The organism is Lawsonibacter sp. OA9 (assembly GCF_022440585.1).
Map to the genome: position 1 here is coordinate 2,168,864 of NZ_JAKNTI010000022.1, position 228,493 is coordinate 2,397,356.

Below are 228,493 nucleotides of genomic sequence, written 5' to 3' on the forward strand. Positions count from 1 at the left end.
CATAAGATGCACTGTTCCGTCCTTGCAGAAGAAGCAGTAAAAGCGGCTTTAGCTGACTACTATACAAAGCGGGGCGAGCCCGTACCACCAGAGTGTTCAGTAGAAGCCGATGGGCGCTGAATCCCTTTGTCGGTCTCCTTTAGAGCCTTTTAGTCTGATAAGGACCTAGGCTGGAAAACCGCACAGCCGATAACACGCAGATCTCATTGCGGTTATCGGCTCTTTTTATCGAAATCTTTTCAACGGCCTAATCGCTTGCGGCCGCATACAAATTTTTCTCTCTTGAAACGTCTGTTTTCTGTCATATACCCCTGGGAAGGCTGGACCTATCTGGCTCTGGATTGCGCCCGTTGGAGCCCCAGCTGCTCCACACAGTCCGCCACCTCCGGCCAGGCGGCCAGGAAGGTGTGTATCCCCGCTCTGCGGGCTACCTCCATTTTTCGACGCAGGGTGTCGCCATCATCAAAGAGGACAAAGTGGGCTCCACCCTCCCGGTTCATATAGGTAAAATACCGAGCGCAAAGCTCTCCGGAAAAGAACACCGAGGGGTTCATCTGCCGCCTTTTCTGGGCCAGTTCTTCCCTGGTCAGGGGCTGCCCGTTGCCTGTGGATGAAGGCAGGGTAAAGTCCTCCGCCACCCTCTGGAGCGCCAGAGCCACCCGGTCCGCCCCAAAGCAGCCGGACGCCTCCTCCAGCCGAAGGGCCAGAGAGCCTCCAGATAGGGCGGAGGATATCATGACTCTGGCCCGTTGAAGCCTGGCTCCGTAACTTTCCGGCACATAGAGGGTCCAGCCCCGGCGGGCAAATCCCTCCTCCAGTGTGGCGGCCATCCGCTCCAGCGGGGGCAGCTTGGCATCAAAGTCCAGTACCGCCCCCGTGAAGCCACGGGCGGAACACTCCCGGACCACCTCCTGGCACAGCGGGCCGGGGTCGCCCAGACCGTCGAAGCCCTGATCGTCCACCACCATGATCCCGCCCCTGGGCTGGACTGTGCCGCCGCCCGCCCGGAACAAATGCGGCCCCCTCCCCACCCGATAGGCCAGGTGACCTGGGGTCACATCCCACCCCTGTACTGACCGCAGAGTCTGAGGCGGCGTGGTAATGATAATGGTGTCCCTCGTCATGACGGCTCCCCCTTGCCCAGAATATTGTATCGTGATATACTTAACCGATGATTGTGGTCAGACCAAATGGAGGCCCGCTCCCTCCACTCTATGCCAGCGGGCCAAAGCATAGAACGAGACATAAAGGAGGACCTGCCCGTGCCCTTTTCACCCATTCCCCGGGGGGTATATCCCTCGGTCACCCACATCAGCCCCAGCGAGCTGGCCGCCAAAGGGGTCCGGCTGGTACTGGCAGACCTGGACAACACCCTTGTCCCCTACCATGTGACAGAGCCTTCCCCCGAGGTGGCCGCCTGGGCCGCAGAGCTGGCGGAGCAGGGGATCCAACTGTTCCTGCTGTCCAACAGCCGAAAGCCCGGCCGGGCGCAGAAGTTTGCCGAACAGCTGGGCATCCCCTATCAGGGGCACTCAGGCAAACCGAAAAAAGGGGGCTATCTCCGGGCTATGGAGCGGATGGGCTGCCGGCCGGAGGAAACGGTGATGGTGGGGGACCAGATCTTTACCGATACCCTTGGGGCCAACAACGCCGGGGTCATCCCCCTGCTGGTGGAGCCTATTCGGCTGGCGGGCAATCCGGGCCGATACCTCCGCTACGCCGCTGAAACCCCTTTCCGGATGCTGGGCAGAAGGAGGCCCTTCCTATGAGCGCCAAATTTGGCCCGGCGGGCAATTCCGACAGCTTTTCCAAGGCACACCGCTCCTCGGTGGAGGCCCCGGAATGGATCGCCGGCCTGGGGCTGGACTGCTATGAATACCAGTGCGGCAAAGGGGTCCATGTGGGAGAGGAAACTGCCCGCAGGGTGGGGGAGCGGGCCCGCCAGGCTGGCATCTCCCTGTCCCTCCATGCCCCCTACTTCATCAACCTGGCCAATCCCGACCGGTCGGCCCTAGAAAAGACCATCGGCTATATCTCTGCCGCCTGTCTGGTGGCCAGCCAAATGGGGGCCGGCCGGGTGGTCATCCACTCCGGGGCGCTGATGAAGCGCAGCCGGAGGGAAGCCCTGGACATCGCGCGCCGCTCCCTGCGGGATGTCATCGCCGCCTGTGATGACCGGGGTTTTGGCCACATCGCCCTATGCCCAGAAACAATGGGTAAGATCAACCAGTTGGGGGATCTGGACGAGGTGCTGGAGCTGTGTACCCTGGATGAGCGGCTGATCCCCTGCATCGACTGGGGGCATCTGTACGCCCGCTCCCTGGGGGCAGACGACGGGCAGGAGGCATTTTCCCGGATGCTGGACCGGGTAGAGGAGGTACTGGGGACAGAACGGGCTGCCCGGTTCCACAGCCACTTCTCCCACATCCAGTTCACTCCCGGCGGGGGCGAGAAGTGCCACCGTACCTTTTCCGACAATGACGGCTACGGCCCCGACTGGGCGCCCCTGGCCGCTCAGGTGGCCCGACGGGGCTGGAGCCCCACTTTTATCTGCGAGAGCGCGGGGACTCAGGCGGAGGATGCTCTGACTATGAAACGAATCTACGAGCAGTATGCCGCAAACCCATGAGAGGCTCTCATGGAGCTGCGCCGAAAGGAGAAACGGTATGGATATGGCAGGACGGGAGCAGGCTGTCCGCCGCTGGTTTTCTATGTGGCTGGAGGGCCGGGACACCGGTATTCTGCAGATTTTTGCTCCAGATACCCTGTATATCGAGAGCTGGGGGCCGGAATATCGCGGCGCCCAGCAGATCAAGCACTGGTTTGAGGAGTGGAATACCCGCGGAAAGGTACTGGCCTGGGACATCCGGGGCTTTTTTCACAGAGAGGACCGGACGGTGGTAGAGTGGTACTTCGAAAATAAAATGCACGACGGAACGGCAGAAATATTTGATGGCCTCTCTCTGATAGACTGGGATGGGGACGATAGAATCTGCCGCCTTCAGGAGTTTGGATGCAATCTTCACCGGTATGACCCCTATGCCGATGGCCCAGCTCCAAAATTCCGGGAAGCGCCCAACATCTGGTTTTGAGGAGAAACTATATGAACCATATTGCTAATATCGCAAAAAAACTCCCTGAATACGGCCTGGACGCCATGCTGATCACCAGCCCCTCCGGGGAGCGGTACGCTCTGGGCTTCCATGGTGAGGGTCTGCTCCTGGTCACCCGGGACGGGGCCCGCTACACCACCGACGGTCGGTATATCGAGGCCGCTCGGGAGCAGATCGTGGGAGCGGAGGTATCTCTAGTCACCGCCGGCAGCGGCCACCTGTCTCAGGCCAAGGAATTTATCCAGGTCCATGGGCTGCGCAACGTAGGCTTTGAGAGCGGTGAAATGACCGTAGACGCCCACCGCCGATACAGCCAGGAGCTGCCCTGCATCCTCACCCCCGCCCAGGGACTCCTGGATGATCTGCGAGCCAGCAAGGACGAGGGGGAGCTGGCCCATATGCGCCGGGCCCAGGAAATCACCGACGAGGCGTTCAAGGCCATTCTGAATTTTATCCGGCCCGGACTGACCGAGCGAGAGATCGCCGCCCGACTGGTATACGAACTGCTGCGTCGGGGCGGGGAGCAGGTGTCCTTTGACCCCATCGTGGCCGCCGGGCCCAACGGCTCCCGCCCCCACGCCGTGCCCGGAGATCAGGTGGTGGATGTGGGGATGTTCATTACCATGGACTTCGGCTGCAAGGTGGAGGGCTACTGCTCTGACATGACCCGCACGGTGGCCCTGGGACAGCCCAGCCCGGAGATGGAGAAGGTATATGCCGCCGTTTTGGCCGCCCAGCGGGCGGGCATCCAGGCCGCCCGGGCTGGGGTATCTGGTCGGGAGGTGGACGGCGCGGCCCGGCGGGTACTGAGGGAGGCGGGCTATGGGGATTATTTTACCCACAGCTTCGGCCACTCCCTTGGAGTGGATATCCATGAGTCCCCTAATGCCAGCCCCAGTGAGGACCGCGTTCTCCCAGCGGGGGCGGTCATCTCTGCCGAGCCCGGCGTGTACATTCCCGGTAGATTCGGCGTCCGCATTGAGGACGTGCTGGTCCTGAAGGACGGCGGATGTGAGGACATCACTCGCTCCCCCAAGGACCTGATCGTATTGTAAATGGGACAAGATGCATACCACCCGATATGCCAGGCCCCATACAGAGAGGAGGCCCCCGGCCCATGTCCATTGAATTGAAGCAGCTAGATACAGACGAGATCTTACGTTACATGGGCTGTCCCCCGGACCAGGCAGGAGCGGACCTGCGAAACCAGGCCCAGCTCTGTGGCCGGCACATATGCCAGACGGCCCGGCTCCGCTGGGCCTGGCGCTGTTACGATATACTTCAGGAGGAGAACGGCGTGCGTCTGTCCTGCGGCCTGCTCCTCCCCGGCCGGGACCTGAAGGCCCATCTGGAGGGCTGTGTAAGGGCGGTAGTGTTCTGTATGACTCTGGGGGCAGCGGTGGACGTGCTTATCCGGAAGACCCAGAGCGGAGATATGCTCCAGGGGCTGGCCCTGGACTGCGCCGCGGACACGGCGGTGGAACAGGGGTGCGACCAGATTGAGTTGGAGCTCCAAGCCATGTTTCCCGGCTGCTCCTTCCCCTTCCGGTACAGCCCTGGCTATGGGGATCTGCCCCTGACCGTCCAAGGGGAGCTTCTCTCCCTGCTGGACGCTCCCCGCAGGGTGGGGCTGACGGCCAGCGCCAGCCACATCCTCATCCCCCGGAAATCGGTGACTGCCATCCTGGGGGTATCCGACCGAGAGATTGCTAGAAACAAACGAAGCTGCCTGGGCTGTCCCGCCCAGGGCGGCTGCCAATACCGAAAGGCAGGTGGACACTGTGGACTTTTATGAGCTGTTGAAGGGCCCCGGCCCTGTAATCCTGGATGGCGGCATGGGCACCATGCTCCAGGCCAGGGGGCTGGGCCTTGGGGAGCATCCGGAGCTGGCCGCTCTTGAGCATCGGGACTGGGTGGTGGATATTCACCGCCAGTACGCCCAGGCCGGCAGTCAGATCCTGTGCGCCAATACCTTTGGCGCTAACCGGGAAAAGCTGCGGCGCACCGGAAAAACTGTGACCGAGGTGGTCCCCCCCTCCATTGACGCCGCCCGGGAGGGCGCCGCGGGGAATGCCCTGGTGGCCCTAGATATCGGCCCCATCGGCCAGCTTCTGGAGCCCACGGGCTCCCTGCGGTTTGAGGAGGCGGTAAACATCTTCAAGGAGGTGGTCCTCGCCGGGGTTCAGGCCGGGGCGGACCTGGTCCTGATTGAAACCATGACCGACCTCCAGGAGTGCCGGGCCGCCCTGCTGGCTGTCAAGGAGTGCTGCTCCCTGCCGGTGATGGTCACCATGACCTACGAGGACCGGGGCAGAACCTTTTTGGGCCACTCCCCCGCCTGCGCCGCTCTGGTACTGGAGGGGATGGGGGCAGACGCTATCGGAGTCAACTGCTCTCTCGGTCCTCGCGAGATGCCCCCTCTGGTGGAGGAGCTGACCCGGTGGTCCACTCTGCCCATCGCCATCAAACCCAACGCCGGCCTCCCCGACCCTGGCGGAGCCGGCTATGATATCACCGCGGAGGAGTTCGCCGCCGCTATGGCCGACCTGGCCCCCATGGGGGTCAAGCTGTTCGGGGGCTGCTGCGGTACCACCCCGGAGTACATCGCCCTGCTGAAGCGGGCCCTGATGGGGCAGGCCATCCGGGAGCCCTCCCGCCAGGTGCCCGCCGCCGTGTGCGGCCCCACCCTGGCCGTACCCATCGACCGGGTCCGTGTCATCGGCGAGCGTATCAACCCCACGGGAAAGAAGCTGATGAAGGAAGCCCTGCGCCGGGGGGATGTGGACTATATCCTGAACCAGGCTCTGACCCAGGTGGAGGCGGGGGCTGATATTTTAGATGTAAACGTAGGTCTGCCTGAGGTGGACGAGGAGGAGATGATGGTCCGGGCGGTGAAGGCCATCCAGGGGGTATGCGACGCCCCCCTTCAACTGGACTCCACTGACCCCAAGGTGCTGGAGCGGGCCCTCCGGGTCTACTGCGGCAAGGCCATCGTTAATTCGGTGAATGGGGACCGGGAAACCATGGAGGCCATTCTCCCCCTGGTCAAGAAGTACGGGGCCGCCGTGGTGGGACTGACGCTTGACAAGGACGGCATCCCCAAGACCGCCCAGCAGCGGGTGGACATCGCCCGCCGCATCCTGGAGGCGGCCCTGTCCTACGGCATCCGCCGGGAGGACGTATATATCGACTGCCTGACCCTCACCGCCTCGGCGGAACAGGAGGGTGCCTCCCAGACGCTGGACGCCCTCCGCCGTGTCAAGGACGAGCTTGGGCTGAAGACGGTGCTGGGCGTATCCAACATCTCCTTCGGTCTGCCCGCCCGACCCCTGGTCAACCAGACGTTTCTCACCATGGCCATGACCTGCGGCCTGGACCTGCCCATCCTCAACCCCAACACGGATGCTATGATGGCCGCTGTCCGGGGCTACCACCTGCTGATGAATGTGGATCGGGAGGCCCGTGCGTTTATTGCCGCCTACGGAAACGCCGAAATCAAGACCTCCATTACCTCCGGCGGGGCTGGAGGCCAGACTCCTGTACCGACGGAGGGCCGTTCTCTGGCCCAGATCGTGGAGGCCGGACTAAAGGGTGAGGCTGGTGAGGCCACCCGCCGCCTGTTGGAGACCACCTCCTCCATGGATATCGTGGACCACATCCTCATCCCCGCTCTGGACCGGGTGGGAGCTAATTTTGAGGCGGGCAAGGTCTTCCTGCCCCAGCTCATCCAGTCCGCCGGGGCTGCCCAGGCCGCTTTTGAGGTCATCCGGCAGGAGATGTCCGGCCCATCTGACCAGACGTCAGGCAAAGGCCCCATCGTGCTGGCCACCGTCAAGGGAGACATCCATGATATCGGGAAAAACATCGTCAAGGTCCTATTGGAAAATTACGGCTACACGGTCATCGATCTGGGCAAGGATGTAGACCCCGGCGACGTGGCGCAGGCGGTACGAAAGCATCAGGCCCCTCTGGTGGGGCTCTCGGCCCTGATGACCACCACGCTGAAAAGCATGGAGGACACCATTGCCCTTCTCCATAGCCAGGAATTGTCCTGTAAGATCGTGGTCGGCGGTGCCGTCCTGACCCCGGAGTATGCCGTGCAGATCGGCGCCGACTTCTACGCCAGGGACGCCAAAGAAAGCGTGGACGTGGCCAAGCGGGTAATCGGCTGACCCCTTCTCTTTCTCATTGTGCTTTGGTCCGTGGTCTGCTATAATAGTGCAAAATGCGACCTGCTTCCCCACACAGGGCCAGACAATGAGGTGAGATCATGGACCAGAACAAAATACCAGAGGCGCCTCGTCCCCCAGGACGGAGGGCGGCGCCCCGCTCCTCCGGATGGGGAAAACGCCTGGCACTGGTCTGCGGCCTGACCGCCCTTGCTCTGGGAGGCGGTGCCATGCTGCTCACCCTGTTCCTGGGCGGCAAGCAGCCCCCGCCTCCTGTCACCTTTTCCTACCGGGACCAGATATTGACCGCGATAGATGGTCTGGCTGTGAACCGCTACGGGACCAAAGGCTTCTCCACCGATCCACTGGGCCGGGTGTCCTATGAGCGGGATGGCCTTTTGGCCAAGGCGGGTATTGATGTGTCCTTTTACCAGGGGGAGATCGATTGGCAGGCCGTGGCGGCGGACGGCGTGGACTTCGCCCTCATTCGCCTAGGTTACCGCGGCTACACCGAGGGAGGGCTCTTCCTGGATTCCTTCTACAAGGCCAACATTCAGGGGGCCCTGGAGGCTGGACTGGAGGTGGGCGTCTACTTCTTCTCCCAGGCCATCACCCCCCAGGAGGGGATGGAGGAGGCCCAGTTCGTGCTGGACGCCCTGGCTGACTGCGACATCACCTACCCCGTGGTCTTTGACTGGGAGCCCATCACTCCCGGCAATGGTGCCCGCACCGACGGGCTGGACGGTCAGACTCTGACCCAGTGCGCCGTCTCCTTCTGCCGGACCATCCAGGAGGGTGGGTATCAGCCCATGGTCTACTTCAACCAGGACCAGGGCTATCTCACCTACGACCTGACCCAGTTGGACCAGTGGCCCTTCTGGCTGGCGGAATACGACCAGATCCCAGGCTTTTATTATCACTTTGATTTTTGGCAGTACACCCACACCGGCACGGTAGCTGGCATCCAGGGAGAGGTGGACTGGAACCTGGACCTGCGCCCGACTGCCCTGCCGGAGGAACCGGAAGAATAAATTTATTTTGGGAGGCGGCGACAATGCGGCTGAGAAATGACTGTAACACCATTGTCCGGGAGGCCATCGCCCAGGTCCGGCCGGATGCGGCAGTGGCTCGGGCTCTGGCCGGAAAAGAGTTCGGAGCGGGAAAGCTGATCCTTGTAGCGGTAGGTAAGGCGGCCTGGTCCATGGCCCACGCGGCCTGGGAAAGTCTGGACCGCAAACCGGATGGGGGCATCGTCATCACCAAGCACGGCCACAGCGAGGGTCCCATCGGAAACCTGGAGGTCTGGGAAGCGGGCCATCCGGTCCCTGACGACGACACCTTTGCCGCCACCAGCCGGGCCCTGGAGCTGACCCAGGATCTCAAGCCGGAGGACCGTGTTCTGTTCCTGCTGTCCGGCGGCGGCTCTGCCCTGTTTGAAAAACCCATCATCTCCACGGAGGAGCTGCAGGACATCACCAGGCAGCTCCTGGCCTGTGGAGCGGATATCACCGAAATGAATACCATCCGCAAGCATCTCTCCACTGTCAAGGGGGGCCGTTTTGCCCTCCACTGTGCCCCGGCCCAGGTCTTCGCGGTGGTGCTGTCCGACATCATCGGCGACCCGCTGGACATGATCGCATCTGGTCCCGCCTACCCCGACAGCTCCACCAGCGCCCAGGCGGAGGCCATTGTGTCCCAATACGGCATCAGGCTCTCCGCGCAGGCCGCCGCCGTCCTGGCTCAGGAGACGCCCAAGGCCCTGGACAACGTGGAGACTCAGATTACCGGCAGTGTCCGGGAGCTGTGCCGGGCCGCTGCCGACGTGTGTCGCCAGCTGGGATATGAGCCCGTAGTCCTTACCGACAGCCTGACCTGCCAAGCCAGGGAGGCGGGCTCCTTCCTGGCCTCTATCGCCCGGTATCACCAGGACAGCGGGCGGTCTCTGGCCTTCCTGGCCGGTGGGGAAACGGTAGTGAAGCTCACTGGGGCCGGCAAGGGCGGCCGGAACCAGGAGATTGCCCTTGCCGCGGCCGAGGGGATCGCCGGCCTGAGGGACACCGCTGTCTTCTCCGTGGGCTCTGACGGGACGGACGGCCCCACGGACGCCGCCGGCGGCTTTGTCACTGGGGAGACCCGTGGCCAGTTGGAGGAGAAGGGTGTGTCCATCTTCCAGGTCCTCCAGGACAACGACGCTTACAACGCCCTGGCCGCCTGTGACGGGCTGATCGTCACCGGGGCTACGGGCACTAATGTCAACGACGTGGCCATAGCCCTGATCCGCCGGTAATGGCACAAATACCTTGATATACAGAAGTCCCCGGTGTCCAGACAGGATACCGGGGACTCTCTTTATATTTTCAGGATCTCGTCCCCTACAGACTGTGCCATCTGGTCTACCAGTTGGAAATCCACAAAGGGGTTGTAGAGGGCCTCCAGGTCGTCGTGCATGGCCTTGGCCTGGGCCAGAGACTCCACCGCCTCCTCCGCCAGAGCGGCGGACACCTTTTTGGCGAAGCGAAGTCTGGGCCGGCTGTGCCGGAGGATCTCCCGATCCGCGGCCGCGTCCAGCCGGATCCGGCGGTATGGGCTCCCTGGGAAGGGCAGGACGGAGGTAGAGGTCAGGAAGGCAAGCCCCAGCTCCGGCACCAGCAGGTGGGCCAGCCGGTCAGGGGCCATGGGATCGGGGCAGGCCACTATGTCATAGCCCCCGGCGGCCCCTCCGGCCAGGATATGGACCAGCAGCTCATGGGCCAAGCCGTAGCTGTCCACCAGCTCATAGATCCGGTCACACTGGGCGGTCGCTGTATCAAACAGCGTCATCGCTCCCTTGTGTGTCACCGCGCCCAGGAATCTCTGCTTTACCTGTCCGCTCTGGACGCCTTTACGCTTTTTGAACTCCCGGGACAGGATACCATGGGCTCGTTTGGCCAGCTTCTCCCCCAGAACGTCAGTAAGTAGAGTGGACCGCACATCCTCGAAGATCTCCGCCGACGCCCCCAGGCATCGATAGGCCCGCTGGTAGCAGCCCTTATAGCCCGTCATACAGGACATGATCTCCTGGCGTCGGACCGCCAACCCCTCCTTGTCATAGCAGTCCCCCATGTTTACATACCGGTCCACTACGCCGGGATACTTGGGCTCCACCACATGGGGAGCGGTCCCGTCCACCAGGGCTACCCCTAGCTGGGGGAGCAGCAGCGCGTCCAGCGAATCCGGATCTCCGGAGCATAGGATGTACTCGGTATCCAGACCTTCCTCCTCCATCCGGGCCCCTACCCGGCGCATCAGGGTGGATTTTCCACAGCCCGGACCGCCCTTTAGGATATAGATAGTCCGGGCCCGTTCAGGCTGGATGAGTTCAGGGTAAAGAGAGTAAAAACCAGTGGGGGAATTGGCCCCCAAAAAATATTGGATTTTAGGCAAAGAAGTCATGACCGACCCTCCGTATCAACGAATCTGTACCCCAGACTATGCCGCGGCGGCCCAAAGGGTGAGGAAGCCGCCCCCCTCCCCTGTCTCTTTTTTATGTACAAAAAGGTCTTGACTTTTCTCCTCATCGGTGATATGGTTAATTACACAAGTAATTAACCAACGAACAGAAAGCGTATGGGAGCCTAAGGTCCAGAAGAGGGGCACTATCTCATGGAAAAATCAACGTCTGGATAAAAGAGCACAAAAAGTAGAGGGGCGGTATCGCCTGTTGCGCTATTTCATCGTTGCGGTCTATAGCATTTTGCTGTAACGGCTCCTGGATGCTCTCCGCCGCGCGGAGGAAACAATTATGGAGGTGATCATGTGCATGGAATCCTGAACGATCAGTCCCTGATCTATCTACAGATCGCCCGGATGCTGGAGGACGACATCTTACGGGGGATCTACCAGGAGGAGGAGCAGGTGCCCTCCACCAATGAGCTGGCACGGGGCTATAACATCAACCCAGCCACGGCGGCCAAGGGTATCAATATGCTGGTGGCCGATGGGATCTTATACAAAAAAAGAGGGATCGGTATGTTCGTATCCCCAGGAGCAGGTGATACTGTGAAACAAAAAAGGAAGGCCGCCTTTTACGACGGATTTGTGAAACCGCTGGTCAAAGAGGGAACCGCTATCTCTCTGACCGGAGAGGAACTGCTGTCTATGGTGGACCGTGCAATCAAGGAGGGAGAGCAATCATGCTGACCGGAATTTTAAAGGCTCAGGGTCTGTATAAATCCTATAAGGACAAAGAGGTACTCCATAATCTGGACCTGACAATAGAACCAGGCAAGATCTATGGCCTGATCGGCCGGAACGGGGCGGGCAAGACCACTCTGCTGGGCATCCTCACCGCCCAGAACACCAAGGACCGGGGCGAGGTGACCTACGACGGACAGCCCGTCTGGGAAAACCAGGCGGCACTGGACAACATCTGCTTCTCCCGTGAGCTGCAGCCCACCCTGTTCTCCGGGCAGAACAATCTGAAAATCCGCCACTATCTCCGCTCTGCGGCCATCTATTACCCCGGTTGGGATAGGGAATACGCCCAGCGGCTATTAGAGGAATTTAAGCTGGACGAGAAAAAGAAGATCTGTCAGCTCTCCAAGGGACAGATGTCCATGGTGACCATCCTCATCGCCCTGGCCAGCCGGTCTCCCATCACCATCCTGGATGAGCCGGCGGCGGGACTGGATGTGGTGATGCGGGAGCGGTTTTACCAGCTTCTGCTGGACGATTTCGCCCAGACCGGACGGACCTTCCTGGTGTCCACTCACATCATCGAGGAGGCCGCCTCCGTCTTTGAGCGGGTCATCATCCTGGATGAGGGCCGTATCCTGGAAAACTGCCCCACCGAGGAGCTGGTGGGCCAGTTCCGCTACATCTCCGGCCATGAGGATGTGGTAGATCAGGTATGCGCCGGGTTGGAGGTGCTGTCCACCCATCAGATGGGCCGGCACAAGACCGCAGCCGTCCGGGGGAGCGGAGTTAAGCTCCAGGACGCCCTCAAGGCCGATGTGGATGTGTCCCCCATGAACCTTCAGAACGTGTTTGTGGCCCTGTGCGGACATGGGGACACCCAGTGAGGAGGGACACCAATGTTGAAATCCTTTCGCTTTCTCTTCCAGTTCGCCTGGATCAATCTGGCCTGCCTGCTGGGCTTCGCCGTCCTTGTAGTAGTGGGCTGCTACGCCACCGGGGTGCCCGGTGGGGCGAGCAATCTGTTCGCTACCTACTATGGCGCCTTTCCCCTGGTCACCCTGTTCGTCCTATTCATTTTCGCCTTTTCCCTGTGCACCAGCAACCTGAATCTGGGGCTGTCCTTTGGGGCCCGGCGGCGGGACTTCTTCTGGGCCGTGCAGGGAGTGCTGGTCGTGTACACTGGGTTCTGCTGGGCCGCGCAAGTCCTGCTGGCTGCTCTGCCCCAGTTGGGCGGCTGGATTGAGGAGGGCCGTTGGACTTTGATTCGGGCCTTTTACGGAGGGACGCTGTGGGTGTTCCCTCTAGTATGTTTGACCATATTGGTGCTGGGCTGTCTGGGCGGGCTGGTGTCCGCCAAGTCCAAGGTCTGGGGCGCCGTCATCCTCTCCGTGTCCGTCATCGCCCTGCTCATAGGCTCCCTCCTCCTGGCCCTCATGGCCGATCTGGACGCCTGGTCCTTTCTGATGGGCAACGCCTGGAGTGGTATGTGGGGCAGCCTGCCCGCCATTCTGACCATCGGAATGTTAGCGACGCTGGCCATTGGTGAAGTCGTTATATGGCGGCAGATTTTCCGTTTTGCAGTGAGGTGATCGGGATGCTGAAAAAAGTGATACGGCTCAACCTGGACGACCTGTTTCTGTGTCTGGGCGTGGTAACCGGACTATTTGTGTTGATCCAGGGCGTGATAGCCGCGGTCCTGCTCCTCTCCGCTGAGAACAGCGGCATCATGATCTCCGGGACCGTACTTCCCATCGTGGCGGGTATTATGGCTCTGGTTGTAACGGTAGCGGCTATGGGGGTGAGCTTTGAACAGGCCATCCGCTTTGGCCAGACCCGCCGCCGAGCCCTGGGGATGGAGCTGGGGAGGAGCCTATTCATGGGTGTCTGCTCCATGGGCATGGCCGCTCTGCTCACCGCACTGGAGCATATGGTGTCCCCGGTACTGTGGCTGAAACTGACCGGCCTGCCGGGGCTGTCCCTGGAGGGCATCCCCCCTATGCCCGAGCCCAGTCTAGGCGCTCCCGTGGACCCCGCCTGGGAGAGCACTCTATTTATCGAGGACTTCACCCTGAACTGGTGGTGGTGGCCCGCCATTCTGGTCTTTGCTCTATCCTGCGGCCTCATTATCGGCGCAATCATGCAGCGCTACGGCGCCAAGGGTGGCTGGATCATCTGGGGTATCTGGATGGCGGCCTGTTTTGGCCCCCAGCTGGTGGGTAGAAACGCCTATTTCATCGGCGATATGAGCCAGATCATGGTAGTTTTCTGGGTGGCGCTGACTGTAGTAGGTGTAATCTGGTCCTTCTGGTCCCTGCTTCACGCGGCAGTCCGGTCATGACGCCACTTTTCCCTTGCTGTTCTGTTCAGGATAGGCTATAATACAAGAAAACAGGCAAAATGATCCTTAACACGGAACAAAAACAAGGAGGAAACAAGCTATGTCTTTTGTCACCCTTGAGCAGAAGGGCCCCGTGGGCATCATCACCATGAACCGGCCCGATGCCCTCAATGCGCTGAATGAGCAGGTACTTCGGGATCTGGACGCCGTCCTGGACCAGGTAGAGGAGCGTGAGGATATTCTGGTGGCCATCGTCACCGGAGCCGGCCGCTCCTTCGTAGCCGGCGCGGACATCGGCCAGATGTCCACCCTCACTTCCGTGGAGGCCAAGAAATTCGGCGCTTACGGCAATGGGGTCTTTCTAAAGCTGGAAACTCTGACCAAGCCCACCATTGCGGCCGTCAACGGCTTTGCTCTTGGAGGCGGGTGTGAGCTGTCCATGGCCTGCGACATCCGCCTCGCCAGTGAAAAGGCCAAGTTTGGCCAGCCGGAGGTAGGTCTTGGGATCACCCCTGGCTTTGGGGGAACCCAGCGTCTGGCCCGGATCGTGGGCATCTCCAACGCTATGGAGCTGATCCTCACCGCCAGGACCATCGGCGCCGCCGAGGCCAAGGAGTTGGGCCTGGTGAGCCATGTCTATCCCCCCGATGAGCTGATGGACAAGGCTCTGGAGCTGGCCAACGCCATTGCATCCAACGCCCAGGTAGCCGTCCGCCAGTCCAAGGCCGCCATCCGCCGGGGGCTCCAGACCGATATTTACACCGGCGCCGCCTATGAGAGCGAGGCTTTCGGCCTCTGCTTTGCCACCGAGGACCAGAAGGACGCCATGCGCGCCTTCGTCAATAAGGAGAAGCTCACCTCCTTCAAAAACCGCTGATCTCTCCAGAAAGAAAGCCCGCCTGAAAACGGCGGGCTTTCTCTTTTTCAAAATGGGCATAAAAAAAGAGCCCTTTGGCTCCACACCTCCAGCTCCCCGCCTGTCCACGGTGCTCTTTGAAAAAGAAATGACCCTTGACTGCCCGTTTCGTAATCCGTTGCAGCCAAGGGTCATTTCTGGTGGTTCTTGTTATCTAACATCAATTGTTTACCTCTCTTTCTACAGAATCGCCATACCACATCTCGCCGGTCCCGGTCCTTGTATCTCTCCCAAATCATTGTGGCCGCTTCTGCGGCTCTTCCTCATATGTGAGGCATCTTGCGGCGGAACATATACCTGACCTTGCTCTGTGGTATGTCCCTGTGCTGGTGTTTCCGCTCCGAGAAGATTCTTTCTGTCCGATGTCATTGGCATATGGGACTTTCCTCAAATGTTCTTCTGGTTCTCCTCTTTCTGATTTTTATGCTTCTCGGCCTTGCATCACAGCATCAGGTGCGGGGACTTTCTTAATACATTGGACTCATCCTTTCTGGCTATAATGTACCACATCTCCACTCTATTGTCAATAGTATTTGTGAGAAATTTTCAAAATTTTCTGTGCCGTCAGCTCTACAGCACAAGTCTTAAACCCCCATCCTGCAAAAAGCGCCCCAAGCCGAGGCCGGAGCGCTTTTTCTCTGTATTCAGATCTCAGGCGGAGGCGCGTCCCCGGCCAATGTCTGGAGATACTGGTAATAGGGCACCAGAAATCGAAACCCCTCCAGCACCTGGTCCGCCAGTTCAGGGCCGAACAGGGGGCCCTCACAGTTGTGGTCGCTGGAGATGACCAGCTGACGACTGTTATACCAAGGAAACAGAAGCTTTCCCGGGTCCCCCTTGGGCCGCTTATACTGCCGGCCCTCCAGCGCAAATTCCCCCTGCCTCTCCAGCCTTCGGGCCAGCTTCTCCAGAGGTTTTGGGTCCCGGTCGATGCGGGCCCGGAGCTTGGCCATGGTTACCGGAGGCAAATCCCAGGCTCCCATGCCATAGCTGTAATACTCCGGGGCGATCTCAAAGTAGAAGCTGGGCTCCGCCCCCTCGTTCTCGTTCCGGCGGCGGAGGGAAAACCAAAGGTGGTCCTTATAGGGCCCGCGGCCAAAGAGCCGCCGGGCATCCCGGTAGATACGGCTCACCTTCAGCTCCAGTCCAAGCTTGGGGAATTCTTCCGTCATGGCCTGACTCACCTGAGCGGCCAGCTCCCGCATGGGGGCGTCCACCAGAGTCAGGAATTCCTCCTTGTGGGCTAAAAACCAACCTCGCTCGTTGTTGAAACGGATGCCCCACAGAAAATCGATGGCACCCTGGGAAAATCCTTGGAACATCGTCCTCTTCCTCTCTGTCTGTCAGGTCGCCGCCTCCGTATTCTGGCCAGAGGATGCCTCCTCACCCTGGCTGGAGGGCCGCTCTCCACCACTCACTCCCTCCGTCTGGGTTTGGTCGCTCTCGCCGGCGTCCGTCTGCTCAGATGCCGGCTGGTCCTGTGCGGGCTGGTCCGTCCCAGCCTCCCCTTCTCCGGTACCGGGGACGGCTCCGCCCTCTGTGCCGGGGCCTGCTGTCCCTCCGGTCTCCGTACTGGGATCCACAGGAACCTCTGTCCCAGGGTCAGTGCCGGGCTGCGGCGGCTTGCCGTCTGGCCAGGTGCTGGGGTCGCCGTCGGCCGGGTTATAGTGATACAGGTTGGGGCGCATACTGTATTTGCTGCTCCCCATATCCTGCTTCTCCAACACATTGCCGTCCTTGTCGTAAATATACCGATAAGTGTGGGCGCTCCAGCCGGTGTAAGCGTACTGCTCCTTATCCAGCACCAGGGTACCCTGGGGAACACTGGGGTCTGGCTCATACTTGGTGGTGGGCGCCACTTTGTCAAAGACGCTGCTCTTGGGGATGGCGTAGATGCCATCGGGGTTGGTACCATAGATCTTCACATTCAAATACCGGCTCCCGTTGGAGTCATAGCTGCTGGTCACGATCTTGACGGGGTACTCGGTATTGTTTTTGAACCGGAAGTCCAGAGAACCAAAATATACCGTGGCGTCCATGCCCAGATCCACATAACCAGTATTGAACTGATGGTCGTGCCGCTCCACGATCTCTAGCGGGGTATGAAGGACGGCATAGTAAATGGTGGAGGAGGTCTGGCAGATGCCTCCGCCGATGTCGTCCACCGACTTTCCGGCCTGGTAGGTGGGGGCGTTTTTATAGCCCTTTTCCGGCGTGCGGCTGCCGGTGGTATTGTTGTAGGAGAACTCCTGTCCAGGTAGGAGGATCACGTTATTGCAGGCTTCGGCGGACAGCTTGACGTTGAACTTGCGGTTGGCCGAGCCAGTCACCCTGGTGGTTCCCTCCCCCAGCAGGTCCTGAAACAGCTTTTCTTCCAGGCTCGCCTTAGTCTCCTTGGGTTGGGTCAAGGTAACGGGGATAGAGAAGGTCTCCCCCTCCGCGGCCCCCTCATAGGCGGCCTTCAGGGCATCCACGTCAAAGTCCACCCCCACCACATGGTCGGTGATCTGAAAGGTATCCGGGTCCATCTGGGCACTGACCGGCTCGGTATGGAACTGAGTATAAATCTCATCAAAGTCGGGTTCCTGGGGAGGTATCTCCTCGGGGTAAAGCTGCCGCTCCACCTCCGCGTTCCCCTCTTGGCCGCCACCCAGCTTCTGCTCCATCGCCTCCTCCAGCGCGGAAAAAGCTCCCTCCCGGGCAGACTCCCGGTCCAAGCTCACCCCGGTGCGGCCCTTGGTCATCACCAAACGGTCCCCCTCCAGACGCCAGGCGGCTCTGGTCACATCACCGTCCAGATCCTGTTCCATCTGGTCCAGCAGGCGCTCCAGTTCTGTTGTTTCCATACTTCTGGTTTCCACCGACCACTGTTTGCCCAAAAGTCTGGCGGCGTACTGCCCTCCCTGGGTCAGAAAGTGATCTCTGCCGTCTGTATAGGCCGCCTGCGCCGAGGCGGACCAGTCATAGTTCATCTGGGAGGCGGTGATGGTGCCCCGCCACTCCCCGTAGGTGATAGTCCCGGCAATCTCATCTCCATGCTCCGCCATGGCCTGATCCAGCGCCTTCCGAGCCTGCTCCACGGTCATGCCGGACACATCCAGACCGGCGATGGTCGTGTTGGGAAAGATCCGGTCCATCGTTCCCACCCAGGCGCACAGCCCCAGATATGCCATCAGCAACGCACCCAGAACTACGCCTGTCACGATAAGCCACGTTTTCTTTTTTCCATTCTCCGGCGCCTTCATCACGCGCTCGCCTTCCATGCTATCCCTCCAAGGAAGCCCTTATTGTGACAGAGCCTCCCTCTATTTTCTATCTGGGCAAAAAGCCGACTGCGCTTATTATATCACCCAAACTTCCCTGATACAATTACAGAACAGTTACAACCTGATGCCTTTTTCTGCACCTTTTTCCCTTGTTAGGAAAAAAAGCGTCTGCCATTTACTTTTATGCGCCGCTGCTGTATGATAGTAGCGCTGGACCCATTCATTGATTTTTAAGAAAATTTAAATTCCATTTTGGGAAAGACCTGCTATGATAAAGATATAAGCATCCGCTGGGGGGACTGACTGTGGCAAACACCAACAAGGGAAATGAGAGATCGGGGGATATGGCCTATTGGGCGATTGCCGCCGTACTGCTGTTCACTGGAGTCGCCGCTCCCGTGGCAATTCTGATGATCGTACTCAAGCTGATGGGCAGGGGAAAGCGCGGCCGGCACCCCTATTACACCCAGCGAGACCAGGCCGCCCCTGTGGGGGCTAGAACGACCACGTTCCAAGAGGAGCCGTCCACATCCAAGGGAAAGGGAAGAAAAAAAGCCAAGGCCCAGCAGGACCTGCTGTCTAAACTGGCTAAGGACGGCAAACGGCTGACTCAGGTAGGCGGCGCTCTGGCCATCTGCTTTGGAATGATCACTCTAATCAACGGGGTAGAAAATCTGTGGATGCTTCCTGATATTAGCTGGTATCTGTCAGGCATCCTCGTTCCCCTGTGTTTCGCCTGCGGCGGCCTCGGCTGCCTATGGGCCGGCGTACGAAAAAACAAGGAGGTTCGGCGCTACCGCAATTACTTGGCTGTCATTGGGACCCGGCAGTCCATCGCCATATCCACCCTGGCTTCCGCTTCCGGGCTGCCTCCCCGCCGGGTCCGGGACGATCTGGCCGATATGCTGGGGGAGGGTATCCTGCCCCAAGGCTTTTTGGATTATGGTGGGGACCGGCTGGTCCTCAGTGCTGATGGGCTGTCCGATTCCCAGCCCAAGGAGGAGGCTCCCTCCCAGCCTCTCCACCAGGAGGAGAACGCCATTCTGACAGAGATACGGGCAGTCAACGAGGCCGTGGACAACGAGAAGCTGTCTGCCCAGATCGACCGGATCGGGGTCATCACCGCCAAAATCCTGGACTATCAGAAATCCCATCCGGAGAGTTCTCCCCAACTCCATAGCTTTTTGAGCTATTACCTGCCCACCACCCTGAAGATCCTCCGGGCCTATGGACAGCTGGAGGACCAGGAGGTATCCGGAGAGAACATCGCTGCCGCCATGGAACGCATAGAGGGTATGATGGATAAGGTGGTGGATGGCTTTGAAAAGCAGCTGGATCTCCTCTTCCAGGGGGACGCCATGGATATCACCGCCGATGTAGAGGTGCTGGAGCGGATGCTGGCCAAAGACGGACTGTCCGGCCAGGAGGGTATGACACTAGGACTGTAAAAAGATTCCGGTACCGCTGGTACCGGAATCTTTTTACTTACCCATGGTGATGACGGCCGCTGACGTGGTGTTCGCCCCGGCCGGGCGTCTGACAGCCTATCCAGTTGTCACAGACACCATCCCCATCCTCATCTGTGAAGTTCATATTCCGCCGGCCAGCACAGCGACCGTATAGGCCGTCGCCGTCCCCATCACAGTGGATCCAGGGGGCGGATATTTCCGTCCGGCCTTGATGGTGCGCAAACACAGTGCCCCCCACAGTCAGTGTCAGAGCACAGGCCAGCCCGGCCGCAATCAGTTTTTTCATGGTCGTCATTCCTCCTTTCGATAAGTCACATACCGGAACTTGACTCCATCTTCCTCCTGGGATTCGCTCTCCTCTGATATCCTCCACTCCGGACGGCTATCCAGGTCGGGGAACCAGCAGTCAGCCGCCGGGAAGGCAGCTTCTATTTTCGTCACATAGGCGGTGGAACATTGGTCCAGGAGGGCCCGGTACACCGAGGCGCCGCCGATTACAAAGCTATCCTCCGGCGCCGCGGCCAGCAGGGCGTCCATGTCGGGATACACCTCCGCCCCCTCCGGGGCGAAGCCGGGGCTGCGGGACAGAATCAGGTTCCTGCGTCCCTTTAGGGGGCGGCCGCCGGGAAAGGTGTCCAGGGTCTTTCGGCCCAAGATTACCGGGTGCCCAGTGGTCAACGCTTTGAATCGCTTGAGGTCCTGGGAGATGTAGATCAGCTGATCCCCTCCCCGCCCAATGGCCCAGTTCTGGTCCACCGCCACAATCAGTTCCATAGCAGATCCCCCTCTATACGGCTACCGGGATCTTTTGATCCAGGGCATGGGCCTGATAACCCTCCAGCCTCACACTGGAGGGGGTAAAGCTGTAAAAGTCTGTGACGGAGGGCTCCAGGATAAACCGGGGGGCCTCATAGGGCTCCCGCTCCAGCAGCTCCTCCACTACGGACACATGACGGTCATAGATGTGGGCGTCCGCGATGACGTGGATCAGTTCCCCCGCCTCCAGTCCGGATACCTGGGCCAGCATGTGCAGGAGAACGGCATACTGCATCACGTTCCAGCCGTTGGCGGTGAGCATATCCTGGCTGCGCTGATTCAAGATCCCATTGAGGGTGCGGCCCGACACATTGAAGGTCATAGAGTAAGCGCAGGGGTAGAGGGCCATCTCGGAAAGGTCGTGGTGGTTATACAGGTTGGTCATGATGCGGCGGGAGGCGGGATCGTGCTTTAGGTCCCACAGCACCTTGTCCACCTGGTCCATATCCCCCTGGGGGTAGTGGTGCTTCACCCCCAGCTGATAGCCGTATGCCTTGCCGATTGAGCCATTTTCGTCTGCCCATGCGTCCCACACATGGCTGTTCAGCTCATGGATGTTGTTGGATTTCTTCTGCCAGATCCACAGCAGCTCATCCACCGCTGACTTCAGGAACTGCTTCCGGACCGTCAGAATGGGAAATTCCTTCCGTAAGTCGTAACGGTTGACCACGCCGAACAGCTTGACGGTGTGGGCGGGCGTGCCGTCCTGCCATCGGGGGCGCACCTCCCGGTCCGTATCCCACACCCCATGGGATAGGATCTCCCTGCAATTCTGGATGAATATCTGGTCTGCGTAGCTCATGGGCCTTGTCCCCCTTCAAGATTCACATTCAGGCATATGATATCATAGGAGGAAGCAAAAAGCAATCGGGGCCGCCCGGTGGCGTCCCCGATCCACTGTCCGTTCTCAGGCCCCTTTGTATTTCTTCCGGGTGGCGATCCCTCCCCGAATGTGCCGCTCGGCCTTGTTCTCCTCCAGGACTCCCTTGACCTGGAGGTAGAGTGTCCTGTTGAATACAGGCAGCCGCTCGGCCAGGTCCTTATGTACGGTGCTCTTGCTGATTCCAAACTTCTGTGCGGCGGTACGGACCGTGGCCCGGTTCTCTATGATGTAAAGAGCTAGGCGCTGGGCCCGCTCCTCCATGTTTCCTTTCAAAAACAACACTCCCCGCCTCTTGTTGGTCCATCCTATGCGGTGGTGGGCGGGGATATGCGGGAAAGGGGGCTGGAGGACGCCGTTTTCCCCGGAAAGGAGCCTGAAACCTTTGTCCGATCTGTTCGACTACCTGGCCTGGCGGGGAGATATCCCCATGAGCCAGGCCCCCTTCAACCCGGTGGACGGCCTGATCCTGTCCATCCTGTCCTATGTCCACTTCGAAAACCTGGTCCCTCCAGACCTGCGCGGTCCTATCTCTCTTGGAAAGGCGGCGGAAACCTATCTGGCCCTGCCAGAGGGGCGGCGAGGCCGTGTCCGATGCCCTTCGGACCGAAAGCTACTGGCCGCTCTGGCCCGATGCCGCCGCTTTTCTCCCCTGGGATTGGCCTTCGCTCAGGACCGCTTTGTTCCGGAGGAGGAGATGCAGTTCGCCGCCATCGCCGTTCTGTTGGAGGATGGCTCCGCCTTTCTTTCCTTCCGGGGCACCGACGCCACCCTAGTGGGCTGGAAGGAGGACTTCAGCATGAGCTTCCTGGACGCTGTCCCCGCCCAACAGGCGGCCCTGGACTATGTGGAGCGGTTTGCCTCTCTCTTTCCTGGCTCCCTCCGGCTGGGCGGCCACTCCAAGGGAGGCAATCTGGCTGTCTTTGCCGGCGCCCTGGCCCGGATCAAAGTACGGGACCGGATCCTGGCCATCTACAACAACGACGGCCCCGGCTTCACCCGGTTGGTGCTGGACAGTCCGGGCTACCAGGAGCTGCTGACCCGGCTGCACACCTTCATTCCCCAGTCCTCAGTGGTGGGACTGCTGTTGGAACACGACGAGCCCCATACCGTGGTGCGGAGCCGCCAAATCGGCCTGCTTCAGCACGACCCTTACTCCTGGGAGGTGGAGGGGGGATCCTTCCTCCAGGCGGAAGAGATCACTCCCGGCAGCCGGATGGCCGACCAGGCTATTAAGGGCTGGCTGGCCGGTCTGTCTCCCCAGGAGCGGAGTCAGTTCGTGGACTCCCTCTTTCAGCTGCTGTCCGCCGGAGAGGCCAGCACCACCGCCGACCTGCTTCAGCCCAGGAGCCTCCAGGCCGCCCTGCGCTCTCTGGCGGACGACCGGGACGGGACCCGCCGGACGCTGGTCGAGGGGTTGATTCAGCTGGCCCGGTCGGCCGCTTCGGTATGGAGGGAAAACGTGCCCTGAACGCAAAAGAGCCGCCCATGTTTCCATGGGCGGCTCTGCTGCTGTTTTCCAGTTTTTCAGCGGTTGACCACGTTGATGGGGGCGCCGGCCAGATAGGCCTTGACGTTCTCCACCGCGGTATCCATGATGCGCTGGCGGCTCTCCTTGGGGGCCCAGGAGATGTGGGGGGTGATGATGCAGTTCTTGGCCTTCAGGAGAGGGTTGTCGGCACGGATGGGCTCGGTGTACACCACGTCCAGGCCGGCGGCTCCCATCTTGCCGGAGTTCAGGGCGTCGGCCACATCCTGCTCGTGGATGAGCTGGCCACGGGCATTGTTGATCAGAATGACGCCGTCCTTCATCTTGGCGATGGAGTCCTTGTTGATCATGCCGGTGTTCTCGGGCGTCAGGTTGCAGTGCAGGGAAATGACATCGGCCCTGGCATACAGGGTATCCAGGTCCACATACTCGGCGATGGCCCGGCCGGAGTCGTTGGGATACAGGTCATAAGCCACCACGTTCATACCAAGGGCCTTGGCAATCCGGCCCTCAGCCTGACCGATGCGGCCAAAGCCGATGATACCGATGGTCTTGCCCTCCAGTTCGATCAGGGGATAGTCCCAGTAGCACCAGTCTACACAGTTGGCCCAGTTGCCGGCATGGACGGAGGCGTCATGGTGGCCGATGTGGTGGCAGATCTCCAGCAGCAGGGCGATGGAGAACTGGCTGACGGAGGCGGTACCGTAGGTGGGCACGTTAGTGACGGGAATGCCCTTTTCCTTGGCATAAACATAGTCCACCACATTGTAGCCGGTGGCCAGCATACTGATCATCTTCATGTTGGGGCAGGCGTCGATAACCTTTTTGGTAATGGGAGTCTTATTGGTAAAGACCACCTCGGCGTCGCCGATGCGGGCGATAGCCTCGTCCTCGTCGGTGAGGCTGGTACGGTCATAAACAGTGAGCTCGCCCAGCTTTCCCAGCTCGTCCCAGCTCAGGTCACCGGGGTTTTCCGTATAGCCGTCCAATACTACGATTTTCATAAAATATTCCTCCTCTTGGCCCTGGGCCAAATTTTTGTTAATTGTATCATATCATCCTACCTAATGCAAATTCTTTTCCTTTGACATTTTCCGTCGAAGCACTATAATAAATCCAGTCGTGCGGGGCCACATCGGCCCCGGCTGGGAGGGATCGTCTTTGGCGGGGATTGGTACTGTGGTCAATGTTCTGGCCATTCTGGCGGGAGGGTGTGCCGGCCTGGTCCTGAAGGGAGGACTCAAGGCCCGCTATCAGCAGGCTGTGATCCAGGCCATGGGCCTGTGCATCATTTTCATCGGTGGAGCTGGCACCCTGAACGGGATGCTGTCGGTCCGGGACGGGGTACTCACTGGGCTGGACACCAGGGGCACTCTGGGCATGATACTGGCCCTCGCCGCCGGCTCTCTGCTGGGTGAGTGGCTGGATCTGGATGGCCGGATGGAGCGGCTGGGGGGCTGGCTGAAGGAGAAGGCCTCCCGTGGGGAGGATAGCCAGTTCATCCAGGGCTTCGTCACCGCTTCTCTCACGGTCTGTGTCGGGGCTATGGCCATCGTAGGCTCCATCCAGGACGGCATGACCGGAGACCCCTCCACCCTGTTCACCAAATCCGTCCTCGACCTGATCATCGTCATGATCTTCTCCTCCACCTACGGCAAGGGGGCTGTCTTTTCAGCTTTGCCCGTAGGTGTGCTCCAGGGCACAGTCACTCTGTGCGCCGGACTTCTGGCTCCGGTGTTCAGCCCCGCTGTGGTGAACAATCTGTCCTTTCTGGGCTCTATCCTCATCTTCTGTGTAGGCGTCAATCTTGCCTTCGGCAACAAGTTTAAGGTCGCCAATCTGCTCCCCGCGCTGGTGGTGGGGGCGCTATACACCGCCCTGGTATGAACAGCCGGACCGGCTTTTGCCCGGTCCGGCTGTTTTCCTGGAACTAACAGCAGAAAATTGAATTTCACACTGGGCTATGTTACAATCATCCCAATCAAACGATTATCCATTCCGGGAGGTAACCAATATGAGGACCATTTCTTCCGCCGCCGTCACCGACGCAGTGGCCCGGTTGTGTGTCCGGGCCAACACCCAGCTCCCCCCCGACATCGTGGCCGCCTTGGCCCGGAGCCGCCGTGAGGAACCTTGGCCCCTGGCTCAGGAGACATTGGGCCTGCTGTGGGACAATCTGGAGCTGGCCGGGGAGAAGGAGCTCCCCATCTGTCAGGACACAGGAATGGCCTGTGTGTTTGTGGAGCTGGGCCAAGAGGTCCATATTCAGGGGGACTTTGAGCAGGCCATCCACACAGGAGTCCAGCGGGGCTACGGGGAGGGCTATCTCCGCAAATCCATTGTGGCCGACCCCCTGCGGCGGGTAAACACCGGGGACAACACCCCCGCCGCCATCACCCTGCGGCTGGTGCCGGGGAACAGATGCACCATCACCGTGGCTCCCAAGGGCTTCGGCTCGGAGAACATGAGCCGGCTAGCCATGCTCAAGCCCGCCGACGGGGTGGAGGGCGTCCGGCGCTTTGTGGTGGACACCGTAAAGCAGGCCGGCTCCAACCCCTGTCCCCCTGTGGTGTTGGGTGTGGGCATCGGCGGCTCCTTTGACAAAGTGGCCGCCATGGCCAAGCACGCTCTCCTCCGTCCCATTGACCAGCCCAATCCGGACCCCTTCTACGCCGCCCTGGAGGCGGAGCTGCTGGAAGAAATCAACGGCCTGGGCATTGGGCCCCAGGGCTTCGGCGGCCAGACCACCTGCCTGGGGCTGGCCGTAGAGACCGCCCCCACCCATGTGGCGGGGCTGCCCGTGGCGGTGAATGTCAGCTGTCACGTCACCCGCCGGGCCTCGACTGAACTGTGAGCGCTCATCGGGAGGTGCCCGCCATGGAGGAAAAAATGATTGCCATAGACGGCCGGAGCCTCCAGGTATCCTGCACGGGCGTCCGGCCGGTCACCCTTCTCATTCTGTCCGGTTCCAACATTCTGTTCCCCGGACTGGAGTATGCCCCTCTGGCGGACGCTCTGAGCCCATGGTACTCGGTCCTCATCCCCTCCAAATTCGGCTATGGACACAGCGGCCTGACAGATGCCCCCAGAGATGTAGACACTGTGGTAGAGGAATACCGCGGCGTGCTGGCCGCCCTGGAGCGCCCTCTTCCAGTGGTGCTGGCCGCCCACAGCATGGGCTTTCTGGAGGCCCTTCACTGGGCCCGCAAATATCCGGAGGAGGTCTCCGCTCTGGTTGGGCTGGACCCCGCTGTACCGCAGGTCTATCAGCACATGGAGCTGGATGCTGTCCATCGCCGGCTGGAGGACCTCCATCGCTCCAGCTGGAAGCGCAGGCTGCTCTTCCGCCTTACCTCCCGCGCCCTGCTGAAGCGCTTCCCCGCCTCGGAACGGAGGGAACTGGCCCCTGCCGCCCGCCGGAACTTCGTCAGTGTCGTATGGGTCAATGAGGCAAGGGACCTGCCCCGCTCCATCCGGCAGGTACAGCAGGAGGGGCCGCCCGCCTCTGTCCCCGCGCTGTTCCTGGTTTCCAACGGCAAGGGCACCCCTCTTCCCCAGGAGGAATGGCGGATGTGCGCAAGAACGTATCTCTCCGCTTTTTCCGTCTCCTCTCTCCATCTGTTAGACCTTCCCCACGATCTGTACCGCTTCCGCCCACAAGAGCTCGCGGATACGATCCACCGCTTTCTGTCGGACCACCTGTAACCCTGTATACCCATCCAATCAGTTAAGGAGGCTGTTTTCATGCAGTATCGTCTGACCACCCCGGTGTCAAAGGATGACTTAGCCCCCCTCCGGGCGGGAGACACCGTTCTGCTGTCCGGGCCGGTCTACACCGCCCGGGACGCCGCCCATCAGCGCATGATGGAGCTGCTTGACCGGGGGGAGCCCCTGCCCTTCCCTGTGGAGGGCTCCGCCCTGTACTATGTGGGCCCCACCCCAGAGCGCCCCGGACAGGTCATCGGCTCCGCCGGCCCTACCACCAGCGGCCGGATGGACGCCTACTCCCCCCGCCTGCTGGACCTGGGCCAAGCCGTCATGATCGGCAAGGGCAAACGCAGCCAAACAGTCAAGGACGCCGTGGTCCGGAATGGGGCCGTCTACCTGGCCGCCCTGGGGGGCGCGGGGGCCTTGATGGCGTCCAGCGTGAAGGCGCTGGAGGTCCTCTGCTGGGAGGATCTGGGCTGTGAGGCCGTGCGCCGCCTGGAGGTGGAGGACTTCCCCCTTACCGTTATTCTGGACACCCACGGCGGGGATCTGTATGAGAGCGGCCCGGCGGCCTATCTGGCCAGCCGATAAAGGTTGACAGCGCAGCGGAAGGCGGCCCTGCCGCTATCACAGAGCAGCCTGCCCACCTCCAGAAGCTGAGTCGGAGGGTGGATGGGATCTTCCGTCCGGAAAGGATCGACTCCCTGGCCCCGGTTCTGGAACCCAGAGCCGGGGTTGACTTTTCCTCTCCCCTGTCATACAATCATTCTGTATCAAATAAGACAGTTTGGAGGTGCCTGTTCTGCCGCTGAACCAAGAAGATTGGGAGATTCTGGAGGGCTGCCCGCTCCTTCGGCACTGCTCCCCCGCCCTGTTGGACCAAATCACACAGGAGGGCCGGCTGGAGTTCTTTCCCACCGGGGCCACGGTGTATAGTCCAAGCCATTTTTGCCGCTGCCTGGGCATTCTGCTAGCCGGCAGGCTTCAGGTCACCAAGGGGACTTTGACCGTCAGCTATCTGGAGCCTGGGGATCTGTTTGGAGCCGCCGCCCTGTACACCGAGGCTCCGGAATTTGTTACCACCATTACCGCTCGGCAGAGCAGCCGCTGCCTGATGCTGCCTCAGAACAGCATGGACCGCTTACTGGCTCAGGACGGGCCGCTCCGGGAAAACTACCTGCGCTACCTCACCGGCCGAATCCGCTTTCTGTCCGGCAGGCTGCAATCCCTGGTCCAGTCCGGAGCCGAGGGAAAACTGGCTCGGTACCTGCTGGCCAATGTCCGGGAGGGGCAGCTCACCTGTGCCGCCACCGACCTGGCCCGGCGGCTGGGCTTGAGCCGTGCCTCCCTCTATCGGGCTTTCCAGTCCCTGGAGGAGAGCGGCCTCATCTCCCGCCACGGAAAGACCATCTCCATCTCCGACCCAGCCGGTCTGGAAGGGTTCCTGTGAGCTTCTGTCCCCACCGCTCTATCAGAAAGGATGATCCACATGAAACGAAAACTCTCTCTCTTGCTGTGCGCCGCCCTGGTGCTGGCCAGCCTAGCCGGCTGTAAACCAAGCGCCAGTGAGAACGACTCCTCCAGCTCTGCCTCCGGGGACATCTCCTCCGGCGGTTCCTCGTCAGGCGACTCGTCCCAGGAGATTCCCGGCCCGTCTGATATTCCGGAGATCAACTTTATGGTCCTCAGCGGTCCTACCGGCGTCGGGGCCGCTTATTTGGTGGACAGCTACGCTACCGGCAGCGCCCCCACAGACGCCCCATTTACTTTGAACACTACTGTTGTGGCGGACAACAATCAGGTCACCGATGCCCTGGTCAATGGCTCCGCCGATGTGGCCGCCATCGCTACCAACGTGGCTGCCAATCTGTACACCAAAAGCGATGGGGCCATTCAGGTGTTGGCGGTCAACACTCTGGGGGTGCTCTATATTCTGGAGAAAGGGGACAGCGTCCACTCTATGGCTGACCTGCGGGGCAAGACAATTTACGCCACTGGCCAGGGAGCAAACCCGGAGTATGTATTGGACCATCTCCTCACGGCAAACGGGGTGGACCCCTCTACCTTAGACATCCAGTGGATGACCGCCCAGGAGGTTTCGGCTAAAATGGTTTCCTCGGAACAGGCCATCTGTATGCTCCCTGTCCCCGCCGCCACCGCCCTGATGGTACAGGACACCGGCGTTCGTCAGGCCCTGTCCCTGTCTGACGAGTGGGAGAAACTGGATCAAGGGGTCCTGCCCATGGGCTGCGTGGTAGCCCGGACCGAATTCATCCAGGAAAATCCCATGCTGATCGACGCTCTGCTAGACCTGTACGGCGACTCCATCACCTTCATGACGGAGGAGGGCAACGCTGCTGACGGAGCCGCCCTGGTGGCGAAATACGGCATCGCTCCCAATGAGCAGGTGGCCCAGGCGGCCATTCCCCAGTGCAATCTGACCTTCTTAACGGGCCAGGAGATGCGCGCCGCTCTGGAGGGCTACTACGCCGTCCTATTCCGTACCGACCCCGCTTCCATCGGCGGCGGGATGCCCTACGACGCCTTCTACTATGGCGGGGAGTAAAGGGCGGCCCAATTTCATCCGCGCCTTGCTGCCCCCGGCCTTCTGGCTGGGGGCTTGGCAGCTTGCCGCCTGGTTGGTGGAGCTTCATGTGGAGGGCCGGGGGAACGAGCTGCTCCTTCCCTACCCCCTCACCGTGTTGGCCGCCCTGGCCGCTCTGGTAGGACAGGTTTCCTTCTGGGCCTCCGTGGGAGCCACCTTTCTCCGGGTGGCAGCGGGCCTGTTCGCCGGAGTGGTGCTGGGCGGACTGCTGGCCGGTCTTACCTGCGCCAGCTCCTGGTCTGCCCGGCTCCTGTCCCCGCCCATCCGAATCATCCGGGCTACCCCAGTGGTCTCCTTTATCCTGCTGGTCCTGCTATGGACGCAGCGGGACCAGGTACCTGCCATCATCTCCGCCCTTATGGTTCTGCCGGTTACATGGGAGAACCTGGTCCACGGCATCGAGGCCACTGACGCCCAGCTTCTGGAGCTGGCCCGCGCCTACCGCTTCTCGCGGAGCAAGGCCATACGGCTGATCTATCTCCCCTCTCTCCGGCCATACTTTCTCTCCGCCCTCATCACCTCTGTGGGTCTGGCCTGGAAATCCGGTGTGGCCGCCGAGGTGCTATGTACCCCCTCTTTGGCCATGGGCACTCAGATTTACAGTTCTAAGCTCTCTCTAGAAATCCCGGATCTCTTTGCCTGGACCGCTGTGGTGGTGGCCCTCAGCCTGGCGCTGGAGCGTGGACTCCGGCTGATGCTGGAGCAGAAGGGGGGGACTCAGTTGTGATCTCCTGTCGATCACTCAGCGTCTCCTTTGGAGAGAAAAAGGTGCTGGACCGCTTTTCCCTCTCCCTCCCCGACGCCGGCATCACCGCCCTGCGGGGTCCCTCCGGCTGCGGCAAGACCACCCTGCTGCGGGTGTTGGCCGGTCTGGAGCGGCCCCAGAGCGGCACGGTCTCCGGCATCAGTCCCAGGGAGATCGCTATCCTGTTTCAAGAAAACCGCCTTCTCCCCTGGCGGTCGGTGGGACAGCACCTCACTGACGTACTGCCCAAGGATCGCTGGAAGGACGTGTCCCAACTGCTGGAGTTGGTGGAGCTGGGCGGCGAAGCATCCGTCTATCCCCCCGCCCTGTCCGGCGGCATGGGCAGACGGCTGGCTCTGGCCCGGTGCCTGTCCCTCCCCGCCCGGCTCTATCTGCTGGATGAGCCCTTTGCCGGGGTGGACCGGGAGCGGGCCGGGCGTATCATGGACAGGATGAGGGCACTGGGCCTGCCTATCCTGCTGTCCAGTCACGAGGAGGATATCCTGTCCATGGCGGACCGGGTTATCCCTCTGGATGGCCCTCCCCTGCGCCTCCTCTAATAAAACGGGAGCCCCGGCTGTACCGCCGGGGCTCCCGTTCTCTATTTTATTCCGCGCCGTCCCACAGCACTGCCGCCCCCGCTCTCAGTGAAGCGGGCACGTCAATCAACCGCTGGTTGGACGATCCCCGGAACCGGAGGGACAAATCCTTCTTTTCCAGGACAAAGGGCCCGTCCACCAGTACATCCAGTTCCTTTAACAGCTCCTGGCTGTATTCTCCCACCTGGCTGTCCCGAAGGCTTTCAAACAGATAGCCGGAGTAGCACCAGATGTCCTTTTCTGGAAACCGGGCTCGGACCGCCCGGACCAGTTCCAGCACCGCCCGCTGGTTCTGAGGCTCGAAGGGCTCGCCCCCCAGCAGGGACAAACCACGAATGTAGGGTTTGGACAGGCAATCCAGTATCTCCTGTTTCTGCTCCCCGCCAAAGGGCTGACCGTATGCGAAGTCCCAAGTCTCCGGGTTAAAGCACTCTTTGCAGTGGTGGGTACAGCCAGACACAAAGATGGAAGTCCGTACCCCCGGCCCATTGGCCACGTCGATGGGGCGAATGTCGGCATAGTTCATGGCAAAACCTCCAAACTTTCCGGAATGAGGAATAAGGAGTTAGAAATGGGAACACGGGGGGGCAACGGACCCATCACAGCCGACCTCCTCAATTTCTAATTCACTTAAAGGTGCAACACTCTGGACTTGATCTCCTTGGTTTTGCCCACGTTCCAGTAGTTCTCTCCCAGATAGCCGCAGGTACGGCGGGTGACGTTCATCTTGGACCGATCCTTGTTGTGGCAGCAGGGGCACTCCCACTGGTTGTCGTCGTTGATGACGATCTCCCCGTCGAAGCCGCACACCTGGCAGTAGTCGCTCTTGGTATTGAACTCGGCGTATTGGATATTGTCATAGATGAAGCGGACAACCTCCTTCATGGCCTCCAGATTGTGGCGCATATTGGGGATCTCCACATAGGAGATGCACCCGCCGGTGGAGATCTTCTGGAACTGGCTCTCAAAGGTGAACTTTTCAAAGGCGTCGATGTGTTCCCGCACGTCCACATGATAACTATTTGTATAATACCCCTTGTCAGTTACGTCAGGTATCGTGCCAAACCGCTCCTTATCAATGCGTGCGAAGCGGTAGCACAGAGATTCGGCGGGTGTGCCATAGAGGGCAAAGCCGATATTCGTCTCCTTCTTCCAGTCGTCACAGGCCCGGCGCAGCCGGTTCATCAGCCTGAGGGCGAACTCTGTGCCGCCCGGCTGGGTGTGGGAGCAGCCCTTCATCAGCTTGGTCACCTCGTACAGCCCGATATAACCCAGAGATATGGAGGAGTACCCGCCGTACAGCAGTGGCTCAATGGGAGCCCCCTTGGGCAGGCGGGCGATTGCCCCGTACTGCCAATGGATGGGTGAGGAGTCGGACTTCACGTTTTTCAGCGCGTTGTGCCGGCACATAATGGCCTCGAAGCACAGGTCCAGCCGCTCCTCCAGCAGCGTCCAGAACTTCTCCTCATCCCCCCTGGCCAGAATGCCGATCTGGGGCAGGTTGAGGGAGACCACTCCCTGGTTGAAGCGGCCCTCGAACTTATAATTCCCATTCTCATCCTTCCAGGGGGCCAGGAAGGAGCGGCAGCCCATGGGCGAGAACACGTTGCCCTCATAGTTCTCCCGCATCTTCTTGGCGGAGATATAGTCGGGGTACATCCGCTTGGCGGAGCACTTGACGGCCAGTTCCGTGATGTAGTCATATTTGCCCCCTTTGAGGCAGTTGTGCTCGTCCAGCACATACACCAGCTTGGGGAAGGCGGGGGTGATATAGACTCCCTTTTCGTTCTTGATGCCCTCCAGCCGCTGGCGCAGCACCTCCTCCACGATCATAGCGTTCTCTTCCAGATAGGGGTCATCTTCCTGGAGGTTGAGGAACAGAGTGACAAAGGGAGACTGTCCGTTGGTCGTCATCAGGGTATTGATTTGATACTGGATAGTCTGGACACCGGATTTCAGCTCATCCCGCAGACGGTCGGCCACCAGCCGCTCCAGGGTAGCCTCGTCCACCTGTCCGGCACATTCATAGGCGATGTGCTTTTTGAATTTCTCCCGGCTGCGGCGGAGATACTTGCCCAGATGGCTCATATCCACGCTCTGCCCTCCGTACTGGTTGGAGGCCACGCAGGCGATGATCTGGGTGGTGACGGTACAGGCCACCTGGAAGCTCTTGGGGCTCTCGATGAGCTTGCCGTTCATCACAGTGCCGTTGTCCAGCATATCCCCAATGTTGATGAGGCAGCAGTTAAAAATGGGCTGGACAAAGTAGTCTGCATCGTGGAAGTGGATGGTCCCCTCGTCGTGGGCCTTGGAGATATGCTCGGGCAGCAGGATGCGCCGGGTCAGATCCCGGCTCACCTCCCCGGCGATATAGTCCCGCTGGGTGGCTGCGATCATGGTGTTCTTGTTGGAGTTCTCCTCTGCCAGCTCCTGGTTCTCGTTGCGCAGCAGAGAGAGGATAGACTCGTCGGTGGTGTTAGCCTTGCGTACCAGGGCCCGGTTATAGCGGTAAATGATGTAGGTCTTGGCCAGGTGGAACTTGTTTTCCTCCACCAGCCCCTGCTCCACCAGGTCCTGGATGTCCTCCACCAGCATCCGCTGGCGCTTGAGTCCCTCGATGTGGTCGATGATGGCGTCGATGCGCGCCCGGTCAAGCTGTTCCTCCGGCGGCACCTCGGCGTTGGCCTTTTCGATGGCGGTAACGATCTTGCTTCGGTCATAATCCACGATGGTCCCATCGCGCTTGATCACTTTCATAGCTGGTCTCCCTCTCCCGTATCTTTATGGTATACTATCTAACCGGCGGCATGGCCGCCAGACACTGTCAGGGGAGAAGTATACCATGTCCTTTTTGTTTTGTCCACTACATCTTGTATGTCGCCTCTTATTTTTTACCAACGGATACAACATATATTTTTTGAAGAAACGAGAGAAAACGGGAACTTTCTTTCCTCTTTCTGGCCTTTTTGGTTGATACAAGGGCCAAAGTGTGATATACTTTGTAACGAATTTCGGCAAATCGCCGGATTGACCCTTATTTGTCCCGGCAGGAGGTGTCCCCATATGCAAAATCGAATCGCTGTGGCCATGAGCGGTGGTGTGGACAGCTCCACCGCTGCCTGGCTGCTTCAGCAGGAGGGACACGACCTAGTGGGCGTTATGCTGAAGATGTTTGATGGCGCGCTGGTCAACGGGAGCCGGGAGGATGGCAGACCTCCAGATGGCGTGGAGGACGCCCGGTCCGTGGCTGGGAAGCTGGGTATTCCCTTCTATGTGCTTGATGCCCGCGCCCCTTTCCGCTCCCATGTTCTGGACACCTTTACCTCCGCCTATGAGCGGGGGCTTACCCCTAATCCCTGCGTGGTCTGCAACCGGTATGTCAAATTCGGCTTTTTACTCCAGCAGGCCTTGGAGTCAGGCCGGGATAAGGTGGCCACCGGCCATTACGCCCGGCTGGAGCTGGACCGGGGGAGCGGCCGCTGGCTGCTGAAGAAGGCGGCCCATCCGGAGAAGGACCAGAGCTATGTACTGGCTGGTCTAAACCAGGAGCAGCTCTCCCGCTCCCTGTTTCCCCTGGGCGCTCTGTCCAAGGAGGAGGTCCGCTCCATTGCCGCCCAAGCTGACCTCATCAACGCCAAGAAGGGGGACAGCCAAGACATCTGCTTCATCCCCGACGGGGACTACGGCTCCTTTATCCGCCAGTATACTGGAAAGAGCTATCCCTCCGGCCCCTTTTTAGATGAGGGCGGAGCGGTCCTGGGGGCCCACACCGGCATCATCGACTACACCCTGGGCCAGCGGCGGGGGCTGGGGGTATCCTCCACCCGTGGGCGCCTCTATGTCAAGGAGGTCCGGCCCCAGGATAACTCCGTGGTACTCTCCTGCAATGACAGCCTGTATGGCTCCACCCTCACGGCGGCGGATCTGAACCTCATCGCCTGTGACCACCTTTCTGCTCCTGTCCGCCTGCGGGCCAAGGTCCGCTACCGCATGGCGGAGCAGCCCTGCACTGTGGAGCAGACCGGGCCGGACACCATCCACCTCGCTTTTGACCAGCCTCAACGGGCCATCACTCCCGGCCAAGCCGTGGTCCTGTATGACGGTGACACGGTGGTAGGTGGGGCCACCATTACCCCCTGATTCCTCACAGATACGAAAGGAGCTCCCTGACCCATGAGCCACAAGAAGTATAAAAAGCGCCACTCCCAGTCCACCATCAATGCCAAACGTCAGGCCAATCAGGCCAAGCTGGCCGACGAGAAGGACCGCGCCAGGAAGCGGATGGACCCCACTGCCCGCACCCTGCTCTTTGGCAACCTGGTTTTTCTGTCCATTACCGTGCTGCTCGAGCGGAACGGGCTCATCTCCCCCCTGTTCAGCGGCGCCTGCACAATCATCGGTGTCATCTTGCTGATTCTGGCCCTGTGGTTCCAGTTCGGCGGGAAAGGCCAGGACCGCTGGAATGGCGGCAAATAGGCCCTCTTTTTCCAGGCCCGCAGCCCTCTGGTATATCTGTTGCTTTTTGGAGGAAACTGGTATATGATAGTGGGCACGACTTCTTTCTCCGTTTAAGGAGGCACACAATACAATGCGAAAAGAAATCATCCTGCCGGGTCTGGCCCTGGGGGGCGGCCTGGCGGGCTTTGGACTGCGCCGCTGGCAGTGGCTGTCCGCCTATGACGCCCAGACTCAACTCTATCTCCACGGGGCGCCGGCCACCTTTGCCCTGCTCGCCCTGACGGCTCTCCTGGTCCTGGCCTTTCTTGCCCTCTGCCATGGAAAAAGGAGGCCGGAGGGATTCCTGGACGCCTTTTTCTGTCCCTCTCCCGGTTTTATGGGACTGATGGCCGCCTCCGGCTTCTGTTTTTTAGGGGCCGGCCTGCTGGGCCTGCTGGAGTGGATGGACCAGTTCCAACTCTTCCGCATCAGCCGGGACGCCTACCTGTCCGCCTATCCCGCCGCCCTGCTGCCCGTCCTGCTGTTGACGGTCCTGCTCACCTTTGGCTCCGGAGCCGCCCTGCTGCTGGTCGGACGGGCCGCCTATCGGGGCCAGCTGGACCGGCTGACCTCCCTGCTCTCTGTCCTTCCAGGCTATACCGGGCTGTGCTGGCTGTTTGCCACCCACCTGCTCCACGGCACTGACCCCGTCGCCATGCGGTACGGCTTCTCCCTGGCAGCTACCATTCTGATGATGCTGTGCCACTACTTCGCCGCTGGTTTCTTCTTTGGCCGCTCCCACCCTCAGCTGCTTACCTTCTGCGCTTCGCTGGGCATCTCATTGGGGATAATCTCTCTGGCTGACGGCCCCAGTTGGTTCCAGCTAGCTCTAACCGCTGCCTTTCTCCTCTCTCTGCTGGGCTATGGATATGCGCTACTGTCCAACAATTCCTTCCCCGCCGGAGAGCGAATGCCCTCTGGGGCTGAACGCGAGGAGAGCTCCATTCCGGACGAGGAATAACATGATAAATTGGAGGCTGCTTTACTATGGATAAAAAGCGTTTTTATATCACCACACCCATCTACTATCCCAGCGATAAGCTGCACATCGGCCACACCTACTGCACCGTAGCCACCGACGCCATGGCCCGCTATAAGCGGCTGACCGGCTATGAGGTCCTGTTCCTCACAGGTACAGATGAACACGGCCAGAAAATCGAGGACAAGGCCAAGGAGGCCGGCGTTACTCCCAAGGAGTTCGTAGACGGCATCGTGGAGGGTCCCAAGGGAGTCAAGGATCTGTGGAAGCTGATGAACATCAGCAACGACCGTTTCATCCGCACCACCGACGATTATCACGTATCCGCCATTCAAAAGATCTTTAAAAAGATGTATGAAAAGGGTGACATCTACAAGGGTAAGTATATAGGCAAGTACTGTAAGCCTTGCGAGTCCTTCTGGACCGAATCCCAACTGGTAGATGGCAAGTGCCCCGACTGCGGGCGAGACGTCCAGGACGCGGAGGAGGAAGCCTACTTTTTCAAACTCTCCAAGTACGCCGACCGCATCCAGCATCTGCTGGAGGACACCGATTTTCTGGAGCCCCGCAGCCGGGTCAACGAGATGGTGAACAACTTTATAAAGCCCGGTCTGGAGGACCTGTGCGTATCCCGGACCTCCTTTACCTGGGGCGTGCCCGTGGACTTCGACCCCGGTCACGTGGTCTATGTGTGGGTGGACGCCCTGTTCAACTACACCACCGCTCTGGGTCTGTTCAACGACAAGTACCACGACTATGAAAAGTTCTGGCCCGCCGACGTTCACTTTGTCGGTAAGGAGATCGTCCGCTTCCACTCCATCATTTGGCCTGCCATGCTCATGAGTATGGAGATGCCTCTGCCCAAGAAAGTCTTTGGCCACGGCTGGCTGCTGCTGGACGGCGGCAAGATGTCCAAGAGCAAGGGTAACGTGGTGGACCCCTATATCCTGGCTGAGATGTTCGGGGTGGACGCCCTGCGGTTCTTCCTGCTGCGCACCTTCCCCTTCGGCTCTGACGGCAACTTCTCCAACGAAGCGCTGATTCAGACTATCAATGTGGACCTGGCCAACGACCTGGGCAACCTCCTCTCCCGAACCGTGTCCATGGTAGGCAAGTATTTCGGTGGCACCCTGCCCGAAGATCAGTCGGAAAACGGCGAGATGGACAGGGAGATGGTGGAGCTCATCTCCTCCCTGCGCGCCAGGTATGAGGAGCAGATGGAGCACTACGCCTTCCAGAACGCCCTGACGGAAATCTTTAAGGTCATCGGCCGGGCCAACAAGTATATCGACGAGAACGCCCCCTGGGTGCTGGCCAAGGACATGGAGGCCAACGGTCCCCGTCTGGCACGGGTCATGTATAACCTGCTGGAGGTACTGCGGGTATCCGGTATCCTGCTGACCCCCTTTATCCCCGGCTCCGCCGGAAAGGTACTGGACCAAATCGGCGCCTGCCAGGAGTGCCGCACCTGGGACAGCGCCGCCGTCTACGGCTCCCTGCGGAGGGATGTCACCGTCCAGCGGGGGGAAAACCTGTTCCCCCGTGTAGACACAGAGAAGGCCCTGGCCCAGTTGGAGGCGGCGGCTGAAGCCGCCCGGAAGTCCGCCCTCCCGGACCTGGAAATAGAGCCCCAGCTGGAGGCCAAGGTGGACTTTGACACCTTCTGTAAGTCTGACTTCCGAGCAGTCAAGGTCAAGGCCTGTGAGAATGTGAAGAAGAGCGAGAAGCTGCTGAAATTCACCCTGGACGACGGCACCGGTACCGACCGTCAGATCCTGTCCGGCATCGCCAAATGGTACAAGCCGGAGGACCTGGTAGGCAAGACCCTCATGGCTATCGTCAACCTGCCGCCCCGGAAAATGATGGGCCTGGAGTCCAACGGTATGCTCATCTCCGCCGTCCACACTGAGAAGGGCGCTGAGGTCCTGAATCTGCTTATGCTGGACGACAAGATCCCCGCTGGCGCCAAGATGTGCTGAGTGCATGGGCTGATGATCGAAAACTTCCTATTTTTTCAGAAAGGCACGACGTAAGTCGTGCCTTTCTTTACAATGAAAAAGCTCGTCGCAAGCGACATATCGCTTGCGACGAGCTGGCAGGGACGGTCAAAATCGATATTTCTTCATGGCGAAAAATGCCGCCCACAGTGCGGCCCACCAACTGTGTGCCCAGCGGAGCGGGCCGCAGTTGAAAAGGAGGAGCAGGGAAGCGGGCGGATGACGTCTTTTTTGCCCCAGGCATAAAAAGACGTCGGAGCAAAGCGGACTTTGCTCCGACGTGGAGCTAGTGGTGGGAATCGAACCCACGGCCTGCTCATTACGAGTGAGCTGCTCTACCCCTGAGCCACACTAGCGGATAACAAATGATATTATACCGATTCCGGTCCCATCCGTCAAGGGGAAGGACAGCAAATTTGCCCTATACTTTTTTTCTCTGGAATGTTAGAATAGGTGCGACAAACTGACAGAAAAGAGGACGCCCATGGTCATCTCGAGTTTTTCAGCTCTGAAGAGCCGGCTGCAACATCTCTCCCCCAGGGAGGCGGTGGTAGCCGCGGCCCATGACGAACACACCTTACAGGCAGTCTTTGCCGCCCGCCGAGACGGGCTGATCCGCCCCATCTTGGTGGGCCGACGGAACGAGATCCGATCCATTGCCCGCAGTCTGGGGGAGGAGCTCTCTCCAGAACAGATCGTAGACGCCCAGGATGATCTGGAGTGCGCTGCCCGCTCTGTCGCTCTTATCCGGGAGGGAAAGGGGGATATCCTCATCAAGGGGATGCTTCAGACCGGCACTCTGCTCAAGGCGGTGGTCCACCGGGAAACAGGCATTCGGGCCAGCCAGGTCATGTCCCATGTGGCTATTTTGGATGTGCCCCGCTACCACAAGCTGCTATTCATCACCGACGGCGGTATGGTAGTAGCCCCCAATCTGGAGCAGAAAGGCCATATCCTGAAAAACGCGGTGGACTTCTGCCGCTTCCTGGGCTATGAACGGCCCAAGGCCGCCGCCTTGTGCGCTGTGGAAACGGTGAATCCCGCTATGCCTGAAACCGGGGACGCCCTGTCACTAAAAGAAGCGGGAGAGCGGGGGGAATTCGGTCCCTGTATCGTGGAAGGGCCCATCTCTCTGGACCTGGCCACTGACCGCGAGGCGGCTCTGGTGAAGGGCTACCACAGCCCGGTGGCCGGGGACGCGGACATTCTGCTGGTCCCCGCTATCGCCGTGGGCAACGTACTGGGCAAAGCCCTATATGGCTTGGCCGGCGGCCAGATGGCCGGAGTCGTGCTGGGAGCGGCGGTCCCTATCACCATCAATTCCCGTGGGGCCACGCCGGAGGAGAAATATTACTCTATCCTGCTCTGCGCCGCCATGGATTAGGAGGAAGCTGACATGTCCCACAAGATCTTAGTCCTCAACCCAGGCTCCACCAGCACCAAGGCCGCTGTCTACGAGGATGAGCACCCGTTGATGCTCAAAAGCATCGGGCACACCAACCAGGACCTGTCCCCCTATCCTGCCCTCAACGACCAGTTAGACTACCGGGTGGCCCTGGTCCGAAGCTGGCTGGCCCAGGAGGGCTTTGACCTGACGCAGCTTTCCGCTGTGGTAGGGCGGGGCGGCATCATTCCTAATATCGTGGCCGGCGGCTATGTGGTGGATGACAACTTGACCGACTGCCTGCTCCACCACACAGTGTTTGACCACGCCTCCAACCTGGGTGGATTGATGGCCCGGGAATTTGCTGAACCGCTGCGCATCCCCGCCTATATCTACGACGCGGTCACCAGTGATGAGCTGCCCCCGGAGGCCCGTGTCACTGGCTTTAAGGAGGTCACCCGCACCAGCTTCTGCCACGTCCTCAACGCCAGAGCCACCAGCCACAAATACGCCCAGGCCATGGGCCGGAAATACGAGGATATGAATTTGGTCGTGGCCCATTTGGGGGGTGGAATTTCCATTTCCGCACACAGCCACGGGCGCATCATCGACTCTGTGTCCGACGACGCCGGCCCCTTTTCCCCGGACCGGGCGGGCAGTTTGAATATGCTGTATGTGGTGGATCTGTGCTACTCGGGCAAGTACACCAAGGCCCAGATGCTGAAAAAGCTTCGGGGGGAGGGTGGGATGTCCGCCCTGCTGGGCACCCATGACTGCCGGGAGGTGGAGCGCCGTATCGAGGATGGGGATGAGTGGGCGGCCCTGGTCTACCAGGCCCAAGCCCTCCAGATCGCCAAGGGCGTTGGAATCATGCTGGGCTGCTTCCATGAGCTGATCGACGCGGTCATCCTCACCGGGGGGCTGGCCAACTCCAAAAAGCTCACCAGCATGGTCATCGATTATCTCCACAACCTGTGTCGGGTGGTGGTCATCCCCGGAGAAAACGAGATGGAGGCCCTGGCCCTGGGCGCTCTGCGTATCCTCAACGGCCAGGAACAGGTGCATACTTTCTGCCCCGTCTGCCCTATGCCGATTCGATAACAATAGTCTGCGCTCTTACAGAATTATCGCTTAACAAACTGAGTCCCCCGCATGATCGAATTCATACGGAGGACTTTGTTATGCGCAGCACAGGTTTTTTCAGGGGGCCAGTGCCCCGGCAAATCAAAATCGCGCGATCAGGTTATCATCGACTTTTCCAAGAGCAATCGGAATAGGTACAAAATCGTAATGTGCAGCGGATAGAATACGTAAAAAAAGCGCTTCAATTTCAGTTTCCCCCGCCTGCCGTTATAGAGTAAAATGAGCAGACAGGCAAAAAGGATGCACATAGTCGGCTGATTTCCAGTCGCCCCCATATATGCCAGAAGGAACAGCAGCACTTGATAGACCCGATGGCTGCGGCAGACGTAGAACGCGGATATGAACAGGATCCCCTGTATCCCGTAATCACAGCGTATCAGTTCAGCAATTACAGAAAAAAGCGCCACACTGACAACTTGCAAAACCACTGACTTAATTTTATCAGTGCGCACCTGTGATTTGCACGAGCATCTTTCGAGACACGCTAATGTCAATAAGCCTAAAAACAAAGTGAAAAATACATTTTGATATTTTAAATAAAACGGAAATGTACCCTCCATAAGCGAATATCTGCTAAAAAATCCTATATCAAAAGGTATTTCGGAGATTAGCGCAAATACAAGCATTAACCCGATATATCGCTTCTTGTTTCTAGTATGTTGGAAACCCTCTGCCAGCAAAAAGCAAAACAGCGGAAACGCGATTGTACCTATGCTCTGCAGATCAAATCGAATGAAATAATCAATTTTCTCAAACTGCTCCCAGGATAGTTTCCCGGTATCCACCATTACGCCCCAGTAATTTGATAAGAGCCACTGAAGGACGATTTTGCAGGTGTGGTCAATAACCATCGCCATAACAGCGATCATTTTCAAGGAATTTCCTGTCAGGAACTGTACTTGCTCCAAACGTCTATCCAGGCAGTCCGCGCCACCGTTTATTCTTTCAAATAGCACCTTCAAGTCTGGTTCCTCAAATCATCCCACGGCATCCCTGGATCGATTCACTCATAAAGTTTTTTATAGTACCCGCTGTACAGAGCGGCCACCGGGTTATGGCCCAGCACCCTGTCCTTAGCGATGAGGGTAGTCACCGGCGCGTCAGAATACTTGCTGAACAGGGCGTCATGGCCTACACACAAGCCGATAGCGATATTCAGATCCGTTTTTTCCCGGTTGAGCACCCGTGCCTGGAGGATGGGGTTGCACATGGTCTCCGGATGGGCCCCCTTGCAGATAGTGTCCTCAGGGGCTAGCCCCATATTCGCCTTGTCCTCTCCCCCTACCTTACACACCACACTGACATACTTAATTCCGTTTTTCTGCAAGATTTTGGCAAAGATCTTAGCTTCGTTAATCAGTCCAAAACAAGTGGCGATTCCTACCTTTTTGGCCCCGATCTCCTTGATAAACAGGACGGTTTCTTCTACACGGGTCTTGGTACAGTAATACCGCCCCTCGATTTGGGCGGCGGCCCGAGCCATTTTCCCGTCTATGGTGTCGCCGCCATAAATCTGGTCCAACTCAGCGGTTTCCCCCGCCTCCACACATCCGGTGGTCAAACAGAATTCCGGGTACTGTTCCCCCCGGTTTCGACAGTTGTACAGGCCGCAGTCCGTACAGCTCAACCTCCGCTTCCTCTCCCGCTCCATGTGTACGCTCCCCTTTCTTTTCTTTCTATGTCCCGCAACCCACGGGGCAACCCCGCTCCTGATACCTCAGGCGGAGTTTCTCCATCAATTCCCGGTCCGGGTCCAAATACAGCTTGTTGTCAAATCCGTCCATCAGGCCGATCTGTCCCTCCCACTCCAGGTCCGGGGACAGGTCCAGCTCAATCATGCCTGGGATGTGATAGGCCCGCAGCAGGTGGGCGGTATGGCTGTCCTCATTTCCCCGCATAGCCGCCAGTCCCACCAGCCAGCGGCGGTCCAACTCCATCACCTCGCTGGGGAAAAACTCCTCACAGACCAGGATGGTCCCCGGCCGGGTCAAGGGTGCCTTTGGCCGGCGACCCAGCAGCGCCCGGAGCATTCTGCGGGAGATGTCCCTCATATCCACCGATCTGGCCCGCATATAGGGGCTGTCCATCGCTCCAAAGGCGGCGGCCAGAGCATCCCCCGCCGCCTTGACAGCATATTCTGCCGTGGCCCCCTCCCTTTGTATCATGTCCGTTATGGTTCGGACAAGGTCCTCATCCTCCAGCAGCATAGCGTGGATGGCAAAAATAGAGGCTGTTTCCTCCCCCACCTCGGCAAAGGCACGGTCGTAGAGGGCAGCCAACTGCAGTACGGCCTGTCTCTGTCCTTGTTGGAATCGCTCCAGTTCCTCTTGGGGGCCGCGTTGAGAGCGGGGGGCTAACACAGGGGGCTCACGCCGGTAAAAGTGCAGTTGTCCAATGGCGATCTGCTCTGCGATGGATCTTCCAGTCAACTCCAGCATGCCCTCACCTCCCCGTTCTCCACTGGTATTTCTTTGATTATAGCCCCCCATTCTCCGTTTGTAAAGGCGAGGCGTGGCTGATTTTGCCCCTCTTGTCATCGAACTTCCCCCCTTTTTCTTCCCTCTGACTCAAAATTGCCGCTTTACGCTGATAAATTGCCGTGGTATAATGGACAAGCAGGTCCGTTCCTGTTCTTTTTTCCCGATTTTTCATAAGGAGGTCATCCCCGTGGTTTCTGAACGTATGCTTGGACTGGGCACCGCCCGGTCTGTGATCCGTGAGCTGTTTGAGTACGGCAAGCAGCGGGCCGCTGTTGTCGGCCCTGAAAACGTCTTTGATTTCTCGCTGGGCAATCCCAGCGTTCCCGCCCCCGACGCGGTCAACGAGACCGCCATCCGCATTCTGCGGGAACAGCCCGAACTGATCCACTGCTACACCAGCGCCCAGGGCGACGCACAGGCCCGCCAGCGATTCGCCGACTCCCTGAACCGCCGTTTTAGGGCCAGCTACACCGCCGACCAGCTCTATATCACCGTAGGGGCGGCCGCCTCTCTCTGCTGTGTCTTCGGCGGACTGACCTGCCCCGAGGACGAGTTCATCGTATTTGCCCCCTATTTCCCCGAATATAAGGTATTCATTGAAGGCGCGGGGGCCAAAATGGTACTCATTCCCCCGGAGATTGACCACTTCCAGATTGACTTTGAGGCCTTTGAAAAGGCTGTCGGCCCCCACACCAAGGGCGTGGTGGTCAACACCCCCAACAATCCATCCGGCGTAGTCTACTCCAAGGACACCCTGGAGCGGCTGGCCGCCGTCCTCACCGCCAAGAGTCAGGAGTACGGACACCCCATCTACCTCATCTCTGACGAGCCCTATCGTGAAATTGTATTCCAGGGCTTCGAGGTCCCCTGGGTCCCTCACATCTACCGGGACACTATCGTGTGCTACTCCTTCTCCAAGTCCCTGTCCCTCCCCGGCGAACGGCTGGGCTATGTGCTGGTCCCCGGTGACATCACCGACTCTGCCGAGGTCTACGCCGCCGTGGCAGGGGCGGGCCGCTCCCTGGGCTATGTGAACGCTCCCAGCCTGTTCCAGCAGGTGACCTCTCTGTGCTGCGATATGACCTCTGATTTGAAGGTGTACGAGGAGAACTGCCGGCTGCTCACCTCCTCCCTGCGGGAGATGGGGTACCATGTAGCCCAGCCCGGCGGCGCTTTCTACCTCTTCCCCCGGTCCCTGGAGCCCGATGATCTGGCTTTCAGCGAGCGGGCCAAGAAGTTCGACCTGCTGCTGGTCCCCGGCTCCGGCTTCGGCGCCCCCGGCCATGTGCGCATCGCCTACTGTGTCCAGACCGAGATGATCCAGCGGGCCCTGCCGAAATTCAAGGCTCTGGCTGACTCCTACCGATAAAATGACTGCCCCCTTCCGCCTAAGCGGGAGGGGGTCTTTTCATACCTTCTGTGTCCGTTCACCATTCGGATAGCCCCCCTCCCATTTGTCGGATTTTTGGTCATGGAGAGGACATAATTTCATGGAATTGCCCCCTGTTCAAAGCCCCTCTTTTCCTGTATGATAGGGATGTACGAAGTCTGAACAGTTTGATTCCCACAGGAGGAAATCAATATGAGAAAAACAAAGATCATCTGCACCCTGGGCCCCGCGGTGGACAGCGAGGATATGATTCGCACCCTGATCCGCTCCGGAATGGACGCGGCCCGGTTCAACTTCTCCCACGGCAGCCACCCGGAGCACCTGGAGCGGCTTAGTCTGCTCAAGGCTGTCCGTGACGCTATGGGCCGCCCGGTGGCCACAATTTTGGACACCAAAGGGCCGGAGATCCGCATCCGCAACTTCGACACCAAGTCCATTTCCCTGGAGGCGGGGGATACCTTCACTCTGACCACACGGGAGGAGGTGGGGGACCAGACGCATGTTTCTGTCAGCTATCCCAAGCTCCACCAGGAGGTGGCCCCCGGCCAGGAGATCCTCATTGACGACGGCCTAGTGGCCATCCGGGTGGATGAGATCCGGGGTGAGGACATCGTCTGCACAGTGGAGAACGGTGGTACTTTATCCGCCAATAAGTCCATCAATATCCCCGGCGTCCATATCCATCTGCCCGCCCTGACCGAGAAGGATGTGGCAGACATCCGATTCGGGGTGGAGAATGACTTTGACTTTATCGCTGCCTCCTTTGTCCGTCAGGCCAGCGATGTTGAGGCGGTCCGCCAGGTCCTTCAGGACTGTGGCGGGGAAAGTGTGAAGATCATCGCCAAGATCGAGAACCAGGAGGGCGTAGACAACATCGACGAGATCCTGGCCGCCGCCGACGGCATTATGGTGGCCCGGGGCGATCTGGGCGTAGAGATCCCCGCCGCCAAGGTACCCATCCTTCAGAAGAAAATCATCCGCAAGGGCCTTCAGGCAGGCAAGCCTGTCATCACCGCCACCCAGATGCTGGATTCCATGATGCGCAACCCCCGGCCCACCCGGGCAGAGGTGTCCGACGTGGCCAACGCCGTATTTGACGGCACAAGCTGCGTCATGCTGTCCGGCGAGACTGCTGGGGGCAAATATCCGGTGGAGGCCCTCACAGCTATGACAGGCATTGTGGAGGAGGCGGAGGCCTCCATTGACTACTGGCGCCACTTCCAAAAGCAGAGGGTGGTCCCGGCCAGCAACATTAACGACGCCATCACTCACACCTGCTGTTTGACCGCCAAGGACTTGGACGCCAAGGCCATCCTGGCGGCCACTAACTCCGGCCGTACCGCCCGGATGATCTGTCGGTTCCGCCCCTCCTGCCCCGTGGCCGCCCTGACCATGCATGAGAAGGTGCGCCGCCAGCTGAACATCTGCTGGGGTGTCATCCCCTTCCTCACCGGAGAGGTCAACTCCACTGACCGCATCTTCTCTCTGTCCGCCGAGGTGGCTCTGAAGGAACGGCTGGTCCAGGCTGGGGACACGGTCGTGATTACCGCTGGGGTCCCCCTGGGCAAGAGCGGCTCCACCAACCTGATTAAAGCCCAAGTCATCAGCGGGGAGGATCTCTGAGCATATCTTTCCTTTCCCTTTCGTACATCTGATCCGTCCAAGCTGTGCTTGGACGGATTTTTTACTTCTTAGCATCTTTCTTTCTCCTACTTGACAACAATGTAATCTTCTGTTATATTGATTAAGCAAATTTAATTAAATTTGATTAACTATTTAGGAGGCACCTGTTTTATGGACCTGCGTGACAGTCTGTGCAGATTTTATTATGACTCTACCGTCAGTGACCTGCGCCAAGTAAACAAGACTGGAGGAGGTGAGTTGTCCTATAACAGCATCATGTATTTGGATGTCATCTCCTATCAGCAGGCCCTGGGCGTGTGCACTGTCACCACCTTGGCAGACACCCTGCACATCTCTCGCGCGGCAGCCACCATCAAAGTCGGGGAACTGGTCAAACTGGGCCTGGTAACCAAAACCCGGAGCGAGGAGGATCGGCGTGTCAGCTACTTGTCAGTTACCGGGCCGGCCGCCTTGGCGCTAAAAGCCTATGACCGTCCGCTGGAGCGTGCGGCTCGTCAGGTGGAGGCCGCCTACTCCCAGGATGAAATTGACCTGTTCTGCGCGATTTTAGACATATTCAGCAAGGAGTATCAAAAGGATCTTTAATATGACACAGCAAGAACGTATTTTTATCACCCTTTCCCCTACCCGGCTCTTTTTCCGATGTGCTCTGCCCAGTATGGTCAGCATGGCGGTCACCTCGCTCTATACAGTAGTGGACGGCATCTTTGTGGGCCGCTATGTTGGGGCCGACGCCCTGGCCGCCGTTAACCTAGTCATGCCCCTGCTTTTAATCAGCTTTGCCCTGATCGATCTGGTAGCCGTGGGCTCTTCGGTCCAGATCGCGATTCGCCTGGGGGAGCAGAAGTCCGAGGAGGCCAGCCGTATTTTCAGCTTCTGCTCCAAGCTCATCCTTCTGCTCTCTCTTCTAATCGGAGCGGCGGGTTTCTTCTTGGCCGGGCCCGCAGTGGCACTCATGGGCGCGGAGCGTCAGGTCACCGCTATGGCAGTGGATTACCTGCGGGTCTATGCTCTGCTGGCCCCCTTTATCATGCTCTTTTTCGCATTGGACAACTATCTGCGCATCTGCGGCCGGGTCCGGTACAGCATGGGAATCAATGTGTTCACCTCCCTTGTGAACATTGTACTGGACGCTCTATTCCTTATTGTCTTCCGTTGGGGAGTGGCCGGGGCGGCCCTGGCTTCCTGCATTGGGATGGCCCTGGGCACAGTCCTTGGCCTGCTCCCCTTCCTACGAAAAAAACTGCCCCTACGCTTTGTCCGGGGCCGGGTACCTCTCCATCAGCTGGCTGCCCTGCTGGCAAATGGCAGCTCAGAATTCTTCTCCAGCATCGCCGGCTCGGTGCTCATGGTCATCCTCAACAGTGTACTGCTCCATCTGGCCGGCACCCCGGCGGTAAGCGCCTTTTCCATCGTGATGTATGTGGACAGCATCGTCGGCGCCCTCCTTTTCGGCATGGCCGACTCCATGCAGCCCGCCATCAGCTATAACTATGGTGCCGGCAGCCGTACCCGTATGTTCGCCCTGGAGAAGCGAGTCCTGACGGCGGCGGCGGCTATCTCCCTGGCTGTGCTGGTCTGGATGCAGCTCGGAGGCGAACAGGTCATCCCCCTGTTCCTCAAGGAGGAGGACTCAGCTCTGCTGGACATGACCCTGCGGGCCATGGAGCTCTTCTCCTTGTCCTATCTCCTTGGGTGGGTGAGCACCTGCCTCAGCTCCTTCTTTACCGCCCTGAATCGACCGGGGCTTTCCCTGGTCCTGGCGTTCAGCCGGACTCTTGTCTTCCCCCTCCTGTCCCTGCTTGTACTGCCCGGCGCCCTGGGGCTGGATGGGGTGTGGCTCATCTCCACCTCTACCGGAGTACTCACCGCCATTCTCTCCCTTCTCTTTCTTCTCCGTGTCCTCCGGCAGGAAAAGCTTCTGTCCCGGACGGCTTAACAAGCCTCCAAGCCATTTTGGCTTGGGGGCTTTCCTATTTCTCTATCCTCCAAAGTGCTGACATATGGTAATTCGATATCCTCCAGCCTCTCCCCCACAAAAATATTTTCTTTGATTTTTCCCCCTGTCTGTGCTAACATATCCTCCCGAATGGAGAGATGTGTGTTGCAAAAGCTCATAGTATTTTTACGGCGGGAAACGGTGCTGTCCATCGCCTGGCTGCTGGCGGCTGCCACAGCCTTTCTGGTCCCCCCGGACCGGGCCTATCTGGATTATATCGACGGCGGCACCCTGGGGCTACTCTTTTCTTTGATGGCGGTGATGGCAGGGCTCCAGGGGCTGGGTCTGTTCCGCCGTCTGGGTGAGCATCTGCTGGAGCGGACGGCCACGACCAGACAGTTGGAGGGTGCGCTCATCTTCCTGCCCTTCTTTTTCAGCATGGCGGTGACCAACGATGTGGCCCTTATCACCTTTGTTCCCTTCGCAATGGAGGTACTAGAGCTAGCCGGAGAGGAGGAGCGCCTGATCCCTGTGGTGGCCATGCAGACCATCGCCGCCAATCTAGGCAGTATGGCTACCCCCATCGGCAATCCCCAAAACCTGTACCTCTACTCCCACTATCAGATGAGCCTTGGGGAGTTTTTCCGGTCCATGCTCCCCCTCACCGCCGCCTCCGGTCTGCTGATTCTACTGTTCCTTCTGTGCCGCCGCTCCACCCCCTTGTCCCTACCCAAGCTGACACCTCCCGCGATTTCCGAAGGCAGGCGTCTGGGCTTTTACCTCATCCTCTTTGTCCTCTGTCTGGCCGCGGTGGCGAAAGCCCTGCCTGTGGCGCTGTTATGCGTACTGGTGGCCCTGCTCACTGCCCTGGTAGACCGCCGTGTGCTGGTCCGGGTGGACTGGTCCCTGCTGGCCACCTTTGTAGGCTTCTTTCTCTTTGTGGGCAACCTAAGCCGCCTGCCCGCCTGCCATGACTTTTTCCAGGCCGTCCTCGCTCACCATGAGGCGGTATGCGCCGTCCTGGCTAGCCAGGCGCTCAGTAATGTGCCCGCCGCCCTGCTGCTGTCTGGTTTTACAGACAACGGGACCGCACTACTGGTTGGCACTAATCTGGGGGGACTGGGTACGCTGATCGCCTCTATGGCCAGTTTGATTTCCTATAAGCAGGTGGTCCGCCGCTCTCCCCACAAAAAGGGAAAATACCTGTTGTGGTTCACTGCGGCCAATTTGGTTTTTCTGACAATACTGCTGGGTGGCTATCTCCTCCTGGCCGTGTGACAAAGGGACGTTCCCAGTGTCGGGAGCGTCCCTTCAATCATCCACTTGCAAATCTGCCGCTTTCCCACCCAGTCCCCGCAGCCCCCTTCATCGCCCTGTTTCCTGGCCCCTTCTGATCAGGAGAATCCCAGCTTGGAAAAACTTTTTGCCCAAACAATCAAATTCTCTCTTGACTTTATCGCTTTTGTGCGTTAAACTTTAACGCATCAAACCAATAAATCAAATGTGTTTGATGAGAGGACTGGTTCAAAATGGGTATCAAGCTGGGTATGTTGCTGGTGTTCTTCGCCGTCATGGTGGGCATCGGTCTGTATTGCCGGAAACACGCCACCGATGTCAGCGGCTTTGTGCTGGGTGGGCGGTCTGTCGGACCATGGCTCACCGCCTTCGCCTACGGCACCTCCTACTTCTCCGCCGTAGTCTTTGTGGGATACGCCGGGCAGTTTGGGTGGAAGTACGGTATTGCCGCCACCTGGGCGGGCATCGGCAACGCTATCCTGGGCTCTCTGTTGGCCTGGGTCGTGCTGGGCCGCCGGACTCGCATCATGACCCAGCACCTGGACTCCGCCACCATGCCCGAATTTTTTGGCAAGCGGTTTGGCTCCAGGTCCCTGAAGGTCGCCGCCTCAGTCATTATCTTCATCTTCCTTATCCCCTACACCGCCAGTCTGTACAACGGCCTGTCCAGGCTGTTCGGCATGGCCTTTGACATCGACTACTCCGTGTGTGTGGTAGTCATGGCAGTGCTCACTGGAGTGTATGTCATCGCCGGGGGCTATATGGCTACCGCCATCAACGACTTTATCCAGGGCATCATCATGATCTTCGGCATCGTGGCGGTGATCGCCGCCGTCCTGAACAGCCAGGGGGGCTTTCTGGCTGCCCTGGAGGGGCTGGCCCAGGTGAGCGACCCGGAGGTGTCCGCCGCCCCCGGCGTCTTCGCCTCCTTCTTCGGCCCCGACCCCCTGAACCTGCTGGGCGTGGTGGTCCTCACCTCCCTCGGCACCTGGGGACTGCCCCAGATGGTCCAGAAATTCTACGCCATCAAGAGCGAGAAGGCCATCGACACCGGCACGGTCATCTCCACCCTCTTTGCCGTCATCGTGGCCGGGGGCTGCTACTTCCTGGGGGGCTTTGGCCGGCTGTTCAGCGGCCAGATCGATATCGCCGCCAACGGCTATGACTCCGTCATCCCCACTATGCTGTCCGGCCTGCCAGACGTTCTGCTGGCGGTGGTGGTGGTCCTGGTGCTGTCCGCCTCCATGTCTACCCTGTCCTCCCTGGTGCTCACCTCCAGCTCTACGCTGACTCTGGATCTGCTGAAGGACCACGTCTGGAAGGACATGGACCAGAAGCGCCAGGTCTTTGTCATGCGCTGCCTCATCGTGGTGTTTATCGCCATCTCCGTGGTGCTGGCCATCATTCAATACAGGTCCAACGTCACCTTCATCGCCCAGCTCATGGGCGTCAGCTGGGGCGCCCTGGCCGGCGCCTTTCTGGCCCCCTTCCTTTTTGGCCTGTACTGGAAGAGGGCCACCAAGGCCGCCTGCTGGACCAGCTTCCTGTTTTCCACCGTCTTTATGCTGGCTGTCATCAGCCCTCTAAAGTCCGTCCTTCCCGCCCTCCTTCAGTCCCCCATCAACGCCGGGGCCTTCTGCATGGTCGCTGGACTTGTGATCGTTCCCCTGGTCTCCCTTTGCACCGCCAAGCCGGACCGTGCGCTGGTAGAGGACGCCTTCTCCTGCTACGACGAGAAGGTGCTGGTCCGGCAAAGCCAGGCCCTGGGGGACAAATAAATTCCCTCTTTGCAAAAAGGCAGGCGCTGTGGTATCCTAAATAAGCACACGACTCTGTCAGGGCCCACTTTGTGGGCCCTGACGGTATGTTCTATCCTCATTTCCGAAAGGAAGTTTTCTATGGTCGTCGATATCCATACCCACACCTTTCCGGAGCGCATCGCCGCCTCCACTATTCAAAAATTACAGGATATTTCCCACACCCGCCCCTTTACCGATGGGACAGAAGCGGGCCTGCGGGCCTCCATGGTCGCCGCTGGAGTAGATTTCTCCCTGGTCCTCCCCGTGGCCACCAGCCCCCGCCAAGTGGTCCACATCAATGACGCCTCCGCTCGCCTGAACAGCCAGGGGAATGGCATTCTCTCCTTCGGCTGTATGCACCCGGACTTCGACGGCTGGAAGGAGGAACTGGGACGGGTGGCCGCCCTAGGTATGAAGGGCATTAAGGTCCACCCCGTCTACCAGGGGGTGGACTTTGACGACCCCCGCTACCTGCGCATCCTGGACCGGTGCGGAGAGCTGGGCCTCATTGTGCTGACCCACGCCGGACTGGATATCGGCTTTCCCGGCCAAGTAAACTGCTCCCCAGAGATGGTCCTTCGGGCGGTGGAACAGGCAGGCCCCCTCCAGCTCATTCTGGCTCACATGGGTGGGTGGAGAAATTGGGACCAAGTGGAGGAGCTGCTGCCCCATACCCATGTCTATCTGGACACCGCCTACGCCCTGGGCCGGATTGCCCACAGGGGGGACGGCCACTTCGCTCCGGAGGAGCTGGCTCTAATGTCCAAGGCCCAGTTTCTGCGCATGGTGGACACCTTTGGCGCACACCGGATACTCTTCGGCACCGACAGCCCCTGGCGTGGGCAGGAAGAGGGCATCGCCCAGCTCCGGGCCCTGCCCCTAAGTCAGCCGGACCTGGAGGCCATTCTGGGCGGTAACGCCCAGAGGCTGCTAGGGCTGTCCTAAGGCGCCGGATATTTTTGATTAGGAGGTCTTTTCCATGAGTGATCTCACACAACCTATCACCAACCCGGAACTGGCCCAGGCGGTCGCTGATATGGCCGCCCAGGGCAGCCGGGCGAGCCGGGAGGCAGTGCTGGACATCGTCATCTCCAAGGCCCGTTTTTTGGCCCCGGTGACCATCTCTCCCGCCCCGGAGCAGCAGGAGAGCGCCCCACTGGGGGAGGGCACTGCCATCCAGTTCCAACTGCTGTCCAACCAGGAGGGGCAGCCCTTTTTCCCCGCCTTCACCTGCTGGGAGGAGCTGCGCAAGCTGTGCGGCCCCAAAAACCAGCAAACCCTGGTCCTCACCTTTGACGACTATGCCGCCATGGTCCTGCGGGACAACCGGGCGGCGGGCTTTGTGGTGGACCCCTTTGGCTCCTGCCTGTCCTTCGACCGGGCCATGATGGAACATCTGGCAGCCAGGAAGCAGGACCGGCATTGAACAGAACAGAGCCCCTGTCTTATGACAGGGGCTCTGTTTTTCCGCCCGGGAGCAACACCCAGTAGTCCAGTCTCTGGTCTTGGTCCGGCGATCTGCCGTCAGGTGTGAAGTGGAAGTCGATAGTATTCCCCCAAAACCACCGCCGGAACAGGGCGTGGCACCAGGTACCATTCAAATCCTGAAACCGGACCGAGATATAACTGCTCCCATCCTCCGCCGCATAGAAAATTGTATCCTCGTCCCAGTCCGCCTCCTCTGCCATCATGGACCAGATCTGGTACCGCTCCATCACATCCAGGACATCGGCATCCAGGGCACGGTAGGGGCCCCCTGCCAGAAGAAAGGCAGCCAGGGCGGCGGCCGCTGCCCAGCCCAGGACAGTTTTCCTGTCCCCGCTCCGTGACGTCCCCGGCCCGGAGCTTCTGTAATCGGGCTGCCAGTTGGCAGCCTGCCGGACACGGAGGGCTGCGTCACACTCTCCGAAGGAGGTAACCCCACCCCATACTGGGCGGTCGCTGGCAAGCTCTACCAGAGTCCGGGCATAGCTCCGCCGGCCCTCCAAGTCCAGCTGCTCCAGCACCCCCTGATCACAAGCCAGCTCCATGTCTAAGCGGAAGGCCCGGTAGGCCAGCCACACCAGGGGATTCCAGAAATTGAGGATCCAGACCGCAGAAGCAATCCCCTGGAGCCAGGGATGGCGTTGTTTCACATGCTCTCGCTCATGGATGAGCACCAATTTCATCTGCTCGCCGGTCAGCTCTCTCTGAAGCAGGATGTCATGTCCGCCCTTGCGCCGGAGCACAAAGCTGGTGGGCAGGTCCGGACACAGCTTGATGCTCTGGCCCTCGGCCATGGTCAGCCCCAGCCGTTCATAGTCCTCCGTTTCCAGCGCCCTCCCCTGGCTGGCCAGTTTCCTGACTCCCCGGTCTGACCAGCGAGCCAGGCTAAAAATCACCACAAAATAGGCCGCTCCCAGCAGCACCAGAAGCACCATCCCCTGCCAGGACACCTGGATGGGAATGGAAAAGCCCCCAGGCAGGGCAAGGTGATAGGTCCCCTCCCCAGTAATCTCAGGCAAATACATAGGGAAATGGTCAAAGCCGCTGTCGCAATAAGTCCGGGGAGTCAGGAAAGAGCGGAGGGTGAAGGGCAGGGGCACCCAGTCAAGCAGGTTTATCCACTGGGGCAAGCAGAAGGACAGCCACACCACCCCCCACAGGGCTACCCGTTGCCGGGGCTCCAGGAACCGCCGGGTCATGGGTCTCAGGGCCAGAAGGGCGGCCAAGGCCATTCCCAGGTAAATACTCCAATTGAGCATCTGCAGCATGGCGCACCAGCAGAACCGCGCCACAAGCTCCACGGCTTTATCCCTCCCCCATTTTCTCGTCGATCAGCTCCTTCAGCTCCTCCGCCTCCTGGGCGGTAAGCTTTCGGCCGCTGAGGAAGGCGGTCATAAACAGGGGCAGTCCCCCTGCCCGCCTCACCAACTCCTCCCCTTGGGCCCGGATGACCTCCTCCCGGGTAACCAGAGGGGTAACCACTGTGTTCTGGTGGCGCACTAAGCCCTTATTCTTTAGCCGCCGCAGAACGGTGTAGGTAGTGCTCTTGTTCCAGTCCAGCCGCTCTCCGCACAGGGAAACCAGTTGGGTGGAGCTTACCGGCCCGCTGTCCCACAGCACCTCCATCACGCGGTATTCCCCCTCAAACAGCTTTTCCACAGACTCACCTTCTTAAGTTTATCACAATAAACCTCTCTCAATTAAGTTTACTATAATAAACCTCCTGTGTCAAGGTAAGTTTTTCCAAAGGGGCAGAGCTTTCTCGGACGGTCCCCAGTCCTGTCAGGGCAAAACGTCTTGCGTTTTGCCAGCGACAGTGTTATACTGTCGCAGCATTGGACGAAAGCATATACAAGGAGGACCCGTATGGAAACCAAACCGCTCTCCGCCATGCCCAAGTTGAAAACGAATCTGGACACTGACTTTCTTAAACTGATCGCCATTCTTTCCATGGTCATTGACCATGTGGGCACCGCCTTTTTTCCGGAGTACCCCGTCTTTCGATGGGTGGGGCGGCTGGCCTTCCCCATCTTCGCCTACTGTCTGACAGTGGGTCTGCTGTACACCCGCGACATCAGGAAATACCTCCTGCGGCTGGGGGCCTTCGCCCTGATTTCCCAGCCCTTCTACATCTTTGCCTTTCACCCCTGGGACTGGCAAGCGGAGTGGATGAATATGAACATCTTTTTCACGCTGCTGGTGAGCCTGCTAGCCCTGTGGGGAGTCCATACCAGACGGTGGTGGCTGTTCCTCGCCCTATTCCTGCTGGCCAGCTTTGTCAATTTTGATTACTCGGCCAACGGCATCGTGCTGATGCTCATTTTCTATCTGTGTCGAAACAGACGCGTCCTGGGGGCGGCCGTCTATGTGCTCTTCTGGCTGCCTGCCCTGTGGGGCGGACAAATGGAGGATCCCCTCAGTGTGAAAATCGCCGGACACGCCATCAACTGGACCATCTTCGCTGTCCTGTCTGCCTTTCCCATCTTTCTCCCCACCCACACAGGCATCAAGGTGCCAAAGTGGTTTTTCTATGCCTTCTATCCTGCCCATTTGGCAGCCATTGGCCTGGCGAGAGTGATACTAAATGTATAAATTTACAAAAAAGCTCCGCTTTGAAATCACTCAAAGCGGAGCTTTTTTCTCCAAAACACAGTCCGGTCATACAGGCCCGCTCCCATCAGCAGTATGCCAATCAGCAGCACAATCACAGAGAGCATTTTACATCCCCTCGTTCCGTTGCAGCCCTTCCCCTCTTGTGATATAATGGTATCAGACACCCCAAATCATCTCTTAGGAGCGAATTATGATCAGAGCTTTACAGACGGAGGATATCAGCGCTGTGTCCGCTATCTGGCTCAATACCAATCTCTCAGCCCACGCTTTTATTCCTTCCCAATATTGGGAAGGCCAGTTGTCCGAAGTAACGGAGGCCCTTGCCCAAGCCGAGGTCTATCTTTGTGAGAGAGAGGGAGCCATACAGGGCTTCGTGGGCCTCAACGGCAGTTACATAGAGGGAATATTTATCCGCCAGGAGGCCCAATCCCAAGGGGTTGGGAAACGGCTGCTGGACTTTGTAAAGGCCCGCAAAGACCGACTGGAGCTAAACGTATACCAGAAAAATTCCAGAGCGGTCGCCTTTTATCAGAGGGAACGGTTCGTGATACAGCGGGAAGGGCTGGATGAGCATACCGGAGAGATGGAATATCGGATGGTGTGGACTCGATAAGGCCAGCATGGATCTTCTATCATTATGGACCCGCCCGAAGACAAATCCTTCCTTTCACAACGGCAGAGGCCGCCCAATGGGCGGCCTCTGCCGTTGTGAAAGGTTTGGACACCCCGTCCTTACAGGTTGTTCATCTCCTCCTGGTCCACCGTCTTGATGCTTCGGGACGCAAGGGCGGCGGCAGCCGCCTCGTTGTCGGCCACCCGGAATACCATATAGGCGTTGGTGGTATCCTTACCGCCCAGGAAAGCGTACATATACTCCACATTGACTTTGGCATCGGTGAGTACCTGGAGCACTTTGTTCAGTCCGCCGGGCACATCAGGGATGGCTACCCCCAGCACAGGGGTGATATTGTGGACATAGCCCGCCTCCTTCAGTACCGTGGCGGCCTTATAGACATCATCCACGATCACGCGGGCCACACCGAAGTCGCTGCTCTCGGCCACATTCAGGGCCCTCATATCGATCTGGTTCTGAGCCAGCACCCCGGTCATGGCATACAGGGCGCCCGGCTTGTTTTCCACAAAGACGGAGATCTGCTTGATATTCATACCGCTTTCCTCCTTTAGTTTCAAATCTTGCGCTTGTCGATGACGCGCACCGCCTTGCCCTCGCTACGGACGATAGATTTGGGGGCTACCAGGGTGACCTTGGCGGCCAGTCCCAGCATGGACCGCAGCCCATCCACCAGTTCCTTCTGGCGGCGGCTGATCTCGCCCAGATTGTCGGTGAACATCTCGGGGGTCATCTCCACCTGAACGTCCAGAGTATCGGTGGACTTCACTCGGTCCACGATGATCTGGTAGTTTGCGGGGTAGCCATGGTTGAGGAGCACGGTCTCGATCTGGGAGGGGAACACATTGACACCCCGGATGATAAGCATATCGTCGGTGCGGCCGCGGGGCTTCGTCATCTTCACATGAGTGCGGCCGCAGGGGCAAGGCTCATGACTGAGCACGCAGATGTCCCGGGTACGGTAGCGCAGCAGGGGGAACGCCTCCTTGGTAATGGAGGTAAATACTAGCTCGCCCTGGCTGCCCTCGGGCAGCACCTCGCCGGTGTCCGGGTCGATGATCTCCGCGATAAAGTGATCCTCATTAATATGCATCCCAGACTGGGCGGAGCACTCGAAGGCCACACCGGGGCCGGACAGCTCCGTCAAGCCGTATATATCATAGGCTTTAATACCCAGTGTATTCTGGATGTCTTGGCGCATCTCCTCGCTCCACGCCTCGGCCCCAAAGATGCCCGCCTTCAGGGGAATCTGGTCGGGGGTCAGGCCCATCTCTTTCATAGACTCGCCCAGGTAAGCCGCGTAGGAGGGGGTGCAGCACAGAATGGTGGCGTTTAAGTCCCGGATAAACATGATCTGCCGCTCCGTATTGCCGGAGGAGGTGGGGATGGTCAGACAGCCAACCTTGTGGCTGCCGCCGTTGAGTCCGGGTCCGCCAGTAAACAGGCCGTAGCCGTAGGACACCTGGCACACGTCCTCGTTGGTGCCGCCGGCGGCCACGATGGCCCGTGCACAGCAGTCCTCCCACAGGTCGATATCGTGCTGGGTGTAGAAAGCCACCACCCGCTTGCCAGTGGTGCCAGAGGTGGACTGGATACGCACGCAGTCCTTCAGGGGTTTGGCCACTAGTCCGTAGGGATATGCCTCCCGCAGGTCGGCCTTGGTGACAAAGGGCAGCTTATGCAGGTCATCCACACCCTTGATGTCGTCAGGAGTCAGCCCCTTCTCCTCCATCTTCTTGCGGTAGTAAGGCACGTTGTCCCAGACGTGTTTCACCTGCTTGACCAGGCGCTCGTCCTGCCAAGCGCGGATCTGCTCCTGGGACGCGGTTTCGATCTCTGGCTGGTAATATCTCTCCATGGGTATCAGTCCTTTCCAGTTTTCTCTCGTGCTTTCCAGCTTCTTTTGATTCTTGCGTTCAGAAAGGCCCAATCCTGACAAATCTTCCAGGACAAATTGGGCGGCATATCAAAAAATATGGAAAAATAGAAGGGCGGCGGCAATCGCCGCCCTTTTGTTCCTGACATACAGGGCCGATTCAGGCATCCCCGCTCAACCTCTGCCCCAGGGCCACTCCCAGCAGGCACAGCGCCACGCTTAGAAACATATATCCCCCGCACAGAAGCCACTTTCCCCGCTCCAGCAGGGTGAAGCTCTCCAGAGAAAAAGTAGAGAAGGTGGTAAAGCCGCCGCACACCCCAGTCTTCCAGAACAGAGTCCAGCTGGGGGAAAGGCGGCGCGGCCCGGCCAGTCCGACGACAAAGCCGATGGCCAGAGCCCCCAGGAAGTTAGTACACAGGGTGAGCAGGGGGAACTCCCCCCGCCATGGCAGCAGGCTTATCCCATAGCGGCCAGCGGCACCCAAGGCGCCGCCCGCGGCAACCATTAAACCGCCCAACCCCATCAGGCGTTCTTCCCCAGCTCAAACGCTCTCTTATTCAGTTCCAGGAACTTTGGGGGCACCATGGCCTCCAGGGACTTGTGCCACGCCTCCTCGGGCAGTTCGAAGTAGTGGGACAGGCGGCCCATCAGGACGATGTTCACCGCCTTGGAGGAGCCAGCTTCCTCGGCCAAAGCCAAGCAGTCAAGGGCGTCCACCTTGGCGCCGGCGGCCTTCATCTTCTCCACCAAATTTTCGGGGTACTGGGCCGCGCCGGTGATGACGGGCATAGGATCGATCTGCTGGGTAGAGGTGACAATCTGTCCATCTGGCTTCAGGTAGGCCAGCCAGCGGGCGGCCTCCAGCAGCTCGAAGGACACGATATAGTCCGCTTCTCCCTTGTCAATGACGGGGGAGCACACCTTTTCCCCGTAGCGCACATAGGTGACCACGCTTCCGCCCCGCTGGGACATGCCGTGGACCTCGGACACCTTCACGTCATAGCCCTGCTCCATCAGCAGGTGGCCCAGCAGCTTGCTGGCTAACAGGGAGCCCTGTCCCCCTACGCCCACGATCATAATATTCTTGGTTTCCATGCCTTAACCCTCCTTGCCGGTGCTCTCGAAGGCCCCCACGGGGCAGAGCTGCTCACAAACGCCGCAGCCCACGCACAGCGTGTTGTCCACATGGGCCTTGCCCTCCTTCATGGAGATGGCGGGGCAGCCGATCTTCATACAGCTTTTGCAGCCAATGCACTTGTCTGTGTTTACCTTCAGCGGCGCCTTGTGCTTAACGTATTTCAGCAGGGCGCAGGGCCGGCGGCTGATGATGACGGAGGGCTCGTCCGCGGCCAGCTCCTCCTTCACTGCTTGGTCGGTGGCCTTCAGGTCATAGGGGTCCACCACCCGCACCCGGTTGAAGCCCATGGCCCGGCACAGGGCCTCCAGGTCGATCTTGCCGGCGGGGTCGCCCTTGATGTTGTAGCCGGTAGTGGGATTCTGCTGGTGGCCAGTCATGCCGGTGATGGAGTTATCCAGGATAATGACGGTAGAATTGGACTGGTTATAGGCGATGTTAGCTAATCCGGTCATTCCAGAGTGCATAAAGGTGGAATCGCCGATGACGGCCACCGTCCTGCCCTCACTCTCCGTGCCCAGGGCCTTGTTGAAGCCGTGGATGGCGGAGATGGAGGCCCCCATACACAAAGTCATATCCATGGCGGACAGGGGGGCCACCGCTCCCAGAGTATAGCAGCCGATATCCCCAAGGACGGTGCACTTGTTTTTGTTCAAGGTGTAGAACAGCCCGCGGTGGGGGCAGCCGGCGCACATGACCGGAGGCCGGGGCGGAATGGCGTCGTCCAGAGCCTTCCCGCTATGTACGGTCCCGCCCAGCCGGGCGGCCACCAGGTTCTGGGAGAACTCCCCCTCCATAGGCAGTACATCCTTGCCGGACACCTCCAGGCCCAGGGTGCGGCAGTGCTCCTCAATGATGGGGTCCAGCTCCTCTACCACCACCAGCTTGTCCACCTTGGCGGCGAAGTCCCGGATCAGCCTGACGGGCAGGGGGTTGGCCATACCCAGCTTCAGCACGGACACGCTGTCCCCAAAGACCTCCTTCACATACTGGTAGCTGGTGGAGGAGGTAATGATGCCCAGGCCGGTACCGCCCATCTCCACCCGATTGATGGGAGCAGTCTCCGCCCACTCCCGCAGCCGGCCGGTGCGCTCCTCCACTGCGGGGTGGCGGCGGATGGCGTTGCCCGGCATCATCACATATTTGGCGATGTTCTTCTCATAGGGGACGGTCTGCCTCTCCTCCCGGTCGGACAACTCCACCAGAGACTGGGAGTGGGCCACCCGGGTACACATTTTCAGCAGCACCGGGGTGTCGAACTCCTCGGACAGCGCAAAGGCCAGCCTGGTGAAGGCCAGGGCTTCGGCGGAGTCGGAGGGCTCCAGCATAGGCACCTTGGCGGCAATGGCGTGGCGGCGGGAATCCTGCTCATTTTGAGAGGAATGCATCCCCGCGTCGTCAGCCACGCCGATAACCATACCGCCGTTCACGCCGGTATAGCTCATAGTAAATAGAGGGTCAGCGGCCACATTCAACCCCACATGTTTCATGCCACAGAAGGCCCGCTTCCCAGCCAGGCTGGCGCCGAAGGCCACCTCCATAGCCACTTTCTCGTTGGGGGCCCACTCACAGTAGATATCGTCGAACTTGGCGGCCTCCTCGGTAATTTCAGTACTGGGGGTACCGGGGTAGCTGGAGATCACGCAGCACCCGGCCTCATAAAGCCCACGGGCAACGGCGGCATTACCCAGCATCAGTTGTTTCATGTTTCTTCCCTGCTTTCCTAATATTTATTCGTCGCTTCCCCTGTTGTGAAGAGTTTCCCGCTGAATAACCTCCCGCATAATACCGCCGGCGCCGTTGTCCAGCATGGACCGGCGGACCCGGCTAATGGTGGCACTGGAGGCCCCGGTTTTCTCCAGAATGTCCAAATAGACCAACCCCTGCTGCAAGTAGACCGCCACATCGAACCGCTGCTCCAGGCTGCGCAGCTCGGTCGGGGTGCACAGGTCGTCAAAAAACCGGCAGCACTCGTCTAGATCCTTCAGCTTCAAAATAGTTTCGTACAGGGCCAGGCTTCGGCCTTTCTTTTCCCCTTTCGCCATTGTCTTCGCTCCTTTTCCAAGTTTCTTCTCCTCCAGGAGAATTTACTTGTGTAAAGTGTAGCACACAAAAGCAAAAAAGTAAATGAGCCTTTCTCTTTTTACGGGGCCAAATTCTACTAAAAAACAAAAAACCCCCTAGCAGCCCAAGCCGCTAGAGGACGGGGAAACGTCTCCCGTGGTACCACCTCTGTTCACCGTCCCCATAGGGACAGTCTTATCGGGTGTCCAACAACACCCAGCCTCTGTAACGGGAGGACCCGATCCGCTCTACTCAGCCCAAAGCCTTTCCTCGGACAGCTCAGGAAATGAAATTTCAAACGCGAAGCTGTGCCCCTCACACCTACCGGGAACTCTCTGTACAGCCGGACCCGCGCCCTACTTTGTTTCCGTCCACACTTTATTGGTTCGCATTATACACCTCTGGCATCATTTGTCAAGTCCATTTTTGTTCTTTGAACGACTTTCCCTGTTTACTTCCGGGTACAGGGGCTGGACAGGACTGCCTACCTAATGCCGCTTTTATCAATTACAGCCTCGCCTCCATCCCCGTTGGCGTTTCCCTCTTGACAACAGGCCGCAAATGGGTTATGATACTTTAACGGTTTAAAGGTTGAAATCAATAAAGCACCTGGCCGAATCCGGCCTTGGAAAGGATATGAGCGCCATGCCTATCACGGATCTGTTGGAGCGCAACAGCAAACTATACGGTGAGGAAATCGCCCTGGTAGAGATCAACCCCGAGATCCAGGAGGAACAGCGGGTCACCTGGAAGGAGTACGAGTTGATCCAGCCCACCTCCTCCGTCCCCTACCGCCGGGAGATCACTTGGTCCGTCTTTGACGAGAAAGCCAACCGGGTTGCCAATATGCTCCTGGGTCGGGGCATCCGCAGAGGACAGAAGGTCGCTATCCTGCTGATGAACTGCCTGGAGTGGCTCCCCATTTACTTCGGAGTTTTAAAGGCCGGAGCGGTGGCCGTCCCTCTCAATTTCCGCTATACCTCCGACGAGATCGACTACTGCCTGAAGCTGGCTGACGTGGATGTGCTGTTCTTCGGGCCGGAGTTCATCGGCCGAGTGGAGGCCATTGTGCCCAAGATATCCCGGCAGATGCTCCTTTTCTTCGTGGGCGACACCTGCCCCTCCTTTGCCGAGGACTACCACCGAGCCACCGCCAACTGTTCCAGCGTCGCTCCCAAGGTGCTGATCGATGACGAGGACGAAGCCGCCATCTATTACTCCTCCGGGACCACCGGCTTTCCCAAGGCTATCCTACTCAAGCACCAGGCCCTGATCCAGTCCGCCCGGATGGAGGCCATCCACCACGCCACCACCCATGAGGATGTTTTCCTGTGCATCCCGCCCCTGTACCACACGGGCGCCAAGATGCACTGGTTTGGTTCTCTGTTCACTGGAAGCCGGGCAGTTCTGCTGAAAGGCAACACGCCACAGGCTATCTTCGAGGCCGCCTCCTCTGAGCGGTGCACCATCGTCTGGCTGTTGGTCCCCTGGTGTCAGGACATCCTGGCCGCCCTAGACCGAGGGGACCTGGAGCTGGAGGACTACCATCTGTCCCAGTGGCGGCTCATGCACATTGGCGCCCAGCCAGTCCCTCCCTCCCTCATCAAACACTGGATGCGCTACTTTCCCCACCACAAGTACGATACCAATTATGGCCTGTCCGAGTCCACCGGCCCTGGCTGTGTCCATCTGGGCATGGATCACCTGGACAAAGTGGGGGCCATCGGGGTTCCCGGCTATGGCTGGAAGGTAAAAATTGTGGACGAACAGAATGCCCTGGTGAAGCAGGGTGATGTAGGCGAGCTGTGTGTCAAGGGACCCGGCGTTATGGTGTGCTACTACCACAATCCGGAGGCCACCGCCGAGGTTCTGGAAAACGGCTGGCTCCACACCGGGGATATGGCCCGTCAGGACGAGGAGGGCTTTATCTATCTGGTAGACCGGAAAAAGGATGTGATCATCTCCGGCGGCGAGAACCTGTACCCGGTTCAAATCGAAGCCTTCCTGTCCGCCTATCCCAAGGTCCACGACGTGGCTGTGATTGGCCTACCCGATCACCGACTGGGTGAGATTGCCGCCGCCATCATCCAGTTGAAAGAGGGCATGACCTGTACCGAGAGCGAAATTAACCAGTACTGTATGGATCTCCCCCGATATAAGCGGCCCCGCAAGCTCATCTTCGCTGACGTTCCCCGGAATCCCACCGGCAAGATCGAGAAGCCCAAGCTACGGGAGCAATACTGCGGCGTCCGGCTGGTAGAGGCGCAAAACCGGTCGTAAGACAGATAGGCCAGTTCCGTGGAACTGGCCTATCTTTTTCTTCCCTTTTTTTCTGATTGTGCTACAATAGACAAAAAGGGAACTAGATAAGGTGGTATAGAAATTGGAAAATCTCATTGTATCTGTCAACTGTGTCATCCCCATGTTTCTCACTCTATGCACCGGTCTTCTCATCCGGCTGAGTAAAGTAGTACCGGAAGGGATGTTCGACCAGCTCAGTTCTCTCAGCTTCCACGCCCTGCTTCCCTGCCTCCTTTTTTCCAACATCTATTCCACCGACTTATCTACAGCCATCCAGCCGGACCTTCTTCTGTACCTAGCCCTGTGGCTGCTGGGCTGGTTCCTGCTCTGCTATTTAATCTATACTAAGGCAGAGCCCGATCACAGACGCCGGGGCGCCTATATCCAGAACTCTTTTCGCACTAACATCGCCGTGGTTGGAGTGTCCCTAGCCCAACAAATGATGGATGGGAATGGGGTAGCGCTGCTGTCCATGGCCATTGCTATTATGGTCCCCATGTACAATGTGATGGCGGTAATCACACTGGAAACCTGCCGTGGAGAGCGGGCAGATCTGAAGAAAACATTGACTAGCATCCTTCGCAACCCGCTGATCCTGGCCTGCCTGATGGGTCTGATCTGTCTGTTTCTGGAAGTACGGCTGCCCTCCTGCGTGGAAACCACTGTGGCCAGTCTGGGCAACGCAGGCAGTGTTACTACGCTGATCGCCCTAGGGGCCTCCTTCCGGCTGGGCGGGCTGCGGACAAATTGGAAGCCTGTCCTTTTTGGGGCGCTGGTCCGTTTGGTCATTGCTCCAGCCTGTGCGGTGATTCCTGCCATTTTGATGGGCTTCCGGGGCGGGGCGCTAGGCACTGTACTGGTCTGTATCGCCTCCCCCACCGCCTCTACCTCTTATCCTATGGCTCTGGCCTGCGACAGCGACCATCAGTTGACCGCCCAGTTGATTGTCACTACCTCTCTGCTCTGCAGCTTGACCCTATTCCTGTGGATTTTCCTGCTAAAACAGCTCGCCCTGCTGTGATACGTCCCATCTTATAAAAAGGCCTGTGGCTTTTTCGCCACAGGCCCTTTTATATTATAGTTTCGCCATAAGCTGTTCCCGGTCCAACCCGGCAATTCCTAGTGACTCCATCGTCCGGCCGGACTTCCAAAAATCCTGGCCGACCAGCGCACCCGTCAGCGTAATCACCGAATCGATGATCGGGGTGGGCACCCCTGCTGCCCGGCCGAGGGCGGAGATGGGCACCAGCCCCATGGGCACATCCTCCACGATCAGGCGGGAGTCCAGCACCCCAGGAGCCATAATATTGGCGTGGGCCTGGGACATATGACACAGGTCTGACATCTTTTCTGCCTGAACATGGTAGTAGTGGATATAAGCATCTCTCAGACTGAGAATATCCAGCCCGTAGGCCCTGCCCACAGCTACCCGCTCCCGGTCCATCTGCTCCACTACCTCGCCCACCGCGGGGGTGATGCCGTCAAAGTAGTGGCGGAACTTTTCCCCTCGTTCGATACTGCCCGCGTTGAGCAGAACTGGCAGAGGGTGGACGACCGTATTCATGTTGTTTAGGCTGGTTTCCAGTACATTGGCTGCGGGAATCAGCTGTGGGTACACATCAGACAAATCGTCAATGATAGCCTGAGTATCCTGTGCAGGCAGGGCCGCCAGAGACAGCTCATCCTTCACTCCGGAAATGGTAGCTACAGCATCCTGGGCCCGGGCAGCATAGAACAAGCTGTTCGTCTCACACAGGCGGACCTTGGACCGACAGCCGGCCCTGTCCCAGATTGCCCGGAATTCTAACGCGCCGCCGGTCGCGCCGGGACAAACGACGACCGTCTGGCCGTCCACCAAGCAGCCTGCCAGCTCCTGGGCCACATAGGCATGGGCAAAAGCGGGCAGTACTACAAAGATGATCTCCGCTCCGTCTACCGCCTGGGCCACATCCTCACAGATTTGATCCAGCTTGGCAAAACCGGTTTTGGAAACTCCCTCTAGCTGAATGCCGCCTCTGGCTCTTATCGGCGCTAAGACTTGAGGAAAGCGGTCATACAGGGTCACATGTTTCCCACACAGTTTCAAATAGGCGGAGATTACTTGTCCGCCGTTGCCGGCACCCAATACCGCAAAATTTTGCTTCATGGAGTCCGCCTTCCTTATTCGTCAAACGCGAAGGTCTCCCCCACACCCAGGGAGAATGCCTTGCGGTAGGCGATGCCAGCCACAGCTACATCCAGGCAGCCCATTCCGATGGGGACCACCAGCAGCTTCTGATCCGCCACGTCGCCCACCTGCTTCATGCCGGCAGCCAGTTCTCCCACGGTACAGTACACGCTATTCTCCGTAATCTTACCCTCTTCAGCCAAATGCTTTAGATTGCCGCGGTGGAGACACTGTCCCACATGGTCACAGATCAGCTTATCAGCACCCAGAATCGCCTGGTCGTCACATTCCTGGTAGGAACCCATGGCAAAATAGACGGTGCCCTTCTCCAGCCACTCTCCCTTCAGGAATGCCTGAGTAGCAGGAGTAACAGTGATGACCGCATCCGCCTTGGCCGCTTTCTGGGGGTGATCCACCACGATGATTTCGCCCTGGACATAGTCCTTCATGTCCTCTTTAAACTTGGCGGCGGCAGCGGGCACGGGGTCATAAACATACAGCTTTTGGACATTAAAGATAGCGGTCAGGGCTTCGGTCTGTGTACGGCCCTGGACACCGGCGCCATACAGGCCAACGGTAATATCCTTCTTATCCTTCAACAGATAGCGCAGGATAACGGCGGTCTGGGCACCGGTGCGCATATTGGTAATCCAGGCGCCATCCATCACGGCCAGGAAGTCGCCGTAGTTGGGATGAACCAGCATGATCAGGGCGTTGATAAAGGGGCGGCCGATCTCACGACGGCCCTTGCCCCAGCCACCGGCCCACTTCTGGCCAGCCATATCCTGCCAGGCAATATAGGCGGGCATGGCATTGAGGGATGCCTTATAGGGCAGGTTGGTAGGCTCGCTGTCCCCTAGGTTCAGGTTCAGCTTCGTAGGATTGATCGTCTTGCCCTCCCCCAAGTCCACGAAGGTCTTGTCCACTATCTCAATAATGTCCCGCATGGAGACCAGCTTTTTGATCTCAGATTCCTTTAACAGAATGGTATTCATCATAAACTCCTCCTTATTTCGGTAATCTTGTCGGCGGCGAGCACGGCCCGCCGCCGACAGTCATTCTGTCTTGGTTTCAAATTTTATCACTTTTTTTCCTGTTCTTCAAGCGCCCCAGAAATATTCTTATTTGGACTTCCTGGTAGCCAGGGCCACCACAATCAGGCAGAGGAAGGAAGCCAAGATTCCATAAATGGCATAGGGCAACTGAATCCCAAAGACAGCAGGCAGAGAGGCTTCAAACGCCTGGGCCAGACCGCAGCCAATCACTCCACCCACTACGCCCGCGACACCGCTAGCCGGAGTCAGGAAATTCTTATTTCGGAAAGCATAGCCGCAGTAGATAGGCACCAGCAGCCCGGAGGCTGAGTATGCATAAGAGGCGACGATCAGATCCAACACCCGTGGGAATACGATGGCCAAGGCCACGGCAGCCACGGCCACAAACACAGTGCAGATTCGGGACACGGACAGCAGCTTCTTGTCCTCAGCGTTGGGATTTATGAACTGTTTGTAGATATCCTGGGTCAGATTGACGGACACAGACTGAAGGGCGCTGTCCGTGGTCGATAGAATAGTAGTAGCAATAAAGCCGGAGAACAAAGCCAGCACCCAGGTAGGAATCTGGGTCAGGAACCAGCCGCTAGCATCCTCGGGGGCCAGGCCAGGATTGAGAACTCGGCAGGCGTTGCCTACTACCACCACCCACAACTCAATTCCAGCAATCAGTATACCGCCCACAATCAAAGTACGACGGGCATTCTTTGCGGAGTTTGCGGCGCACACCCGCTGAAGGGTCATCTGGTTGGTCATCATGCCAGGGGTGGCGGCGATGAACCACAGTGCGGTGGTGGCGAAGCCAGCGGACATCAGCCCTCCAGGAAGGGATAGTGTTTCAGGGGCGGGATGGTTGGCCACAATATTTTCCCAGCCGCCAGCCATATCCAGAGCCTGCACGCCGGTAAGGAGACACAAAGCCAGCATCAGCACGCCAAACACAAAATCAGTCCAGGCCACAGCCTTAAAGCCGGAGGGAAGGGTCAGCAACACACTGACTACAATCATCCCCACCACAAGGATCCGGCTGTCAATTCCGGTTATGGAAGTGTATAGTTTAGCAAAGGCGGTGGCCTGAGAGGCGATCCAGCCAAAGGGGACCACCATGGCCATCAGGGCACCCACTAACATAAGGAAGCGGTTTTTGCCATAAACTTTCTCAAAAATGTCGGGAATAGTGGTAAACTCATTCTCACGAAGCCAAGCTGCGATGATGGCCATGATAAAACAGCCAGCCGCGCCACATATTCCGTAAGTCAAGGGAGCCATACCATAACTGAAGCCGATGCTCACATGGCCCACCAGCACACCGCCGCCTACCAGGGTGGCAAACTGGGTAAAGACAATTACATAAGACGGCAGGCTTCGTCCGCCCATAGCCCAGTCCTCTGCTGTTTTGGTCCTGCGCTGGAAATAGAAGGCAATGCCAAAGCCGATCAGCATCACCAGGACCGTGCTGGCCAGCACCAGCATCAATCCGCTTGTAGATCCTTCCACGATTTTTCCTCCTCAACACACAAGGTATAAATTTGATCGCGAATCGCGTTCTGGATTATTATAGTTCACTTATCCGCGCAAGTCAAGACTTTAAACCGTTAAAGTGCTACAGTTTTTTTCTGCTGCAGCTCCAAAATTTCTCATCTGGTGTCATATTGATTCACAAGTAAGCCAACCGACAGGGCACTCTAGGTTATCCACAGAGCTAATAAAGGGGAAAAATCAATAGGAACCCCCTGGCATAGCCGGGGGTTCTTCATATGCGGGCAAAGCCCTATGTTACTAGCAGCGCCTGCTGGCGCTTTGTACGGTCTGTCAGCTGCGAGGGGCTTGTTACTTGTCCCCTTAAAAGGGTCTACAAATTCTTTCATTGTAATTTGATCCTGTATTTTATCTTTGTCCAGCTGGTGTTTGATATACTCTGCTATCGCTTTTGCGTTTTTTCCGGCCGTGTCCACATAATATCCTCTGCACTAGAATTGTCGATTCCCATATTTGTACTTCAGATTTGCATGTCTTTCATAAATTATCAGAGTACTTTTCCCCTTTAGGAATCCCACAAATCCAGACACACTAATCTTTGGCGGTATGCTTACCAACATATGGATGTGATCTGGGCATACTTCCGCTTCTATAATCTCAACTTGTTTCCACTCGCATAACCTTCACAATATTCCCCCGATTTCTTGCTTCTTTTTCTGATAAAATAGCTTCCTACGATACTTGGGGGCAAGCACTATGTGATATTTACAGTTCCATCTTGTAGGTGATAAACTACTGCTGTCATTCATTTTGGATGACCTCCCTTTGCTTCTTTGGTGCAGTTGCCAGACCGCACTTCAAGTATAGCAAAGGGAGTGTTTATTGCATACTCTCCGCTAAGCTTTTACGGAACCCCCCGGCATAGCCGGGGGGGTCAGAATACAAAAAAGAAAAGACACCCGAATGGGTGTCTTTTCCTGGTGGAGACAACAGAACTCGAACGACTTTCGTTATGTGTGTTATAGTGGTCGGCTGTGCTTTTTCGCGCTATTAAGTTTCATCTTAAAAATCGTTCAATCCATTAAACACCAATGAATATCGGGTTTTAATCCTCCCTTTCCGTTGGGACGAAAGAGATCGAACGGCAGTGCACCCATCTGCAACTTTTTTGTAAGTTTTTTGAGCATTTTTTGCGTATAACAGGCTCGCCTACCGTTCTTTATTATGATGATTACAATCAGAACGTCAACAGCTGGCTTTGAATGTTGCATTGGCCTTCATAAACACACGGAATAAACCCGTATGTTTAGCAGACTTTGCGCTAGAGACAACGGCTTTTATATATAGCGAGGAACCACACTCCACGGCCTTCAAAACCTCAGCAGGAATATTTCAACCATGTTATCCCCGATATCGTCGATGGTACCCGATGTATAACCTACCTCCAATAACTTTTCCGCATGGAAAACAAAAATCCAGGGGGGGCTGTGAGGAGTTTTTGCGGAAGAAGAATCGACGGGCAGAATCGTCAGGAGAGGTCGGAATCATATAAGCGTCAGAGGTGACGCCCATGAGGTCTCGGCTCCTGTTTATTTAGTTTGACGGTTTAATCATATTATAATTCTTCTGCAACTACTACGCCACGGACGTTCTTGATTGTAGAAAGCATATCATCGACAGATATGTGTTTATGTCGGCGGAGCAAAAGAATTGCACTGGCACGATGACGATCACTGCTAGTAGCACGCATAACTTCCATGTTCATTATGCGCACCTCCTTATTCTGAAGTATTTGTATCACATGTTCCAGGCATATCCGATCTTGATATTCAACATAAATATTCAGTTCAGGATTGTGTTCCTGAACACAATAACCAATTTTAGAAAGCACTAATTCCACCGCCAAAATTAGTATAGTTGTGAGAATTCCACCTTCATAAAAACCAGCACCCAAAGCAAGCCCGATAATGGCCGTTGCCCAGAGGCCTGCTGCAGTAGTCAAACCCTTAACATGTTGACGGCGTGTCACGATTATTGTCCCTGCGCCGATAAATCCAATGCCTGCTATAACCTGAGCCCCCAAACGTGCCATATCCGTTTCATAATTCATCTCCAAATATAGATACTGACTGGTTAGCGTTGTCATAGCCGCACCCATACATATGAGAATGTGGGTTCGGAATCCAGCAGGACGACGCTTATATTCTCGCTCAAGGCCTACAAGGCCCCCACACACAAAGGCCAAGACCATTCTGAGACAAAGTGCAGCAACAGAATACCTGCGCAAAGGTGTAAATATTTCAACCACGGTATTCCTCCTTACACTACACTTCTTCAATGAGTTTGATGTGTTCCAGTTTGAACAGGCCTGCGATAATCTCGGCATGAGATTGCTTGCCATTAAGCCGCATGGTAAAGACGGCGTTCGGGTACCGGAACTCTTCTTGCTTACCATGATCAAGATCAATGTCGTAAATATGAATACCATATTCTCGAAGACGGGTGGCAACAGCACGCACATCATCCATGGATTCAAATTCAATGTACAGATTCATATATCTGGATTTTTCGATGAGATGGGTCTCGATTGGGTTCAAGATCCGTACGCAGAAAAAAATCAGAACAAAGCCAAGAAAAACACACTCGTAATATCCAGCTCCAATGACCAATCCCATGCATGCTGAGGCCCACAGGGCCGCGGCAGTGGTCAACCCCTTCACTGCCTGATGCCCAGTGACAATGATTGTTCCAGCTCCCAGGAACCCGATGCCATTGATAACTTGAGCACTAAAGCGGGTGACGTCGGTGCGCATTCCGGTTACATTAGCATATTTAGCCCAACACATATTTAACATTTCGGACTGATACTGGCCCAAAAGCATGGTGATAGTAGCGCCAAGGCAAACCAGCATATATGTACGAAATCCTGCCGCTTTATGGCGACTCCCTCGCTCCATACCAATCAACCCACCAAAAAACAACGCCATTATCAATCGAAGGACTACTGACCAGAGACTTATTTCTCGCAAGAACGACACAGCATTAGACATTCTAGTTCTCCACTCCGTTCTAACTGCTTCCATAATAAAATAGCACACGGGGCTAGTCTGTTTATTCAGTCCAGCCCCGCGTTATTTGTTTTTGACTATTCGCAAGCACAAGACAAGTGACCAGAATCCCGGTTAATCCTGAATGTCAATTAAAACCTTCATTGTAGTCTCGCAGTTGGCATCAATATACTGATACGCCGACAGAAAGTCCTGGAAAGCGAAATGTTTGCTCATCAGAGGCTGGAGGCGAATTTTCCCTTCCTTCACCAACTGAATAGCACCTTCAAAGTCCTCCTGTCTATACATCATAGTGGTATTCAGGTCCAATTCGTGGTCGTTAAGCACTGCCAAATCTACCTTTGCCATGCCTGCATAAACACCCACTAGGATGATAGTGCTACCTTTTCTGGCATACTTAATAGCCTGCCCCATGGTAATATCATTGGCAGCGCAGTCGTAGATCACATCTGCTTTATCCGGTCCAAATGTCTCCACCAACGCTTCGCCAAAATCCTTATTCCGAGTGTTTACTGCAACATCTGCTCCGCACTGCTTGGCTAATTCCAATCGGTAGTCACTCACATCGGTAATGAGAACCCGACGTGCCCCCAAACCCTTAGCCGCTTGTGCAACCAGATTCCCAATCGGTCCAGCGCCCAAAATGGCCACATCTGCCCCTTCAATCTCGCCAAATCGGCGGACTGCGTGAACAGCTACTGCCAAAGGTTCCAGCATGGCGCCTTCATCGAAACTCATTTCTTCAGGTAAAGCCAACACCTTTTCCGCATCTACTACGAAGAACTCCGAGGCCATGCCAGTGGTCTGGAAACCCATAACTTTTAGCTCTTCGCACAGATTGTACTTGCCGTGGCGGCAAGGATGGCATTTGCCACACACCACCTGAGGTTGAATGGTAACTTTCTGACCGACCCGGAACATTTCCACCCCGGGACCTATGGCGTCAATAATTCCGGAAACCTCATGTCCTTGAGTAACGGGGTAAGAGGTGAAGGGATGCGTACCATGGTAAACGTGGATATCGGAACCACAGATACCCAGGCGCATCATTCGAACGGAAATCTGACCCGCCCAAGGTACAGCTCGTTCGATTTCCCGGAAAACAATCTCTCCCGGCTTGGTCATGACTTGCTGCAGCATATGTGTCCTCCTTATTTCTCGCCTACAATCACTTTGATAGATTCATTGCCCATCTGCATCAAAATGGCTTTCTTCACCTGTTCCACGGGATAGCAATGGGTAATCAACGGTGCCAACTGAATGCGCCCGCTGTTGATTAGATCCACTGCCCGCTGATGCGTGTCCGGATTGATAATGGAACCCACAATTGTTAGTTCCTTCTGATACACATCCTCCAGGCTGAGAGGATGTGCGGTCCCTGCCTTGGGCACACTGAACAGCAAGACAGTGGTGCCCCGCTTGGCGACCTGAAACGCCTGGGCGGTAGCAGTGGGATTGCCCACGCACTCGATGACCACATCTACACCGTCCATCCCCAACAACTCTTGAACGCGGCCGGTTAGGGATTTGTTGATAGGATCGATGACCCAGTCGACCCCCACAGACAGGCCGATTTCCCGGCGCAGAGCCACAGGTTCGCTGAGGATCACCCGGGAGGCGCCGGCCAGTTTGGCCAACTGGACCATCAGCAAGCCAATGGCACCGCCTCCGATAACGCAGACGGTGTCACCCACTTGGATGTTGGCTCGATCGATACCGTGCAGGCAACAAGCCAGAGGTTCCGCCATGGCACCGTGGGCCAGGGGAATGTCTTTGTTCATCTTGTAACACTGGGCTTGGGGGGCATAACAGTGGTCAGCAAAACCACCATCCCGGTTTACACCAATGGCAAATAGATTAGTACACAGCTGTTTTTTCCCCTTACGGCAGTAGTGACACTCGCCGCAATAAATGTTAGGGTCGATTGCCACATGGTCGCCCACAGTCAGGCTATCTACCTTATCACCTATAGCTTCCACCACACCGGCCAATTCGTGGCCCAAAATAACAGGGGGGATGACATCCGCCGAACCTTTGTCCCCATGATAGATATGCACATCCGTCCCGCAAACACCGCAGGCCGCCACTCGAATCAGAACTTCATCCGCAGCCAGATCATGTCCGGGCAGTTCGCGAGTTTCAAAGGCTTGATTCCCTAAAAAGTAAGTGCCTTTCATCCTTCGGCCTCTCTTTCTAACTGTTCTAAAATTTGCTCGCGATTTGGCATGGACGCAATCGCACCCCGCCCAGTGGCACACAGAGCTCCCGCCACATTGGCAAAGCGGATGATACGGCGCAGTTTTTGCTCTGGGATCCCCTCCAAATCCCGTCCGTAGTCCAACAACCCACTTAACAGGGCACCCAGGAAAGTGTCTCCGGCACCAGTGGTATCCACTGCATCCACTTTTATCGAAGGAATATGCCCCTCAATTCCGGATACAGAGGCATACCATGTTCCTTGCTCCCCGGCCGTCACGAGGGCCAGTTTAGCGCCACCGGACACCAGGCTCCGTGCTCCTTCCGAAAAATCCCTGCATCCGGTAAGCAATTCCACCTCGTCATCGGATACCTTCACTACATCAGCAAAAGCCAGTCCAGCGAGCATTGCCTGGATAGCTTCATCCCTGTGCGCCCACAAAGCAGAACGGAAATTAGGGTCATAGCTAACAAGCTTCCCCAATTCCTTTGCTCTCCGAGCGGCATATAAAGTCGCGTCCCGGGCGGGTTCGGCAGTCATGGAGACAGAGCCAAAGTGAAAAAGTTTGCATCCCGCCAATAGTTCCTCCGGTACCTCTTCTCGTCTGAGCATCACATCAGCGCTGTTTGCACGATAAAAATCGAATGAGCGATTCCCTTTCTCGTCCAGAGATACGAATGCCAGGGTGGTATGCTCTGTTTTGCTGATAGTGAGCCCAGCTATGTCGATTCCACTGTCCACCAGCGTTTTTTTCAGGAACAGTCCAAAGCTATCCTGCCCTACTTTTCCAACAAATGCAGTTTTTTTACCCAAGATGGACAGCATAGCCAGCACATTAGCCGGCGCACCGCCAGCGTTATGCGCTAACAAGGTTGCCCCCCGGTCAGTCAAACCCGCTGGGGTAAAGTCGACGAGTAATTCTCCTAGAGCAACAACGTCAATTTGTTTCATGCTACTTCCCTCCTTACGGCTGAGTCCGCTTGGCTCTGATTACTGCGGCAAAGCGTTCCTCGTTGGCGTTCAGGATGAGTTCTTCCGGAAAATGAATACTTTCCAGCATATCCATTGCTTCCTTGAAGTAGCCAATATGATTGACGAAATGGGCGTCCGAGCTAACCACGATAGGCACCTCGTACTTCATACAAGCCAGGGCCACCTTGCGGCAGCCCTCAGCTGAACCAGCCCGCCCCTCAAAGGAGTGGCTGTTAATCTCTACAATCTTTCCGTGTTGTTTAAAGGCTGGGATCACAGTATCCAAATCAAACGCATAGCGTGGATCACCGCAATGTCCAATCACATCCACTAAGGGATTGGCTGCAATTTCCAACCAACAGTCGGTATGTTCCTTCCGAGTAGCTGGAGTAATCACCAGATCATGTAGAGAAGCGATAACCCAATCCAGCCAATCCAGGGTATCATCCGGCATATCCATTCTCCCTGTATAATCCAGAATGTTTGCCTCTACACCCCGGACTAGCTGCACCCCCTCATGCTCTCTCGGGATAGAGCACATGCTTTTGAAATAAGCGGGAGGTGCTGCTCGCGGAATGGAATTAACATGTTCTGTAACACACAGAAACTTTAACCCTTGTTCCTTGGCTGCTCGCAGATTTTCCAACAGCGTACTGTGGGCATCTCCACTAACGATGGTATGCGTGTGTGTATCGGCAATGATCTTCATGATCTGCGCCTCCTAAACAAACTGTTTGTCGCTATTTACAGCTCCGCAGAATACTTTTCAACCCGACCAATCAGGTACCGGCCTACATCGTGGAGGTATTTTGCGGCAACAGGATAAAAGTCTTCATTGAACCCTTCGTACAGATGTAGCGCCTCAAAGGTGAAATCACCCTCGTAGTGAATCTCAGCCAAAGCCTTCATCACGTCTTCCCAGTCAATTTTTCCCTGGAAAGGAATTAGATGGCCGTCACTGCGGTAGTCATTGTCGTTGATGTGCAGGCCCTTCACCCGACTACCCAGCACGCGGATGGTATCACCGGCATCCTCACCAACGATGCCCGAATGGCCAGTATCCACCAAGCAGGTGAAATTTTCGCTGTCATCCAGTTCGTCGAAGAACTTTGCATACTCATGGGGATCTGAGAACATATCCGGAACCAAGCAACCACGGCGGTCATCCTCACCAAACATATTTTCCAGACACATCTTCACGCCGAACTGCTTGGCGTAAGGTTGGAGCAGGTGATAGTACTCCCGGTTCAACTTCCAGATGGTCTCCATGTTGGTCTGGGTCGCCGTCAAATGCTTGTTATAGGGAAGATGATGGACCGGGTGAACCACCATGTGGGGGATTCCCAACAGTGCACAGGCTTCCATACAGCGAATCTGCAGAGGCATGATCTCTCGGTTCCAATCGGGCAGATAACTGGTATGGAAAATAAAGGGCGCGTGGGCCTGGTTGAAGTGGATACCGTTATCTTTGGCAATCTGGTTTACTTCCTTGGCATAAGACACATAATCGTTTCCATTCCAGGGCATCTCTCCCCGTTCCATCCAAGGAGTAAAGGTATAGTCGATGGCATCGAACCCGGCCTTGGCCAGGATCTCAATAGCCTTACGTTCACCTACGCGCTCACGAAGGGCACCATTTTCCGTAGAGAGGATCATAATCAACCGTTCCTTTCATAATCAATTGGATCAGGCTTTCTCCTGCTCCTTGGCCTTTTTCTTGTTGGCGCGCATATTGCTGATGATGGGGAAAAACAGCATAAACACAGCCAAAATCAGGATGCCGCAGGAGATGGGGCGGGTGAAGAACACGAAGGGATTGCCCTTGGACAGGATAAGAGACCGGCGCAGATTGGTCTCGAAAAGCTTGCCCAGAACCAGAGCAATGCACAGCGGGGTCACGGGGAAACCAAATTTCTTCATAAAGAAGCCAATGATACCGAAGACAATCATGACAAAACACTCGAAGATGTTGTTGTTGATGGCGAAAGAACCCATCACACACATCACCACGATACAGGGAGTCATAATAGACTGGGGGATCCTGGACACCTGAGCAAACAGACTGATACACAGGTTTCCCTGCAGCAACATAAACAAGTTGATGAGAAACAGGCCGCCCATAACGGCGTACACCCAGAAACTGCCGCTGGAGAACAGGTTAGCACCGGGCGTAATGCCCTGCATGGTAAGTGCGCTAAGCAAGATAGCCATAACGGTATCGCCGGGGATACCAAGAGTAAGCATCGGGATCATGGCGCCACCGGAAGTGGCATTGTTCGCCGCCTCTGCTGCCAGGATACCCTCGATAGAACCGTTTCCGAATTCCTGGGGATTCTTGGACACGCGCTTGGCCTCGTTGTAGGCAATCATAGCTGACTCTGCACCGCCGGTGCCGGGAACGGCCCCAACAATGCCGCCGATAACAGAGGACTTTAGAATCAGCTTCCAGTGTTTCAAAATATCACGCATCTTCATGGTCGCCTTGGTTACTGGAGGAACCTTCAACGATTCGTCGCCCTCTACATACACGTCTCTGCAGTTAACCAGCACCTGACACAGGGCATAGGCGCCAAGCATGGAGCTGACCACTTGGATTCCGGAAAGCATGTAATAACTGCCAAAGGAAAAACGATTGGTACCAAATACGGGATCTGCGCCCACGCAGGACAAAATCAGACCAAATGCAGCAGACAACACACCTTTAATGACGTTGTTCAGGTTGTTGCCTTCCAAGCCGATGGCTGCAGCGATGCCAAAGGTACATAGAGCGAAATACTCAGGAGAACCGATTTTCAAAATAATCTTTGCCAGTTGAGGAGCGAAGAACATCAGCAGGAAACAACTGAATAGACCACCAATGGTAGACGCCACCAAAGCACATTTCAGCGCGTCGCCAGCCCGACCTTTCCGAGCCAAAGGGTAGCCTTCCAGTGCGGTACATACCGCGTTAGCAGTGCCAGGTGTGTTGATCAGGGTAGCCGTAATGGATCCTCCATACAGACCTCCGCAATAAGCACCCAGCATCAGATACATGGCAGGCAGTGACTCCATGTGGAAGGTCATTGTCATCAGGATCGTCACGGCAAAAGCCACGCTTAGCCCAGGCATAGCACCAATCATAATACCAACCGCAACACCAACATTCATCATCAGAAGGTTATTGACGGTAAAAATACTTTGTAGAATTTCCAACATAACGTCTTAACCTCCTTTTTAGCGAATGGGAACCAACAGAATATACCGGAACAACAGATACATCAGTGCAGCAAATACATAGTAAATGAGGAAGTAGTGACGTTTTCTACACCCAATTACAAATAAAATCATAGAAGGAACGATAATCGTCGCCGGAATAAATCCTATATTCATAAACAGAATCACATAGAGCAAAACCAACGAAAAGACGATGAGCGGCATAAAATCGCCCACAATTTCCCGGCGAGATCGCGGAGTAGTGTCCTTTTGCGGCTTGCCTTCCAATTGAACTGCTTTGTGATAGCGATGCACGGCCAGTACCAATCCACACAGAGATGCAATGACAAATAAAATAGTCACAGCGTTGGGAAAAGTATCTGGAGAAAATGCTTCGGCTCCGGCAGTTTTAGAAATATAAATCTGCCCCGGAATGATAAATACATAAAAAATAATGCCAACTAAGGTGAGTACCGAATAAAGGATGATATCACCACGTGCTTTTTTAGCTTCCATAAAAACCTCCCAAACAGAAAAACAAGTGTCAAAGAAAGGAAATGCTCCCGCCGCTTTGCGGCGGCGGGAGCACATAGGTTCCATCCATATGCTTGGAAATAATTGAATTATCAGCCCAGCAGGCCAGCAGCAGTCAGAACGGTACGGTTAGTTTCACGCAGCTGAATCAGCATCTCCATGGCCTCTTCGCCAGTGTAAATGTCTTCTTCAGTCAGAACGCCAAAGTAGTTGTCTTCGCACCACTTCTGATAGCCCTCAGTCACCACAGCGGCGTTGATCTTCTTGGTCAGGTACTCACAAACATCAGCGGGAGTGCCCTTCTTAACGGCAGCAGCCTTAAAACCGATGTTGGCACCCAGACCCTCGACGCCCCACTCACCAGCGGCGGCAACGTCGGGGAAGTACTGGCTGCGGATGTCGTTCATGACTACGCCGACGGTAACACTGTTGCCAGAGTTGGCATACTGAGCAGCAAAGTTGTCGTCAAAGGTGGCAAAGTCAATCTCACCGGACAGGTAAGCCTGATACAGTGCGGGGGCACCGTCGTAAGAAACCCAGGTCACCTTGTCCATGATACCCATCTGGTTAAACATAGAAGCGGCGGCCACATAGCCGAAGCCACTCATAGAAGGAACGCCAACGGTGAAGGGCTCGCCAGACTCCAGGAATGCCTTCATATCATCACTGTTCTCGATGCCCTTGGAAGCGGAGCAACCCAGAACAGCCAGAACAGGTGCAGTGGTGAAGGTCAGCACTTCCCAGTCCTCCAGGGTGTAGGTCAGGGTGTCGTTCAGCAAAGGCTGAGCGATGGTGGGACCATTGGACAGAATCGCCACAGTGTAGCCATCCGCCTCACGGCCAAAGGCATCCTGCAGGCCAATAGTGCCAGAACCACCAGAAATATTTTCGACCAGGGTGTTCACGGGGAATTCGGCATTCTCCAGCAGGGCGCGGGTGGAAGTATCCAGGCCGTCACCGGCAGCATAGGGAATGATGAAAGAAATCGTATCATTGGGGTAAGTACTCTCCTCAACAGGGGCGGAGAAAACGGCGGGGTCGGAGGAGGCTACAGAGGTAGAGGCAGCAGGATTGCTACCGCAGGCGACCAGAGACAGAGTCATGGTCAGTACCAGAGCCATTGCTAAAACTTTCTTAGCCTTTTTCATCGTTCCATACTCCTTCTTTTTAAAGTAACTTTCAGAAAGTAGCTTTCTTAAAGTCATATAAATAATACCACACAATTCACCTTACATCAATATCCTGTTTAGTAAAAAAATTGCAATTAATTTTGTGCATTTTTCCAGTGTTTTCAGTTGCATCCACTTGGTATAATAAACAAAACAACAATGCCATTCATTTGTTTGGGGTAAGTAAGGAAGCGAGAACAGACATGAGACGGGAAACCGGACACGAAAATATTCTCACCACACACGATAAACTTACACCAATCGAGTTAAAGAAGATTAATCTCCGAAAAGTATACAATTATATTTATGACGCTAGACTCACATCAAAGTTGGCAATCTCTAGAGCACTGGATCTCAGTCTCCCCACAGTGACCCAACATCTGGGAGACCTCGTTGATAGTGGTTTGGTTGAAAAGCGAGGCGAGTACGAATCTACTGGTGGGCGCAAGGCTCAGATGATCCACTGCAATGCCACCGCCCACTTGGCCATTGGCATCGAGCTACTAAAGGAGCAGGTGCAAATTGTGGCATTGGATCTCTACGGCAGTGTTCTGAAAGAGGATTCCTTGCCCCTTCAGTATGTAAATGAGGAGACCTATTACCAACAATTAGGTACCTGGACTAACAGCTTTGTGGATGAACTGAACTATCCAAAGGATAATATTTTGGGCGTGTGCATCTCTATCCAGGGATTGGTCTCCTCTGACGGAGAAACCATCACATTCTCTGAGATACTTCACTGTACCGGCACTCGCAGGGAAAACTTTCAGCGTTACATCGAATTGCCATGCTACTTAATCCATGACACAGAGGCTGCTGCCTTAGCCGAAATCTGGAGCAATTCGGATATTGATAACGCTTTCTATCTTGCTCTCAATCGAAACTTCGGTGGAGCCATGATTCTAAATAGTCATGTTCTTCATGGGCGAGAACTGAGCGGAGGCATCATTGAACACATGTGCCTCTCCCCCGATGGTCCAGTCTGCTACTGCGGAAAACAGGGCTGCATCGAAACGTATTGCTCCGCCGACAGTTTGAAAAAATCTGCCCATATGGAGCTACCCGAGTTTTTTTGCCGAGTTCATAGTGGCGATCCCCGATGTAACAAAATCTGGCGCAACTTCTTACGTCACCTGGCCATTGCCATCGATAATATCCGCATGATTGCCGACTTCGACTTTATCTTGGGTGGATTTCTTATTCAGTTTATGTCCCAGAGCGACATAGACCTGTTAACCAAATATGTGAAAGAGCAGTGTGCCTTTGAATCGCCCTCTTTTATGTTCCGTATCAGCCAAAATGGCAGTAAATCGGCCGAAATTGGAGCTGCCCTCGTTTTGGTAAAGCAATTTTTAGAGTCCATATAGCATTCATACTACAAATACGCATAGATACTACTTTATTTCTAATAGAAAAAATAGAGCCAAGGCCTTGCGACTTTGGCTCTATTTTTACTATTATGGCAAATACATTTCTCACGACGATGAGTGTTCGTATTTACGCGTTTTGGTTGAAGATAACGGCGAAACAAACACCCACGTTATCCCTAGCATCCCTGTTGGATCTGGCACTGAAGACAGTGAGAACACCTTATATTCCGTGACTATGGTCCGACATAGGACATAAATTGATTACTCTCACCAATGCAAGGTCATAGTGGATGCCAGCTTCGTAAAGAGCCAGGAACAGGTACCTGCAACCCTTTCATCCGACATTGCTTCTGGCCTACTATTATAACGCGATACTGTGGGCCGTGGAGAATATGAAATCGCAGTGAGTACTGGAGACGGTACTATCTTCAGCCCTAGCAATCCCGGTTTGCTCAACCAGACCGTCACATTCCTCTACTGCTATATGGGTAACTACATATGTGCCAGCCATCAAATGTTAGGATGTAACTTCATATTGGTTGTTTGCAGATTGTTTATGAAATCCATTGCAACATCTGGTATGATTTATCCAAACTCAAAGATTGCGTGAAAGCCCTGCACCTCGGATCATGGGACGGCAGGGCGGACACGGGAACAGTCTTTGGTACGAGACAGCCTGATCCCCGGCGTCATGACGGGACATGAGTGCATCTGGGATCCATAGATTATCTGTGCGTCAAAAGGTTGATCAGTCATTTGGTAGATGCCAACATGACCTTATTGTGGCCAGTAGGCTGGCAGACACGCGGGGGAGGCGAACCCCTTCCAATGTGTCTGGCAGTTGAAAACCGGTAGTTTCCCGAATTGATTGTGCCTGTGTCAGCGTCGCTGACATCGGGTGCGTACCTGTGCCAAATGTAAAGCGCTTGTCCTGTGGGCGATGGGCGGCGTTAGCGTTTCTGCATGATCCGCAGAATGAGGCGAACCAAGCCCACTGTCACATGAGGGCACGGTCACGCAGCCGTGTAACGCCGGTGATATTTTGAAGGATTATGGGGAAAGGTGGAATATAGAGACGCTTTGCGTCAGATTTGTGGGGTACAGCTTTTCAAAAGCCGTACTCTTTTTGTATTTATTTACGAATTTTGGATTACTTATGTCTCGCCGTCGGAGGTAGCTTATCCCTATCGACCGACGATCCCACAAAGGAGGTGGTGCGTATGCTACTTGTTCTGATCCTCATTACGACCGGCATCTTCCTTTCGCAAATGACCATCACCTCCGGCGGCGGGACCCTTTAACGACATTTTAATAGGCTTCGGGGATATTCTGCATGGGCGAACGCTACAAGCTTCGCAAAAGTAGAAACGCGCCTGAACAGTTGACAGAGACCACTCCCTATAAGGAGTGTGTAGATTATTATTCCAGGAGAGCCGGATTATCGGAAACGAAGCTGGCTCTGTGTACTCGTGAGAACCAACAGCGATTGAACAAGATCGCTCGCGGACAACTCAAAAATGTGGATGTTAAAACCCTTGTGAGGATCTGCCTGGTCCTCCGTCTAACCGAGGAAGAGACTATTGACCTGATGTCCCACCGTGAACGGGCCTTCTCCCCTGCGGAGCCGGTGCATCGGGTCTATCGGGAATTGATCCGGATCTATTCCAAAAAAGAGATCGATTATACGGTATCGGATCGGGAACTTGGGACTATTTTGGATGAAGCAGATGCGTATTTGATAGAGAAAGGATTTCCACCCTTCGGGGCTCCAAACAGTGGTTTATAAAAATTTTTGAAGAAAATGTTCACTACTCCATTTTGATGTTAGTGGCAGCTTTTTCTGCCTGTTATGATAAGCATGTGATTGAGATCACCTCCTATCCACCCAGCGGTGACAGGCCATCACCGCGCGGCACATTTCAGAAAGAACGAGCTTACTATCATGCTTAACATCAGAGATCTTCGCATTGACCCCGCCTCTCTCGGGGCAAAGAAGCTACTGGTCGATATCGTACCCGTTTACGAGTACAAGAACAACCAGCGTACCGATGCGGTCGTCGCATTCCGCTACATCGTCGCCCCGCCCGCCCTCCGTGTGGAGAAGATCGGTGTCAGGATCGACGGCAAGCAGCTCATGGACAAGCCCGACGGCTTCGCGGAAGTGGAATTCAGCGGCCTGGAAGTGAGCGCCTACGAGGCCCAGAGCCATACGCAGATCACTGCGAAGGCCACTGGCGTCATGCTCGTTGATAAGGTGAAGCAGACCCATTGATCGGTCGGCGGCGTCGGGTTGCTGGAGGGGACCAGATGATTTCCCTCAAGGAAAGCATCCCCCTTGGCAAGCATTGCCCCTTTTACATCGCATATCGCAATCGCAAACTTCGCAAGAAATGGAGGATAAGACGATGGTAGCAGTAGACCCCCAGTCTAAGAAATGGCAGTTGACCATCAACAATCCCCAGACCTGCGGACTTGACCGTGACTGTTTGCTGGATATCCTGAACCAGTTTTCTCTGGACTATTTCGCACTGTGTGACGAAGTAGGTGCAAACCGTATACCCCATACGCACGTCTTTTTGTGCGCGCACTCTAACCTGCGGTTTTCCACCATCCAGCGGAAGCTCCTGGTAGCGCATATCGAAAAGGCGCTGGGAACCGCGCAGCAGAATCGTGATTATATAACTAAGACAGGAAAATGGGCTGATACAAAGAAAGCGGAAACAACAGTAGAGGGCAGCTTTTACGAGTGGGGAACCCTCCCAACGGAACAGGAGGAGCGTTCTCCTGCCATGACAGAGCTGCTGCGAAGCATCAAGGACGGCTGCTCCACCATGGAGATCATCGAGGAGACGCCGGCCTTTGGCTTCAAGGTCAGGGATATCGACACGCTGCGTGAGACCGTGAACGCAGCGAAGTACCGCAGTGAGAACAGGGATCTGACCGTCTATTATTTGTATGGCACTTCCGGCGCAGGAAAAACATGGGGCATATACAAAGAGCACCCCGCCACCGATATTTGCCGCATCACTGATTACGGTGGCAGAAACGGCGTCCGTTTTGACGCATACCACGGACAGCCGGTTTTGGTATTTGAGGAATTTCATTCCCAGATCCCCATCGAGAGCATGCTGAACTATCTGGACATTTACCCGCTGACGCTCCCCGCACGGTACAGCGACAGGGTGGCCTGTTATACAACGGTCTATATCACCTCCAAGCTTTCGTTGGAGGAGCAGTATCGGAAGATACAGCGGTATCAGCCGGAGACCTGGCGGGCCTTCCAGCGGCGTATTCATGTGATACGGGAGTATCGGTATGACGGCACAGTACGGGAGACGATTTATGAAACGAGACGAAAAGCGGGACAGGCAGCGGAGAGCGGCTGGCCGGGATTTCCAGCGCAGTTTTCCCATGGGTCTGATTGATTTATCCGACTGGCCCATGAAGCTGCCTTTTGTGATACTTTATTTTATTGGCGCAGTCTGGGTGTGGGGCAAGCGGAATGCTACCGCAGCCTTGCTGGACAATGCGCCTCTGACCAGTCCTATGATGGAGGCAATTCCCCGAAACGCATTCACGTCCTACATGGTGATGGGAGCCGTAGCCCTCGTGGCACTGCTCCTGTACCCCATGGGCAGGAGAATGGCAGAGGAAGAATTGAAGCGGGTGGGCCTGACCAACCATAAAAGAGAATTACCCCGTCTGCTTTGCCGGAGAAAGGATCCGTAGCATCCCCGTGTCACAGTATGGACCTTTGACAACAGATGGATCCCCATTCAGGAGCGGCAAGATAAACAGAGCAGGATCGAAACGGCGCTCAATATCACCATCGCCGACATCAGGCAGGAACAAGGCAAACGGCACATTCTTTTTTATGCGGTTTCCGCAAAGAGCGATCTGCCAGACTTCATACCGTGGAAGGACAGCTGCCTTTCTCGCGATGAATTTGTGCTGACGCTGGGCGAGGGTATCATGGGGCCGGTAACGGTCGACCTTGCGAATATCCCATGTCCTTTTAGGCGGCTCCACAGGAAGCGGAAAGAGCGTCCTCTTAAAGCTGCTGCTCATGCAGTCACTTCGCAAGGGAGCGGAGGTCTATATCTCCGACTTCAAGGGCGGCGTGGACTTCCCAAATATCTGGTATAAACGATGCAAAATGTGTTTTGATGAAGCGGCGCTGTTAGAATTGCTCACCGGACTTACAGAAGAACTGGAGCAGCGAAAGACGCTGTTTGCAAAGCTGGGATATCCCAACCTTGCCGCCTACAACAAAGGCACCGGCGAAAACCTGAAACGGCTGATCTTCGCCTGCGACGAGGTGGCCGAGGTATTGGACAAGGCCCAGAGGGAACGTGTCGGTCAGATCGAGAGCAGGGTGGCCACCATTGTACGGCTGAACCGTACCTTTGGTATCCATCTGATTCTTGCCACCCAGAGACCGGACGCCCAGCTGATCCCCGGTCAGATCCGCGACAATCTGGACTGTCGTATCTGCGGCAGAGCGGAACGAGTCCTTTCGGAACTGGTTCTGGACAGCACGGCAACCGCAGAACAGATCTCCAAACACGCAAGAGGCCGATTCCTGCTTTATGATGGAACGGTATTCTAGGCATATTGGCTGGATGAGAGCACTTTACAAAACAGCGTAGGAATATTCCCCGAGGTAACACCATGATTCACAGCAGCACAGAGCACATTCCTGATATCTTAACGATTTCAGACCTTCAACAGTTTCTGCAAATCAGCAGAAGCACTGCCTACCGCTTGATCCGAGAGAAGAAGATCGGGCATATTCGAATTGGAAACAGCATCCGAATCCCCCGAAAATACGTTGCAGAATATCTTCAACAGGGCCTTGTCTCTGTTGAGGATAGCAACGAAAGGTGCTATAATTCGAATAAAGAATCGGTAGGAAATGCGAGCCTGTCAGAGGAAGGAGTACAATATGACAGGTAGCCTACAAGTAAAACGCGGTATCTACTATATGACCGTTTCTTTCAAAGATGAGAAGGGTGTTTGTAGGCAAAAGTCCAAGAGCACCGGCATCCCCGAAAAGCGCGGAAGCAAACGGAAGGCCCAGCAAATGTTGGACGAGTACTTGACCGAAATGCAGAAACAATCGGTAACGGCGCTAGTACAGAAAGACAGATTGTTTCTTGACTTCATGAGGGATTGGCTCAACGATGTGATCCGCATGGCTGTTCGTGCAAACACATTTGAGCAATACGAAAAAGTATTTAACAACAACATTTGCCAATATGTCCCCTTTCAGGGAGTCCGTCTTCAGGACATGACTCCCGCGCTGATCCAAAGCTATGTCAACCACAGATGCAGCAAAGGACTTTCCCCCAAGACCATGCGCAAATACGTCTCCAACATCCGTCAAAGTTTGGCCTATGCAGTCAAGCTGGATTTGATCTCATATAATCCAATGGATCGGGTGACGCTCCCGAAACTGCAACGCTATCAAGGGGCTGTCGCCCTCACCCCTGAGCAGCTAAACACCTTGCTTCAATTGTTCCGTGGGGACATTTTGGAAAGCGTCGTCTGGCTTGCGGTCAACTACGGTATGAGGCGAAGTGAGATCTGTGGTCTCCGGTGGGATGCAGTCGATTTCCAAGCAAATACCATTTTTGTCTGCCACACCACCATCAAATGCAAAGGTGAAGTCATCTTTACCGACAACACCAAAACCTCTACCAGCCGCCGCCACTTACCCATTACCCCCACTATGCGGAAGTACCTTCTCACTGTAAAGAAGCGCCAGGAGCAGAGCAAGGATCTCTTTGGAAATTGTTACACCGACAGCGGGTATGTCTGCACAAAAGAAAACGGAAAACCCATTGACCCGGATTTTGTAACGCACCATTTTCAGCGGATCCTAAAAGCCAATGGGTTTCCTATGTTTCGCTTCCACGATTTACGACATAGCGCGGTGAACACGTTGCGTAAGGGCGGCTGTGACGCCAAGGACATCCAAAGTTTTCTGGGACACAGCGACGTGTCTACCACCCTCAATATTTACGGTCATTTGATGGAGGGAGACATGAGCCGCATGGGTGACGTAATGGATCAAATGCTGCGCCGGAAAAGCCTTGCGGGATAAGCGATTTTTGCCCTTTTTAGGCCTTTGGAGAGTAAAGTGGTGAAAAAGATTGTGAAAGTAAAGCAAAATCGCCCAAAACCTTTCAGTTTTGGGCGACTTTGTGGTGGAGACAACAGAACTCGAATCTGTGACCTTCCGCGTGTGAGGCGGACGCTCTACCGGCTGAGCTATGCCTCCATATGGAAACGGCAATAAATAAGGTGGTGACCCGGACGGGACTCGAACCCGTGTTGCCGCCGTGAAAGGGCGGAGTCTTAACCGCTTGACCACCGGGCCGTTTTTATATGGGAACGGGAGAACTCCCGTAATTGATATGGTAGCGGCACCTGGATTTGAACCGGGGACACTACGGGTATGAACCGTATGCTCTAGCCACCTGAGCTATGCCGCCATGTTTTTCCCTTACGCAGGGCAAGAGTTAGTATATCCGATTTGCCAGCCTTTGTCAACAGGAAATTTCATTTTTTCCTCTGTTTTTTCCTGAGCAGGCCGGAGGCATCTCCCCCCGGCCTACCGCAGCAGGACAGACAGGGCAAAGGCTACTCCGGCCGGCGCCAGAGCAGACCAGTGGAAGGGGCTCTCCATCAGGCCCCGGAGGAGCAGGATAATTGCCGCAATCCGCAACAGCCAGGGCAAAACAGCCATGACGATGGCAAAGGGGATGCTAAACAGCAGCAGGGCTACTAAAATCACTGGAATCAAAAAGAGGCACAGCAGCGAAAGCGTTAAGAGTTTGATCATAGAGGATCCCTCCCTGTGTTTTACAGTGCTATCCTACCATGCTATTCTTAAAAACTCCCCTATGTTCGGATTAAAAAAAGATAAAAATGGAGGCGGCCCGTGGGGGCCGCCTTTGCCATGCGTTATTTGAAATACTCCGCACCCGACTCAAAGAGGGGTTGATGCTTGTTTCCGGGGATATTCCGGCCCACATAGGGGCCACGGCGCTCCAGATGCCCCATCTTGCCGAACACCCGGCCGTCAGGGGAAAAGATGCCTTCAATGGCCTCCAGAGAACCGTTGGGGTTCACATTGATATCCATAGCGGGATTTCCGTTCAGGTCCACATACTGGGTAGCCACCTGGCCCCGGCCGATTAAGTCGGCAATGACCTTGGGCGGCGCTACAAAGCGGCCCTCGCCGTGGGAGATGGGCAGGGTATGCAGATCGCCCACCTTGCTCTTGAGCATCCAGGGGGACTGGACCGAGGAGACCCGTGTGGTGACATACCGGCTCTGGTGCCGGCCGATCAGGTTATAGGTCAGGGTGGGACAGTTTTCATCCATATCCCGGATCTCGCCGTAGGGGACCAGTCCCAGCTTCACCAGAGCCTGAAAGCCGTTGCAGATACCAAGCATCAGGCCGTCCCGGTGTTTCAGCAGGTCCATGATGGCCTCCGCCAGGGCGGGGGAACGGAGGAAGGAGGCGATGAACTTACCGGAGCCCTCTGGCTCGTCGCCGCCGGAGAAGCCGCCGGGGATAACCATCATCTGGGCCGAGCGGATGGCCTTCTCCAGCGCCTGAGCAGACTGGGTAAGGAAATCGGTGGTCAGGTTGCGAACTACCACGATCTCCGGCTCGATGCCCGCCCGGAGGCAGGCCTGAGCGGTATCGTACTCGCAGTTGGTGCCGGGGAACACGGGGATGACCGCCTTCGGATGGGCCGACTTGTGCCTGCACACGGCCACGGAGGGCTTGTCCCAGGAGATGGGGGCGACGGTCTCGGTGGTGCCCGCCTTGGTGGGGTAAACTTTCTCCAGCACGCCCTCATTGAGGGAAAGCAGCTCCTGGATGGGGGCACGGTCACCGCCGCCCAGATCAACAGACGCAACATCCACGGTGAAGCCCAGGAGGAAAGTCCGTGCCAAATCTGTATCCACTTCGGCCACAATCCAACCAGGCATTGGAACATACCACATCTCCGGTCCGTGGACCGCAGCGGCAGCCTGGAAGCCAATCCCGTTGCCAAAAGCCATCTTCATCACAGCTTCGGCCACACAGCTCTCCACCGCATAGGCGGAATGAACCAGTCCTTTCTGACATAGGTTGTGGAATCGGGGCCAGTCCGAAGGACGGAAGAGATAGACCCGATGGCCCGCCTCCTTGAACTCGGGGGAGAGCACCTCCCCCGCCTTCACCGGAGCGATGGCGAAAGAGATGAGAGTGGGGGGCACATCCTTGTCCAGGAAGGAGCCGGACATGGAATCTTTGCCGCCGATAGCAGCCCGGCCGAAGTCCAGTTGAGCCTTCAGAGCGCCCAACAGGGCGGCAAAGGGCTTACCCCAGCGCCGGGGCTCGTCCCGGAGCTTCTCAAAGAACTCCTGAAAAGTCAGGTAGGCTTTTTTATAGTCTCCGCCGGCAGCTACTACTTTGGCCAGAGATACGGTTACGGAGTTGTAAGCGCCCTGGAAGGGATTTTCCATCATCTGATCTGGGTCGAAGCCCCAGGCCATGACGCTGGCCTGGTCGGTCTCCTGACCGGGCAGGACGGGGAACAGGGCGGCCATCGCCTGGGCGGGGGTGCGCTGATTTTTTCCGCCGAAGGGCATCAGGACACTACCCGCCCCGATGGAGCCGTCGAACCGCTCCGTTAAACCGCGGCGGGAGGCGCATTTCAGACTGGAGGCCATCTCCCGCAGGCTGTGGAAGGGTACATGCTCCCGTTTATGTTCCCCAAACCAAGCTCCATCGGGGTCCACAACAAGGCTGCCCAAATCGCTCTTGCGGGGAATAGACACGCTGGCGTGCTTCACCGCGCCGTTGGTATTCAAAAATTCACGGGACAGGTCGGCCACGGTCTGGCCCTTCCAGTGCATGACCATCCGGGGGCTCTCGGTGACCACGGCCACCTGATAAGCCTCCAGATTTTCTGCCTCGGCGGCGGAGATAAATCTGGCCGCGTCCTCCGGGGCCACCACCACAGCCATGCGCTCCTGGCTCTCGGAGATGGCCAGCTCGGTGCCGTCCAGGCCCTCGTACTTCTTTCGTACCGCGTCCAGGTCGATCTTCAGGCCGTCGGCCAGCTCACCGATGGCCACGGACACGCCGCCGGCGCCGAAGTCGTTGCACCGCTTGATGAGGCGGGTCACCTCACCGTTCCGAAACAGGCGCTGGATCTTCCGCTCCTCAGGGGCGTTGCCCTTCTGGACCTCGGAGGCCATCGTGGTCAGGGACTTCTTGTTGTGGCTCTTGGAGGAGCCGGTGGCCCCGCCGATGCCGTCCCGGCCGGTCCTTCCGCCCAGGAGGATGACCACGTCCCCGGGGGCGGGCCGCTCCCGGCGGACGTTCTCCGCAGGGGCCGCGCCGACAACCGCGCCGCACTCCAGACGCTTGGCGATATAGCCATCGTGGTACACCTCAGCCACATGGCCGGTAGCCAGGCCGATCTGGTTGCCGTAGGAGGAGTAGCCCGCCGCCGCGGTCTGAGCCAGCTTCCGCTGGGGCAGCTTGCCCTCCAGCGTCTGCTCAAAGGGGACTCTTGGATCTCCTCCGCCGGTGAAGCGCATGGCCTGGTGGACATACACCCGGCCGGACAGGGGGTCCCGGATACAGCCGCCGATACAGGTGGCCGCGCCGCCGAAAGGCTCGATCTCAGTGGGGTGGTTGTGGGTTTCATTCTTGAACATCAGCAGCCAGTCCTGCTCCTTGCCGTCCACCACAGCGGGCACCTTGATGGAGCAGGCATTGATCTCCTCGCTCTCGTCCAGCTCGGGGAGCAGTCCCCGCTTTCTCAGGGTCTTGGTGCCGATGGTGGCGATGTCCATCAGGGTCTGGGGCCGCTTGGCGGCCTTCTCCTCCCCATAGACCTCCACCCGCGCGGCCAGATATCGCTCATAGGCCTCCTTCACATCGGGATCGCTGATCTCTACCTCGTCCAGATGGGTGGAGAAGGTGGTGTGGCGGCAGTGGTCAGACCAGTAGGTATCCACTACCCGCACTTCGGTGATGGTGGGGTCCCGCTTCTCCTGGTCCCGGAAATATGCCTGGAGGAATTTCAAGTCATCCAGGTCCATAGCCAGCCCTAGCTGGGACAGCAGGTCGGACAGCCCCCCTTCGTCCAGAGCGGTGAACCCCTCCAGCACGGCCACATGGTCGGGGGCCTCGTGGGTGCGGACCAGGGTTTCCGGCTTGTCCATGGCGGCCTGTCGGCTCTCCACCGGGTTGATGAGATAATCCCGGATCTTGTCCAGGTCGGCGGAGGACAGCTCCCCCTCCAGCAGATACACCTTGGCATAGGCGATCAGAGGGCGGTCCACACCGGCCATGAGCTGGATACATTGGGCGGCGGAGTCGGCCCGCTGGTCAAACTGGCCCGGCAGGGCCTCCACCGCCAGGATGGAGTGGGGGTGGCCGGGGACAGGAAAGGTCTCGTCATACACCGTATCCACCTGGGGCTCGGAAAACACGATACTCTTGGCCTGGTCATAGACATCCTGACTGATTTGGTCGGCGTCATACCGGTTCAAAACGGTCACCGATTTCAGGCCCTGGACGCCCAGTTGCTCCTGGAGCGCCCTGCACAAGCCCCTGGCCTCTACATCAAAGCCGGGCTTTTTTACGGAATAACAGCGGTAAACACTCATTTCTCTTCCTCCACCTATCTTTCTTTCGATGAAAGGGCGCCAGCCCGCGCCCTGGATATAACAGCAGCTTTCTAGGAGATAACCCAGTTCTCCAGGTCGTAAAACAGGTTTCCACGCACCGGGGATAAACCGGACAGTCTTCCCCACTTCGTCAAAACGGAGTTGTTTTTAAAGCACACCGGCACCAGCGGGACCCGCTGCCCCAGATAGGCGTACAGGGCGGAAGCGGCCTCCTCCCTGCTGTCCATGGGCGCGGCAGCCAGAGCAGCCAGCAGTTGGTCGGTCTGTTCATCCTGCCAGCGGCCGTAGTTCAGCGCGCCATCCGAGGCAAGCAACGCGGACAGGTCAAAATCGGCGGTGAGCGCCACCTCCCCCAGATACAGGTCGAACCGTCCCGCCTCCAGTGCGGAGATATATTCCTCAAAGGGCAGGTTGTCCACACGGACCTTCATCCCCGCCGACTCCAGCTGGTCGGCGATCCACTGGGCAGCAGATGCCTTGGCCATATTCTCGGTGTTGACCAACAGTACCAGCTCCCGGCCAGCCGCGCCCAACGCCTCCAGCTCCTTCACCAGGGCCTCCGGGTCGTAGGACAGTTGGGAGGCAATCCACCGGTCGTACATGGGGCTGTCCGGGTGGACAGGCAGGGCGGAGGGGACCGCGTGGGTAGCGTAGGTAATGCGGGCGATGGACTCCCGGTCTACTCCGCGCCCCAGAGCCTTGCGCACCTCCGCCGACTGGCACAGGCCGGCCCTGGTATGGAAGCCCAGGTAGATCATGGACGTGGTGCTGTAATCCCAGGTCTCATAGCTGCCAGAGTAGCCCAGGGAGTTGGTCCCCATCAAATCTACTTCCACCAGGGAGATATCCCCAGCGTCAAAGGCGAAAATCATCTCGTCACTCTTGTTCATAATCTTCAGGGAAATCGTATCAGCAGGCATCTGTCTGGCCTGCCACCAGTTCTCCCGTGCGGTTAGCTCCGCCTCCTCCCCGTTTTCCGACAAAAGGTATGGGCCGGTTCCCACAGGGCGCTCCCCTGCCCCCAGGGCCAGCGGGATGTCCAGCAGCAGGGGGAGTGAGCCGTTTGGTTGGTCCAGTGTGACTGTCACCGTCCCCTCCCCAGCGGTGATTGAGGTGACATGGGACAGCCGGCCGCTGTAACGGGAGCCCTCCCCTCTGGCCAATTCCAGGGCGGCGGCCGCCACCTCTCCCGTTAGAGAAGTGCCATCGGAAAAGGTAACTCCACCGCGAAGGGTAAAGGTCCAAGTCAGCTTGTCCGGGCTGACTGTATAGCTCTCGCACAGCACCGGCTGGGCCGTGAAGGAGCCGTCCACGGCGAACAGCCCCTCGTACAGCAGAGGCGCTAATGTCAGGTTGGCCCGGTTGGCGGACAGCGCCGGATGCAGGCTCTGCTGAGGATAGAACGCCAGGGTCAGGGTCGCCGTTTCCGACTCCCGGACCTCCTCCTGGCTGGTATCCACGGAGCTGTCAGAAGAACTGGCCTCTCCTTCCCCGCCGCAGGCGGATAGGGAGAGGAGCAGGGCGGCGGAGAGAAGGCAGGCGCAAAATCGTTTCATACACTAACCTTTCACAGGGCAAAGATAGAGGTATCTTCTTCCCATCACGGGGTGGGGAGAAGCTGGATCATAGCCGCCATACTGCCCCTGGCATTCCCCTGGACCCGGTGGGACCAGAAGATGTCCAGGCGGCAGGCGGTACAGGCGTCACAGACGGAGATATGGTCCGGGTCCAGGCCGGCCAGCTCCAGCCAGCGGCGGTTTGCCCCCTTCAGGTCCACCTGGTACTTCCCCGCCCGTGACAGGGGGTGAATAAAGGGGTCGGCTTCCACTCCCAGGCCGCCGCGCAGTCCATCGGGCACGTCCACATGGGTCTCAAAGCAGCAGGGGCCAATCCCCGGCCCAATGGCGGCCAGGATATCCGCTGGGCGGCAGCCGTAGTCGCCGCACATTTTTTCCGCTGCCCGAGCGGCGATCCCCAGGGCGGTGCCCCGCCAGCCCGCATGGGCAGCGGCTATGCAGCGGCGGACCGGGTCATAGAGCAGCACAGGGATGCAGTCTCCAGAAAAGATGGTCAGGCAGACACCAGGCTCGTCAGTGACCAGGCCGTCCGCCTCATAGACGCCGGGGGCGGCTGGGTCGGACTGGATATCAGCCCGTGTCACAGGGCGGACAAGATCGCTGTGGACCTGATGATTTTTCACCAGGCTCCGGGCATCCGTACCGACCGCAGCGCAGAAGCGGACAAAATTCTCCCGGACATTGGCCGGGTCATCCCCCCGGTTAGCCCCCAGATCCAGGCTGTCCCATGGGGCGGGGGATATCCCACCCAGCCGAGTAGAAAACCCGTGGGCCGCCCCCCACCAGGCAGGGTCCATACAGGCATAAAAAAGGACGCCATGGCGCTGCTGACGTGTGATATCCATGGCCGTCCCCCCTCTTTTTCATGATGTTCTATTTTATCCCAAATTCCTGCCGCTGACAACCCGTTACATGGAAGAAAACCATCTTTCTTTTCCCCCGGATTCGGGTCACTTCCGCCAAAAGGCGGCTGGCTTGGGCGCTAGATCTGACTCAGTTCCCGCAGGGTATCCTGGATGGTCTTCTGAGGCAGATAGACCGCCGCCATCTCGGACAGCTGGCGCAGCGTCAGGGACCGGGCGGCCCCCACCATGGGATGTTTCATCAATTTTCCAAACCGCCGCTGGAAGACCGCCCTGGACTTGGGGTCGTCCAACAGCTCGCCCACGGTGATGGTCTGGTTACGCAGATCCATGTAAGATCACCTCCACTTCCCATTCTATGCCAGCAGGGCGGCGGTTTGACAGATGAACGATATTTTCTTTCCTGAACCGGGCGTGTTGTTTTCAGGGGAGCAGAGAGGAGGGGGAACGCCTACCCATTTCTTGACTTTCCAGCGCGGACATACTATACTTTCTTTTATATAAACTTATTATCAAGGAGGTCGGCCATCTTGGCAAAACATAAGATACGGGACCTGCTATCCTCCGCCAACTCCGCCCTGCTGCGGAAGCGGACGGTAGCCATGGTCTATGTTCTGCTGCGCTTTCTGGTCATCATCATAGCCGTAGCCCAATTTTTTAATGGCAACTACGAAAATGTGTTCCTCTGCGGCCTGACCCTCATTCTGTTTCTGCTGCCTACCATCTTCGAGCGGGCACTAAAGATCGATTTGCCCAACACCATGGAAATCATCATCCTGCTTTTTATTTTTGCCGCCGAGATTTTGGGGGAAATCCAGTCCTACTACACCACTTTCCGGGGGTGGGACACCATCCTCCACACCCTCAACGGCTTCCTCTGCGCCGCTATCGGCTTTGCGTTGGTAGATATGCTGAACCGGACAGAACGGTTTTCTCTGTCCCTCTCTCCTGCCTTCATGGCCATTGTCGCTTTCTGCTTCTCCATGACCATCGGGGTCCTGTGGGAGTTTTTCGAGTGCGCCATGGACCAGTTTTTCCTGTTGGATATGCAGAAGGACGCGGTGATCCACTCCATCTCCTCGGTCATGCTGGACCCCACCGGGGGCAATACCCCCACTATCATCCGGGACATTGCCGACGTTATCGTGGTCACAGGCAGTGGGGAGGAGATCTCCCTCGGCCTGGGCGGTTATCTGGATGTGGGGATCCTGGACACCATGAAGGACCTGTTCGTCAACTTTATTGGGGCGGTGGTTTTCTCCTTTATCGGTTATTTCTATGTCAAGAGCCGTGGGAAAGGCCGCTTTGCCCGGCGGTTTATCCCTCAGGTTGTGGATATTCAGCCCGAGGATCAGGAGCCTTGGACCCCAAAACTTTTAAAAAAATCGAAAAAGAATCGTTCTGATAAAGAATAATCCTGCCCCGGCAATCCATACTAAGGCCATCCACAGTAAGGGAGGTTTTAATATGGATAAGAAGTCCTGCAACACCAGCATCAAGTGCACTGTAAGCTCCTGCGCCTACCACAATGCTCCCCAGAACTGCTGTTCTCTGGATTCCATTAAGGTGGGCTGCTGCGACTGCACCCCCACCAAGTGCGAGGGTACTGAGTGCGCTTCCTTTAAGCTGGGCCAGGTCCGCTGAACAGTTTTTTCAAAGACAAAGAGAGGCCCGGAGCCGTTGGCTCCGGGCCTCTCTTTGTATCTTTTCAAGCTCTCAGTCCAGGTGCAGACCATAGTAGCCCACAAGGGCCATGGCCATCAGCCCGGCCGTAATGAGTTGAATGGGTATTCCCCGGAAGGATCTGGGACAGCTCTCCAAGTCCACCTCGTTTTGCAGACCGGCAAAGCTGGCCAGTGCCACAGTAGCGCCGATTCCTCCGCACAGAGCGAATATCAGCGCGGCGGGCAGGCTGTAACTGCGCTGTGAGATCAGCAGGGCTGAACCCAGGGCGGCACAGTTGGTGGCCACTGATTTCAGTTGTCCGTCAATCCGGCGGGACAGTTCCGGGATACATACCTTCAGAAATTTTCTCAGTCCGGCGACCAGCCCTGGAATGAGGAGTGCCAGGACCAGCAGCCGGTAATGCTGCCAGCCGAACCGCCCCAGCAGGAAAAAGTCGATAAGCCAGGCGCACAGGGCCCCCAGTACCATGACCGCGGTCAGGCAATATCCGGTACGCACCGCGTCCATTGGGTCTCGGAATGCCTCGGTCCTGGTGCCAATGCCCATGCAGCTGACCAGCACAAAGTTTTCGGACAGCAAGGCGGCCAACGCCACCCCCGCTAGTTCCAAAATAGAGGCCACAGGGCCACGCCCCCTCTCTCCAGAGCGGACCACTCAACCCGCTTCACTGTCTTCATAGTAGATGTCCGCTCCTTCTGTATCCAGATTAGCCACGATGGCCAGTGCCCGGTTGACTCCGGCGGTAATCGCGTGTGAGGTTGCGGTCGCGCCGCTGACCGCGTCCACTGAGTTGCTGCCCGAGGCACGGATGGTACCCGCCTTCCCAACATATCGGCTGAGGGCGGCAGGGGTCAGGGCTTTGGCTCCAGTATCCCGGTTCTCCCGGTGGTCGGTGACGGCCACGCCGGTAACCTTGCCGTCCAAGTCCACTCCCACCACCATAGTGATGGGGCCGCCGAAGCCCTGAGACTGGACCTCCACGCAATAGCCAAGCAGTTCATTCTCCCCGCTGTACCCACCCAGGATACTGAGAGCGCCGGCGGCCCGATAGGGTGTTTCCGAACTGAAGGAAGCCTGAGGCATAACTTGGGCCAGCAGTTCTCTCTGTTCCCTATTTTGCGCCCGGACAGTATCCAGGTCTGTATAGCGGTGCACACCGAAAATCATCACACCCACAGCAAGCACCACCACCCCCAGGCGGCTTAGGATGACAGCTTGGGACCGAATCTGGTCCAGATGGGCCTCACCGGGCATCTTGCCCTCCTGCAGCGCCTTGGTGAACAGGGAGAATTGAGGTTTGACAAATTTGATATCAGACATATGGGCCCGGAACCGACCCAGCCAGCTTTGGACCGCGGCCAGATTCTTTTCTCCAAAACGCCTGGGCATCCCCGCCCGGTCCAGCAGCCAGACGCAGCAGTTCATAGTCAGAATAGCCCAGCCCACCCCCTCGGGGTAGGAGCTGTGGTAGCGTAGCAACACGGTAAGCAGACCACACCCCACGCCAAACATCAGCTGCCCCCTGGGTGTCACCGGAGACGTAACCGGGTCGGTGGCAAAGAAGAAGGCGCCCAGCAGAAGGCCTCCGCCGCACAGCTGAGCCAGCATCCAGGCGACTGGGTCATTCCCCTGTGGAAACAAAAAGGTAAGCAGGGCGACTGTTCCCAAATAGGCCAGAGGGATACGGGGAGATATGACCTGTCGCAGCAACAGATAGCCACCCCCCAGCAGCAGCATAAAGGCGGATACCTCTCCCATGCAGCCCCCCCTTTGGCCCAGCAGAAGCTGGGACAGCTCCTGAGGAGGCAGGACTCCTTGGTGGAGGTAAGACATAGGCGTGGCGGCAGACACCGCGTCCACTCCCAGCAGGGGGAGGCGGTCCATAGCCTCCGACCAGTTGGTCATCAGCATGGGGAAGGTGGCCAGCAGCATCCGTCCCCCCAGGGCCGGGTTCATAAAGTTCTTGCCCAGGCCGCCGTAAAACTGTTTGACCACCACAATGGCGAAGGCCCCGCCCAGCACTGGCACCCAGTATGAGGCGGTGGCCGGCAGGCTCATGGCCAGCAGCAGCCCGGTGACACAGGCGGACAGATCCCGGACGGAGTCGCTTTCCCCCACCATCCGGCGGTACAGAAACTCAAACAGGACACAGGAGGCCACAGAGATCGCAGCCAGCACCAGCACCCGGACGCCAAACATAAAGACTCCCATAGCCAGCGCCGGCACCAGAGCCACCATCACATCGACCATCATGGCCCGCGTATTGGCCGGCTGCCGCAGCTGGGGGGACATCCGCCGGACCGGCATCAAATCAGGCCCCATGGCTGTCCACCCCCTTTCCCACGTGCTCCGCCGCCTGTCGTACCAGATCCACCAGCGGGATCTGGGCCGGGCAGATATAGGAGCAGCAGCCGCAGGAGATACAGTCCTCTACATGGAGGCGGTCCAGCTGCCTCCACTCCCGCTGACGGAGGGCACGGGCAATAAACATAGGTGCCAGGTGCATGGGGCAGGCAGCCACGCATTTCCCACAGCGGATACATACCCCTTCTGGCCCAGCCCGTCTTCGCTCCTCCTGCGTCAGACAGACGACGCAGTTGGTATTTTTTACAACGGGGGCCTCCAGGTCCTCTTGGGCTACCCCCATCATAGGGCCGCCGGTAAGGATCAGCTCAGGCCGCTCCCGCAACCCCCCCGCGGACTCCAGCAGAACGCGCAGTGGTGTGCCGATCGGCACCCAGAGATTCCGGGGCCGGACCACCGCTCCGCCGGTGACCGTCACAGCCCGGTGGGTCAGGGCCTTTCCTTTCACCAGGGCCTCCTGAATGGCAAAGACCGTGGCCACATTCAGCACCAGACATTTCTCCTCCCAGGCCGCCTTCCCCAGTGGGACCTCGCGGCCGGTGACGGTCTGGATGATCTGCTTCTCTCCCCCCAGGGGATAGCGGGTCCGAAGGGTACGTAGTTCCACTTTTCCGCCCCGTTTTCGAAGGCGGCGCTCAATGACCTCGGCGGCGTTAAGCTTGTCACCCTCGGTAACCACCACCGCCCGATGGGCCCCCAGGCAGCGGGCCAGGACCTGAGTGACCTGTAAGATCTGGTCACTGCGCTCCAGCAGCAGCCGGTGATCCGCGGTGACATAGGGCTCGCACTCCGCCCCATTGATAATCACAGTGTCCACTTTTCCGGCCGCCTGTTCCAGCTTTTGGACTGTGGGGGCCGCGCCGCCCCCCATGCCCACGACGCCAGCCTCCCGCACCCGGTCCAGCAGCAGATCTAGCGTGACCTCCTCCAAAATGACCGGCTCTGGCCGGCCAGACCAGGGGGTATCCTGTCCGTCGTTACGGATCACCACCGCCACCGACTGTCCGCCCCAGGGGTGGGGCTGTTCCCGGATCGCCGAAACCCGGCCGGATACGCTGGCATGGACAGCCGCGCCGCCCGGTCCCGGGCCGGCGATTGGCTGTCCCACCTCCACCAGGTCCCCAGGCTTGACCAGAGGGACAGATTCCTCTCCGGCACTCATACGCAGCGGGATAGCCACCTGCTCCGGCGGCCGGTCCAGCTGGGTCAGGTGCTTGCGGCGGGTAAGCTCTTTTCTTGTAACGGGGTGTACTCCCCCGAAAAAGGAACCTCGCATTGACTAACCTCCCTGTATTTTCCCTCTTTTGGAGAAAATACGTGGTAAAACTCCATTTTGTAGCAGAATATATCATAATCCAACCCAGCTTTTCTGTCCAGCCTTTTCACGAAAAGTTCACAATCCGATCCCCGTGTTTTTCTTCCGCAATAGGGAGGATTTTCTCCCTATGCGGCCAGCCCTATTGTCTAAAAATATTTTTTACATTATAATTTAAGTATATCTGCGCCGCCTTGCGCGCGGTAAAAATGGATAAGGGAGGAATTTTAGATGAAAAAAAACATGCGCAGACTGCTGTCCGCCGCTCTTGTGGCAGTCATGGTGACGGGCATGTGCTTCACCGCCTCTGCCTTCACCTACCCTTCCGCCTATTGGAAGCTCCACTCCGCCTGGGATGAGGCTGTGGCTGCCAAGAGCCCTGAGCAAGTCATCTCCGTAGCCCAGCAGACTTATGACCTGCTGATGCCCCTGGGCCTGGGCGAAGATGTGTGCTACAACCTAGAGCCCAAGGCTGGCCGGGCCTCCTGGGCCTGTGAGATGAAGGGCGACATCGATGGCGCTATCCTGTGGCTGGAACGGCAGCGCACCTTTGCCAGCTGGCTGGACCAGAACATTCGCAGTTACAAGGATACCTTGCTCAACGTGGACGCCCGGATGGCTTACCTGAAAGCCGCCCAGAATGTCACCATCTACGCCCAGAGCGACGACAGCGCCTCCCCCTATGCGGTAGGCCCCAAGACCGGGACCTGGTATGGCACCCCGGCGGACAGCTCCACCACCGGCGGCTCCGCCTCTCTGATCTATGTCACCTTCGGTGACAGCTACTCTGTGGACTACTGGATCGACTACTACATGGACTGCTCGCCCGCTTTCCGGGAGGCGGCAAACGGCGGCGTCATCGAGTTTGCCTGGAACTTCAGCCCTGAGGGCACCGCCGGAGCCCAGGCCGTTCTGTCCGCTGACAGCTATATTGAGGAAAGCTTACGGGCTCTGGGCAGCTTGGATGCCACTGTCCTGCTCCGGGTGGGCGCCGAGATGAACAACTGGTCCGACTGTGACCCCGCTACCTATATCCAGGCCTTCCGCAAGGTGGCCGACGCCGCCAGCCGGTACAGCAACATCCAGATGGTTTTCTCCCCGGACAATATCAGCAACCGGAACCGGACCATTGCCGATTTCTATCCCGGAGACCAGTATGTGGATTGGGTCGGTATGTCCACCTATCACAACACCAACTATGCCGGTTACAGCGGCACCTCCTCTTACAGCTTTGACTATACCGGCTACGGCAATGACGCCTACTACGGCCTTGGCATCTATGACCATGACCCCATGGTCACCATCAAGCCCATCATCGACTTGGCCGTGGCCCACAACAAGCCCGTTATGGTCAGCGAGTGCGGCTTTGCCTATCGCAACAGCTCCGGCACCGACCTGACCTCCTTCGCCGTGGAGCAGCTTAACTGGTTCTATTCCTATATCAACATGGTCTACCCCCAGGTAAAGGCTGTGTTCTACTTCAACGCCGACCCCGACAGCGGATTTAAGTATATGCTCAACGGCAATTCCTCCGTGTCCTCCACCTATCAGAACGCCATCCGCAACAACGGCGCCTATCTGGATGAGGTGGACGGCTCCGCCACCGGCTGGGAAACGCTGGACAAGACCGCCCTTTCCGCTGGCGACAGCACACTGAAGCTGGCCTCCTATGTCAGCTTCCCCGGCAAGAAGACCAACACAGTCAAATACTATGTGGACGATAAGCTGGTCCACACCAGCACCCAGGCCCCTTACTACTATGAGCTCGACCTGGCCGCTCTGGGCGGCGGCAGCCACACCGTCAAGGCAGAGGCCAGCGGCGGCCAGTTCTCCCGCTCCAGCAAGACCTACACCCTGAATGTACCCGGCACCTCCACCCAGCCTGCCGACCCCACGCCCGGCACACAACAGCCCTCCGCCTGGGCTGCCGAGCTCATCGCCGACGCTAAGGACAAGAAGCTAATCACCGACCGCACCGAGGGCCTGTATCAGGACCAGATCACCCGCCTGCAGTTTGCCGAGCTGGCTGTCAACCTGATTGAAGAGGCCACCGGCAAGGAGATCACCCCCTCTACCCAGTCCTTCACCGACACCAGCGATCCCATGGTACTGAAGGCTGTGGCCGCTGGCGTCACCTCCGGCAAGGGCGAGGGTATCTTCGCCCCCAGCGATAAAATCACCCGCCAGGAGATCTGTGTCATGCTGAACAAGGTCATTGAGTATGTGGACCAGGCCAATGACTCTACCACCCTGACCGACACCAGCACCCAGGTGGATGCCAGCCGGTTCAACGATGTAGACCAGATTGCCGGCTGGGCCAAGCCCGCTGTGGCCAAACTCACAAATAATAGTCTGATGAGCGGCAAGGGCGACGGCGTCGCTCCTGTGGCAAACACCACCGTGGAGGAGGCCATCATCCTGATTCGCGCCCTGTACGACAAGTTCTAAGCCCTCCCTCCCCTAACATTAAAAGAGGAGCGGGACCTCTGATGAGGTCCCGCTCCTCTCTTCGATTTTCGCAGTTCAGACGCATTCCATGCCCCTGGCCAAAGCGGTCATGTTCAGGTCCACCAGCTTGGCCTTAGGCCCAGTGAACATCTGCCGGATCATCTCCCGCAGAGTATCCGCCTTCAGGGCGCCGGTGGCGGCGATATAGGCGCCTAGCATAACCATGTTGGCCACCTTTCCGTTGCCCAGCTCGTTGGCAATGGTGTCGCAGGGGACTTGGATAACACGCAGGTCTTCCCGGTCCACCTTTTCCTTGATAATGGAACTGTTCAAAAAGACGGTGCCGCCGGGGACCACCTCGTCCTCAAACTTCTTCAAAGAAGGGCCGTTCATGGCAATCAGCTCCGTGGGGTGATAGACGATGGGGGAGCCCACAGGCTCATCGGACATGATGACAGAACAGTTTGCGGTACCGCCCCGCATCTCCGGGCCGTAGGACGGGACCCAGGAGACCTCCAGCCCCTCCTCCAATCCGGCCTCTACCAAAGATTTGCCGATGGACATAACGCCCTGACCGCCGAAGCCGGCAATCACGATCTCCTTTTTCACTGGTCAGCCACCTCCTTGATGACGCCCAAAGGATAATACTCCGCCATCTTATCCAGCACCCAGCGGTTAGCATCCAGGGTGGTCATGCCCCAGTTGGTAGGGCAGGCACACAGCACTTCCACGAAGGTGAATCCCTCGTTGTTCATCTGCTTGGTAAATGCCTTCTTGATGGCCTTTTTGGCCTTGACAATGTTGGGGATATCGGCCACGCACACCCGCTCCGCGTATACCAGGCCGTCCAGAGTGGACAGCATCTCAGCCACCCGTATGGGCTTGCCGTGGAGTTCCTCTGTCCGGCCCATGGGCGCGGTGGTGGCCCGCTGGCCGATCAGGGTAGTGGGCGCCATCTGGCCGCCCGTCATGCCATAGATGGCGTTGTTGATAAAGATGGTAGTGAATTTCTCGCCCCGCATAGCGGCGTGGACGATTTCAGCGGCGCCGATAGAGGCCAGGTCGCCGTCCCCCTGATAGGTGAACACAGGCTGGTCCGGGTGGGTCCGCTTGATGCCGGTGGCGGCAGCGGGAGCCCGGCCGTGGGCGGCCTCGACAGCGTCGCAGGCGAAGTAACTGCCCGCAAAGACAGAACAGCCAACAGGGCACACACAGATGGTGCTGTCGATAATGCCCAGCTCCTCCATGACCTCACCAATCAGCTTATGTACAATGCCATGGCTGCATCCAGGGCAGTAGTGCAGCTCCGTATCCTGGAGGCCGGCAGTCTTTTTATATACAGTCGTCATCTTACTTGCCTCCCTTCAGCGCCCGTTCGGCCGCGTCCACGATTTGGGTCAGCGTGGGAATGCTGCCGCCGGCACGGCCCTCGAAATAAACAGGCTTTTCCCCCTCGACAGCCAGACGAACATCGTCTACCATCTGCCCCAGGCTCATCTCCACGGTCAGCACAGCCTGGACGCTGGCCTGACTGGCTGCCTTTTTCAGCGCCGCATAGGGGAAGGGCCACAGGGTAATGGGTCGGAACAGACCGGCTTTGACGCCCCGCTCCGCCAGTTGCTCGATGGCGGACATGGCGATGCGGGAGGGCGTGCCATAGGCCACCAGCAGCACCTGGCAGTCCTGGGTGTTCTTCTCCTCCCAGCGGATCTCCCGCTCCTCAATCAAGTCATACTTGGCCTGGATGGCCAGGTCGTGCTCCTCGCAGGCCTGGGCCTCGATGAACAGGGAGGTAACGAAGTTGTTGTGGGCCCTTCCGTTTCGTCCGCTTGCCGCCCAGTCCTTGGGGGGCAGTTCCCGCTTGGGGATATCGTGCCATTCGATGGGCTCCATCATCTGGCCGATCATACCGTCAGCCAGCACCACCACTGGATTGCGGTAGCAGTCGGCCAGGTCAAATGCCTCTTGTGTCAAATCCACAGCCTCCTGGATGTTACAGGGAGCCAGAACGATGGTGCGGTAGTCGCCATTCCCGCCGCCACGGGTGGCCTGGTAGTAGTCGGCCTGGGAGGGCTGGATGGACCCCAAGCCGGGGCCGCCCCGCATCACGTTGACGATCACGGCGGGCAGCTCCGCGCCGGCCAGGTAGCTGATGCCCTCCTGCTTCAGGCTGACGCCCGGAGAGGAGGATGAGGTCATGGCCCGCTTACCGGAGGAGGCGGCGCCGTACACCATGTTGATGGCGGCTACCTCTGACTCAGACTGGACAAAGACCCGGCCCAGTTTGGGCATATGGAGGGACATATATTCCGGTATCTCATTCTGGGGTGTGATGGGGTATCCGAAGAAGCAGTCGCAGCCGGCTCGGATAGCCGCCTGAGCGATGGCCTCGTTCCCCTTCCAAAGTTCTTTTGCCATTTTCTTCTTCCCCCTTACTCTTTTTCCACAGTAATCACCGAGTCTGGACAGATCCTGGCGCAGCTGGCGCAGGCGATGCACTGGCTCAGGTCGGTGACTCCGGCCGGGTGATAGCCCTTCACATTGGCCGAGGTCATATCCAGGGCTAAAATGTGCTTGGGACAGACGGAAATACACAGCTCGCAGCCCTTACACCGGTCCCGGTCAAAGGTCAATCTTGCTTGCATAGGGACACTCCTCCTTTTTATTCATCCATTTCCCATGGTCTATTCATGTACAGCCGGACGGGGAACAGGGGGCCCGGCATCCCCTCTGCTTGGTCGATCAGTTCCTCCTGAATCACATGGCATACCACCGGCAGGCCGGTCTGGCTGGAAACTGTTCGGGCCAGGGCCGCTCCCGCCTCTAGGTCGGCCAGCTCTGTTTCCCGGCACAGGTGGGTGTTGTCTACCAGTCCGGTCACTCTCAATCCGGTGACCGCCTGGATCTCCTCCAGACTGGCCAGAGCTCCTTCCACGTCTCGTGTCTGAGGCCGGCGGGCGTTGAGGACAAATAGGACCCGGCATTGGGACCCCAGCAGTTGCGGCCGATATCGGGCCAGTACCCGTGCCCCTACGCCGCCCCCGCCGATATCCAGCACACCCCAGAGGTCCTGATCCTGGAACAGAAGGTTCACCTCCGCCGGCATGGCCGGCACGTCGGCGTCCACACATGCCTGGGAGGTAGCAATGAGCCGCACCCCCTCGTGGGAGAGCAGATCTCTCCGCTCCCTGGAGCGGAAGTAAGGGTTGACCACATCCAGGTCGGCCAGGGCAGTCCGCTTTCCCTGCCGGGCCAGGGCCAGGGTCAGATTGACGGAGAACTCTGTCTTTCCGCTGCCACTGTATCCCACGACTACGGTCAAGCGGCTCTGCTCCAGCCACTCCATTCTGTCCATTGTTGCCCCCTCCCTTTAGACATATTATTTTATTACTTATTGTATGATGTCATAATATATCTTAAGATGTAGTATGTCAAGAGGCTTGCAAAAATTCTACATCTGTGGCATAATCATTGTATATTTTAACGGGGGAGTGGGTCTATGGCTAGGATTACATCAAAAAAACTGACCGATCAGACCGCTGACCGTCTGTTCCAGATGATTATTTCCGACCCGGAGCTGTGCCCTGGATCCAAGCTCCCCAACGAAACGGAGCTGTGCGCCCTGTTCGGGGTCAGCCGCACCACTGTCCGGGAGGCGGTGCGTTTCCTGGCCGCTCAGGGCTATGTGGAGGTACGGCGGGGGCTGGGCACCTTTGTAGCACCACGGACCACCATCAGTCAGGATATTGGCCTGCCCCAGTTGGAAACGGTCCAGGTTCGCCTCCAGGATCTGTTCGAGATTCGTTTGATGATCGAGCCCACTACCGCCATGCTGGCCTGCCATCGGGGCACTCAGGAGGAGCTGGACCACATCTTCCATTGTGCTGACGAGGTTGCCCGGCGGATCCGCTCCGGCAGGGACTGGGACAGCGCCGACGTGGACTTCCACCACGCCTTTGTGGCGGCCTCCCACAACCAGTTCATGGAGCAACTCGTGCCCATCCTCAACCGGGCGGTCACCTCCACCTGGCGGATGGTGGGCTCCTACCCCTCTCTGCCCGATATGGTGATCCAGGACAACGCCCTGATTACCAGTTTTCTCCGGAATCGGGACCCCCAGGGCACCCGGCTGGCCATGGAGTCCCACCTGCGCAGGACCATCCGGGTCCTAGAATTCGGGGACAGCAGTGTCTTATCCCTTTTGTGAAAAAAGACAAAAAGGGGGCCGCGCCAAGGTTGCGCGGTCCCCTTTTATTCCCATAGCGCGTCCTTGCGCATGGGCAGTTCCCCAAAGACACGGGCCACGGCCCCTTCATAGTCCCTGCTGTCCTGGGCCTTTCTGATGTCCTTGAACAGTCTGTCCCCGCCCTCGAACAGACGACACAGGTAGCTCCACAGCTCCTTCATGTGGAACACCGTATTGCGCTGGCTGCCGAAGGCCTCCAAATAGGTCTGATACAGCCCGTCGTGGAAGGCCCGCAGAACTTTCCTGTCCGGCGGCGGTTCCCCCTTGGCCTTGGCCGCCAGGGCCGGGTCAGCCAGCAGCCCCTGTCCGATCATTACCCGATCCACCTGGGGGAATCGCTCCTGAAAACGGCAGCATCCCTCCGCCGTCACCAGCCCGCCATTGTAGCACACAGGCCCGCTGTACATCTCCAGCGCCCTGGAAAATGCCTCGATCCGAACAGGCTCGGAATAAAAATCTTTCCGCACACGGGGATGAATGATGAGCAGATGGAGGGGGTATTTTTCGAATATCTCCAGGAGAGGTCCAAACTCCTCCGGCGACCCCAGACCCAGCCTTGTCTTGACCGACACCTTCACCCGGACGCCGCCAAATACCTGATCTAAAAATCGGTCCAGCTCCTCAGGATGGGCCAGCATCCCCGCCCCTTTTCCTTTCGCTACCACGGTGCCGGAGGGGCAGCCCAGGTTCAAGTTGACCTCCTCATATCCCATCTCTCCCAGAGCATTAGCCGCCCAGAGGAAGTCTTCGGCGCTTTTGGTCAGAAGCTGAGGGACTGCCGGGATGCCCCGGTTGACCTCCGGGTCCATATTCCGCCGCTCCCGCTGGGTGAACAGGTGCTCCCTGGTGGGACTGATAAAGGGCATATAGTATTTGTCCACCCCGAAAAAGTGTCGGTGGTGGACCCGGCGGAACTCCCCGCCGGTGATCCCCTCCATAGGGGCAAAGTAGTATTCCATAGCGTTCCCTTCAAAAAGCGGGGGCTGGGACACAGGCCCGACCCCCGCTGTCTTTACCGCTTACTCTCTTCCAGCAGCTTCAGCAGCAGCCGCTCATTCTCTCTGGCCTCTTGTGCCAGCTCCCCGGATCGTATCTTCAGCCGGTACAATACCCCGTCGTAGTCGGCCAGCATCTGGTCCGCCCGGCGGATGGCCTCTCCTCCGTCAAATTGGTCTACATTTCCGGCCGCCGGCAGGTCCAGCTCCCGCAGGTAGCTGTCCACCTTGGGGTCGTAGACCAGTCCCATGGAGGGTACCGCCATCCGGGCGGCGAAGATCAGGGTGTGCAGGCGCATGGCCAGACAGAGCTTCGCCTTCCCCAGCACCCCCATCAGCTCCCGTGGGGTACAGGGAGCATCCAGCACATAGGAGGGAGTGCTCATCCGCTCTCTCACCTGCCGGGTGGCCTCCCGGTCCTTATCGGGCTGCATGAGCAAAAAGAGCATCTCCAGACCATGGGCCTGGTACAGGTGGTCGCACAGCCGGGCCAGCTCCCTGGGGAACTCTCCCGTACCGGGCCAGCCACGGACGGACACCGCCACAAAAGGCCTGCCGTTTGGAATGCCGGTGCCGGACAGAAGCTGGGCGCACCGCGCCTCCCCCGCAGGAGCCAGGTGGAACACCGGGTCGGCGGTAACTCTGATATCGTCCCGCGTCACGCCCATGTCCCGCAACTCCCTGGCGGAGCTGTGGTCTCTTAGGGTGACCAGGGCGGCCCGCTCCACCACCCGCTTCACCCTCCGGCGGTTGGCCGGCTTATGGACCGGACCGATACCGTTGGCGTACAGCATCACCGGCTTGCCCAGCAGCTCGGCGCAGCGGATGACAGACAGATAGTAAAACAGGGACCGGGTGGAGGTGGTGTCCTGGAGCAGACTTCCTCCCCCGGACAGCAGGGCGTCACTTCGGCGCAGGGCGGAGAATACCCGCCACATTCGAAATCTGGGAATGGCATCCAGCCCGTACTGCCGCCGGGTCAGGTCCGGGTCATTGGACAGGACGGTGACGGCCACCTCGTCGCTGGCCTCATGGATGGCCTGCTGGATGGACTCCAAAATGGCGTCGTCCCCAGCGTTGGAAAAGCCGTAGTAGCCGCTCATAACTACCCGATATTTCCGGCGGCGGACCTGCTCATACATGGTTAGACAGTCGCTGGCCATGCGGCGGACGGAATAGTGGTCAAAGATGACCTGGCGGCCATAGGCCCCCAACCGCTCCCGCTCCTCCCGCGTCAGGGAGAACGCCGCAGACACGTCGGCCAGCAAGGTCTCCGGTCTCGACACAGGCAGGCCTCGGCAGCAGAAGTTGCCCGCCTGTGCCTCGGTCAGCTTGTCCGGGCCAAACAGGCCGTGATAACCCTCGTTGCCCGCCACGATGACAGGCTTGGCGGCGGACATGGCCTCCAGCGCCGCCCGGGATACCCCCACAAAAAGGTCGCCGGCGGCCACGATCTCGTTGATGTCTGTCCGGGGGCCTGTCATGGTAATACAGTTGCGGCCCAGCCTTTGGTTGGTCTGATTGGCCAGCGCCTTCAGCTCGTCAAAGACGTTGCCGCCCCCGGCGATGAGCAGCTGGATGCCGGGGATAGCCCGATCCAGCTCCGGAGCGATCTGGATGAGCTGCCGGGCCACCAGAGCCCGGTCGGCATCCATCCGGCTGACATAAGAGAGGATGGGCCGGGAGGCGTCCAGCCCGAACTCCCGGATGACCCGCTCCCCCGAAACAGCGGGGGAGAACTTCTCTGTATCGATGCCGTTGATGGTCACAGAGATATGCTCCGGGGGCAGACCGTACTCCCGGATCAGGTACTCCTTGATATCCTCGGACACCGCCACGGTCCGCTGGCCCCAGTTGGTCAGATAGCGCAGGATGCCGCTGGTATCAAAGACCCAGTGGGCAGTGGTCACAAAGGGAAACCCCATCCGTTTTTGCAGGCTGCCGCACAGGAACGCCGGGATCCGGGCATGGGCATGGACCACGTCCGGCCTCTCCCTGCTAATGATGTCACGGAGAATGGTCCGGGAACGGCGCATCTCCCGAAAGCCCCGGCGGTGCATGGGCGCCTGGTAGTGGCGGATGCCGGCCGCCTCGATCTCCGGCACATAGACACCTCCATTGGATACGATGATAACATCGTGCCCCTGGTGCTTCAGCTCCTTGGACAGCTCCAGGATATGTGTCTCCGCCCCACCTATGTTCATGCCCATGGTGGCCATGAGGATCTTCATTGGTTCCCTCCTCTCCAGGTCATATTCAATCGATGGCTACCACTGTTCCGGTGAACTGGGCATAGGGCGTGTGGTAGTTGCGGGCGGAGTTGACACCAAGGTCGTACACCCGGTTGACTAGATAGCGGCCGTCGCTGATGATGCCCCTGCCCTCTACGGTAAGCAACAGGTTGACGCCGTCCTCCACGGGAGTCATCTCCATGGTGCCGTCGTCATATTCGGCCAGCTTGGCCCCCTCCATCACCTGAATGTCAGTGATCTCTCCCAGGGCACCGCCGCTGCTGTTGTCCACGTCATACAGCATGTCCTTCTCCCGGATGGCGTCGGCCACATAGCCCCGGACCCCGCTGACCAGGATCTGGTAGGTAAAGGGGGTGTCCGAGGTGGTGGTGCTGGTGATCTCACGGTGATTCGTCTTTACATACAGGGCCACAGCCATCACGATAACGACAGCCAGGACCAGCACGTCGATAATACTGATCTTGCCGAACAGCCGGCCCTCCCGGTCAATGAGCTTCATTCCTGTCCCTCCCGTTCAATGGAGATAATGGGGCCGCTGGCCATATAGCCCTCGCCCCGGATATAGGCGGTGGACCCCACCAGCAGTTGGAAATTGCTGCCCAGGATGACCGCCTCCTCGCTGACTGTACAGGGGGCCTCTACCGTTACAAGGATATCCTCATAGCCCGGCACGGCGGCCAGTACATAGCTGTGGCTCTCCTGGTCCAGAAGCTGTGTCTGGGCGGGGACCGCCTGGGTGGACACCACCTGGCCCAGTTCGTTGTTCTTGATGTTGTCTACCAGCTTGTCCCCCGGCTGAATGATGGAGCTGGTCCCTTCGATCCATCGCTGAAAGCGGATAGTGTACCGGACCGTAGCGGCGGCAGTTGACGACTCGTTGGAAACGGCCTGGGGCTTTACGGCCATCCACAGCAGGACCGCGGCCACCGCCAGGGCCACCACCAAAATGATGCCATCAAACAGATTGAGCCGCAGACGGAATTTGTACTTATTTTCTTCCATGAGGATCTCCTTTCAGCACGCCTTGGTAGACGTTCTCAATATTTTTGGCAAACACCTGACCGGTAAAGCTGGTTTGGAACCGCTCTCTGGCCTGACGGCCCATCTCCCGGCGCTCCTCCGGCCTATCCATCAGATGGGCCATGGCCTTGGCCATGCTCTGGCTGTCTCGGCTTGGAAATAGCAGGCCGTTCTCCCCATCGGTCACCAGCCAGGGGTTTCCCCCGTAGTCGCTGGCGATGGTGGGCAGGCCCAGGCTCATCCCCTCCAGCAGGGCCAGGCTGGTGGCCTCGGTGCCGTAGGAGGCGTTGAGCTGCACGTCCAGGATATTCAATAGGGCGGCCACGTCGGCGCGGAAGCCCAGCATCTGGACCACGTCTTCTACGCCCATCTCCACCACAGCCCGGGCCACATCTTCCTCAAAGGAGCCAGTACCGGCGATGAGGACCCGGAAGCCGCTGCGCCCTTGCTCCTTTAACAGCTTTGCGGCGTGAACCAAATACAGGTGGCCCTTATAGTCCTCGATCCGGGCCAGGATGCCAAATACCACCGTGTCCGGAGGGATGGAAAGCGCCTGCCGGAGCTTGGCGCGGTCCTCTGGCCCGGTCTCCTCCACTGGGGCCACACCGTTCATCACCACGGTGATCTTTTGGGGGGAAATCCCCCCCTCGGTCAGGTTGTCCCGGGTAGCCGGGCTGACGGCGATGATATGGTCGGCAAAGTGCTCGTTGACCAGCTTGTTGACCCAACGGCCGGGCGGATACTTTATCTTGGCCGGGACCGGGAAGGCAGAGTGCCGGCTGTACACCACAGGTACATGGAGGCCCTTGGCGGCGATGCGGCCCGACAGGGCCCCATGGGTGTGGACCAGATCGGGCTTGATCCGCCTGATCAGCTCTTTGAGCACTTTCACATCGTCCCTGTGGTAAGAGCGGTCCGCCATGCCGTCCACCTCGTAGACCTGGGCGCCCGCCTGTTCCAAGGGCCCCTTTAACATGCTTCCCCTGGGGATGGCCACCATCGTTTCATATTGGGAGCGGTCGGCATAGCTCAAATAGTTCAGGATGACCCGGCCCGCCCCGCCGATATTGGTATCACTGATGATGTTCAGCACCCGGATCATACCAGCAGCCTCCCCTCCGGGAGCTGCCCCCGCCGGGCAGCCAGGCCGCCCAGGGCCAGATAAGCCCAAAACAGGAACATGACTCGGTAGTTATAGAAGGAGTAATCCGTCATGGCCTGGACCATAAAGCCGCATACTCCGGCCGTAATGCCGATTTGAAGAACCCGGCTGGTCCAGTTCTTTTCCTTGCCGATGGCAGAGCACATATCCCGGAAGAAGTTGAACAGCAGCAGAAGAAAGACCACCAGGGCACAGATACCCGCGTCGCACACCATCTGGAGGAATAGGTTATGGGAGTGGGGGGCCACAATGGTGTTATAGCTGTAAGCGGGATAGACCATGTTGAAGGCCCCGTCCCCCGGCCCAATACCACACAGCCAGTAATCCTTCAGCATGGCCAGTACACCTATCCAGATATACACCCGGTAGGAGGTGGAGTTATCAGTGAGGTTTCCGATACTGGTAAACCGGGAGATCACCGTATCCGGCAGGACGAAATAGAGGGCTACCATGACAAAGGGGGCCAGCAGGAGCAGTCTGGGATTGAGGAGCAGGACAAAGACCAGCCCCGCGAACAGGAGCCCCAGCCAGGCCCCTCTGGAGAAGGTGAGGATCATGCAAACGCACATGACAGAGCAGCAGGCGAGGTAAAAGACCCGGTTCAGCCAGTCCTTGGCCCCCAGCAGCTTGGCTCCCCCCAGCGGGATAAGCAGGATCAGGTACTGCCCCAGCATATTGGGATTCTCCAAGGTGGAGGGCACCCGGAACTGAATGCTGGAGAACATATCGCTGTCCACCCAGGCGGCGGACTGGTAGCCCCAGCGGAAGATATACTGGAGGATGCCGTAAGCGGACACGATGGCCCCAGCCAGCACCATCAGGGCTACCAGCGTGTCCAGCTGGTTTCGGTTGGTCACCCCGTTGTACAGCACGATAGAGAACAGAATGAAGGCCACCGACAGCAGGCCGGGCTGAAGGCTGCTCTCAAGGTCCACCGAGAAAAGAGTGCCCGCCAGATAAACGCCGGCGTAGAGGATGATATACTTGTTGACTGGGGACCAGGCCAACTGACGATCCCTGTCCCGGACCAAATTGAGCAGCAGAGAGGCATAGCCGATGGCCGCCAGCCCCATGGTTATCAGAGAGGGGCGGGACACGGCCAGCATCGGGGCCAGCACCACCGGGATCGCGCACCACAGCCAGGTTCTGGTAAAGATGCTCCCGGCAAAGAGCTTTTCCAGCCTCAGCTTATCGTAGAGCCAGCACAGGCCCCTCCGCACCAGGGACCAGAGCTTAAAAAAGACGCTCCGCTCGGACGAGGCTCTATTCCACCCCGCCGGGTGGAGGAACCACTGGACCAGTCCGCTCCGCTCCCATTGGCGGCTAAACCACAGGCATACCGCCGTCAGCCACCGCCAGACCAGGCTGGCGGACAACACTTGCTTCATCTGTTCCATCCCTTATCCTCTCTTTAATAGACGTTTGATCAGGGCCGCCGTCATGGCGGCCTCCTCCATGCCCATGGACAGGGTAACGCCGAAATAGACGGCCACGCCGCCTCCGGCGCACAGGGCCAGGGAGAGCAGCTCCCCCATCTTTCCGGCAGGCAGGACCGATCCAAGCCATCCCAAAAGCAGCCAAGCGGTCAGCCCCGTAACCGCGGCGGCAGCCAGCATTTTGAAGAAGTCCAGGCACAGGGCCCGGTCCAGGAATCCCTGACCTTCCCGCTCCATGGGAACGATCAGCAGCAGTGCGTACACCGTGGAGGAGACCGCGGAGGCGATGGCCAGCCCCCGGACCTCCAGCGGGCCGACCAGGGCCATGCACAGCAGGAGATTCACCCCGATGGACAGGGCGCCCGCTACCAGGGGCCCTCTCCCCTGCTGCCGAGCGAAGTAGGCCCGGCTTAGAATATTCTGAAGCGCATAGCCCGCCATGCCCAGGGATATCCAGGACAGGGCGCTGGCGGTGACTTCCACTGCCCGCTGCCCAAACTCCCCCCCTCCGTAGAGGAAGGACACCAGGGGTCTGGCTACCGCCATCAGCCCCGCGGCCATGGGCAGTACGAAAAACAAACTGCTGTGGACGGTCTGGCGGAGGGTATCCCGGAAATCCCCCTGCTGTCCGCCGGCGGTGAGCCGGGACAGCTTAGGGAAGATCACATTGGTGATCGACAGGATAAAGGTACCGGCAATAACCAGATACAGGTTGGTGGAATACTCCATAGCGGACACACCCGCCCCCCCGTATAGCCGGGAACCGAATCGGGAATTGATGACCAGATTGATGGGCTGGACCCAGGTGGACACCATCACCGGCCCCATCAGCGCAAACACCTTTTTCATCCCCGGAGACCGGAAGTCCAATCCCGGCCGATACTGGTAGCCCAGCCGCCTAAGCGGCGGGACCTGGATCACCCCCTGGAGGAACCAGCCCAACAGATAGGCCAGCGCCAGACCATAGATGCCCATAGACTGGTCCAGAAACAGAAAGTAGGCGATAATAACCAGGTTGGATAGGGCGGACATGAGGGCGGGGGCGGTGAAGTGGTCCTGGGCCTGGAGCACTCCGACCAAGGAGAAGGCCACGCCGGAAAACAGAACCGTGGGAAACATGGTCCTAGTCAAAGAAATTGCCAAGGCCGTAGTCTGTGGGTCCTCATAGTCGGCAAAGAGGGCCACCAACGGCTGGGGAAAGGCCATCCCCGCCAAGGTAAGAACGCCGGTGAGCAGGGCGATGATGGTAATAAAGCAACCCGCGAAGCGGTAGGCCTCCTTCTTTCCCTTCTGTTCCAGATACTCGCTGAACACCGGGATAAAGCAAGCGGCGATAGCCGAGGCGAATACCGCGTCAAAGAATACCCGTGGGATGCGGCTGGCAGTATAGAAGGCGTTGGCCTCCATACCCATACCGTAATGCACGGCCAGCAGGTGGTCCCGGTACAGTCCCATCACTTTTCCCAGCAGAGTGATGGCCATGACGGCGCTGATCGTCCTTGTGGCGCTGTGCCGATCCTCCAAGGCTTCTTCCTCCGTTCCCTGCGCAATATTAGTACAACTGATTTATTGTACACCAAGAATATCCCTTTTTCAACCATCTGATCCTGAACGATTTGTAAACATCTCCTTTCCCGCAACTTTCTTTCTTTTTCCATTGAATCCGATTTTTGTGTCTGCTATAATAGGCCATATTCAATCGGTTTACATATTACAAAGGAGTACCCATGAAAAAACATACCGTCAGATCCCTATCCCGCCGGGCGGCCGCCCTGGTCCTAGCCCTGGCGCTGGCCCTCCCCACCGTCTATGCCCACGCTGGGGAACAGAAGCTGCAGACCTCCATCGACCTGGTGGATGGTCTGACTTACCGCAACACCATCACCGACAACAGCGAGCGCCGGGTGGAGAGCTTTTCCCTGGAGCTGGAGAAGGACAGCGACGCCTACCCCATCCTGCTTCAGGCTGCCGGCACCGTTTACGGCGCCGCTACCATCAACCGAGCTGTCACCTATGCCCAGGAGCTGGGTTACCATGTACTAGGCGCGGTAAACACCGACTTCTTCTCCACCGCCTCCGGCGTGCCCATCGGCATCGTTATCGAGGACGGTGTCTACAAGTCCAGCCCGGAGCACGAGGACGCCATGATCATCACCGATGGTCAAGTCTCCCTGGTAGATGGGCCGTCGGTATCCCTCACTCTGGTCAACCAGCGGGACAACAGCACGGTGAAGCCCTCCCACCTGAACAAATGGCGCAGCGAGTCAGGGGGCATCTACCTGCTCAACCAGGACTTCTCCGCTGTGTCCACCCGTACCTCCACCCCTGGCTGGTATGTACGGATGGCTCTGATGGAGGAGGACGAGCCCCTCACGGTCAATAGCACCCTGGAGCTGGAGGTGACGGAGCTGCTCCAGTCTGACCAGCCCCTCGCCATTGGCGATGGGGAGTACATCCTTACCGCCGCCGATGCCTCCGGCTATCTGTCCGTCTTTCAGTCCTTCCAGGTGGGCGACCGAATCACCCTGACCACCTCCTGCGAGGATGAGGCCCTATCTCATGCCCAGTGGGCCGGAGGTGTGGGGGACATTATGGTGTGGGACGGCCAGCTTACTGACTCATCCCAGTGGACCTATGCCAAGGACGGCCGTCAGCCCAGGACCGCCCTGGGCATGAAGGAGGACGGCACTCTGCTGGTCTACGCCGTGGATGGCCGCCAGTCCGGCTACTCCTCCGGCCTGTCCCAGAAGGATCTGGCGGAGGAGATGATCCGGCGGGGCTGCGTCTGGGCCGTCAATCTGGATGGGGGCGGCTCCACCGCCATCTCCCTCTGGCTGCCGGGACAGACGGGGCCCGCTGTTCTCAACCTGCCCTCTGACGGCAAGCCCCGAAGCTGCGCAACCTATCTGCTGCTGGTCACAGACCAGGAGGGGGACGGCCGGCCAGACCGGCTGGCCCTGACGCAAAACGGCCTCACCCTTCTGACGGGCACCTCCCTCACCCTGCCGGATGCCGCTGTGCTGGACGAAGGGCTGAACCTTCTGGACCGAGAGCTCCGTGACCTGACCATCACCTCCAGGGAGGACCTGGGCGAAGTGGAGGACGGGGTATACACCGCCGGCGACAGGGCCGGCACCGACACCCTCCGTCTGCGCTCCAGGGACCTGGATGTAGAGGGAGAGGCCCAGATCCATGTGGTGGACCACCTGACTGAACTGGTCATTTCCAAGGAGGGCAGCGCCTCTCCCATCACTTCTCTGTCTGTTGAGCCTGGAGAACAGGTCCAACTGGCCGTCACCGGCAGTTACTGGGGCCGCACCGCCCTCCGGGACTGGACCGCCGTCACCTGGACCACAGAGGGGGACGTGGGGACCGTGGATGAGAACGGTCTGTTCACCGCCTCCAAGACTGGGGGCACCGGCTCCATCACCGCCTCTGCTGGCGGAAAGACCCAGACCATCGCAATTTCCATGACCAATGTCCATACCGATGTGACGGAGGACCACTGGGCCTATACCGCCGTGGATTACTGCTACACCCACGGCATCGTGGGCGGCATCTCCGCTACTGAGTTTGGCCGTGACCTCCAGATCCGCCGAGGCGATTTCATGCTGATGCTGTACAATGCCATGGGCAAGCCTGCCGTCACCCAGGACTGCACCTTCACCGATGTAGCTCCCACTGATTACTACTATACCGCCCTGTCCTGGGGCCAGAGCGTAGGCCTAGCCTCCGGCACCGGGGACGGCGCCTATTCTCCAGGCGCCCCCATTACCCGGGAGCAGGCTTTTACCATCTTGCGCCAGGTCCTTCCTCTGCTGGGCAAGGACTGCCCAGACGCCAGCTTGTCTGTTCTGGACCAGTTCGCCGACCGTGACCGGATCGCCGACTACGCCAAGGGACATACCGCCACTCTGGTCGCCCAGGGCGTGATCAGCGGCAAGGGCGACGGCATCGATCCCCAAGGCTATCTGACCCGTGCCGAGATGGCCGCCCTACTCTATAAGGCCCTCACCTATACCCCCATTCAGGATGTGCCCACCGGCCCGGAGGAGCCGGTAGATCCCGTGGAGCCTGAGGAGCCGGTGGACCCAGAGGGCCCCGTCGATCCTGAGGAGCCCATAGAGCCCCAGCTCCCCGACACCAGCCAGTATACGCTGACCCTGGACCACAACGAGGTCACTCTAAAGTCCGGTGAGAGCGTCCCGCTCACTGCCTCCCTCGCCCCGGCCTGGGAGGGAGCGGAGATCTCCTGGACCAGCAGCGATCCCTCCGCCGCTCCTGTCTCCTCCAAAGGCGCGGTGACCAATCTTTACGCTGGGACAGGCACCGCCTCTGTCACCATCACGGCCAGCTGGAACGGCCTGTCCGCCAGCTGTACCGTTCTCTGCCAGCAGGCCGCCCAGACCGGCACGGTCACTGACGCGGAGCTGGGTCTTAACGTCCGCTCTGGCCCAGGCTCCGACCGGCCCGTCATCGGCGGGCTGGACAACGGGACCTGTGTGGTAATTCTGGGCCAGGAGGCCGGGTGGTATCAGGTCCTCTATCTCAACCGGGCCGGACAGGCCGCCATCGGCTATGTGTCCGCTGACTACTTGACTGTGAATTGACGGGCCCTCCAAACAGCAGAAAGCCAGCCATGGAGCAAACCTCCATGGCTGGCTTTTTCTTATCGTTTCGTCCTTAGACCATCAGAGAGCAGACCATCTGGGCATACTCCGCCGGGTCCTCCAGAGGCAGGCCCGCCATCAGCAGGGACTGGCCGTAGAGCAGCTTGGCATACTTGGCCACAGTATCCTTATCTCCAGCGTCCACCGCCTTCTTGATGGCGGCGAAGGGGGCGGCATCGGGGTTGAGCTCCAGCACCCGGTCGGCCTTGGGGTGGTCGCTCCCCTCCAGCTTGCTCATATACTTTTCCATCTCCAAAGAAACAGGGCCGTCGGCTGACAGACAGCAGGCGCCAGACTTCAAGATAGAGGAGACGCGGACGTTCTTCACCTGGTCGCCCAGGGCCTCCTTCACCGCCTCCAGCACATCCTTACCCGCTTCGGCCTTCTCTTCGGCCGCCTTCTTCTCCTCCTCCGTCTGGGGGAGGGCGTCCTCATCGCTGACAGATTTGAACTGCTTGCCGTTCACCTCACCCAGGGCCTTCATGACAAAGTCATCCACGTCCTCGGTGCAGTACAGGATCTCATAACCCTTGTCCAGGATGCGCTCCACCTGGGGCAGCTTGGCGATCTTGTCCACGCTCTCGCCGCAGGCGTAGTAGTAGTAAGGCTGGTCCTCAGGCATGCGGTCCTGATAGGCGGCCAGGGTGGTGTTCTTCCCCTCCTTGGAGGACCAGAACAGCAGCAGATCCTGAAGCATCTCCTTGTGAGCGCCGTATTCCGCCACCACTCCGTATTTTAGCTGGGCGCCGAAGGCGGCCCAGAACTTCTCATACTTCTCCCGGTCTTCCTTCTGCATCTTCAGCAGCTCGGACTTGATCTTTTTCTCCAGGGCGGTGGCGATAACCTTTAGCTGACGGGTGTGCTGCAGCACCTCCCGGCTGATGTTCAGGGAAAAATCGGCGGAGTCCACTACGCCCCGCACGAAGCGGAAGTGGTCGGGCAGCAGGTCGGCGCACTTGTCCATGATGAGCACGCCGGAGGAATAGAGCTGGAGCCCCTTCTGATACTCCCTTGTATAGAAGTCGTAGGGCGTCTGGGCGGGGATATAGAGCATGGCCTTATAGGTCACAGCCCCCTCAGCACTGGTGTGGATAACGGCCAGGGGGTCCTGCCAATCTCCGAATTTTTCCTTATAGAAGGCGTTGTACTCCTCCGGCTTCACCTTGGACTTCTGCCGCTGCCACAGGGGGACCATGGAGTTGAGAGTCTTCCACTCCTTGACGGTCTCCCATTCCGGTTTGTAGTCCTCGGGGGCGTCAGCGGGCTTGTCCTTCCTCCTATAGTCCTCTACCTCCATGACAATGGGATAGCGGATATAATCGGAGTATTTCTTGATAAGCTCCTGTAATTTATAAGTCTCCAAATACTGATCGTAGTTCTCATCCTCGCCGCTGGCCTTGATATGCATGATGATATCTGTACCGGGGGCGTCCTTCTCGCACTGGGTCACAGTATAGCCGTCGGCCCCGTCAGACTGCCACATCCAGGCCTCCTCGCTCCCCCAGGCACGGGAGATAACGGTGACCTGGTCGGCCACCATGAAGGCAGAGTAAAAGCCCACGCCGAACTGGCCGATAACGTCGATCTTGTCCGCGGCCTTGTCGTCTTCGGCCAGTCCGGCCTTGAACTGGCCGGAGCCGCTGCGGGCGATGGTGCCCAGGTTGGATTCCAAATCCTCCTTGGACATCCCGATGCCGTTGTCCGAAATGGTCAGGGTGCGCATCTGCTTGTCCGGGACGATGGTAATCTTCAGGTCCTTCCGCTTTACTTCTACTGTGTCGTCAGTCAGCGATTTGTAAGCCAGCTTGTCCTCGGCGTCGCTGGCGTTGGAGATCAGCTCCCGGAGAAAGATCTCCTTATGGGTATAGATGGAGTTGACCATCAGGTCCAGCAGCCGCTTGGATTCGGCCTTAAACTGCTTCTTTGCCATGATTTTCTGCCTCCGTATATGAAAAATTTTTTGAAAACAAAATGGTTAGCACTCGTTATATCAGAGTGCTAACCATATGATAGCGCAGTCAGGCGGAAAATGCAATAGGGTTCAAAAATTATTTACAATTCTCAGCCGGCGGGCTCTTGGGCCTCTCCGCCCCGGTCCCCCAGGGAGAACCAGGTACGGAACACACAGGTACCGCTCTCCGGCTCATAATAGGCCGTATAGTTCCGGCAGCGCAGCTCCAGCAGGGGACCGGACAGGGAGAGCCAGCTGTCCTCCTCCCCCTCCAGGGTGCAGGACAGCTCTCCTTTCCAGTCGTAGATGTTCCACTGTCTGCCCTGGTCTTTCCGCACCGCCAGCCAGCTGGCCTCATCCCCCTGGAGGGCCTCTACCTGGCCGTCCTGGGCGGGCAGGACCTCCTGTCCGTTCAGCAGGGACACAGCGCACCGGTCCCCCTGGGTATCGTTGAAGATCACCCGGTCCCCGCCGGTCACATAGGGAAATTCCTCCTCCGGCAGGGGGGAGGGGAAGGTAAAGCTGTCCGTCCCATAGGTGAGAGTGACCTGGCCCTGGCCGTCTGTTTTGCTGTCCCACCAGAGAGTGTCCTGATATCGCTTCTGTATCCTATCATACCAATCCTGAGCAGCCAGAGCGGTCACTTCTCCCGTTTCCGGGTCCAAAAAAAGGGCTTTATCCCAGTTCTCTCCCCAGCAGCCCAGGAAAAATCCGCCATCGTACCACTGGGCGGTTTCATATGCATCGCCGGTAAACCAGGGGAAGCTCTCCGGGCGGGCGATGCCAAGCTGGTCCCATGACCAGGAGGCCTTCTCTGTTCCATCCTCCTGACGCAGCAGATAGAGCTTGTGCCCATCCCCCGCGAAAATACCCACCGGAGTTCCCTTAACACCCCAGTACCTAAATTCAGTGACCCAGCTCCCGTCCTGCGCTGCCAGGGCGATAAGGGCGCCGTTACCGGGGCTGCCCCGCTCCGGGTCCCCCTTCTCCAGCTCCCACACTGGAAGGGTCTGGCTGTCCTCGGCGTCATCTGTATAATACAGCCGGCTAATCTCGCTACACACCGGGTCCATGACCACCTTGCCGCCAGTGGTCATCAGCCCTATCAGCGTTTCCGGCCAGTTGTCCGCCTGCCAGGAGAAGTAGCCCGCCGCCCCCTCGAAGGGGACGAGCTGACCATACTCCTGGCTGGGGCGAAGCTGCTCCACACGCTCCTGATACCAGCGGCCGCCAATATCAGGCAGAGGCTTTTCCTGCTCATCCAGCTTTGACCAGTCCACCTCTACCGGGATAAGGGGCTCCCCAGCGTCAGAGGCGGGGACATAGCCCAGCTCCTCCGCCAGCCGCCGGCCATCTGGCCCCAGCAGCCAGTCATACAGTATATGGGTGGGGTCGTCCTGGGGCCGGTCCTTGGCCATGGCCACATAGTAGGGGTTTAAAAATGGGTACTCCCCAGCCTGAATGGCCTCGGCCGAGGGGGACACCCCGTCGATGGTCAGCACCTTCAGCCCCTTGGCCATCTCCATATCATTGGCGTAGTAGTACACGGTGTAGCCGATGGCGGAGGGTGAGTTGTCATATTCCCGCACCGCCTCCAGAAGCCCCATCATGGAGTCGGGCACCCAGGCTTCCGGGGCATCCATCATCTCCAGACCGTCCATAACCAGCTTCTCCATCAGAGTCTGGCTCCCAGCCTCGCTGTTGCGCTGGAAGGGGATAATGTCCAGGTCCTCTCCTCCCACCTCCTTCCAGTTGGTGATCTGGCCGGTGTATATCTTTCTCACCTGCTCGGTAGTCAGGCTGTCCACCGGATTGTCCTCGTTGACCACAAACACCAGCGCGTCCGTGGCAAAGGGAGTCAGCAGCCACTCCCCCTCCTGTTTCAACTCCTGGGCCACCTCTGGGGCCGGCTCGGCGGCCAACAGCAAATCAGCGGCACCTGCCATCAAATTTCGGTACGACTGGGTGGTCCGGGAGAACTGGACCAGGTCGGCCACCTGCTCCCGCCCCTCCCCCAGCAGCACCGCGCACATGGCCTGGGCCATGGGCGCTGTGGAGGTGGAGCCATCCAGCCGGGGCAGGCTGTCTCTGGTGAATACAAAGGGGGCCGCCGTGCCAGGGGCGGACACATCCCCGACCGAGGTGTCGGTGCCCGGCCTTTTCGGTCCGCAGGAAACCAGCAGGGCCAGCGACAGCAGGGCGGGCAGCAGTTTTTTCCATTGTTTCATTGTAATCCTCCTTATCAAACAAGGCGTGTCCTGTTTGGAACCTCTTTTTCCAAGCCCTCGACTAAGGGAAAATGCAGGCATGATACACTATTATACCGCCTACTCCCAGAAAAACATCTCTATTTCCTTTCAAAGCGGCTACAAACCCGTTACATAGGTAACAAATCAGAACAGACACAAATTTTTTATTTTGGGCTTGACAAATCCCTCAGAATGCATTATTGTACTAATCACTTAATACAATAGTACAAGGAGGGAGCCTCTATGGAATGGAAACTCAATGACGACCGGCCCATCTGGCTCCAGCTGGCCGAGCAAATGACCCGGCGCATCATCACCGGGGTCTATCCCCCTGGGAGCAAGCTGCCCCCAGTGCGGGAGCTGGCGGCGGAGGCGGGGGTCAACCCCAACACTATGCAGCGGGCCCTGGCCCAGCTGGAGCAGGACGGTCTGGCCAAGGCGGACCGGACGGCGGGGCGGCTGGTCACCCAAGACACCGCTATACTGGATGCGGTACGGAGGGCGGAGGCCCATGAGGTCGTCAACCAATACTATCACGCCATGGCAGAGCTGGGCTACTCCCAGCAAGAGGCCACGGCGATGCTGAAGGAGGAGCATACATGAGTGAACATTTGATCGTCTGCCGGGGGCTTTCGAAAGCCTACGGTCCAAAGGTCGCCCTGTCCGGAGTGGATTTGGAAGTGGGCCGTGGCCGGATCGTTGGGCTGCTCGGCCCCAACGGGAGCGGGAAAACCACGCTGATCAAGCTGCTGTGCGGTCTGCTGCAGCCCACCACTGGCACCCTAGAGATCAATGGCCAGCATATCGGTCCCGCAACCAAGGCCCAGGTAAGCTATCTGCCCGACCGGATGTACTTTGCCGACTGGATGAAGGCCACCGACCTGTTTGACCTGTTCCGGGACTTTTACCAGGACTTCGACTATGATAAGGCCCTTGCCATGTGCCGCAGTCTAGGCGTGGAGCCGAAGGATCGGCTGAAATCCATGTCTAAGGGCACCAAGGAAAAGGTCCAGTTGGTGCTGGTCATGGCCCGGAAGGCCCAGCTCTATCTGCTGGATGAGCCCATCGCCGGGGTAGACCCAGCTGCCCGTGACTTTATCCTGCACACCATTTTGACCAACTACAACGAGGATGGCACTGTCCTGATCTCCACCCATCTGATCGCCGATATTGAGAAGGTGCTGGATGAGGTGATCTTTCTGAAAAGTGGCAGGATTATGCTCCACAGCACAGTGGACGACATCCGGGAGCGGCAGGGCAAGAGCGTGGACGCCCTGTTCCGCGAGATTTTTAAGGCCCAGCCCCTGGAAGGAGGTCTGTACTAATGTTCGGCAAACTTTTGAAATACGACTTCCGCTCCATGTGGAAAACCTTCCGCATTGTCTGGCCCGCCGCCCTCATCCTGGCTCTGGTCAACCGCTTCACTCTCTTCGGCACCACCAACCCCGGTGAAAGCGCCTTCGGCCAGTGGGTAAGCGTCATCTCCATGGGTCTGTTCATAGGCGTGTGTTTTACCTTGGTCATTCTGTCCGCCGTATTCGTCCTCACCCGGTTTTACAAGGGCCTTCTGGGAGACGAGGGCTATCTGATGCACACCCTCCCCGTCAAGTCCTGGCAGCTTGTCCTGTCCAAGCTGATCTGTGCCCTTGCCACCACCGTGGTCAACGGCATCGTGGGTTTTGCCGCAATGTTCCTGATGATGCCTCTGGACTGGGAGGAACTGTTTGACACTGAGCTGTGGCAGACCATCTTTCGCAGCCTGACCCAGCATCCCGATACCATCGTCTATTTTCTGGAGTTCCTTCTGCTGATGCTGGTCATGTGCGCCGCTATGTTCATGACTTTCTATCTGGCTATGGCCATCGGCCATCTGTTCTCTAAGCGCAGAATCTTGATGAGCGTAATCGCATTCTTCCTCCTCAACATTCTGGACAGCGTTGTCACCAGCTCTCTGCACCATATGGATGCGCTGAACTGGCTCTACGGGATGGATTTGAGCAGCCACTTGGGCTACTGGCTTGGCATCCTCCTTCTTCTCATTCCCACCGTTCTCATGTTCCTAGTCACCAGCTATATCTTGAAAAACAAGCTGAATCTGGAGTAACTTTTTACTGCTGAAAGGAGCGTTTTGTCGTGAATTCCTGGGCCATTTTTACCCTCGCCTTTGCCGCCGTAGTCATCCAGGCCTGGGTAAGGGGCAGAGGCTCCTCCAACTGGTATTTGGGCTGCATTGTTCCCCTGGTCTACGGCGGAGCCGTCGCCTGGATGTTCGTGGGCAGGGACTTCACACGCTCCCTTCAGATTATCCTATTCGGCGCCGCCATCCCCATCACCCTGCTGGTATCCGCCTGGTTGCGAAAGCGGGACGAGGAGGGAGAGGAAATCGAGGGGGAGCCCAAAGAACAGGAAAACTGACATAAAAACTTCCCGCTGCTTGGCAGCGGGAAGTTTTATTATAGTTACTGATTATAGTCATCGAAGGCGTCCAGCACCGCTTTCTCCGGGGCGGGCGTCAACAGGGATACCACCACGATGGCAATGGTAGCACAGACAAAGGCGGGCAGCAGCTCATAAATATTGAAGATGCCGCCGATGGGGGCGATGAGGAATTTCCATACAAAAATCATCACAGCGCCCACCACCAGACCGGCCATGATGCCCTGCCGGTTGCTCCGCCTCCAGAACAGGGCGCACAGCATAGCGGGGCCGAAGGTGGCGCCGAAGCCGGCCCAGGCAAAGGATACGATCTTAAACACGTTGCTGTCCGGGTCAGCGGCCAGGAAGATGGCGATGACGGCGATGACCACCACAGTGAGCCGGGCAATCAGCATGTTCTGCTTATTGGTCAGCTTGACGCCAAAGACATTCTGGACGATGTTCTCCGAAAAGGCGGAGGAGGCGGCCAGAAGCTGGCTGTCGGCTGTGGACATGGTGGCCGCCAGGATGCCGGCCAGGATACACCCGGCCACGACAGCGGGGAAGATGCCATACTTGGACAGCAGGTTAGACAACTGGACGATGACGGTCTCCGTGGCGCTGCCCTCCAGGAAGGGGATACGCCCGGCGGAGGAGACGGCGTGGCCCACAATACCAATGAACACAGCCACAGCCATGGAGATGACCACCCAGGTGGAGGCGATTCGGCGGGACAGCTTCAGCTCGTTTTCATCCCGGATCGCCATAAAACGCACCAGAATATGGGGCATCCCGAAATAGCCCAGGCCCCAGGCCATCATGGATACGATACGGAGCAGGCCGTAAGGCTCGGCCTGACCGGTGGCCTCGTTATAGGTCTGGCCAAAGCTCAGGAAGCCGGGCAGTGTCTTGGCATGGTCTATAACGGCGTCAAAACCGCCCGCCTGGACCACGCCAAAGATGACGATAATGCACAGGGCTATGGTCATGATGATGGACTGAATCAAGTCCATGGTGGCCACGGCGCTGAAGCCACCTACAGAGGTATAGCTGATAATGACGATGGCACCGATGACCACGGCCACCATATAGTCCCAGCCAAACAAGCTGTTAAACAGCTTTCCGATGGCCGCCAGGCCGGAGGCCACATAGGGGACAAAGAAAATGAGGATAACAAGAGCAGAGATGCACATGATGACGGGCTTCTTCTCCCCATACCGCTTGGAGATGAAGCTGGGAATGGTGATGGCATCCAAGCGGACGCTGTACCGGCGCAGCCGCTTCGCCACCAGAAGGAAGTTCAAATAAGTACCGAAAGCCAATCCAATCGCGGTCCAGCTGGCATCGGCTACACCAGACAAGTAGGCCAGGCCTGGGATGCCCATCAGCAGATAGCTGCTCATGTCGCTGGCCTCGGCGCTCATTGCGGTGACCAGAGGGCCAATGCCCCGGCCTCCTAAGTAGAAGCCCTCGGCACTCTTTTTGGAACGTCGGCCGATCATCACCCCGGTAAAGATGACAAAACACAGGTACGCGATGATGGTGGCCATAATACAGATCTGTTCAGTGGTCATACGCTCTCTCCTTTTGGCAGTTACGCCCTTACTACACACAGCCGCCCTTCCGGCTCCCCCCAGAAAGGCGATGTCCCCCATGGGGGCAGTATGGGTATTCTACCACAAGTCAGAACAGAATAAAATACAGAACAGAGTATAGAATAAACTCCGGAATATGCTTCCATAGAATTTCACAAAAGCTCTGGTATTGCTTTATTTATCTACTATACATTTTATGAATTAAAATTTTATACAATTCTACAAATTTTCTTCCTCCGCACGAAAGTCCCGGAAAAAACGGGGCATCATGGTCTTTCCATACTGAAGCAGGGAGTAGTCCCCACCTGACAGGCACCAGTCATAAATCAGGGCCCGCTCGCACAGGGCGTACACCCGTACCATCTCGTTCACTGTCACATCTCCCCGCAGCTCCCCGCGTTCCTGGCCCTGGAGGACGATCTGCCGCAGCAGCCTGTAATATGTACGGTTGTGGTCCAGCAGATGCTTATCCCCCCGGGTGATCAGCTGGGAGGAGTATAACCGTGCCAGCAGGTCTAGGGAGACAGAATTTTCAATCATGGCAAACAGCTCCCGGTTCAGGTACATAAGCTGGTCAAAGCGGTTTCCATCCGGGTCCAGGGTAGCCATCAGTTCCTCATACTTCTGGTCAAAGAGGTAGGACACCGTGGACAGTAAGGCGTCCTTCCCTTCAAAATAATGGTAGAAGGACCCCCGGGAGGTGCCTGACTCGGCAATGATCTCCTCCACGGTGGTGTCGTCATAGCCCTGGCGGTAAAACAGACGCCAGGCCGCTTCGATGATTCGTCCCTTGGTATTTCGGGTGTTTTTCTTGGCCATAATGGGGCTCCTTTCGAAAAAATCCAGTCGCGCAACCGCCGGTTGCGCGAATTTCCAAGGGAGATTGGTTGCCGTTTGTCCCTCGTTCCTCTATAATCATACCATAAAACAGGCCTGTATCAAACCTAAAATCAGAAGGAGCAAACCAGGATGGAGCTATCTCAAAAGATTTATGAGCTGCGCACAGGCAGTGGGCTGTCCCAGCTGGACCTGGCGGAGAAGTTGGGCGTATCCCGGCAGAGCGTCAGCAAGTGGGAAACGGGACAGGCGGTACCTGATCTGGACAAGCTGATCCGGCTGGCCGATCTGTTCGGGATCAGCGTGGACGAGCTGGTACGGGAGGGGGAACGCCCCGCTCCCCCGGAGCCACAGGTGGTTTATGTGGCGGAACAGAGAGGGTTCTCCCCTGTCCAGAAGGCGGGAGCTGCCCTGGAGGTCGTGGGCCTGCTGGGCCTAGTGCTGGGCGGTATGGGGCTCGTATCCCTGATTGGGGCGGGGCTCATGCTGCTGGGCCTGCCTCTGCTGCTTTGTAAAAAGCATCCCTGGCTGTGGATGGGGTGGACCGCGGTGGCCATCAGTCTGCTGGTATTCAACCCTCACACCTCTGTATCCCCCTGGGGGCTGTTTGGAGGAATGCGCTATCTGTATTGGATCCTCACAAATCCGGAGCTTCGTTACTACGCCAGTTATTTTGCCGCCGCTATCGGGATACTCCGGGGCTCGCTGATCCTTCTCCTGATTTTCCTGGGGATCCGTGCCCGGCGAAGGGGCTCGGGTGCAAAACCATAAATCTCTAAGCAGAGGCGGCGGCAGCCGCCTCTTTTTTCCTTTCTCCCTCAAAGAGCAGTTTACATCTCCAGGCGCCTATGTTACAATCAATTTTGTTTCAAATCGCTGATTAAGGAGGCCCAGATGTGTCCCATCACTTCTTTCCCATGATCTCCCGGATGCGGTACATTAACCGCTGGGGGCTCATGCGCAATACCCGTCTGGAAAACATCCAGGAGCACTCCCACCAGGTAGCCGTCCTGGCACATGCCCTGGCGGTGATCCAAAACCGCTACTTTGGGGGCCAGATCGATCCGGGGCAGGTGGCGGTGGCCGCTCTGTACCACGACGCCAGTGAGATCCTCACCGGCGATATGCCCACCCCCATCAAGTACGACAACCCCGACATCCAGTCCGCCTATAAGCAGGTGGAGGCGGTGGCGGAGCAGAAGCTGCTGAACATGCTTCCGGAGGACCTGCGCCCCGCCTATGACGAGGCCCTCACCATCCCCGATCCCCAGGTTCGTGCCCTGGTCAAGGCGGCGGACAAGCTGTCCGCCTACCTCAAATGTGTGGAGGAGGTCAAGGCGGGCAACAACGAGTTCAAAAAGGCCAAGGAACAGACCTACGCCGCCCTGTGCCAAAACCAGATCCCCGCTCTCCGGTACTTCATGGATCGCTTTTTAGATGGGTTTGAGTTGACCCTCGATGAACTGAGTGAAGAGTAAGGCGTTGTACATGAAGATCAAACATCTCCACTCTAATCGCTCCTCTCTCCGCGTACATAGTATCTATGAAAGGAAGTATTCGTCATGAAGGCTATCGTCACTGTCATCGGCAAGGACCGGGTGGGCATCACCGCCTCCGTCTGCTCCCTGCTGGCCCAACACAGCATCAACATTCTGGACATCTCCCAGACCGTACTCCAGGAATATTTCACCATGGTCATGCTGGTGGACACCTCCGCCTGTAGCGCCTCTATCGGTGAGATGTCCGACCTTCTGGACCAGGCCGGCCAGGGGCAGGGCCTGTCCATCCGCATCCAGCGAGAGGATATTTTTAACGCGATGCATCGGATCTAATGGCCTGCGCTGTCCTTTCCGCGCCGAACAGAGTTCGGCGGCGCGGCGCGGACGGACCGGAACGAATGTAGGACCCCTTTTCGCTCCAGGTCTGCCCTAGAGGAAATCCGCGCGAAGGCGGGGCGTGATTTTATTGAAAGGTCCAAGCTGGACCATAAAAGGAGTTCAACTATGCTCAATCAACATGAAATTATGCAGACCATCCAGATGATCGACCAGCAGCATCTGGATGTGCGTACCATTACCATGGGCATCTCCCTGCTCTCCTGCGCCCACAGCGAGGTGAAGGCGGCCTGTGATAACATTTATGACAAGATCACCCGTTATGCCGAAAAGCTGGTAGCCACAGGGGAGGCCATCGAAAAGGAGTTCGGTATCCCCATCGTCAACAAGCGCATCTCCGTCACTCCCATTGCCCTGGTAGCTGCCGCCGCCCGGACAGACAATTACGCCCCCTTCGCCGCTGCTCTGGACCGGGCCGCTAAGGCTACGGGAGTCAACTTTATCGGCGGTTTTTCCGCCCTGGTCCAAAAGGGGATGACAGAAGCGGACCGCATCCTAATCCGCTCCATCCCAGAGGCCCTGTCTACCACCGACATTGTCTGCTCCTCTGTCAATGTGGGCTCCACCAAGGCTGGCATCGACATGGACGCAGTGGCCATGATGGGCCGGACCATCAAGGAGCTGGCCGAGCGCACCGCTGACCGGGGCGGCTTTGGCTGCGCCAAGCTGGTGGTCTTCTGCAACGCGGTAGAGGACAATCCCTTCATGGCCGGCGCCTTCCATGGGGTGGGCGAGCCGGAAAGGGTCATCAATGTGGGCGTTTCCGGCCCAGGCGTGGTCCATCACGCCCTTCAGTCGGTCAGGGGTCAGCCCTTCGACGTGGTGGCTGAAACCATCAAAAAGACCGCCTTCCGCATCACCCGCATGGGTCAGTTGGTGGCCCAGGAGGCCAGCCGCCGGCTGGACACTCCCTTCGGCATTGTGGACCTGTCTCTGGCCCCCACACCGGCAGTTGGCGACTCTGTGGCCCGTATCCTGGAGGAGATGGGCCTGGAGGTATGTGGAACCCACGGCACTACCGCCGCCCTGGCCCTGCTCAACGACGCAGTCAAAAAGGGGGGCGTCATGGCCTCCTCCTCTGTGGGCGGTCTGTCCGGCGCTTTCATCCCGGTCAGCGAGGATGAGGGGATGATTGCCGCCGCTCGGTCCGGCGCCCTGACACTGGACAAGCTGGAAGCCATGACCTGTGTGTGCTCCGTGGGGCTGGACATGATCGCCGTCCCTGGGGATACCTCGGCCCAGACCATCTCCGCCATTATCGCTGACGAAGCGGCCATCGGTATGGTCAACTCCAAGACTACCGCCGTCCGCATCATCCCCGCTCCTGGCTGCGGGGTTGGGGATACTGTGGAGTTCGGCGGGCTGCTGGGGTCCGCCCCAGTGCAGCCCGTCCACCCCTTCTCCGCTGACGCCTTCGTGGCCCGTGGCGGCCGTATCCCCGCTCCCATGCAGAGCTTGAAAAACTGATTATTTTACGGGAGAAACCGCCTCTTGGCGGTTTCTCTTTTTTCTTTTTTAATTAAGTATTGACTTATTTAAAAAACGTGCTATGATAGGGGCATCACAGAACAGAGAGGAGGGCGGGATGTGGAACTGACCACCGCGCTGAAAGCTCTGGCCGACGACAACCGACTGCTGATTCTCCGGCTGCTTGGCCGCCGGGACTACTGTGTCCGCGCTCTGGCCCGTCAGCTGGGCATCTCACAGGCCGCGGTTTCTCAGCACCTAAAGGTATTGAGGCAGGCCGGTCTGGTCTCCAGTGAGAAGCGAGGCTATTTTACCCACTATCGGACAGCAGGAACGGACCTGATGGCCGTCTCCTCTGCCCTGGCAGCTCTGGCCCAGGCATCGCCGCTCCTTTGCGGGGACTGCGGTCCGGACGGCCGCCCCGGCTGCCGAGAGGCCAACGCCTTTCCCACTCCCCTCTCCGCGAAATCTTGGGAGGTCAATAAGATGAAACTCGCAGTCACTTACGAAAACGGCCAAGTATTCCAGCACTTCGGCCACTGTGAACAGTTCAAGGTGTACTCTGTGGAGGAGGGATCCGTCCGCTCATCCCAGGTGGTCAGCGCCGCTGGCAGCGGCCACGGAGCCCTGGCTGGATTCCTTCAAAATCTTGGGGTGGACACCCTGATCTGTGGAGGCATTGGTGGTGGGGCCAGGACCGCTCTGGCCCAGGCTGGCATTCAGCTCTATCCCGGCGTCACCGGCGACGCTGACCAAGCGGCGGCCGACCTGCTGGCCGGCCGGTTGGAGTATGATCCGGACACCATGTGCAGCCACCATCATGATGGGGAGCATAACTGCCATAGCCATTCCTGCGGGGAGGACAAGCACGGCTGCGCCGGAAACGGATAAAACGCCTTGTTCCCTCTTTCCCTGTATCTAGACAGCGGTAATGTAAAAAGGGTGCCGATACCAGAGGTATCGGCACCCTTTTTGCTCATTCTTCCCCGGAGTCAATCATCCGGACCTGGATCTCCAGCACCCGCCGGTGCTCAACCCGGGTGACGGTTACATCCAGGCCCTCAGCCTCAAAGTGGTCTCCCTCCTCGGGAACCCGGCCCACCTGCTCCATGACCCAGCCGGACACGGTAGCCGCTTCACAGGCTCCTTTGACCTGGAACAAATCGTACATATCATCCAGATCGGCGGAGCAGGCGATAAGATAGCTGCCGTCCGGCTGCTTCTGGAATATCTCAATAACCTCGTCATGCTCATCCCAGATCTCACCCACTAGTTCCTCCAGGATGTCCTCCAATGTGGCGATACCCTCTGTCCCGCCGTACTCGTCCACCACTATGGCCATATGGGCTTTGTTCTTCTGCAGGATACGGAGCAGCTCTGATATTTTGGTGTTTCCAGTGGTATAAAACACAGGGGATTTGAGGTGAGACAGCATAGTTTCTCCCCGGTATCGGGCCGCGTAAAAGTCCTTCTCATGGACGACGCCCACGATGTTGTCGATAGTCTCATGATAGATAGGGATGCGGGAGTAGCCGCTCTCCACGAAGAGGGAGGCCACCTCCTCCATGGTGCTTCCCTCCTCAGCAGCCACTAAATCTACCCGAGGGGTAAGGATCTCGGACACCTCCAGGTCATTGAACTCGATGGCGTTACGAATTAGGTCTCCCTCATGCTCGTCCAGGCCGCCCTCGGTCCTGGCCTGCTCTACCATGCCCACCAGTTCCTCCTCTGTGATGCCGTCGTCCCGTCTGCTGCGAAAGATCTTGGACATCAGGCGTTTCCATTGGGTAAACAGGAAATTCAAAGGAGTCAAGACTACCACGAAGATTTGGAGCAGGGAGACGGAAAACATGGCAAAGCCCTCCGGATTTTCCTTTGCCAGGCTCTTGGGGGTGACCTCGCCAAAGATGAGGATCACGATGGTCAGTACCGCAGCGGATACCGCGGGGCCGCTCTCTTCATTAAGCAGCTTGATAAACAATACCGCGCCGATGGTGGTCGCTACGTTGTTGACAATATTGTTGCCGATGAGGATAGTAGACAACAGCTTGTCGTACTCCTCTGACAGCTCAAGGGCCTTGACGGCCCGGCGGCTGCCGTTGTCCGCCTTATTTTTTAGGCGGATGCGGTTCAGTGAGGTAAATGCGGTCTCCGTCGCGGAGAAATAGGCTGACATGGCGATCAGAATGATTAGCGCAATAATCATCCCGATACTGGCACTGTCTAACATTGGAAATGTATCAACTCTGCTTTCCTGATAAAATTATGGGCCACGGGTCCCATATTAGTTTGTTAGTATACCATGATTTCCCTTACAATGCAAATACATCTTCTCGTTGTTTGTCAATATCATCCCCAATTTTTACGGTTTCTTCACAAAAAAAATGATGAATTATCCCACAGAGGTTACCCCTATCCCGCTTCATTTTCTCCCGGCTTGCCGTACATCTTCAGCTCCATTTTCCGCCCCTTGTGTGTGTCCCTATTTTTACCATCCGAATCTCTTAGTCTCTCCTGGCACTCCCACAAAACTTTTCCTGTCTAGTTGTCCCAAAACGTCCTCCAACGGACCTGTGCCCTGTTAGATTGGAGGTGATCTCTATCAAACATATTGACAACAGGCCCGGCTGGTCAGAGGCCAGGGAAGGCAGGGCAGCGGAAAAATCGCCCCGCTGGCAGCACATCCGGCATCCCACCCTCTTTTTACCTACGGACCCAAAGCTGTCCCAGGAGGTGGCGCCATGATAGACTATACAGCCCTAGCTGCCGCGTCCATGTCCCTGATTGGCACTCTGGTGGGTACCTTTGGCGGCATCCTGGTGGCCAACAAGCTGACCAACTACCGCATCGAACAGCTGGAACTCAAGGTAGCCGAGCACAACAAGCTTGTCGAGCGCACCTACCAGTTGGAGGGTCGGATGACCGAGGCGGAACACGATATCCGGGATTTGAAGGGAGGACGGCCATGAGAGGACTGTTTCAGTGGCTCCGGGATGTACCGCATCTGTTTGCCAAGGTCACTGTGGTATACTGCGTCGCCTTCGGCAGTCTGAGCAGCCTGTGGGCCCTTCGCATCCTGTCTAGGACCGGCAGTGATCCCGCGGCGCTCCTAGGCGTCATCCTCGGTTTTTTCGGCGGCGAGCTGCTGCTCCTGTCCCTTAAAACGATATTGACAAACAGGAAGGAAGATAACCTTGAACAACATTTATAAACGTCTGTCCGTGCTCTTTTCCGTCAAAAGTATCGTCACCCTGGTTCTAACTGGCGTATTTGCCTATCTGGCGATTTCCTCCCGTATCGACCAGGATTTCATGACCATCTATGCAGTTATCATTGCCTTTTACTTCGGCACCCAGAGTCAGAAGCTCCAGGACGCGGTGGATGGAGGTACAGAAGAATGACTGTGGAACGGCTCCTATCCACTGCCCGGAAAGAGCTGGGCACCAAGGAGCAGCCAGCCGACAGCAACCGGGTCAAATACAACACAGCCTACTACGGCCGAGAGGTGTCCGGCGGCAGCTACGCCTGGTGCGCCGTCTTTCTGTGGTGGTGCTTCCGGGAAGCCGGGGCGTCCGAACTATACTACGGCGGGGGAAAAACGGCCTACTGTCCCACTCTCCTGTCCTACCACAGGGCGCAGGCCGTGTCCGACTATCGCCCTGGCGACGTCATTTTCTTCAACTTTGATGGGAAGAAAAATGCCCAGCACGTAGGCCTCTGCGAGGACTGGGACGGACAGTATATCACCACCATCGACGGCAACACTGGCTCCGGCAGCGAGGCCAACGGCGGCTCCGTCATGCGGCGGAAGCGGGACAAAACATACATCGTGGGCGCTTACCGCCCCAACTATCAGGAGGGGGAGCAGATGTCTTACGAGGACTGGAAAAAATATATGGACCGCTATCTGGACGACCTGTCCCAGCAGAAGGCAGAGCCAGGGTATGCTGGTCAAATCCGTCGGATCGTCGCGGCGGGCGTCATGAGCGAGGTGGACGGCTCTATTGCCCGCCCCAAGTCCTTCCTGACGCGGGAAGAGGCCGCTGTGAGCTATGCCAATCTTCTAGGGAAGATCAGCGGCCAGTAAATCTATCTTGATACAATAAAAATGAGGAGGATAAAAAGAACGTGACGCAGCATTCGGTATACTTTTCCTATATCAGCTAAACAGACCGTTCTCTTTCACTCTCCTTAAAATCATTCGTCTCTGCTCTTTGGGGCGGAGACGATATGGTGGCAGACCAAAAGAGCCCCTTCTTTCCCATCCACTGTCTCATCTGTCATGAAACAACTATGGGGAGGACTTCGAAACGAAATCCTCCCCACTGTTCTGCCTGTATCTACGGCTGTACCAGCTCCGCCTGGGCGAAGGTGCCGTCCGGCATCTGGACATAGAGGAATCCGCTACCGTCCTCCCAGACTTCACAGCCCGCATATTCCTCACTGTCCGTGTACAGGGACGCTCCGTCGTTCCGCTCCAGCAGACCCAAAAGCTCGCTGTCCTCCGGCAGCTTCTCCACAGAGCGGACGATATGGTAAGTCTGGCCATCCCGGTATACCAGGATAGCGCCCTCTCCCTGCTGACAGTTCTCCCCCGGTGCGGTAGCAGTGCTGTCACTGTTTGCAGCGCCGGCCTCTCCAGAAGAGGAGGAGGGAATACCTCCAGCAGTATCAGCGCTGCTTCCATCTTGGCCTGCTCCTAACTGAGAGGCGCCATAACCAAGAGCCACTACCAGAGCCAGACAGGCGGCCCACGCCCCCCATCTCCGCCAGTCAAAGGCCGGCTTGGCCCCCTCCTCTGCGTCCTGGATCATGTCGTCGTCCAGCAGCCCTATGGCATCCAGCAAATACTCCGATGTCATATGGCCACCCCCTCATGCTCCAACAACAGCTTCAGCTTTTGGCGGGTCCGGTAGAGCCGGGACTTCACCTGGCTCTCCGTCAGTCCAAACCGCTTTCCCAGCGAAGACAATGCCTCCAGATGGAAGTATCGACGGACAAAAAGCCGGCGGTCCAACTCCGGCTGGGTCCGCAAAAAGGTGGAGATCAGGTCGGCTGTCTCCCTGGCATCCAACTCCTGGTCTGGCACCCTACAGTCCGGCAGGCAATCCTCCAGCTCCTGAAGAGCTACCTCCACCTGACCGCCGCCCCGCTTGGCCGCCCGCTCCCGCCGCCACCGGTCCAGGGACAGGTTGCGGGTCAGCTTGCCGAAGAAGGCAGACAGCACCGAGGGGCGCTGGGGCGGCATAGCGTTCCACGCCCGGAGCCAGGTGTCGTTGACACACTCCTCAGCGTCCTCCCGCATAGCCAGTATCCCAAGGGCGATGGCGCGGCAGTAGGGCCCGTATTTCTGGTCACTTTCCACAATAGCCTGCTGGGACCGGGCCCAGTACAGGTCGATGATCTTATGGTCCTCCATGGCGCTCCTCCTTTTTGGACGCGGCAAAAGAATCAATCCTCTAAAGGTATTTTAGCCTGAAATCCGTCTTGCCGCAACCATCTTATTTCTCAAGACGAAAACCAGGGCCGGAGGTTTCCCTCCGGCCCTGGTTTTTTTATTTTACTTGCTCAAAATCCGAGGCTGGGTGCTTGCACCAGGGACAAATATAGTCCGCCGGCAGCTCGTCCCCCTCGTATACATAACCGCATATCCTACACACCCACCGCTTCTTGTCCCCGGTGGCGTGGGTAAAATCACCAGGCTTGATGTGGCCCTGGTAATAGGCATAGGTGGCGCTGGCCTGGTCGTTGAGCAGGTCTCCATCCTCCACATCCGCCAAAAACAGGGTGTGGCTGCCCAGGTCAAGATGGGACACGACCCGGCAGGACAGCCAGGCGTTGGTTCCCCGTGTCAGATAGAGCAGGCCGTTCTCCCCCCGCCGGACCTGGTCCTCGGTCCCGGCAAATTTGTCGCTATCCCGGCCGGACTGAAAGCCAAATCGCTTGAACAACTGGAAGTCCGCCTCTTCAGACAGGACTGACAGGTTAAATTTTCCGGTTTCCTGAATCATGTCGTGGGTTAGGTTTCCCTTGTTGACGGCTATGGTAACGCGGTTGGGCTGGGCCGTCACCTGGACGGCGGTGTTAATGATACAGCCGTTGTCCCGCTCCCCCTGACGGGCGGTGAGAACAAACAGGCCGTAGCTTATAGCATACATAGCTCTTTCGTTTTTCATGGCGTTCCTCCTTGGCGGCCAGGCCGGCTTTTTCTCCTTCCAGTATGTCCCGCAAAGCACAAAAAAACCGCCGGAAACGGGTTTCCGGCGGTTTTTTGCGCGATTTATTTGATAATCTTGTTGTCCACTTCGTTGGCCAGCAGAGCAGAGAAATCTGTCAGGGACATGGCCCCCAGGTCCTCGCCGGTGCGGTGCCGGACAGACACGGTATTGTTCTCCACGTCCCGGTCGCCTACCACCAGCATATAGGGCACCTTCTCCATAGTGGCCTCCCGAATCTTCTTTCCGATCTTCTCGTTGCGGTGGTCCACCTCCACCCGGAAGCCGACTTGGTCTAGGGCCTTGCACACCTGATCGGCGTACTGTGCGGCCCGGTCGGTGACAGGGAGAACCTTCACCTGGACGGGGTTGAGCCAGGCGGGGAACGCCCCGGCAAAGTGCTCGGTGATAACGCCGATGAATCGCTCAATAGAGCCCAGCACCACTCGATGGATCATGACAGGGCGGTGCTTCTGGCCGTCCTCGCCGGTATACTCCAGCTCGAAGCGTTCAGGGAGCTGGCTGTCCAGTTGAATGGTGCCGCACTGCCAGGTTCGGCCCAGGGAGTCAGCCAGGTGGAAGTCCAGCTTGGGGCCGTAGAAGGCTCCATCCCCCTCGTTGATAACAAAGTCCTTGCCCATGTCGGTGATAGCGTTTTTCAAAATCTCCTGGTTGCGCTCCCACTCCTCCACAGTGCCGATGTGGTCCTCCGGCATAGTGGACAGCTCAATGGTATAGCTCAACCCAAAGACAGAGTAGACCTCGTCAAACAGGCGGACCGTCTCCTGAATCACGTCCTGCATCTGGTCCCTGGTCATAAACACATGGGCGTCGTCCTGGTTGAAGCAGCGGACGCGGAACAGGCCGTGAAGGGCGCCGGATAGTTCGTGGCGGTGGACCAGGCCGATCTCCCCTACCCGCAGGGGCAGCTCCCGATAGGAATGGGGCTCGCTGGCATAGACCAGCATACCGCCGGGGCAATTCATGGGCTTGACGGCAAAGTCCACGTCATCGATGACCGTGGTGTACATATTATTCTTGTAGTGGTCCCAGTGACCGGATCTCTCCCACAGCTGACGGTTGAGCATGATGGGGGTGGAAATCTCCACATAGCCGTACTTCTTGTGGACCTGCCGCCAGTAGTCCAGCAGGGTATTCTTCAAGGTCATGCCCTTGGGCAGGAAAAAGGGGAAGCCGGGGCCCTCGTCCCGGAGCATGAACAAGCCCAGCTCCTTGCCCAGCTTCCGGTGGTCCCGCTTTTTGGCCTCCTCAATCCGGGCCAGATATTCGTCCAACTCGTCCTTTTTGGGGAAGGCGATGCCGTAGATGCGCTGGAGAGTCTCCCGGTTGGAGTCCCCCCGCCAGTAAGCGGCGTTGCAGGCGGTAAGCTTCAAGGCGTTGCCCTTAATGCGGCCTGTGGAGTCCAGGTGGGGGCCGGCGCACAGGTCGGTAAACTCCCCCTGCTTATAGAAGGAGATGACCGCATCCTCGGGCAGGTCATGGATGAGCTCTACCTTGTATGGCTCGCCCTTCTCCTCCATGAATTGAATCGCCTCCGACCGGGGCAGCTCAAACCGCTCCGGCTTCAGCTTCTCCTTGCAGATCTTCCGCATCTCCCCCTCGATCTGCCCCAGATGCTCCGGGGTAAAGGCGAAGGGGGCGTCCATGTCGTAGTACCAGCCCTCGTCGATAGAGGGACCAATGGCCAGCTTCACCTCGGGCCACAGACGCTTAACCGCCTGGGCCATCACATGGGAACAGGTGTGCCAGTAGGTTTGGCGGTATTCGGGATTTTCAAAGGTATAGATGTTTTCTTCGGACATTTTCAGTCGCTCCTTTCTCGCGTTTAGGGGAAGGAACAAAAAAATACGCTCCGCCCCTGATATGTGTCAGGGGTGAAGCGTATTGATACGCACCACGGTTCCACCCTGCTTGCAAGAATCACCGCGCCGTCTCGATCAACGCGGGCGGACCGGAGGGAGGCAGCCGTAGGCCGCCAGTCCTGCGCGTCGTGAACAGGCAAAGCGGGACAACTTGCCGCTTGTGACCTCCTGTAACGGGAAAGCCCCGGCCCGGTCGTCCCGGGCAGCTCTGGAGTGGTACCAGCCATCGCTTCCACAGAGCACTTTCAGCACAGGGCGCCCCTCTCTGGGTGGTCGATTCAGGCTTCTTCTCCTTCTCAGCCGTTTTAACACAGGTACTATATCACCCCCTCAGCCGATTGTCAAGGGCGTACAGGAGGGAAATATGGCCCGTATATGTCCTTTTCTTTGGTTCTGTATTGACTTTCTCTATTTCTGCGTGTTAAAATATATTTACGAAACATTGTTCCGTATATTGGAACAGTAAAAGGAGGAAACTCATTGTGAAAGCTCTCATCTATGAAGGCCCTAAAAAGGTGGCTGTCCGTGAAGTGGAAAAGCCCGTTCCCAAGGAGGGCCAGGCCCTGATCCGCATCGACTACTGCGGTATCTGCGGCTCTGACATTGGCATCTATAGCGGCACCCATCCCCGGGCCAAGGCCCCTCTCGTCCTAGGCCATGAATTTGTTGGCGTCATTGAAGATATCTCCGGTGACTCTAATGGTTTTCAGGTTGGCGACCGAGTTGCTCCCTACCCTCTGATCTCCTGTGGACACTGCTTTGCCTGCCGGAATGGCCGGCCCCATGTGTGCGATACCCTGAAGATCATCGGCATCGACCTAGACGGTGGTGTAGCCGAATATGTGTGCTGTGACACTGATGTACTGTTCAAGGTCCCGGCTTCTGTCTCCAGCAAAGTAGCGGGAATCATCGAGCCTCTAGCTGTGGCTGTCCACACTCTGCACCGAGCCGGCTTTAAGCCGATGGACAGCATTGTCATCATGGGAGCCGGTCCTATCGGAGCCTTAGTGGGTGTGGTAGCCAAGCACAGCGGAGCCTCCCGCATCATCATCTCCGACTTTGATCAGGCCAGACTGGAGATGGCCGCCAAGTTGGGCTTTGACGCGGTCAACTCCAAGGAAGCAGACTTGACCCAGTATGTCCGTCAGGCCACCAATGGAGACGGGGCCGACATTGTTTTTGAATGTACCGGGGCCGAATCTGCCGCTTTGGAGATGACTACTCCCTGCCGCACGGACGGCATGATCTGTCTGGTAGGCGTACATAAGGCCCCCCATCCCGTGGCTCTAGCCGATATGCATTTCCGTGAACTGAACATGACCGCTACCCGTGTTTACACCAAACGGGACTTTGGCCAGGCCGTGGAGCTGACTCAGCGCATCTCTGACGAGTTGGAGCTGCTCATCAGCCATGTCCTGCCCCTGTCCGACTGCGCCAACGTCTTCGATATGATCCACGATCCCCAGGTCCCCACCGTCAAGGTCATGGTGGACTGCCGCAGGTAAGGAGAGGAACATGAAGATTGTCATTTCCGATAACGACCATGTGAATCTAGCCCAGGAGGAGGCCGTCTTTCAGAAGGCTGGTATGGATTTCACCCTCTATCAGTGCCACACGGAGGAGGAGGCTATTCAGCAGCTGAAGGGGGCCGAGATTATTCTGAACCAGTATACCCCCCTGACCCGCCGGGTCATCCAGGCTCTGCGCCCCGAACTGAAAATGATTGTCCGTTATGGTGTGGGGGTAGATAACATCGACTGCGTCGCGGCCGCCGAGATGGGGGTACAGGTATGCAACGTCCCTGACTACGGCATGAACGAGGTAGCAGATCACGCCATGGCCCTCATGCTGTCCCTGGTGCGTAAGACTGTCACTATGGTTAACTACACCAAGGGCACCGACTGGGACTACTCCTACGGGGTGCCCATCCATCGCATCCCAGGCCAGACAGTAGGTATCGTGGGCATGGGTCGCATCGGCCGTACTTTCGCCAAGCGTATGGGCGGCTTCGACTGCCGGCGCATCGCCTATGATCCCTTGTATCAGCCAGGCACTCAAGTTGACGGAGTGGAACTCGTATCCTTTGACACCCTGCTCGAGCAGGCCGACATGATCAGCATTCACTGCCCTCTCCAGCCCTGCACCCGCGATTTGTTCGACCTGGCCGCCTTCCAAAAAATGAAGCGGGGCGCCTATCTGGTCAACACCTCCCGTGGTGGTATCGTCAATGAGGAAGACCTGTACACCGCCCTGACCACCGCCCTGATCGCCGGCGCGGCCTTGGACGTCACAGCGAAGGAGCCTCTTCCCCGCCCCAGCAAGCTGCTGGAGCTGGAGAATTTTCTGTGCACCCCCCACATCGCCTGGTACTCCGAGGAGGCCGCCCAGGAGATGAAGCGCAAGGTGGCCGAGGAGGCCGTACGCTTTGCCACTGGGGAAAAGGTACTGTATCCGGTCAACCAAATTTGAAATTCACCAATCAAGAGGAGGAATCTCCATGGCCGAGGATACCATTCAGTCCGTTGCTCGCGCCTTCTCCATTCTGGAGCAGTTGGCCGCACAGGGAGAGATGGGCGTCCGGGAGCTCCACGGCGCTACCGGACTCAGCGTCACTACGGTCCATCGCATTCTAGGCACACTGACAGAGCTGGGCTATGTCAGGCAGAATGAGAACACCAGCCGGTACGGGTTGACTTATAAGATGCTCGCACTGGGACAGCGGGTGCCCCAGCACAGCACAGTTATCCAGCTGGCCCACCCGCTGCTCCAGCAGTTATCCGAGCAGGCTTGCGAAACCATCCACTTCGCCGAGCGGTCGGACACCAATATCCGGTATATCGACAAGGTCATTCCCTCCTCTGGTGTAGTCGTCATGGGCTCCTGCCTGGGCATGGAGCTACCCATGTACAGCACTGCTGTGGGCAAGTCCATGATGGCCGATATGTCCCGCCAGGAGGTGGAGGACATCTGGTCCCGCTCCCAGATCATCACCTATACCCCCAACACGGTGTCTTCCCTTCCCGAGCTGGAGCGCCAGCTGGAGGAATGCAGGCTGGCGGGGGTATCCTATGACTGGGAGGAGCGGGAGCCTGGCATCTCCTGTGTCGCTGTTGACATCCTGGACGTGACCGGCAGGCCGGCCTACGCGGTCAGTATTTCCAGCTCGGACGCTCGTATGAGACAGAATCAGGATCGGTATGCCGATCTGTTGCGGGAAGTGAAGGTCCGACTGACTGAACTGATCGGCTATTCCCTTTGATACACGATGATAGCGCGGGCCTAGAGGCCTGCGGAGAAAGGAAGGTTTTCCCATGAACAGCTTATTTGATCTCACCGGGAAAAAGGCTATTGTCACCGGCGGCACTAGAGGACTGGGCCACGGCATGGCGGAGGGCCTGATGGAGGCCGGCGCCGCTGTAGTCATCTTTGGTACCAGCAAAAAGGTGATCGAGGTGGCCGCCCAATTCGAAGCAAAGGGCTATTGGTGCAAAGGCATCGCCGTGGACCTGGCCGACGACCGGGCCAGGCAGGAGGCCTTTGACCAAGCCGTCGCTCTGCTGGGCGGCCTGGATATTCTGGTCAATGCCGCCGGCATACAGCGCCGCCACCCCAGCCCCGAATTTCCTCTTCAGGACTGGAAGGACGTACTCAATGTCAACCTGACCGCTCCCTTTGACCTGTGTCAAATGGCTGCCAAAGAATTTCTAAAAAAGGAACAGCCCTGCGGGAAGATTGTCAACATTGCCTCTATGCTCAGCTTCTTTGGCGGTATGACCGTCCCCGCCTATGCCGCCTCAAAAGGGGGAGTGGCCCAGATGACCAAAGCCCTGTGCAATGAGCTGGCCTCCAAGGGAATCCAGGTCAACGCCATCGCCCCCGGCTATATGGATACAGATATGAATGTGGCACTCACCGATGTCAGCAACCCCCGATACCGTGAGATCACCGACCGGATCCCCGCCCACCGCTGGGGCACCCCAGAGGATATGAAGGGGACAGTGGTATTTCTGGCCTCCCGGGCCTCTGACTACCTCAACGGGGCCGTCATTCCTGTGGACGGCGGCTACTTGGTTAAGTAAGGCGGTCCTGCTAGGCACCCGTAAGCTCTTAATATAGTATACGGAAGGCCCCCGCTCGAAATGGCAATCGAGCGGGGGCCTTCCACATGAAGAAAGGAATGGGAAACATCTTGTTCAGAAGGTCACTTCTGGAGCAGATGGACAGCAAAGCCACCAAACTCCTGCTTCAGATAGACAGCAATCATCTTTTCACCCTTATATTTGGCGGTGGATTCATCCAGTTGGAAGCCATGCTTCTCCAGCTCCACAGCGGCCCTGGCAATGCTGTTGGTCTTTACGGCAATATGACCGTTTTGGCCCAGGTACATACTCTTCATAACCTCAACAGCACTGCTGGCAAAGTTGGAGCTGTTGCCCGTCTTAATCTCAAAGCCAAAAGCGTCCTTCAGCCCCTGGCACACATCCATGGATGCCTCGTCACTAGCGGTATTGATGCCGATATGGGCCACCTCAAATCCCAGAACGGCTTGGCGGGCCTCCTGGCACAGGCGGGTGATCTTGTCAAACGCATGGGCAGCGATGTCGCCCTTGGAACACAGCCAGCTCCCACCCACAGCATGGATAAAGGGAGCGGCAATATACTCGCCCAGATTCTGCCCATTGACCCCACCGGTGGGGATAAACTTCATAGAGCCAAAGGGGCCGGACAGCGCCTTCATGGCGCTCAGGCCGCCGTAGACGTTGGCCGGGAAAAATTTGACCACTTTCAGGCCATGGGACATGGCGGCCATGATCTCCGTAGGGGTGACACAGCCGGGAGTGATGGCCACGCCGTTTTCCACACACCAGGCTACCACTTCGTCGCTATAGCCGGGGGAGACGATGAACTTGGCACCGCACTCCACGGCCTTTTCGCACTGCTCCAGAGTAATAACGGTGCCGGCGCCCACTACCATCTCGGGGCACTCCTTGGCTACGGCGGCGATGGAATCCGCGGCAGCGGCGGTGCGGAAGGTAATCTCCATCACATCCACGCCGCCAGCCAGCAGGGCCTTGGCAGTGGGAACCGCGTCCTCTGCCTTATCCAACACCACTACGGGCACGACGCCCGCGTTACCCAGTTTTTCAACAATATCCATAGAAATGTCCCCCTTATCTCTGGACACGGCCAGAGGTGTTGCCAGCGGCCAGAGACTCCACTTCACTGACAGACATCATATTGAAGTCGTGGTCGATGCTGTGCTTCAGGCAGGAGGCGGCCACGGCGAAGTTGATCGCTTTCTGGTCGTCATAACCGGACAGAAGGGCATAGATCAGGCCGCCGCCGAAGCTGTCGCCGCCGCCCACACGATCCACGATATGAACCCGGTAGGTGGGAGAGAAGGATGCCTTTCCGTCGCTGTACAGCATACCGGCCCAATCATTGTCAGAGGCGGAGATGCTGCCCCGGAGGGTGATAGCCACCTTCTTACAGCCAAAACGCTCGGTCAGCTGCTTGGCCACACTGATGTATCCTTCGTGACTTAGCTTACCGGTATTCAGGTCGGTATCAGTGGCAGCGATACCAAACACATCCTTAGCGTCCTCCTCGTTGGCGATGCACACGTCCACATAGGGGACCAGTTCAGCCATGACCTTGCCGGCCTCCTCGCGGGTCCACAGCTTCTTACGGTAGTTCAGGTCACAGCTGATGGTCAGGCCCAACTTTTTGGCGGCCTTACAAGCCTCCAGGCAGATGGCGGGCAGCTCGCCGCCCAGAGCCGGGGTGATGCCGGTCCAATGGAACCAGTCAGCACCAGCAAAAATCTTTTCCCAGTCAAACTCAGAGGCCTTAGCCAGAGAAATGGCGGAGTTGGCCCGGTCATAGATCACCTTGGAGGCCCGCTGGGAGGCGCCCTTTTCGGCAAAGTAGATGCCCAAGCGGTCGCCGCCCCGGATCATCAGGCTGGTGTCCACACCGTAACGGCGCAGCTCGTTGACCGCAGCCTGACCAATCTCATGGGCCGGAACCTTGGAGACAAAGGCGGCGTCCATGCCATAGTTGCACAAGGACACGGCAACGTTGGCCTCACCGCCAGCATAGGTGGCCTCGAACTTGTCCGCCTGGACAAAACGGAGGTACCCCTCCGGATTCAGGCGCATCATAATCTCGCCAAAGGTGATAATTCTTTTCATTGTAGTTTCCTCCTCGTTGTGATGATATTTCATTGGCTCCGCGATATTCACGTTCTTCGCTTACTCACTTGACGCTTTTTGCGGCAGCTAATAGCTCACGGGCTGTTTCGGTAATTTTGTGAAACTCTCCGGCCTCGATCCATTTCTTGTTGGCCAGATTGCCGCCCACACCGGCGCCGCACATCCCCGCTGCCATATAGTCGGCTACGTTCTTTTCATTGATGCCGCCCACTGCCAGCAGCTTTACATGGCTGATGGGAGCCCGGATAGCCTTTACATAGGAGGTGCCTAGTTCGCCTGCCGGGAACAGCTTAACATAGTCAGCTCCAGCGTTATGCGCCGTCATGACTTCGCTGGGCGTCATAGCACCGGGCATAGACACCAGCCCCAACTCCCGTGTGCGGCGGATGACCTCCACGTTGACGTCAGGAGAGATGATGTACTTGGCGCCAGCCTTGGCAGCCAGCTCCACCAATTCCGGTGTGGTGACCGTACCGGCGCCTACCAGCATCCGTCCCTGGTATTTGGCTCCGATTTCGGCTATGGCGTTGGCCGTCACTGGGAAGGAGTCTGGATTCTTTTGATCGAAAGTGATCTCCATCAGCCGGATTCCACCTTCATACAGGGCGTCCGCCACCTTCATACACTTTTCCGCATCGATGCCGCGGACGATGGCGATGATCTTCTCCTCTTCTACCATCTGGATAACTTGTTCTCTCATAGCGGCCTCCATTTTTCATATTATGAAAATTTTTATCGTATTATGATATCCAAACACATTTATATCTCTTTTTTCCTCTCATGTCAATCCTCTCTTTTCATAAAATTTTTGTCTCTATTTTGTGTAAAAACTATTGCTGACCTATGACAAATTGTGTTATGCTGGAAAAAATAATTGTAAAGGGGGCGGATCACATGAATGGATCCTCTGGCTCGGTCCAGTCTGTGGCCCGTGTGTTAGATATCACGGAGGCGCTCTCCACTGCACCACAGGGGATGTCCCTGTCCGACTTGGCTGCCACCACTGGTCTGCACATCAGCACGACCCACCGGCTGCTGGGCGTGTTGGTTGAACGCGGCTATGCGTGCAAAGACCAGGAGAGCGGCAAATACCGGCTGACACTCCGCTTGTTTGAGGTAGGCAGCCGCGTTTCCACTGCGTTGAATCTGCTCACCGCCGCCAAGCCCATGCTGGACGAGCTGGCCGCCGACTGCCAGGAAGTGGTCCATTTGGTAGAGCGGGATAACAGCGACGTGATCTACATCTATAAGGCGGAGCCCGCCCGCCCTCTGGTTCGAATGGCCTCCTATGTCGGCTGCCGCAATCCCATGTACTGCACCGGAGTGGGCAAGAGCATACTGGCCTATCTCCCCGATGAGGAAGTCATCAAGGTATGGGACAGCTCCGAGATCCACACCTACACAGAAAAGACCATCACAGATCTGGACACACTCCGCTCCAGTCTAGAGCGGGTCCGTAGGTTGGGCTATGCCGTGGATGACGAGGAGCACGAGCCAGGTGTGCGCTGCGTAGCCGCCCCAATTTTCAACTGGTCTGACCACCCTGTAGCCGCAGTCAGTATCTCTGCTCCTGTTTTCCGAATGACCGATAAGTTTATGGAGCAGTTGCTGCCCAAACTGCTCCGGTTGACCCGCGATATCAGCCGTATGATGGGCTGTACAGCTCTATAAAGCGTTTTCCTGGGAGGAACTTTTCCTCCCAGGTTTTTTATTCTTTAGCAAATAAAGAATTTGTTAATATTCCAGCCCTTAATTTGTCTGGAATAGACAAATATCTAAAACTTTTTTATGCAAGCTTTTCAAAAATTAATTCACTACTTGACTTTTTTCTTTAAACAAGCTATTAATATTACATAAATGTTTCATAATAAAGAATTTATTTCCGCATTATGAAAATATATTTTTTTGTGGAGCGCTTCTGAAGTTTCTCGCCCATGAGGTAGACCGTGCGGGTCGTAGTCTCCGTTCTAGATAATCTCATATGGTATCCTGATTTTCGACGGTATGGTAATGGTCACCCTGGCCATCCAGTATCTGTGTTAATAGTCCCGCGGCGGCGTGGGATTGTTAAATACATACCAATGGTGATCAGATAAGGTCAAGGCAGGGATCTGCCTTGACAATTTCCCATGGGAAATTGTCAAGATCCTTTTATGCGTGGGGCTTTGGCCGACCTCTGACCCGTGTGGTAAATCACACATTTTTTATGGAGGTAGATTTATGAAAAAGGCACTTGCTCTCGCGCTCTCCCTGACCATGATGGTCTCCCTGTTTGCCGGCTGTGGCAGTAAAGACAGCGGCAGCACCAACGCGAACACAAACACCAATACTTCCTCTGGTTCCCAGCAGGAAGAACTTCCCTCTTACTCCTTCCAGTTGGGCTTCAACACTGTGGAAGACTCTGTCCGTGGCGAAATGGCCCACGTATTCGCCGACTATGTGAACGAGGCTTCTGGCGGTCGTATCACCGTTGAGATCTTCCCCAACTCCTCCCTGGGCAGCGAGCAGGAGATGGTGGAAATGGTAAAGACCGGCTCCATGGACTTCACCATTCCCGGCGTTACTGCCATGTCTAACGTAGACGGCAACTTCGGCGCTTATGGGCTGCCCTTCCTAGTGGACACCTATGACGAGGCCCATGCCCTGCTGGACGGCGACTTCGGCAACGCCTTAAAGGACATCGCCCAAAACAATGGCTACAAAATCGTAGCCTGGGGCGATTTGGGCACCGTTCAGATCACCAATAATGTCCGTCCCATCAACTCCGTGGAGGACATGAAGGGCATCAATATGCGCTGTACCAACGAAGAGGTTTCCCTGAAGACCATGGACGCTTTGGGCTGTGCCACCACCACGCTGGCCTTTTCTGAGTTGTACCTGGGTCTAAGCCAGGGCGTCGTCGATGGCCAGTTCAACCCTATTGACGCCATCTATCAGAACAGCTTCACAGAGGTTCAGGACTACCTGGCTATCGTGAATATGTACACTTATGGCATCGCTCTGGTGATGAGCAATGATAAGTTCGAGTCCTATGACGCCGAGACTCAGCAGATCCTGATGGACGGTGCCGCTAAGGCCCAGGAAGCCGCCCGCGCTTACTGCGCCAATGCTGAGGAAGAGTATCTGCAGAAGGTCAAGGACGAAGGCTGCTTCCTGGAGATCACCACCCCCGATGTCGAAGGCTTCAAGACCGCTACCGCTGGTGTTTACGACGACTATCTCGCCACCTGCGATCCTCGTATCGTTGAGGCTGTAAATGCAATCCGCTAAAGCTAACCGCAACTAACCCTGCATTTGTGTGCTTGTGTACAGGGGCGCTGCTCCAGCGCCCCTGTACACATGGTGAACAGAGGAGGTTCTATGAAAGTATTATCAGCGATAGAGAAGGCCGTTGACTTTCTCTGTAATATTATGACAGGGATCGCCGCGTTAATGATGGCGGCCCTGACTTTGGACGTGTTCCTAAACGTGATTTTCCGCACAATTGGGAAGCCCATTGTAGTTTCTGTGGAGTTGACCACGATTTTCTTCCCCTGGATCGTCTGTATGGCTATGATTGTCATCGCCCGGCGCCAGGAGAACACCGCCCTGGTTTTATTTTTCGATAAATTCAAGGGTATCGTCCGTCACATCGCCGTAATCTTTATTAACGGCACCATGTTTTTCTTTTCCGCGGTCATGGCTAAGTCTGCCTTTGACCTCTCCCTTTCTCTTGTGGATGAGTACCTTGCTCTTACTCACCTGAGCAAGGCCTTTACATATGGTTCCATGTTCATCGGCTTTGTAGGTGTATGCATCATGCTCGCCTTCAATCTGCTTAAGTATGTGATGATAGAGATTGTAAGGATCGACAAGGAGGGTGCTGCGAAATGACCTTGATCCTTATTATGGCGCTTATGTTTTTTGCGCTGATTTGCATTGGCGTACCCATCGCCTTTTCTATGGGAACCGCATCGATCTGGTACCTTCTGACCAACGGCACTAGCTTATCTGTCGCGGCCCAAAAATTCTTTACCCAGACACAATCCTTCTCCTTCTTGGCCGTCCCCTTTTTCGTGTTGGCCGGCACTCTGATGGTCGAGGCTGGTATCGCCAAAAAGCTGATCAACTTTGCCAGTGTTCTGGTCCGCCACCTGCCCGCCGGTCTGGGTTGTGTGTCCGTGGTCACCAGCATGATCCTGGCTGGCATCTCTGGCTCCTCTGTGGCGGACGCCTCCTCTGTAGGCGCCATCCTGATCCCTGAAATGAATGACCGCGGCTATCCACCTCCCTTTTCCGCAGCCATCAACGCCACCAGCTCTGTGGTTGGCATCATCATCCCTCCCAGCAGTACCATGATCGTCATCTCCGCTATTACCAACCTGTCCGTGGCTAAACTTTTTATGGCCGGCGCTATTCCAGGCATCATCATCGGTCTTGCGTTTCTCGCCATTACTGCCTATATGGGTATCAAAAACAATTATCCCCGTGAAGCACGGGCCAGTAAATCGGAGATCTGGGCTGCCACCAAAGATGCCCTGATCGCTATGGTTTTTCCTGTTTTCATGGTAGGCAGCGTAGTTACCGGTATTGCTACCGTCACCGAGTCCGCCTCCATCTGCGCCATCTACTCCTTGTTTGTGGGTATCTTCGTCTACAAGACTCTGAATCTGAAAAAGATCTACAAGGCGCTGGCGGATGCCGCTATTGGCACCACCGTGGTCATGATGGTGGTGTCCTGTGCCTCGATCATGCAGTTCATCCTCATCAGCCAGCAGGTGCCCACCAAGCTGTCCAACGCCCTTCTGGGGCTGGGACTGCCCAACTGGCTGCTGCTCATTATGATGGTGCTGCTGCTGGGCGTGGCCGGCATGGTCATGGACAATGTCCCAAATCTGTATATCTTCCTGCCCATTTATATTCCTATTGCTCAAAGTATGGGGATGGATCCCATTCAGATGGCCATTATCTGCCTGTGTGCATTGGCCCTGGGTCTGTTTACTCCTCCTGTGGGCACCACCCTGTTCATCTCCTGCAACATTGCCAAATGCTCTATTGAATCGGTCGTCAAAGATTTGATTCCTTTCTTTATCGCAGGTGTTTTGATTGTGGTTGCGGTGGCCTTTATCCCTCCGCTGACCATGTGGATCCCAAGCCTTATGGGCTAATTATGAGCTTACTGCCGGCCCTCCTTTTTGTTCAGGAGGGCCGGTGTGCCGAAAAGGAGTATTTGATCAACCATGGACCATTATCATGAATTAGCGCAGCAATTTCTGCGGGATATGGTGGCCTTCCCAACTGTCAACGGGAATGAGAAGCCCCTGGCCCAGTATATTGCGGGGGTGCTGGAGGGCTATGGCTTCCGTACCCAGCTCCAGGATATTGCGGAAAACCGCTCTAACGTCGTGGCTGTCTATGGAAGCTCTGATAACCGGATTATCTTTACCGGCCATTTGGACGTCGTTCCCCCTGGTGGAGACTGGCAGGTGTGCGATCCCTTTCATTTGACAGAGCAGAACGGTCGTTTGTATGGCCGGGGTTCCTGCGACATGAAGGGAGGCATTGCCGCTATGATGGCCAGTGCCATCCGGGCTGTGGAAATGGGCGAAGCCCGTAACTGCGAACTTCGGCTTGTCTTTGTTGTGGATGAAGAGGTGGACGGTTTGGGCACCCAGTATTATGTGTCCCATGAGCCTCCTGGCGGCCGGACAATCGCCATCATCGGCGAGCCTACCATGTTGGAGGCCTGTATTGCCCACCGGGGCGTGACCCGCTTCAAGGTGGCTATTAACGGCCGTCAGTGCCACTCCGGCTTGCCCTATGAGGGTATCAACGCCATCAATCAGATGGCCCGTTTCCTATTGGAGGTCGAGCGCTTTGACCTGGATCGCCAGTCCTTGGACTGCGGCATTCTCCCACCTCCAAACATAACCGCTACCATGCTCCACTCCGGAGTGAAAGAGAACGCTGTCCCCGGCACCAGTGAGGTCATCCTGGACTGTCGAACTGTCCCCGGTGAGACCGCGGACACTCTGCGCGCCAGTATTCTGGATATCCTCCACCGGCTGTTCGATGGCACTCAAGTGACCTACGAGGTCTGCGACTTCATCAATGTCACTCCCAGCAGCACCCAGCCTGACGGTCAGGTATGTACTGTACTGAAAAACGCTTTTCAGGAGGCGTTTGGCCGGGAGGCGGCGGTCACCTATTTCAAGGGCTGCTGTGATATGTCCTATTTCTGCAAGGCGGGCTATACAGAAACGCTCCTGTGCGGCCCTGGCTCTATGGACCAGGCTCACATTGTGGATGAGTATATCGAGATTGACCAGTTACATAAGGCTGTTGACCTGTATTCTGCGGTCATCCGCCAGGCACAGAAAGGATCTTGTCTATGAAAAAGTATCGTTTAGTATGTTCTGTATGCGGCAAACCCTTTGAGCGGGACACCGAGCCCTATGTCTGCGAAAGCTGCGGGGGGCTCCTGGAGCCGGAGTTCGATCTGGCCGCCAATGCCAGCCACTATCGAGAGGTCATCCGGGGCGGCTGTGTTTCCGGCGTGTGGGATTACCGCGATCTGTTACCTGTAGAGGGCGTGGAGGCGCCTGTCACCCTGAGCGAGGGCAATACTCCCCTGCTCACCGCCAGTAACCTGGGCCCAATCGTCGGGGTGGAGCAGCTCTTTCTAAAGAATGAGACATTGAATCCCTCCGGGACCTATAAGGACCGGTTTGCCACCGTTGCGTTGAGCATCGAGAAGGCCAGGAACACCCCTGCCGTGGCGCTGGGGTCGGCTGGCAACGCCGCAAATGCCATGGCCGCGTACTCTGCCAAGGCCGGTATGCCCTGCTTCGTCATCCTGCCCCCCGGAGCGGTAGCTGAACGTGGCTGGCAGGTACGGGGTTACGGGGCCAATCTGATCCGCATGGAGCATACAATAGATGACTGTATCAGCATGGCCAAGCAGGGCGAGGCGCTTTTTGGCTGGAAATCCCTGACCACCAACATGCTGACCAATCCTCTGCCCTCTGACGGCTACAAAACTGTGGGCTATGAGATCGGCAAGCAGCTGAACTTTCAGATGCCCGACTGGATTGTCGTCCCTGTGGGGGGCGGTGCCCTGATGAACAAAATCTATAAGGGCTGTAAGGATATGCTGGAGCTGGGCCTTATCGACAAAATACCCCGCTTCGTAGGGGCCCAGGCTTCTGGCTGCGCCCCGCTGGTTGACGCATACCAAAAGGGGCTGAAAAACCCCGAAATCTGGCCCGGTGTCCCCCAGACTGTCGCCTTCGCTATCGCCGATGTATGTGTATACGATGGTATCACTTCCATGGATGTTCTGACCAAGAGCGGCGGATGCGCCGAGGAGGCCACTGACGAGGAGATCCTGGAGGCCATGCACCTGATTGCCAGTAAGGAGGCCGTGGTAGCCGAGCCTGCCAGCGCCTGCTCTGTGGCCTGCGCCAAAAAGCTGGTAGCTAAGGGCGTTATCCAGCCCACCGACTCTGTTCTGTGTGTTCTCTCCGGCAACGGTATGCGGGATCTGAAGCTGATGGAGCAGGGTCAGAAGGAAGTCCCCTTTGTCAAGTACCGCGATGTAGAGGCAGTGAAAGCGGCTGTCAATGACTACCTGAACGACTCCAAGGACTGATGGGAGGAGCCAGTCATGGAACAGACCATCAAGGGACTGGCCAAGGAAGATGAACTGGTCAGCCTGCTCTGCGACCTGGTCAGCATCGAAAGTGTCAATCCCCTGTTTGAAAAGGGGGGCACTGGTGAGAAAAATATGGTAGAATATATCTGCCGCTATTTTGACCAGTACCAAATCCCCTATATCCTTCAGGAGGCGCTGCCTGGCCGATTCAATGTGCTGGCCCATCTGAAGGGTACCGGCAAGGGCGCCCTCTGCTTTGAAGCGCATACCGACACGGTCACAGTGGACGAGATGGAGATCGAACCCTTCAAGCCTGTGATTCAGAACGGCCGTTTGTATGGCCGGGGCAGTGTGGACGACAAGGGCAGCGTGGCCGCTATGATGTACGCCATGCGTCTGCTCAAAGAGCATAAGATCGAGACCTACTCCGACATCTACTTTGCTGCCGCCGCAGAGGAAGAGTTTAGCTACAAGGGAGTGCTTCGCCTTTTGGAAGATGGTATCCCCTTTGACGCCGCCGTGGTTGGGGAAGGCACAAGCGTCCACGTCTGTCGCGCTTGTAAGGGGAACGTCCGCTTCAAGATCGTATCCAGGGGTCTTGCTGGACATAGCTCTCGCCCCTGGGAGGGACGGAACGCTATCGTGGCCATGGCCAATGTAATCTGTGAGCTGGAGAAAAAGCTGTTTCCCCTTTATGAACAGAAGAAGCATCCCCTGCTGGGGCCTCCCACCTTTAATATCTCCCTAATTCATGGCGGCAAGCTAATCAATATTGTCCCGGATTACTGTGAGATACAAATTGACCGTCGGGTCTTGCCGGGCGAGACCTACCAATCCGTCCGTCAGGAGGTATTGGGCTGCCTGGAGTCGCTGCTATCCTCCCACCCCGAGTACGAGGTGGAAATCCAAGAACCTTTTGTCACTGACTTTGCCATGGAGGTAGAGGAGGACTCCCCCATTGTCCGGACCGCCATAGCCGCCTGTGATGCGATCATGGGAGAGCACACCATCGAAGGAGGCTATTTCAGCTGCGACGCCAGCAAATTTACCCGCATCGGTATTCCCGCCATCGTTATGGGCCCTGGCAGTATCCTGCAGGCCCATACCAATGACGAATACATTGAGATCTCTGACCTGGCCAAGGCGGCCGAGGTGTTCACACAGATCTGTGTGGATTTTAGACCTTGATCTCATCATATTTTGAAAGGAGTAATCTTGTCATGGATGTTTATGAGCGTTTAAAGGAACTGGGCATTGAACTGCCTCCTGCCCCCCCTCCGGGCGGCCTCTACTCCCCCATCAAGCTGTTTGGCTCTAACCTGGTCTATACCTCCGGTGTCGGCCCCACTGATCCCACTGGCGGCGCCGTATACAGCGGGAAGGTGGGCACTGGTCTCACCTTAGAGGAGGGGCAGGCAGCTGCCAGACTGGCCACAATCAACCTGTTGTCCGTCTTGCACAATCATCTGGGCGACCTGAACCGTATTAAACAGATTGTCAAGCAGCTGGGCTTTGTGGCCTGCCCCCCGGATTTCCATATGCAGCCCGCCGTTATGAACGGATCTACCCAGCTCCTGATGGATGTATTTGGCGACCCTGCTGGTCGGCCCGCACGCTCTGCTATCGCAACCAACGTACTGCCTGGCAATATCCCCGTAGAGATTGAGCTGCTCATCGAGCTGAAAGACTAAACTCTGCCCATAAAGGCAAACACAAGGCCCGCCCGGCTTTTGACCGGGCGGGCCTCTTTTACGCTGGGCACTGCCGCCCAGTGTGATCGATGGTGTAGTCCCCCTCCAGAATGATTTGGGAGATCGGGACAAAGGTGTAGCCGTCCTGTATCAGGGTTTCCAGGATACCAGGCAGGGCCTCCGGGGTATGAAGGGCCGCGTTGTGGAACAGCACGATGGAGCCCGGCTGTACCTTGCTAACCACCCGCTGCGTGATATCGGCGGCTGACAAGTCCTTCCAGTCCAGGCTGTCCACATCCCACTGGATAGGCTCCATACCGATTGACCGGACGGCGTTGATGGAGTTGTCATCATAGTCCCCATAGGGCAATCGTACCAAGGTGGGCCGGACTCCGGTGACCGCCTCAATTTTATCGTTGCAGGCATTCAAATCTGCCACCACTTGATCGGCGGACAACTGCGGATAGTGAGCATGGGTATTGGAGTGGTTCATCACTTCATGTCCAGCATCAGCCAAAGCTTTTACCGACTCAGGGTATTTATCCACCCACTCCCCCACTACAAAAAAAGTGGCCTTCACCTTATATTTCTCCAAAATATCAATCAGCTGTTGGGTGTCCTCGTTGCCCCAGGCCGCGTCAAAGCTGATGGACACCAGCTTCTGGTCCCTCTGAACACAGTATATAGGCAACTGCCGCGTAGTCGCCGCGGTCCCAACGGCTGCCGGATAATTGACCACATAGAACATTACCGCCGCTAGACAGAGGCAGACCATTCCGATCCCCCACCTCTTTGGAACAAAAAATATCTTTGGTCTACACTTTTTCTCCTTCATATCATCATCTCCCACATCAGTCTGATCCCTTCATCTATATGCGCCCCGCTGTCGGAACATACTTCTCCTATTTTCCTTATCAACGAAAATGGCTCGTCCTATTTTTGCAATTTTTTCAAAAATAATCTGCATTCCATATTGCTTTTTTCTGTGCGACAAGGTATAATGCCATCATATCCTGCGTACAAGTGTTTTTACAGGGCAGACAATCTGTAAAACGCTTGATCCCGGAATGAAAAGGAGTAGTGAACATGAAAAGAATCCTTGCCAGCGCCCTGTCCGCCGCCCTTCTGCTGACCATGCTGGCCGGCTGTGGCGGAAACAACAATTCCTCCAACAACGGTTCTTCCAACACTGGGACTTCTTCCGCCTCCAACACCAGCTCCGGTGACAAGGTGGTTAAGATCGGTGTGTTTGAGCCCCAGTCCGGCGACAACGGCGCCGGCGGAAAGCAGGAAATCCTGGGAATGCAGTACGCCCACTCCCTGACTCCCACTGTGGAGATCGGCGGCGAGACCTATACTGTGGAGTTGGTCTATGCCGATAACCAGTCCGCTAACGACAAGGCGCCCTCCGCCGCCCAGACTCTGGTTTCCGCCGGCTGCTCGGTGGTGCTGGGCTCCTATGGCTCCGGTGTGTCCATCGCCGCTTCCGACACCTTTGGGGACGCGGGTGTGCCCGCCATCGGCGTGACCTGCACCAACCCCCAGATCACCATTGGCAACGACCACTACTTCCGCATCTGCTTCATCGATCCCTTCCAGGGCACAGTCCTGGCTAACTTCGCCAAGGACCAGTTTTCCGCCACCAAGGCTTACTGCCTGGCCAAGCAGGGGGACGACTACTCCGTGGGTCTGTGCAACTACTTCATGAAGGCCTTTGGTGAGGAAAATTGTGTGTATGAGGTTTTCCCCGAGGGTACCTCTGACTACAGCTCCTATGTGACCAGTGCCAAGAACTCTGGCGCCGATGTATTCTTCGCCCCTGTTTCCATTGAGGCGGCGGCGCTGATTCTGGATCAGGCCGCTACCCAGGACCTGGGGATGCCCATGCTGGCCGGCGACACCTGGGATTCCAACGTAATCACCGAGGCCGCCAAGGGCAAAAGCAATATCGATCTCTACGTCACCACCTTCTATCAGGAGGGCGGCAACGCGGAGTTTGACGCAGCTTTTAAGGAGTGGATCAACTCCGACTCCACCAACCTGACCAATAACAACGGCAACGACATGATCGCCGCCGTTTCCGTCATGGGCTACGACGCCTACTATGTAGCTCTGGAGGCCCTGAAGGCCGCTGGCTCCACCAATCCCGCCGATGTGATGACGGCGCTGTGGGATGTGACCTATGACGGCATCACCGGACACATCGCTTTCGACGATGAAAACGGCGACGCGGTGCGGGATCTGGCCTATGTGAAGCACTGCAATACAGAAACCGGCGCCTGGGATCTGGTGGGCGAGCAGGGCGTGTAAGTCAACGCTCGACTTATCCTTTCAGATCGTACACCGCGCCCGGCGGGACAGTAAAACCCCGCCGGGCGCGGTTTCACAAGGCTTTGGGTCGCTGCGGAAAGGACTTGAGATCTCTTGCCTCTTTCTCGGCGGCCTGAGGGATCATTTTGATACGGAGAGGGAGGAATCCCATGGAACAATTCACAACGGTTATACTGCCCTATATTTTGTCTGGCATCTCCGTAGGCGGCCAGTACGCATTAATCGCCATCGGCTATACCATGGTGTATGGTATCCTGCGCCTGATTAACTTCGCCCACGGCGACGTGTTTATGGTGGCGGGTCTGATGATGGTCTATCTCTCGGCGGCCCTGCCCTTATATCTGGCGGTGCCGGTGGTAGCGCTGCTGACGGTGGCTCTAGGCTTTGTCATCGAGAAAATCGCCTACAAGCCTCTACGCTCCGCTCCCCGCATGAGCGTGATGATCTCCGCCATCGGGGTCAGCTATCTGCTGCAGAACCTGGCCCTATATGTCACCGGTGGTCTGAATAAAACCTATCCCACCATCCCCTGGATCTCCGACCAGGTGGATCTGTTCGGGGCTACCACCAAGCGGGTCACTCTAATCACCCCGGTGCTGACCATCATACTGGTCATCCTGCTGGTACAGCTGATCAACCACACCAAGGTTGGAATGGCTATGCGGGCGGTAGCCAAGGACTTTGAAACCAGCCAGTTGATGGGGATTAAAATCAACAATGTCATCTCCGTCACCTTTATCATCGGCTCCTTTTTAGCGGCAGTCGGGTCCATGCTCTATTTCTCCAACTATCCCGGTGTGGTACCTACCTCTGGAGCCATGCCCGGCCTGAAAGCCTTTGTAGCCGCGGTGTTCGGCGGGATCGGCTCTATCCCAGGGGCGGTGATCGGCGCATTCATCATCGGCGTGTTTGAGTCTCTGATCAAGGGGCTGGATACCATTCTGACCACCTTTCACATCATCCAGTCCCCTCTGGAGCTGTCCACCTTCTCCGACGCCTTTACCTTCGTGCTGCTGATCGTGATCCTGGTCTTCAAGCCGACAGGCCTGTTTGGCGAGAAGGCCACGGACAAGGTTTAACGGGAGGGAGTGGGTTAAATGATACAGCAAAAAAATAACAGGCAAACCCTGATCTCCCTGGCGCTGGTGGCATTGATGCTGGCGGTAGTGCTGGTTCTGGACCAGGTGATCCAGCCCACTGACTACATGTCAATGCTCCTCAAGGTGCTGCAAAAGGCTTCGGTCTATGCCCTGGCGGCTGTGTCCCTAAACCTGTTGACCGGCTTTACGGGCCTGTTTTCCCTGGGACACGCGGGCTTTATGCTCATCGGGACCTATATTTACGCCATCTTTACCATCTCCTCTGACAGCCGGGACGCGGTGTACCAGTACTATGACGCGGCGGTTCGCTTCTCCATCCCGGAGGCGTTGAGCGGCGCTCTGGGCCCCTTCGGCACCGTTCTGGGGGTAATCGTGGCCGTCCTGCTGGCCGGCCTGGGGGCCGCCCTGGTGGCCTGGCTGATCGGTCTGCCGGTGCTGCGTCTGAAAAGCGATTACCTGGCCATCGCCACTCTGGGCTTTGCGGAGGTCATCCGCGCGGTCTTTCAGTGGGGAAAGCTGGGGCCGGTGACCAATGGCTCCAACCCTCTAAAGAGCTTTATACGGATTGCGGACTTTAAGATCCAGGCGGGCGACATGACCATCAGCCTGTCCACCTTCATCCCTGTCCTGATGTCCACAGTGTGTATCGGGATCATCGTCCTGCTTATCAACTCCTCCTACGGGCGGGCCTTTAAAGCCATCCGGGAAAATGAGATCGCGGCGGAGGCTATGGGCATCAACCTGGCCCGCCACAAGATGCTCTCCTTCTGTATCTCCTCCTTCTTCGCCGGCGTGGCCGGAGCGGGGATGGCCATGGTGCTGGGCATCGCCCAAGCCAATAACTTCAAGTCCGCCATGACCTATGAAATCCTGCTCATGGTGGTGCTGGGCGGCATCGGCTCCATCTCCGGCTCGGTCATTGGGGCCACCCTATTCATCGCTGCCTCCGAGTGGTGGCTGCGCGGCTTAGACAACGGCGCTTTCCTGGGCATCGAGGCCCCAGGCATCTTCCGCAACGGCTTCCGGCTGGTGGTGTTCTCCGTCATCATTATGGTGGTGGTCCTCTTCTTCCGGAAAGGCATCATGGGGGACAAGGAACTGCCAGATCTGTTTAAGCGCCGGAAGAAAGCCAAGGGGGTGGCGAAATGAGTGAGAGTATCCTCAATTTAGAGCACGTCACCATGCAGTTTGGAGGCGTGGTAGCGGTCAATGACCTGTCCCTGGAGGTAAACAAGGGAGAAATCGTGGCGCTGATCGGCCCCAATGGCGCGGGCAAGACCACGGCCTTCAACTGCATCACCGGGGTCTACGAGCCCACCAACGGAAGGGTCTCTTTTCTGGGGCAGCCTATGGTGGAGAATTTCCCCCAGGGCAAGATGAAAAAGACCTACCAGGGGGAGAACCAGGGGATGTTCACCCACAAACTGGCCCCCACCCCAGATCAGATCACCCATATGGGGATGGCCCGGACATTTCAAAACATCCGGCTATTTTCCTCTCTTTCTGTGCTGGACAACGTGCTGATCGCCAAGCATATGCGGGCCAAGCACAACGTGTTTTCCTCCACCTTCCGTCTGAGCAGGCAGGAGGAGGCACGGATGCGGCGGGAGGCCATAGCTCTGCTGGAGGAGCAGAATCTGGATCACCTTCAGGACGAGGTGGCTGGCTCCCTGCCCTATGGACTACAACGGCGGCTAGAGATCGCCCGGGCCTTGGCCACCGAACCCAAGCTCCTGCTTCTGGATGAGCCGGCCGCGGGCATGAATCCTCAGGAGACCCACGAACTGACAGACTTTATCCGGCAAATCCACACAAGGTATGATTTAACCGTATTGCTGATCGAGCATCACATGGATCTGGTCATGCGGATCTCCGACCGCATCTATGTCCTGGACTTCGGCAAGCTGATCGCCCAGGGCACACCGGAGGAGATCCAAAACAATCCTCGGGTGATTGAGGCATATTTGGGGGTGGCGGACGATGCTGAAAATTGACGAATTGCAGGTAAACTATGGCGGCATCGAGGCCGTGAAGGGAATCACCTTTCAAGTGCCAGAGCGAGAGATCGTCACACTGATCGGCGCGAACGGGGCCGGGAAATCCACCACCCTTCGGGCTATCGCCGGACTGGTAAAGCCAGCGGCGGGCCGCATCCATCTCCAGGGGGACGATATCACCGCCCTCTCTCCCGACCGGATCGTGTCCAAAGGCATCACCTTAGTCCCAGAGGGGCGCCATGTATTCCCCGATTTGACGGTACTGGAAAATCTGAAAATCGGCGCCTATCTGCGCCATGACGACCTGGAGGACGACATCAAGTGGGTCTATGACCTGTTCCCCCGGTTGAAGGAGCGTTCCTGGCAGGCGGCGGGCACTCTGTCCGGCGGCGAGCAGCAGATGCTGGCCGTAGGCCGTGCCCTCATGTCCCGGCCTAAGATCATGATGATGGATGAGCCCTCCCTGGGTCTGGCTCCTCTGGTGGTCAAGGGGATCTTTGAGATCATCAAGGAGATCAACAAGCAGGGCGTCACTATCCTTCTCATCGAGCAGAACGCCAACATGGCGCTGCACATCGCGGATACCGCCTATGTTTTGGAGACTGGCCGCTTGACTATCTCCGGCTCCGGCAGGGAGTTGTTGAGCAATGAGGCTGTGAAGAAAGCCTATCTGGGATAATTACATGAATCAGAGGGCCGCTGTCAAACAGGCAGCGGCCCTCTTCCCTTATCCCGTATGTTCCTCTTTTTCTGTGGGCACCTCCGCCGCCAGCGACATAATGGACACCTCGAAGGCCACCCGCTCCTCGGAGCGGTCTCCGCTGACCTTGGTATAGGTTCGGCTCTGAAGTCGTCCAGTCAGCCGAAGCTGGTCCCCCACCTCCATGCCTCCGCACCGGTGGGCTAAACTGCCCCAGGCGATGCAGGGCAGATAGTCCGCTCTTCCGTACCGGCGGTTGACCGCCAGGATCATATCACAGATGGTCCGCCCCAGGGGGGTGGCCCGCAGGCTTGGTGTCTTACATAGGGTGCCGGAGAGCTCCAGCCGGTTTTCATCCTCTCCCGGCTCCTGCCGCAGCTCTCTGGCAAAGGCACTGATGACCAGCCTACTGCCTACCCCAGTTCGGTTGTTGAAGGTCCGTACTTCCCCCAACACCGTCAGCTCGCTCTCCCGCTCCAGCGGTCCGCAGCACTCCAGCAGCTCCAACGGAGCTACCACGTTCACCTGATCCTCCGCGCCTGACAGGCGCCGGACCACCAGTGGGAAGGTATAGAACTCCACGCCGTGGTTGAGATGGGAATAGACTGGGGCCTCCCCTACCGCGCCATGGAGGCGGATATGGTTGACGTCGGCGGAGCACTTTCTCATGGACCATCACTCTCCTGAATCGTTTGTTCCTCTGATGTATATGAAGTCCAAACGCCAGGTATGTCCCAAGCCGTTCCCCAGGGGGCGACAAAAAGGGCGTGTCCACCCCCACGGACACGCCCCTATTTTTCTATCGACGGCCGAACCCGCCGCCTCGGCCTCCGCCAAAGCCTCCACCGCGGCCACCAGAAAATCCTCCGCCCCGGGAGCCACCGAAGCCACCTCCACGGAAAGAGCCGGAGGAGAAGCCGCCGCCGCGGGAACCACCGGAGAAGCCGCCGCCTCTCGGTCCACTGGAAAAACCGCTCCCTCTGGAGCCGCCGCCCGGACCCGAAAAGCCGCTGAAGCCTCCACCGCCGGGCCCTCTAGGTCCCCTTGGCGGAGGAGGAGGGGGCGGCTGACGCCACCGCCGGCGGTACCAGCCGTAAGAGGGGCCGTGCCAGAACAGAATAGGCCGGAACACATAGGGCGGATTGATCACTCCGTAATATCGCTGACGATAAGCGGTATAGCGCGCGCTGTCAATCAAGGTGGCCGCCACCAGCGCGATGGCCAGAAGAATGACCAGCATCATTACCAGCCCCCCGGTCCTCTGGGTGCCGCCATAGTGATTGGCGTTGTCCAGATAGCCCAGGCCGTAGTTGTCCACATAAAATTGGTTGACATCGGCAAAGAGGTTGAGCACCCCTTCTCCGTACTCTCCCGCCGCCACATACTCATAGAGGGACTGGTCCATATAGTTGGTGACCTGCTGGTCTGTCATGGGATAGTCCGGCCCCACGGCCAAATAGCCATTGGTATTTTTCACATCGATGACCAGGATGCCGTCGCTGCTGGCCAGCTCGATTTCCTCCCCCAAGGAATAGGCGTAATCGCCAATATCGCCGGACACCCCGTCCACCACCGCCAGCGCGATGAGGCTGTCATATCGCTGGACCCAGTTGGCATTATACAGGCAGATGTCCCGCTCCTGGCTATCGGAGAGCACGCCGGCCTGGTCCCAGATATAATCCGCAAACTGGGCGGTGGACAGGCTGGTATCCAGCCCCACCTCTCCCGGCTCCGGGACTGCAGCGCTCTCCTTGTTCAGGCCGATGACCACCGCCGCCCCGATCATTGCGGCTGTGCACAACCAGGCTACCCAGGTCTTTTGAAAAAATTTCATATAGGAACCCCTTGTCATTTATGTAGGGGCGCATTCGAGATCCGCCCCACAGAAACTGCGCGATCCTTCGGCGCCTCCGCTCTTTGTGCCGTCAGGACCTCTTAGCCCCTTAGCTCAAGAAGCTTCTGCTTTAGCTCCCCTTCGATCCTGCCCAGCTCCGCCTCCGCCTCTTTCCGCTTCTGGCTGCCCTCGGTCTGAATCCTCATCACCTCATCCAAGGTAGAGATAAGCTGCTGGTTGGTATGCTGCAGTGTTTCGATGGAAACCACAGACCGCTCCGCCTCCTTGGCGGTTTCTATGGTGCCCATCTTCAGCAGATCGGCGTTTTTCTGGAGCAGTTGATTGGTCATGTCGGTGACAGCTGTCTGGGCAGCCGTGGCCTGTCGCCCGTGTTCCAAGCCCAGAGCCAGCACCATCTGGCTCTTCCACAGGGGGATGGTATTGACCAGAGAGGACTGGATCTTCTCTAGCATCAACGTGTCGTTGTTCTGGAGCAGTCTAGTCTGGGGTCCCATCTGTATGGAGATCATCCGTGTCAGCTCCAGGTCATGAAGCTTCTTTTCAAAGCGGGAACACAGGTTAGCCAGGTCGTTGTAGGCCTGGGCATCCTCCTGGGCGCCGCTCTCCTCCGCCTTTTTCTTCAAATCGGCCAAGTCGTGGGTCCGAAGATACTCCAGCCGCTTCTTGCCGGCAATGATATACATGGTCAGCTCTTTGTAATATTTGGTGTTCAGCTCATACATCTGGTCAAACATGGCGATGTCCTTCATCAGGACCACCTGGTGATTCTCCAGCACCTTGACGATCTTGTTCACGTTTGTCTCCGCCTTGGAGTAGCTGGCCTTCATGGCCTCCAGCTCATTCTTCCGCTTCTGGAAGAATCCGGCAATGCCCTTTTTCTCCGGCTCGCCAAAGGTCTTAAGCTCCACCACCAGGGAGGACAGCGCCTCGCCCACCTCGCCCAGGTCCTTGGTCTTTACATTGTTCAGGGCGCTCTCGGAAAAGGCGGCGATGTTCTTCTGGGCCGCGGCCCCGTACTGGAGGACCAGGTTGGAATCGGTGACGTCGATCTTCTGGGAGAACTCATCCACCATCTTCCGCTCCGCCTCGGTGAGCATGGACTCATCCAGCTTGACGGCGTTGGCGTCCCGTTGAGCCTGGAGGGCCGCCTGCTCCTCCTGTTGAGCGGCAGTGTCGGGGGCGGGTACAGGGTCCAGGGTCAGTTCCGGGGCGGCGGGCGGCTGGGCAGCGGCCGCCCCGCTGGGGTCCAGGGTCAGCTTGGGTGTCAGGTTCAGTTCGTCACTCATATTGGGTTCCTCCTAAAATGAAAGTAGTCATACCTCAATCGTTCCTGGGGCTCTTATCATAGGCCAGCCAGCGCCGCCAATGGAAGGCGCAACTCAAGCTCTGGAGCAGAAGCAGGGCTACATACCACCAGAACATGTTTCCGCTGAGTCTATCAGGAAAAAACAGCAGAAGCCCGATCTGCAAGGCCGGGATCACAGACCAGAGTACAGCGTTAACCAGACATTCGCGCTTGCTTATAAATTCGCGGTAATTGGCCATGCTGCTCTCCTTTCATTTGCCGCCCGTTTTGTCCTCCTTGAAGGTGAAATAACGGTACCAGTGAAACCCGACGAAAACCACCCCAGCCAGTGTGATGATCAGATTGAGCCAGAAGTAGGGGGCGCCGGGGACCAGCATCCGGTTCTGCAGCCCGCCTCCCAGCCACAAAACCCACAGAAAGGTCCAAATCAGGGCCCGGTTCATCCTGGACTGCTTGGTATCCGCACTCATATTCTCCTCCTCACAGCTCCAGCTTGGGACCGTCCTCCTTGGATGAGCCCCCCATAGTCATTCCCCCCAGCCCCTCCTGGGCCAGCAGGTTCTCCATCACAGTGATATCAGTGGAGATGTCCAGGGCCTCCTCACCGAACAGGGCGTCCAGCTGCTTGTCAAAGGCCTGGGTAATGGTGTCCATCATGCGCTCCACCTTGGCTTTGGTGGTGCTGATATTGTCCCCAGCGATGCCGGTGGAGTCCATCCGATCATAAGCGTTCAGGATCTTCAGTGTCGTGGGCAGGTAGTAGTCCATAAATCGGCGGATCTGGGGCAGTTTTTTGGGCTGCGACACCACCTGGTCGATGATCTTTCCGGTGACATCCTCCAAATGGTCGATCTGAGCGGATATCTTTTCGTCCACAATGGCGTCGTTAAGGCGGCGCATCTCTGACAGCGCCCGGTCCCTCTCCCGGATGAGCGCGTCAATAGCCGGGTCGCCGGTGGTCTTCTCCTTTTTAGGCTCCTCCTTGGGCCTGTCCTCTTTCTCACCGGCCAGCTCAAAGGCCTTGTCGGGAAAGACGGCCTTCCCAGCGATAAAGGCGACCAGAGAGAGGACCGCGCAGATCCCATAGGAAGCCGCCGACTTCAGCGGAAACAGCAGGGCATAGCCCAGCCAGACCACGCCCACCAGATAAATGGGCAGTACCGAGGGTTTGATATGCTTGGCCATAATTTCCTCCATCGCCCCGGCGGGGCAGCAAAACTCGGATATAGATAGTCTTATTGTACAACCGGGAGTGGAGCAGTGTCAAGGCGAAGGGCACTTTCTCCCAAAATCGCCCTCCTTTTTTGCCCTATCTCATTGACTTCTCCCCCAAGATTGAGTATGATTTTAAAGAATTGATTTGATAAAAAGGAGAACCTCCTATGCTTACCCTGGAACAGTTTAAAAACGCCCGGAGCACACTCCAGGGTGTTCTTCGGCCCACCCCTCTGATCTACTCCCCCTACTTGTCCAAGACCTGCGGCAACTACGTCTATCTCAAGCCGGAAAATATGCAGGTCACCGGGGCCTACAAGCTTCGGGGGGCCTATTTTAAGATCAGCACTCTGACGGATGAGGAGAAGGCCCGTGGTCTTGTCACCGCCTCCGCCGGCAACCATGCTCAGGGCGTGGCCTACGCCGCCCAGGCGGCCGGCGTGGCCGCCACTATCGTCATGCCCACCACTACTCCTCTGGTAAAGGTAAACAACACCAAGGACTACGGCGCCCAGGTCATCCTCCATGGCGAGGTATTTGACGACGCAGCCGAGCTGGCCGCCCGGATGGCAGAGGAGCAGGGATTAACCTATGTCCATCCCTTCAACGATCTGACACTGGCCACTGGTCAGGGCACCATCGCCTATGAGATCTTCCAGGACCTGCCCGACGTGGACGTGATCCTGGTCCCCATCGGCGGCGGAGGGCTGGCCGCCGGCGTGGCCACGCTAGCCAAGCTGCTCAACCCCCAGGTTGAGGTCGTGGGGGTTGAGCCCACTGGGGCCGCCTCCATGAAGGCCAGTCTGGAGGCTGGTCACATCGTCACCCTCCCCTCCGCTACCACCATTGCGGACGGCGTGGCCGTCAAAACTCCGGGGGACAAGGTGTTCCCCTATATCCAGCAAAATGTGGACCGCATCCTCACCATCGACGACGGCGAGCTGGTGGAGGCCTTTTTGGATGTGATGGAGCGGCACAAGATGGTGGTGGAGAACGCGGGGCTGCTCACCGTCGCCGCTCTGCGCCACCTGGACTGCAAGGAGAAAAATGTAGTGTCCGTCCTGTCCGGGGGCAACATGGATGTCATCACCATGGCCTCTCTGGTCCAGCACGGGCTCATCTGCCGGGGCCGTATCTTCACCTTTGCCGTCCAGCTTCCCGACCGCCCCGGCGAGCTGATGCGGGTGGCCGGTGTACTGTCCCAAAACAACGGCAATATCATTAAGCTGGAGCACAACCAGTTCGTCAACATCAACCGCCAGTCCGGTGTGGAGCTGCGTGTCACCCTGGAGGCCTTCGGGCACGATCACAAGGCCCAGATCCTGGATGCTCTGCGGCAGGCCGGCTATCAGGTGTCTGAGGTGGATACCGGCGACTTCTATACCTGAGTCTTCTCTGCCGCCCGCCGGAGGCGGGCCTCCGGCGGGCGGCTATCTGAAAAGCGGCGGGCCAGCGGGCTGAACCGGACGGTTTTGGCCGTGGGATCGGCCTGGAGCGATCCGCCTCCCCCGGGGCACCCGGGAGAGCCATAGGCCTCCCTTCTCCGCCCTGTATCCTATGCGCCCGGGCCACAAACTGCCCCATCGCGCCAGCCGCTCCTATCCCGTCTCTCCGTCGAAGTTTGAAAGTGAGGTCATCAACCATGGTAAAGATCGCTCCCTCTATTCTGTCCGCCGATTTTGTCAATCTGGAGCGGGACATCAAAAAAGTGTCGTCCGCGGACTATCTCCATGTGGATGTGATGGACGGCTGCTTTGTCCCCAACCTTACCATTGGCATCCCGGTGGTAAAGTCCATCCGCCAGTGTACAGACATGTTTTTGGACGTCCATCTGATGATCGACAAGCCGGTGCGGTACATCGAGGACTTCGCCAAGGCCGGAGCCGACCTGTTGTCCGTCCATTTGGAGGCCGACCACCCCACCCAAATCGCCCAGGCCCTGAAGGTCATGGGCGAATGTGGAGTAAAAAAGGCGGTGGCCCTGCGGCCCATCACCTCTGCCAACGCCATCCTGCCCTATATTGAGGAGTTGGATATGGTGCTGGTCATGACTGTGGAGCCCGGCTTCGGCGGCCAGTCCTTTATGGAGTCCCAGTTGGAGACCATCCGCCAGGTCCGGGCCATCATCGAGAAGTATCATCCCACCTGTGAGCTAGAGGTGGACGGCGGCATTGCCCCCAAGACCGCTCCTCTGGTAGTGGAGGCGGGCGCCAACGTACTGGTAGCCGGCTCCGCCGTCTACGGCAAGGAGGATATCCCCGCCGCCATCGCCGCCCTGCGGGTATGAGAGGAGCCCTTTTATGAAATCCTACGCTGTCCGTACCGCTAAGACCCCAGAGGACGCTGAAGCCCAGATGAATGAAATGGCTCGGGAGGGCTGGACTGTCAAGGCCGTCACCTTCTGGGAAACCGCTATGGCTTACCGGCTGGTCATCACCTTTGAAAAAGAAATTTAATCCCGCTCCCTATCTCTCCTGGAGGTCTCCGTCATGCAGTATTTTCCCCCCGCCCTTGAAAATCTGGTAGAACACTTCGCCAAGCTGCCCGGCATTGGTCTAAAGTCGGCCCAGCGGCTGGCCTTCCATGTCCTGTCCCTGCCTGAAGAGGAGGCGTCCGCCTTCGCCCAGGCCATCCTGGAGGCCAAAAAGGTGATCCACTGCTGCCCCGTATGCCAGAATCTCACCGAGGGGGAGGGCCCCTGCGCCATCTGTGCCAGCCAGAAGCGGGACCGGTCCACCGTTTGCGTGGTAGCCGATCCCAAGGACGTGGTGGCCATGGAGCGCAGCCGGGAGTACGGCGGCGTCTATCATGTGCTCCACGGGGTCATATCTCCCATGAACCGGGTGGGCCCTGACGACCTGCATATCCGCTCCCTGGTGGAGCGGGTAGCCGCCGGCGGTGTAGCTGAGGTCATCATGGCCACCAACCCCGACACAGAAGGAGAGGCCACCGCTATGTATCTATCCCGTCTGCTCAAGCCGTTCCAGGTAAAGGTGACCCGGCTGGCCTATGGCATCCCTGTGGGCAGCCATCTGGAGTATGCGGACGACGCGACTTTAATGCGGGCCCTGGAGGGTCGGCGGGAAATCTGAATCCTCCCTCACCTCACGTCCCCCATTGTTTCAAATGAGCATACAAAAAGCTGTGGAGAGGACACTCCACAGCCTGTTTTTTTACAGCTTTACCGGAATAGGCCGCAGGATCCGAAGGGTATCCGGAGTCACTCCACATTCCAGCGCTATCACCTCCACCCCCGCCCGGGCCGCCCGGCGCAGAGCCTCCCCAAAGGCGGGGTGAGTGGCATCGTTGGGCTCCATCCAGCGCATCCCCTCCATCTGGACCACAAAGCAGACGGCAGCCCCATATCCCGCCTGTCGGGCCGCCACCAGCGCCTCCAAATGCTTCACGCCCCGCAGGGTGGGGGCGTCCGGGAACCGGGCGATCCGGTCCTCCTCTAAGGTGACCCCCTTCACCTCCACAAACCCACGGGTTGAATCGGAGGTCTTTTCTCCCCCGCTCAAAAACTCCCAGTAATAATCGATTCTAGAATTCCTATATGTCATCTCCGGTCGAAGCAGTGTGGGGACAAACCCCAGCCCTCCGGCGGCCGCCCACTCCCCAAATACTCTGTTGGGCGCCTGGGAGTCCATATTGATCAGGAGAGGGCCTGCCGGCCCCTCCTTCTCTACCGCTACTAGGTCAAAGCGGGTCTTACGGACCGGATTGTGACTGTCCACCAGATAGACCCGGCATCCAGGGACTAGCAGCTCCCGGCACCGGCCGGTATTTTTCACATGGCAGACCTGGAGGTTCCCCTCCACCTCTACCTGCGCAACAAAGCGGTTGGGCCGGGCTAGAAAAGTACCGGCGCAGATATTGGGATATTTCATCTTGTCTTTTCCCCCGGAGTTCTGGTAATATGTCCCTAGTATAGCCAATGATAGGAATCGAGGCAAGTCCCATGGAGAAAAAAGCTGTCTGGAACATTATCGCCGCCGCTGCCCTCTGGGGCTGTATCGGCGTCTTTTTGAAGCTGCTCACCGCCGCCGGTCTCTCCTCTATGGATGGAGTGGCTCTCCGCAGTGCGGTAGCCGCTCTGCTCTACGGCCTCTTTCTAGCCGCTACGGACCGTAAAGCGCTGAAAATCCAGCCCCGGCACTGGTACTACTTCTTTGGCTCCGGTGTCTGCTCCCTGGTCTTTTTCAACTGGTGCTACTTCTCCGCCATCTCCACCAGCTCCATGTCCGTGGCGGCGGTGCTGCTGTATACCTCCCCCGTCTTCGTCACCCTTCTGTCCGCCCTCTTTTTTCGAGAGAGAATCACGTCCCACAAGGCGGCCGCCCTGGCGTTGACCTTTGCAGGCTGCGTCCTGGTCACCGGGCTGCTCCCGCTGGGCCAACAGTCTGTGTCCTATTTGACGATACTATATGGATTAGGAGCTGGATTTGGTTACGCTCTGTATTCAATTTTTGGCAAGCTGGCCCTTAGGCAATACGCCTCCTCTACGGTGACTTTCTACACCTTTCTCTTTGCCGCCCTGGCCTCTCTGCCCCTGTCTGGTCTTCCCCGCCATCTGGAGGCGCTGGCGGACTGGCGGGCCATTCTGGGCGGGTTGGGCATCGGGGTGCTGTGCTGTATCCTGCCCTACCTGTTGTACACTGAGGGGCTCCGGTACACCGAGGCGGGGAAAGCCGCGATCCTTGCCACTGTAGAGCCCTTTGTGGCCGCCCTGCTGGGGATCTGCCTGTTCCATGAGTCAGTCACCTTCTATAAACTGCTGGGCATGGGGGCCATCTTCCTGGCCATTCTTCTACTGAATCGGGACCACAAATGAATAATAAAAGGAGCTGTCCGCCTGGGACAGCTCCTTTTTATCCTTTTACAGTTTTACAAATTTGTCTTTGTTGGCCCGGCAGATAGGGCACTGATAGCCGTCGGGCAGAGTTTCCTTCTCCGCCACATAGCCGCAGATGGTGCATCTCCAGCCCTCGTTGCCCTCCAGGGTTCGGACCACAGTGGCGGTGGGCGGAGTAGAGCCCCCGTCGTTCTTGAAGTCGTCCACGGTCAGGGCAGGCCCCTCGCCCAGCACCTCGGCCTCCATCGTTTCAGCAATATAGAGCATATAGGTGCCCAGATCCAGCTTCTCCACTACCTTACAGCTAAACCGGGCTAGAGCGTGATCCTTCACATAGGGATTTCCTGCCCCATCCCGCTCTACGTCGAAGCCATCGAACTTGTTCACTACCCGGCCGGACTTATAGCCAAACAGATTGACCAGATCCTTTGGGGTATCCTTGGCCAGTACCGTGGCGGCAAAGCTCCCCTTCGCCTCGATGGCTTTGAAGGTCTCGTTACTCTTGTTTACTGTCAGGGAAAACTTGAAGGGCATAGAGGATGTGACCTGGTGCAGAGAGTTGACGATACAGCCCTGAGGCTTGCCGTCCAACTCGGCGCCTACGATAAACAGGCCATAGTTGATGCGGCTGAATGCTTTGCGGTTCATATGAGTTCCTCCTTACTTTTAATAAGAATTATTCCTATTTATATTTCTATCATAGCAACATTTTATCCCGTTGTCAAGGAAAATATTTGCAGGGACTGGGAGACTTTTTCTTCCCTTGTCCTCTATTTGCCTCTCTGTTATAATAAAAATAGAGAGAAAAAGGAGGATACCCCATGCATATACCTGCCTGCCAGACCACCCAGCTGGAGCTCATCTCCTTCGACCAGGCCTTAGAGGAGGCTCAAGAGCCCAATCCCGACTATGACTCCTCCCGCTGGCTCTATGTGCCCAATTTTTATTCTGAGTACCGATACATCCTTGGAACCAGAGGGGATCGCCCCCTGATCTGTGTAGGTGTCAATCCCTCCACGGCAGCTCCGGACGCCCTGGACAACACCCTGAAATCGGTAGAGCGTGTGGCCCTCCACAACGGATATGACAGTTTCCTCATGTTTAACGTATATGCCCAGCGGGCCACAGACCCGGATCACATGGAGCAAACCTGCAATCACACCCTCCATCATGAAAATATGAGGGCCTTCGCATACGCCCTGTCCCTGGACCGGTCCGGCTCACCCTCTGTATGGGCGGCCTGGGGGACGATCATTGAAAAACGGGACTATCTGCCTCTCTGCGTCCGGGATATGGTCCAGCTGGGCCGCGACTATCACGCCTCTTGGTGGTCTGCCGGAAAACGCTCAAAAAAGGGACATCCCCACCATCCCCTGTACCTGCGGAAAGACAGTGTCCTAGAGGAGTTTGATGTCGATTCCTATCTAATCCATATCTGATTTGGAACAGAAAGGAGACGCGGCTTATGAAGGTCAACTGGAAGGAACTGATCTGCCGGGTATTCGCAGCTATATTCATCGGCCTTTTTCTCGGATTCCTCTTAGCGATTCTTCTGATCTATATTTCCCTCATGGCTCCCACCTATGTCCAGCGGGCGTCCTGGGTCCTCCTGCCCAGCCTTCTGGCAGGCGCGGTACTTGCCATTCTCTTTCCCCGGCGGTGGAGAAAGGGGGTTGCACTGTGTCTGGCGGCTGTTACCATCGGCTGCGGCGCTTACTGCGCCTTCGGCCTTTGGCGGAGCAGCGTCCCCACGGTGGACGACCGTGACCTGCTTCTCTGGCAGTACGAGCCCTTTTCAGAGGGCACCAAAGCTGTCAACCTGGAGGAGCAGTCTACCCTGCGCTTTCACCGGGAAGACCTTCTGCGCCTGGATGGCGCCACCGCCCTGTATCCGGTTTATGCCGGCTTTGTGCAAGCGGTCTATCCCCAGGGGGAATATCCCCTGTACGACAACAATACCTCGGAAGGCTATGGCTCTGTCACCTGCAGCGGCACTGTGAACGCCTACGAGCGGCTCATCACTGGCCGCACTGACCTGATCTTCGCCGCCGCCCCCTCCCAGGAGCAGCTGGAGATGGCCAGGCGGGCCGCAAAAGAGCTCCACCTGACCCCCATTGGCCGGGAAGCCTTCGTCTTTTTTGTCAACAGCAGGAATCCCGTGGAGGGACTGACGGTTGAGCAGATACAGGGTATTTACACCGGCCAGATCACCAACTGGAATCAGGTAGGCGGGAAGAATCAGCCCATCCGCCCCTTCCAGCGGCTGGAAAACAGCGGCAGCCAGTCAGCCCTCCTCCGCCTGATGGATGGTCTTCCCCTGATAGAGCCGGAGAAAGAGGACCGGGTGGGCGGCATGGGCGGTATTATCCAGCAGGTGGCCAGCTATCGGAACTATAAAAACTCTATTGGCTTTTCCTTCCGCTTCTACGCCTCGGAAATGGCGGCCAACGATCAAATACGTCTGCTGGCCCTGGATGGCGTATCCCCAACTAAGGAGTCTATCCGGGACGGCAGCTACCCTATCTCCGACTCCTTTTTTGCCATCACTGCCGCTCCAATTGGAGCTCCAGATCCTAGGGAGAGTAATCCAAAGCTGAATGCCTTCCTGGATTGGATTCTCTCTGAACAGGGCCAGCAGATCGTGGAAGACAGCGGATACGTATCAATTCGTTAACAAATTAAGACCATACAAGGGAGGAGCCGCTATGACGCAACTGCGTTTTTTAGAAGCCCATACGGAAACACATTTCAAAGACATGTCTCTCCTTCACGCATTGGGCTGGAGGGCAGCCTATCACGGCCTTATTCCCAAAGACTACTTGGACCGTGAGATCCTGGATGACCGCTGGGTGCCCTTCTTTCATGATAACTGCGGTACTGGAAAACTTCAAGGGCTCATCTTGTACGATGGTGAGCATCCCCTGTGCTGTGGAGTATATGGCCCTGTGCGGACGGAGCTTCAGCCCAAAGGCTTACCCAGTCTGGCCCAGTGGGGAGAGCTGGTTTCTCTCTATGTCCACCCAGCGCACTGGCGCTCTGGATATGGCTCTCTGCTCCTGAGGGAGATCCTCGCACGCCTAAAACGGGAAGGATATCCCGGATGCTTTCTCTATGTGCTTCAGGAAAACAGCAGAGCCCGGCGGTTTTATGAAAAACACGATTTCACTTGGGATGGATACGGTATTAAGGTCAGCCTCTCGCCTGAAACTGTCCTTACCGACTTGAGATACCGCAAAATACTATAATAAAAAAGCAGGACAGTTATTTAACTGTCCTGCTTTGTGTAGGCACTACCTATCTTCCCGGTCCGTCTCCAGACAAGTATTTTCGGCAGAAGCGAGCTTAACTTCCGTGTTCGGAATGGGAACGGGTGGACCCTCGCCCTAATCAGCACCTACTATTTTAATCACCGAAGTGACTAAAACCATATCAAATTGTAGAGAAAACTTGGTGACCCGTACGGGAATCGAACCCATGTTTGCGGCGTGAGAGGCCGCCGTCTTAACCGCTTGACCAACGGGCCGTGTGGTGCGCCTTCAGGGATTCGAACCCGGGACCCACTGATTAAGAGTCAGTTGCTCTACCAACTGAGCTAAAGGCGCATTTTGCGCTTTTGCCTGCACCCTGAAAACCGAACAGTGAAGCCGCATTCCTTGCTTACAAGCGCCTGCATTCTATTCTTAACCTTTTAGGTCAAGCCCTCGGCTTATTAGTATCGGTCAGCTCAACACCTCACAGTGCTTACACCTCCGACCTATCAACGACATAGTCTACGTCGAGCCTTACTCCATAAAGGATGAGAGATCTAATCTTAGGGGGAGTTTCACGCTTAGATGCTTTCAGCGTTTATCTCGTCCAGACGTAGCTACCCAGCTGTGCCCTTGGCAGGACAACTGGTGCACCAGAGGTCTGTCCATCCCGGTCCTCTCGTACTAAGGACAGCTCCCTTCAAATCTCTTACGCCCGCAACAGATAGGGACCGAACTGTCTCACGACGTTCTGAACCCAGCTCGCGTGCCACTTTAATCGGCGAACAGCCGAACCCTTGGGACCGAATTCAGCCCCAGGATGTGACGAGCCGACATCGAGGTGCCAAACCTCCCCGTCGCTGTGGACGCTTGGGGGAGATCAGCCTGTTATCCCCAGGGTAGCTTTTATCCGTTGAGCGACGGCACTTCCACTTGCATACCGCCGGATCACTAACTCCAACTTTCGTTACTGCTCCACCCGTCGGTGTCGCAGTTAGGCTCGTTTATGCGTTTACACTCAATGCACGATTTCCGTCCGTGCTGAACGAACCTTTGAGCGCCTCCGTTACCTTTTAGGAGGCGACCGCCCCAGTCAAACTGCCCACCTAACAGTGTCCCCCGACCGGATTCACGGCCGCAGGTTAGAAAACCAGTAAATCAAGGGTGGTATCCCAAGGGTGGCTCCACCTGAGCTGACGCCCAAGCTTCCAAGCCTCCCACCTATCCTGTACATGATTTACCAATCCTCAGTATTAAGCTACAGTAAAGCTCCATGGGGTCTTTCCGTCTAGTTGCGGGTAACCGGCATCTTCACCGGTACTACAATTTCGCCGGGTGGGCTGTTGAGACAGCGCCCAAATCGTTACGCCATTCGTGCGGGTCAGAACTTACCTGACAAGGAATTTCGCTACCTTAGGACCGTTATAGTTACGGCCGCCGTTTACTGGGGCTTCAATTCAAACCTTCGCTTGCGCTAAGCTCTCCTCTTAACCTTCCAGCACCGGGCAGGCGTCAGCCCATATACGTCATCTTTCGATTTAGCATAGACCTGTGTTTTTGGTAAACAGTCGCTTGGGCCTATTCTCTGCGGCTCCCCTTAGGGAGCTCCCCTTATCCCGAAGTTACGGGGTAATTTTGCCGAGTTCCTTAACAACCCTTCTCCCGTTGGCCTTAGGATTCTCTCCTCATCTACCTGTGTCGGTTTGCGGTACGGGCACCTTAGCATACACCAGAACTTTTCTCGCCTCGTTATTCTCCGACTTCCCTACTTGATTTCGGTCCCTTTCGCCCGGGTCAACCAACGCCCGGGTTCGGATAGCTCCAAGTGTCCTTCTGGTTTAAGTTTCGGTGGCTACGGAATTTCAACCGTATGTGCATCGACTACGCCTTTCGGCCTCGCCTTAGCTCCCGGCTTACCTTGGGCGGACGAACCTTCCCCAAGAAACCTTAGATTTTCGGCCATTATGATTCCCACATAATTCTCGCTACTCATTCCGGCATTCTCACTCGAATAAAGTCCACCGCTGCTTCCGCTACGACTTCACCCCTTATTCGACGCTCCCCTACCACTGCATTAGATGCAATCCCAAGCTTCGGTTATACGCTTAGCCCCGTTACATTTTCCGCGCAGAGTCACTCGACCAGTGAGCTATTACGCACTCTTTTAATGAGTGGCTGCTTCTAAGCCAACATCCTGGTTGTTTTCGCAACTCCACATCGTTTTCCACTTAGCGTATATTTGGGACCTTAGCTGTGGGTCTGGGCTGTTTCCCTTTTGACCACGAGACTTATCTCACGTAGTCTGACTGCTAGTCATCAATTATCCGGCATTCAGAGTTTGATAGGGTTCAGTAACTTTATCAGCCCCTAGCCCATTCAGTGCTTTACCTCCGGTAATCTAAACTAACGCTAGCCCTAAAGCTATTTCGGGGAGAACCAGCTATCTCCAAGTTCGATTAGAATTTCTCCGCTATCCACAAGTCATCCGCCACCATTGCAACGGGGGTCGGTTCGGTCCTCCATGGGGTTTTACCCCCACTTCAACCTGCTCATGGATAGGTCACCTGGTTTCGGGTCTATTGCACGCGACTTTATACGCCCTATTCAGACTCGCTCTCGCTTCGCCTCCGGTGCTGAACACCTTAAGCTTGCCACGTACAATAACTCGCCGGACCGTTCTACAAAAAGTACCTCATCACACTTTAACGTGCTTTGAGTGCTTGTAAGCACAAGGTTTCAGGTTCTCTTTCACTCCCCTCCCGGGGTCCTTTTCACCTTTCCCTCACGGTACTGCTCCTCTATCGGTCATCAAGTAGTATTTAGGGTTGGAGGGTGGTCCCCCCAGTTTCCCACAGGGTTTCACGTGTCCTGCGGTACTCTGGATCCTGACTAAATCGACTCAGCTTTCGCTTACGGGACTATCACCCGCTGTGGTCGGCCTTCCCATACCGTTCAGCTAGCCTATCAATCCGTTGTGTCAGTCCACAACCCCGAAGGATAAATCCTTCGGTTTGCCCTCTTCCGCGTTCGCTCGCCACTACTTGCGGAATCTCTGTTGATTTCTCTTCCTCGCCCTACTTAGATGTTTCAGTTCAGGCGGTTCCCCGCCTACGCCTATTTGATTCAACGCAGGCTGACAGAGTATTGCTCTGCCGGGTTTCCCCATTCGGAAATCCTGGGATCGAAGCTTATGTGCAGCTCCCCCAGGCTTATCGCAGCTTGTCACGTCCTTCTTCGGCTCTTGATGCCAAGGCATTCCCCTTGCGCTCTTATTAGCTTGACCTTCGTAGAACAACCTTTTCAAGCTGTTCTCTTGGTTCTATAAGAATTATGCAGGCCTCAGATTCAGTTTCATTGTAGTATTTGTTACCCTTTTAATTCCTTAAAAAGCCCACAAATTTTACTTTGTTACCTCTCTGTTGCTTGCTCGCAATTTCTTGCTTGCTTCACTGTTCAGTTTTCAAGGTGCAGTTCTCCGACCCTTTTCAAGGTCAGATCGAAATGCTCACCCTCTTGGGTAAACACTTCGATTTGATCTTGTGGTGGAGGTTATCGGACTCGAACCGGTGACCCCCTGCTTGCAAAGCAGGTGCTCTACCAACTGAGCTAAACCCCCTTATCCGGGTGCCCTCAGCTTTTGGTGGTGGGCCCAAGTGGACTCGAACCACCGACCTCACGATTATCAGTCGTGCGCTCTAGCCAGCTGAGCTATGGGCCCGTGAGCCCCCACCGCTCCCCTTACGGCGTGCGCCCTCTAAATTAAACAACGTGACCCCTACTTTGCACAGACGTCTGACCTTAGGACGTTACAAAAACCTATCGGCTTTTGAACTCTCCTTAGAAAGGAGGTGATCCAGCCGCACCTTCCGATACGGCTACCTTGTTACGACTTCACCCCAATTATCGAACCCACCTTCGGCCGCGCCCCCCTTGCGGTTAGGCTACGGACTTCGGGTGTTCCCGACTCTCATGGTGTGACGGGCGGTGTGTACAAGGCCCGGGAACGTATTCACCGCGGCATGCTGATCCGCGATTACTAGCGATTCCAACTTCATACAGGCGAGTTGCAGCCTGCAATCCGAACTGGGATGGCTTTTAGGGGTTTGCTCCACCTCGCGGTCTTGCTTCCCTCTGTTGACCACCATTGTAGTACGTGTGTGGCCCAGGACATAAGGGGCATGATGATTTGACGTCGTCCCCACCTTCCTCCGTTTTGTCAACGGCAGTCTCGCTAGAGTGCTCTTGCGTAGCAACTAACAATAAGGGTTGCGCTCGTTGCGGGACTTAACCCAACATCTCACGACACGAGCTGACGACAACCATGCACCACCTGTCACCGGTGCTTCCGAAGAAGAAGGTGTATCTCTACACCGGTCACCGGGATGTCAAGCCCTGGTAAGGTTCTTCGCGTTGCTTCGAATTAAACCACATACTCCACCGCTTGTGCGGGCCCCCGTCAATTCCTTTGAGTTTCAACCTTGCGATCGTACTCCCCAGGTGGGATACTTATTGTGTTAACTGCGGCACGGAGGGGGTCAGACCCCCCACACCTAGTATCCATCGTTTACAGCGTGGACTACCAGGGTATCTAATCCTGTTTGCTCCCCACGCTTTCGCGCCTCAGCGTCAGTTGCTGTCCAGCAGACCGCCTTCGCCACTGGTGTTCCTCCTAATATCTACGCATTTCACCGCTACACTAGGAATTCCGTCTGCCTCTCCAGTACTCAAGAACTACAGTTTCAAATGCAGGCCACAGGTTGAGCCCATGGTTTTCACATCTGACTTGCAGTCCCGCCTACACGCCCTTTACACCCAGTAAATCCGGATAACGCTCGCCACCTACGTATTACCGCGGCTGCTGGCACGTAGTTAGCCGTGGCTTATTCCTCAGGTACCGTCACTTGCTTCGTCCCTGAGAAAAGAAGTTTACAACCCGAAAGCCTTCTTCCTTCACGCGGCGTTGCTGGGTCAGGCTTGCGCCCATTGCCCAATATTCCCCACTGCTGCCTCCCGTAGGAGTCTGGGCCGTGTCTCAGTCCCAATGTGGCCGGCCAACCTCTCAGTCCGGCTACTGATCGTCGCCTTGGTGGGCCGTTACCCCGCCAACCAGCTAATCAGACGCGAGTCCATCTCAGAGCGATAAATCTTTGGCAGTCAGAGCCATGCGACCCAACTGCATCATGCGGTATTAGCAGATGTTTCCACCTGTTATTCCCCACTCCAAGGCAGGTTACTCACGCGTTACTCACCCGTCCGCCACTAAGTAACTCACTCCATTGGACGAATCCTCTGTCATGAGCACTCCGTTCGACTTGCATGTGTTAAGCACGCCGCCAGCGTTCATCCTGAGCCAGGATCAAACTCTCAATAAAATGGTATTTAAAGAACCGAAGTCCCTCAAATCATATTATCGAAACTTTTCCAAGCTTCAAAGAAATTTACGGTCATCCGTTTCAAGCTTCGCTTGTCTTCGAACAACCAAATCCATATCTGGTGCTTTTCGTTTGTCACGTTGTTTAATTTACAAGGTACACGCCGCTCCGTGCGGCGGGTTTTTATCTTACCACATTCAGTTCGCTTTGTCAAGAACTTTTTTCGAGCTTTTTCAAACTCTTTTGTTCCCTCATTCGCCGCTCCCTTAGTGGCTTGCTGCTGCCCTCGCGGACAGCTTGATTAGGTTACCACACTTCATTGCCTTTGTCAAGCACTTTTTTTCGCCAGTTTCAAACTTTTTTCGTCTGTCCCCTGGACCGCCTCGTGTGGCTCCCTCCGCTCCCCCGCAGGGCTTGCCCCTGCCGCAGAGCGCTTGCTTATATTAGCAAACACTTCCTCCCTTGTCAACACTTTTTTCCCACTTTTTTCCCCTTTTTTTATCCCCTCCTTACCTACACTATATCTTCCCCTCCTTCACTCCCTCCTACCACTATATCTGGACCGCCCTTCTACCTGTCCATCTGTCAAGAACAAATATACACCAGATTTCCACCTTGCGGAAATTCCTTGTTTGTGGTAACCTTATTTCATCCATGGCCGAGCAAATACGCACCACTGACGGCCAAGAGGCCACACGCCTCTTATCATATAGGGAAGTGATCCAAATGCCCATCAAGATTCCCGACTCTCTGCCCGCCCGAGCCACGCTGGAGGGGGAAAATATCTTTGTCATGACGGAATATCGGGCCATCCATCAGGATATGCGTCCGCTGAATCTCCTTATCCTGAATCTAATGCCGACCAAAATCGTCACTGAAACGCAGCTGCTTCGCAAGCTGTCCAATACGCCTCTGCAAATTCAGGTGGAGCTCCTTCAAATGGCTAGCCACGTTTCCCAAAATACGGATGCCAGCCATCTCGCTTCCTTTTATACTACCTTTGACCAAATCAAGGATAAACGGTATGACGGTATGATCATCACCGGCGCGCCGGTAGAAAATCTGGATTTCGCGGATGTGGACTATTGGCCGGAGCTGTGCGACATTATGGAGTGGACCAAGACTCATGTCCATTCCACTCTCCATGTGTGCTGGGGGGCTCAAGCCGGCCTCTACTACCACTACGGCATTCCCAAATACTCTCTGCCCAAAAAACTGTTCGGTGTCTTCCCACATACTATTATAAAAAAACAATCCCCCCTGTTCCGGGGATTTGATGATATCTTCTATGTCCCCCATTCCCGGCATACGGAAAACCATCTGGATGATATCCTGGCCCGCCCGGAACTAGAACTGCTGGCCGTATCGGATGAGGCCGGAGTTTTTGCTGTCAAAAGCGAGAACAACCGCCGCTTCTTTATCACCGGCCACCCGGAATATGATCCGGACACGTTGGCCAACGAGTACTTTCGGGATATCAACAAAGGTCTTGATATTGATGTTCCCAAGCATTATTTTCCCGGCGATGACCCCCGACAGTCACCCGTTGTCCGCTGGCGTTCCGCCGCACAGCTCTTTTACACCAACTGGCTCAATTATTATGTATATCAGACTACTCCCTATGACCTGTATCAAGGCCAACTGCAATGATAATAAAGCTGGTCCCCGAATGGAAGTTTCGGGGACCAGCTTTTTGTTATCTCAAATCTCAGGTCTACTGCTCCAGCACCTCTGTCTGCTCCAAGTAGCTGCCCACAATCTCCTTCAGAAGCGCAAAACAGTCTACCGCAAATTTGGGGTAGTACACCATATCCTGATACACCAAATCAAAGCGCAGGGATCGTTCCAAGCCCCGTACTGGTAGGATGCAGAGAAATCTTTCCTCTGGGCAGCTTCGGTTCCCCTTTATAATGGTAGGCAGAAATATTTGAGGACAGAAGGACGCCACATATCCAGTGCGACACGCCTCCTCTAATACGTTGTAATCACTGACTGACAACAGATTGTCTATCGTCACCCCATTTGTGACCAGGTGCTGGTCAATCAACTGGAAGGCTGTACTTTTTCCATAATTCATAGCAAAGGGCAGGCCTTGAAAGTGTTTCAAGTCAATGCCGCTCCTTAGGCCGGCTATTGCCTCTTTCTCCAGTCCGAGGTATTTTTTGAGATAGGAGACGGAGGCAATCAAATAGATGCTCTCCCGAGCCAGAGGGACCGACTTCATTCCAGGACGCAGAGCTGTATTGACACCCAAAAATCCATCCAGCTCACCGTTCTCCAGCATCCTTTCCATTGCGGAGGTCTCTCCCGGGACCAGCTCGAGCCGCACCTTCGGATATCGAGCATGATACTGCACAAAGAACAGAGGAATGATCAGGCGGGCTCTTGCATAGTTTGTACCTAATCTCAGGGTGCCAGCAGCCCCCTCCTCCAGTTCGGCCAATTCCGCTTCCAACCCGGACTCCAAATTTTTTACCCGCTGCAGCGTGCGCTGTACCGCTTCCCCCGCCGGAGTAAGGGACACCCGTGGACGCCGGTAGAAGAGCGGGGTTCCATAGCACTCCTCCAGCCGCCGGATATGGTCACTGAGCCCCTGTTGGCTGAGGAAAGCACGGGCCGCTGCCCGACGGAAATTGAGCTCCTCCGCCAAGATCAGAAAGAGTTTCTCACTATTTGTCATCTGTCTCCCCCCTTTCATGGTAACATACACGGCATTTAATAACAAGTATTTACTTGTTGATTTACAGAGTACAACTGTTTTACATAGAATCAGTTTTTCTCTATACTATATTGTATCAGAGCGGACACATACCACAGCAACCACTATATTATCATTTCAATTAGGGGAGGCAAGACCTAGATGGCAGAAAACTGGAAGGGGGTCCATGACCCTGATAATATCCAGGAGGGCTATTTCACCGGCCTGATGAATTCCTGCGGATACCGCATCAAGGATTTACGCAAACCTATCATCGGCATCGCAAATTCTTACACGGATGTCAATCCCGGTCACCGAAGCTTTGGCGAACTGGTCAAGTTCGTAAAGGAAGGTATCTGGTCCGCTGGCGGCGTACCGGGGGAGTTTAATGTCCCCGCCCCCTGCGACGGCATGGCCCAGGGCACAGGGATGCATTATATCCTGCCCCAGCGTGATTTGATCGCGGCCAGCATTGAATCCATGGCCAACGCCCACGGCTTTGACGGCCTTGTCTTCCTATGCAGCTGTGACAAGATCGTCCCCGGTATGCTTATGGCTGCCGCCGCGCTCAATAAACCCTGCCTTTTTCTCACTGCCGGCAGCATGGTGCCCTATGAGGCGGAGGAGGGCACCTATGTGACCCCTGATTTGAAGGAGTCTATCGGCGCCCGGAATATCGACAAGATCAGTGAGGAAACCTACACTCGTTATCGTGAAAACATCTGCTTTTCCTGCGGTACCTGCAGTATGTACGGGACCGCCAATACCATGGGCGTTTTTGCCGAAGTCATCGGCCTGTGCCCCATCGACAGCACCACCATGCTGTTCTGCTCTGCGGCTAAAAACCGTCAGGCCCGGGATGTGGGTGAACGCATCGTTCAGCTTGTGAAGGAGAACGTCAGGTTCAGCGATATCGTCACGGAAAGCAGCCTGATAAACGGCCTCCGTCATGTAGCGGCTACCGGCGGATCTACCAACGCCCAGCTCCACATATGCGCGCTGGCCCGTGTGATGGGTATTAAGCTCGATATGGGAGATTTCGACCAGATCCAGCAGCATGTCCCCTGTATTGCCAAGTTCAAACCCTCCTCCCAATATAATATCTATGACTATTACAAGGCCGGAGGCGTGGGAGCCACCCTCAAGGCGATCCAGCAGTATTTGGACCTGGATGCCCGTTTGGCTATGGGCGGTACTCTGGGCGAATTTTTGTCCGCCTTCAAACGGAAAGTAAACGCCGAGATCATTCACTCTGTCGAGGACCCCCTGTATCCTGACGGCAGCTTTGCCGTGCTATACGGCAATTTGGCCCCCAACGGCTGCATCGTGAAAAAGAGCGGCGTGGTCCCTGAGATGTTCCACCACCGGGGGCCGGCTGTGTGCTTCGACTCTGAGGACGACCTGCGCAAGTTTATGGCAGATAGGGCCGTCAAGCCCGGCAGCGTCCTGGTCATCCGCTATGAAGGGCCCAAGGGAGGCCCAGGCATGAGGGAAATGTCCATCCCCGCCGCTATGCTGGTGGGCATGGGGCTGCACACCAGCTGTGCCATGGTCACCGACGGACGCTATTCCGGCGCGACACGGGGGCCCTGTATTGGCCATGTCTCCCCCGAAGCCTGGGATGGCGGTCCCATCGCCGCGGTCCAAGACGGGGATATGATCGAGATCGATATTGACAACCACACCATCCATCTGGAAGTAAGCGAGGAGGAGATTGTCTCCCGTCTAGCTAAGATTCGCCGTCCCGACCGCCCTGTTAAGGGCGCGTTGGCCGCCTACCGTTCCGCCGTGGAGGGGGTTGACAAAGGTTGCGTCTGGTTATACGGAGACGAGCAATAATTTCCCTACATTCTATTTTGTTATATTCTTTGATATATATTTTACTAGAACAGGGGTCCATAGGTTGAAACCTATGGACCCCTGTTTTTTCTTTTGATTTTCCTTAAACATACAGCTCAGACCGAGACCAGTATGCCTCATGCTTCTCCAACATCTCTGTGGTCCTGTAGCGCTCCCATCCTTCCCTACTGCCGGACCAGGGTCTTTAGATTCTGGTCCGCTCTTTTTCGCCTGTCCAGTTTTATCCCATTTCAACTATTGAAAACTGCCCATAATTATTATAGTATAAACAGGGACATTTCCACCCCGGAGCGCAGTGTTTCCCTTTCAACGGGGAAGCGGCATCTCCGTTCCCCCTGCGTAACAGTTACCGGCGGCGGGTCACCCACACCATTTGGATGAGAACGTCCCCCAACCGGCCGGCATGAAGGAGGCTTTACTTATGTCTGTCACCTTTCAGGATATTCAAAACTCCGTGGAAATCCGCACTTATATTACCCAGGCGGACGCTTCCCTGATCGCTCTCGGCTTTACTGAACATTCCTTTGCCCATGTGGGCCGGTGTGCCAACGTAGCCGCCAGGATTCTGAACGAGCTGGGCTATCCCGCCCGAGAGGTGGAGCTGGCTCGGATCGCCGCCTTTATGCATGACATCGGTAATGTGGTCAACCGCCATGACCACGCCATCAGTGGAGCCACCATGGCCTTCCGCATTCTGGACAAAATGGGGATGGAACCGGCGGAGGTGGCCACTGTCATCACCGCCATCGGCCACCACGACGACTCCACCGCTTTTCCCGTAAACGCGGTGGCTGCCGCCCTGATCCTGGCGGACAAGACCGATGTGCGCCGCAGCCGGGTGCGCAACAACGATGTCATTAACTTCGACATCCACGACCGGGTCAACTACGCTGTGGAGCGGTCCGAGGTGCTGCTGGACACCGTGTCCGGAACCGTTACCCTCTCCCTGACCATTAACACCCAGGTCTGTGCTGTCATGGACTACTTTGAGATCTTCCTTCAGCGTATGGTGCTGTGCCGTAAAGCGGCGGAGTTCTTTCACCTTCAGTTCCATCTGGAAATCAATGGGCAGATTTTGCTGTAATTCGTTTTTCCCTGCGGCCGCTTATGAGGCGGCCGCTTTTTCTTTTTCCCCATCCATTCTGTTGCCCACTGTAACCACACTGTAACTTGATTTTCTATTACTTCAAGTGTAGTATGTTTTTAAGGACTACATTTGACGTAATAAGGAGCTATCTGACATGAAACGACTTCCTGACACCGAACTGGAGGTAATGAAGGCCCTGTGGACCTCTGGGCCAGGCACTCCGCGCGCCCAGCTGGACCAAATCCTGGCCCCTTTCGGCTGGTCTCCCAACACCATCAACACCTACCTCACCCGGCTAGTGGCGAAAGGGTTTGTGTCCGTTCGAAGGGAGGGCAGGGGCAACCTGTACACCCCTCTCATCCTTCGGGATGACTACCAGGCCTTTGACAGCCGGGCAGTGGTGTCTCGACTGTACGGTTCTCCCCGAAACTTTGTGGCCGCTCTGGCGCGGGAAGGCTTGGACCGCCGGGATCTGGATGAGCTTCAAGCCCTGCTGAACGAGTTGAGCGGAGGGCGGGATCATGGATGACTTTCTTCTCACTTTAGGGGCGCTGACTCTAGGCGGATCAGCGGCTATTCTCCTGCTGTCCCTAGCATCCCGCTCCACCCGCTCCCTCTATGGGGCCCGGTGGCGGTGCTGGGCCTGGCTGCTCCTTTGTCTGCGGCTGGCGGTTCCCTTCCCCCTGCTGCCCCAAGGGCAGCGTGAAGCCGCCCCTATCCAGCTCCCCACTTTTTCTGATTCCATCATCTACCAATCGCGCCCTGGCGGCGGAGAACAATCTCCCCCTGAAGGTCAGAGCGGGGAGGCGCCCGGCAAGGCCGGCAGTCAGGGGAGCACGGTTTCTTCTTCCTACTCCGGCGGTCAGCCGGACCCATCCTGGGATGAGCCTTTCTCCCTGTCCCTCTCCCAACTGGCTGGGGCATTGTGGCTGGTAGGAGTAACTGTGGTTGTGCTATGGGCCGGGCTGGCCCACCTGCGCTTCCTGCGCTACCTCCGACGCTGGTCCTCTCCTGTCGTGGACAGCGACACTGTGCGTATTTTCAACCAGTTAGGGGACAGCTTGGGCCTGGGCCGTCGCCCTCGGCTGCTGGCGTGTCAGGGGCTGAAGGTGCCCATGCTGGCCGGTTTGCTGAGGCCCGTTCTCCTGCTGCCCCAGGATAAGCTGTCGGGAGATGCTCTGCACTACTCCCTCCTCCATGAGCTGACCCACTTCCGCCGCCGGGACATCTGGCTGAAGGCCCTGGCCCTGTGGGTCAATGCCCTTCACTGGTTCAATCCCTTGGCCTGGTATATGGTCCGTCTGGTAGAGCGGGACACGGAGCTGGCCTGTGACGAGGCGGCGCTTAACACACTCTCGCCGGAGGAACACGCCGCCTACGGGCAAACCATCCTGTCCGCTGTGTCCCGTCTGAGAAAGGAAGCGCCATGAACAGAACGTCCCTCCCCATTTCCCCTTTTACCACCGCCCTGTCCGGCTCGGCCAGGGAAACGGAGCTTCGCATCCGCAGCATCTTCCAGTGGAAGCGCAGACGCCCGCCTCTGCCTCTGCTGATCCTCCTGCTGGCCGCCGCCCTCCTGTGCGGCAACCTGGTGTCCTGCCGGACGGAGGAGCCTGACCTGGCCCAGCTTCTTCTGGAGGCGCACGAAAATTATCCCTATGATGGTGGCCGTATGTCCTCTAAGCTCCTCCTGTCCCAGGAAGGGGAGGGCTGCACCCTGGCCCTGGCTCTCGTAGACGGCGGCTCTCACCCCGCAGGGCTGGGCAATCTGATGCTGGGCCTGTGGGACGGGAGGGAGCAAGACTGGCGGGGCCCTGTCCGACAGGTGGCTGGGGATGACGGCCTGTTCTCCTCCTGGACCGATGCGGAGGGCATCCTCAACATTTTGTGCACCAACACCTCCACCTGGACCGGCATTGAGGGAGCCAGCACCGTGGCCCACTACCGCTTTGACGGCTCCAGTTTGGAGGAGGCGGCCCAGTGGGACTACTACAGTGACGACGGTCTCTCCGACCAGAAGGCCGTTCCCGTGGAGGGCGGCCTGGAGCTGTACTCCCTCAACCCGGAGTGGGGCTATCCCGACAGCATCCAGTCTGGCAGTCCCATGCCGGAGCAGTGGGTCTATTCCCATTTTGAGTCCATTGGCAAAGCAGGCATCTCCGCCCATACCGCCGCCTACTCCGTTCCCCTCACAAGCCAGCGGGATCTGACTCTGGAACTTCGTTCCGACAGAGCCAAGAGGGACGTTTTTTTCTCCCCTCTCAAGGAGATTCTGGTCTACGAGGACGGAAAGCTGCTTCAATCCATTGACGTCCCCGCTCTGATGGCCAGCGACCAACCCATTCAGGCCTACCGGTGGGACACACATTCCGTTGATATCTACCCCGCCTTCAGTCTGGCGGAGGAACCTCAGTATCTCTATGAGGGTCTGTTTTTCCGGGAGGAGTCCGCTTTTGGCGGCCAGGAATTTGGAGATTTCAACTTCGACGGCTACACCGACTTTGCCATTCCGGCGGTGGAGGCCTCTCCCCATAATGTGACCTACGCCTATTTTCTTTTTGACCCCGCGGCGGAGGAGTACATTTTCTCTTTCCTCATGTTCAGCCCGCCGGAGCTGTTGAAGGAGGAGGAGCTACTGGTGGAGCATGAGCATGACAGCCAAACCGTCCAGCGCCGCTATTATTCCTTTGACCGGGAGGGACGGCTTGTGTTGGTGCGGCAGGAAACCGAGCTTTACGGACAGCCCTCTGACTCCCTCTCCCCTGAGCCTTATCCCGGCCCCGCCGAGGCAGCAGAGGCATTCCGGCAAGTGATGGCCGGAGACGCTCCTTTCCGTTCTGTATCAGAAGACGGCAGAGAGTATTACCTCTCTCAAATCAACGAGCTGATTTGGAATGACCCTGCGGTGAACGCCTATGCGGAGCAATTTGCCGTGGCCGATCTGGACGATGATGGGACGCCGGAGGTCATCATTCTCACCAACCAGCACATCCACTCCGAGCCCATTCTGGTCCTGCGCTGGCAGGATGGGCAGATCTACGGCTACAATGAGGTGGGCCGGGGGATGCAGGGGCTGAAGGCGGACGGCACCTCCGGCTGGTCTGACGGTGCCTTTCACAACGGCACCCACCGGGACCAATACACCTCCAGCGGCGATGGCCCTGACCGGCGGGAGCAGCTCTATCTCAGTGAATTAATTGTGGCAGACGGTTCAGGGGAATTCTATCTCAGCGGCCAAGAGGTCACCCAGGCAGAGTATGAAGCCGCCGAAGCGGCCCAGGACGCCAAGCCTGACGCGGTCTGGTACAACCTTCTCCCGGAAACCATCGCCGACCTGTTTGGACAATAGGAGGAAGGGCCGCCCTGTGCCTTCGCCCCCCTAATTCCTAACTCCCATCCCAACTCTCCATTCTCAACCGGAGGTGTCCCATGAACAAAATCCCCTCCTCCCCCTTCGCCACCCGCCTGTCCGGGTCGGCCACAGAAACGGAGCTTCGCATCCGCAGCATCTTCCAGTGGAAAAAACAGCGCCCGCCCCTGTGGGCCATGATCCTCACCGGCCTTGTCATCCTCTCCTGCGGCGGGCTGGTGTCCTGCCAGGCCCAGGAGGAAAGGCCCGCCCCCGGCGGCCTCTCCGGAGATCCGGACCCCGCCCCCGTCAGCAGACCCGCGGATTCCTCCCTCCCTTACGATCTGGAGACAGTCTCTTTGGACGGTCTGACTCTGGATGATAGTGGGACGGAAGACGACCGGGTCACCGTCACCTCCTGCCGGGTGGACGCTTCTGACCGGGAGGGGCTGACCACAGTGGAGGTCACTCTGGGCGGCGGGCAGACCGCTGTCTGGGAGCACCCCTTCCCCTGCTTCCCCAACATTGTCCCCCTGCACCTCACCTCACCTGACGTGCAATCCCTGGTCATCGAAATGGCAGACCGCACCTCTAATTATGGGGCCGCCCGCTACTTCATTCTGGAAATGGAGGACGGCGCTCTGGCGGAGCGGGGCCATATCGGACTGTGGGATGACCCGGAGTGTGACCTTTTGCCCGATGAGGCCGTCCTTTACGGTGCGAAGTGGGCAGAGCGGGAGGACAGCGCGCTCCAGGCCCTGCGGGTCCCCGTACTGATCGACAAGTGGCATGACCCCTGTTATATCACGCTGACCTGGGAAGATGGTCAGTTTGTATCAAAGGCCGACGACTTCTTCACCGACCGGGAAACGCTTCCCCTGCCGGACGGCGGGGAAGTGACCATAGAGTTGGAGGGCCGCTGGGAAAACAGTGACACAGCCCGGCAGACGCTTTATTACAGTGAGATCCGGGTTTTGGAGGGGACCCGCCTGCTCCAAACCATCACACCCCCGCACGCACTGCCCCAGCCCCGTGCCTTCGACTCCGATACCGCCGCCCAGGTCACCCCTCCGGCGGCCAACGCCCCGGCGCTGGGCTTCAGTGCAGAGCGCCAGCTTCACGCCCTGGATCTCCGGGATGTGAATTTTGACGGCTTCACAGACCTGGGCCTTCCCTGGGACACCACCCACAACGATGTCCACCTCTGGTACCTGTGGGATCCGGCGGCCGGACAGTTCCGGTATTCCTTCGCCCTCCAAGGGGATCTGACTATCGATGCGGAGCGGCATCTGCTGATCGAAACCCGCTGGGAGGAGGGCCCCCACACCTATTCCTTCAATGCCCGGGGCCAGATCTGCTGGCAGGGGCCGTATGAGATGTGACTGCCGCCCCTTTTTGCTCCAGGACAAAAGGAGGTATATTCAGATGAAAAAAATTCCCCGCTCCCCCTTCGCCACCCGGCTGTCCGGGTCGGCCAGGGAGATTGAGCTGCGAATCCGCAGCATCTTCCAGTGGAAAAAACAGCGCCCGCCCCTGGCCCTTTTCCTTCTCATGCTGGCCATCGGCCTGCTGTGTGGCAATCTGGTGTCCTGCCAGAGCAGTCCGGCAGGCGTTCCGGAGGATCCCCCCGCCCAGAGCGGCGAGGCGTGGAGCACCCGGTCCGTTCTGGACGCCCTGTCCCAGTGCTTCGCCGCCGCAGAGTCGTTCCCCGACGGCATGGAGCGAGAGCTGCTGGATACCGTCGGCACCGGCGAGGATGTCACTCTGGCCGCGGCCCATTTTTACGACCGCTATCCCCGCTACTCCCTGGTCATCGGCATGGTGGACCGGGCGGGGCAGGTGGTCGGAACGCCCTTTGAGGTCCGGGGCTCCGGTGGTCGGCCCTATGTGGCCGCCTTTGTAAAGGACGGGGTGGAGTACCTGCTCTACACTGGAAGCAGTGCGCACCAGGCATACAGCAGCGGCCAGGCCGGGGTCATCCGTCTGGACGGAGGCGACTTCTCCTGGGTGTGGCCGGTGGAGGGGGACATCCGGGATGAAAGCTCCCAAGCTTACCGGGACTACAACGCCTATTGGGAGGAAAAAAAGCCCCTGATGGCCCCTGGCGGCGTAGATATTTTTACGGAAAACCAAGACTACGGCTCCTATGAGGGCTCCCCCGTCCAGTGGGTCCCCGACCACAATGAAACCTTCTGGTATACTGCCGAACAGGACCTGCCCATTGGCGTCTACTATCAGAGCCGGGGATGGTTGGAGGAATTTACCCGGCATGAACGGAACCCCTGGAACGCCTTGAACACCTCTGCCCTGTGGCAGATCGTATCCCTAGCCCCGGCGGACGGGGTGTACCGGGACAGAAACTATGACGGGGAGGCAGTCTATGAGCTGAAGGCCCGGGCGGACAGCGGAGATGACCTGTGGTTTGCGGCCTCCCTCCTCTTTGACCACAGCGGAGAGCGTCCCATCCAGATCCAGAGCTGGAGCATGGGCACAAAAGCGGAGATAGACAGTGCCGGCGGAGGGGCCGATCCGCAGCAGCCGGACGAGGCCCTCTACACCCTGCTCCGGGACTGGTATGACGGCCAATACCCCAACGGCCGGTGGTATTTTGTTTCCGACCAGCCCAGCGCCCCCCGGGAGGGGGACGTCCGACTTGGCCCTGTCACTTATGTCGGGGAGGTCCCCACAGACAGCGGGGCAGCAGCGGTCTACGAGATCGTCATATCCCGTTATACGCTCCACCGTGCAGACGAGAATGACCCCGGCTCCTGGGACTTCTTCTCCGCCGACACCCAGTTCATCGTCCTCCGGCTGGATGGGGAGGGCATACCCACCCAGGTGCTGGGCGTCGCCCCCACGCAGCCCAGCCGCGATATCCAGGCCATCGTCTATGAGGCCCCCTATGGCCTACTCAGCGGTGATGTGACCTTCCTCCGGGACGGCTGGAACACCCCTATCGGCCCGGGGATGGATCTGTCCTTCTCCTGCCTGGACACCGGGAGCTGGGAGACGGAGCAGTTGGAGGGCTATGAACCCATCTACAACCCCGGCGACTACTGGCACCGGGTCTCCGCCAACTACCCAGAGGGTTCCTTTACCGCCCTGTGCTATCACAGCGCGGCAGACGACGCCGACTCCATCCACACCCTGGAGGCCTCCATGTCCGACCTGTACACCCCCCGGGGCATCCGGGTAGGGGCCAGCCGGGCGGAGGTGCTGGCCGCCTATCCAGAGGCTCTCACCGGCGACTACTGGGGACAGTATCCGGAGGAGCCTGATCTGCTGGCCTATCTGCCCTGGAGCGGCCACGACCCGGAGCAGGTCTCCGACCTGTCCCAGCTGGAGTTTTCCCAGGGGCTGGGCCCGGCGATCCTGTTTTTCTTTGACGGGGACACCGTGGAGCGCATCGTCCTTACCAATATGTTCAACTGACCGCAGGGCAACAAACGGCAGCTTTCCGGCAAGATATGCAGGTCAAAACTGAAAAAGCTGCATTTTTTCAGGGCTTTGCCCAATTACACGGAAAAAATATTGTTTAAAATATTCCCCCCCTTTCCTCTTGCGTTTGCACAAAAAAACAGGTATACTGGGGTCCATAAGAGCGGGGCCGGGTTTCCCCGGCCGACCCCCGCCAGCGGATCTGGCACCATTTTACTTATTTTAATTAGGAGGAACACAGTATGAAAGTCGCATTGTTCGGCGCCGGCACCATGGGCCGGGGCATCGCCCAGGTCTTTGCCGCCAAGGGCCACACCGTCCTGATGTACGCCAGCAGCCCCGCCTCCGCCCAGCGCCACAAGGATACCTTGGGCAAGTCCCTGGCCAAGCGGGTCGAAAAGGGCAAGATGGCTCAGGAGGCTATGGATGCCCTGATGGCCAACGTTCTGATCCCCCAGACCCATGAGGAGGCCGCCGACGCCGATCTGGTCATTGAGTGCGTCAAGGAGGAGATGGCCACCAAGAAGGAGCTTCTGAACGAGCTGGACGGCTTCTGCAAGCCCGAAACTGTCTTTGCCTCCAACACCTCCTCTCTGTCCATCACCGAGATGGGCAACGGCCTGAAGCACCCCGTCATCGGAATGCACTTCTTCAACCCCGTGCCCTCCATGAAGCTGGTGGAGATCATCCGCGGCGCCAACACCACCCAGGAGACCTTTGATTTCATTTACAAGCTGTCCCAGGACATCGGCAAGGACCCCGTCGAGGTGGCCGAGGCCCCCGGCTTTGTGGTCAACAAGATCCTGATCCCCATGATCAACGAGGCCATCGGCCTGGTTGAGACCGGCGTCGCCTCTGTGGCCGACATCGACAAGGCCATGCAGCTGGGCGCCAATCATCCGATGGGCCCCCTGGCTCTGGGCGACTTCATCGGTCTGGACGTGTGTCTGGCCATTATGGACACCCTGTTTGCCGAAACCGGCGACCCCAAGTACCGCCCCGCCCTTCTGCTGAAGAAGATGGTCCGCGGCGGCCTGCTGGGCAAGAAGTCCGGCAAGGGCTTCTACGATTACAGCAAGTAAATCGCCCCATCCAGCTGCCCCCTCCCAAGCCGGAGGGGGCAGTTTTATATGTCAAAAAAAGAGCGGCACTTCGGGCCTTCTTTTCCGGAGGCACCTTCTCCGCCCCCCAATCCAGCCGGACCACGGGCCGGCCCCCCGGCGCCCTGAAAGGGCAGCGAAATCGCAGCCGGTCAACATACGCCAATCTTTTAGGCAACTTCCGCATATTTTCCCGTTTCCGACAAATCCGATATGGAAAAACTGTTAAATTTGCCAGATATGTCCCCCTTGCTTTACCCCTGAAAAACAGCTATAATCTGGGTTGTAAGTGGATTTTAGCCGTGTTTGATATGGTTCGCAACGCCAGGATTCTTTCCTGTGTTGCGCTTTTTTCCGGTTTTTATTGTTAAATTTCTAACAATATTCGTCAAACGCGGCGTCCCGACCATGTATCGTCTGCCCCCGGGGCCGGCTCTCTCCGGTCAAGAAAGGCGCGCCTCCCGGGCGTTTAAGGATGATTGCAAAGTAATTTAAACTAGGAGGACTAAAAAATGGATTTTCATCTGTCGAAAGAACAAGAGATGGTCCGCAAGATGTACCGCGAGTTCGCCGAGAACGAGGTCAAGCCCTTGGCTGAGGAAATCGACGAGGAAGAGCGCTTCCCTATGGAAACCGTAGAGAAGATGGGCAAGCTGGGCATGCTGGGCATCTACTTCCCCAAGGAGTACGGCGGAGCCGGCGGCGATGTGCTGTCCTACGCCATGTGCGTTGAGGAACTGGCCAAGGTGTGCGGCACCACTGCCGTCATCGTGTCCGCCCATACCTCTCTGTGCTGCGCCCCCATCTTTGAGCACGGCACTGAGGAGCAGAAGATGAAGTACCTGCCTGACCTGCTCTCCGGCAAGAAGATCGGCGCCTTCGGTCTGACCGAGCCCAACGCCGGTACCGACGCCTCCGGCCAGCAGACCACCGCCGTAAAGAATGAGAACGGCGACTATGTGCTCAACGGCTCCAAGTGCTTCATCACCAACGGCACCGTAGCCGAAACTCTGGTGGTCTTCGCTATGACCGACAAGACTCTGGGCAACCACGGCATCTCCGCCTTCATCGTGGAGAAGAACTTCCCCGGCTTCTCTGTGGGCAAGCACGAGAAGAAGATGGGTATCCGCGGCTCCTCCACCTGCGACCTGATCTTTGAGGACTGCGTCGTGCCCAAGGAGAACCTGCTGGGCAAGGAAGGCCAGGGCTTCAAGATCGCCATGCAGACCCTGGACGGCGGCCGTATCGGCATCGCCGCGCAGGCTCTGGGCCTGGGCGAGGGCGCTGTGAACGAGGCTGTCAAGTACACCCAGGAGCGCGTGCAGTTCAAGAAGCGTCTGTCCCAGTTCCAGAACACCCAGTTCCAGCTGGCCGATATGCACACCCGGATGCAGGCCGCTCAGTACCTGGTGTACGCCGCCGCCGTGAAGAAGCAGAACCACGAGCCCTACGGCATGGATTCCGCTATGGCCAAGCTGTTCGCCGCTGAGGCCGCTTCCGACGTGACCCGCCGCGCCGTCCAGCTGTTCGGCGGCTACGGCTACACCCGTGAGTACCCCGTGGAGCGCATGATGCGCGACGCCAAGATCACCGAGATCTACGAGGGTACTTCCGAGGTCCAGCGCATGGTCATCTCCCGTGCTCTGGGTGTGAAATAAGTTAGGAGGCAGATCGAAATGAAAATCATTGTTTGTGTCAAGCAGGTCCCCGATACCTCCGGTAAGGTGGCCGTCAATCCCGATGGTACTCTGAACCGCGCCTCCATGGCCGCTATCACCAACCCCGACGACCTGAACGCCGTCGAGGCCGCTCTGACTTTGAAGGAGCAGACCGGAGCCGAGGTCGTGATCGTCTCTATGGGTCCTCCTCCCGCCGAGTCCATGCTGCGTGAGGTCATGGCCCGCGGCGCTGACCGCGCCGTTCTGGTGTCCGCCCGTGAGTTCGGTGGCTCCGATACCTACGCCACCTCCCAGATCCTGGCCGCCGCCATCAACAAGATCGGCGTCGAGGACGAGGATATCGTGCTGTGCGGCCGTCAGGCCATCGACGGCGATACCGCCCAGGTCGGCCCCCAGATCGCTGAGAAGCTGCATCTGCCCCAGGTTTCCTACGCCGCCGAGATCACCAAGGAGGGCGACACCATCACCGTCAAGCGGATGCTGGAGGACGGCTATATGACCATCAAGGTCAAGACCCCCTGCCTGATCACCTGCATCAAGGAGCTGAACGCTCCCCGTTACATGAGCGTGGGCGGCATCTACGAGTGCTACTCCAAGCCCTATGAGATCTTTGACTACAACACCCTGAAGGACGATCCCCTCATCGATCCTACCACCATCGGTCTGAAGGGCTCCCCCACCAACATCTTCAAGTCCTTCACTCCCCCTCAGAAGGGCGTGGGCATGATGCTGGAGGGCGCCGACAAGGCCACCTGCGACAAGCTGGCCGGCATTCTGGCCGCCAAGCACCTGATCTGATAGAAGGGAGATTAAGAATATGTCTAACTACAACAGTGCTGCCATCGAAGAATTCAAGGGCGGCGTTTGGGTATTCTGCGAGCAGCGTCAGGGCAAAATGATGCCCACCTCCTTCGAGCTGATCTCCGAGGGCCGCAAGCTGGCCGACGAGCTGGGCGAGAAGCTGTACGGCCTTCTGCTGGGCCACGAGATCGAGGGTATCGCCAAGGAGCTGGGCGGCTACGGCGCTGACGGCGTGTATGTCTGCGACCACCCCCTGCTGGCCAACTACACCACTGACGGCTACACCAAGGTCATCTGCGACGTGATCCAGGAGTACAAGCCTGAGGTCATGCTGATCGGTGCCACCAACATTGGCCGCGATCTGGGCCCCCGCTGCGCCGCCCGTCTGCACACCGGCCTGTGCGCCGACTGTACTCACCTGGACATCGACGTGCCCAAGTACAAGGACTTCCTGCGCTCCGCCTCCACTCTGGCTCCTGCCATGATCGACTCCATCCCCGAGGATGACCGCAACCTGAAGATGACCCGTCCCGCTTTCGGCGGTCACCTGATGGCCACCATCATCTGCCCCCGCTTCCGTCCCGCTATGGCCACCGTCCGTCCCGGCGTGATGAAGAAGAACGCCTTTGACCAGGCCAAGGCTGACGCCTGCGAGATCATCAAGCCCAACTTCTCCCTCACCGAGGACGACATGGAAACTCAGGTCGTCGAGGTGGTCAAGGCCGCCAAGAAGCTGGTCGATTTGATCGGCGCCGATGTAGTCGTTTCCGTGGGCCGCGGCATCTCCAAGGATGTTGAGGGCGGCATCAAGCTGGCCGAGGAACTGGCTGAGGTTCTGGGCGGCGTCGTGGGCGGCTCCCGTGCCACCATCGACTCCGGCTGGCTGTCCGCCGACCATCAGGTCGGTCAGACCGGCAAGACCGTTCACCCCAAGATCTATGTGGCTCTGGGCATCTCCGGCGCTATCCAGCACAAGGCCGGTATGCAGGACTCCGAGTGCATCATCGCCGTGAACAAGAACGATACTGCCCCCATCTTCGAGATCGCCGACTACGGCATCTGCGGCGACCTGTTCAAGGTCACCCCCATGCTGATCGAGGCCATCAAGGCTGCCAAGGCCGCCAAGTAAGATCGGCTGTAATCGCATAAAAAAGCCAGTACCCCCCGTCCAACGGACGGGGGGTACTTATTTTATAGGTAGTTTTTTAAAAAAATCCATGCTATACTGTTGATATAATACAGAAACTACTAGACTTAAAGGAGGCATATCATGAAAATCTATCATAAACCTTCTTTTATGTACGGTCTTACTTTCCTTTTCGCGCTGCCTCTGTTTGCGTTTGGTATCATAAAGGTCCATTGGTCGCAGTGGATCATCACCATCGCATTTGCCACAAAGTTCTTATACACAGGACTTTCTAGATCAGAAAGCGAGTATCAGGAAAATATCGCAAAGAACTATCGGAGCGTGGCCCAGGAGCTTTACGGGAAATATGCAACCATAAAGTTAAATTTCCCTTTGGTCATTTTATGTTCTTTTTATGCTGTCGCTTTGTTCATCAGGTTGGTAGCTGATCTTTTTATTCCTATTTGGATCACTGTTTGTTTTACAATCGTTCTTACTGTTTCTGTCTTTTATAGCCTCAGCCTTAACCATAAAATCAAAGAACATATTGAAAATGGCACAAATAAAGGATAGAAATGAATTAAACAACACCTCAAAAGCCAATACTCCCCCTAGGGCCAGCCGGAAACCGGCTGGCCCTTTTTTTATACTCCCCCTCATCTGTCTGGGCGGCTTGGCTGCCCATAGGATACTCCGGTGGCACACATCTCCCCCCTCTACACGGCGTAACAAGGTCGTCACACTCTCTCCATCTTCCATCTCTTCTCTCCATTCTCATTCCCCCCGCACCGTGGCCCGGCCGTGCGCATAGGATAGCTCAGAAACCCGCCCCCCTTCAGGCGGTCTTCGGAGGTACTGCTATGAAACACGAACTGAACATCTGGGTGGTGGGCGGCGATATGCGCCAGGCCAAGCTGGCCCAGCTGCTGGCCCTGGACGGCCACACTGTCCATACTTACGCTTTGGAGCAAGACCGCTCTACCGGCCCGCTCCCTGAGGAGGATCTGTCTCAGGCCGAGAAGGCGGACTGTGTCGTTCTGCCGCTGCTGGTGTCCACAGAGGGCGGCCTGCTCAACGCCCCTCTATCCCAAACAAATCATCCCTTGTCCGACGTATTAGATGCACTTCGCCCCAGCCAGTTTATCTGCGGCGGCCGGCTGGACTCGGAAATCTTAGCTTTGGCTGCCCACCGCGGGCTAACCATTCGGGACTACTTCGCCCGGGAGGAGCTGGCGGTAGCCAACGCTGTCCCCACAGCGGAGGGAGCTATCCAACTGGCCATGGAGCATTTACCAATCACAATCCACGGCGCCCGTGTGCTGGTCGTGGGCTTTGGCCGGGTGGGCCGGCTCACCGCCCAACGCTTCCAAGCTCTGGGAGCAAAGGTTTCCGTGGCGGCCCGCCGGTATGAGCAGCTGGCCTGGGCGCAGGCCATGGGACTGGGCACCGAGCATCTGGCCCATCTAGCCGGATGGCTGTGCGGCTATGACCTGATCGTCAACACAGTCCCCGCCCAGGTCCTGGGCCGGCTGGAACTAGAGGATGTCAAAGAGGACTGTCTCATCCTGGACCTGGCCTCCAAGCCCGGAGGGGTAGACCTTAGGGCGGCGGGAGAGCTGGGCCTCACAGTAATCTGGGCCCTGTCCCTCCCCGGTAAGGTAGCCCCTGTGACCGCCGGGGCCGCCATTAAATCCACCATTTATAATATGCTTCAAGAGGCGGGGTACTGAGAGGGGCGTGCCCTGGAGGGAAGTACAAGACGTACCCCGGCGCGAATCGCCTCACATTCAGTCTGATTTGGAAAGGAAGATTGATTTGATCGATAAAACCGTCGGATTCGCTGTGTGCGGGTCCTTCTGCACCCATCACAAGGCCATGGAGGCCTTAGAGCAGGTGAAAGCCCGCTTCACCCATGTGGTGCCTATTGTATCCGAGTGCACTGCCGACACGGATACCCGCTTCGGCAAAGCTCACGACCTGATGCGGGAAATGGAGCGCATCTGTGACCACCGGGTCATCTCCACTGTCAAGGCGGCAGAGCCTATTGGCCCCCAGAAGCTGCTGGACCTGCTTATTATCTGCCCCTGTACCGGAAACACCCTGGGCAAGCTGGCCAACGGAGTGACAGACACCAGTGTCACTATGGCTGCCAAAGCTCACTTACGCAACAGCCGCCCCCTGGTCATCGCCCCCTCTACCAATGACGGACTGGCCGCCTCGGCCGTGAGCATCGGGGCCCTGCTGCCTAGAAAATACATCTATTTCGTTCCCTTTGGCCAAGACGACCCAGAGAGAAAGCCTACTTCTTTAGTATCTGATTTCTCTTTGGTGGCAGACGCGGCCCAGGCCGCCCTGGAGGGAAAACAGCTTCAACCCCTGCTCATCCCACATCATTGATCAAAAAAGATCCCGGACCACACCCTTACGGGTGAGGTCCGGGATTCGCTCTCTTAAAGGGAGCTCCCGTGCCAATATGACCGGAAATAATGGAGCAGGTCAGAGCCAAATTGGAACAGAATGATCAGCACCATCACGGTCACAGGCAAAAATAAGAGGAACATCACGATCTCGTCCATCAGCTGATATAGAGAGGCCCAAAAAAAGCTCCACATATTTCGCTCCTTTCCCGATTTGATCCTTCCCTACGTGCTCCTCCTCAACTTTTTCTCTATACAAAGTATACTATATCTCACGAGATTTATCAATATAATTTTCGTTTTTTTACAAATAAAATATCTTGATGTAATCCACCCTCTTCTTTATAAAAGGAGACCGCCTGTGTAAATCACAGGCGGCCTCCTTTTTCATTTTTTCTTTTTTCGCTTTTCAAAAAAACTCTTGACTACACCTTCTGGTACCTCTTCGCCCATGCTCTCACCAAAGGCCTCTAGAGCAGCGCGCTGATCGGCGCTCAGGCTGGTCGGTACTTGGACTTTGATGGTCACATACTGATCGCCCCGGCCTCGACCTCGAAGCTCTGGGATTCCTTTCCCCCGCAGGCGGAAGGTGGTACCGGGTTGTGTTCCGGCCGGCAGGCTCCACTTGACCTTTCCGTCGATGGTGGGAATCTCCAGCTCCCCTCCCATCGCCGCCCGGTAGAAGGAAACGGGCTGCTCGTAGAGGACTGTGGTCCCATCCCGGCGGAACTGCGTATGGGGCTTTATACGGATGCCCACAATCAGGTCACCGGCCGGGCCTCCGTTTTTACCGGCATTGCCCTGGCCCCGCAGAGAAACCGCCTGTCCGTCGTCGATCCCGGCAGGAATGGTAACGGTGATGCGTTTTTTCTTCCGCACACTGCCGGCGCCGCCACATACCTTACAGGGGGAGTGGATCAGCTTGCCCGTCCCCCGGCACTTGGAACATTGGGCGGTGGTGGAGAAGGCGAAGCCGCCCGCCCCCCGCTGAATCCGAACCACGCCGGTCCCCCGGCAGTCAGGGCAGGTCTCGGCGGTGGTGCCCGGCTCACAGCCGGAGCCATGGCAGGCATCGCACATCTCAGTCCGTGTCAGCTCCAGCTCCTTCTCGCAGCCGAAAGCGGCCTCCTCAAACGTGACAGAGAGATTAGCCCGCAGGCTCTCTCCCTTTTGCGGGGCATTAGCTCTCTGCTGCTGACCACCAAAGCCACTGAAGCCGCCGCCGAAGAAGGAGCCAAAGATATCTCCCAGGTCGATGTCCCCCATATCGAAGCCGCCGAAGCCGCCGCCACCCCCGAAATTGGGGTCTACCCCCGCATGGCCGAACTGGTCATACTTCGCCCGCTTCTCCTTGTCGGACAGGACCTCATACGCCTCGTTGACCTCTTTGAATTTAGCCTCTGCCCCTTTGTCCCCCGGATTCATGTCGGGGTGGTACTGCTTGGCCAGCTTACGGTACGCTTTTTTCAATTCTTCGTCCGAGGCCCCTTTGGACACGCCCAAGACCTCGTAATAATCTCGTTTCTGTTCTGGCATGATATCACCTCTGTTTCAGAGTTCAGAGTGGAACGTGAAGAGCGGAGATAAGGTCTGCGGCGTATATGCCCGGAGTGAATGACCATATCTTCACTCTCCACTCTTTACCCTTCACTCTTTTGAACAGGCACAACGGCGCGCAGGCGGGGCGACGCCCCGCCCGCGCGGACCATAGATTTCTATTACTTCTGATCGTCGTCCACGACCTCATAGTCCGCATCGACCACATCAGGGCCGGCGGCGCTGCCGCCCTGGGCGCCGCCCATATCGGGGCCGGGGCCGGGCTGGCCGGCCTGCGCCTGGCCATACAGCTTTTCGCTAACTGCGTAAAACTCCTTCGTCAGAGCCTCGGTGGCCTCCTTGATGGCCTGGGTGTCATTTCCCTTCAAGACTTCCTTCAGGTGGTTCAGCGCGCTCTCCACCTTGCCCTTATCTCCAGCGGGGATCTTATCGCCCATCTCCTCCAGGGTCTTTTCTGTCTGATAAACCATCTGGTCCCCGTTGTTGCGGATGTCCACCTCTTCCTTCCGCTTGGCGTCTTCGGCGGCGAACTGTTCAGCCTCCTTGACTGCCTTATCAATGTCGTCCTTCGACATATTGGTGGAGGAGGTAATGGTAATATGCTGCTCCTTGCCGGTACCCATATCCTTGGCGGACACGTTCACGATGCCGTTGGCGTCGATATCAAAGGTAACCTCGATCTGAGGCACACCCCGGCGTGCGGGAGCGATGCCGTCCAGGTGGAAGCGGCCCAAGGTCTTGTTGTACTGGGCCATCTCACGCTCGCCCTGGAGAACGTGGACCTCTACGGAGGTCTGGTTATCAGCGGCGGTAGTGAAGGTCTGGCTCTTCTTTACGGGGATAGTGGTGTTACGCTCGATGAGCTTGGTCATCACGCCACCCATGGTCTCAATGCCCAGGGACAGGGGGGTGACGTCCAGCAGCAGCAGGTCCTTCACGTCGCCGGTAAACACACCGCCCTGGAGAGCGGCGCCCAAGGCCACGCACTCGTCGGGGTTAATGCCCTTGAAGCCCTCCTTGCCAGTCAGCTTCTTTACCATCTCCTGAACCGCGGGAATACGGCTGGAGCCGCCCACCATCAGGACCTTAGACAAATCGCTTCCGCTCAGTCCGGCGTCAGACAGAGCCTGCTTCACAGGGCCGCTGGTGGCTTCCACCAGGTGGGCGGTCAGTTGGTCGAACTTGGCCCGAGTCAGGGTCAGGTCCAAGTGCTTGGGGCCGGTGGCATCAGCGGTGATATAGGGCAGGTTGATGCTGGTAGAAGTGACACCGGACAGCTCGATCTTGGCCTTCTCAGCAGCCTCCTTCAAGCGCTGCATGGCCACCTTGTCGCCGGTCAGGTCCACACCCTCAGTTTTCTTAAACTCCGCGGCCATCCAGTCCATGACGCACTTGTCGAAGTCGTCGCCGCCCAAGCGGTTGTTACCAGCGGTAGCCAGCACCTCGATGACGCCGTCGTCGATATCCAGGATGGATACGTCGAAGGTGCCACCGCCCAGGTCATACACCATGACCTTCTGGGCGGTCTCCTTGTCTACGCCGTAGGCCAGAGCAGCGGCGGTGGGCTCGTTGATAATCCGCTTCACGTCCAGGCCGGCGATCTTACCAGCATCCTTAGTGGCCTGGCGCTGGGCATCGGTGAAGTAGGCGGGGACTGTGATGACGGCCTCGGTGACTGTTGTGCCCAGATAGGCCTCGGCGTCCGCCTTCAGCTTCTGCAGGATCATGGCGCTGATCTCCTGGGGGGTATACTTCTTGCCATCGATGTTCACCTTGTAGTCGGAGCCCATCTCACGCTTGATGGAGATGACGGTCCGGTCGGGGTTCGTGATGGCCTGGCGCTTGGCCACCTGACCCACCATACGCTCGCCGTCCTTGGAAAAAGCCACCACAGAGGGGGTGGTGCGGTTGCCTTCGGCGTTGGGGATGACGACAGCGTCGCCGCCCTCCATGACCGCTACACAGCTGTTGGTCGTACCTAAATCGATACCGATGATCTTAGACATAATTCATTCCTCCTAAATATATGACATTCATGTTTACAAAGTTAAAATAGGAACAGCGGCCCGATGGCGTAGAGCGCGGCGCACCAGGCCAGCAGGCCCCCAGCGAGCAGCAGGGTATAGGATACAGCATCACAGGTTTTCGCTTTACAGCACTGCTTGCAGGGCTGATTTCTTTTCACTGTTTTCCTCCTTTAATCCCATCGGCTTTTGAAAATAAGCCGCGCACCTCGGTTCCGTTCCCCTAATTGGCCACCTGCACCATGGCGAAGCGGATGACCTTCTCGCCGCACTGGAAGCCGGCCTGGAACACGGCGGCCACTACGTTCTCGCCCAAGCTCTCATCCTCCACGTGCATAACGGCGTTATGGAGATTCGGATCAAAGGGCTGGCCCAGGGCAGGAATCTCAGTGATGCCCAGCTTGGAAAGGATCTCCTTCAGCTGGTTCATCGTCATCTCCACCCCTTTTTTGTAGGCTTCGTCGGCGGTGTCCTGCTTCAAGGCCCGCTCCAGGTTATCATAGACGGGAAGAAACGCGGCGGCGGTATCCGCCTTGGCGTCGTTCCAGATGGACTCCTTCTCCTTGGCGGTCCGCTTTCGGTAGTTGTCGTACTCCGCGGCCAGGCGGAGAAAGCGGTCGTCGAGGGGTGCGGTCCCCTCTCCGGAGGGCTCCTCCTTGGGTGCCTCCCCTGATTTCTGGTCCTCCTGGGCGGCCTCGCCGGCCTCCTGGGCCCCCCCTTTCTCCTCCTGTTCCGTGCGAACAGCCTCTTCCTCAGGCTCCACAGCCTCTTCCTTCCGAATATCCTCCTGACACTGCTCAGGCTGGGCCTGCTTCTTTTTATTTTTATCGCTCACGATGCGGCGCTCCTTTCCTGCTTATGGCTCCTGTGTATCTGTTTTCTCTGCCGGGGGTAACTCTCCCTTGCCGAACATCCGGGTCAGGCTGTCGGCAAAATAGGACAGGCGGGCGGTGACCTTGGCGTAGTCCATCCGGGTGGGTCCAACCACTCCGATGACGCCCTTCATATTTTCTCCAATGTCGTAGCTGGCCATGACCACACTGGTGTCCTTCAGCGCGTCACTGACATTTTCCGGCCCGATCAGGATGTTCATGTTCTGGCCGCCGGTCATTGTCACAGGCAGCCGGGCCACATCCTTCTCCTCGGCCAGATAGTTCATCAGAGGTTTAGCCTTGTCCAGGCTTCGGTATTCCGGGTGTTCCAGCAAGTGAGTGATTCCGGTAGTTCGGACCTTTTGGCTGCTCTGTTCCGACAGGATCTCCACCGCGAAGTCCACCACCAGGGCAATCAGCTCAAAGGCGCCTGGAGCGGTGCGGGTCTCCATCTTGTCCAAGGTCTGTTCCATCTCCTCCTGGGTCAGTCCCACGAAGGAACTGTTCAGAACCGCGGAGAGCAGTTGGAGCTGGGTGTCAGAAACCTCCTCAGGGATATGGATGAGTTTATTTTTAACGATGGAGTTGTCCGTCATGACCACGGCAATAAAGGCGTTTTCTTCCACTTTCAGCAGGTCATAGCGTTTGACGGTGATCCGCTCCGCGGGGGCGGCCATGGTAAATACAGGATAGTCGCTGAACTGGGATAGGACCTTTCCCGCCCGGTCGATCACTCGATCCAGCTCCTCCATCTTCAGGTTCAGCGCCTCGTTGATACGCTGAGTCTCCTGCATGGTCAGCTGCTGATGACCCATCAACTCATTGACATACAGCCGGTAGCCCGCGGCGGAGGGTACCCGTCCGGCGGAGGTATGGGGCTGCTCCAAAAGGCCCATATCAGTCAAATCAGCCATCTCGTTCCGGATGGTGGCACTGGACACATCCAGTCCGGCCCGCTCCGCTACCATTTTCGACCCCACAGGCTCGGCGGTGGCGATATAGGTTTCAATGATGGCCCGAAGAATCCGTCTTTTTCTATCCGTCAGCTCCATGTTTCCCCCCCCTGTTCCTTTTATCTCGGCATGCGCTTCCGGCCGTTCCGGCTCAAGACAGCTCCGCTCCGCGGACCCTTCGTCTTATATCCTCATGCCGGCCTGCTTGCGCTTTGATCATTTCGTTAGCACTCAATACTCCTGAGTGCTAAAGATAATGTACCACCGGGGGGCAGAATTGTCAATAGGCACTTTATGAATTTGTTGTAAACAAATGAATCCCGCCAATTTTTTGCATCTTCTATCTTTTGCTGCTAAGAGCTCCGGCTCTTGACAAATGTTTCTAATGTATTACACTAGATATGAGGTGATTTTATGGGAATCGAAAAAAAGAATTACAGCTTTCGTTTTCATGAGGACATGGTAGAACGCCTCCGCGCCCAGGCCCAGCTGGAGAACCGCTCGCTCTCCAACCTGGTGGAAACGATTCTGCTCCAATATCTCTCCACCTTAGAGGAGAAAACAACATGACCGTCTGTCCATAGACAGGCGGTCATGTTTCTTTTTTATAGGGTAAACACCTGGCCGGTATACAGTCCCTGACAGCCGGGACCGAAGTATTCCGTCAGCCGCTCCAGGGCTGGCTGTCCGGTGCAGTGGCCGGTCAGGATTCGCTCCACCCCCAGGGCCTTCAGCGCGTCAGCCACCGACTGTACATACTCCGGCGAGCAGTTCATGCCAGTCCCCCCCTTGGCATACATATGCAGTCCGCCCACCACGGCGTGCACCCGCTTTCCGGGCAGCTGGTCCAACACGCCCCGCACGATGTTGACGATGCCCCCATGGCTGCAGGAGTTGAAGACCACCAGTCCCCGCTCCCCCTCCAGCACCAGGGACTGCTCGTGGCTGAAATCGTCCGGGAAAAAGTCATCCTCCCCTCGCTTGCAGACCAGGTTAGACGCCTTTCCCATAAAGGCCGGGTCCTTTGGACCGTCGGGCAGCAGCCACCCGCCCTCCAGCAGCTCCATAGGTCCCGGTACTGGGACAAGCCGCTCTCTGGCCCCCTCCCAGATATCCCGGTGGACACCAATAAATTTGGGTCCCTCCTCTGTCATGGAGAAGTAGGGCCCTCCGGCCTGGGGGCGGACATAGACCTTGGCTCTCTGGTTGAGCTGGAAGAACCGGCGCAGGCCGTCGGCGTGGTCATAGTGGCCGTGGGACAGCACCCCCAGGTCCACATCCGCCAGGTCCACCCCAAGCTTCTGGGCGTTGTCGGCAAACCGTCCTGAGGCGCCCCCATCCAGCAGCAGCCTCTTCCCCCGATATTCGATATACAGGGACAGGCCGTGCTCCGGCACCAGACCGCATCCCTCCTGGGCAGTATTTTCCATTAATACGGCAACTTTCATGTCCTGTTCCTCCTTATTCCAGTGCTCCAGAGCGGGTCAAGTCTCGAATCCACTTGCCGCTCCTTAATCTCCACACTCCCCCGACGCACTTACAAAACTGCTCTACCCCCAGGGATAGGTAGACCCAAAAGATCCCCGTCTTCAACACCAGCCCACATATAGCGGCCATAGGCACTGCCACCAGCCAGAGCGGGAGAATGTCAATGAGCGTAGTGGCCCGCACATCTCCCCCTCCCCGGAGGACTCCCACAATATTCACGCTGTTAAAATCCTTCAGCGGCATGATGACCGCCTGGAGAGTAATCATCATAGTGGCCGCGGCCGCCGCTCCTGCCGAGAGCTTAAACAGCGGGAACACATAGGTAGGCGCCAGGAAAACCAGTACCAGCCACAGGGCCAATCCCAGCGCCGCGCCTCCTACGGCGGCCAAGGTGTTCAGGGCGAGTCCCACTCCATATACCCTGTCCTTATGTCCGGCACCGATCTCCCGGCCAATGATAATCGCCGCGGTAGAGGCAAGTCCCATGGAAACTACCTTACATATTTTCTCTACATTTCCTGCTAGTGTATAGGCGGCCAGTATCTCCGTGCTGCCCGCCATATGTCCCATGACTGTGGGATACATAGAGGTACCTAGCCCCCACAGGGTTTCATTCAGCACCACTGGCCCACTGCACATCAGAAATTGACGGGCCAGCCGCTTTCCTGGCCGCAGGACCAGTCTCCACCGCACCCGGAAGATCCGATTCCTAGCCATGTGACAGGCCACGATGACAACCTCTAAAACGCGTGCGATGAGGGTGGCCAGAGCCGCCCCTTGAACTCCCAGTGCGGGCGCTCCCAGATTTCCGAAAATAAATACCCAGTTCAAAAAGGTATTCACTGCCATAGAGGTAGCCAGAATGTACATTCCCAGTTGGGGATGCTCCATACTGCGGAAGGCTGCAATATAAGTCATTGAAAAGGCGTTGAATACATAGGACAGCCCCGCCAGCCGGCCATATTGGGCGGCCAGCTCCACCACCGCCCGGTCGTTGCCAAAGAGGCTGAGAAATTCTACCGGACAGATCAGCAGAATCACCGAGCACAGAGACGATACTGCCATCACCAGCCACAGGGCCATCCCATAGATCCGATTGATAGACTCCATGTCCTGTTTGCCCCAGTATTGGCTCAACAGGACCGTGGAGCCGCTCTGCACTCCAAAAATAAAAAGCTGCACTACAAACAGTGGAATATTGGCTAGGGTAACCGCCGCCATCGGCTCCTCCCCCAGCAGCCCCACCATAAAGGTGTCCGCCATGCTCAGGGTGCTGGTGATCATATCCTGGAGGATGATAGGCGCGGCCAGAGCAGCGACCTCCTTATAAAAATTCGGTCCTCTCCGCATATAGGCAAACATGGAAACGCTCCTTTTTCGTTGTTTCTCATTCAGGACAGGGATGGGAACAGCTTCTCCGATGCCCCTTTCAATCCCTCAATTAAGGCGTCTACGTCCTCCTGCTTGGTATCGTAGGAAAAGCTGATCCGCAGCACCCCGTCCCGTTCCCTCTTGGGCAGTTTCAGGGCGGCAAAGACGTGGCTGGGTTTCCCCTTGTGGCAGGCGGAGCCGGAGGAGATATATACCCCCCGGTCGCTCAGGAAGCGGACCACCACCTCGCTCTTATAACCCACCAGGGAGATGGCTAGGATGTGGGGAGCGCCCCCCTGGGCCAGCAGCTTCGCCTTCGGCACTTCCTCCGCCAGCCGCCGAACGGTTTCTTCCTTCAGCCGGGCCATATGGGCCATGTCCTCCTCCAGAGTCTGCCGCCCCAGCCGGGCGGCGGCGGCGAACGCCGCGATCTGAGCTGTGGCCTCAGTACCCGACCGAAGGCCCTCCTCCTGCCCCCCGCCCCAGATCAGGGGAGGCAGCTTCAGCCCCTTTCGAACATAGAGCGCCCCCACCCCTTTAGGGGCGTGGATCTTGTGTCCGCTGACTGTCAGCAGGTCTACACCCAGTTTTTTGGGGGAAAAAGGTATTTTCAAAAATCCCTGCACCGCGTCACAGTGGAGCAGAGCCGGGCAGCCAGTCCTCCGAATGACTTGGGCAACCTCCCCCACAGGCAGGATGGCGCCTAGTTCATTGTTAACCAGCATCATGGAGACCAGCGCCGTGTCCGGCCGCATCGCCTCCTCCACCTGGGCGGCAGTGATGTTACCCTGGCGGTCCGGCTCCAGATATGTCACCTCATAGCCCCGGCGCTCCAATTCCCGGCAGGGCTCCAGCACAGCGGCGTGCTCGATGGCGGTGGTGATAATGTGCTTTCCTCGGCGGCGATTGACCTCCAGGGCAGACTGGATGGCCCAGTTGTCCCCCTCCGTGCCACAGGAGGTAAAAAACAGCTCCTCCGGCAGGCAGCCCAGGGCCTGAGCCACATTTCCCCGCCACTCCTTCATCCGGGCGGCCGCCTTGGTCCCCAGTTCATACCGGGACGAGGGGTTGCCCCAGCCCTGGGTCATCGCCTCTACCGCCGCCTGTACAGCCTCCGGCCGCACCGGCGTGGTGGCCGCATTATCCAAATAATGTATCATCCTGATCCACCCCAGTCTGTATCTGTTCAAAGTATCCTTCATTCTACCGTCTGCCTGGAGGAAAGTCAAGGCGGCGCAGACCGGCTCTGACCAGTGGGCTGCCGGACTTTCTCTCTATATCGGTCCTATCCGCACAACTTCCCTGGATACACTTATTTTTTCTTCTCCAGGAATATACTCTCCACAAGGAGACCTCTTTGTGGTATAATGAGAAAAAATCGCTCAAGAGTTCTCCCGGTCTTTTCCGGGCCTCTTATGCTCTCTGAAAAAGAAGGTTTTATCATGACCAATAACCAACGCATCTGTTATGTGGTGGGGGCCATGTCCCTGTCCCCCTCTCTGCGCCCCTACCCCGCTCCGGGGGACTACGTCATCGCCGCCGACCGTGGCTATGACTCCCTGATGGCCTACGGCGTCACGCCTGACCTTGTGGTGGGCGACTTTGATTCCCTGGGTCGCACCCCCTCCCATCCCAATGTGATCCAGCTCCCAGCGGAGAAGGATGATACTGACATGGTCTACGCTCTTCGTAAGGGTCTGGAGCTGGGCTACCGGCGATTCGTTCTGCTGGGCGGCGTGGGTGGCCGGCTGGAGCACACCCTTGGCAACCTCCAGCTGCTGGACTGGCTGACTACCCAGGGGGCCCACGGATTCCTGGCAGGCGAAAAAACAGCGGCCACCGCCCTCCGGAACAGTTCCCTCACCTTCCCCGCCTCCATGTCTGGCTATCTATCTGTGTTCTGCAACAGCGGCACAGCGGAAGGGGTCACCCTCACTGGGCTCAAATTTCCACTGGACCAGTATCAAATGGAGGGCAGTTTCCCCATTGGGGTCAGCAATGAGTTTCTGGGCACAGAGGCCACGGTGTCTGTAAGGCATGGTTCTCTCCTGCTGCTGTGGGAGGAATCGGGGAATTTTTACTCCCAGCTGCCCAAACTGTGGCCCAATCCTTGACTTTTTCCTTGCCTTTTGGGCTATCCTATGGTATAGTTGTTCCCTGATCTTGAGGGAGAGGAGGTGTCCCCAGTGGGCGAAGCGGTCAAGGTCGTCGCCAAAAACAGCAAGGCCTACCACGACTACTTTGTGGAAGAGAAATTTGAGGCCGGCATTGAACTGGCGGGCACCGAGGTCAAGTCTATCCGGCTGGGCAATGTGAATCTGAAGGATTCCTTCTGCATCATCAAGGAGGGGCAGCTGTCTGTCCTGGGTATGCACATCAGTCCATATGAAAAGGGCAACATTTTTAATAAGGACCCCCGCCGGCCCCGCCGGCTGCTTATGCACCGGCGGGAGATCCTGCGGCTCTCCGGCCGGATCCAGCAGGACGGCTACTCCCTCATCCCCCTGTCCGTCTATTTCAAGGGCCCACGGGTCAAACTGGAGCTGGGGCTTGCCAAGGGCAAGAAGCTCTATGACAAGCGGGAGTCCTCCGCCAAGCGGGACGCCAAGCGGGAAATAGACCGGGCGATGAAGACAAGGAACCGGTGACCGGTACTATCAGAAAGGATGACAGATATGGCACAAAATCCCATTGTCACCATTGAAATGGAAGACGGCGGCGTCATGAAGGCGGAGCTCTATCCTGAGGTGGCCCCCAACAGCGTCAACAATTTCATCAGCCTGGTCCGCAAGGGCTTTTACAACGGGCTGATCTTCCACCGCTGTATCCCCGGATTCATGATCCAGGGCGGCTGCCCCCAAGGCACTGGTATGGGCGGTCCCGGCTACTCCATCAAGGGCGAGTTCAGCCAGAACGGTGTAAAGAACGACTTGGCCCACGACCGGGGTGTGCTGTCCATGGCTCGGGCCATGGCCCCCGACTCCGCCGGCAGTCAGTTTTTCATTATGGTCGAGAAGGCTCCCCACCTGGACGGCAGCTATGCCGCCTTTGGCAAGGTCTTTGAGGGCATGGAGGTGGCTGACGCCATCGTAAACAGCAAGACAGATTGGAATGACCGGCCCCGTCAGGACCAGAGGATGAAGTCGGTTACCGTTGACACCTTTGGTGTGGAGTACCCTGAACCGGAGAAAGTATAATATAGTCCTTGAGTAAGCGCATCCGTACCGGCGCGCCAGCCGTGCCGGTACGGTCTGATTTCACTGAATCCCTCAAGCAAACCACACTGCATACGTTTTCTTTTTCTGGCGGCAAAGTTGCTGTCCAAAATGGAACCCAGTGCAGCGGATCCGTTTTGGAGAGGAGGAATAAGGGAGCGAGCGAAGTTTTCGCCATTATGGGAAGCGGAGTTGGCTGGACTTTGCGACGACGAGGGGGCGTACCGGTTTCGACGGGGACGCTGCAGTGGGAATAGCGGGCGGTGGCGCCTGGCCACCTTAAAACGGGCATTCTTTATAAATTAAAGAACGACAACTACGCTTACGCTGCCTAATTAAAGGCAGCCGTCTGACCGGGAAGGGCCACGAGCCCGGATCAGGCGTCGCTTAGTGGCGGACGTGAGCCGGCAAAGCTTTGAGCCGGCCATGCATCATGAAGCTCACCTGACCTTCAGGCGTGACGGCTTGCCTGAAGCGAAGGGAACGGGGAGAGCAAGACTCCTGTAATAACCGTCTGCGCCCGGAGAAGTTCCCATGAATGTGTTTTCGGACGGGAGTTCAACTCTCCCCGCCTCCACCAAAAGAAAATGCGACTTGTTTCGACAAGTCGCATTTTCTTTTGGGTTTCGCTCCCGTTGGTCGCTCCACCCTTCGGTGATTGAAATGCTCGGGCGAAGTGAATTCGCCCTGCGCCAAGGTTTTGCCTGTGGCAAAACGCTTGTACGGCGCAAAGGCGCCGCCGGCCAGAAGGCCGGTTGGATGCTTCTCAAGAAAAATTGCAAATTTGAATCCAAGAGAGTTCGACCGACCTGAGAGGATTTGGATTGTTACCCCTTGCCAAAAAGAAAGACATCTGCTGAAAGCAGATGTCTTTCTTTTTGGGTTTTGGCCGCCTAAGTCGGCCGAAACCCTCCGGAATTTTAATGCTAGCGGTCGGCAGAGCTGCCCCTGCGCAATTCTCGGCCGCAGGCCGGGAATTTACGCGCCGCTCGGCGCACGGCCCAGAAGGGCCCGATAGGCGGTGTATTTCTTCTAACAGTCCCAAGGCTAAAAATATCGATTTTAACCGCTCTTTGCAGAACGAAACGGGACTGGTTGAAACAAGTCGCAATTCGTTCTAGGCAGCGTTCTTCAATATGCCGCTCATGAATCTCTCCTCAGCCTAACATGTTGTCCGGCTTTTCAATATGGCTGCTGTGTCACTACTGCTGTTTTTTCCAGATATTTTGTTCGCCGATTTTGCAGCCCAACGCTCTACCTTTCTCCGATGGTGGCAAACATATGCTTAGGCTGGACAGAGTTCCACTTTAATTGGAGGAATCATGATCCCTGGCACACAGCGCGCGCTGCCGCCGACTTTTACAACACAGACGTTCCTCCATGAACTTCTGATGAGAAATGTCAATAACCATACCTGTGAGAAGCATATTCCCCTGTTGCTCAGACAATGAGCCGTTCATCAGCAGCCACACGACCTCTCCATCAGGACGGACGACACGGTATTCTAAGCTAACCGTTTGCTCCTTCTGTTCCACGGCTTTGTGCAGCCGCCGCTCAATAAAAGGAATATCCGCTGGATGGACCAAATGGATCGTCCCGTTATTTAGTCGATTGCGTAGACTCTCCCTCGTGATGCCATGTAGCGCATAGTAGTGATCGTTAGCATAAATCAGGGTAAAATCCCGGTCCATTCTGGCGCGGAAAATTCCGCCCATAGGACACTGAACGATGGATTCCAACTCAGCCTGCGCCTCCACTTGGCCAGTGATATCTAAGCATAGGCTGACCAGCACTGACTCCCCATTCGGCAGAACCGTCTGTACCCCTGTCTCTTTCACCCAGATATAGCCTTTATCTCTGCATAGCATTCTATAAGTTGTTGTGTAACTGTTTCCACTCATAAGGGCCTGTGCAATTTCACTCCGCAAGCTCTCCCGATCCTCGGCCCGAACGCAGTTGATCACAGCACCTTTAATTGCGGTGGCAAAGTCCGTCTGGTTTGGGTAATCCAGAAAAGACAGCATCCGGTCATCTATGTAATAGAGGGGAAAATCCGGAGTATTATAGGTAATCATAATACCGCCAAACATACATTCACTTAACAAGTTCAGCATTGCTTTTTCTACACAACGCTCCAGTTCCCTATGCGCACCATGCTTATGGGCGGAAAAACGCCAAGAGGCTGGCATTTTTAAATCACTTTTCATTCTCACATATCTCTCTCCTAATTTCGAGATCGAGTATCATTGACCTTGCATCGCTATATTTTCAGCTCCGATGTTTGAGACAGCCTGTTGAATTTTGAAGGTCAGAGCATTCATCTCGTCTAAAATCTCGTTGTATATCTGCGCGCGGCATACTGACATGGCATCACATGAACTGTCTCCCATTGGATGTGTCTCTTGTCTCCAACGAAGGAATAAGACTTTCAGTTCATTGGAATTTCTAGTGTTGATAGGGTCCAGATACTGCTCCACCGACTCCAGATCCCCGCGCGTCAGAGCCCCCTCAAAGGCATAGCGTATCGCACGTTCAACTTGCCCCGGAGTCGCTCCATTCTGTTTGGCTATCTTTGCGTATAACACACAAACTTTACCAGAAAAATAGTAGGAATCTTTATCCATGAGTTCCAAAGCGTCGTGAATATATGTAAATCCTTTTGTATTAGCCGGAATCCCTGCACGCAATAGGATATCCACGATTTCATTCTGCAGCATAATCTAAAATATCCTTTCAGTAATAATTTTCTCACTACTCTCACGGCAGCCCCATACATTTGTGGGTTGACAGGAACTGTCTTTTGCTTTAGTATTATCGATATACTCAGTGTTCTCAACTCATGGTATGTACGTCCACGTATCACGAACAACGGTTTTAGCTTACAACAAACATCTTTGAAAGTCAACCATTTTTTACAAATTTCTTGTTACTATTTTTCTCATCTGCAAGAGATTTGTAAGGCAGGAAATGAGGATTGGAGCGTCTAACAAGGAGGACCTCATATGAGCCTAGGAGATAAATTGCGGCAGAGGAGACAGGAAATGGGCCTCACCAGGCCCCAGCTGGCAGCTAAAATCTGCGTGACTCCGTCAGCGATTGCCAACTATGAAAATGGAATCAGCACCCCAAAGCCTGACATCTTAATTTCCCTGATTAATGTCTTAGAGGTTGACGCCAACTATATTTACTCTGATTATCTTGGAACAAACCGAATCAGCAAAATTTATGACCAGGCTCTAAGCGCGGAAGAGATTGATGCCATCAAAAAATACAGAGCACTTTCTGAAGAGGGGAAGCGGCTTGTTCGGCTGATTGTAAACGAGGAATATACTCGAACAATCGCCAGAAGCCGGCTCACCCTTCCCTGTTATCTGCCTGGTGTACGCAAGCTTCACACTGGTTTTCTCATGCAAGAGAACTTGGGCAGTGTGCGTATCATGCGAAAGGATCTGCCGGTTGGGGCCGATTTCTGCTTTCAGATTCAGGTAGACCAATATCTGCCCGTCTTCCGTAAATTCGATATTCTGGCCCTTCAGAGAAGGCAGGCAGGGCACAATGAGATGGGGCTGTTTTGTCTCAACGGTATTTATTATCTTCGTACCCTTTTTCAAGAGAGGGGAGAGTGTCGTCTGCGGGCTCTAAATGTAATTGATGAGGACATCTTAGTAACAGAAACAGACGAATTCCGCTGTATTGGTACGGTTCTTGGGCAAGTAAATGGTATCTTGGAGCCCTCCTGAATGACCTACCTTGTCTGAATAAACTGTTGTTAGCTGTTCCGATCCGACAGGGGACGTTCCCTGTGAACGTCCTTCCCCGGTCTGACCAAATGCTGGCTGTTGTTCAGGCCAGGCAGGCTTGCTTTATACCTAAAATTCTTGCGCCGTAACGGTATCAGTCCCTCTATCCACATACTCAAGACGCAATACACACTATATCCCCTGGGCGCGACTACCCGTAAGATAACCGGATCGGTCAGCTGGCTGTTCCGGTTTTTATCACATATACCCCATAAAAACCGTCTAAATCATATTAAGATAATATAAAGATTGCTGTTTTATTTTTCTTCCTCCAGTATAATGGAATCAAGTCGTTTGAAAGGAGGCCTGACCGTGCGCTTGAACAAACAGCTAAAGGAGAAAAATAAGGAGTCCCTCTCCTCTGTCCTGCCCATCACGGCCATCGTGTTTCTCCTTTCCATCTCCATTGCGCCCCTCGATCCAGGCACGTTGGTCCTATTCCTGTTCGGCGCCATTTTGCTCATCGGCGGCATGGGCTTCTTTACTCTGGGTGTGGATATGTCCATGACCCCCATGGGTGAGGGAGTGGGCGTAGAAGTGAGCCGGGCCAGACACCTGATCGTCCCCATCGTCCTCTACTTTCTCCTGGGTGTACTCGCCACGGTAGCGGAACCAGACCTGCAAGTCCTGGCGGAGCAGGTCCCGTCCATCGACAACCCGGTCCTAATCTGGACCGTGGCCATTGGTGTGGGAATATTCCTGGTGATTGCCGCCATGCGTATCCGTATGGCTGTCCCTCTGCGCCGGCTGCTCCTGGTCTTCTACTTTATTGTCTTTGCCCTGGCAGCCCTCGCTCCCGCCAACTTTATCCCCGTTTCCTTCGACTCTGGTGGCGTCACCACTGGACCTATCACAGTACCGTTCATCATGGCCCTCGGCGTAGGTATTGCCTCCACCCGCAGCGATAAAAACTCCGCCAGCGATAGCTTTGGCCTGGTTTCTCTCTGCTCCATCGGTCCCATCCTGTCCGTACTGCTACTTGGTAGTATCTACCGCCCTGAGCAGGCTGTGCCCCACACCACTTCCATCCCGGACGTATCCACCACACTAGAGGCTGCCCAATACTTTTGGGTTTCACTCCCGGCTTACTTCCGGGAAGTGGCCGTCGCTCTTATTCCTATCGCCGGCCTGTTCCTAGTGTTTCAGGTCGTCACCCGCCGGTTCAAGGGGAACGAGCTGCTCCGGATCGGTCTGGGCCTTGTCTACACCTATCTAGGGCTGGTCCTGTTCCTGTGCGGGGTCAATGTGGGCTTCATGCCCGCCGGCCAGCTCATTGGTGCCACCGTAGCTTCCAGCCCCAACCGCTGGCTGCTGGTCCCCATCGGAATGGTCATCGGCTATTATATCGTCAAGGCCGAGCCCGCCGTGGCCGTCCTTACCAAGCAGGTGGAGGAGGTCTCTAATGGCTCTATTACCCATAAGGCCATGGGCCACGCCCTGTCTATCGGCGTCTGTGTTTCCGTGGGTCTGGCCATGCTGCGGGTGCTCACCGGTCTCAATATCTTTTGGCTGCTGATCCCAGGTTATGCCATCTCCCTGGGGCTCACCTTCTTTGTCCCACCTATTTTTACCGGTATTGCCTTTGACTCCGGCGGTGTAGCCAGCGGCCCCATGACGGCCACCTTTCTCCTTCCCTTTGCTCAGGGGGCCTGTCAGGCCCTGGGCGGGGATGTGATGACTGATGCCTTCGGCATCGTGGCTATGGTAGCTATGACCCCTCTGGTGACCATTCAGATCATGGGTCTGTCCAGTGTGGTCCGGCACAGCCTGGCCCGCCGCCGGTTCCGGCACCGCATGGAACAGGTAGAGGATGTCATTCTCTATTTTGACGGAAAGGAGGGGGCTTGAATGGACGCAGTCAGTCTGATCGTATCCATCGTAGAGCGCGGCCGGGGCGTGACTATGGAAAAGCTGTATGCCAGCCGTCAGGTGTCCCTCCATCTCCAGTGCGCCGGGAGGGGAACCGCCACCTCGGAGATCATGGATATCCTGGGCCTAGGCTCCAGCGAAAAGGATGTGGTCTTCAGCTTTGCCACCCGCCAGACCGCCGCCCGCCTGCTGTATGATCTGGACAGCGACCTGCGTGGAAGCACTGGGGCCAGCGGCATTGTCTTTGATTTGCCCCTCAGCGGACTGAACAGTTTGACCGCCGCCGCGGTCAATTTTCAAAGCGAGGGCGCAAAGAGGGAAAAAGGAGGGGAAGTCCCTATGGAGCACACAGAAAACAGCTTGATTCTGGTGGCCTGCAGTCGTGGCAGCGCGGACGATGTCATGGCCACTGCCAAAGAGCACGGGGCCCGCGGCGGCACAGTCATAAAGGCCCGTCTGGCCGGACTTGAGCTGCTGGAGGAGGCCTATGACACTGATCTAAAGGCGGAACGTGAGATCGTTGCCATCGTGGTACCCACTGACAGGCGCGCTTCCATCATGGAGGCGGTCAACGTCCAGCACGGCTTACGCAGTCCAGCCCAGAGCGTACTTTGTTCCCTGCCCATCGATCATATCGTGCGGCTGGGCTGATTTCACAGAAACGCCCCCGGACCAGAAAGGACCGGGGGCCGTTTTTTTTTCCATCTCCGCAGGCCAGTGCTATACCAGCTGTACCCGTACCTGCCCCTCCTGGGCCATGACCCTCAGGGTATCCCCCTGCTTCAATTTTCCTGCCAGGATCAAATCTGCCGCCGGGTCCTCCACCAGGGTAGAAACGGCCCTACGCAGGGGCCGGGCTCCATACTCCCTGTCGGCGCCCCGGTCCGCCAGCAGCGCAACCGCCTGGTCCTCTACCTCCATGGTCACTCCCAGCTTTGATAGGCGGGCCCCTGTCTCTAACAGGACTTGCCGGGCGATCTGCCCCAACGTATCCCGCTCCAGGGGATGGAACACCAAGGTGGCATCCAGCCGGTTGAGAAACTCCGGGGCAAAGGTGGACCGGGCGTCGGCCAGGACGGCCCGCTCCAGCTCCTCCCGCTCCGCCTGTCCTCCGGTGTGGAAGCCAAGACTCTGGCTTTTTCCGAAGCGGCGCGCCCCCAGGTTGGAGGTCATGACCAGCACTGTGTTTCGGAAGTCGGTTCGGCGGCCCTGGGCGTCAGTGAGCACCCCCTCCTCCATGACTTGAAGCAAAATGGACCACACGTCACGGTGTGCCTTCTCCAGCTCGTCCAGCAGTACCACAGACCATGGATTTTTCCGCACACGCTCGGTGAGCTGCCCCCCCTCCTCATGGCCCACGTAGCCGGGAGGCGAACCGATAAGGCGGGACACGCTGTGGGCCTCCATATACTCAGACATATCAAAGCGGAGCAGGGCCTCCTGGCTGCCGAAGAGGGCGGAAGCCAGGCTTCGGCATAGCTGGGTCTTGCCCACTCCACTGGGGCCCAGCAGCAGGAAACAGCCCACTGGCCGGCGGGGGTCCTTCAGCCCCAGGCGCCCCCGGCGGATAGCCTTTGTCACCGCCTCCACCGCCCGGTCCTGGCCCAGCAGGGTGCGGTTCAGCTCCTTCTCCAGCGTAGACAGAGCCTTCTTGTCCGCTTCGTCCGGATCGGTGACCGGAACGCCAGTCCACTGGGTCAGCACTGCCCGAATGTGGCTCTCCTCCACCTGACGGGGCTTCTGGGCTGCCTGCCACCGCTCCTTTCCCTCTCTCAGCTGCCGGCGGAAGTCCCCCTCCGCGTCTCGGAGGAGCGCCGCCCGCTCAAAGTCCTGGTCCTGGATGGCCCGGCCCATCTGCCGGCCCGCCTGGGCAGCTCTATCCTCCAGCTCTTTCAGCTCTGGGGGCAGGGCCTGACGGTCCAAGCGGGCTCTGGAGGCGGCCTCATCTACAAGGTCGATGGCCTTGTCGGGCAAAAACCGCTGGGGCAGATAGCGAATCGATAGGTCCACCGCCGCCGCCAGCGCCTCATCCGTGATCGTCAGGTGGTGGTGGCTCTCGTACCGGCCCCGGAGCCCTCTCAAAATGGCCAGAGCCTGGTCCCGGCTGGGTTCCCGCACTGTGACCGGCTGGAAGCGGCGCTCCAAGGCGGAGTCCTTTTCGATATGCCGACGATATTCGTCCAAAGTGGTGGCTCCGATGACTTGTATCTCCCCCCGCGCCAGGGCGGGCTTTAGAATATTGGCCGCGTCAATAGCACCTTCGGCAGAACCCGCCCCCACGATGGTGTGGAGCTCATCAATGAACAGGATGATGTTGCCCGCCCGGCGGACCTCGTTCAGGACATGCTTCAGCTTCTCCTCAAATTCTCCCCGATATTTGGTGCCCGCTACCATGGAAGACAAGTCAAGGGCGCATACTCTCCTGCCCAGCAGGTGGGCAGGAGCGGTCCCGTCCGCAATGGCTAAGGCCAGCCCCTCGGCCACGGCAGTCTTGCCCACTCCCGGCTCCCCGATGAGGGCCGGGTTGTTTTTGGTCCGCCGGGACAGAATTTGAATCACTCGGGCCAGCTCCTCCTCCCGTCCGATAACCGGGTCCAGCCTTCCCTCGGCGGCCATTCGAGTCAGATCCCGGGCGCACTGGTCCAGTTGCCTGGTGTCGGAGGCAGTCCTCGCCTCCGGCTCCCGTGCTCTGGTTCTGGGTGGCAGCTCCTCTCCGCCTAGGGAGGCGGCCACTTGTCGGTACAGCTGGGCCGGTTCCACACCACAGTCGGTCAACAGGCGGATGGCGCCATTTTGCCCGTCCCCCAGTAACCCCAGCAGCAGATGTTCTGAGTTCACCGCCCCATGACCCAGTCGGCGGCTCTCCCCCACCGCACCCCGAATCGCCTGACAGCAGTTGGGCGTCAGTCCTTGATGGAGGGAGCGGGCGGGCACTCCGATCCCAACCCGCTGGCCGATCGCGCAGCGGAGGGTATGGCTGTCTGCCCCAGCCTTACGCAGAGCACAGGCAGCGGGGCTGTACTCCTGGCTGGCCAGCCCCAGCAGCAGATGTTCACAGCCCACATAGCTGTGTCCCAGGCGGGCGGCATTCTCTTGGGCCAGGCGGATGGCCCCTAGGGCGGTAGAAGTAAACTGGCTGTCTGCCATAGAAAGATCACCTCGGTCTAAAATCTTTATTAAGGTTTCCCTCTTTTCTAAAAATTAGCATTGCATTTTTCAAAAGTTGTGTTAAAATGTAGGTACAATTTGATGGAGGTGTACTTAACATGGCTTATGTGATCGGTGATGCTTGCATCAGCTGTGGTTCCTGCGCGGATGCCTGCCCCGTGGGCGCCATTTCTCAGGGCGATGACCACTATGTGATCGACGCTGGCGCCTGCCTGGACTGTGGTTCCTGCGCTGGCACCTGCCCCATGAATGCTATTACTGAGGGCTAATCACAAAAAGTAACGCCGGAATACTCCGGCGTTATTTTTTATATCTTATAATCTAATTTTAAATATTATATTTAGTCATATTTCACATTGATATTTTGCTGTGAAACGGATATACTGGTATTAAGAAAACAGCCTTTCCTGACCTTGAAAGGAGCGATCTCTATGCGTCCTGATACCATAACCGTTCAGCCCCCTCTCTTTCCCTCCGTCCCCCGGCGGAGACGGGAAGTCCGGGATCCCTATGACGGCCTACGCCCCTGGTCAGCCATCACTCATGGAGCCGGCGCCGTATTGTCCCTGGTTGGAACGATATACCTTCTCCTCCGGACTGCCGCCGAGGGAAACGGGCTTCTCTTTGGACTAATGGCTGTCTACGGGTTGTCTATGGTCTGCCTCTACACAGCCAGCACTCTGTACCACTGCCTGCGGGTATCGGTACCCGGCCGCCTCGCTCTGCGGAAATATGACCACTGCTCCATCTACCTTCTTATCGCTGGCAGCTATACTCCTCTGTGCTTGACCGCCCTTCGGGACAGCGGTGGCCCTGTCCTGCTGGCTCTGGTGTGGAGTGTGGGGGTGGTGGGTATGATACTGACCATCACCAAGCTCTCCATCCCCCGCTGGCTCACCAGCGCAATCTACCTGTTCATGGGCTGGCTGGCCATCTTCGCCATCGGCCCCATCCGCATCGCCCTGTCCTCCGTTTGCTTCTTTTGGCTCATGATGGGGGCTGCCATGTACACAGTGGGCGGTGTACTCTACGCGGTCAAGTGGCCCGGTCGAAATAACCCCCACTTTGGCTGTCATGAGATATTTCACGTCTTTATCCTGCTAGGTAGTATCTGCCACTTTGTGATGATGTATCAGTTGTTATAAATTTGAATACCAGACAGGAGAGCGGGACGCCCCCAAGGGGCGTCCCGCTCTCTGTACCGGCATTTACTTTGCGATATTCTCACAGAAGTTCATGAAGATTTGTGCTACCTGGGCACGGGTGGCCCCGGCGGTAGGCGCCAGGGTGTTGTTCCCCTTGCCGGACAGCAGACCGGCGTTCACCGCCCAGTCCATGGCCTTCACGGCATAGCTGGAGATGGAGGAGGCGTCCAGATAGCCCTCTGTCCCCTTGCCGCTCTGGCTGGTCTTGTACCCCTCGTTCTGGGCGTAGCGGTACAGGATGGCCGCCAGCTGCTCCCGTGTAATGGGATCGTTGGGGCCGAAGGTGTCCCCGTAGCCGGACACGATGCCCTCGCCGGCCGCCCAGGAAATGGCGTCGGCGTACCAGGCGTCCTCCGCCACGTCAGCGAAGTCAGCGCTGCCGGCCGCGGGCTTGCCCTCCAGGCTGTACAGCATCTGGGCCACCATGGCGCGGGTCAGGGTGCTGCCGGGGGCGAACTCCCGGTCGGACACACCGGACATCAGGCCGTTGTCCAGGGCGTAGTCCACCGCCTCATGGTACCAGGCGTCCTCGTCCACATCCCGGAAGCCGGCGGCGGGACAGGTATCCTGGTGGTCGATCTCCATGAAGGAGGCCTCAATGGTCACCTTGGACCGGGGCATCTTGAAGGTATACTTGCCATCGCCCTTGTCGGTCAGCTTGATCTCGTCCCCGTTCTTGTCGGTGACGGTCAGCTCGTCCAGCTCATAGCCCTCGTCGGGCTTGACGGTGATGGTCACCGTCCGGCCGCTGGAGGCGCTCTTGGGGGACACGGTCACACTGCCGTTGTCAATGTTCTTGTCCACGCTGATGGAGTAGCTGCTGGAGCCGCCGCCGCCAGAGGATGGTGTTGAAACGCTGGTTTCGGTTGTCGCGGAAAGTCTTCCCGCATAGCCAGAGCCAGCAACGGGAGTTACCACTACACGAATATATTTACCTGCGTCCTCATTGGTCATCATATAGGCAGCTTCCGTCGCGCCGCTGATATCATAGAACATTCCGTCCGCAGTATCACCGGACTGCCATTGATAGGAAACAGATATGTTATCCGGGATTCCACTTGTTTCCGCAACAAGCGTTTGGCCAATCTCTGCCGTACCAGAGATAACCACATTTCCTGTCAAAGAGGGAAGGATCGTAACTGTTTTAGAGGGGACAGAATAAACGCTTCCATCCTCCGGATTGGTAAAATAATTACCAATTGTATTGATATATACATACATTCCCAAGTCGATGTAGTCCTCTAAGAATTCAGTCAGCGGCGCTCCGCCATCGTACTCGCCGTCTTTTAAGATTATGAGATCATCTGCTAACATGATTTCTTGAGGCTTTTCGTCATACTGTGGGTCGCCGCCGTAATAAATCTTTTGAAGCTGAATGGCTTGGCAATACATATATGTGACTTCTTCTGGACTATCCACGTCCCCAGCGGCATGAGTTGAGATGGATAGAGAGGACCCTGGTTCTAAAACCAATTCAGTCCTGACGGGGACTGGATCAGTCTCAAAATTGTCCATATTGATTCCGATCCCCGTAGCACAGGCAGGACCGATTTGCTCTCCGTCAGATTGGCCATCAGTTGTGGCCTCGATTGTGATGCTTCCCGAATTCGTTAATGTAGCATTATCCGTCAGATTGCTTAAATAAATGCCCCATGTATAGGCATCATAGGCTCTGCAGTGGATAGTCCCCGTGTTATTTAAAACCGATGAGGAGCTGTCCAGTTCAAGGCCAATCGCATATTCCGCAGTTAGGTTGTTTCCAGCGTTTTTCGCAGTCAACTCCATGGTTCCAGCATTGGTCATCTCCATTTGATCGCTCACAACAGAAACCGCACAGGCATGATTCGAGCCCTTATGCAGCTCCTCTGACACACCCTCGTAATTGCCACCGTAAGCCACTACATCCGACCTGATCAGACCATTGTTCTGCCATGGAACCGAGGTGCTGGTACCGCGCAGGCCATAGGCATCTCCATTTACTGTAGAAACAGTCAAGTCCAACTCTCCGCTGTTCTCCATCCCTCCGCTGTAGATCAGTATCCCATAAACGTCCGCACCACTCCAAGTGGTCAGGCTTTGATTCTGAATTTCAGCGGTGATTTTACCCGTATTTTTTAGAAACGCAGATTGCTCTTCATACTCGCCGCCTATAATACCGGCTATGGTATCACTATACCCGGCCTGGGATGGCACAGAGATTTCGATAAAAAGTGTGGCATTGTTGACCAGTCCTGCTCCGGTATAGATACCTGATATTTTTTCGGTACTGCCAGACTCCGCTGCCTGTGAAACGGAAATAGTCAGGGAAGAATCTTCTTCACTCTCAAGAAATTCGATCTCACCACTGTTTTGAATGGCAAAGAACTCAACATTCTCTTGGGTATTCTTTGAGGAAATACGATTTTCTCCAATCAGTGAAATGGTCAGCTTTTCTATGTCTGCCTGGATGGCAGAGATATCCTCTGCGCTAATCTCCGCACCATTCAGCGTCAATGTCGCAGAGGATGCCTCCCAGCGGATGTTATAGTCCTCTTGGGTAGCGCCCTCAGTTGTGACTGTCCCCATGTCCGTTTTAGCGTATTCTGTTTCTGGAGTCAGAGTCACATTTCCGACAGAAATACTCTCTCCATCTTCCTCTGTTGCCGACACCGTCATTGGCAGAAGACAGAGACAGAAGGACAAGACGGCTAGTAAACTTCTCTGCCATTTTTTCATGGGAATAGACCTCCTTTAAGTAACTATACTTTTATAATTTTTAAGGAAGCATACTTAAATATCAAGAAATATTCTTGCATTATATTGCAATATTAATGCATATAATTTTTATTGATAAAGTATGCTTCTGTACAAATTTGTAAAAGTATACCTTTCCAATATTCCTCCTTCTAGCCGGAGGGACCGATATCTTAAATTGAAAAGCAGCGGCTCCGCTTTTGCGGAGCCGCTGCTTTCATTAGGATACCTCAGAGTAGCTTTGGAGATTCCCTCATAGGGGCGATCTCCTTCCGGTAGACTCGGCGGAGGAACAACGCAGACATGGCCAAAGAGAACAGCTCCGCGATGGGGATGGACCACCATACCAGCGAAAGCTCCCCCGTCTGGGCCAGGAGGAATGCCATAGGGAGCAGGACCACCAGCTGCCGCACCACCGAAACGGCCAGGGAGAGCACACCGTGACCTAGAGCCTGGAATACGGAGGAGGAGACGATGGCGAAGCCGGCAAACAGGAAGCTGTAAGAGATGGTGCGCAAGGCGGGGACTCCGATGGTCAGCATATCTCCACCGCCCTCTCCTTCCGCCATGAACAACCCCAAAAACACATGGGGGATCATCTGAAACAGGAGCAGCCCCACCGCCATAATACCTACAGCATAGGTTATACTCAGCTTGATGGTCTTGATAATCCGGTCCGGCTTCCTGGCCCCGTAGTTGTAAGCCACGATCGGCACCATGCCGTTATTCAAGCCAAAGACAGGCATGAAGATAAAAGACTGGAGCTTGAAATAGACACCAAAGACCGCGGTGGCAGTAGCCGTGAAGGCGATCAGGATCTGGTTCATCCCAAACACCATTACCGAGCCGATGGACTGCATGGCAATCGAGGGGATACCCACGCTGTAGATCCCAGCCACGATGGCTTTGCGGGGCAAAAAATTCTTCCAGCTCAACTTGATGTCCGGGTTGCGCGTCAGGTTGAAGAACAGGGCCAGCAGGCCGCCGCAGATCTGTCCAACCACGGTGGCCACAGCAGCACCAGCTACCTCCATTCGGGGAAAGCCAAACAATCCAAAGATGAGAATGGGGTCCAGAATGATGTTGATAATCGCGCCGGTGGCCTGGGTAATCATGGTGTAGAAGGTACGGCCGGTAGCCTGGAGCAACCGCTCACAGGCGATGGACAAGAAGATTCCCACACTGACCCCGGACACGATGGTCAGATAGTCCGTGCCATACTCCACAATGCCGGGGATGTCAGTCTGTACGGTATAAAACAGCCGGGCGCAGGTCCAACCCAGTATGGTAAACACCAGACAACTGGCCGCGGCCAGGAACAGGCCGTTCATGGCCGTCTGGTTGGCCCGCTCAAAATCTTTCTGTCCCAGGCTGCGGGACAGAAGGGCATTGATACCTACTCCAGTACCCACGGCCACGGCGATCATCAGGTTTTGGACTGGAAAGGCCAGAGACACCGCATTCAAGGCGTCCTCGCTGAGCTGGGCCACAAATACGCTGTCCACCACATTATAAAACGCCTGGACCAGCATGGATATAATCATAGGCACCGCCATGTTCAGCAGCAGTTTATTTACCGGCATAACGCCCATCTTGTTCTCTGCGGGTCGCTCCACTTCCAGTTCCCCCTTTTTTCATATTTCGAGCAATACAGACAGTAATAGATTATAGTGGAAAGAAATTTTAATGTCAATGGCTTTCTTTCTGTGGTTTCCTTGGAGTAGAAATATCCTTCTACCCCTTGCGGGCCCGGCTCTCCTGTGGTAAAATAGTTTGCTAAATTATGAAATCACTATTTTTTAGAGGGAGTGGACTCCTTTGTCGAGATACGAATCTGAGATCAAACGCCGCCGCACCTTCGCCATCATCAGCCACCCGGACGCGGGCAAAACCACCTTGACGGAGAAATTCCTGCTCTACGGCGGGGCCATCGCCCAGGCCGGTCAGGTGAAGGGCAAGAAGAATACCCGGGCGGCCACCTCCGACTGGATGGAGATTGAGAAGCAGAGAGGGATCTCCGTCACCTCCTCGGTGATGCAGTTTCAGTACGAGGGCTACTGCATCAACATTCTGGACACCCCAGGCCACCAGGACTTCTCCGAGGACACCTACCGCACTCTCATGGCCGCCGATTCCGCCGTCATGGTCATCGACGGGGCCAAGGGCGTGGAAGCCCAGACCAGGAAGCTTTTCAAGGTGTGCGCCATGCGGGACATCCCCATTTTTACTTTTATCAACAAGATGGACCGAGAGGCACGGGACCCCTTTGAGCTGTGTGAGGAGCTGGAGCATGAGCTGGGATTGGACACCTATGCTATGAACTGGCCTATCGGCTGCGGCAAGGAGTTTAAGGGCGTTTACGACCGGAACAATGGCCGGGTGATCCATTTTACCTCTAATACCAACGCCCGGGCGGCGACCGCCACAGAAATCGAGCTGGAGGATCCGGCCCTGGCCGACCTGATCGGTCAGGCCAAACGGGACCAGCTGGTGGACGAGATCGAGCTGCTGGACGGGGCAAGCTGTGACTTTGATCTGGACCGGGTGCGCCACGGCAAGCTCTCCCCGGTGTTTTTCGGTTCCGCCCTGACCAACTTCGGCGTGGAACCTTTTCTGGAGGAATTTCTTCGGTTGACCACCGCTCCCCTGCCCCGAAAGGCGGGAGATAAGGTGATCGACTCCTTCGACGAGGACTTCTCCGCCTTCGTCTTTAAGATCCAGGCCAATATGAATAAGGCTCACCGGGACCGGATCGCTTTTATGCGAATCGTGTCCGGTAAATTTGAGGCGGATAAGGAGGTCTACCACCTGCAGGGCGGAAAGAAGATCCGTCTGTCCCGGCCGCAGCAGCTGATGGCCGCCGAACGTGAGATCATCGAGGAGGCCTATGCCGGCGACATCATCGGTGTGTTCGATCCCGGTATCTTCTCCATTGGGGACACCCTGTGCGCCCCCGGCAAGAAATTCCGCTTTGATCCCATCCCCACCTTTGCCCCGGAGCACTTTCAGCGCATCCGCTCGGTGGATACCATGAAGCGAAAGCAGTTTCTCAAGGGTGTGGAGCAGATCGCCCAGGAGGGCGCCATCCAGATCTTCAAGACTCCCTACACCGGCATGGAAGAGGTGATTGTTGGCGTGGTGGGCACTCTGCAATTCGATGTGCTGGAGTACCGCCTGCGCAGCGAGTACAACGTGGAGCTATATAAGGAGAGCCTGCCCTTCGAATACCTGCGCTGGATTGTCAAGGAGGACGAGGAGGCCCCCGCTCTCAGAGAGGAGGACCTGCTGCTCCCCAATGACGCCAAGCTGGTGGAGGACTACAAGGGCAACCAGCTGCTGCTGTTCGCCTCCCAGTGGTCTATTCAATGGGTACAGGACCGGAACAAGGGACTGGTCCTGGCTGAGTTCGGCGGGGCAAAGTTTTAATGTCTCCCTCCCCCTGTTCTCACAATACAGCGCCCCCTCGGATACACTAGACCGAGGGGGTGCTTTCTATGGAATGGGAAGATGAGGACACGCTATGCCGCCAGCTGGCGGACGCAGACGCCTCATTGTATTTTTTAATCCTGTTGATCTTGTCCGTCTGCCTGTCCTGGGCCGCCACAGCCATCCAACGGCAGGGGCTGTACCGTGTCCTGAAAGGCGAGATCCAGAAGCTCCCTGATGTCTTTTCCCTCCGTCTGGCTGCCAACGCACTGGTGGTAGGGGCACTGACCTTCTTCTTTGGTCTTGCTCTAAAGGGCTGGGCGGAGGCAGACCGTTGTGATCCATCCGCTTGCCGGGCCGCCGAGACCGACCTGTGGGCCTCTCTCTTTGTTTTGGCCGCGGCCCTACTCCGGCTATCGGCCCTAGCGGACGGCCAAGGGCAAGCTCCGGCCCCAGATCAGGACCTGCCTGATTAAATTAAAAAACAGCGCCCCCTCCTGGGGGGCGCTGCTTTTTCAGTCTTTCGGGGTGGGCAGCAGCTTTTTTCGCCGGGTAAGGAAAATGGTCAGCGTGGTGGCAGAGGCTAGAATATCAGCCACCGGCTCGGCGATATAGACCCCCATTACGCTGTTGGTGATTCGGGGCAGAAGGATGGCAAGAGGCACCAAAAGGATCACCTTTCTCAACAGGGCAAGAAACAGGCTGGTCTTGGCCTGGCCCAGCGCCATGAAGGTAGTCTGACAGGCCATTTGGGCCCCAAAGGCCCAGATCCCGGCGAAGAAAACCGGCATGACCCTGTCCACCAGAGCGACCAGTTCCTGGTCGTCGTTGAAGATTTGGGCCAGTTGGCCGGGGAACAGGGATACGATTAGAAAGGCGGTGATGGTGACGGTCATCGTCACGGTCAGCAGCCGTTTGAACACCTGGCGGACCCGCTGGAAGTTTTTTGCCCCGAAGTTATAGCTCATGATGGGCTGGGTCCCCTGGGTGATTCCCTGGACGGGCATGACCACCATCTGCATCACGCTCTGCATAATCGTAAGCGTTCCCACATAAAGATCTCCGCCAAAGGTCTGAAGACTAGAATTGAGAACGACAGTGACCAGGCTTTCTGTGGACTGCATGATAAAGGGGGCCACGCCCAGCGCCGCAATCCTGGATACAATCTCCTTTTTCAAAGCCATATTGGCCAGCCGGATCCGAAGCCCGGACCGCTTAGTACACAAAAAGCCGACAACCCAGCAGGCACTGACAGCCTGGGAGAGAATTGTGGCCAAGGCCGCGCCGCGCACCCCCATTTGGAACCCAAAAATAAAAATCGGGTCCAGGACGATATTTAGCACAGCGCCAATCAGGACGGAGAGCATAGAGGTGAGGGCTTTCCCCTGGGCACTGATAAAGGTGTTCAGACCAAGGGCAAGCTGGACGAACACTGTGCCCAATAGATAGATGGATAAGTATTCCAGCGCGTAGCCCACTGTGTCCTCCGAGGCGCCAAAGGCCATCAGGAGAGGCCGCTTAAACAGGGAGAAAAATACCGTCAGCACCGCGGCGGTGCCCAGCAGAAGGGTGGTAGAATTTCCAAGGATCTGTTCAGCCCCCTTCCGGTCGCCGGCCCCCAGCCGAATGGAGGCCAGTGGGGCCCCGCCCATGCCGGAAAAGGCGGCGAAGGCGGACACCAGCATCAGAATGGGGAAAGAAACCCCAAGACCGGTCAAAGCGGTTTTACCCACCACAGGGATATGGCCGATATAGATTCGGTCCACGATGTTATACAGCATATTGATGAGCTGGGCGGCGACTGCCGGGACTGCCAGCCGAAGCATCAATCCACCGATAGGGGCAGCGGCCAGAGCTTCCTCGCCCCTGTAATTGCTAGACACGGGGACACTTCCTTTCTTGTTTCAAAGCACACATGATAAAGTTAAGAAAGCCGTAATAATTAGTATATCATGCCAGCCAAAAAAAGAAAAGAAACTTTCTGTGAACTTCGGCTTGGGATACCATAGAAAATCAGATCGTCTCACTTAATTTGGATAATTTCCGCATACTATTTTGGTTTCTCTCTCTTTTTTTTCTGCCGCCTGGGGTGTAAAATGGGGGAGAATTTGAATATCCGGCTAATAAGTAGCCGGACGGGCAGAAAAAGGAGGCCGTTTTATGAAAACCAAAAAGACCTTCAAGCCAGATGAGCTGCGCTATCTTCGGCTCCTGGCCAGACAGTATCCCACGGTGCAGGCAGCCAGCACCGAAATCATCAATCTTCAGGCTATTTTGAACCTTCCCAAAGGGACAGAGCACTTTATTTCTGATATCCACGGGGAGTATGAGGCGTTCAACCATATTCTCAATTCCTGCTCCGGTGTGGTGAAGGAAAAGCTGGATGAGCTGTTTGGCACCAGCCTGCCCCGGTCTGAGCGGGATGAGCTGTCCACCTTGATCTACTACCCGGAGGAGAAGCTGGCCCTCATTGCCAAGCAGACCTCTGATCTGAATGAGTGGTACCGCATCACCCTACATCGTCTCATCGAGGTATGCCGCTGGGTATCCTCCAAATATACCCGGTCCAAGGTCCGGAAAGCTCTGCCCAAGGACTACGCCTATATCATCGATGAGCTGCTCCATACCCATTATGACGAGGCGGACAAACGGGACTACTATGAAAATATCATCAACACCATCATCGACATCGACCAGGCCCCCAGCTTTATTGAGGCCGTGTGCGAGGTCATTAAGCGGATGGCGGTGGATCATCTCCATATTGTGGGCGATATCTTCGACCGGGGGCCACGGGCAGACGTGGTAATGGACGCCCTGTTGAACTACCACAGCGTGGACATCCAGTGGGGCAACCATGATATCCTTTGGATGGGGGCCGCCTCTGGCTCCCGGACTCTGGTGGCTACCGTGTTGGCTAACTCCATCCACTATAATAACTTGGATGTCATCGAAACTGGGTACGGCATCTCCCTGCGCCCCCTGTCCATCTTCGCTAACGAGGTATACAAGGACTGCGACACCCACCGCTTCGCTGTCAAGCTTACCGGCCCAGACGCCGACCAGTACAGCGAGAAGGACAAGCTGCTGTCCGCCCGGATGCACAAGGCCATCACCATTATCCTCTTCAAGTTGGAGGGACAGAAACTGGTCCGCTGTCCGGAATTTAATATGTCCGACCGTTTGCTGCTGGACAAAATCGACTATGACACCAAGTCTATTACCATTTCTGGCGTGACCTATCCTTTAGAGGACTGTGACTTCCCTACTGTGGACCCAGCCGATCCCTATGCCCTGACACCAGAGGAGAGCCAGGTCATTGACCAGCTCACCGCCTCCTTCCAACGCAGCGAGAAGCTGCAGCAGCACATCCGCTTCCTCTACTCCAAGGGCGGGCTGTACAAGGTGTTCAATGGCAATCTCCTGTTTCACGGCTGCATCCCCATGGCCGAGGATGGCTCCTTCCTGAAATTCACCATCGGCGGAAAAGAGCGCTCGGGCAGGGAGTTTTTGGACTACGCCGAGAAGACCGCCCGCAAGGCTTATTATGACAAGCCCGGTTCCCCGGAGCGGCAGTTCGGCATGGACTTCCTGTGGTGGCTCTGGGCGGGCCGGAACAGCCCCATCTTCGGCCGGGACCGAATGACCACCTTTGAGCGGCGGCTCATCAAGGATGAGGGTGCCTGGACCGAGCCCAAAAACTGCTACTACACCCTTTATAACGACCCGGAGGTGTGCGAGCGCATTCTGAAGGAGTTTGGCCTGGAGGGTCCCCATTGCCATATCATCAACGGCCATATTCCCGTCAAGGCCAAGAAGGGCGAGAGCCCCATCAAGGGCGGCGGCAGGCTCATCGTCATCGACGGTGGGTTCTGCAAGGCCTATCAGCCCACCAGCGGCATCGCTGGCTATACGCTGATCTACAACTCCCGGAATATCCGCATCGTGTCCCACCAGCCCTTTGAGGGCCGGCTGGAGGCCATTCGCTATAATCACGATATTGCCAACAACTCCCTCATTTTTGAGAGGATGGACGCCCGGGTTAAAATTGCCGAAACGGACATCGGTAAAAAGCTCCAGGCCCAGGCCAATGACCTTCGTCGGCTGCTGGAGGCCTACCGTGCCGGTGCGGTCACCGAGGACCACAAGGATTGACCCCTCTGTTTGAACTGGGACTGTCACGCTGTGACAGCCCCAGTTTTCTATTTTTTCACAAAGATGTAATAATACAGGTGGTCCACCGCCCCGGTGCCCTGAACCACGGACATCTCCTCACACCCCTCCTGAACCGCCTGGGACACCATGGCCTGGCCCTGCTCCATCCCATCCTGGGACAGGACAGGCTT

218 protein-coding genes, 8 tRNA genes, 3 rRNA genes, 1 other RNA gene and 2 pseudogenes (2 of these 232 cut by a window edge) are annotated in these 228,493 nt (G+C 57.2%); 123 read left to right on the forward strand and 109 right to left on the reverse strand.

What is annotated here, in order from left to right; translation table 11 throughout:
* Nucleotides 1-120: the end of a Fe-S cluster assembly scaffold protein NifU gene (gene nifU / locus MCG44_RS11685; protein WP_186851861.1), read on the forward strand. It extends 294 nt beyond the left edge of the window; only the last 120 of its 414 coding nucleotides appear in the window; its start codon lies beyond the left edge, outside the window; the stop codon is at nt 118-120.
* Nucleotides 121-326: 206 nt separating this feature from the next.
* Here the strand turns inward: nifU and MCG44_RS11690 are convergent, their stop codons facing one another.
* Entirely contained in the window at nt 327-1,124 is a 798-nt protein-coding gene (locus MCG44_RS11690) for a hypothetical protein (protein ID WP_240288388.1), read from the reverse strand.
* A gap of 138 nt (nt 1,125-1,262) precedes the next feature.
* On the opposite strand from MCG44_RS11690, the gene MCG44_RS11695 reads away from it, so the two are divergent.
* The 8 genes from MCG44_RS11695 (at nt 1,263) to MCG44_RS11730 (ending at nt 9,569) form a co-directional block, all read left to right on the forward strand.
* Complete coding sequence (locus MCG44_RS11695; protein ID WP_240288391.1) at nt 1,263-1,769, forward strand: YqeG family HAD IIIA-type phosphatase; 507 nt, start codon at nt 1,263-1,265, stop codon at nt 1,767-1,769.
* Nucleotides 1,766-2,629: a TIM barrel protein gene (locus MCG44_RS11700; RefSeq protein ID WP_240288393.1), complete on the forward strand. Its 864-nt coding sequence runs from the start codon at nt 1,766-1,768 to the stop codon at nt 2,627-2,629. The genes MCG44_RS11695 and MCG44_RS11700 overlap by 4 nt, the downstream gene beginning before the upstream one ends.
* A gap of 43 nt (nt 2,630-2,672) precedes the next feature.
* Nucleotides 2,673-3,092 (forward strand): nuclear transport factor 2 family protein, encoded by a 420-nt coding sequence (locus MCG44_RS11705; protein ID WP_240288921.1) that lies wholly within the window; start codon nt 2,673-2,675, stop codon nt 3,090-3,092.
* A gap of 11 nt (nt 3,093-3,103) precedes the next feature.
* Nucleotides 3,104-4,168, forward strand: a complete 1,065-nt coding sequence (locus MCG44_RS11710) for a M24 family metallopeptidase (RefSeq protein WP_186851859.1) — start codon at nt 3,104-3,106, stop codon at nt 4,166-4,168.
* A 62-nt stretch (nt 4,169-4,230) separates the two neighbouring features.
* Nucleotides 4,231-4,908 (forward strand): methionine synthase, encoded by a 678-nt coding sequence (locus MCG44_RS11715; protein ID WP_147573287.1) that lies wholly within the window; start codon nt 4,231-4,233, stop codon nt 4,906-4,908.
* Nucleotides 4,895-7,285: a homocysteine S-methyltransferase family protein gene (locus MCG44_RS11720; protein WP_186851858.1), complete on the forward strand. Its 2,391-nt coding sequence runs from the start codon at nt 4,895-4,897 to the stop codon at nt 7,283-7,285. Before MCG44_RS11715 ends, MCG44_RS11720 begins: the two co-directional genes overlap by 14 nt.
* Nucleotides 7,286-7,383: 98 nt before the next feature.
* On the forward strand, nt 7,384-8,313 hold the full coding sequence (locus MCG44_RS11725; protein WP_186851857.1) for a glycoside hydrolase family 25 protein: 930 nt from the start codon (nt 7,384-7,386) through the stop codon (nt 8,311-8,313).
* A gap of 23 nt (nt 8,314-8,336) precedes the next feature.
* Nucleotides 8,337-9,569, forward strand: a complete 1,233-nt coding sequence (locus MCG44_RS11730) for a glycerate kinase (protein ID WP_240288395.1) — start codon at nt 8,337-8,339, stop codon at nt 9,567-9,569.
* Nucleotides 9,570-9,631: 62 nt separating this feature from the next.
* On the opposite strand, the gene MCG44_RS11735 is transcribed toward MCG44_RS11730, so the two are convergent.
* Complete coding sequence (locus tag MCG44_RS11735) at nt 9,632-10,714, reverse strand: hypothetical protein (RefSeq protein ID WP_240288397.1); 1,083 nt, start codon at nt 10,712-10,714, stop codon at nt 9,632-9,634.
* 363 nt (nt 10,715-11,077) lie between these two features.
* Here MCG44_RS11735 and MCG44_RS11740 point away from each other — a divergent pair, with 363 nt between their 5' ends.
* The 5 genes from MCG44_RS11740 to MCG44_RS11760 all read left to right on the forward strand — a co-directional run bounded on the left by MCG44_RS11740 (nt 11,078) and on the right by MCG44_RS11760 (nt 14,673).
* Nucleotides 11,078-11,461, forward strand: a complete 384-nt coding sequence (locus tag MCG44_RS11740; RefSeq protein WP_147573267.1) for a GntR family transcriptional regulator — start codon at nt 11,078-11,080, stop codon at nt 11,459-11,461.
* Entirely contained in the window at nt 11,455-12,342 is an 888-nt protein-coding gene (locus tag MCG44_RS11745; protein ID WP_147573265.1) for an ABC transporter ATP-binding protein, read from the forward strand. Before MCG44_RS11740 ends, MCG44_RS11745 begins: the two co-directional genes overlap by 7 nt.
* Nucleotides 12,343-12,354: 12 nt before the next feature.
* Entirely contained in the window at nt 12,355-13,047 is a 693-nt protein-coding gene (locus MCG44_RS11750) for a hypothetical protein (protein WP_240288399.1), read from the forward strand.
* A 5-nt stretch (nt 13,048-13,052) separates the two neighbouring features.
* A complete protein-coding gene (locus MCG44_RS11755) occupies nt 13,053-13,796 on the forward strand; it encodes a hypothetical protein (RefSeq protein WP_186851854.1) in 744 nt (247 codons plus the stop codon).
* Between the two features lie 100 nt (nt 13,797-13,896).
* Nucleotides 13,897-14,673 carry an enoyl-CoA hydratase-related protein gene (locus tag MCG44_RS11760; RefSeq protein ID WP_147573259.1) on the forward strand — a complete coding sequence of 259 codons (777 nt, stop codon included), beginning with the start codon at nt 13,897-13,899 and terminating at the stop codon, nt 14,671-14,673.
* 683 nt (nt 14,674-15,356) lie between these two features.
* Here MCG44_RS11760 and MCG44_RS11765 read toward each other — a convergent pair.
* Entirely contained in the window at nt 15,357-16,034 is a 678-nt protein-coding gene (locus MCG44_RS11765) for a DUF2461 domain-containing protein (protein ID WP_147573257.1), read from the reverse strand.
* A gap of 21 nt (nt 16,035-16,055) precedes the next feature.
* Nucleotides 16,056-17,975: a VanW family protein gene (locus MCG44_RS11770; protein WP_240288401.1), complete on the reverse strand. Its 1,920-nt coding sequence runs from the start codon at nt 17,973-17,975 to the stop codon at nt 16,056-16,058.
* Between the two features lie 308 nt (nt 17,976-18,283).
* On the opposite strand from MCG44_RS11770, the gene MCG44_RS15030 reads away from it, so the two are divergent.
* Nucleotides 18,284-19,426, forward strand: a complete 1,143-nt coding sequence (locus MCG44_RS15030; protein ID WP_240288403.1) for a 5-bromo-4-chloroindolyl phosphate hydrolysis family protein — start codon at nt 18,284-18,286, stop codon at nt 19,424-19,426.
* 37 nt (nt 19,427-19,463) lie between these two features.
* Here MCG44_RS15030 and MCG44_RS11780 read toward each other — a convergent pair whose 3' ends face one another.
* From MCG44_RS11780 to MCG44_RS11795, 4 genes are all read right to left on the reverse strand, one after another.
* Entirely contained in the window at nt 19,464-19,733 is a 270-nt protein-coding gene (locus MCG44_RS11780; RefSeq protein WP_186851851.1) for a hypothetical protein, read from the reverse strand.
* Between the two features lie 5 nt (nt 19,734-19,738).
* Nucleotides 19,739-20,221, reverse strand: a complete 483-nt coding sequence (locus MCG44_RS11785) for a dihydrofolate reductase (protein ID WP_240288405.1) — start codon at nt 20,219-20,221, stop codon at nt 19,739-19,741.
* A gap of 13 nt (nt 20,222-20,234) precedes the next feature.
* Nucleotides 20,235-21,065, reverse strand: a complete 831-nt coding sequence (gene thyA / locus MCG44_RS11790) for a thymidylate synthase (RefSeq protein ID WP_147573248.1) — start codon at nt 21,063-21,065, stop codon at nt 20,235-20,237.
* A 105-nt stretch (nt 21,066-21,170) separates the two neighbouring features.
* Nucleotides 21,171-21,419: a sporulation transcriptional regulator SpoIIID gene (locus MCG44_RS11795; RefSeq protein ID WP_147573246.1), complete on the reverse strand. Its 249-nt coding sequence runs from the start codon at nt 21,417-21,419 to the stop codon at nt 21,171-21,173.
* 109 nt (nt 21,420-21,528) lie between these two features.
* Between MCG44_RS11795 and MCG44_RS11800 the strand changes: the two genes are divergently transcribed.
* Nucleotides 21,529-22,614, forward strand: coding sequence for a DUF2974 domain-containing protein (locus MCG44_RS11800; protein WP_240288407.1), 1,086 nt, complete (start codon nt 21,529-21,531; stop codon nt 22,612-22,614).
* Between the two features lie 56 nt (nt 22,615-22,670).
* On the opposite strand, the gene MCG44_RS11805 is transcribed toward MCG44_RS11800, so the two are convergent.
* Entirely contained in the window at nt 22,671-23,636 is a 966-nt protein-coding gene (locus MCG44_RS11805) for a D-2-hydroxyacid dehydrogenase (protein ID WP_186851849.1), read from the reverse strand.
* Nucleotides 23,637-23,793: 157 nt separating this feature from the next.
* On the opposite strand from MCG44_RS11805, the gene MCG44_RS11810 reads away from it, so the two are divergent.
* The 8 genes from MCG44_RS11810 (at nt 23,794) to MCG44_RS11845 (ending at nt 30,250) form a co-directional block, all read left to right on the forward strand.
* Nucleotides 23,794-24,519, forward strand: a complete 726-nt coding sequence (locus MCG44_RS11810) for a DUF554 domain-containing protein (RefSeq protein WP_186851848.1) — start codon at nt 23,794-23,796, stop codon at nt 24,517-24,519.
* A 127-nt stretch (nt 24,520-24,646) separates the two neighbouring features.
* Nucleotides 24,647-25,486 carry a fumarate hydratase gene (locus MCG44_RS11815; RefSeq protein ID WP_240288409.1) on the forward strand — a complete coding sequence of 280 codons (840 nt, stop codon included), beginning with the start codon at nt 24,647-24,649 and terminating at the stop codon, nt 25,484-25,486.
* Between the two features lie 23 nt (nt 25,487-25,509).
* Nucleotides 25,510-26,337 (forward strand): alpha/beta fold hydrolase, encoded by an 828-nt coding sequence (locus MCG44_RS11820; protein WP_240288411.1) that lies wholly within the window; start codon nt 25,510-25,512, stop codon nt 26,335-26,337.
* Nucleotides 26,338-26,376: 39 nt separating this feature from the next.
* Nucleotides 26,377-26,931, forward strand: a complete 555-nt coding sequence (locus MCG44_RS11825) for a Fe-S-containing hydro-lyase (RefSeq protein ID WP_186851845.1) — start codon at nt 26,377-26,379, stop codon at nt 26,929-26,931.
* Between the two features lie 202 nt (nt 26,932-27,133).
* Nucleotides 27,134-27,790 (forward strand): Crp/Fnr family transcriptional regulator, encoded by a 657-nt coding sequence (locus MCG44_RS11830; protein WP_186851844.1) that lies wholly within the window; start codon nt 27,134-27,136, stop codon nt 27,788-27,790.
* 39 nt (nt 27,791-27,829) lie between these two features.
* On the forward strand, nt 27,830-28,906 hold the full coding sequence (locus MCG44_RS11835; protein WP_240288413.1) for an ABC transporter substrate-binding protein: 1,077 nt from the start codon (nt 27,830-27,832) through the stop codon (nt 28,904-28,906).
* On the forward strand, nt 28,893-29,672 hold the full coding sequence (locus tag MCG44_RS11840; protein ID WP_186851842.1) for an ABC transporter permease: 780 nt from the start codon (nt 28,893-28,895) through the stop codon (nt 29,670-29,672). The genes MCG44_RS11835 and MCG44_RS11840 overlap by 14 nt, the downstream gene beginning before the upstream one ends.
* Nucleotides 29,669-30,250 carry an ATP-binding cassette domain-containing protein gene (locus MCG44_RS11845; protein WP_240288416.1) on the forward strand — a complete coding sequence of 194 codons (582 nt, stop codon included), beginning with the start codon at nt 29,669-29,671 and terminating at the stop codon, nt 30,248-30,250. Before MCG44_RS11840 ends, MCG44_RS11845 begins: the two co-directional genes overlap by 4 nt.
* 46 nt (nt 30,251-30,296) lie before the next feature.
* Here MCG44_RS11845 and nrdG read toward each other — a convergent pair whose 3' ends face one another.
* Both nrdG and nrdD read right to left on the reverse strand, forming a co-directional pair.
* Nucleotides 30,297-30,815, reverse strand: a complete 519-nt coding sequence (gene nrdG, locus MCG44_RS11850; protein ID WP_186851840.1) for an anaerobic ribonucleoside-triphosphate reductase activating protein — start codon at nt 30,813-30,815, stop codon at nt 30,297-30,299.
* Between the two features lie 104 nt (nt 30,816-30,919).
* On the reverse strand, nt 30,920-33,046 hold the full coding sequence (gene nrdD, locus MCG44_RS11855; protein WP_186851839.1) for an anaerobic ribonucleoside-triphosphate reductase: 2,127 nt from the start codon (nt 33,044-33,046) through the stop codon (nt 30,920-30,922).
* Nucleotides 33,047-33,352: 306 nt separating this feature from the next.
* Here nrdD and mnmA point away from each other — a divergent pair, with 306 nt between their 5' ends.
* The 4 genes from mnmA (at nt 33,353) to metG (ending at nt 37,744) form a co-directional block, all read left to right on the forward strand.
* Nucleotides 33,353-34,429, forward strand: a complete 1,077-nt coding sequence (gene mnmA, locus MCG44_RS11860) for a tRNA 2-thiouridine(34) synthase MnmA (protein ID WP_147573228.1) — start codon at nt 33,353-33,355, stop codon at nt 34,427-34,429.
* Between the two features lie 33 nt (nt 34,430-34,462).
* Complete coding sequence (locus MCG44_RS11865) at nt 34,463-34,765, forward strand: hypothetical protein (RefSeq protein WP_147573227.1); 303 nt, start codon at nt 34,463-34,465, stop codon at nt 34,763-34,765.
* A gap of 112 nt (nt 34,766-34,877) precedes the next feature.
* Nucleotides 34,878-35,747 carry a hypothetical protein gene (locus MCG44_RS11870; RefSeq protein WP_240288418.1) on the forward strand — a complete coding sequence of 290 codons (870 nt, stop codon included), beginning with the start codon at nt 34,878-34,880 and terminating at the stop codon, nt 35,745-35,747.
* Nucleotides 35,748-35,773: 26 nt separating this feature from the next.
* Nucleotides 35,774-37,744, forward strand: a complete 1,971-nt coding sequence (gene metG / locus MCG44_RS11875) for a methionine--tRNA ligase (protein WP_240288420.1) — start codon at nt 35,774-35,776, stop codon at nt 37,742-37,744.
* Nucleotides 37,745-38,043: 299 nt separating this feature from the next.
* Here the strand turns inward: metG and MCG44_RS11880 are convergent.
* Nucleotides 38,044-38,118 (reverse strand) — tRNA-Thr (locus tag MCG44_RS11880).
* A gap of 128 nt (nt 38,119-38,246) precedes the next feature.
* On the opposite strand from MCG44_RS11880, the gene MCG44_RS11885 reads away from it, so the two are divergent.
* Nucleotides 38,247-39,146 carry a bifunctional enoyl-CoA hydratase/phosphate acetyltransferase gene (locus tag MCG44_RS11885; protein ID WP_147573221.1) on the forward strand — a complete coding sequence of 300 codons (900 nt, stop codon included), beginning with the start codon at nt 38,247-38,249 and terminating at the stop codon, nt 39,144-39,146.
* 12 nt (nt 39,147-39,158) lie between these two features.
* Nucleotides 39,159-40,247, forward strand: a complete 1,089-nt coding sequence (buk, locus tag MCG44_RS11890; RefSeq protein ID WP_147573219.1) for a butyrate kinase — start codon at nt 39,159-39,161, stop codon at nt 40,245-40,247.
* A gap of 137 nt (nt 40,248-40,384) precedes the next feature.
* Here buk and MCG44_RS11895 read toward each other — a convergent pair whose 3' ends face one another.
* The 4 genes from MCG44_RS11895 to MCG44_RS11910 are packed head-to-tail and all read right to left on the reverse strand — an operon-like array spanning nt 40,385 to nt 42,941.
* Nucleotides 40,385-41,245 (reverse strand): TraX family protein, encoded by an 861-nt coding sequence (locus tag MCG44_RS11895; protein WP_240288922.1) that lies wholly within the window; start codon nt 41,243-41,245, stop codon nt 40,385-40,387.
* A gap of 47 nt (nt 41,246-41,292) precedes the next feature.
* Nucleotides 41,293-41,940 carry a DUF1847 domain-containing protein gene (locus MCG44_RS11900; RefSeq protein ID WP_240288422.1) on the reverse strand — a complete coding sequence of 216 codons (648 nt, stop codon included), beginning with the start codon at nt 41,938-41,940 and terminating at the stop codon, nt 41,293-41,295.
* Nucleotides 41,941-41,965: 25 nt separating this feature from the next.
* Nucleotides 41,966-42,727: a phosphoenolpyruvate-utilizing N-terminal domain-containing protein gene (locus tag MCG44_RS11905; RefSeq protein ID WP_240288424.1), complete on the reverse strand. Its 762-nt coding sequence runs from the start codon at nt 42,725-42,727 to the stop codon at nt 41,966-41,968.
* Between the two features lie 37 nt (nt 42,728-42,764).
* On the reverse strand, nt 42,765-42,941 hold the full coding sequence (locus tag MCG44_RS11910; protein WP_186851830.1) for a hypothetical protein: 177 nt from the start codon (nt 42,939-42,941) through the stop codon (nt 42,765-42,767).
* 15 nt (nt 42,942-42,956) lie between these two features.
* Here MCG44_RS11910 and MCG44_RS11915 point away from each other — a divergent pair, with 15 nt between their 5' ends.
* The 4 genes from MCG44_RS11915 (at nt 42,957) to MCG44_RS11930 (ending at nt 47,742) form a co-directional block, all read left to right on the forward strand.
* On the forward strand, nt 42,957-44,138 hold the full coding sequence (locus tag MCG44_RS11915; protein ID WP_240288425.1) for a pyridoxal phosphate-dependent aminotransferase: 1,182 nt from the start codon (nt 42,957-42,959) through the stop codon (nt 44,136-44,138).
* 213 nt (nt 44,139-44,351) lie between these two features.
* The gene (gene pyk, locus MCG44_RS11920) at nt 44,352-45,782 is read left to right on the forward strand and encodes a pyruvate kinase (protein WP_186851829.1); all 1,431 of its coding nucleotides are present in this window, start codon (nt 44,352-44,354) and stop codon (nt 45,780-45,782) included.
* 171 nt (nt 45,783-45,953) lie between these two features.
* Entirely contained in the window at nt 45,954-46,388 is a 435-nt protein-coding gene (locus MCG44_RS11925) for a MarR family winged helix-turn-helix transcriptional regulator (RefSeq protein ID WP_147573206.1), read from the forward strand.
* A gap of 1 nt (nt 46,389) precedes the next feature.
* Nucleotides 46,390-47,742: an MATE family efflux transporter gene (locus MCG44_RS11930; protein WP_186851828.1), complete on the forward strand. Its 1,353-nt coding sequence runs from the start codon at nt 46,390-46,392 to the stop codon at nt 47,740-47,742.
* On the opposite strand, the gene MCG44_RS11935 is transcribed toward MCG44_RS11930, so the two are convergent.
* Nucleotides 47,739-47,882, reverse strand: a complete 144-nt coding sequence (locus tag MCG44_RS11935; RefSeq protein ID WP_240288427.1) for a hypothetical protein — start codon at nt 47,880-47,882, stop codon at nt 47,739-47,741. The genes MCG44_RS11930 and MCG44_RS11935 overlap by 4 nt on opposite strands.
* 22 nt (nt 47,883-47,904) lie before the next feature.
* Here MCG44_RS11935 and MCG44_RS11940 point away from each other — a divergent pair, with 22 nt between their 5' ends.
* The 4 genes from MCG44_RS11940 (at nt 47,905) to MCG44_RS11955 (ending at nt 52,263) form a co-directional block, all read left to right on the forward strand.
* Complete coding sequence (locus MCG44_RS11940; RefSeq protein ID WP_412531145.1) at nt 47,905-49,020, forward strand: SLC13 family permease; 1,116 nt, start codon at nt 47,905-47,907, stop codon at nt 49,018-49,020.
* 251 nt (nt 49,021-49,271) lie between these two features.
* Complete coding sequence (locus MCG44_RS11945; protein WP_147573201.1) at nt 49,272-50,816, forward strand: sodium:solute symporter family protein; 1,545 nt, start codon at nt 49,272-49,274, stop codon at nt 50,814-50,816.
* 120 nt (nt 50,817-50,936) lie between these two features.
* A complete protein-coding gene (locus MCG44_RS11950) occupies nt 50,937-51,782 on the forward strand; it encodes an amidohydrolase family protein (RefSeq protein WP_240288431.1) in 846 nt (281 codons plus the stop codon).
* Nucleotides 51,783-51,816: 34 nt separating this feature from the next.
* The gene (locus MCG44_RS11955) at nt 51,817-52,263 is read left to right on the forward strand and encodes an SseB family protein (protein ID WP_240288433.1); all 447 of its coding nucleotides are present in this window, start codon (nt 51,817-51,819) and stop codon (nt 52,261-52,263) included.
* 19 nt (nt 52,264-52,282) lie between these two features.
* Here MCG44_RS11955 and MCG44_RS11960 read toward each other — a convergent pair whose 3' ends face one another.
* Together MCG44_RS11960 and MCG44_RS11965 are read right to left on the reverse strand one after the other, a co-directional pair.
* Nucleotides 52,283-53,623 (reverse strand): M56 family metallopeptidase, encoded by a 1,341-nt coding sequence (locus MCG44_RS11960; protein ID WP_240288435.1) that lies wholly within the window; start codon nt 53,621-53,623, stop codon nt 52,283-52,285.
* A gap of 4 nt (nt 53,624-53,627) precedes the next feature.
* Nucleotides 53,628-53,981, reverse strand: coding sequence for a BlaI/MecI/CopY family transcriptional regulator (locus MCG44_RS11965; RefSeq protein ID WP_240288437.1), 354 nt, complete (start codon nt 53,979-53,981; stop codon nt 53,628-53,630).
* A gap of 207 nt (nt 53,982-54,188) precedes the next feature.
* Here MCG44_RS11965 and MCG44_RS11970 point away from each other — a divergent pair, with 207 nt between their 5' ends.
* Together MCG44_RS11970 and MCG44_RS11975 are read left to right on the forward strand one after the other, a co-directional pair.
* Nucleotides 54,189-54,914 carry a TraX family protein gene (locus tag MCG44_RS11970; protein ID WP_240288439.1) on the forward strand — a complete coding sequence of 242 codons (726 nt, stop codon included), beginning with the start codon at nt 54,189-54,191 and terminating at the stop codon, nt 54,912-54,914.
* A gap of 211 nt (nt 54,915-55,125) precedes the next feature.
* The gene (locus MCG44_RS11975; protein ID WP_147573191.1) at nt 55,126-55,548 is read left to right on the forward strand and encodes a GNAT family N-acetyltransferase; all 423 of its coding nucleotides are present in this window, start codon (nt 55,126-55,128) and stop codon (nt 55,546-55,548) included.
* Nucleotides 55,549-55,667: 119 nt separating this feature from the next.
* On the opposite strand, the gene MCG44_RS11980 is transcribed toward MCG44_RS11975, so the two are convergent.
* From MCG44_RS11980 to MCG44_RS12005, 6 genes are all read right to left on the reverse strand, one after another.
* Nucleotides 55,668-56,102, reverse strand: coding sequence for an ACT domain-containing protein (locus tag MCG44_RS11980; protein WP_147573189.1), 435 nt, complete (start codon nt 56,100-56,102; stop codon nt 55,668-55,670).
* 20 nt (nt 56,103-56,122) lie between these two features.
* The gene (locus tag MCG44_RS11985) at nt 56,123-57,424 is read right to left on the reverse strand and encodes a phenylacetate--CoA ligase family protein (protein ID WP_147573188.1); all 1,302 of its coding nucleotides are present in this window, start codon (nt 57,422-57,424) and stop codon (nt 56,123-56,125) included.
* A 178-nt stretch (nt 57,425-57,602) separates the two neighbouring features.
* Nucleotides 57,603-57,968, reverse strand: a complete 366-nt coding sequence (gene crcB / locus MCG44_RS11990; protein WP_412531146.1) for a fluoride efflux transporter CrcB — start codon at nt 57,966-57,968, stop codon at nt 57,603-57,605.
* Entirely contained in the window at nt 57,968-58,540 is a 573-nt protein-coding gene (locus MCG44_RS11995) for an indolepyruvate oxidoreductase subunit beta (protein WP_147573184.1), read from the reverse strand. Before MCG44_RS11995 ends, crcB begins: the two co-directional genes overlap by 1 nt.
* A 3-nt stretch (nt 58,541-58,543) precedes the next feature.
* A complete protein-coding gene (gene iorA / locus MCG44_RS12000) occupies nt 58,544-60,286 on the reverse strand; it encodes an indolepyruvate ferredoxin oxidoreductase subunit alpha (RefSeq protein WP_186851822.1) in 1,743 nt (580 codons plus the stop codon).
* 24 nt (nt 60,287-60,310) lie between these two features.
* Entirely contained in the window at nt 60,311-60,625 is a 315-nt protein-coding gene (locus MCG44_RS12005) for a YerC/YecD family TrpR-related protein (RefSeq protein ID WP_147573180.1), read from the reverse strand.
* Between the two features lie 664 nt (nt 60,626-61,289).
* Between MCG44_RS12005 and MCG44_RS12010 the strand changes: the two genes are divergently transcribed.
* Together MCG44_RS12010 and MCG44_RS12015 are read left to right on the forward strand one after the other, a co-directional pair.
* Nucleotides 61,290-62,924 carry a class I adenylate-forming enzyme family protein gene (locus MCG44_RS12010; RefSeq protein WP_186851821.1) on the forward strand — a complete coding sequence of 545 codons (1,635 nt, stop codon included), beginning with the start codon at nt 61,290-61,292 and terminating at the stop codon, nt 62,922-62,924.
* 103 nt (nt 62,925-63,027) lie between these two features.
* The gene (locus tag MCG44_RS12015; protein ID WP_240288440.1) at nt 63,028-63,966 is read left to right on the forward strand and encodes an AEC family transporter; all 939 of its coding nucleotides are present in this window, start codon (nt 63,028-63,030) and stop codon (nt 63,964-63,966) included.
* A 54-nt stretch (nt 63,967-64,020) separates the two neighbouring features.
* On the opposite strand, the gene MCG44_RS12020 is transcribed toward MCG44_RS12015, so the two are convergent.
* From MCG44_RS12020 to MCG44_RS12085, 14 genes and pseudogenes are all read right to left on the reverse strand, one after another.
* Nucleotides 64,021-65,091: an NAD/NADP-dependent octopine/nopaline dehydrogenase family protein gene (locus MCG44_RS12020; RefSeq protein WP_240288442.1), complete on the reverse strand. Its 1,071-nt coding sequence runs from the start codon at nt 65,089-65,091 to the stop codon at nt 64,021-64,023.
* Nucleotides 65,092-65,105: 14 nt separating this feature from the next.
* Nucleotides 65,106-66,107 (reverse strand): ornithine cyclodeaminase family protein, encoded by a 1,002-nt coding sequence (locus tag MCG44_RS12025; RefSeq protein ID WP_207721883.1) that lies wholly within the window; start codon nt 66,105-66,107, stop codon nt 65,106-65,108.
* 126 nt (nt 66,108-66,233) lie between these two features.
* A complete protein-coding gene (locus tag MCG44_RS12030; protein ID WP_147573172.1) occupies nt 66,234-67,661 on the reverse strand; it encodes a sodium:solute symporter family protein in 1,428 nt (475 codons plus the stop codon).
* A 341-nt stretch (nt 67,662-68,002) separates the two neighbouring features.
* A pseudogene (gene tnpA, locus MCG44_RS12035) lies at nt 68,003-68,452 on the reverse strand (IS200/IS605 family transposase); the annotation flags it as partial.
* 806 nt (nt 68,453-69,258) lie between these two features.
* On the reverse strand, nt 69,259-69,951 hold the full coding sequence (locus MCG44_RS12040; protein WP_240288444.1) for an MgtC/SapB family protein: 693 nt from the start codon (nt 69,949-69,951) through the stop codon (nt 69,259-69,261).
* A 16-nt stretch (nt 69,952-69,967) separates the two neighbouring features.
* Nucleotides 69,968-70,630, reverse strand: coding sequence for an MgtC/SapB family protein (locus tag MCG44_RS12045; RefSeq protein ID WP_240288446.1), 663 nt, complete (start codon nt 70,628-70,630; stop codon nt 69,968-69,970).
* Nucleotides 70,631-70,825: 195 nt separating this feature from the next.
* The gene (locus MCG44_RS12050) at nt 70,826-71,851 is read right to left on the reverse strand and encodes a zinc-dependent alcohol dehydrogenase (protein WP_240288448.1); all 1,026 of its coding nucleotides are present in this window, start codon (nt 71,849-71,851) and stop codon (nt 70,826-70,828) included.
* Between the two features lie 11 nt (nt 71,852-71,862).
* A complete protein-coding gene (locus MCG44_RS12055; protein WP_240288450.1) occupies nt 71,863-72,888 on the reverse strand; it encodes a zinc-dependent alcohol dehydrogenase family protein in 1,026 nt (341 codons plus the stop codon).
* A complete protein-coding gene (locus MCG44_RS12060; protein ID WP_240288452.1) occupies nt 72,885-73,859 on the reverse strand; it encodes a carbohydrate kinase family protein in 975 nt (324 codons plus the stop codon). Before MCG44_RS12060 ends, MCG44_RS12055 begins: the two co-directional genes overlap by 4 nt.
* 13 nt (nt 73,860-73,872) lie before the next feature.
* The gene (locus MCG44_RS12065) at nt 73,873-74,589 is read right to left on the reverse strand and encodes a phosphatase (protein ID WP_240288454.1); all 717 of its coding nucleotides are present in this window, start codon (nt 74,587-74,589) and stop codon (nt 73,873-73,875) included.
* Nucleotides 74,590-74,624: 35 nt separating this feature from the next.
* Complete coding sequence (locus MCG44_RS12070) at nt 74,625-75,536, reverse strand: sugar phosphate isomerase/epimerase family protein (RefSeq protein WP_240288456.1); 912 nt, start codon at nt 75,534-75,536, stop codon at nt 74,625-74,627.
* Between the two features lie 30 nt (nt 75,537-75,566).
* The gene (locus MCG44_RS12075; protein WP_240288458.1) at nt 75,567-77,075 is read right to left on the reverse strand and encodes a tripartite tricarboxylate transporter permease; all 1,509 of its coding nucleotides are present in this window, start codon (nt 77,073-77,075) and stop codon (nt 75,567-75,569) included.
* Nucleotides 77,076-77,093: 18 nt separating this feature from the next.
* Nucleotides 77,094-77,588, reverse strand: coding sequence for a tripartite tricarboxylate transporter TctB family protein (locus tag MCG44_RS12080; protein WP_240288460.1), 495 nt, complete (start codon nt 77,586-77,588; stop codon nt 77,094-77,096).
* A gap of 110 nt (nt 77,589-77,698) precedes the next feature.
* A complete protein-coding gene (locus MCG44_RS12085) occupies nt 77,699-78,754 on the reverse strand; it encodes a tripartite tricarboxylate transporter substrate-binding protein (protein ID WP_240288462.1) in 1,056 nt (351 codons plus the stop codon).
* 224 nt (nt 78,755-78,978) lie between these two features.
* Here MCG44_RS12085 and MCG44_RS12090 point away from each other — a divergent pair, with 224 nt between their 5' ends.
* From MCG44_RS12090 to MCG44_RS12110, 5 genes are all read left to right on the forward strand, one after another.
* Nucleotides 78,979-80,142 (forward strand): ROK family transcriptional regulator, encoded by a 1,164-nt coding sequence (locus MCG44_RS12090; protein ID WP_240288464.1) that lies wholly within the window; start codon nt 78,979-78,981, stop codon nt 80,140-80,142.
* Nucleotides 80,143-81,478: 1,336 nt separating this feature from the next.
* On the forward strand, nt 81,479-81,931 hold the full coding sequence (locus tag MCG44_RS12095) for a hypothetical protein (RefSeq protein ID WP_240288466.1): 453 nt from the start codon (nt 81,479-81,481) through the stop codon (nt 81,929-81,931).
* Between the two features lie 156 nt (nt 81,932-82,087).
* On the forward strand, nt 82,088-82,417 hold the full coding sequence (locus MCG44_RS12100) for a hypothetical protein (RefSeq protein ID WP_240288468.1): 330 nt from the start codon (nt 82,088-82,090) through the stop codon (nt 82,415-82,417).
* Between the two features lie 133 nt (nt 82,418-82,550).
* A complete protein-coding gene (locus MCG44_RS12105) occupies nt 82,551-83,570 on the forward strand; it encodes a viral replication protein (protein ID WP_240288470.1) in 1,020 nt (339 codons plus the stop codon).
* Nucleotides 83,557-83,874 carry a hypothetical protein gene (locus MCG44_RS12110; RefSeq protein WP_240288472.1) on the forward strand — a complete coding sequence of 106 codons (318 nt, stop codon included), beginning with the start codon at nt 83,557-83,559 and terminating at the stop codon, nt 83,872-83,874. The genes MCG44_RS12105 and MCG44_RS12110 overlap by 14 nt, the downstream gene beginning before the upstream one ends.
* Here MCG44_RS12110 and MCG44_RS12115 read toward each other — a convergent pair.
* The gene (locus MCG44_RS12115; protein ID WP_240288936.1) at nt 83,839-84,213 is read right to left on the reverse strand and encodes a hypothetical protein; all 375 of its coding nucleotides are present in this window, start codon (nt 84,211-84,213) and stop codon (nt 83,839-83,841) included. The genes MCG44_RS12110 and MCG44_RS12115 overlap by 36 nt on opposite strands.
* Here MCG44_RS12115 and MCG44_RS12120 point away from each other — a divergent pair.
* From MCG44_RS12120 to MCG44_RS12125, 3 genes are all read left to right on the forward strand, one after another.
* A complete protein-coding gene (locus MCG44_RS12120; RefSeq protein WP_240288474.1) occupies nt 84,140-84,754 on the forward strand; it encodes an FtsK/SpoIIIE domain-containing protein in 615 nt (204 codons plus the stop codon). The genes MCG44_RS12115 and MCG44_RS12120 overlap by 74 nt on opposite strands.
* Nucleotides 84,755-84,816: 62 nt before the next feature.
* Nucleotides 84,817-85,101, forward strand: coding sequence for a helix-turn-helix domain-containing protein (locus tag MCG44_RS15180; protein ID WP_412531147.1), 285 nt, complete (start codon nt 84,817-84,819; stop codon nt 85,099-85,101).
* Nucleotides 85,091-86,251 carry a tyrosine-type recombinase/integrase gene (locus MCG44_RS12125; RefSeq protein ID WP_240288476.1) on the forward strand — a complete coding sequence of 387 codons (1,161 nt, stop codon included), beginning with the start codon at nt 85,091-85,093 and terminating at the stop codon, nt 86,249-86,251. Before MCG44_RS15180 ends, MCG44_RS12125 begins: the two co-directional genes overlap by 11 nt.
* A gap of 101 nt (nt 86,252-86,352) precedes the next feature.
* Here the strand turns inward: MCG44_RS12125 and MCG44_RS12130 are convergent.
* From MCG44_RS12130 to MCG44_RS12165, 8 genes are all read right to left on the reverse strand, one after another.
* Nucleotides 86,353-86,428, reverse strand: a tRNA-Val gene (locus tag MCG44_RS12130).
* A 24-nt stretch (nt 86,429-86,452) separates the two neighbouring features.
* Nucleotides 86,453-86,527: transfer RNA gene (locus MCG44_RS12135), tRNA-Glu, on the reverse strand.
* Nucleotides 86,528-86,565: 38 nt separating this feature from the next.
* A tRNA-Met gene (locus tag MCG44_RS12140) sits at nt 86,566-86,642 on the reverse strand.
* Nucleotides 86,643-86,761: 119 nt separating this feature from the next.
* Nucleotides 86,762-86,992 carry a phage-shock protein gene (locus MCG44_RS12145; protein WP_147573170.1) on the reverse strand — a complete coding sequence of 77 codons (231 nt, stop codon included), beginning with the start codon at nt 86,990-86,992 and terminating at the stop codon, nt 86,762-86,764.
* 122 nt (nt 86,993-87,114) lie between these two features.
* Nucleotides 87,115-90,834 (reverse strand): phosphoribosylformylglycinamidine synthase, encoded by a 3,720-nt coding sequence (locus MCG44_RS12150; RefSeq protein ID WP_240288478.1) that lies wholly within the window; start codon nt 90,832-90,834, stop codon nt 87,115-87,117.
* Between the two features lie 71 nt (nt 90,835-90,905).
* Entirely contained in the window at nt 90,906-92,411 is a 1,506-nt protein-coding gene (locus MCG44_RS12155; RefSeq protein ID WP_240288480.1) for an ABC transporter substrate-binding protein, read from the reverse strand.
* A gap of 44 nt (nt 92,412-92,455) precedes the next feature.
* Entirely contained in the window at nt 92,456-93,277 is an 822-nt protein-coding gene (pgeF, locus tag MCG44_RS12160; RefSeq protein ID WP_240288482.1) for a peptidoglycan editing factor PgeF, read from the reverse strand.
* A 137-nt stretch (nt 93,278-93,414) separates the two neighbouring features.
* The gene (locus MCG44_RS12165) at nt 93,415-93,627 is read right to left on the reverse strand and encodes a hypothetical protein (protein ID WP_240288484.1); all 213 of its coding nucleotides are present in this window, start codon (nt 93,625-93,627) and stop codon (nt 93,415-93,417) included.
* A gap of 198 nt (nt 93,628-93,825) precedes the next feature.
* Here MCG44_RS12165 and MCG44_RS12170 point away from each other — a divergent pair, with 198 nt between their 5' ends.
* Together MCG44_RS12170 and MCG44_RS12175 are read left to right on the forward strand one after the other, a co-directional pair.
* Nucleotides 93,826-94,710: a hypothetical protein gene (locus MCG44_RS12170; protein ID WP_240288486.1), complete on the forward strand. Its 885-nt coding sequence runs from the start codon at nt 93,826-93,828 to the stop codon at nt 94,708-94,710.
* A gap of 52 nt (nt 94,711-94,762) precedes the next feature.
* Nucleotides 94,763-94,939, forward strand: a complete 177-nt coding sequence (locus MCG44_RS12175; protein WP_147573160.1) for a DUF1540 domain-containing protein — start codon at nt 94,763-94,765, stop codon at nt 94,937-94,939.
* Nucleotides 94,940-95,011: 72 nt separating this feature from the next.
* Here the strand turns inward: MCG44_RS12175 and MCG44_RS12180 are convergent, their stop codons facing one another.
* From MCG44_RS12180 to rsxC, 3 genes are read right to left on the reverse strand one after another with little or no spacing between them, the layout of a single operon-like run.
* Nucleotides 95,012-95,602: an Rnf-Nqr domain containing protein gene (locus tag MCG44_RS12180; RefSeq protein WP_186851815.1), complete on the reverse strand. Its 591-nt coding sequence runs from the start codon at nt 95,600-95,602 to the stop codon at nt 95,012-95,014.
* A 33-nt stretch (nt 95,603-95,635) separates the two neighbouring features.
* Nucleotides 95,636-97,303, reverse strand: a complete 1,668-nt coding sequence (locus MCG44_RS12185; protein WP_186851814.1) for an RnfABCDGE type electron transport complex subunit D — start codon at nt 97,301-97,303, stop codon at nt 95,636-95,638.
* Entirely contained in the window at nt 97,293-98,621 is a 1,329-nt protein-coding gene (gene rsxC, locus MCG44_RS12190) for an electron transport complex subunit RsxC (protein WP_240288488.1), read from the reverse strand. The genes MCG44_RS12185 and rsxC overlap by 11 nt, the downstream gene beginning before the upstream one ends.
* Nucleotides 98,622-98,891: 270 nt before the next feature.
* On the opposite strand from rsxC, the gene MCG44_RS12195 reads away from it, so the two are divergent.
* A complete protein-coding gene (locus MCG44_RS12195; protein WP_240288490.1) occupies nt 98,892-101,108 on the forward strand; it encodes an S-layer homology domain-containing protein in 2,217 nt (738 codons plus the stop codon).
* A gap of 75 nt (nt 101,109-101,183) precedes the next feature.
* Here the strand turns inward: MCG44_RS12195 and MCG44_RS12200 are convergent, their stop codons facing one another.
* From MCG44_RS12200 to MCG44_RS12220, 5 genes are read right to left on the reverse strand one after another with little or no spacing between them, the layout of a single operon-like run.
* On the reverse strand, nt 101,184-101,717 hold the full coding sequence (locus MCG44_RS12200) for a 2-oxoacid:acceptor oxidoreductase family protein (RefSeq protein WP_147573153.1): 534 nt from the start codon (nt 101,715-101,717) through the stop codon (nt 101,184-101,186).
* Nucleotides 101,714-102,457: a thiamine pyrophosphate-dependent enzyme gene (locus MCG44_RS12205; protein ID WP_147573151.1), complete on the reverse strand. Its 744-nt coding sequence runs from the start codon at nt 102,455-102,457 to the stop codon at nt 101,714-101,716. The genes MCG44_RS12200 and MCG44_RS12205 overlap by 4 nt, the downstream gene beginning before the upstream one ends.
* 1 nt (nt 102,458) lies before the next feature.
* Nucleotides 102,459-103,526, reverse strand: a complete 1,068-nt coding sequence (locus tag MCG44_RS12210) for a 3-methyl-2-oxobutanoate dehydrogenase subunit VorB (RefSeq protein WP_186851812.1) — start codon at nt 103,524-103,526, stop codon at nt 102,459-102,461.
* A gap of 14 nt (nt 103,527-103,540) precedes the next feature.
* On the reverse strand, nt 103,541-103,753 hold the full coding sequence (locus MCG44_RS12215; protein WP_147573147.1) for a 4Fe-4S dicluster domain-containing protein: 213 nt from the start codon (nt 103,751-103,753) through the stop codon (nt 103,541-103,543).
* 17 nt (nt 103,754-103,770) lie between these two features.
* The gene (locus MCG44_RS12220) at nt 103,771-104,463 is read right to left on the reverse strand and encodes a hypothetical protein (protein WP_240288492.1); all 693 of its coding nucleotides are present in this window, start codon (nt 104,461-104,463) and stop codon (nt 103,771-103,773) included.
* A gap of 144 nt (nt 104,464-104,607) precedes the next feature.
* Between MCG44_RS12220 and MCG44_RS12225 the strand changes: the two genes are divergently transcribed.
* Nucleotides 104,608-105,315 (forward strand): FadR/GntR family transcriptional regulator, encoded by a 708-nt coding sequence (locus MCG44_RS12225; RefSeq protein ID WP_147573145.1) that lies wholly within the window; start codon nt 104,608-104,610, stop codon nt 105,313-105,315.
* 44 nt (nt 105,316-105,359) lie between these two features.
* Here the strand turns inward: MCG44_RS12225 and MCG44_RS12230 are convergent, their stop codons facing one another.
* Genes MCG44_RS12230 through murJ form a run of 7 tightly spaced genes read right to left on the reverse strand, consistent with a single transcriptional unit; the run spans nt 105,360 to nt 113,743 of the window.
* Entirely contained in the window at nt 105,360-106,313 is a 954-nt protein-coding gene (locus MCG44_RS12230) for a tRNA dihydrouridine synthase (protein ID WP_240288494.1), read from the reverse strand.
* A 53-nt stretch (nt 106,314-106,366) separates the two neighbouring features.
* Nucleotides 106,367-108,580, reverse strand: coding sequence for a polysaccharide pyruvyl transferase CsaB (gene csaB, locus MCG44_RS12235; RefSeq protein ID WP_240288496.1), 2,214 nt, complete (start codon nt 108,578-108,580; stop codon nt 106,367-106,369).
* Between the two features lie 25 nt (nt 108,581-108,605).
* Complete coding sequence (locus MCG44_RS12240) at nt 108,606-109,100, reverse strand: DUF4330 domain-containing protein (RefSeq protein WP_147573139.1); 495 nt, start codon at nt 109,098-109,100, stop codon at nt 108,606-108,608.
* Nucleotides 109,097-109,603 (reverse strand): DUF4330 domain-containing protein, encoded by a 507-nt coding sequence (locus MCG44_RS12245; protein WP_240288499.1) that lies wholly within the window; start codon nt 109,601-109,603, stop codon nt 109,097-109,099. Before MCG44_RS12245 ends, MCG44_RS12240 begins: the two co-directional genes overlap by 4 nt.
* On the reverse strand, nt 109,590-110,723 hold the full coding sequence (locus MCG44_RS12250; RefSeq protein WP_240288501.1) for a glycosyltransferase family 4 protein: 1,134 nt from the start codon (nt 110,721-110,723) through the stop codon (nt 109,590-109,592). Before MCG44_RS12250 ends, MCG44_RS12245 begins: the two co-directional genes overlap by 14 nt.
* Nucleotides 110,720-112,180, reverse strand: a complete 1,461-nt coding sequence (locus MCG44_RS12255) for an O-antigen ligase family protein (RefSeq protein WP_240288503.1) — start codon at nt 112,178-112,180, stop codon at nt 110,720-110,722. Before MCG44_RS12255 ends, MCG44_RS12250 begins: the two co-directional genes overlap by 4 nt.
* A 3-nt stretch (nt 112,181-112,183) precedes the next feature.
* Complete coding sequence (gene murJ, locus MCG44_RS12260) at nt 112,184-113,743, reverse strand: murein biosynthesis integral membrane protein MurJ (protein ID WP_186851806.1); 1,560 nt, start codon at nt 113,741-113,743, stop codon at nt 112,184-112,186.
* Nucleotides 113,744-113,946: 203 nt separating this feature from the next.
* Between murJ and MCG44_RS14960 the strand changes: the two genes are divergently transcribed.
* Nucleotides 113,947-116,829 (forward strand): phosphodiester glycosidase family protein, encoded by a 2,883-nt coding sequence (locus MCG44_RS14960; protein WP_263858400.1) that lies wholly within the window; start codon nt 113,947-113,949, stop codon nt 116,827-116,829.
* Between the two features lie 73 nt (nt 116,830-116,902).
* Here the strand turns inward: MCG44_RS14960 and htpG are convergent, their stop codons facing one another.
* Both htpG and MCG44_RS12280 read right to left on the reverse strand, forming a co-directional pair.
* Nucleotides 116,903-118,819, reverse strand: a complete 1,917-nt coding sequence (htpG, locus tag MCG44_RS12275; protein WP_240288504.1) for a molecular chaperone HtpG — start codon at nt 118,817-118,819, stop codon at nt 116,903-116,905.
* Nucleotides 118,820-118,950: 131 nt separating this feature from the next.
* On the reverse strand, nt 118,951-121,068 hold the full coding sequence (locus MCG44_RS12280; RefSeq protein ID WP_240288506.1) for a PstS family phosphate ABC transporter substrate-binding protein: 2,118 nt from the start codon (nt 121,066-121,068) through the stop codon (nt 118,951-118,953).
* A gap of 264 nt (nt 121,069-121,332) precedes the next feature.
* Here MCG44_RS12280 and MCG44_RS12285 point away from each other — a divergent pair, with 264 nt between their 5' ends.
* The 4 genes from MCG44_RS12285 to MCG44_RS12300 are packed head-to-tail and all read left to right on the forward strand — an operon-like array spanning nt 121,333 to nt 123,504.
* A complete protein-coding gene (locus MCG44_RS12285) occupies nt 121,333-121,692 on the forward strand; it encodes a GntR family transcriptional regulator (protein WP_240288508.1) in 360 nt (119 codons plus the stop codon).
* Complete coding sequence (locus MCG44_RS12290; protein ID WP_240288510.1) at nt 121,689-122,414, forward strand: ABC transporter ATP-binding protein; 726 nt, start codon at nt 121,689-121,691, stop codon at nt 122,412-122,414. Before MCG44_RS12285 ends, MCG44_RS12290 begins: the two co-directional genes overlap by 4 nt.
* A complete protein-coding gene (locus MCG44_RS12295; protein ID WP_240288511.1) occupies nt 122,414-123,193 on the forward strand; it encodes a hypothetical protein in 780 nt (259 codons plus the stop codon). Before MCG44_RS12290 ends, MCG44_RS12295 begins: the two co-directional genes overlap by 1 nt.
* A gap of 29 nt (nt 123,194-123,222) precedes the next feature.
* Nucleotides 123,223-123,504, forward strand: a complete 282-nt coding sequence (locus MCG44_RS12300; RefSeq protein WP_147573117.1) for a hypothetical protein — start codon at nt 123,223-123,225, stop codon at nt 123,502-123,504.
* 44 nt (nt 123,505-123,548) lie between these two features.
* Here MCG44_RS12300 and MCG44_RS12305 read toward each other — a convergent pair whose 3' ends face one another.
* Both MCG44_RS12305 and MCG44_RS12310 read right to left on the reverse strand, forming a co-directional pair.
* Entirely contained in the window at nt 123,549-125,078 is a 1,530-nt protein-coding gene (locus tag MCG44_RS12305; protein ID WP_147573115.1) for a sodium/proline symporter, read from the reverse strand.
* Between the two features lie 240 nt (nt 125,079-125,318).
* Nucleotides 125,319-125,918, reverse strand: a complete 600-nt coding sequence (locus tag MCG44_RS12310; RefSeq protein WP_147573113.1) for a TetR/AcrR family transcriptional regulator — start codon at nt 125,916-125,918, stop codon at nt 125,319-125,321.
* Nucleotides 125,919-126,068: 150 nt separating this feature from the next.
* Between MCG44_RS12310 and MCG44_RS12315 the strand changes: the two genes are divergently transcribed.
* The 6 genes and pseudogenes from MCG44_RS12315 (at nt 126,069) to MCG44_RS12340 (ending at nt 130,189) form a co-directional block, all read left to right on the forward strand.
* Entirely contained in the window at nt 126,069-126,707 is a 639-nt protein-coding gene (locus MCG44_RS12315) for a helix-turn-helix domain-containing protein (protein ID WP_240288512.1), read from the forward strand.
* 125 nt (nt 126,708-126,832) lie between these two features.
* On the forward strand, nt 126,833-127,414 hold the full coding sequence (yfbR, locus tag MCG44_RS12320; protein WP_186851797.1) for a 5'-deoxynucleotidase: 582 nt from the start codon (nt 126,833-126,835) through the stop codon (nt 127,412-127,414).
* Nucleotides 127,415-127,498: 84 nt separating this feature from the next.
* Nucleotides 127,499-127,768: an ACT domain-containing protein gene (locus tag MCG44_RS12325; RefSeq protein ID WP_147573110.1), complete on the forward strand. Its 270-nt coding sequence runs from the start codon at nt 127,499-127,501 to the stop codon at nt 127,766-127,768.
* A 171-nt stretch (nt 127,769-127,939) separates the two neighbouring features.
* Entirely contained in the window at nt 127,940-129,298 is a 1,359-nt protein-coding gene (locus MCG44_RS12330) for a PFL family protein (RefSeq protein ID WP_240288514.1), read from the forward strand.
* A 120-nt stretch (nt 129,299-129,418) separates the two neighbouring features.
* A pseudogene (locus tag MCG44_RS12335) lies at nt 129,419-129,631 on the forward strand (ArsR/SmtB family transcription factor); the annotation flags it as partial.
* Between the two features lie 153 nt (nt 129,632-129,784).
* Nucleotides 129,785-130,189 carry a NifB/NifX family molybdenum-iron cluster-binding protein gene (locus MCG44_RS12340; protein WP_240288925.1) on the forward strand — a complete coding sequence of 135 codons (405 nt, stop codon included), beginning with the start codon at nt 129,785-129,787 and terminating at the stop codon, nt 130,187-130,189.
* A gap of 85 nt (nt 130,190-130,274) precedes the next feature.
* Here MCG44_RS12340 and MCG44_RS12345 read toward each other — a convergent pair whose 3' ends face one another.
* Nucleotides 130,275-131,528, reverse strand: a complete 1,254-nt coding sequence (locus tag MCG44_RS12345; protein WP_147573104.1) for an HlyC/CorC family transporter — start codon at nt 131,526-131,528, stop codon at nt 130,275-130,277.
* A gap of 511 nt (nt 131,529-132,039) precedes the next feature.
* Between MCG44_RS12345 and MCG44_RS12350 the strand changes: the two genes are divergently transcribed.
* The 4 genes from MCG44_RS12350 to MCG44_RS12365 are packed head-to-tail and all read left to right on the forward strand — an operon-like array spanning nt 132,040 to nt 133,385.
* Nucleotides 132,040-132,267, forward strand: coding sequence for a hypothetical protein (locus tag MCG44_RS12350; RefSeq protein WP_186851795.1), 228 nt, complete (start codon nt 132,040-132,042; stop codon nt 132,265-132,267).
* On the forward strand, nt 132,264-132,509 hold the full coding sequence (locus MCG44_RS12355) for a hypothetical protein (RefSeq protein ID WP_147573102.1): 246 nt from the start codon (nt 132,264-132,266) through the stop codon (nt 132,507-132,509). The genes MCG44_RS12350 and MCG44_RS12355 overlap by 4 nt, the downstream gene beginning before the upstream one ends.
* A complete protein-coding gene (locus MCG44_RS12360) occupies nt 132,493-132,699 on the forward strand; it encodes a hypothetical protein (RefSeq protein WP_147573100.1) in 207 nt (68 codons plus the stop codon). Before MCG44_RS12355 ends, MCG44_RS12360 begins: the two co-directional genes overlap by 17 nt.
* Nucleotides 132,696-133,385, forward strand: a complete 690-nt coding sequence (locus tag MCG44_RS12365) for a CHAP domain-containing protein (protein ID WP_186851794.1) — start codon at nt 132,696-132,698, stop codon at nt 133,383-133,385. Before MCG44_RS12360 ends, MCG44_RS12365 begins: the two co-directional genes overlap by 4 nt.
* A gap of 253 nt (nt 133,386-133,638) precedes the next feature.
* Here MCG44_RS12365 and MCG44_RS12370 read toward each other — a convergent pair whose 3' ends face one another.
* From MCG44_RS12370 to MCG44_RS12390, 5 genes are all read right to left on the reverse strand, one after another.
* Nucleotides 133,639-134,160, reverse strand: a complete 522-nt coding sequence (locus MCG44_RS12370; RefSeq protein ID WP_240288516.1) for a hypothetical protein — start codon at nt 134,158-134,160, stop codon at nt 133,639-133,641.
* Nucleotides 134,157-134,717, reverse strand: coding sequence for an RNA polymerase sigma factor (locus tag MCG44_RS12375; protein WP_147573094.1), 561 nt, complete (start codon nt 134,715-134,717; stop codon nt 134,157-134,159). The genes MCG44_RS12370 and MCG44_RS12375 overlap by 4 nt, the downstream gene beginning before the upstream one ends.
* Before the next feature lie 136 nt (nt 134,718-134,853).
* Entirely contained in the window at nt 134,854-135,474 is a 621-nt protein-coding gene (locus MCG44_RS12380; RefSeq protein ID WP_147573092.1) for a flavin reductase, read from the reverse strand.
* A 104-nt stretch (nt 135,475-135,578) separates the two neighbouring features.
* Nucleotides 135,579-137,336, reverse strand: coding sequence for a threonine--tRNA ligase (gene thrS / locus MCG44_RS12385; protein ID WP_240288518.1), 1,758 nt, complete (start codon nt 137,334-137,336; stop codon nt 135,579-135,581).
* A gap of 135 nt (nt 137,337-137,471) precedes the next feature.
* The gene (locus tag MCG44_RS12390; protein WP_240288520.1) at nt 137,472-137,648 is read right to left on the reverse strand and encodes a hypothetical protein; all 177 of its coding nucleotides are present in this window, start codon (nt 137,646-137,648) and stop codon (nt 137,472-137,474) included.
* A gap of 230 nt (nt 137,649-137,878) precedes the next feature.
* On the opposite strand from MCG44_RS12390, the gene MCG44_RS12395 reads away from it, so the two are divergent.
* From MCG44_RS12395 to MCG44_RS12410, 4 genes are read left to right on the forward strand one after another with little or no spacing between them, the layout of a single operon-like run.
* The gene (locus MCG44_RS12395) at nt 137,879-138,901 is read left to right on the forward strand and encodes a zinc-dependent alcohol dehydrogenase (protein ID WP_240288522.1); all 1,023 of its coding nucleotides are present in this window, start codon (nt 137,879-137,881) and stop codon (nt 138,899-138,901) included.
* A 10-nt stretch (nt 138,902-138,911) separates the two neighbouring features.
* Nucleotides 138,912-139,865 (forward strand): C-terminal binding protein, encoded by a 954-nt coding sequence (locus MCG44_RS12400; RefSeq protein ID WP_240288524.1) that lies wholly within the window; start codon nt 138,912-138,914, stop codon nt 139,863-139,865.
* A gap of 28 nt (nt 139,866-139,893) precedes the next feature.
* Entirely contained in the window at nt 139,894-140,655 is a 762-nt protein-coding gene (locus MCG44_RS12405; protein ID WP_186851788.1) for an IclR family transcriptional regulator, read from the forward strand.
* A 52-nt stretch (nt 140,656-140,707) separates the two neighbouring features.
* Nucleotides 140,708-141,475 carry an SDR family NAD(P)-dependent oxidoreductase gene (locus MCG44_RS12410; RefSeq protein WP_186851787.1) on the forward strand — a complete coding sequence of 256 codons (768 nt, stop codon included), beginning with the start codon at nt 140,708-140,710 and terminating at the stop codon, nt 141,473-141,475.
* Nucleotides 141,476-141,597: 122 nt separating this feature from the next.
* Here MCG44_RS12410 and MCG44_RS12415 read toward each other — a convergent pair whose 3' ends face one another.
* From MCG44_RS12415 to MCG44_RS12425, 3 genes are all read right to left on the reverse strand, one after another.
* Nucleotides 141,598-142,554: a bifunctional 4-hydroxy-2-oxoglutarate aldolase/2-dehydro-3-deoxy-phosphogluconate aldolase gene (locus tag MCG44_RS12415; RefSeq protein WP_240288526.1), complete on the reverse strand. Its 957-nt coding sequence runs from the start codon at nt 142,552-142,554 to the stop codon at nt 141,598-141,600.
* Nucleotides 142,555-142,567: 13 nt separating this feature from the next.
* The gene (locus MCG44_RS12420) at nt 142,568-143,590 is read right to left on the reverse strand and encodes a sugar kinase (RefSeq protein ID WP_147573085.1); all 1,023 of its coding nucleotides are present in this window, start codon (nt 143,588-143,590) and stop codon (nt 142,568-142,570) included.
* Between the two features lie 64 nt (nt 143,591-143,654).
* Entirely contained in the window at nt 143,655-144,311 is a 657-nt protein-coding gene (locus MCG44_RS12425; RefSeq protein WP_147573083.1) for a bifunctional 4-hydroxy-2-oxoglutarate aldolase/2-dehydro-3-deoxy-phosphogluconate aldolase, read from the reverse strand.
* A gap of 194 nt (nt 144,312-144,505) precedes the next feature.
* On the opposite strand from MCG44_RS12425, the gene MCG44_RS12430 reads away from it, so the two are divergent.
* The 8 genes from MCG44_RS12430 to MCG44_RS12465 all read left to right on the forward strand — a co-directional run bounded on the left by MCG44_RS12430 (nt 144,506) and on the right by MCG44_RS12465 (nt 152,935).
* Nucleotides 144,506-145,282, forward strand: a complete 777-nt coding sequence (locus tag MCG44_RS12430) for an IclR family transcriptional regulator (RefSeq protein WP_186851785.1) — start codon at nt 144,506-144,508, stop codon at nt 145,280-145,282.
* A 549-nt stretch (nt 145,283-145,831) separates the two neighbouring features.
* A complete protein-coding gene (locus MCG44_RS12435) occupies nt 145,832-146,881 on the forward strand; it encodes a TRAP transporter substrate-binding protein (protein ID WP_186851784.1) in 1,050 nt (349 codons plus the stop codon).
* 90 nt (nt 146,882-146,971) lie between these two features.
* Nucleotides 146,972-147,484 (forward strand): TRAP transporter small permease, encoded by a 513-nt coding sequence (locus MCG44_RS12440; protein ID WP_186851783.1) that lies wholly within the window; start codon nt 146,972-146,974, stop codon nt 147,482-147,484.
* A complete protein-coding gene (locus MCG44_RS12445) occupies nt 147,481-148,758 on the forward strand; it encodes a TRAP transporter large permease (RefSeq protein WP_207721872.1) in 1,278 nt (425 codons plus the stop codon). Before MCG44_RS12440 ends, MCG44_RS12445 begins: the two co-directional genes overlap by 4 nt.
* Nucleotides 148,759-148,830: 72 nt before the next feature.
* Complete coding sequence (locus MCG44_RS12450; RefSeq protein WP_186851782.1) at nt 148,831-149,985, forward strand: M20 family metallopeptidase; 1,155 nt, start codon at nt 148,831-148,833, stop codon at nt 149,983-149,985.
* On the forward strand, nt 149,982-151,241 hold the full coding sequence (gene thrC / locus MCG44_RS12455) for a threonine synthase (RefSeq protein ID WP_240288528.1): 1,260 nt from the start codon (nt 149,982-149,984) through the stop codon (nt 151,239-151,241). Before MCG44_RS12450 ends, thrC begins: the two co-directional genes overlap by 4 nt.
* Before the next feature lie 15 nt (nt 151,242-151,256).
* Entirely contained in the window at nt 151,257-152,432 is a 1,176-nt protein-coding gene (locus MCG44_RS12460) for a M20 family metallopeptidase (RefSeq protein ID WP_186851780.1), read from the forward strand.
* Nucleotides 152,433-152,464: 32 nt separating this feature from the next.
* Nucleotides 152,465-152,935, forward strand: coding sequence for a RidA family protein (locus MCG44_RS12465; RefSeq protein ID WP_240288530.1), 471 nt, complete (start codon nt 152,465-152,467; stop codon nt 152,933-152,935).
* A gap of 58 nt (nt 152,936-152,993) precedes the next feature.
* Here the strand turns inward: MCG44_RS12465 and MCG44_RS12470 are convergent, their stop codons facing one another.
* Entirely contained in the window at nt 152,994-153,710 is a 717-nt protein-coding gene (locus tag MCG44_RS12470; protein WP_186851778.1) for a polysaccharide deacetylase family protein, read from the reverse strand.
* 311 nt (nt 153,711-154,021) lie between these two features.
* On the opposite strand from MCG44_RS12470, the gene MCG44_RS12475 reads away from it, so the two are divergent.
* From MCG44_RS12475 to MCG44_RS12495, 5 genes are all read left to right on the forward strand, one after another.
* Nucleotides 154,022-155,245 (forward strand): ABC transporter substrate-binding protein, encoded by a 1,224-nt coding sequence (locus tag MCG44_RS12475; protein WP_147573077.1) that lies wholly within the window; start codon nt 154,022-154,024, stop codon nt 155,243-155,245.
* A 170-nt stretch (nt 155,246-155,415) separates the two neighbouring features.
* Nucleotides 155,416-156,345, forward strand: coding sequence for a branched-chain amino acid ABC transporter permease (locus tag MCG44_RS12480; RefSeq protein ID WP_147573075.1), 930 nt, complete (start codon nt 155,416-155,418; stop codon nt 156,343-156,345).
* An 18-nt stretch (nt 156,346-156,363) separates the two neighbouring features.
* A complete protein-coding gene (locus MCG44_RS12485) occupies nt 156,364-157,515 on the forward strand; it encodes a branched-chain amino acid ABC transporter permease (RefSeq protein WP_240288532.1) in 1,152 nt (383 codons plus the stop codon).
* Nucleotides 157,512-158,360 (forward strand): ABC transporter ATP-binding protein, encoded by an 849-nt coding sequence (locus tag MCG44_RS12490; RefSeq protein ID WP_240288534.1) that lies wholly within the window; start codon nt 157,512-157,514, stop codon nt 158,358-158,360. Before MCG44_RS12485 ends, MCG44_RS12490 begins: the two co-directional genes overlap by 4 nt.
* A complete protein-coding gene (locus tag MCG44_RS12495; RefSeq protein WP_147573069.1) occupies nt 158,347-159,042 on the forward strand; it encodes an ABC transporter ATP-binding protein in 696 nt (231 codons plus the stop codon). The genes MCG44_RS12490 and MCG44_RS12495 overlap by 14 nt, the downstream gene beginning before the upstream one ends.
* Nucleotides 159,043-159,090: 48 nt before the next feature.
* On the opposite strand, the gene MCG44_RS12500 is transcribed toward MCG44_RS12495, so the two are convergent.
* From MCG44_RS12500 to MCG44_RS12525, 6 genes are all read right to left on the reverse strand, one after another.
* Nucleotides 159,091-159,732 carry a single-stranded DNA-binding protein gene (locus tag MCG44_RS12500; protein ID WP_147573067.1) on the reverse strand — a complete coding sequence of 214 codons (642 nt, stop codon included), beginning with the start codon at nt 159,730-159,732 and terminating at the stop codon, nt 159,091-159,093.
* A gap of 130 nt (nt 159,733-159,862) precedes the next feature.
* Nucleotides 159,863-160,897: a TPM domain-containing protein gene (locus MCG44_RS12505; RefSeq protein ID WP_240288536.1), complete on the reverse strand. Its 1,035-nt coding sequence runs from the start codon at nt 160,895-160,897 to the stop codon at nt 159,863-159,865.
* Between the two features lie 101 nt (nt 160,898-160,998).
* Nucleotides 160,999-162,204, reverse strand: coding sequence for a toxic anion resistance protein (locus MCG44_RS12510; RefSeq protein WP_240288538.1), 1,206 nt, complete (start codon nt 162,202-162,204; stop codon nt 160,999-161,001).
* A 34-nt stretch (nt 162,205-162,238) separates the two neighbouring features.
* Nucleotides 162,239-162,463: a hypothetical protein gene (locus MCG44_RS12515; protein WP_186851774.1), complete on the reverse strand. Its 225-nt coding sequence runs from the start codon at nt 162,461-162,463 to the stop codon at nt 162,239-162,241.
* 12 nt (nt 162,464-162,475) lie between these two features.
* Nucleotides 162,476-162,694, reverse strand: coding sequence for a hypothetical protein (locus MCG44_RS12520; RefSeq protein ID WP_147573060.1), 219 nt, complete (start codon nt 162,692-162,694; stop codon nt 162,476-162,478).
* A 10-nt stretch (nt 162,695-162,704) separates the two neighbouring features.
* Entirely contained in the window at nt 162,705-163,409 is a 705-nt protein-coding gene (locus MCG44_RS12525) for a 5-bromo-4-chloroindolyl phosphate hydrolysis family protein (protein ID WP_240288540.1), read from the reverse strand.
* Nucleotides 163,410-163,606: 197 nt separating this feature from the next.
* Here MCG44_RS12525 and ilvA point away from each other — a divergent pair, with 197 nt between their 5' ends.
* The 4 genes from ilvA to recR all read left to right on the forward strand — a co-directional run bounded on the left by ilvA (nt 163,607) and on the right by recR (nt 166,531).
* On the forward strand, nt 163,607-164,827 hold the full coding sequence (gene ilvA, locus MCG44_RS12530) for a threonine ammonia-lyase (RefSeq protein ID WP_147573057.1): 1,221 nt from the start codon (nt 163,607-163,609) through the stop codon (nt 164,825-164,827).
* A gap of 254 nt (nt 164,828-165,081) precedes the next feature.
* The gene (gene rpe / locus MCG44_RS12535; RefSeq protein WP_186851772.1) at nt 165,082-165,726 is read left to right on the forward strand and encodes a ribulose-phosphate 3-epimerase; all 645 of its coding nucleotides are present in this window, start codon (nt 165,082-165,084) and stop codon (nt 165,724-165,726) included.
* A 13-nt stretch (nt 165,727-165,739) separates the two neighbouring features.
* Nucleotides 165,740-165,895: a hypothetical protein gene (locus MCG44_RS12540; protein WP_240288542.1), complete on the forward strand. Its 156-nt coding sequence runs from the start codon at nt 165,740-165,742 to the stop codon at nt 165,893-165,895.
* 33 nt (nt 165,896-165,928) lie between these two features.
* Nucleotides 165,929-166,531 carry a recombination mediator RecR gene (recR, locus tag MCG44_RS12545; protein WP_147573054.1) on the forward strand — a complete coding sequence of 201 codons (603 nt, stop codon included), beginning with the start codon at nt 165,929-165,931 and terminating at the stop codon, nt 166,529-166,531.
* Between the two features lie 81 nt (nt 166,532-166,612).
* On the opposite strand, the gene sfsA is transcribed toward recR, so the two are convergent.
* Nucleotides 166,613-167,329 (reverse strand): DNA/RNA nuclease SfsA, encoded by a 717-nt coding sequence (gene sfsA / locus MCG44_RS12550; protein WP_240288544.1) that lies wholly within the window; start codon nt 167,327-167,329, stop codon nt 166,613-166,615.
* Nucleotides 167,330-167,400: 71 nt separating this feature from the next.
* Here sfsA and MCG44_RS12555 point away from each other — a divergent pair, with 71 nt between their 5' ends.
* Complete coding sequence (locus MCG44_RS12555) at nt 167,401-168,273, forward strand: DMT family transporter (RefSeq protein WP_240288546.1); 873 nt, start codon at nt 167,401-167,403, stop codon at nt 168,271-168,273.
* 45 nt (nt 168,274-168,318) lie between these two features.
* Here MCG44_RS12555 and MCG44_RS12560 read toward each other — a convergent pair whose 3' ends face one another.
* Nucleotides 168,319-168,942: a flavin reductase gene (locus MCG44_RS12560; RefSeq protein WP_240288548.1), complete on the reverse strand. Its 624-nt coding sequence runs from the start codon at nt 168,940-168,942 to the stop codon at nt 168,319-168,321.
* A gap of 173 nt (nt 168,943-169,115) precedes the next feature.
* Here MCG44_RS12560 and MCG44_RS12565 point away from each other — a divergent pair, with 173 nt between their 5' ends.
* From MCG44_RS12565 to MCG44_RS12575, 3 genes are read left to right on the forward strand one after another with little or no spacing between them, the layout of a single operon-like run.
* On the forward strand, nt 169,116-169,733 hold the full coding sequence (locus tag MCG44_RS12565) for a DUF1643 domain-containing protein (RefSeq protein ID WP_240288549.1): 618 nt from the start codon (nt 169,116-169,118) through the stop codon (nt 169,731-169,733).
* Between the two features lie 26 nt (nt 169,734-169,759).
* The gene (locus tag MCG44_RS12570; protein ID WP_240288551.1) at nt 169,760-170,968 is read left to right on the forward strand and encodes a substrate-binding domain-containing protein; all 1,209 of its coding nucleotides are present in this window, start codon (nt 169,760-169,762) and stop codon (nt 170,966-170,968) included.
* A 31-nt stretch (nt 170,969-170,999) separates the two neighbouring features.
* Entirely contained in the window at nt 171,000-171,539 is a 540-nt protein-coding gene (locus MCG44_RS12575) for a GNAT family N-acetyltransferase (protein WP_240288553.1), read from the forward strand.
* Between the two features lie 37 nt (nt 171,540-171,576).
* Here the strand turns inward: MCG44_RS12575 and rrf are convergent.
* The 7 genes from rrf to MCG44_RS12610 all read right to left on the reverse strand — a co-directional run bounded on the left by rrf (nt 171,577) and on the right by MCG44_RS12610 (nt 176,914).
* Nucleotides 171,577-171,692, reverse strand: a 5S ribosomal RNA gene (rrf, locus tag MCG44_RS12580).
* Between the two features lie 50 nt (nt 171,693-171,742).
* Nucleotides 171,743-171,817: transfer RNA gene (locus tag MCG44_RS12585), tRNA-Glu, on the reverse strand.
* 3 nt (nt 171,818-171,820) lie between these two features.
* Nucleotides 171,821-171,896, reverse strand: a tRNA-Lys gene (locus tag MCG44_RS12590).
* 87 nt (nt 171,897-171,983) lie between these two features.
* Nucleotides 171,984-174,825 (reverse strand): 23S ribosomal RNA (locus MCG44_RS12595).
* Between the two features lie 257 nt (nt 174,826-175,082).
* Nucleotides 175,083-175,158 (reverse strand) — tRNA-Ala (locus tag MCG44_RS12600).
* A 25-nt stretch (nt 175,159-175,183) separates the two neighbouring features.
* A tRNA-Ile gene (locus MCG44_RS12605) sits at nt 175,184-175,260 on the reverse strand.
* A 123-nt stretch (nt 175,261-175,383) separates the two neighbouring features.
* Nucleotides 175,384-176,914 (reverse strand): 16S ribosomal RNA (locus tag MCG44_RS12610).
* Together the 16S, 23S and 5S rRNA genes with 4 tRNA genes alongside form the textbook arrangement of a ribosomal RNA operon.
* A gap of 726 nt (nt 176,915-177,640) precedes the next feature.
* Between MCG44_RS12610 and metA the strand changes: the two genes are divergently transcribed.
* Nucleotides 177,641-178,564, forward strand: a complete 924-nt coding sequence (metA, locus tag MCG44_RS12615; RefSeq protein ID WP_240288555.1) for a homoserine O-acetyltransferase MetA — start codon at nt 177,641-177,643, stop codon at nt 178,562-178,564.
* 64 nt (nt 178,565-178,628) lie between these two features.
* Here the strand turns inward: metA and MCG44_RS12620 are convergent, their stop codons facing one another.
* Nucleotides 178,629-179,594: a LysR family transcriptional regulator gene (locus tag MCG44_RS12620; RefSeq protein ID WP_240288557.1), complete on the reverse strand. Its 966-nt coding sequence runs from the start codon at nt 179,592-179,594 to the stop codon at nt 178,629-178,631.
* A 180-nt stretch (nt 179,595-179,774) separates the two neighbouring features.
* Between MCG44_RS12620 and MCG44_RS12625 the strand changes: the two genes are divergently transcribed.
* The 14 genes from MCG44_RS12625 to MCG44_RS12690 all read left to right on the forward strand — a co-directional run bounded on the left by MCG44_RS12625 (nt 179,775) and on the right by MCG44_RS12690 (nt 196,449).
* Nucleotides 179,775-181,451, forward strand: coding sequence for a dihydroxy-acid dehydratase (locus MCG44_RS12625; RefSeq protein WP_147573377.1), 1,677 nt, complete (start codon nt 179,775-179,777; stop codon nt 181,449-181,451).
* Nucleotides 181,452-181,893: 442 nt separating this feature from the next.
* Nucleotides 181,894-182,556 (forward strand): HD domain-containing protein, encoded by a 663-nt coding sequence (locus MCG44_RS12630; RefSeq protein WP_240288559.1) that lies wholly within the window; start codon nt 181,894-181,896, stop codon nt 182,554-182,556.
* Nucleotides 182,557-182,713: 157 nt separating this feature from the next.
* Nucleotides 182,714-183,088, forward strand: coding sequence for a BlaI/MecI/CopY family transcriptional regulator (locus MCG44_RS12635; RefSeq protein WP_147573375.1), 375 nt, complete (start codon nt 182,714-182,716; stop codon nt 183,086-183,088).
* Nucleotides 183,081-183,989, forward strand: coding sequence for a M56 family metallopeptidase (locus MCG44_RS12640; RefSeq protein WP_186853119.1), 909 nt, complete (start codon nt 183,081-183,083; stop codon nt 183,987-183,989). Before MCG44_RS12635 ends, MCG44_RS12640 begins: the two co-directional genes overlap by 8 nt.
* Nucleotides 183,986-185,908, forward strand: coding sequence for an XAC2610-related protein (locus MCG44_RS12645; protein ID WP_240288561.1), 1,923 nt, complete (start codon nt 183,986-183,988; stop codon nt 185,906-185,908). Before MCG44_RS12640 ends, MCG44_RS12645 begins: the two co-directional genes overlap by 4 nt.
* 80 nt (nt 185,909-185,988) lie before the next feature.
* Nucleotides 185,989-187,290 carry an XAC2610-related protein gene (locus MCG44_RS12650; RefSeq protein ID WP_240288563.1) on the forward strand — a complete coding sequence of 434 codons (1,302 nt, stop codon included), beginning with the start codon at nt 185,989-185,991 and terminating at the stop codon, nt 187,288-187,290.
* Between the two features lie 43 nt (nt 187,291-187,333).
* A complete protein-coding gene (locus MCG44_RS12655) occupies nt 187,334-189,340 on the forward strand; it encodes a hypothetical protein (RefSeq protein WP_240288565.1) in 2,007 nt (668 codons plus the stop codon).
* A gap of 248 nt (nt 189,341-189,588) precedes the next feature.
* Nucleotides 189,589-190,428, forward strand: a complete 840-nt coding sequence (locus tag MCG44_RS12660) for a 3-hydroxyacyl-CoA dehydrogenase family protein (protein ID WP_147573370.1) — start codon at nt 189,589-189,591, stop codon at nt 190,426-190,428.
* Nucleotides 190,429-190,958: 530 nt separating this feature from the next.
* Nucleotides 190,959-192,104, forward strand: a complete 1,146-nt coding sequence (locus MCG44_RS12665; RefSeq protein WP_147573369.1) for an acyl-CoA dehydrogenase — start codon at nt 190,959-190,961, stop codon at nt 192,102-192,104.
* 18 nt (nt 192,105-192,122) lie between these two features.
* Nucleotides 192,123-192,923 carry an acryloyl-CoA reductase electron transfer subunit gamma gene (gene acrB / locus MCG44_RS12670; protein ID WP_147573368.1) on the forward strand — a complete coding sequence of 267 codons (801 nt, stop codon included), beginning with the start codon at nt 192,123-192,125 and terminating at the stop codon, nt 192,921-192,923.
* Between the two features lie 19 nt (nt 192,924-192,942).
* A complete protein-coding gene (gene acrA / locus MCG44_RS12675; protein WP_147573367.1) occupies nt 192,943-194,055 on the forward strand; it encodes an acryloyl-CoA reductase electron transfer subunit beta in 1,113 nt (370 codons plus the stop codon).
* Between the two features lie 141 nt (nt 194,056-194,196).
* The gene (locus tag MCG44_RS12680; protein WP_240288566.1) at nt 194,197-194,625 is read left to right on the forward strand and encodes a hypothetical protein; all 429 of its coding nucleotides are present in this window, start codon (nt 194,197-194,199) and stop codon (nt 194,623-194,625) included.
* Nucleotides 194,626-194,912: 287 nt separating this feature from the next.
* Entirely contained in the window at nt 194,913-195,782 is an 870-nt protein-coding gene (gene dpsA / locus MCG44_RS12685; RefSeq protein ID WP_240288568.1) for a dipicolinate synthase subunit DpsA, read from the forward strand.
* 85 nt (nt 195,783-195,867) lie between these two features.
* Nucleotides 195,868-196,449 (forward strand): dipicolinate synthase subunit B, encoded by a 582-nt coding sequence (locus MCG44_RS12690; protein WP_147573365.1) that lies wholly within the window; start codon nt 195,868-195,870, stop codon nt 196,447-196,449.
* A 53-nt stretch (nt 196,450-196,502) separates the two neighbouring features.
* Here the strand turns inward: MCG44_RS12690 and MCG44_RS12695 are convergent, their stop codons facing one another.
* The 6 genes from MCG44_RS12695 to hrcA all read right to left on the reverse strand — a co-directional run bounded on the left by MCG44_RS12695 (nt 196,503) and on the right by hrcA (nt 201,974).
* A complete protein-coding gene (locus MCG44_RS12695) occupies nt 196,503-196,664 on the reverse strand; it encodes a hypothetical protein (protein WP_186853126.1) in 162 nt (53 codons plus the stop codon).
* A 192-nt stretch (nt 196,665-196,856) separates the two neighbouring features.
* On the reverse strand, nt 196,857-198,005 hold the full coding sequence (gene dnaJ / locus MCG44_RS12700; protein WP_147573364.1) for a molecular chaperone DnaJ: 1,149 nt from the start codon (nt 198,003-198,005) through the stop codon (nt 196,857-196,859).
* A 182-nt stretch (nt 198,006-198,187) separates the two neighbouring features.
* Nucleotides 198,188-200,032: a molecular chaperone DnaK gene (dnaK, locus tag MCG44_RS12705; RefSeq protein ID WP_147573363.1), complete on the reverse strand. Its 1,845-nt coding sequence runs from the start codon at nt 200,030-200,032 to the stop codon at nt 198,188-198,190.
* Between the two features lie 41 nt (nt 200,033-200,073).
* Nucleotides 200,074-200,211 (reverse strand): hypothetical protein, encoded by a 138-nt coding sequence (locus MCG44_RS12710; protein WP_186853129.1) that lies wholly within the window; start codon nt 200,209-200,211, stop codon nt 200,074-200,076.
* Nucleotides 200,212-200,273: 62 nt separating this feature from the next.
* Nucleotides 200,274-200,885, reverse strand: coding sequence for a nucleotide exchange factor GrpE (gene grpE, locus MCG44_RS12715; RefSeq protein WP_240288570.1), 612 nt, complete (start codon nt 200,883-200,885; stop codon nt 200,274-200,276).
* Between the two features lie 21 nt (nt 200,886-200,906).
* Entirely contained in the window at nt 200,907-201,974 is a 1,068-nt protein-coding gene (gene hrcA / locus MCG44_RS12720) for a heat-inducible transcriptional repressor HrcA (protein WP_147573361.1), read from the reverse strand.
* A 315-nt stretch (nt 201,975-202,289) separates the two neighbouring features.
* Here hrcA and MCG44_RS12725 point away from each other — a divergent pair, with 315 nt between their 5' ends.
* Nucleotides 202,290-202,445 (forward strand): hypothetical protein, encoded by a 156-nt coding sequence (locus MCG44_RS12725; protein WP_186853131.1) that lies wholly within the window; start codon nt 202,290-202,292, stop codon nt 202,443-202,445.
* 35 nt (nt 202,446-202,480) lie between these two features.
* Here MCG44_RS12725 and MCG44_RS12730 read toward each other — a convergent pair whose 3' ends face one another.
* Genes MCG44_RS12730 through MCG44_RS12740 form a run of 3 tightly spaced genes read right to left on the reverse strand, consistent with a single transcriptional unit; the run spans nt 202,481 to nt 205,894 of the window.
* Nucleotides 202,481-203,323 (reverse strand): MBL fold metallo-hydrolase, encoded by an 843-nt coding sequence (locus MCG44_RS12730; RefSeq protein ID WP_240288571.1) that lies wholly within the window; start codon nt 203,321-203,323, stop codon nt 202,481-202,483.
* A gap of 13 nt (nt 203,324-203,336) precedes the next feature.
* Nucleotides 203,337-204,725 carry an MATE family efflux transporter gene (locus tag MCG44_RS12735; protein WP_186853132.1) on the reverse strand — a complete coding sequence of 463 codons (1,389 nt, stop codon included), beginning with the start codon at nt 204,723-204,725 and terminating at the stop codon, nt 203,337-203,339.
* 29 nt (nt 204,726-204,754) lie between these two features.
* Nucleotides 204,755-205,894: a cysteine desulfurase family protein gene (locus MCG44_RS12740; RefSeq protein WP_240288573.1), complete on the reverse strand. Its 1,140-nt coding sequence runs from the start codon at nt 205,892-205,894 to the stop codon at nt 204,755-204,757.
* 282 nt (nt 205,895-206,176) lie between these two features.
* Between MCG44_RS12740 and MCG44_RS12745 the strand changes: the two genes are divergently transcribed.
* The 5 genes from MCG44_RS12745 (at nt 206,177) to MCG44_RS12765 (ending at nt 208,762) form a co-directional block, all read left to right on the forward strand.
* Nucleotides 206,177-206,848, forward strand: coding sequence for a thiamine diphosphokinase (locus MCG44_RS12745; RefSeq protein ID WP_147573358.1), 672 nt, complete (start codon nt 206,177-206,179; stop codon nt 206,846-206,848).
* Between the two features lie 72 nt (nt 206,849-206,920).
* Entirely contained in the window at nt 206,921-207,382 is a 462-nt protein-coding gene (gene smpB, locus MCG44_RS12750; RefSeq protein ID WP_147573357.1) for an SsrA-binding protein SmpB, read from the forward strand.
* 27 nt (nt 207,383-207,409) lie between these two features.
* Nucleotides 207,410-207,931 (forward strand): peptidylprolyl isomerase, encoded by a 522-nt coding sequence (locus tag MCG44_RS12755; RefSeq protein WP_186853135.1) that lies wholly within the window; start codon nt 207,410-207,412, stop codon nt 207,929-207,931.
* Nucleotides 207,932-208,164: 233 nt separating this feature from the next.
* Nucleotides 208,165-208,529, forward strand: a transfer-messenger RNA (tmRNA) gene (ssrA, locus tag MCG44_RS12760).
* The gene (locus MCG44_RS12765; RefSeq protein WP_240288575.1) at nt 208,484-208,762 is read left to right on the forward strand and encodes a hypothetical protein; all 279 of its coding nucleotides are present in this window, start codon (nt 208,484-208,486) and stop codon (nt 208,760-208,762) included. Before ssrA ends, MCG44_RS12765 begins: the two co-directional genes overlap by 46 nt.
* A gap of 494 nt (nt 208,763-209,256) precedes the next feature.
* Here the strand turns inward: MCG44_RS12765 and MCG44_RS12770 are convergent, their stop codons facing one another.
* Both MCG44_RS12770 and MCG44_RS12775 read right to left on the reverse strand, forming a co-directional pair.
* Nucleotides 209,257-210,156: a PAS domain-containing protein gene (locus MCG44_RS12770; protein WP_240288926.1), complete on the reverse strand. Its 900-nt coding sequence runs from the start codon at nt 210,154-210,156 to the stop codon at nt 209,257-209,259.
* Between the two features lie 36 nt (nt 210,157-210,192).
* Nucleotides 210,193-210,666 (reverse strand): sporulation initiation factor Spo0A C-terminal domain-containing protein, encoded by a 474-nt coding sequence (locus tag MCG44_RS12775; RefSeq protein ID WP_147573355.1) that lies wholly within the window; start codon nt 210,664-210,666, stop codon nt 210,193-210,195.
* A gap of 285 nt (nt 210,667-210,951) precedes the next feature.
* Between MCG44_RS12775 and MCG44_RS12780 the strand changes: the two genes are divergently transcribed.
* From MCG44_RS12780 to MCG44_RS12790, 3 genes are all read left to right on the forward strand, one after another.
* Complete coding sequence (locus tag MCG44_RS12780) at nt 210,952-211,689, forward strand: helix-turn-helix domain-containing protein (protein ID WP_147573354.1); 738 nt, start codon at nt 210,952-210,954, stop codon at nt 211,687-211,689.
* Between the two features lie 372 nt (nt 211,690-212,061).
* The gene (locus tag MCG44_RS12785; RefSeq protein ID WP_240288577.1) at nt 212,062-213,597 is read left to right on the forward strand and encodes a DUF1538 domain-containing protein; all 1,536 of its coding nucleotides are present in this window, start codon (nt 212,062-212,064) and stop codon (nt 213,595-213,597) included.
* Entirely contained in the window at nt 213,598-214,269 is a 672-nt protein-coding gene (locus tag MCG44_RS12790) for a hypothetical protein (RefSeq protein WP_240288580.1), read from the forward strand.
* Nucleotides 214,270-214,338: 69 nt separating this feature from the next.
* Here MCG44_RS12790 and MCG44_RS12795 read toward each other — a convergent pair whose 3' ends face one another.
* Nucleotides 214,339-216,765 (reverse strand): ATP-dependent Clp protease ATP-binding subunit, encoded by a 2,427-nt coding sequence (locus MCG44_RS12795; RefSeq protein ID WP_240288582.1) that lies wholly within the window; start codon nt 216,763-216,765, stop codon nt 214,339-214,341.
* A gap of 119 nt (nt 216,766-216,884) precedes the next feature.
* Between MCG44_RS12795 and MCG44_RS12800 the strand changes: the two genes are divergently transcribed.
* Both MCG44_RS12800 and trhA read left to right on the forward strand, forming a co-directional pair.
* Nucleotides 216,885-217,055 carry a DUF362 domain-containing protein gene (locus MCG44_RS12800; RefSeq protein ID WP_147573351.1) on the forward strand — a complete coding sequence of 57 codons (171 nt, stop codon included), beginning with the start codon at nt 216,885-216,887 and terminating at the stop codon, nt 217,053-217,055.
* A 162-nt stretch (nt 217,056-217,217) separates the two neighbouring features.
* On the forward strand, nt 217,218-217,931 hold the full coding sequence (trhA, locus tag MCG44_RS12805; protein ID WP_240288584.1) for a PAQR family membrane homeostasis protein TrhA: 714 nt from the start codon (nt 217,218-217,220) through the stop codon (nt 217,929-217,931).
* A gap of 63 nt (nt 217,932-217,994) precedes the next feature.
* On the opposite strand, the gene MCG44_RS12810 is transcribed toward trhA, so the two are convergent.
* Entirely contained in the window at nt 217,995-220,706 is a 2,712-nt protein-coding gene (locus tag MCG44_RS12810; RefSeq protein ID WP_240288586.1) for an S-layer homology domain-containing protein, read from the reverse strand.
* A gap of 248 nt (nt 220,707-220,954) precedes the next feature.
* Nucleotides 220,955-222,316 carry an MATE family efflux transporter gene (locus tag MCG44_RS12815; protein ID WP_240288927.1) on the reverse strand — a complete coding sequence of 454 codons (1,362 nt, stop codon included), beginning with the start codon at nt 222,314-222,316 and terminating at the stop codon, nt 220,955-220,957.
* A gap of 226 nt (nt 222,317-222,542) precedes the next feature.
* Here MCG44_RS12815 and MCG44_RS12820 point away from each other — a divergent pair, with 226 nt between their 5' ends.
* Both MCG44_RS12820 and MCG44_RS12825 read left to right on the forward strand, forming a co-directional pair.
* Entirely contained in the window at nt 222,543-224,150 is a 1,608-nt protein-coding gene (locus MCG44_RS12820) for a peptide chain release factor 3 (RefSeq protein WP_240288588.1), read from the forward strand.
* Nucleotides 224,151-224,218: 68 nt separating this feature from the next.
* Nucleotides 224,219-224,626: a hypothetical protein gene (locus MCG44_RS12825; protein ID WP_147573347.1), complete on the forward strand. Its 408-nt coding sequence runs from the start codon at nt 224,219-224,221 to the stop codon at nt 224,624-224,626.
* A 39-nt stretch (nt 224,627-224,665) separates the two neighbouring features.
* Here MCG44_RS12825 and MCG44_RS12830 read toward each other — a convergent pair whose 3' ends face one another.
* On the reverse strand, nt 224,666-225,976 hold the full coding sequence (locus MCG44_RS12830) for an MATE family efflux transporter (protein ID WP_240288928.1): 1,311 nt from the start codon (nt 225,974-225,976) through the stop codon (nt 224,666-224,668).
* A gap of 334 nt (nt 225,977-226,310) precedes the next feature.
* On the opposite strand from MCG44_RS12830, the gene MCG44_RS12835 reads away from it, so the two are divergent.
* Entirely contained in the window at nt 226,311-228,302 is a 1,992-nt protein-coding gene (locus MCG44_RS12835; RefSeq protein WP_147573346.1) for a fructose-1,6-bisphosphatase, read from the forward strand.
* Between the two features lie 47 nt (nt 228,303-228,349).
* Here MCG44_RS12835 and MCG44_RS12840 read toward each other — a convergent pair whose 3' ends face one another.
* Nucleotides 228,350-228,493 carry the 3' portion of a hypothetical protein gene (locus tag MCG44_RS12840; protein WP_240288590.1) on the reverse strand. Its footprint extends 72 nt past the window's final position, so the window shows 144 of its 216 coding nt (coding positions 73-216); its start codon lies off the right edge, out of view — the gene reads right to left on this strand; its stop codon occupies nt 228,350-228,352.

Bases quoted from the DNA above. Each gene is read 5' to 3' on its own strand.
- MCG44_RS11690 (WP_240288388.1), bottom strand. From the start codon at position 1,124: ATGACGAGGGACACCATTATCATTACCACGCCGCCTCAGACTCTGCGG.
- MCG44_RS11700 (WP_240288393.1), top strand. From the start codon at position 1,766: ATGAGCGCCAAATTTGGCCCGGCGGGCAATTCCGACAGCTTTTCCAAG.
- MCG44_RS11705 (WP_240288921.1), top strand. From the start codon at position 2,673: ATGGCAGGACGGGAGCAGGCTGTCCGCCGCTGGTTTTCTATGTGGCTG.
- MCG44_RS11710 (WP_186851859.1), top strand. From the start codon at position 3,104: ATGAACCATATTGCTAATATCGCAAAAAAACTCCCTGAATACGGCCTG.
- MCG44_RS11715 (WP_147573287.1), top strand. From the start codon at position 4,231: ATGTCCATTGAATTGAAGCAGCTAGATACAGACGAGATCTTACGTTAC.
- MCG44_RS11725 (WP_186851857.1), top strand. From the start codon at position 7,384: ATGGACCAGAACAAAATACCAGAGGCGCCTCGTCCCCCAGGACGGAGG.
- MCG44_RS11730 (WP_240288395.1), top strand. From the start codon at position 8,337: ATGCGGCTGAGAAATGACTGTAACACCATTGTCCGGGAGGCCATCGCC.
- MCG44_RS11735 (WP_240288397.1), bottom strand. From the start codon at position 10,714: ATGACTTCTTTGCCTAAAATCCAATATTTTTTGGGGGCCAATTCCCCC.
- MCG44_RS11745 (WP_147573265.1), top strand. From the start codon at position 11,455: ATGCTGACCGGAATTTTAAAGGCTCAGGGTCTGTATAAATCCTATAAG.
- MCG44_RS11750 (WP_240288399.1), top strand. From the start codon at position 12,355: ATGTTGAAATCCTTTCGCTTTCTCTTCCAGTTCGCCTGGATCAATCTG.
- MCG44_RS11755 (WP_186851854.1), top strand. From the start codon at position 13,053: ATGCTGAAAAAAGTGATACGGCTCAACCTGGACGACCTGTTTCTGTGT.
- MCG44_RS11760 (WP_147573259.1), top strand. From the start codon at position 13,897: ATGTCTTTTGTCACCCTTGAGCAGAAGGGCCCCGTGGGCATCATCACC.
- MCG44_RS11765 (WP_147573257.1), bottom strand. From the start codon at position 16,034: ATGTTCCAAGGATTTTCCCAGGGTGCCATCGATTTTCTGTGGGGCATC.
- MCG44_RS11770 (WP_240288401.1), bottom strand. From the start codon at position 17,975: ATGGAAGGCGAGCGCGTGATGAAGGCGCCGGAGAATGGAAAAAAGAAA.
- MCG44_RS11780 (WP_186851851.1), bottom strand. From the start codon at position 19,733: ATGAAAAAACTGATTGCGGCCGGGCTGGCCTGTGCTCTGACACTGACT.
- MCG44_RS11785 (WP_240288405.1), bottom strand. From the start codon at position 20,221: ATGGAACTGATTGTGGCGGTGGACCAGAACTGGGCCATTGGGCGGGGA.
- thyA (WP_147573248.1), bottom strand. From the start codon at position 21,065: ATGAGCTACGCAGACCAGATATTCATCCAGAATTGCAGGGAGATCCTA.
- MCG44_RS11805 (WP_186851849.1), bottom strand. From the start codon at position 23,636: ATGAAAATCGTAGTATTGGACGGCTATACGGAAAACCCCGGTGACCTG.
- MCG44_RS11815 (WP_240288409.1), top strand. From the start codon at position 24,647: ATGAGGACCATTTCTTCCGCCGCCGTCACCGACGCAGTGGCCCGGTTG.
- MCG44_RS11820 (WP_240288411.1), top strand. From the start codon at position 25,510: ATGGAGGAAAAAATGATTGCCATAGACGGCCGGAGCCTCCAGGTATCC.
- MCG44_RS11825 (WP_186851845.1), top strand. From the start codon at position 26,377: ATGCAGTATCGTCTGACCACCCCGGTGTCAAAGGATGACTTAGCCCCC.
- MCG44_RS11835 (WP_240288413.1), top strand. From the start codon at position 27,830: ATGAAACGAAAACTCTCTCTCTTGCTGTGCGCCGCCCTGGTGCTGGCC.
- MCG44_RS11840 (WP_186851842.1), top strand. From the start codon at position 28,893: ATGGCGGGGAGTAAAGGGCGGCCCAATTTCATCCGCGCCTTGCTGCCC.
- nrdG (WP_186851840.1), bottom strand. From the start codon at position 30,815: ATGAACTATGCCGACATTCGCCCCATCGACGTGGCCAATGGGCCGGGG.
- nrdD (WP_186851839.1), bottom strand. From the start codon at position 33,046: ATGAAAGTGATCAAGCGCGATGGGACCATCGTGGATTATGACCGAAGC.
- mnmA (WP_147573228.1), top strand. From the start codon at position 33,353: ATGCAAAATCGAATCGCTGTGGCCATGAGCGGTGGTGTGGACAGCTCC.
- MCG44_RS11865 (WP_147573227.1), top strand. From the start codon at position 34,463: ATGAGCCACAAGAAGTATAAAAAGCGCCACTCCCAGTCCACCATCAAT.
- MCG44_RS11870 (WP_240288418.1), top strand. From the start codon at position 34,878: ATGCGAAAAGAAATCATCCTGCCGGGTCTGGCCCTGGGGGGCGGCCTG.
- metG (WP_240288420.1), top strand. From the start codon at position 35,774: ATGGATAAAAAGCGTTTTTATATCACCACACCCATCTACTATCCCAGC.
- MCG44_RS11885 (WP_147573221.1), top strand. From the start codon at position 38,247: ATGGTCATCTCGAGTTTTTCAGCTCTGAAGAGCCGGCTGCAACATCTC.
- buk (WP_147573219.1), top strand. From the start codon at position 39,159: ATGTCCCACAAGATCTTAGTCCTCAACCCAGGCTCCACCAGCACCAAG.
- MCG44_RS11900 (WP_240288422.1), bottom strand. From the start codon at position 41,940: ATGGAGCGGGAGAGGAAGCGGAGGTTGAGCTGTACGGACTGCGGCCTG.
- MCG44_RS11905 (WP_240288424.1), bottom strand. From the start codon at position 42,727: ATGCTGGAGTTGACTGGAAGATCCATCGCAGAGCAGATCGCCATTGGA.
- MCG44_RS11910 (WP_186851830.1), bottom strand. From the start codon at position 42,941: ATGAAAAATCGGGAAAAAAGAACAGGAACGGACCTGCTTGTCCATTAT.
- pyk (WP_186851829.1), top strand. From the start codon at position 44,352: ATGAGAAAAACAAAGATCATCTGCACCCTGGGCCCCGCGGTGGACAGC.
- MCG44_RS11925 (WP_147573206.1), top strand. From the start codon at position 45,954: ATGGACCTGCGTGACAGTCTGTGCAGATTTTATTATGACTCTACCGTC.
- MCG44_RS11930 (WP_186851828.1), top strand. From the start codon at position 46,390: ATGACACAGCAAGAACGTATTTTTATCACCCTTTCCCCTACCCGGCTC.
- MCG44_RS11935 (WP_240288427.1), bottom strand. From the start codon at position 47,882: ATGTTAGCACAGACAGGGGGAAAAATCAAAGAAAATATTTTTGTGGGG.
- MCG44_RS11945 (WP_147573201.1), top strand. From the start codon at position 49,272: ATGGGTATCAAGCTGGGTATGTTGCTGGTGTTCTTCGCCGTCATGGTG.
- MCG44_RS11950 (WP_240288431.1), top strand. From the start codon at position 50,937: ATGGTCGTCGATATCCATACCCACACCTTTCCGGAGCGCATCGCCGCC.
- MCG44_RS11955 (WP_240288433.1), top strand. From the start codon at position 51,817: ATGAGTGATCTCACACAACCTATCACCAACCCGGAACTGGCCCAGGCG.
- MCG44_RS11970 (WP_240288439.1), top strand. From the start codon at position 54,189: ATGGAAACCAAACCGCTCTCCGCCATGCCCAAGTTGAAAACGAATCTG.
- MCG44_RS11975 (WP_147573191.1), top strand. From the start codon at position 55,126: ATGATCAGAGCTTTACAGACGGAGGATATCAGCGCTGTGTCCGCTATC.
- MCG44_RS11980 (WP_147573189.1), bottom strand. From the start codon at position 56,102: ATGAATATCAAGCAGATCTCCGTCTTTGTGGAAAACAAGCCGGGCGCC.
- MCG44_RS11985 (WP_147573188.1), bottom strand. From the start codon at position 57,424: ATGGAGAGATATTACCAGCCAGAGATCGAAACCGCGTCCCAGGAGCAG.
- crcB (WP_412531146.1), bottom strand. From the start codon at position 57,968: ATGGGGTTGGGCGGTTTAATGGTTGCCGCGGGCGGCGCCTTGGGTGCC.
- MCG44_RS11995 (WP_147573184.1), bottom strand. From the start codon at position 58,540: ATGGAAACCAAGAATATTATGATCGTGGGCGTAGGGGGACAGGGCTCC.
- iorA (WP_186851822.1), bottom strand. From the start codon at position 60,286: ATGAAACAACTGATGCTGGGTAATGCCGCCGTTGCCCGTGGGCTTTAT.
- MCG44_RS12005 (WP_147573180.1), bottom strand. From the start codon at position 60,625: ATGGCGAAAGGGGAAAAGAAAGGCCGAAGCCTGGCCCTGTACGAAACT.
- MCG44_RS12010 (WP_186851821.1), top strand. From the start codon at position 61,290: ATGCCTATCACGGATCTGTTGGAGCGCAACAGCAAACTATACGGTGAG.
- MCG44_RS12020 (WP_240288442.1), bottom strand. From the start codon at position 65,091: ATGAAGCAAAATTTTGCGGTATTGGGTGCCGGCAACGGCGGACAAGTA.
- MCG44_RS12025 (WP_207721883.1), bottom strand. From the start codon at position 66,107: ATGAATACCATTCTGTTAAAGGAATCTGAGATCAAAAAGCTGGTCTCC.
- MCG44_RS12045 (WP_240288446.1), bottom strand. From the start codon at position 70,630: ATGGCGTTGTTTTTTGGTGGGTTGATTGGTATGGAGCGAGGGAGTCGC.
- MCG44_RS12050 (WP_240288448.1), bottom strand. From the start codon at position 71,851: ATGCTGCAGCAAGTCATGACCAAGCCGGGAGAGATTGTTTTCCGGGAA.
- MCG44_RS12055 (WP_240288450.1), bottom strand. From the start codon at position 72,888: ATGAAAGGCACTTACTTTTTAGGGAATCAAGCCTTTGAAACTCGCGAA.
- MCG44_RS12060 (WP_240288452.1), bottom strand. From the start codon at position 73,859: ATGAAACAAATTGACGTTGTTGCTCTAGGAGAATTACTCGTCGACTTT.
- MCG44_RS12065 (WP_240288454.1), bottom strand. From the start codon at position 74,589: ATGAAGATCATTGCCGATACACACACGCATACCATCGTTAGTGGAGAT.
- MCG44_RS12070 (WP_240288456.1), bottom strand. From the start codon at position 75,536: ATGATCCTCTCTACGGAAAATGGTGCCCTTCGTGAGCGCGTAGGTGAA.
- MCG44_RS12075 (WP_240288458.1), bottom strand. From the start codon at position 77,075: ATGTTGGAAATTCTACAAAGTATTTTTACCGTCAATAACCTTCTGATG.
- MCG44_RS12080 (WP_240288460.1), bottom strand. From the start codon at position 77,588: ATGGAAGCTAAAAAAGCACGTGGTGATATCATCCTTTATTCGGTACTC.
- MCG44_RS12085 (WP_240288462.1), bottom strand. From the start codon at position 78,754: ATGAAAAAGGCTAAGAAAGTTTTAGCAATGGCTCTGGTACTGACCATG.
- MCG44_RS12090 (WP_240288464.1), top strand. From the start codon at position 78,979: ATGAGACGGGAAACCGGACACGAAAATATTCTCACCACACACGATAAA.
- MCG44_RS12095 (WP_240288466.1), top strand. From the start codon at position 81,479: ATGGGCGAACGCTACAAGCTTCGCAAAAGTAGAAACGCGCCTGAACAG.
- MCG44_RS12100 (WP_240288468.1), top strand. From the start codon at position 82,088: ATGCTTAACATCAGAGATCTTCGCATTGACCCCGCCTCTCTCGGGGCA.
- MCG44_RS12105 (WP_240288470.1), top strand. From the start codon at position 82,551: ATGGTAGCAGTAGACCCCCAGTCTAAGAAATGGCAGTTGACCATCAAC.
- MCG44_RS12110 (WP_240288472.1), top strand. From the start codon at position 83,557: ATGGGTCTGATTGATTTATCCGACTGGCCCATGAAGCTGCCTTTTGTG.
- MCG44_RS12115 (WP_240288936.1), bottom strand. From the start codon at position 84,213: ATGAGCAGCAGCTTTAAGAGGACGCTCTTTCCGCTTCCTGTGGAGCCG.
- MCG44_RS15180 (WP_412531147.1), top strand. From the start codon at position 84,817: ATGATTCACAGCAGCACAGAGCACATTCCTGATATCTTAACGATTTCA.
- MCG44_RS12125 (WP_240288476.1), top strand. From the start codon at position 85,091: ATGACAGGTAGCCTACAAGTAAAACGCGGTATCTACTATATGACCGTT.
- MCG44_RS12145 (WP_147573170.1), bottom strand. From the start codon at position 86,992: ATGATCAAACTCTTAACGCTTTCGCTGCTGTGCCTCTTTTTGATTCCA.
- MCG44_RS12150 (WP_240288478.1), bottom strand. From the start codon at position 90,834: ATGAGTGTTTACCGCTGTTATTCCGTAAAAAAGCCCGGCTTTGATGTA.
- MCG44_RS12155 (WP_240288480.1), bottom strand. From the start codon at position 92,411: ATGAAACGATTTTGCGCCTGCCTTCTCTCCGCCGCCCTGCTCCTCTCC.
- pgeF (WP_240288482.1), bottom strand. From the start codon at position 93,277: ATGGATATCACACGTCAGCAGCGCCATGGCGTCCTTTTTTATGCCTGT.
- MCG44_RS12165 (WP_240288484.1), bottom strand. From the start codon at position 93,627: ATGGATCTGCGTAACCAGACCATCACCGTGGGCGAGCTGTTGGACGAC.
- MCG44_RS12175 (WP_147573160.1), top strand. From the start codon at position 94,763: ATGGATAAGAAGTCCTGCAACACCAGCATCAAGTGCACTGTAAGCTCC.
- MCG44_RS12185 (WP_186851814.1), bottom strand. From the start codon at position 97,303: ATGGGGCCTGATTTGATGCCGGTCCGGCGGATGTCCCCCCAGCTGCGG.
- rsxC (WP_240288488.1), bottom strand. From the start codon at position 98,621: ATGCGAGGTTCCTTTTTCGGGGGAGTACACCCCGTTACAAGAAAAGAG.
- MCG44_RS12195 (WP_240288490.1), top strand. From the start codon at position 98,892: ATGAAAAAAAACATGCGCAGACTGCTGTCCGCCGCTCTTGTGGCAGTC.
- MCG44_RS12205 (WP_147573151.1), bottom strand. From the start codon at position 102,457: ATGACGACTGTATATAAAAAGACTGCCGGCCTCCAGGATACGGAGCTG.
- MCG44_RS12210 (WP_186851812.1), bottom strand. From the start codon at position 103,526: ATGGCAAAAGAACTTTGGAAGGGGAACGAGGCCATCGCTCAGGCGGCT.
- MCG44_RS12215 (WP_147573147.1), bottom strand. From the start codon at position 103,753: ATGCAAGCAAGATTGACCTTTGACCGGGACCGGTGTAAGGGCTGCGAG.
- MCG44_RS12220 (WP_240288492.1), bottom strand. From the start codon at position 104,463: ATGGACAGAATGGAGTGGCTGGAGCAGAGCCGCTTGACCGTAGTCGTG.
- MCG44_RS12225 (WP_147573145.1), top strand. From the start codon at position 104,608: ATGGCTAGGATTACATCAAAAAAACTGACCGATCAGACCGCTGACCGT.
- MCG44_RS12230 (WP_240288494.1), bottom strand. From the start codon at position 106,313: ATGGAATACTACTTTGCCCCTATGGAGGGGATCACCGGCGGGGAGTTC.
- csaB (WP_240288496.1), bottom strand. From the start codon at position 108,580: ATGAAGATCCTCATGGCCACCATGGGCATGAACATAGGTGGGGCGGAG.
- MCG44_RS12240 (WP_147573139.1), bottom strand. From the start codon at position 109,100: ATGAAGCTCATTGACCGGGAGGGCCGGCTGTTCGGCAAGATCAGTATT.
- MCG44_RS12245 (WP_240288499.1), bottom strand. From the start codon at position 109,603: ATGGAAGAAAATAAGTACAAATTCCGTCTGCGGCTCAATCTGTTTGAT.
- MCG44_RS12250 (WP_240288501.1), bottom strand. From the start codon at position 110,723: ATGATCCGGGTGCTGAACATCATCAGTGATACCAATATCGGCGGGGCG.
- MCG44_RS12255 (WP_240288503.1), bottom strand. From the start codon at position 112,180: ATGGAACAGATGAAGCAAGTGTTGTCCGCCAGCCTGGTCTGGCGGTGG.
- MCG44_RS14960 (WP_263858400.1), top strand. From the start codon at position 113,947: ATGAAAAAACATACCGTCAGATCCCTATCCCGCCGGGCGGCCGCCCTG.
- htpG (WP_240288504.1), bottom strand. From the start codon at position 118,819: ATGGCAAAGAAGCAGTTTAAGGCCGAATCCAAGCGGCTGCTGGACCTG.
- MCG44_RS12280 (WP_240288506.1), bottom strand. From the start codon at position 121,068: ATGAAACAATGGAAAAAACTGCTGCCCGCCCTGCTGTCGCTGGCCCTG.
- MCG44_RS12285 (WP_240288508.1), top strand. From the start codon at position 121,333: ATGGAATGGAAACTCAATGACGACCGGCCCATCTGGCTCCAGCTGGCC.
- MCG44_RS12290 (WP_240288510.1), top strand. From the start codon at position 121,689: ATGAGTGAACATTTGATCGTCTGCCGGGGGCTTTCGAAAGCCTACGGT.
- MCG44_RS12295 (WP_240288511.1), top strand. From the start codon at position 122,414: ATGTTCGGCAAACTTTTGAAATACGACTTCCGCTCCATGTGGAAAACC.
- MCG44_RS12305 (WP_147573115.1), bottom strand. From the start codon at position 125,078: ATGACCACTGAACAGATCTGTATTATGGCCACCATCATCGCGTACCTG.
- MCG44_RS12310 (WP_147573113.1), bottom strand. From the start codon at position 125,918: ATGGCCAAGAAAAACACCCGAAATACCAAGGGACGAATCATCGAAGCG.
- MCG44_RS12315 (WP_240288512.1), top strand. From the start codon at position 126,069: ATGGAGCTATCTCAAAAGATTTATGAGCTGCGCACAGGCAGTGGGCTG.
- MCG44_RS12325 (WP_147573110.1), top strand. From the start codon at position 127,499: ATGAAGGCTATCGTCACTGTCATCGGCAAGGACCGGGTGGGCATCACC.
- MCG44_RS12330 (WP_240288514.1), top strand. From the start codon at position 127,940: ATGCTCAATCAACATGAAATTATGCAGACCATCCAGATGATCGACCAG.
- MCG44_RS12340 (WP_240288925.1), top strand. From the start codon at position 129,785: ATGAAACTCGCAGTCACTTACGAAAACGGCCAAGTATTCCAGCACTTC.
- MCG44_RS12345 (WP_147573104.1), bottom strand. From the start codon at position 131,528: ATGTTAGACAGTGCCAGTATCGGGATGATTATTGCGCTAATCATTCTG.
- MCG44_RS12350 (WP_186851795.1), top strand. From the start codon at position 132,040: ATGATAGACTATACAGCCCTAGCTGCCGCGTCCATGTCCCTGATTGGC.
- MCG44_RS12355 (WP_147573102.1), top strand. From the start codon at position 132,264: ATGAGAGGACTGTTTCAGTGGCTCCGGGATGTACCGCATCTGTTTGCC.
- MCG44_RS12365 (WP_186851794.1), top strand. From the start codon at position 132,696: ATGACTGTGGAACGGCTCCTATCCACTGCCCGGAAAGAGCTGGGCACC.
- MCG44_RS12370 (WP_240288516.1), bottom strand. From the start codon at position 134,160: ATGACATCGGAGTATTTGCTGGATGCCATAGGGCTGCTGGACGACGAC.
- MCG44_RS12375 (WP_147573094.1), bottom strand. From the start codon at position 134,717: ATGGAGGACCATAAGATCATCGACCTGTACTGGGCCCGGTCCCAGCAG.
- MCG44_RS12380 (WP_147573092.1), bottom strand. From the start codon at position 135,474: ATGAAAAACGAAAGAGCTATGTATGCTATAAGCTACGGCCTGTTTGTT.
- thrS (WP_240288518.1), bottom strand. From the start codon at position 137,336: ATGTCCGAAGAAAACATCTATACCTTTGAAAATCCCGAATACCGCCAA.
- MCG44_RS12400 (WP_240288524.1), top strand. From the start codon at position 138,912: ATGAAGATTGTCATTTCCGATAACGACCATGTGAATCTAGCCCAGGAG.
- MCG44_RS12405 (WP_186851788.1), top strand. From the start codon at position 139,894: ATGGCCGAGGATACCATTCAGTCCGTTGCTCGCGCCTTCTCCATTCTG.
- MCG44_RS12410 (WP_186851787.1), top strand. From the start codon at position 140,708: ATGAACAGCTTATTTGATCTCACCGGGAAAAAGGCTATTGTCACCGGC.
- MCG44_RS12415 (WP_240288526.1), bottom strand. From the start codon at position 142,554: ATGGATATTGTTGAAAAACTGGGTAACGCGGGCGTCGTGCCCGTAGTG.
- MCG44_RS12420 (WP_147573085.1), bottom strand. From the start codon at position 143,590: ATGAAAAGAATTATCACCTTTGGCGAGATTATGATGCGCCTGAATCCG.
- MCG44_RS12425 (WP_147573083.1), bottom strand. From the start codon at position 144,311: ATGAGAGAACAAGTTATCCAGATGGTAGAAGAGGAGAAGATCATCGCC.
- MCG44_RS12430 (WP_186851785.1), top strand. From the start codon at position 144,506: ATGAATGGATCCTCTGGCTCGGTCCAGTCTGTGGCCCGTGTGTTAGAT.
- MCG44_RS12435 (WP_186851784.1), top strand. From the start codon at position 145,832: ATGAAAAAGGCACTTGCTCTCGCGCTCTCCCTGACCATGATGGTCTCC.
- MCG44_RS12440 (WP_186851783.1), top strand. From the start codon at position 146,972: ATGAAAGTATTATCAGCGATAGAGAAGGCCGTTGACTTTCTCTGTAAT.
- MCG44_RS12445 (WP_207721872.1), top strand. From the start codon at position 147,481: ATGACCTTGATCCTTATTATGGCGCTTATGTTTTTTGCGCTGATTTGC.
- MCG44_RS12450 (WP_186851782.1), top strand. From the start codon at position 148,831: ATGGACCATTATCATGAATTAGCGCAGCAATTTCTGCGGGATATGGTG.
- thrC (WP_240288528.1), top strand. From the start codon at position 149,982: ATGAAAAAGTATCGTTTAGTATGTTCTGTATGCGGCAAACCCTTTGAG.
- MCG44_RS12460 (WP_186851780.1), top strand. From the start codon at position 151,257: ATGGAACAGACCATCAAGGGACTGGCCAAGGAAGATGAACTGGTCAGC.
- MCG44_RS12465 (WP_240288530.1), top strand. From the start codon at position 152,465: ATGGATGTTTATGAGCGTTTAAAGGAACTGGGCATTGAACTGCCTCCT.
- MCG44_RS12470 (WP_186851778.1), bottom strand. From the start codon at position 153,710: ATGGTCTGCCTCTGTCTAGCGGCGGTAATGTTCTATGTGGTCAATTAT.
- MCG44_RS12475 (WP_147573077.1), top strand. From the start codon at position 154,022: ATGAAAAGAATCCTTGCCAGCGCCCTGTCCGCCGCCCTTCTGCTGACC.
- MCG44_RS12480 (WP_147573075.1), top strand. From the start codon at position 155,416: ATGGAACAATTCACAACGGTTATACTGCCCTATATTTTGTCTGGCATC.
- MCG44_RS12485 (WP_240288532.1), top strand. From the start codon at position 156,364: ATGATACAGCAAAAAAATAACAGGCAAACCCTGATCTCCCTGGCGCTG.
- MCG44_RS12490 (WP_240288534.1), top strand. From the start codon at position 157,512: ATGAGTGAGAGTATCCTCAATTTAGAGCACGTCACCATGCAGTTTGGA.
- MCG44_RS12495 (WP_147573069.1), top strand. From the start codon at position 158,347: ATGCTGAAAATTGACGAATTGCAGGTAAACTATGGCGGCATCGAGGCC.
- MCG44_RS12500 (WP_147573067.1), bottom strand. From the start codon at position 159,732: ATGAGAAAGTGCTCCGCCGACGTCAACCATATCCGCCTCCATGGCGCG.
- MCG44_RS12505 (WP_240288536.1), bottom strand. From the start codon at position 160,897: ATGAAATTTTTTCAAAAGACCTGGGTAGCCTGGTTGTGCACAGCCGCA.
- MCG44_RS12510 (WP_240288538.1), bottom strand. From the start codon at position 162,204: ATGAGTGACGAACTGAACCTGACACCCAAGCTGACCCTGGACCCCAGC.
- MCG44_RS12515 (WP_186851774.1), bottom strand. From the start codon at position 162,463: ATGGCCAATTACCGCGAATTTATAAGCAAGCGCGAATGTCTGGTTAAC.
- MCG44_RS12520 (WP_147573060.1), bottom strand. From the start codon at position 162,694: ATGAGTGCGGATACCAAGCAGTCCAGGATGAACCGGGCCCTGATTTGG.
- MCG44_RS12525 (WP_240288540.1), bottom strand. From the start codon at position 163,409: ATGGCCAAGCATATCAAACCCTCGGTACTGCCCATTTATCTGGTGGGC.
- ilvA (WP_147573057.1), top strand. From the start codon at position 163,607: ATGCTTACCCTGGAACAGTTTAAAAACGCCCGGAGCACACTCCAGGGT.
- rpe (WP_186851772.1), top strand. From the start codon at position 165,082: ATGGTAAAGATCGCTCCCTCTATTCTGTCCGCCGATTTTGTCAATCTG.
- MCG44_RS12540 (WP_240288542.1), top strand. From the start codon at position 165,740: ATGAAATCCTACGCTGTCCGTACCGCTAAGACCCCAGAGGACGCTGAA.
- recR (WP_147573054.1), top strand. From the start codon at position 165,929: ATGCAGTATTTTCCCCCCGCCCTTGAAAATCTGGTAGAACACTTCGCC.
- sfsA (WP_240288544.1), bottom strand. From the start codon at position 167,329: ATGAAATATCCCAATATCTGCGCCGGTACTTTTCTAGCCCGGCCCAAC.
- MCG44_RS12555 (WP_240288546.1), top strand. From the start codon at position 167,401: ATGGAGAAAAAAGCTGTCTGGAACATTATCGCCGCCGCTGCCCTCTGG.
- MCG44_RS12560 (WP_240288548.1), bottom strand. From the start codon at position 168,942: ATGAACCGCAAAGCATTCAGCCGCATCAACTATGGCCTGTTTATCGTA.
- MCG44_RS12565 (WP_240288549.1), top strand. From the start codon at position 169,116: ATGCATATACCTGCCTGCCAGACCACCCAGCTGGAGCTCATCTCCTTC.
- MCG44_RS12570 (WP_240288551.1), top strand. From the start codon at position 169,760: ATGAAGGTCAACTGGAAGGAACTGATCTGCCGGGTATTCGCAGCTATA.
- MCG44_RS12575 (WP_240288553.1), top strand. From the start codon at position 171,000: ATGACGCAACTGCGTTTTTTAGAAGCCCATACGGAAACACATTTCAAA.
- metA (WP_240288555.1), top strand. From the start codon at position 177,641: ATGCCCATCAAGATTCCCGACTCTCTGCCCGCCCGAGCCACGCTGGAG.
- MCG44_RS12620 (WP_240288557.1), bottom strand. From the start codon at position 179,594: ATGACAAATAGTGAGAAACTCTTTCTGATCTTGGCGGAGGAGCTCAAT.
- MCG44_RS12625 (WP_147573377.1), top strand. From the start codon at position 179,775: ATGGCAGAAAACTGGAAGGGGGTCCATGACCCTGATAATATCCAGGAG.
- MCG44_RS12630 (WP_240288559.1), top strand. From the start codon at position 181,894: ATGTCTGTCACCTTTCAGGATATTCAAAACTCCGTGGAAATCCGCACT.
- MCG44_RS12635 (WP_147573375.1), top strand. From the start codon at position 182,714: ATGAAACGACTTCCTGACACCGAACTGGAGGTAATGAAGGCCCTGTGG.
- MCG44_RS12640 (WP_186853119.1), top strand. From the start codon at position 183,081: ATGGATGACTTTCTTCTCACTTTAGGGGCGCTGACTCTAGGCGGATCA.
- MCG44_RS12645 (WP_240288561.1), top strand. From the start codon at position 183,986: ATGAACAGAACGTCCCTCCCCATTTCCCCTTTTACCACCGCCCTGTCC.
- MCG44_RS12650 (WP_240288563.1), top strand. From the start codon at position 185,989: ATGAACAAAATCCCCTCCTCCCCCTTCGCCACCCGCCTGTCCGGGTCG.
- MCG44_RS12655 (WP_240288565.1), top strand. From the start codon at position 187,334: ATGAAAAAAATTCCCCGCTCCCCCTTCGCCACCCGGCTGTCCGGGTCG.
- MCG44_RS12660 (WP_147573370.1), top strand. From the start codon at position 189,589: ATGAAAGTCGCATTGTTCGGCGCCGGCACCATGGGCCGGGGCATCGCC.
- MCG44_RS12665 (WP_147573369.1), top strand. From the start codon at position 190,959: ATGGATTTTCATCTGTCGAAAGAACAAGAGATGGTCCGCAAGATGTAC.
- acrB (WP_147573368.1), top strand. From the start codon at position 192,123: ATGAAAATCATTGTTTGTGTCAAGCAGGTCCCCGATACCTCCGGTAAG.
- acrA (WP_147573367.1), top strand. From the start codon at position 192,943: ATGTCTAACTACAACAGTGCTGCCATCGAAGAATTCAAGGGCGGCGTT.
- MCG44_RS12680 (WP_240288566.1), top strand. From the start codon at position 194,197: ATGAAAATCTATCATAAACCTTCTTTTATGTACGGTCTTACTTTCCTT.
- dpsA (WP_240288568.1), top strand. From the start codon at position 194,913: ATGAAACACGAACTGAACATCTGGGTGGTGGGCGGCGATATGCGCCAG.
- MCG44_RS12695 (WP_186853126.1), bottom strand. From the start codon at position 196,664: ATGTGGAGCTTTTTTTGGGCCTCTCTATATCAGCTGATGGACGAGATC.
- dnaJ (WP_147573364.1), bottom strand. From the start codon at position 198,005: ATGCCAGAACAGAAACGAGATTATTACGAGGTCTTGGGCGTGTCCAAA.
- dnaK (WP_147573363.1), bottom strand. From the start codon at position 200,032: ATGTCTAAGATCATCGGTATCGATTTAGGTACGACCAACAGCTGTGTA.
- hrcA (WP_147573361.1), bottom strand. From the start codon at position 201,974: ATGGAGCTGACGGATAGAAAAAGACGGATTCTTCGGGCCATCATTGAA.
- MCG44_RS12725 (WP_186853131.1), top strand. From the start codon at position 202,290: ATGGGAATCGAAAAAAAGAATTACAGCTTTCGTTTTCATGAGGACATG.
- MCG44_RS12730 (WP_240288571.1), bottom strand. From the start codon at position 203,323: ATGAAAGTTGCCGTATTAATGGAAAATACTGCCCAGGAGGGATGCGGT.
- MCG44_RS12735 (WP_186853132.1), bottom strand. From the start codon at position 204,725: ATGTTTGCCTATATGCGGAGAGGACCGAATTTTTATAAGGAGGTCGCT.
- MCG44_RS12740 (WP_240288573.1), bottom strand. From the start codon at position 205,894: ATGATACATTATTTGGATAATGCGGCCACCACGCCGGTGCGGCCGGAG.
- MCG44_RS12745 (WP_147573358.1), top strand. From the start codon at position 206,177: ATGACCAATAACCAACGCATCTGTTATGTGGTGGGGGCCATGTCCCTG.
- MCG44_RS12755 (WP_186853135.1), top strand. From the start codon at position 207,410: ATGGCACAAAATCCCATTGTCACCATTGAAATGGAAGACGGCGGCGTC.
- MCG44_RS12765 (WP_240288575.1), top strand. From the start codon at position 208,484: ATGAATGTGTTTTCGGACGGGAGTTCAACTCTCCCCGCCTCCACCAAA.
- MCG44_RS12770 (WP_240288926.1), bottom strand. From the start codon at position 210,156: ATGAAAAGTGATTTAAAAATGCCAGCCTCTTGGCGTTTTTCCGCCCAT.
- MCG44_RS12775 (WP_147573355.1), bottom strand. From the start codon at position 210,666: ATGCTGCAGAATGAAATCGTGGATATCCTATTGCGTGCAGGGATTCCG.
- MCG44_RS12780 (WP_147573354.1), top strand. From the start codon at position 210,952: ATGAGCCTAGGAGATAAATTGCGGCAGAGGAGACAGGAAATGGGCCTC.
- MCG44_RS12790 (WP_240288580.1), top strand. From the start codon at position 213,598: ATGGACGCAGTCAGTCTGATCGTATCCATCGTAGAGCGCGGCCGGGGC.
- MCG44_RS12795 (WP_240288582.1), bottom strand. From the start codon at position 216,765: ATGGCAGACAGCCAGTTTACTTCTACCGCCCTAGGGGCCATCCGCCTG.
- MCG44_RS12800 (WP_147573351.1), top strand. From the start codon at position 216,885: ATGGCTTATGTGATCGGTGATGCTTGCATCAGCTGTGGTTCCTGCGCG.
- trhA (WP_240288584.1), top strand. From the start codon at position 217,218: ATGCGTCCTGATACCATAACCGTTCAGCCCCCTCTCTTTCCCTCCGTC.
- MCG44_RS12810 (WP_240288586.1), bottom strand. From the start codon at position 220,706: ATGAAAAAATGGCAGAGAAGTTTACTAGCCGTCTTGTCCTTCTGTCTC.
- MCG44_RS12815 (WP_240288927.1), bottom strand. From the start codon at position 222,316: ATGGGCGTTATGCCGGTAAATAAACTGCTGCTGAACATGGCGGTGCCT.
- MCG44_RS12825 (WP_147573347.1), top strand. From the start codon at position 224,219: ATGGAATGGGAAGATGAGGACACGCTATGCCGCCAGCTGGCGGACGCA.
- MCG44_RS12830 (WP_240288928.1), bottom strand. From the start codon at position 225,976: ATGCTTCGGCTGGCAGTCCCGGCAGTCGCCGCCCAGCTCATCAATATG.
- MCG44_RS12835 (WP_147573346.1), top strand. From the start codon at position 226,311: ATGAAAACCAAAAAGACCTTCAAGCCAGATGAGCTGCGCTATCTTCGG.